This window comes from Paenibacillus sp. LS-5, from assembly GCF_056121505.1.
The window spans coordinates 1-171005 of sequence record NZ_JBWAVA010000014.1 but is presented as its reverse complement, the minus strand read 5'-3'; the positions used below and the strand labels follow the sequence as shown (position 1 = coordinate 171005).

Genomic DNA, 171005 nt, shown 5'->3' with positions numbered 1-171005 from the left:
GATCTACCTCTCCGCGGTGAAAGACTTGTTTAATAATGAGATTGTAGCCTACCACATGAGCCGGAAAAATGACAATCCACTGGTTCTACAGACCTTTGAGAATGCCTTTAACAAGACAAAAGACGTGACCGGACTGATCGTTCACAGCGACCAGGGATTCCAGTACACGTCTCATGCATACCACGACATGCTGCCAAAGGTTGGCGCCCGAATCAGCATGTCTCGCCGAGGAAATTGTTATGACAATGCCTCCATGGAGAGCTTCTTCTCGCATCTCAAAACGGAAGGGCTCTACCCTTATGATATCCGAAATATGGATGAGGCACAAAGGCGAATTGAAGCCTATATTCAATTTTATAACGAACATCGACCGCAACGAAGACTAAATAAGCTGCCTCCGGTAGAGTACCGGAAGCAGCTTATAGCCTAGGGTCTTTTTTCAGTGTCTATAAAACAGGGGCTTGACCAGTTTGCTGGATCGGGGGTTTTGTGTGCGGGAAGAAGTGCTGAAGGCCCTTATACGATCAGAAGAAGTTGCTCCAGTTAGAAGCGTTACCAGAGTCTCCAATGGATTGGCGGGCCGGAGGCAGCAGATTGCTTTTTTGTACGGCTGTTTTCTTACCCGCAGGCTTCTTACTATCAGATTTCTTGGCAGCTTTCTTGGGTGGGGATTTGAAGGGAGTATAGCCCCCGGCATACATTGTTCCGGCCTTATAGCCTTGGCTCCCCGCCAGAAGCAAGGGATCTCTGTGCTGACCGCGTTCCATCAGCTTGAGCAGAATGCCTGCTGCAGCCCTGGCATCATCCAGCGCATCGTGATGCTTCAGGCTGATCCCGAAATACTGGGATATCACATTCAGTTTATGGGAGGGCAGCTCCTGCAGCATTTTTTTGCCGAGCAAGTAGGTGCACATGTATTGAAAATCAGGATAGCTGAAGGCTGACTGGTCCAGACAATAACGCAGGACACTCATATCAAAGGCGGCGTTATGTGCTACCACAACCTCACCCTGGAGCAACGGTTCAAGCGTTGGCCACAGTTGGTCGAATGTAGGCTTCCCCTCTACCATCGAGGGGGTAATGCCGTGAATCGCTATATTCATGCCGTCGAACCGCTGCTGCGGATCAATCAGCCACACATGTTCGGCGCTCACTACGCCTTCTCTCACTTGAACAAGCCCCAAAGCGCAGGCGCTGGAGCGGCTGGAGTTGGCAGTTTCAAAGTCAATCGCTGTAAAATTCATAGGTAAAGCCCCTTATTCATCATATAAAGTTAATTTTAAAGGAGCGGCTGATCAATTACAATCTATTGAATTTACAAAGGTTAGTTAATATGGTATCCCTTATCTATACGGTTGGAAATATACAGCAAGGATAAGGTGATGAATCTATGGATCTGTTAAAAGGGCAAAAAGTAGATGTAACCAAAGGCAAGAGCGTAAGCGAACTGATCATTTCTTTTGGCTGGACCAACAAAAATGCTGAGCTCGGCGTTGATGCAGCGGCTTTTTTACTGTCGGCTCAAAGCCGGTGTGAACGGGACGAGGATTTTATTTTCTATGGAAATCCGGCTTCATCAGAAGGAGCTGTAGTCCATTCAATTGCGGAACAACACAGGGGAGAGGATATATCCATATCGCTCACGCGTCTTCCGGAGAAATATGACCGGATTGCGTTCACGCTGACTATCTATGAAGGGGAGCAGCGAAATCATCGGATGAAGGATTTATCCGAACTTCAAATAAGTCTTCGGGATCGTATCAGTGGTGCGGAGCTATATCGTTTCGCTTATGGTACAGATCTGTCAGAGGAGACAGCAGTGGTGGTAGGAGAACTGTATCGTCATAACGGGGATTGGAAATGGAGTGCTATCGGCAGCGGATTTAATGGGGGGCTGGCCGCCTTATGCGCCAACTATGGGCTTGAAGTTGAACAGGATGGAGCTGCGGGAGTTGCTGAAGTTGCGGCTACTGCCGAGATGGTAAAAGAGGAGCGGGCAGTTAACACATCAGCTAAACCCCTTATGTCTACTATAGATCTGCGTAAGAAGATCGTAGAGCTTACTTTGGTGAAAAAACAATTAACAGGAGTAATCGCCAGGGTGGGAATCGTACTTGATATTACAGGCTCAATGAGGAATCTGTATTCGAGCGGTGTCGTGCAGGAGGTTGTTGAACGCATTCTCGCAGTGGCCAGCAAATTTGATGATAATGGTTCACTGGATGTCTGGATATACGATACGGAGTACAGCCGGCTACCGCCGGTCACGGAGAATGAACTGGGGAGTTATGTATTTACACATATTCTGAACAACTCTGCCATCCACAAATTCGGACGAAATAACGAACCTCCAGTCATGGAGGATGTCATTCGTAAGTATACTCAAGAGGAAAAGGATACCACACCCGTGTTCATTATTTTCATTAATGATGGAGGCGTGGTAAGACAGACCAAACAAGTGATTATTAATGCTTCTGTACAGCCAATCTTCTGGCAGTTTGTAGGGATAGGTGATTCAGACTTCGAAGTGCTGAAGCAGCTTGATACCATGACAGGACGACTTATTGACAATGCTAACTTTTTTCATGTAGACCGCATTGAAGAGGTTTCCGACGAGGAGCTGTATGATCAGCTCCTGAATGAATTTCCTCAATGGCTTCAGGCAGCGAAGGCAAAGCGAGTGATCTAAGAAAGACAGCCAGCAGAAGGAGAGAACCCGGGAATGGATGCCCAGCTCCGGTTTCTTTTTAATCATTTTTAAGGGATTCACACGGAAAGTCAGTTGACAACAAATGGAGCTGTGAATAAGATATTAACTAAATCTATAGGGAAGTGCTGTTATAATTCCTTGTTAATCTATTGGAAAAGTAATTATTTATAAAAGTATACGGAGGGGATTGCACGTGAACATCGAAAATATTGAGGCTTTTGTGTATATCAACCATTACGGGAGCTTCAATAAGGCTGCAGATGTCCTGTATATTTCACAGCCTACAGTAACCGCCCGTATTCAGTCGCTCGAACGGGAGCTGGATTGCAAAGTGTTTGACCGCCTGGGCAAGCAGATCCATCTCACGGATAAAGGCAGGCAGTTCCTCCCCTATGCTCAGCAGATTTTGCAGGTGTACCAATCAGGCAAACATCAGATCCAATCGAAAGGACTGGTTCCGGATGTGCTGAGAATCGGGAGCACGGTATCGGTCTCCAATTATCTGATGCCGCATCTGCTGCTGCATTTGAAGAGGGCTTATCCCAATCTAACGCTCAAGCTGACTACAGCATCCACTGAGGCTTTAATTGACAAGCTGCAAGCGAAGGATATTGACCTTGCCTTTATCCGCAAAGTAGTGAATCCGGCGATTCAGGCCTATCCATTCTGTGAGGACCGTATCTCATTGTATGTGTATGAGGGGCATCCTCTGGCTTTGTCGGGGGCGGGCCGCATCTCCATTCAGAGTATTCGCGAGGAGACAATGGTTTTCTTTGAATGCGGTTCTCTGGATTGGATGCGGCTCCACCGCGTATTCGAGAGCATGGAGCAGCCTCCGAATATTGTCTATCAGGTAGATAATCTGGAGACAGCCAAGAAGCTGGTGATTCGAAAAGCGGGCATTTGCTTTCTTCCGGCGCTAAGTGTTCAGGATGAAGTGGAAGCCGGATCATTGATTCGGGTGGATATCGCTGAGACGGAGGGAATCTCTTTACGGACCAGCCTGATTTCTCTGAATGGAGAGCATGCCGGATTTGTAGAAAGCCTGTTGGAGATCATGCCGGGCAAAACGCTTAATCGACTTCTTGTATAAATAGATTGAAAAACTCTATTAGCGCATGAGGGCATGCAGTGATAAAGTTAATTGCATATAATCCAACTAATTCTATAGGGATTATAAAATTAATTTCTGGAGGGATATGAGATGGGGGAGATCTACCGGCTGGCAGAGCTTAGAGACGCACAGCAATTGCTGGATATTACATATCGTGCCTATGCCCTGATTCGTGAACTCGGACTGCATTGGCCGGCAGCATCAGCCGACTTGGCTCTGATCGAAGATAACATAACCACCAACGAGTGTTATGTACTTGAAGTCGATAATACCGTTCAGGCGACGATTACACTGTCGAAGGGTGAGGAGATCAAGGTACTTACTGAGCTTCCTTTTGTCAAGTGGTTTGCAGTGAATCCAGACTTCCGCGGAAAAGGATATGGCGGCAAGCTGCTGGATTGGGTGGAGGAGAATATTATCCTCGGAAAGCTGGGAGCCTCAGCTGTAACTCTAGCTACAGCGCAAAAACATCCCTGGCTGGTATCTATGTATGAACGGCGGGGGTACGAAAAAATAGTAGAGCTGGACCCCAAAAATGGCGACGGAATCATGTATCTGATGAGAAAGAAACTTGCGCACCCAACCACTTCCATTCAAAGGGGATAATTAAAGATGAAGAAGACGATTTCACTAGCCTATGTATTGATTGCAATGCTGGCGATTGCTGGCTGCGGTACAAATAATAATAATGCAAGCAGCACCCAGGGCGGCAATGTCGCTGAAGCAGCACCACAGACTACGACGACAGACGCATCTGACGCTACTAAAGAACCAGCCCAAGTAACCAAGATCGTAGTCGGTACAGGAACTGCTTTTCCAAAGGTATGCTACATTGATGAGAACGGCAAGCTGACAGGCTTTGATGTGGAGTTGATCAAGGAGGTCGACAAACGTCTGCCGGAATACGAATTTGAACTGCAGACCATGGATTTCAGCAATCTGCTGCTGAGTCTGGATACCAAGAAAATCGATCTGGTCGCTCACGTTATGGAGAAAAATCCGGAGAGAGAGCAAAAGTACTCTTTTAATAAAGAAGCCTACGCCCATTGGAGAAACCGCATCATTGTTGCGAAGGACAATAACGATCCGATTCAGTCGCTTGATGATCTGAAAGGTAAAAAGGTGTTGACCAGTGCGACCAGTGCGCAGTCCACCATTCTGGAGAATTACAACAAGGAGCATGACAATGCGATTAAGATCGTCTATCAGAACGGTGCTGCCAATGATACGGTAAGCCAAATCAGCTCAGGACGGGTGAATGCAACGCTCGCTGCAGATTTTGTACTGCCAATCATTGATCCGCAAAGCAAGCTGAAGGCCGTTGGTGATGAATTGTCCTCTGCTGACATTCTGTATGTATTCCGCAAAGATGAGCCTGAATCGCAGAAGCTCTCTGATGCCATTGACGGAGTGATCAAGGAATTAAAGGCAGACGGTACGCTTGGCAAGCTGAGCACGGAATGGCTGGGAGCAGATGTTACCGAAGCATCGGTGAAATGACCAGAACTATAGATCGGGGGAAGGAGCTGCTGTATGGGCGCGCCATTTGATATCAGTTATATATTCTCGTTTTTGCCCAAGCTGTTGACTACGCTGGGTACCACACTTTGGATTGTTGCCTGCTCGCTTTTGGCAGGGGTCCTTGTCGGATTCCTCATTGCCCTCCCCCGCCTGTATAAGGTGCCGGTCCTGAAGACCTTAGCGGAGATCTATATCTCATTTTTCCGGGGGACACCGATTCTAATCCAGCTGTTCTTGTTCTATTACGGCTTGCCGGAGATTCTAAAGCTTATTTCAGTGGATGTGACGCGGACGCCTGTACTGTTCTTTGTGATTCTGACCTACGGTCTGCATACGGGAGCCTTCATGTCCGAGATGATACGGGCTTCTGTAACGGCAGTGGACAGAGGACAGGTAGAAGCAGCCTACGCGACAGGGATGACCTCTTTTCAGGCTTTCTCACGGATTGTGCTGCCTCAGGCGTTAGGGATTGCGGTTCCTGTATTCTCCAATCTGGTCATTGCGCTGCTGAAGGATACCTCTCTGGCTTTTACCCTTGGGGTGATGGAGATGACGGGGAAGGCACAAACATTAGGCAGTATCAGCCAGCATTTTATTGAAACTTATATTGCACTGGCCCTTATCTATCTGGTGATCAGCTATACGATTGAGAAACTGTTGTTGGTGGCGGAACGGCGTCTCTTGCGTCATGAGGAGCGGAGCAGTCCCGTGAAAAAAATGTTTAGACTGCAAAAAGGCGGTTCTTACCGGCAGATCATTGCAGAGCTCGGACCGGGTAAAGGAGGTGGCGGATTATGAAGCTGGATCCTTCATTTATATGGACGGCATTCGTACAGATGCTGAGTGCAATCCCTACCACGTTGTATATTACTTTGGTCTCTGTTGCGGCCGGGTTCGTGATCGGGGTAGCTGTGGCTTTAATCCGGATTTACAAAGTCCCGTTTCTGTATCCTCTGGCTGTAGGGTATGTCACCTTTATCCGCGGGACCCCGATGCTTACTCATTTGCTGCTGATCTATTTCGGGCTGCCGATGTTGATTGACGGGCTGGCTGTCCATTTTGGCTGGGCTTTCCGGTCTGTATCCATTCCTATGATCGGTTTTGCCTATATTTCCTTCTCAATAACAGCAGGAGCTTATATGTCTGAGGTTGTACGATCTGGTCTGCTTGCTGTTGACCGCGGCCAGATCGAAGCTGCCTATTCCGTAGGCATGACTACACCCCAGGCCCTGTGGCGGATTGTGTTTCCACAGGCACTGGCGGCTGGTCTGCCCAACCTGTCCAATTCTGTCATCGGGATGCTGCATGGATCAACTCTTGCTTTTACCGTATCGGTGGTGGACATCAATGCCAAGGCCCAGATTGTGGCTTCGACGAACTGGAAGTTTTTTGAGGCCTATCTGGCGGCGGCACTTATCTTCTGGGGACTTACATTCCTGATTGAACGGGCCACCGCCCTGATCGAGAAACGGATCAACCTATACAATCAGGGGGGAGTCGTATGATTAAGATTGAGCATCTATCCAAGTCCTTCGGCCGCCATCAGGTGCTGAACAATATTGATCTAACCGTTACCAAAGGCGAAGTGGTAGTTATTCTCGGACCCAGCGGCTCAGGCAAGACCACGCTGCTGCGGTGTGTGAATTATCTGGAAAAGCCCGGCGACGGAGAGATCTCGATTGGTGATTTCCGGCTGAACTGCAAGCATGCCCGCAAAAAGGATATTCATCAGCTGCGGCAAAAAACGGCGATGGTCTTCCAGCAGTACAATCTGTTCCGCCATAAAACGGCGCTGGAGAATGTGATGGAAGGGCTGCTAATTGTCAAAAAGCTTCCGAAGGAGGAAGCGCGTAAGCGGAGCGTAGCCTTGCTGGAAAAGGTAGGACTAGGCGCCAAACTGGATGCGTATCCGAGCCAGCTCTCCGGAGGCCAGCAGCAGCGGGTCGGCATCGCCCGCGCGCTGGCACTGGAGCCGGAAGTGATTCTGTTCGACGAGCCTACATCTGCGCTGGACCCGGAGCTGGTGGGCGAGGTGCTGGCTGTCATCCGTAAAATTGCCAAGGAAGGCATCACGATGATTGTGGTGACACATGAAATGGGCTTTGCCCGCGACGTGGCGAATCACGTGGTCTTCATGGATGGCGGAGTTATTGTCGAAGAAGGAACACCTGTGGAAGTGTTCAATCATCCGCGGGAAGAACGAACCAAGCAGTTTCTGAAGCGGATTACGCCGGAGCTGAATTATTCCATTTAGGAGGCAACGCTATGGCTATAACAATAAGTGTACTGGATCAAAGTCCAATCTATCCCGGTGAAACGCCGGAGGAAGCCTTTCAGCATACGATCACGCTAGCGCAGTTATCCGAACGGCTGGGCTTCCGTAGGTTCTGGGTTTCGGAGCATCACGATTCCGAGCAGGTGGCAGGCTCCTCCCCGGAGGTGCTGATCTCGCATCTGCTGGCGAAGACAGAACGTATCCGGATCGGCTCCGGCGGGATTATGCTGCAGCACTACAGCCCCTATAAGGTAGCGGAAAATTTCAATGTGCTTGCATCGCTGGCTCCGGGACGGCTGGATCTGGGGGTCGGCCGTGCGCCTGGGGGGTTGCCCCGCAGTACACAGGCGTTACGGCAGGGAGGAGACGTAGCTGCGTCTTTGACGGATAAAATAATTGAACTTGAAAAATATGTACATAACCGGCTGGAGGCGGATCACCCGCTGTACGGGTTGAAGGCTGGCCCGATCCCCGGTACTCCACCGGAGCTGTATGTGCTTGGTGCCAGTGTAGCCAGCGCAGAAATTGCTGCTGAGTTAGGGCTGCCGTATGTGTTCTCGTTGTTCATTGGCGGTGATCAGGCGGTGGCTCTGGAAGCCATTCGTCTCTACAAGAGCAGATTCGACACTTCGCAAGGGAAGGAACCACAAGCGATACTTGCGCTTGCCGTGCTTGTCGCTGAATCGGAAGAGGAGGCCAAGGCGCTGGCCGGAGCGCACAAGCTGATCCGGATTCATCTGGCCAGCGGGAAGACACTTACGGTAGCGACCCGCGAGCAGGCTGAGGAATTCACACGGCAAAGCACAGAAGCCTATACGCTGGAAGAACGGGAGCCGGAGATTACCAAAGGAACAAAGGAAACCGTTCGTGAACAGCTGCTGGCTTTGGCGGAGGCATCCGGTGTCGAAGAGTTTATCGTCACAACCAATGTTCAGCCTTTTGACAAAAGGGTCCGTTCATTTGAATTGCTAAGGGAAGCCTTTGCTGAAGTCCTTACAACACTTTGAGGAGGGAGCCTGCAATGACGAATAAAACGGTGGAGTTCCGCTCGGAGGCTTTTACGGAGACATTGATTGAAATCCGTCGGCATCTGCACCGGCACCCGGAGCTTTCTAATGAAGAGTATGCTACGACTGCTTATATCTCAGCACTGCTGGAGCAGGCCGGAGCGCGCATCACCGACTACGGGCTGACAACAGGAGTCATCGCAGAGGTGGGCGGACAGCAGGGCGGGCCAGTGATTGCTCTGCGGGCCGACATTGATGCGTTGCCGATTCAGGAGGAAACCGGTCTGCCTTATGCATCGCTGTACCCCGGTAAAATGCATGCCTGTGGACATGACTTTCATACAGCGGCACTCATTGGAGCCGTCCAACACTTGAAGCAGCAGGAAAGTCAGTTGAAAGGGACGGTGCGGTTTCTGTTTCAGCCGGCTGAGGAAAAGGCGAAGGGCGCACTGCAGATCATAGATAGCGGAGCGCTGGAAGGTGTCCGTGCAGTTATCGGCATGCATAATAAGCCGGACTTGCCGGTAGGAACGATCGGAATCACCAGTGGTCCGTTAATGGCTGCCGCCGATGGTTTTGTGGTTGAGGTACGGGGATCTGGTTCACACGCGGCGGTGCCGGAGGCGGGGATAGACCCCATTGTGGCAGCTTCGTATATCATCACGGCGCTGCAGAGCATCGTCAGCCGCAACGTCAGTGCGCTGGAAAGTGCAGTGATCAGTGTTACCAAAGTGCACAGCGGCAACTCGTGGAACGTTATTCCTGAGACAGCGGTGCTGGAGGGAACGATTCGTACTTTTGATGAAACTGTGCGAAGCAGAGTTCTTGAACGCTTTGAGCAGGTGGCATCCGGGGTGGCCGGTGCTTTGGGAGCGGAAGCATCCGTGCGCTGGCTCGGCGGTCCTCCGCCGGTGAACAACGATGCGGAGCTGGCAAGGCTCGGAGAAGAAACAGCCGATGCCCTCGGCTTTCAACGGGTGAAGCCTCGGCCTTCGCCGGCAGGGGAGGATTTCGCCTTTTATCAGCTTGTGGTTCCCGGACTATTCGTCTTTGTAGGGACTGACGGGAGCCGGGAGTGGCATCATCCCTCCTTCAATCTGGATGAATCGGCACTGCCTGTGGGAGCGGCGTTCTTTGCTGATCTGGCTGTACGGGTGTTGGAGCATTTGTCTGCAGAAGAGGGGGAATCTTCATAGCCATTTTCCTATCAAGCTTTGATACATCACAGGTCCGGCAGCAGTCTGGACTTCCTAAGGAGGAGTACTAATGAGTAACGCGCAAATCCGGGATTATCTATATACGTATGACCAATTGGCACAATCCATAGAAGGTCTGACAGAAGAACAGCTACGATGGAAGGCAGCGCCGGACAGCTGGAGTGTCACCGAGGTGCTGGCGCATTTGGCTGATCACAGCATTGTCATTTCCTTTCGCATTCGTGACATTCTGGCGGACACAAAGGTGCAGCTCCCGGCATTTAATCAGGATGCCTGGGTTAGCGGACAACACTCCAATGCCGGTCATGCCGCTGATAGTCTGGAGCTGTTCCACAGTCTGCTGCACTACAACGACCTGCTGTTCAATCGGCTCAACACCAGCGAATGGGAGAAAAGCGGGATTAATTTTAAAGGTGAAGTTGTCAGAATTACGGATATTGTCCGCAGCTTTACAGCGCATGTGCAGACTCATCTGGCCCAGATTGAACGGATCAAGCAGGGAGCTGTCGTGGTCCATTAAGCCTGGGACTTAGCTCCATAAAACTTAAGCTTATGCTTTCGAAGCTAGTTTTATTGCGAAGTACGGCATGAAGTAATGCTCCATAAAACTCTAAGCTTATGCTTTCGAAGCTAGTTTTATTGCGAAGTATCTCATGAAGTAGTGCTCCATAAAATCTCAGGAGGAATGAACATGACCAAGCCAAGACAATTGAAACTGGGTGCGTTGCTGCACGGTGTTGGAGGAAGCACCTCCATGTGGCGTCATCAGGACGCCAAACCGGATGCCAGTGTAAACTTTGAGCTTTATAAGCAGTGGGTGCAGAAGGCTGAGGAAGGTAAGCTGGATCTGATCTTTATAGCAGACGGTTTGTATATTAATGAGAAATCTATTCCGCATTTCCTGAACCGCTTTGAGCCGTTGACGATTCTTAGCGCACTTGCGGGGGTCAGCAGCAAAATCGGGCTGGTTGGTACATTGTCCACCTCCTATAGCGAGCCTTTTACCGTGGCCCGGCAGTTCGGATCGCTGGATGTGATCAGCGGCGGACGCGCAGGCTGGAATGTGGTGACTTCTCCACTGGAAGGCTCCGCCTTGAATTATGGTAAAGAGGAGCATCCGGATCATGGCAAAAGGTACCGCATTGCTGCCGAATATTTGGAGGTAGCGCGAGGCTTATGGGATTCGTGGGAGGACGATGCATTTATCCGTAATAAGGAAACAGGAGCCTTTTTTGACCCGGCAAAAATGCACACGCTGGACCATGAAGGGGAGTTCTTCTCCGTCAAAGGACCGCTGAATATCGCCCGCTCGAAACAAGGGCAGCCGGTTATTTTCCAGGCCGGTTCCTCTGAGGTAGGGAAAAACTATGCCTCGAAAGAGGCAGACGCTGTCTTTACGGGACATGACACGCTGGAGGAAGCACAGGAATTCTACAGGGATGTGAAGGCGCGTGCTTCTTCTTTTGGCCGAAACCCGGATGAGGTACTGATCTTTCCAGGCATAGGTCCGATCCTTGGCGAGACACCTGAGGAAGCGGAGCGCAAATATCAGGAGGTTGCCGGACTGGTAACGATTGAGAATGCGCTGAATTATCTGGGGAGATTCTTTGAACATCATGATTTCTCGCAATATCCGCTGGATGAGCCTTTTCCGGAGCTGGGGGATTTGGGACGGAACAGCTTTCAGAGCGGCACGGATAAAATCAAGAAAGATGCCAAGGAAAAAGGCCTAACCCTGCGGCAGGTCGCTCTGCAAGCTGCTACTCCGCGCAGCAGATTCATCGGTACACCGGCGCAGGTGGCGGATCAGATTCAAGCCTGGTTCGAAGGCGGTGCGGCAGATGGATTTATGATTGCAGCCGCAGTGCCAACCGGGTTGGAGGAATTCGTGGACCACGTGGTTCCGATTCTGCAAGAACGGGGATTGTTCCGCACCGAATACGAAAGTGACACCTTACGGGGAAATCTGGGTCTTCCTGTTCCGGCGAACCGGTATACGAAATCTTCGGAGCCTGCAGGGCAGGTGTGACAAGAGTAAGGAACAGGCAAGGACCCGGAGCCCTTGGTGCATTTGCCCTTAATGGTTGCGGCAAGAGATGCTGGGGGATCACATGAATTAAATTCCCAACCTGTAAACAAGTAAAAAACGGATACCGCCTTCCACGTCGGTATCCGTTTTTGCTTATACATATAAGCGGTTGAATTAAGTACCGGCTTACTTGCCTTCCCCGGCCTTCCGGCTGCGGAGACGTTCCAGCTCAGCTTCAACGGCGCTGTTCAGCGGAGATTCGGCGATGCCGGCGGAATAATATCCTGTGCTTTCGGTGGATGCTTCCCATTCGCTGATCTTGTCTTCCATGCGGTCGAAGCCGCGCGCAGCAGCACCGGGATTCAGGATCTGTCCAGGTTTACCTGTGTAGCCAGCATAACTGGTGCTTTCGGCAGAACGCTTCAGCTCTGCCGCTTTGCGGGCGCGGGCAGCCAGCTCGGCTCTTTTGGCTTTTAGCCGTTTATGTTCTTCCTTGGCATTCAGCAGGCTGCTCTCCAGGACAACGAGGGTTTCGCGTGTTTCTTCCAGGCCCGCGGTGCATTCCTGAATACTCTCGGTGTAACGCAGTTTTGCCATTACCGCTGCTCTGGCGGCAGGCTCATTCCCTTCGTTCATTGCCTGTACGGCTTCCGCTTCGCTTCGCTCAGCCAACACCTGGTTCTCATGGATGCGCCGCTCCAGAACACTTGCTGCAGCCTGGAACTCACGCTGTCTGGTCTCGGCAACAGCTATTTTTTCCTCCAGATCCCGTAAATATTGTCCGGTCAGTAATACCGGATCCTCCAATTTATTCAGTCCTTCGTGGATGGCTGCTTTGGTTAGGGTCGTAATTCTTTGAAAGATACTCATGTTCATTTCTCCTTTTATTTTCATATATAGTAGTTTTGGTATGGTGTCATTGAATTAGTAATACTCATAACCTTCGGGGTAGCTGTTATAGCTCTCTTTTGGAACCAAGATGCTAGCCAGAATGTACAGGAATGCTACAGTGCCGAAGCTGAATAGGGCAGTGGCTACAACTAACAGCCGGACGATGGTGCTGTCGATGTTCAGGGAACGGGCCAAACCTCCGCAGATGCCGCTGATCATTTTGTCACTTTTGGAACGGTACAATTTTTTCATAATATAATCTCTTCCTCTCCTATGGGTTGAACCGGATGTGCGGTTCGTCTTAGCCGTTGTCTATGTGTTTATTGTATAGCTATTGATGATACTGCAAAACGGCCTGAAGACTGTTCTTTAGTCTCGACCTTAGTCGGGGACGGTATCGGCAGTAAGGCGGGGAAGGCTTGGCCTATACAAGAATAGGGCTTCATGGCTCCCGTTTTTTACATAACCTGTAAGCTTGTTTATTCGGAATTAACATTGAATGCTTATACTAGCTAGACAATACCGGATCATAACAACATCAAGTCACAGGAGGAATGGCATGGGAATTCATAAATATTTCCGCTCACTGAATGAACTGGAACGTATTATCCGCTGTCCCGGCAAATTCAAATTTGAGGAGCATAGCGTAGCGGCCCATTCTTGGAAGGTCGTGCAGTACGCCAAAACGCTGGCAGACATCGAGGAGAAGAACGGCGCAGTTATTGACTGGAAGAAGCTATACGAAATTACGAGCAGCCACGATTATGGTGAGATTTTTATTGGTGATATCAAAACCCCGGTGAAACATTCATCTCTACAGCTTCGTTCCTTAATCCAGCAGGTTGAAGAGGGGATGATCGATAACTTCATTAAGGAGCATATTCCGGAGGAATTCAAAAGCATCTTCTACCATCAATTGCGCGAAGGCAAGGATGAGTCGGTGGAAGGGCTGATTCTGGAAGTGGCCGACAAGATGGACCAGGTGTATGAGGCTTTTGCCGAACTGCAGAGGGGGAACACGGAGAAGGAATTTGTGGTGATGTACCGCAACGCCCTGATCAAGATCAAGAACATCGATTTAAAATGTGTCGAGTATTTCCTGGCGGAGATTCTGCCGGACATGGTTAACGAAGAAACGATTTCTTCAATTGATATCAGACAGATTACGGAAGAGGCACTGGCTCTGTAGAGAGGAGCGGGTACTCTTTTTTTTGTGGGGAAGAGACTACACGATTTGCCTCCGCGCTGTAAGCAACGCATAGAGGGCCGCTGAAATACATAGTTATTCCCCAGTAATATACAGAAAACCTTGAAAGCCTCCGGTTGATCAGCTCAGACCCTGTGCCAGGAAGTGGGGAGTTACCCTTGTGGTATGGATAGTTAGACTCATTTTGCAAACCTTGAGCCTTTTTTCACTTGAGAGCCCGTGCGTGATTATTTACTATATTATAGTAGTTTTCCACAAAATATAAGAAAGAAGGATCTGCATGAGTCTGAGCAAAAGGTTATCCCAAATCTTGTTTCCAGTTATGGTCATGTCTGTGATGGCGGGATGCGGCGGTAACACACAGAATAACGAAGCAGCGAACAAACAGGAGCCGTCGGTTCCAGTCAGCGCTCACCATGCCCACTGGTCCTACGAAGGGGAGACGTCACCTGAGCATTGGGCAGAGCTCGATGAACTATTCACAACATGCAGTACCGGCAAGACCCAGTCACCCGTCAATATTCTCCAGGAGAAAGTTAAAGATGACGAGAGTCTGTCGCCCGTCGAAGTGGAGTATTCACCATCCCCGGTATCTATGATTAATAACGGCCACACCATTCAGGTTAATCTGAAGAACCAGGACAATCGTATTACTATTGAAGGGAAAACGTATACCTTGCAGCAGTTCCACTTCCACTTGCCCAGTGAACATGAGGTGGATGGCAAGCATGCGGATATGGAGCTTCATTTCGTGCACAAAAATGAAGACGGCAAGCTTGCGGTGCTAAGTGTCCTGATCACGAAAGGCACTGAAAATGCCGAACTGAGCAAGCTGTGGTCCGTACTTCCGAAGGAAGAAAGTGAAGAAGAATTTGCGATCCAGGGTGACTTCGACATGAACAAGCTGCTTCCGTCAGACCTTCATTCCTTCCGATATCAGGGATCGCTTACCACGCCCCCCTGCACCGAAGGCGTACAGTGGATCGTCCTGGAACATCCGGTTCAATGGTCCGAAGCGCAAATTAGCCAATTTGCAGCTATTTTTCCCCATGATAACCGTCCCGTACAGACGCTTGGGTCCAGGGAAATAGAATCGGATGAATAATGGATTTGTAGATTGGCCATAACCAAATGCTGGATAAATAAAGACCTTTATCTCCACACTTTCGGGGGATAAAGGTCTTTTGATCATGTATGCAGGTTCTACACAGATTTATTTCGAGATCTGATCCATCAATGCTTTGATTTCGGGATCCAGGCACAGGGCATTCATGATAATGGTCAAGGCCTCTGCTCTGGTTGATGATTGAGCCGGGGCAAATTTGCCGTTGCCTCTACCACTAATCAGACCGATTTCGGCAGCTTTGGCAATCTGGTCCTTGTTCCATGCACTTGCTGTATCACTGAAGGTGATGCTCCCTTGTACCGGTGTGACGCTATTGAAGTTCACAATCCTGGACAGGATGGTAACGATCTCGGAGCGGCTGATGTCCCGGTCCGGCCTAAAGGTTCCATCGGGGTAACCGGCAATGACACCATTGGAGGCTAACACGGCAATGGCCTCTTGGGCCCAATGGGCATTAACGTCACTTAATGAAAGGGAAGTATCCGACTTCAACAAACCAAAGGCTTTGGTGAGGATTGCGGCAAATTCCCCTCTGGTAATACTTTGGTTTGGTTTGAATGAGCCATCGAAATAACCTTTGATAATGTTCAACTTATGAAAAGTCATGATCGTCCGGGTGCTCCACAGGCCAGCTATATCCTTAAGGGCTGGTACGGGAATGTCTCCGCCTTTCGCGGCAATCATGCTCTTCAGTGTCTCTTTTAGGGCTTGAGCGCTTACTCCCTCAGCAAAAACAGCAGTTGGCGGCGTCTTAATTGGTGCAGGCTTATCTGAAGGAACAACTGCAGGTGTTGCAGTAGGCACTGCACTTGGCATCATGCCAGGGTTCGAGCCTGTCCCCGTACCAGAGGTTGGGTTCGGGTTCGGAGTTGGCATCTGGCTGGGTTCAGGACTTGGAGTTGGAGTTGGGTTCGGGCTTGGTTTTGTGCTTGGCTCCGGTTCCGGATCAGGTTCAACAGTTTTTGCTTTCTTAATAGTCAAGGTTTGCAGTTTTTGGCCATCGGTCGTTCTTGCTTCAATTAAAATCTGGTCTTTGTTGATCGAGATGGCGGAATAGACCGGGAAATTATCATCATACAGATACTCCAGGTAATCAAATTTGACAGCATCGTAGAACTTCCAGCCGGAGGAACCGCCAGACAGATACACGGTGCCTGGGCTGCCATCCTTCAGGGGCTGGGCATTCTTCATAGGATAAGTCCAAGCGAGTGCATGATCGTGGCCCACCAGTACCAGGTCTACCCCGAGCTCCTCAAGGACAGGAGCCAGATATTTGGTGACCAGTTCAGGTCCGCGCCCGTCTTCTGTATGATAGGCAGGGCGGTGGAACATGGCGACCTTCCATTTTGCCGAGCTGGCATTTAAGTTCTTCCGCAGCCATTCTGCTTGCTTTTGCATATCTATTTCATCCGCTTCCGAATTTAGCACTACAAAATGTGTATCTTCATAATCGTATGAATAATTCAAATGCTGTTGCCCGTCCATTCCGTTACCTGGCTGACCCAAAGCGTTAATAAATACATCTTTTCCGCCATTCTTTACATCATGATTTCCTATAGTATAGGCAGAGGGAATACTGCCGCTGTATAGCTGTGAAGCCTTCATATCCTGTTCCCATTCATTCATAATCCCGCCATTATCGACAATATCCCCTCCATGCATGACAAACCGTGTATTGGGATAATGGGTAAAAGCACTGCTCATCAGGTCCTGATGAATATGGTAGGCATCTTCGGTATTGGTATGAGAGTCAGTTACAAACAAGAAAGAAAATCCTTCCGCGTTTGCTGCCTCTGTCGTAAACGTATGCTGAGCACTCCACAACCCCGGAGTTCCCACACGGTAAATGTATTTTGTACCCGGTGACAGGCTCTGCAGTATCCCTTTGTGGAACAAAGTTTCCCCCACACGGTCAGGTGCTGACAGCAGCTGGGGCGTAGCAGCCTGCTCCTTGACATTAGGCTGATCAAAACCTGTGAAGTCAATGGCTTTTACATATTGAATGATACCGTTCTCTACACGTGGGGCAGTTCTCCAGACGATGCTTTGGCTGGTTTTCAAATCCTCTGTTACGTAGGTCCGCACATATTCAGGCTCCTCCGACCCAAGCTGCGGCACTACAGAAAGTGAGAACACCCTGCTGACTTTATCCCCGTTTACTGCCTGGAGATTAAGGTTCATTAAGGCCAAGGTAGTCAGAGACGTCTGGACTTCACCCTTCGCATCGGTAAGACCCCATCCATCCTTCAGGAGCTTCACTTGAACCGCTGCATTTGAAATCCAGCCCGTGACTTTCCCGTCCGGTAGCCGGATGGCAGTATAATCCCCACGGATCACTCCAGTCGAGAAGAATTGTTCACCTGGAGCGGCGGAAGCGAGCTTGGCCGATCCCGGATCAGCATCCGCATAGACATCAGACGATACAGAAGTCACTTCAGCAAAATACTGGGGAAGAAGAGGATCAGATGGGATAATGGAGACCCCTTCGACAGGTACACCTGCATCATCGGTGACACGAAGCGTACTTTTCGTATGGAGTGAGCTCCCTTTCACAGTGAGGATATAAGGGAACCCAATCGTATACTTGTGGGGTGCAGCCAGTGCATATACAGCCTCTCCTGCGGTCATTCGAAAACTCCCGTCGATCATCTCGATAGATTTGAATGCCTCGCCGCGTTCCATTTTGGCACTGGGCTTTACCGTCATATTCAATAGCGCAACGGTTCCGTCAGCCGGTAACGATGGATTGCTTAGTCCGGCAAGCTGCAGCTGGTACGTTCCCTTTACAGGGTCAATCTCGTTCTGCTTAACGAGTGATGCTGGTACCTTAGGTTCAGCAGTGGTGATTTCCAGAGTCTTCGGATCGTATTGGAGCTGGGCATAGGCATCCGTTAAGTCAGCCGCATTGTTGATCTGGAGCTTCAATTGGAACGACTTGTTGCTGATGACTTCCGTGGGGGCGTCCAGATGATATTGAATGCCGTCTTGAATGAAAAAGGAGCTGACAAGCTCGGCGGGATTGCCGGATCTGTCATATACAGCTGACTGAACAGTGTGATATCCCCCTGCCAGAGGAGAAGAAGGCTGATAGGAGATCATGCCTGTAGCCGCTTCATACTCGCTCTTCACAGGATGTCCATCCAGATTTAAGGTAACAGAGCCGGGGTCAATGCCCGTTTGAAGATCGGTGGCCGTAAGCTGAATATGTGGTGAACGCGTATCGATAACGGCTTCATTCGCCGGGGACACCATGCCGAGTACCGGGACGCCCATATCTTCAGCAGGGTCCTGCTCATAGACCAAGCGTAGATCGTCTACCCATACGGTGCCTTTATTCTTCTTGTCGAAGATGGATTGCTCAATCCGCATGTATATTTCCAGCTGGATCGGTCCCACTTTGTCCTGCGGGATATCCCCCTCAATGTATTTCCAGCCTTTCCAGTTCACGCCAACGTTCTCGTCCAAATATTCCACCTCGAAGGACTTTCCGTTGCCATCCCTGAACTTGCTGAAAATAAGATGGCCATCGTTGTTTCCGTACACCCACATCCCTACTTTTTGGGGAAGTCCGGAAATGAGATAGGGAGCCTTAGGTCCAATATATACATAGGAGGGGTTTTCCTTAACACCTATGTAATCATAATCCAAACGTACGGAATTATTCCCTGAACGGACATGCCGGGGATCCGCTTCCAGACTCATGGCACCTGAGAAATTTCTTTTTTGAACCAGCACATTATCACTAAGGTTATTCTCGAAATCTTCGATGACGATGGAATGGGGGAGGGGCACGTCAGCGGCGATAATGCCTGCGGGCTGAAGAGTACTGATGATAACCGTGATGAGTAGCAGGAACATCGTTGCTCTTTTCGATATGAATGACAACCTTCGGTGAATACTCTTCTTGAACATGTTCTTCGCTCCTCTTAGTCTAAAAGATTTATTCTAAACTCCAATGCAGTATCGTATGTAAGGCTTGCTTATGTGAAGTTAATTATAAAGATGATCTTTGTTGATAGGATTAATTCAAAGAATTAACTATGTAAACTATTATGGGATAATCCTATCAACATAGATTTCGGACCCGAAGCAATAACAAGCTGGGATCTACGGAGGTGCTGTGATACCGCTGTTCAAGGTCGAACAGGAGAGAAGTTACAGTCAGGACTCGGTTTGGTCTACAAAAGAGTACAACAATTCATGTAGCTTGAATTCTAGCGCACTTCACAGCCCGTACCTATTTCTCCCGTACATGCACATCTAGGCATCTACCCACATACAATAAAAGGACCATGAACCCGTAGTTCGGACTACTTACCGGTTTCATTGTACATGTGCGGGAGGTGTCGCAATTTGCCAGGCATAATAAGCACGATCGCGCTGCTGATTAAAGAACTGACGCTGCTGGTATCCTACGTAAGGAACAACGCTTTTCCCCAGCCTCTTTCGGAGCAGGATGAGAGCAAATACTTAGGCATGATGGCCGAGGGAGATGCCAAGGCACGGAATTTGCTGATTGAGCATAATCTTCGTCTCGTAGCTCACATAGTAAAAAAATTCGATAACACCGGTGAAGACATGGAGGACCTCATCTCCATTGGGACGATTGGTTTAATCAAAGCAATTGAAAGTTATAGACCAAACAAGGGGACGAAGCTGGCTACCTTCGCTGCACGCTGTATCGAGAACGAAATCCTGATGCATTTGAGATCGCTTAAAAAGACCAAAAAGGACGTATCCCTCCATGATCCTATAGGGACTGACAAGGAAGGTAACGAGATCACCCTCATCGATATCCTCGGCTCCGACGCAGATGATATTGTGAAGGAAGTGGATCTCAAGATCGAGAAGAGTAAGATATACCGCAATCTGGATATTCTGGATGACCGGGAGAAGGAAGTTGTTGTGGGGCGGTTTGGGCTTGATACCGGAGGGGAAGAGCGGACGCAGCGGGAGATTGCGAAGGAGCTGGGGATTTCGCGGAGTTATGTGTCGCGGATTGAGAAAAGGGCGCTCATGAAGCTGTATCATGAGTTTTATAAGGTGAAGCGGTAAGTTAAGAAATCTACCTGTAGGAAGGAGACATTAAATGTCTCGATCCTGCAGGTTATTTTGTTTTATGATTTAGATAATCATAAAATTACTGTATTATGTATTAAGCTCTAAGCTGAAATAATATGCGCTATACTGTGGTATACTCGAACTATAAGTGGGAAATGAGGTGTTTGTGTAATGATGAATCTTACGAAGGACCTTGCTAAATTGATCCGGTTAACGGGTGACCGAGCGAAGTTGGATGCTAAAGCAAATGGAACATATATAGTATATAAGACAAATGAGGGACAAATTGTTAGAGAATATAGTACGGGTAAGATCGAGAAAATGAATGAACAGGATTTCATCAATGAATGATACACAGGCAACGATGTATGTGTTTGCAGGTAATAATGGAAGTGGTAAGAGCACAATCCGCAACTTGATTGTTGACCGGCTTGGAGTAAGTGTAAATATTGATCCGGATGCACTAGCCCGTAAAATTAATCATGAAAATCCTGAAAAAAGTAAAGTATCCGCTGGAAAAGAAGCTATAAGGATAGCCAGGGAGTGTATCCGAAATAAGTGGGATTTCACTGTGGAAACCACTTTAGCGGGTGGTAACGTTATAAGGCAGATGAGAGATGCAAAGGGACATGGCTTTGAAATTATTGTGTTTTATGTGGGACTAGGGGATGTTCGGCTAAATATTGAACGTGTTGCTCTACGTGTGAAAAACGGTGGTCATCATATTGAAACCGAGGATATTGTTAGACGCAATGTAACAAGTATGAATAATCTGGTATCTCACTTAGACCTTATTGATCAATTAATTGTTGTTGATAATAGTAAAGCTGATGGGGAGTTTATTCTTGAAGCAGATAAAAACGGGATAAAGTATTATTTAAATGAATTACCTGAATGGGTTAAAATAATCGATAAACAATTACAGATTAAATACAAAACATAAAATAACCAATTCGAATCGGGAACGATCGTGATTGGTTTATTTTTTTGACATCGCATCGTGTCCACAATCTCAAAAAATTCGACAATACAGGTGAAGATATGGAGGATCTCATCTCCATCGGCACCATTGGACTGATTAAAGCGATTGGAAGCTACCGCCCGAACAAAGGCACGAAGCTTACGACCTTTGCCGCCCGCTGTATCGAGAATGAAATCCTGATGCATTTGAGATCGCTTAAAAAGACCAAAAAGGAGCTGGGGATCTCGCGGAGTTATGTGTCGCGGATTGAGAAGAGGGCGCTCATGAAACTGTATCATGAGTTTTATAAGGTGAAGCGGTGAGCGAATTAATAACAAAAAGTAGTATTTATAAAAAATGAAACGTTTAAAAAGCGACTTGTCTACAGACGAGTTGCTTTTTTTATGATTTTTTTAGTAATAAGATTTAGAAATTAACCCCAATTTATCACAGCATGGTTTAACTACACCTGCCGAAATGTAGAGAGGATCGGATTGAGCAAGTGAAGGACCCTTGGTTTTTTTCTAGTTTATTTCCAATTGAAAAAGGCCAAGTAAAAATCCTCGGATTCAAGTAAATATCCTCTGTTTTCCCTGGTTATTCCACCTCTTATGATTAAGATACCTAATCGGATTCGAGTACTGAATGCCTGTGACAGGGAAACTAGAAGGAGGATACAGAAATGGAGCAAGACAGAGTAGCAAGTTTGAAAGCGGGGCGTTCTCCATCACAGATATGGATGAGATGGGCTTCTTCATCTAAATTTGTAGGCTATTTATTCGTAGCGCCTATCCTTATTTTTATGGGAATTTGGTTTTACTATCCTTTAATACAGTCTTTTGTATACAGCTTTCAGGATATCAGTTTCTTAAATCCGGGGGCCGCAAAGTTTATCGGATTACAAAATTATACGGAAATGCTGAAAGACAGCGATTTTTGGGGAGCGTTAAAAAATTCAGCCATTATAACGGCGGTTGCGGTCCCGCTGCAGTCGGTCATTGCCTTGTTTATCGCCGTGGGCTTGAACAAGATCACACGCCTCAAGACAACGTTCCGTACGTTGTTCTACCTGCCTTACATCACATCCACGGTGGCGGTTACGACCGTATTTATGTACTTGTTTATGCAGCAGGATGGGATTGCGACGAAATTTTTTACGCTGTTCGGAATGGAGGATGTATCCTGGTACGCCAGTACGAAATATGCGCTGCCTTTCCTCATATTAATTACCATTTGGACTTATGTAGGTTTCTATGTGGTTGTATATCTGGGCGGATTACAGAACATTCCTTATGATATCTATGAGTCAGGAATGGTGGATGGGGCCAATGCATGGCAGCGTCTGCGCTATATCACGATTCCGATGCTGAAGCCGACAACCTTTCTTGTTTTAACCTCAGGCCTGATCTATGCGATGCAGCTGTTTGACCAGCCTTATGCACTCGCCCGGAACGGTTCACTTGGCAGTCCAGCCGGTGCAACGAGTACCATTGTTATTTATTTTTACAGCCAGGCATTCAGCTTTAACCGGGCTGGATATGGCAGTGCGGCAGCCTTTATCATCTTTGCACTGATTATCCTCTTAACTATTATTCAGAAACGTTTTGTAAAGGAGGACATTTAAGAGATGAGTAATGCAGGAAAGACAAGTACCCGCTATGCCCTGTTGTCCCTATGCTCTATCTTTTTTATTCTACCTTTTGGCTATGCCATATACACCTCATTGCTGGGCAAAAGCGACATTGGCCATTGGGTGGGCGTGGCCCGGTTAACCTTTAACAACTATAAGGACGTATTCGTTAACTCTGATATGACGATCTGGTACATTAACTCTACTGTTGTTACACTCGGCATCCTGATTGGAAATCTCGCGGTTAACACGATGGCGGCCTATTCACTGTCCAGACTGAACTATCCCGGGCGAGGACTAATCTTTTTTATCATTATCGGAATGATGATGATTCCTTACCAGATCACGATCATTCCGATCTATTCCATGATTGTGAAGTTAGGATGGCTGAACAGCTATCAGGGATTAATTATTCCCTTTATGTTTCAAGGCTTCCTTGTCTTTCTGATGAGGCAGTTCATGCTGAGTATTCCCAAGGAATTGGAAGAGGCGGCGGAGGTGGACGGCTTGACCAAGATCGGCATCTTCTTCCGGATTATCCTACCGTTGTCCAAAGGAGCGGTCGGAACGCAAATTATATTCAGCTTTACAGGAACCTGGAATTCGTTCGTATGGCCGGTTACGTTGGTTAACGACAGCCGATGGTACGTATTGACGGTGGGGCTGAATACGCTCAAGAATCGTTATTTTGAATGGCCGAATCTTACCATGACTGGTGTTGTGCTGCTCACGCTGCCAATCATCGTTGTGTTCCTGATCTTCCAGCGTCACCTTGTGCAAGGAATTGCTACGACAGGACTGAAGGGCTAATGAAAGAGTAGAATGCCAAAAGAGACAAAAGGAGGTTATTGTAGTGTTGAGATATGATATGGGCACAGGAGAGCTACGTAACTGGATCATAGGTGAAGGTTCCTTCAATGTGCGGCATTTGGCCAAATATGAGACGATTATGAGCTTGGGTAACGGATATATGGGGCTTAGATCCTGTACGGAGGAGTCGTACCCCCAAGAAACACGCAATTGTTTTGTTGCAGGAACATTCAATACATCAGGCGCTTCGGAGGTAACAGAGCTGCCGAATATAGCAGATGTTACGGAACTGGGCATTTGGCTTGACGGTGAGGGTTTTCATTTGGAAAAAGGACATGTGGAAGAAGAATACTCGCGTACCTTGAATCTCCAAACGGGTGAATTGACCCGTCATGTCATTTGGCGTAATGATAGAGGAAATACCTTCGGAATGATCTTCCGCAGGTTCGTATCTTTACATAATAAGCATTTGCTGGGTATGCGGGTCGAGTTGACACCGTGTACGATGGATGCCGAAATTTCAATACGTTCCGGTATTAACGGACAGGTTACCAATTCCGGAGCGCAGCATTTTGCAGAGGGAGATAAACGCATTCATGATAAAAAAGTGATTCAATATGCGGCCACAACAACAGAATCCAATATTCATGTGGTAACTCATTGCCTTCACCGTTTTCTGGTGGATGAATCGGAGGTTGCGGCAGAGCCGCGTTTACTGATTGAGCGGAGAAAAGTATTCACAGAGCACACATTCCGGATTGAAGCAGGCCAGACCTTGGTGTTAGAGAAAATAGCCAATATTCATACGTCGCTCGATCTTGAGCACAGGGATCAGATGCCCGAGGAGCTGTGCGAGGCCGCCCTGGATGAACTGCGTCTGGAGTCCATGAAAGGGTATGAGAAGCTCCTGCAGGACAGCACAAGAGCGTTGCAGGAGAAGTGGGCAGCGGTGGATATTCAGATTGCGAGTGTGAGGGAGTTCGATCAGCTGGCCATCCGGTTTGCGCAATATCATCTGGTCATTATGGCTCCGGCGCATGATAACCGCTTCGGCATTGCTGCGAAAGGCTTGACGGGCGAAGGCTACAAGGGCCATTCCTTCTGGGACACAGAGATTTTCATTCTGCCGTACTTCTTGTTCACTAATCCAGGTATGGCCCGCAATTTAGTGGAATACCGGTATCATACCTTGGACGGCGCACGCCGGAAAGCGAAGGAGAACGGCTATAAAGGGGCTATGTATCCCTGGGAATCTGCCCTGACCGGAGACGAAGTGACTCCTGAATGGGGCCCCGTGGATGTGGTCACAGGAACCCCCACCAGAATATGGACGGGATTGATCGAACAGCATATTACAAGCGATGTGGCATACGGGGTGTGGCAGTATTATCTGGCTACGGGGGATCAGCTTTTTATGGATACCAAAGGATACGAGATCATCATGGAGACGGCAACCTTCTGGGCAAGCCGCCTGACTTGGAACGATGCGCGCCAATGCTTCGAGATCAGGGATGTTATTGGACCGGATGAATACAAAGAGCATGTTGATAATAATGCTTACACGAACTACATGGCACATTGGAATTTACAGACCGCCATGGCTTGTTATGAAGAACTGCAGCGCGAACCATCCGGCATGTGGAAACAGATGAGAGACCGGCTGCAGCTGGATAAGTCATATGAAGAGTGGAAGCTGAAGGCAGAGAACATCTATCTGCCGCTGCCGCGGGAGACAGATTTGGTTATTCCCCAGGATGATACCTTTTTGAGCAAGAAGCTCATTGATTTGACGAAGTATCGCAATCAGCAAGAGGTGGCTCTGATTCTGGAAGATTATAATATGGATCAGGTGAATCAAATTCAAGTGTCCAAGCAGGCGGATGTAATGGTGCTCTTTTACCTACTTGAACATTGTTTCAGCTATGAGGTGAAGCAGGCGAACTGGAAGTATTATGAGCCGAAGACACTCCATGATTCTTCACTCAGTATGGCAACGCACAGCATTCTGGCTTCGGATCTGGGGGAGTCAGAGCTGGCATACCGGCTCTTCGGTCTGGCGGCAGGCATTGATCTTGGACAGAACATGAAGTCATCCGATCAAGGCATACATACAGCATCCATCGGCGGGATATGGAAGTGTGTAGTGTTCGGTTTTGGCGGAGTGCGTGCACTGGGTGGCCAGCTTCGTATCCATCCGCGGCTTCCTGAAGCATGGGATTCTCTCGCCTATCCGTTATATTGGCAGGGTGATCTTTTGAAGGTTCATATTACGCATGAAGCTTTAGAGATTGCGAAGCTAACGGATATAAATAAATCGCTGAACCTGTCGATTAAGGGGCAGAATTATTCGCTGGATGCTAAAGAATCTATTACCATTCCACTTGCAAAGAGGGGCGAATTCGCTTGAGATCTGTTAAAGCTTTTATCTTTGACCTCGATGGAGTAATTGTAGATTCTGCAGAATATCATTATCAAGCTTGGAAGCAACTTGCAATGGAATTAGGAATTTCTTTTGATCGTTCCTATAACGAACGGTTGAAGGGAGTTAGCCGTATGCAATCCCTGGAACTTATACTGGAGAATTCGGAACATTCCCGGATCTATAATGCAAATGAGAAGCTCATTCTTGCTGACCGGAAGAATGAGCATTACAAGCAGTTAATCGAACAGATTACACCGGCTGATCTGCTTCCGGGTATTGCACGGCTGCTGCATGAGATTCTTGAAGCTGGCCAAAGAATCGGGCTGGCTTCCGCAAGCCATAATGCACCAGCTATCGTTCAGCGGCTGCAGATCGCGGACTGCTTCGGTGTAATTGTTGATCCGGGGACGTTAAAGAAAGGCAAGCCCGATCCGGAGATATTTCTCAACGCTGCTGACCAGCTTGGGGTGCTTCCTGGGAGCTGTATCGGAATTGAAGATGCTAAGGCAGGAATTCAGGCCATCCAGAGCGCAGGGATGTTCGCGGTAGGAGTGGGTGATCCTGTCTCCATGCAGGGAGCAGATATGATCATCGGGCACGATGAACTGAATTACTCAAACATTGTCGATTATTATCATAGATTGTTAAATAATGTCTAAATAACGCGCTAAATTTATGCTATGATTGATTCCGAAAATACGGATTCAATCTTTTTTTGACTTGCAGCGAACGGTGGGGAATGGAATGGGATTAATCAAGTTTAAGGATCGCAGCATGAATCAGAAGCTGTTTCTAACCTATGTATTTTTGATCATTATTCCGCTTATCTTAATCGGTTCCATCTCTTACACTTATTCGATTTCATTTCTGGAAGGAAGAATTGTTAATTCATTTAAGGAACTGAATCGGCAGATGAGGACCAGTACAGATGCATTCCTGAAGAACATGCTTCGTGTCTCGGAAAGCCCGTTCTACGATCAGGAGCTTCTGACTATTTTGTCGAAAAATTATAAGACCTTTGAGTTTCCTCTCTATGAGAAATCTTCTGATTTCAAATATATCAATGACGAATTCTTCCGCAAAATATTTCTGTTCAACAGCGATATTGATTCTCTAGTTATTTATGCGGACAACAATGAAGTGGCCTATCGAAAAGGCTATCAGGTCATTTATAACTACGATTATAAGCCGTTCGACGAACCATGGTTCCGGCAAATTGAGGAGAAGCGGGGACAACCGGTCGTAGTGGGCCTTCATTCGGAGAAGCAGGTCAGCAAGAACAACTCCGTGATGTCAGTCGGTCAGGTTATCGTGGACCCGGCTACTAGTCAGAAGCTGGGTACATTTATCGTGAACTTCCGGGATGCCGCACTCCTCAGACTATATCAGGGGTTAAATCCGGGCCCCGAAGCCGAACAACTGATTGTAGATGAGAACAATAAGATTCTATTTAGTACGGACAGCCGGGCAATAGGCCTGAATTTAGATGATCGGGTAAGTCAGGATGATCCGGAATACTATATTGTTCATAATACATCGGAAATCAGCGGCTGGAAGTTCTATTCCATTATTCACAAGCAAGCGATGTTCCACGAAGTCAACCAGATCCGGAATTTCATCGCGGTCATCGTGGGCATTACGATAATTACAGCTTTTTGCGTGGCGCTCCTTGTATCCCGAGGGATTACAAACCCGATCAAACAGTTAAGCAAAATGATGCGGAGAGTCGAAATAGGAGACTTTAATGTCAACATTGATATGAATAGACAGGATGAAATCGGGAGGCTGGGCTACGCCTTCAATGCGATGACCAAAGAAATTCAGCAGCTGATTGTAAGGATAAAGGAAGAGGAGCATCAGAAGCGGAGTGCAGAGCTGAACGCACTGCAAGCCCAGATCAATCCGCATTTTCTCTATAATACATTGTCTGTCCTAAGGTGGATGTCGCAGGCGCAAATGGCGGATAACATCACTGAAACACTGGATTCACTGATTGGGCTATTGACCTTCTCCGCTCGGAATACGAAAGAATTCGTAACGATTGAAGAAGAAATGGCCTTCATTCAGAATTATATTACTCTCTTGGAATTAAGATACTTCAACACCTTTGAGGCAACGTATCAAGTAGAAGAAGAGGTTCTACACTACCAGACGCTGAAATTTATCGTGCAGCCGTTTGTTGAAAACGCTATATTCCACGGTTTTACGAACGAAAAACACACTTATCGGTTAACTGTTGATGTCCGCCGCTATGAAAAGGGAGTCCGATTTATGATCAAGGACAACGGAATTGGCATGAGTCAGGAACAGGTCAAGCGGCTTATGGATAAGGCCAAGGACCAGGAGGGCATGAATTCAATCGGTGTACGGAATGTGGCAGAACGAATACAGCTTCATTTTGGCTCCCAATATGGAGTACAGATTAATACCTTACCCGGAGAGGGAACTACGGTCTTCATTGATATTCCTGTATTAATTAACACTGAGGAAGCCTCAGCCAAGGAGGGGATCTATTGATGAAAATCCTTATTGCCGATGACGAATCTTACATGAGAATGAGTCTGAAAACCTCATTGGATTGGGAGGCTTATGGTTTTCAAGTCATTGGGGAAGCAAACCACGGTGAAGATGCACTGGTCAAAATCGCTGAGCTGAGGCCGGACATCGTGCTTATGGATATCAAAATGCCGATAATGGACGGTCTGCAGGCATTGGAGAAATTGCAGGGCTGGAGTGATCCGCCAAAGGTCATCATGCTGAGCAGCTACAAGGAATTTGAATATGTGCGGGAGGGAATGCGCCTGGGCGCTTTGGATTACATTCACAAACCCAGCTTGGATGAGGCTGGAATATTCGATACCTTACGGCGTGCCCGTGAGACTATTATGCGGGAGCGGAAGCACACGGATGAAATAGTGAATTTGCGGCAAAGTGCCGAACGTGTCAAGCCCAATATGAAAGCGGTTTTTTTTAAGGAATGGTCGGAGGGAGCTATAAGGTATACCTGGGAGATTGCAGAAAAAATGAAAGAGTATGATGTTCGACTGCAGGAGCCCAATCTCGTTTGCTTTGCCTTTCATATCGACCAGTTCTCTAAAGTAAGGAAAAGATACAAGCAGGATATGGAGTATTTACTGTACTTTTCAATCCACAACATCCTGAGTGAGGTGTTTCGCAAGTTTGATGAGGTGGAATTCTTTCAGCATCGTCAGAACGGTTTTGCGATCTTTAAGACGTATTCCAGCCTCCGAAGTACGCAGAGTATTTACAGTGAACAATGGAATTTGATCAAAACGGTGCAGAATGCTCTGCATAAATTTATGAATATTAATGTCAGCTTTGGGATCAGTGCGCTTCATAACAGCCTATTGGATGTTCCAGTCGTATTGAAAGAAGCGGAGAAGGTACTGGAAAGTAATTTCTATGATAATGAATCGGGTGTGTTTTTTTATCAAGCGGAGGGTTCTGCCTCTGGACCGGGAAGTAAAGAGGATTTGAACAAGCATGTGTTTGAAAAAAAGCTCCAGTGGATCAAACAAGAAATTGAGAATGAACAGTGGGATCGAGTCCTTGTATCTATGGAGGGGTTATTTGAGGAGCTCCGGCAGAACCGGCAAATACCGAAACAGGAGATGCTGAGGATGGCAACGTATCTTCATTATGCCTTGAGCAGGGCTTGTGAAACAGAAACAGGTCTACCTATAGAAGGATTTCCTGCAATTGAGGAATTCTTCGAAGCGGAAAACCAGCAGCAAATTTACGGATTATTGGTGCAAGAGGCAGAGATTGTCCGGTATAAAAAGAATCTGAATGCCGCCTCACAGAAAATGAATCACAAGATCAGACTGGTTATTGACTATATCCATGAGTACTATGACCGGGATTTAAATTTGGAGGAATTATCTCATTACGTAGGGCTGAACCCCTCCTATTTGAGCCGCTTGTTTAAAGAACAGACAGGCATGGTTCTGATCCAGTATATCAATCAATATCGTGTGAACAAGTCACTGGACTTGTTGTTGAACAGTACAATGAAGACGTATGAAATTGCCGAGAGGGTAGGTTTTAAGAGCACGGATAACTTTTATATCGCCTTCAAAAGACTGATCGGCTTCCCTCCGAATGAGGTTCGCAAGAATCCAGAATTAATCCGCGAGTCCGAAACGATGTAAAGATTTTCAGTTTCATGTAAAGATCCTCTGTTTAGCCGGGTATGTCCGATTCCTTATGATAGAAGTACGTTCAACAATGTTGGCGAATTGAATCGAAGGGGATTAAATAGATGAAAAAAGCAATGACGCTCATACTGTGCTGCATCATGCTCACAGGTCTGTTGGCTGCTTGTTCTTCTAACAAAACCAATAATTCATCCGGGCAGACGACTAACGAAACCAATGCTGTAAAGGAAACAGAGAAACCTGCCGATCCGGTTGAAGTAAGCATGGCTTATTGGGCCAATTCAGCTGAACAAAAAAACTTCGAATTTATGGTTAAGGGTATTGAAGAAAAATATCCGGAGGTTAAGGTTAAGCTGCAGCAGTATCCGACAAGCGATGAATTCTGGAAAGCTGTGCCGGCTGCCATTGCTGCAGGTGTGGGTCCGGATATTATTGCCATGTCCGATGAAGGGAACTATGAGTACATTGCGAAAGGTGTGCTTGAGCCCCTGGATGAGCTGATGGAGACCGTTGGGTTTGACAAGAGCCGGATTACGGCTTCACTTTTTAAAGGCTGGACCGATAGCGGTAAATTATATGGTATACCTTATGACTCTTCCACTTCAATGCTCGCTATCAATAAAAAAATGTTTGATCAATCCGGCATTACCAAATATCCGGAGACGATGGATGAAATGCTGGAATTGGCTAAAGCGATGACAAAAGATGGCGTTAAAGGGATCGTAGGCAGCATTGATCCATTCCATATTACACAATATGTACACGCTTTCGGCGGAGGCTGGAATTTTGGCAAGACCATCAATTCTGCAGAGAATGTGAAAGGCCTCCAGTTCTTTGTAGATATGTACCTGAAATCCAAGGCAGCTATTGCACCGATTGAAATCGGCGCACCTTGGGACGGTGAGGTATTCTCGAAAGAGAAGGGTGCGATGTCTACAGCGGGCCCATGGTATGTTGGTTATTTGAAAGAGGCAAATCCGGGTCTGGAATTGATCGCTTTACCAATGCCTAAAGGTACTGTAAACGCACAAAGTGCTTACTCGCATGGACTCTCCATTCTACAAGGAAGCAAGAATAAAGAAGCGGCTATGAAGGTTATTGCTTACGCATTACGTGACGAAGCACAAATAGATGCTATAGAAACTGTGGGCTACTCGCCTGCCGTATCGTCACTGCTCCCGAAATATCTGGAGAAATATCCTGAGCTTAAGCCTGTATTCGATAATATGGAAAAGGCAGGCATGCCGTTCGCTTATCCGGAACAGACCAAAGCATTCCATGCGGATCTGCTGAAAGGTGTGGAAGAGATTATCTTTAAAGACGGAAAGCTGCCTGTGAAGGAATTGCTTGATGAATTACAAGAAAAGTATGGACAAAAGTAAGGCGGGAAACCGCAGGAGCTCTCTGAAGGAATAGTATTCGTAACAGAAAAGTCTGCGTTGTCCCACTCAGGAGATCGTGGACTTTTTTGTTACCATCCACGGACAACAAGTGAAAGGTAAATAAAATCAATGGAGGTAATGCAATGCTCAGGATACCATTCAGAAAAATGACAGCCGTGTTATTAATGTTTTCTATGTTTATAACATCAACTTCACTGGGCCTGCCTAAGGTAGCCTATGGGGCGGATGCTGCAGCAGGCTCCGCCGCACTTGAGATCGTCCAGAGTAATGTACAAGGGGAATTATCGCTTGATCTGTCACAGGTAGGTAATGTGGACTGGCTGCATCTGAAGGGTAACGGCCCGGATGATATCACCCAGATTAAAAAAGCGGCTCCAAGCTCTGTTACCTTTAATGTATACGGAAACGGTACCACGGGTACTGAGGGGAAACCTGATAAGGGAAATGATGTGAATTATCTGTCCTATTCCTGGAATGACGGTATGCCCGGATATGAAAGTGCTGTCAAAGATACAGGCTTCGGCGTGTTTTTCCCAAAGAACAGAGATGCGGGAATATATGATAATGTAGGCTGGACATTTAGGGTTTCACCACAGCCGCATGAGTCGACGGTCGTATTTGGGATCGGGATGTGGCAGTCTAGAGTGGCTGTGAAGATCTATGCAGATTCGAATCTTGTGGAGACCAGGGAAATCAGTGCAGGAGCTACCTCAGAAATATACAAGTATCAAATTAAGGTGCCGGCCAATGTGGAACTGAAAGTGGAAGGCCTGCAGACTGAAACTCTTTCACAATGGGGGAATATGTCATTCTCAGGGCTGGCACTGAGCAGCCGGGAGGTTACCGACAAAAGTATTTTGCAAAATGAATATAATAAAGTGAAGGATCAGCTTCAGGGTTTATACACGGATGAATCCTGGCAGCACTTTGTAAATGCAAGAGAAGAGGCCAAAGGCATCCTGGAAAAGGCCACCGCTTCTCAAGATGAAATTGACAGTGCACTAGTCTTACTTCATACTGCACAAGCCGCTCTGGTAAAAAGAGAAACAAACATTATGATCGATTTCACAGGTGCCGCAGAAAATGAATATGAGTTCGGCAGCACCGGGGATCAGCAGGACAGATATCAGACCTTTACGGTCGATGAGAGCTTTGAAATGCAGTATGTACAAGTAAATGTGAGAAAGATGTCCAATAATGTAAGTGATTTGACCGTTAAATTATATGGTACGGATAGTTCCGGATTCCCGGCAGGTACGCCCCTTGCAGAAACGGAGGTCAGCAGGGATCGTGTAACCGATGGAAGTATGACCACAATTCCACTTAGCTATAACCTCGCCGGAAATACACGGTATACACTGGTTTTATCACAGAAAAATCTGTATTCCGGTAAATACCGCTGGATGGTCATGAAGAAGAATGGAGATACGGCAAGTGAGTATTTCGGTAAAAGTGTCTCGGGAGCTTTCCAATCCGAAGCACACCTGGGTACAGGAATACTTAGGATTATTAAAAAGTCGGATACGGATCGAACGTCCCTACAGGCCTTGATCAATGAAATTACTAAATATAACTATAACAGTAAGCTGTACACTGTACAGTCATGGTCTGCCTTGGAAGCTGCATTGGTTCAAGCCAATCTGTATGTAAATAATTTCGATGCCAAGCAGGAAGAAATTAATGAGGCCCACAGTCAATTAAAGAATGCCAGGGATAATCTGGTAGTCAATATGGATATGGCTGCTTTTGCCGGTCAGATTGATCTAATTAGCCGGGCAGTCATTAAAGGGTATACCATCAGTTCAGTGAATACCATGAATGAGGCTGTCAAAGCTGCCAAGGCGCTGGATGCAAACGCTTCGGACAGCGATAAATTAACCGCATACTCCGCTGTGTTGGAAGCGGTTCATAACTTGAAGGTCTCGGGCAAATACAAGTATGAAACGAATGAGCAATTGACAACGGCCTTTGGTTTTGAAGGTGACAAGAATGCATCTCTTGGATTTCTGGATGGTTCCTATCAGATCGGAGGAAGCCGTCCCGAACAGCATGGCCCGGTTGCCCCTAAACAACTGGTTACCTTCGGCGTGACCGATACAAGTAACATTCAATGGACTAAGGGTGAAGGTTATTTACCGGTATTGATCAGTGAATATACCAAGAATAAAATGACATACAAGATTGAGACCTTTGCTAACAAACATACGGTAAACAACAAGGATTATGTCATCAACTATTCCAGAATAACGGCTACGAATCATTCAAGCGATATTATGCTCTTGCCGGTGGTATCAGGAAATCTGATTCCAATCAATGCGGCCGCTGCGAATACTTACACGGCTCAGCCCGGAGAGAGCGTTGTGAGAGAATATGCGATTGAAGCGGATAAGTATGAGTACTTTGACAAGAACGCAACCCAGTTTACTTCACTGACTATGGAGCAGGTGGCTGTTCAGGGAACGTTTGAAGATAACTACAATGAAATGAAAGCCTATTGGCAGACCAGACTCTCCAAAGTCGTTGATATCGATTTGCCGAACGGAGAGCTTGAGAATGCATTCAAGTCCGGTTATATCGATACAATGATCATTAAGGACAATACTTACCTGCATGTAGGTGAAAACGGATATGCCCGGTTATTTTCTCATGATACGCTGGGGATTCTGGTTGATTTAATTCAGAGCGGAGATTTCAACCATGCTCAGGATTATCTGAAGAGTATCCCTTTGACAGGCGGAATCAATATTGAGACAGGTCAGGTCGACAGCAATCTGTATTGGGATACCAACTGGAAGATTCCATGGGCTTATGCTGTTTATTTAAGCAAGACAGGTGACGCCTCGATCTTTGATGAACCGATGACTGCTGATGACGGTTCTGCCGGCACCGTATTTGAGAAGCGAGTGAAATTCGGTGCGAGAAGCATTGAGAGTGACCGCAACGCGGACGGGATTATGAAAAAAACATATGCGATTGATTCGGAGGGGAATTGGACCATTGACAACTATTCTGCCCTGACCGGTCTGACCGCTTATGAGTACTTAACCCGGGAATTATATCGTTTGAAGAATGACGAATATTATTTGCATGAGGCGGAGTGGGCCAAAGACCGGTATGATGATTTATTAGCCAAATTCACAGCCGAATTGCAGCAAACAATAACCGGTAAAGGGCTTGATTATATTCCGGCATCGGTCGTAGAAAGCAATGATGAGAACCGCATGAGAGATTCAAGGGATGCGAATTGGGCTTCCATGTTCCTGTTCGGCAGATGGCACTGGGACGGGTATCTGTACGGAGCGGAGCAGCCGGAAGACAATATTAACCTGACAATGCTGGATGATACGTATTCATACGGAATAAACAGACGCATTCAAGAGGATACCACAGATTCTCCGTACAACTTCGGTGGTTATCCGCATGGCTTCTATTCAAGCGCCTATAACGCTGGTTATGGTAGTGCTGCGCTGCGTGGAGAAGAGTACCGGGATATGGGCATTAAAGCTTACGAATTCATGATTGAACATTCAATGAGCGGACCGTTCAGCTGGTGGGAAGGCATCAATTATCCCGTCGCGGGAAGCCCTTGGGCACAAAGTAATGACCGTTTGAATCTGCAGAATACTCCAGGCGGCGGCGGATCGGCGCAGCATATGTGGGGACAATCTGTAAATTCCAAAGTGTTGATTGACTCTCTGATTGCCGAAAGAATTTCTGATCACAATCAGAAGTATGAGATTATCGTGGGCCGCGGTATCCCTAAGGAATGGGTCACTGAAGCTGCACAGCATAATAATGTAGTGGCGAGTGTGCAGAACTATCCTGCACTTCAAGGAGGCAGAGTTGGATATAGTGTCGCCCGAAAGGACAATCAACTCGTTGTTACCTTTAACAGCGATATGCAACAAGCTAAGATTGAAGCTGGAAAAGTTAATTTTAGCGTTCAACTGCCAAGTTTGGTGAACAACATTGCGGCTGTATCTACAGGTACAGTAGATAATGAAAAAGGTATCGTTACCGTCCCATTAAATACGGCCTCCGTAACGATAACTTTAGGAAACTTGCCGAAACCGCTGGATGTAAATCTGGATAAGGATCGTCTTGAAATCGGCTATGCGGCTGGAGACCTCAAGACCTCGGTTACGAAGGATGTTATTTTGCCGGCTGTAGGCGAGCATGGCAGTGTGATCACCTGGACCTCAAGCAAACCCGATATCATTTCTGTCACAGGGAAAGTCAACCGTCCATCCAGCACAACCGAGGTAACTCTGTCAGCAACCCTTAAGAAAGATGGAGCAGAAGCACAGAAAAGCTTCGTGTTAACGGTTCTGAAAGCAGAAGTGAAGCCAGACGAAGGTTCGGGCAACACCGGCAATACTGGTAACACCGGAAATGCTGGCAATTCCGGAAATACAGGAAATACAGGAAATACAGGAAACACAGGAAACACAGGCATCGCCGGAAATGCTGGTCAGCCTAAGTTTAAAGATGTAGATAAGCATTGGGCTCAAGAGAATATCATAACAGCAGTGGAACGCAATATTGTGAAGGGTTATGAAGACGGAACTTTCCGTCCTAATGAAAAGGTTAGCCGCAGTGAATTTGTGGTCATGCTGGGTCGTGCGTTGAACGTGGATTCTGAGCCATCCAGGGTTTCCTTCAAAGATGAGGGAAGCATTCCGTCATGGGCGAAGTCGTATGTTGCAAATGCGGTTAAATCCGGCTGGGTTACAGGCTATATAGACCAAACCTTCCGGCCGGATGCAAAGATAACCCGCTTAGACATGATTGTAATGATCGTCCGGGCGCTGGGTTTGAAGACAGACTTTACTGCAAAGGCTCAATTTACAGACGTGGATCACATTCCTTCATGGGGACAGCAGTATGTAGCAGCTGCATATGAGGCAGGTCTAATCGAGGGTAATAATCGTAATGAATTTGCTCCAAATGATCAGGCAACAAGGGCGGAAGCCATAACATTGGTTTTAAGGTTGCTTAAAGAAGTTGAACAGCAATAGATAGTATACAACAAATGAGGCTGACGTCCGGAGTTCAGGACGTCAGTTTTTTGCACGCTTGGCAGCGCATCGTGCTAATGGATGAGAGTCCCAAGTGTACGCAAGTGGCGGAAATACACAGTTTTTTACATCGCATCGTGTCCACAATCTCAAAAAATTCGATAACACGGGTGAGGATATGGAAGATTTGATATCCATCGGAACGATCGGACTTATCAAAGCCATTGAAAGCTACCGCCCAAAATTCAAGCGGAGCTTATGTATAACCATTCGACCAGCCCGGTGTAAACAAGTTGTATCCTTTCGAGAATTTGCCGGTAGAATATTCAAAGTCTCGTGCCAATAACTCTGTTTAATTGCGGCTCAAGATGGAATCGTCGACGATGAACACACGCACCCAATTGGAGGAAATGAGCGATTCGAAATCGCGAATGGACTGGACGTTTAACACCTGTAAAAAGCGCCGCCGAGCAAAAGAAATAGATAACATCTTTGCCTGGAGATCCACTCCACGTTGAATCGTTGGGGTCCGACTGAACGAGGGGGAGATATAAACATATTTTGGGCAGTGCACGTATAACTCAGATAATCAACTCACTGGAGCTAAAGTACAGGAGACAGGTGAGGAAGAGCTTTACTTATATAATCAAAATGGAAGTTTATTAGCTGCCATCAATGGAGAAATGATCGACCGGTTCACCTATACAGACAATGGTTGGCTGAAACAATATAACCGTAACGGGGATATGCATGTAGCTTACCAATATAACCTGGAAGGACAGCAAGTGTCTGTTGAAGATGCAACCGGGACTCGAACGAATTACTCCTACAATGAAGCAGGCCAAATGCAGCAGGTTCATAGTAACGGGAAAATGGTTGCTGAGTATCAGTACAATAGGGATAATGAGATATCCAAGATCCTGAACGCCAATGGTACATCCATAGCTTATACTTACGACAAGAATCAGAACACGCTGGGTGTGACAAGTAAGAATGGGCAGAGCCAGGTGCTGGATCAACGATCCTATACCTACGATAATAATGGCAACAAAGTAGCAGCGCTGGAGAACGGTAAAACCACCAAATACACCTATGATAAATTACAGCAGCTGACGAGCGTTCAAGATTCTAAGACTTCGGAATCCTATAGTTATGATCAAGCAGGCAATCGGCTTAGTCATAAGACAAGCGTTCAAGAAACAACCTATGAATATGATGCGAATAACCGTTTGTTAGGTACGCTTACGGATGGGGTGAAGACTAGCTATACCTATGACCCGAATGGGAATATGTTATCTGCCGAAGGTCCGACCAGTAACCGAACCTACACGTATGATGGATTCAACCGTTTAATTGAGTCTGATCTGAGCGATGGAACCTGGATGACATACAGCTATGATCCACTTGGTATACGGTCGGGCATTACCGAGAATGGGATGCAGACGAATTTTATATTTAGCGGATCAGGAATGATTGCTGAAGTAACTCCAGATGGGCAACGTGTATCCAGTTATATTCGAGGGAATAATCTATTGGCATTGACGGATGCGCAGGATAAGCAATATTCGTATCTTCAAGATGCCCATGGGGATATCGTTGGCTTGACGGATTCGAGTGGCAAACTTACGAGCTCCTATACGTACGATGCATTTGGTAACATCAACAAGGTAGCCGATGGAGTTGACAACCGATTCGGATATTCTGGAGAGCAGTTAGATCCGATTACCGGACAAGTCTACTTAAGAGCCCGTAACTATGCCCCATCTCTGGGACGGTTTATTAATGAGGATACGTATGAAGGGCAGACTGATGATCCGCGGAGTTTGAATTTGTATACGTATGTGAGTAATAATCCGTTAAGGTATGTTGATCCGAGTGGACATAAACTTGAGCAATCTTATGGGTACGATAAGTTCCTAAATCCAGTTGCCATGTATGAACTCAATGACTACCAAAAAGCATGGAGTCTCTTGGACGATATGAGTTCTAAACAGTATAATAAGTATGTTAAGGAGACCGGAAAATCAAAAGAGTTGGAAGCAGCCAGTGCCGATGCGTTAAGAAATAATGCATGCAATTATCTTTCTAATGGTTGCATGGAAGGGACTGCGGAGTTCGTATATTCTGGACGTGGTTTTTTAGCCATAGAATATACCTGTGAGGAAGGTTCGAAATCTACTTTGGTTTTAGATCAACAAAGGGGAATATTGAGTGAGAAGGATGCTTTCCTAAGAATAATAACCAGTGATATGAATGTGACAGCATCTTTATATTACGTTAAGCCTTCTGCTTCCAATCAGTATTGGCAAAATGTTGGTGATCTAAGCGCTTATATAAAGGCAAATGGCTATGTTTATGGGCAAGCAGAGTATCCGACAACTGATATGTTTAAAGTAAAGGTATTTGATAGAAATGGGAATCTTGTTGGAAATCTACACATTGGGCAAACTTTAACAAATTCTAAAAGCACTTATCGATATAGGGATCACTTTCACCCAACAATAAATCCTTCAATGCATTTATATGGTGATGACGAAGAATATCCTTGGTAAGGAGATGTGAAATGTCAGTCTATTATTTAGAGCAAATTTTTAATAGAGAGAATGGTCTTGATTTTTTGTTAGAGTTAGTATTTCAATTCCCAGAGAAAGAGGAGTTTTTGTATTTTGAGTATGGTTATTCTTATATTAGTCCCTTTAAATATAAGAACATTAAACACTTTGAGGATAAAGTAAACAGCACCTGGTATAGCCCCAAAGATAAGGAAGAAGCACATTTAGTTGTAGACCATGATTTCGTTTTAAACTGTATAGTATTAAAGAAAGATGGTGACATGGATTCGTGTAAGTTTAGAATGAGAATAGTCGAGATTGAATCTATCGAGTTAATGGTAACAGAATATGAGGAGGGTGATTTTCAGAGCCTGCTAAATACGAGTTTAAAACCGTATTTAGACTTAGGAGTAACAGTTCAAAAAGATTAAACAATCAAAACCACATGTGATCGAAATGGGACTGACCCCATAACTGAGACAAATCAAAACACCTTCAAGAGAATGGAACCTTGTCGTAAGATAGGGAGATAACCTTGGAGGTGTTTTTGCGTTGGCAACCAGAGTGAGCTACCCCGTAGAAATAAAGATGAAAGCTATAGAATTGAGATTGGCAGGAGTACCAGTAAGTGAGGTTATGAGGCAGTTGGGCATACGAAATAGGGCACAACTCTGGGTATGGATGAAGTGGTATCGAGAAAACGAAATTCATCGTATGGAGCAGCCTGTAGGTAAGCAATACAGTTACGGTAAAGGTCCAGAACACTCCTCGGAGCTCGAAAAAGTAAAAGCAGAAAACCGATTCTTGAAGCAACAATTAGACTTGTTAAAAAAGTACGAGGAACTGGAAAGGAGGTGGAACCAGAGGTTGTCATTGCCTGGGTCGAGTCCATCCGAGAAGAAGTGACGGTGTCTGAGGCCTGTACAAGGCTCGGGATCGCTAGAGCTACCTATTACCGCTGGAAGGCAGCCGCCAAGACCGAGCATCCAGATCCGACGGTAGAGAAAATTGCTCAGCTTTGCAATCAGCATAAGTTCCGGTATGGATACCGAAAAATCACCGCCCTGCTCCGGTCAGAAGAGCCCATAAACCACAAACGGGTTCAGCGAATCATGCAACGTGAGGGACTGCAGTGCCGCGTGAGGATGAAGAAACGAAAGACCACGGGGCAACCAGCACAACCTGCGGAACATCTGTTAAAACGGCAATTTCATGCAGTAGCTCCCTTACAAAAACTAGTCACTGACATTACGTATTTTCCGTTTGGCGGCAAGATGTTATACCTTTCAAGTATTTTGGATCTGTACAACGGAGAGATTGTCGCTTACAGTATAGCGGACAAGCAGGACACGTCCTTGGTTTTGGATACGCTGGACCAACTTCCAGAGCAAACAAATATGCTGCTCCATAGCGACCAGGGCAGCGTGTATACGTCTCAGGCGTACCAGAACGTAGTCAAAGGAAAAGGCATTACCATGAGTATGTCCCGTAAAGGAACGCCCGCTGATAATGCCCCCATTGAATCGTTTCATTCCACACTAAAGTCTGAAACGTTCTACCTCGAAGATCTCATGTGTACAACGACTGCAATCGTTGAACAGACCGTTCGAGACTACATCACTTACTATAACTCAATTCGGATTCAAGCGAAACTGAATAACCAGTCGCCGGTGGATTACAGGCGACTGGCTGCTTAAACTTGTAAGGTGTTTTGATCCCTGTCTCATAAACGGGGGTCAGTCCCAAATGCTCAGTGTCGTTTTTTTCTTACCCAGTCCCTAAATACTGGATCCATACTTGAAAAAGCAACTTCCTCCCAAATTAGTATTCTCAGTTTATGAAGTTTGTATAGCTTGATAACAACTCAAACAACAGCTCCCACAACTGGCATGAGTATTAATGAAGTTACTAAACTGTTAGACAAAATGCCCGAATTTACTGGTTCTACTAGAGATAAATTATTATCTACTTATTCAAAGTGGTGATTTAAGCAAAATAGTAAATGAGCTTTATAGACCAGGTGCAACATTTGGAGATGGTGGGACTACTTTTAAACTGACACAGGAGTTTTACGAGGGTACTTCAAAGCATCTAGTAAAAGCAATGGAACGGTTAAATCTAAATGATCTAGCGAAATCCGGGAAACTTGGTCTTAATGACTTAGATATACTTGATGCTTTAAGAGATGATTTAGAGAACGCAATAAAACTGTTTAAATAGGAGTTGGTGGTTATGAATAAAAAATCAGAAGAATTCTTGTGAAAAATGTTAGATTTCTTACCTTCAACTGATGATGCGTATAGAAAATCAATCGCGGTTCACGGTAAGGTGCTAGAAACTGTCATAATGGAGGACATCTTCATGCCGGAAATAATTAAACTATTAAGCGAGGAAAAAAACATTAATCTGTTAGAAAGTATTTTTAAATATTTTGAAGAAGTATCTAACTGCGAAGATACTCACTTAAATAATGTTTTTTCAATTACGGCATTAGAAATACTCGGAAATGATAGAGCGATCCTAAGGACTGCACAGAAATACATGGGACCTAAAACGATACAACTTCAAATAGAAGCTGATAGAGACTTAGATCGAATCTAGTCAGTACAGACACGTAATACATTGGGACTGTCCCATAAGCTATGAAACGACTACTTGGGACGGACCCAATGTATTTTAGTATGCGTTGGTTAAGGTTAATAAAGGTTAAAAGACCAAACAATTTGAATAATGGGGAACGTAGTAGTAGGTCTTTCAACGAGATGACGGATTCAATTTACCACAACAACATAGTATTAATTGGTGGCATTCTAATGCGTATGTATTGTTACAAAGGGTGAAAAATCATTCTATGGGCTCGGTAGCAGATGCATTAGCGGAGGGGCAAGATTGTTAAATGAAAGTGAAAATGTTTTTAAATCCCCCTTTTCTGATAGAAACTGTAATCGTTGCGTATCTTACTTTGCCTTGGGTTTCCATATTCATCGGAAATCTATTGAAACCCAACCCTCCGGGTCTTGAAATCAAATAATATAGAGAATTTCCATTTCGCCTAGAATATGAATCTAAGCTAGAATCACCGAAGCAACTTAAATTAACTTATTAAACTTAGCGCACTTGAAAACCTTTATGGTGATTTCAGGTGCTTTTTTGCGTCCCCATATAATTATATTAGTCTAGTAACTATTAAATTTAACAGTAAGCGTTGATTTACGCTGGAGCACAAGGTTAGCAGTAAATCGCATGGCAAAGTGGATTGTGTTCAAAAAAATTACAGCTACCAACTGCATGTAAGCTGGATGCTGGTGTACACATGCATTTAATTTTCCAAGAATTTTGCTGATACCGAAGACTCTAGGCATATGTTGTGTATTGAAACGAACCCAGAATATTACGCTCAGTGCATGGATTTATTACAACCAATTTCGGAAGTAGCTGAGCAGGTATATGTTATAAGCGGCGATGTAGCGTATGACGTACCGGAAGTGCTGAGTAATGTGTTTATCATCGCTAATGATGCCCTGAGGAAAATTAGGTTGTATCAAGATACGCGATATTTTGGTTTCCCTGTAGGCTTGTCTTTTGCTTGTCGAAGAAACCATACGAAGAAACCCAAGATCGTATATGACCTTGGGTTTCTCAGAGATCTGAAGAGCAGCCAAGGCTGCTCTTCTTTCTTTTTACCTCTCGACTATCGGTTGACGGTTACCTTAATCGTATCACTGACAGTCGCTCCTGCGGCATTAACCAGTTCTGCCCGGTATTCGTACACGCCGGGTGTACGGTTGTTGATGGCAGTCTCTGCGCTCTGCGCCTCGGGTGTACTAGCATTCAGCGGCTGTGTGTCGATTAGCAGTCCGTTCTCATACAGGCGGTACTCGGTGGCGTTAGTGCCCCACCACAGATTCATCGTCACCTTGTAGGTGCCGTCTCCATCCCAATTGTCCTGGGACAACACCGGCTTACCCGGACTCGCATCGCGGATGGTCACCGTAAGTGTATTACTTTTTGTCGTGCCGTATTTATTAGTTAACTCTGCCGTATATACATAAGTGCCGTTTGCTTTACCGTGAAATTGTGTACTGGCAGTCTGCGCAGACGGAGATACATCCTTCAGGGATTGGCTATCGATAAGAACACCGTTCTCATAGAGCTTATAGCCCGTACCGTTGTTGCCCCAAAAGAGGTTCATGCTGACGGTATAATTGCCGTCACTAAGGCCATGGGCATAGCCGCTGTTCGAGGATAACACCGGCTGGCCGGGTTTGTCCGTTGCGAGTACGGTCCCACTCGTAATCCGGAAGGAATAGCTCTTCTCTGTGGTATTGCCTGCGGCATCAGTTACGATGTACCCGATGGTATGAGACCCGGCGCCCAGCTCGGCGGCGCTTAAGCTCTGGCGTTCGGCAATCGGCTGCCCATTCAGCAGAAGCTGTTTGGAGGCAACACCCGACAGGGCATCGGTGGCAGTAAGTTCAAAGTGAAGCTGAGCTGATTCCTCCACATCTCCGACCGCATGGCCGGATTCCGTCAGCTCGGCAGCAGGCGGAGCCGAGTCAACATGGATGTTGAGCGTCTGGGCGGTTTCCACTTTATCCTTTCCCGACACCGCATGGTATGTCAGTGTATGCCGGCCGTCTTCGATTACGGCTACCGGCACGCTGTATACAGCTTCTGCCTTGTCATCCAGCGCGTAATAGATGGTAGCCGTGCCAGGATTGGCTGTAAGGGTAACTTCGACGGGGTGGTTCAGCCAGCCGGAAGCGTTAGGATTGGCCGACAGCGAAGCCGTCGTCACTGGAGCAGCATTTTCTTCAACAGCAGCGAAGTCTGCAAGGCTTCTGGGTTTGAGCTGATAGACACCTTTAAAGATCGCCGCGACACCTGTAATATTCAGCTTCTGTCCTTCTGCATAGGGGAAGCTGTCTATCGAGATGCCCGTCCGCACATCCACCCGTACATGATTGCTGGTTCCGTCCGCAGCATTAGCATCGAATTCAAATGATCCGCTTGGGGATGCGCTGATGATGTTCGTCACGGTCACGCCATCCAGCTTAATCAGCCGGCCCTGGTTGACATCGTTCACCGCTGCAACCGTAACGGGCTGTGGCAGCTCCGCTGTGCCGGTTTTCTCGATCTTTACTACCTCAGCAAGTTCCAGCTCTGTATTATATATTGCGGTGGATGCCGTTACCTTGACTGTATCACCGGCATGAAAGCCGTTCAAAGTCTGGTAGACATAGATCCCCCCGGTCTCATCCTGCAGATAGAAGGTTTGTCCGCCGAAAATGCCCGGCTCGGTCGTTACAGTCCCCTGAGTGGTAACGAGTGATCCCGCTGCTTTGGATCTGGCTTCGCTGATGGAAATGACCGCCGGAACCGGATCTTCCTCAGCCGGGAGCGGTTCTGCCGGGACATTGCCCAGCGTGACTGCTTCCGTCTTCAGGTTCGTGCCGTTCAGACGCAGGCGCAAGTTGGATGCGGCCGTGGTGCCCGGTTTTATCTGGACTGTCAAATCCTTGGAAGCATGTCCGTTCTGGTCAGCCGTCAGTATAAAGTTGCTGCTATAACCGTAGTTACTTGGCCATGTCCCGTCGCTGTTCTGAATCTTGGCGATCTGGGCGCCTCCGCTCACTTGGTAGATGCCCAACTGGAAGCCGGATACACTGGTGCCGGCTGGAAGATGATCTGCACTGACACGGATCAGGAAATTTTGCGCATTCGGCAGCACCGCCTGGTGCGTGAAGCTGTACGCCGCGCTCTCTGTAGCAGCCGGTCCGCCGTAGGAGCCCGGCTTGAAGGTGCTGGGATCATACCATTTGTAGCCTGCATTAGGTGCGGCCCAAGGCTCCGGCGTCGGTTCGGTTGACAATGCCGGCTCCTCAAACGGCAGCAGCGCCGTTGGCTGATCCAGTATCAGACCGCTCACTTGAGTAAAATCTGTATAATTTTCCTGCTCAGCGAGCCAGTTAACCGTATTCACAAGCAGCTTGGCGTCGTCCGCCTCTTTGAATCCGTCGTAGGTCGTTTTCTTGGCACCTGTGTCTTCGCGTAGATATTTCGGTGTCGCATCTTCTACAGGTGAGGAGTCGCCGATGAAGGCTGCCTTGCCGGCACCTTTCTTCGCAACTGCCACATAAGGTCCTTCCGCCACACCGCCGCCGTTGTAAACACCCTGGTCTACAGCGTTGCCCCAGGCAGTATTCGTTTCCGGCAGATAGACGATCCCCTTCGCCTGGTTAGGGTCGAGGATAGCGAGCGTGGAACCGGCATGCATCGCTACTGCCGATACTCCTGATGTGATACTGAAAGCTTGGTCAGGAGCGACAATGTGGGTCGCGTTGAGATCGCCGAGCGCATTGTAACGGAAGCGGACGCCGAACTCTTCCGCCAGCCAGTCAGAGCTGACCACACCCTGCATCGCTTCGGAACCCGCTTCTTCGGCATTCATTCCTTTGGCCGGATTATCCCAGGCCCCGCGCCGGTAGCCGTTGAAGGCTTCGTTGCCGTCCCAGCGGTTCTTGTTACGGTCCGCATTATAATGATCTCCGATGAAGAAAATGCTGCCGCCGTTCTCCACATATTCTGCCATCGCCTGTTGTTCGCTGACTTTATAAGGAGTGTTAGCTTCGGCTGCTATGAAGATGTCATAATCTGAAAGATCGCTTAAAGTAATAGGAGTGGTTTTACGCAGTTCACTTACATAGTAACCTTCCTGTGCGAGCGCATTGCCAAAGTCGGAAAAAGCGCCGTCGATGACCCAGTCGGCCGCTCCCGCGGTCTGTTCATGAGCGTTGTCGAACAGAATCTTTTGGCCAGCATGCCCGTTGGCGACTTTGGCTTCAATGAAAGGAGCAGGATTCTTTGGGCCTTCCGCGTGTACCGCCGGGGCGGCTCCGAATGTGAACAACTGCAGCGGTAAGGCTACTGCTACAACAAGTGCGCCGTTCTTCAGCTTCTTTTTCCAACCTGAGTGTTTCTCCTTCATATTCTTCCTCCTCAAGAGATCGATCAGCAGACGTCCCTAGAATGGCCCAACTGCTTGTTGTCTAATATCCTAACTCTCAAGAATCAAGAAATACACCGGTTTATGTAAACAGGCGTAAAATTATACTTTTGACCTATAAATCGTAAGGGGGGTTAGTCGAATCACGAGATTCTTTATGAAAAAAGTCACAAAAATCGTGGCGGAAATGGAGCTTAGTGTATGACAAAGCAGGGGGCGTTGGTTATTAAAAACAGCACCTCTTGAAGCATTCGCTCCGGTGTGCCCCTTCAGGTGGCCGGATGGAAGGTAAGAGGTGCTTTTTATTGAGGTAAATGGATGTTTCAAAAGGATTATATGGTTCTGAAACCGTTCAGAGAGATCAGGACTTCGTGCATCTGTGTGGTTCCTTCGATGATTTCGTTAATCTTCGCGTCACGGAAGTAGCGTTCCACGGGATAGTCTCTAATGCAGCCATTTCCTCCGTGTATCTGCACAGCATCGCCAGCAACTTTGTTTACGATAATGGAGGAAAAATACTTCGCGTTCCATGTTTCCATAATCGTGTCAGGATCGCCTATTTCCTTCAGATACCCCGCATTCAAGCATAACAGACGGGCAGCTCTGATATTTACGATCATTTCAGTAACCATCTTTTGAATAAGTTGGTTCTCCCGAAGGGGCTTGCCGAACTGTTTGCGTTTTCTTGCGTACCTGATACTAGCTTCCAGGCAGGCTTGGGCTGTTCCGACGCAGCCCCAGGCAACGGTATAACGTCCGTAATCGAGACAGGACAAGGCCACATGCGAGAGACCTGTACCAGATGCGCCGATCATCGAAGAAGCAGGAATATGGCAATCTTCGAGATGCAGCTCAGCGATCATGGTTGCCCGGGCTCCCATAAGTCCACGCATTGGCTTCACGGTGAGTCCGGGTTGGCTGCGCTCGACTAAGAATGCAGTCGGTTTGCCGTCAAGCTCAGCAATGATTGTGAAAATATTCGCAATTTGGCCCATAGTTGTCCACTTTTTGACACCGTTCAATACATATTCACCATTGACCAGAACTGCTTTGGTCTCCACGCTCTTGGCATCACTGCCGACATTGGGTTCGCTAAGGCCAAAAGCACCGATCACTTCTCCAGAGGCTAGCTTAGGAAGCCAGTAAGAGCGCTGCTCATCAGTTCCCCATCTCAGAATTCCGAGTGCAACCATCCCATGAACAGTCAACAGGCTTCGCACAGAGGCGCAGCCCCTTCCGATTTCTTCGTTCAACAGTCCCAGACTAACCAAGTCCATCCCCATGCCACCATAGTCCCTTGGAATCATGGAGCCCAGATAGCCGGAGGATTTGAGCGCATCTAGAACATGCTCATCAAGCTTTTCTTCCTCATCATGCTTCTGTGCATACGGCATGACTTCACGGTCGCTAAAATCTTTGAAAGCCTGCTGGTACTCTAACTGTTCAAGAGAAAGTCTAAAATCCATCGTCGCACATCCTTCATTTTTTTCGTTGTCCCACGAATTATCTCCCAATACATTATATAGTTATAGTCCAAAAAGATTTAATTGGAAAGGGTGTAAATTGTCGAAAAATAAAATAGATATTATTACTAAAGGAAATGAATGTTATTTCATAGAATAGACATTCTTTTTCCAAAATTTATGAAAATATAACTACCGATTTGATCGTGCGTTGATACAGAAATAGCACATGTGAATGAAATAATGTCAGAAATACTCTCACGAGATAGAATTATAAGGAATTAAAAGGGATATAAAGGGTTAAAAAGGGAGAAAATGTCGTTATTTGTTGGAATAATTTAGTAGACACTCTAAAAAATATGATTTAGAATGGGCATGTCTTTGGAGTAAAAATATAGAAAAATTGATTTATAGATTTTGGTGATTTTAAGGAGTTGAGAAAATGGTCCGGATTTTCAGCGTCAAAATTCCCAAAGCCTCCACTGTGAATGTTCAGGAAGTGATGAATCTTTTGTCGGAAGAACGGAGACAGAGGACACTTCGGTTCCGGAGAAAAGAAGACCGCATCCGCAGCGTACTCGCGGAAGCTCTGATTCGCACACTGCTGATCAGGGAGTACCGCTTGGATAACCGTTCTCTCCGATTCGCTGTTAACCGTTACGGGAAGCCTTATCTTGCCGATTTGCCAGACTGTCAATTCAATCTCTCCCATGCGGGAGACTACGTACTTTGCGCTATTGACCAGAAGCCGCTAGGCATTGATGTGGAAGAGATCAAACCTATAGATCTGTCCATTGCCAGCCGCTTCTTTACCCCCGGTGAGAATCAAGAGATTCAGAGGATGCCAGAGGACAGACGCTTGGATCATTTCTATCAACTGTGGACCGCCAAGGAGAGTTACATTAAGTTCAAGGGGACCGGGTTGTCCATGCCACTCAATTCTTTTTCCCTGCATATTTCCGCTGAACGCATAGAGCTTGTTGAACAGGACGGCTCTCCGGTAGCCCAGGTGGAATGCTACTTCAAGTCATTTCATCTTTCCGCTAACTATAAAGTCACACTCTGCTCAGAAAGTCCCCATTATCCGAAGGAGATTCAGAACATAGATTGCCAGGAATTGCTCAGAGAGTTCAGAGAAAGGTCAGGAGAGAGTTATGCAACCTATTAAGCTGCTGTGTCTTCCTTATGCGGGAGGCTCTGCTATGGTCTTCAGTAAGTGGCGGACCTTTATTCATCCTTCCATTGAACTGCTGCCGGTTGAACTGGCGGGGAGGGGAAGCCGGTTCAAGGAAGCCTTGTACACTGATTTTGATACTGCTGTTGAGGATATCTATGAGCAAATTAAGGATGAGATCGCAGAGGGACCCTATGCCCTGTTCGGACACAGCATGGGCAGTTGGCTGGCTTACGAAGTGTATCATGCGATCCGGCGCAGGGGCGGGGAGCTGCCGCTACATCTTTTTGTATCGGGCAGACAAGCACCTCAATTGGAATCGGAAACGGAATACTCCTCAATGGATGACAGCAATTTTATTGGGGCATTGAGAGATTATGGGGGGACCTCCGAGGATGTGCTGGATAATCCCGATGTTCTAAAGGTATTTCTGCCCATTCTAAAAAGCGATTTTCAAATCACAGAGAATTATAAATATCACCAGAATCAGGCTTCTGTAACCTGCGGGCTGACGGTATTGACGGGAAGAAACGACAACCATATTCGCTTCAGGGACTTGTTGCCATGGAAAGAGCTGGGTAATGCGTCTTCTCATATCTATGAGATGAGAGGAGGGCATTTTTTCATTACCGAGTACCCGGAAGAAGTGTCAAAGCTGATTAATCAGATTCTATTAAGCTGTTTGGAGGGATCGCATTGAACGGCAATACGCTTACTGAAGCTTTTATCAATAATTCGGTGCTGGATCATGTGGGAGTAACCTTCATTGAGTCCTCACAGGATGAGAATTTTATTTCGTATCGGGAACTGTACGGCAAATCGCTCCTTCTTCTGGGTTACCTGCAGGAGCTTGGTATCCGGCCTGGTGAAGAGATGCTATTCCAGATTGAGGATAATCTCCACTTCCTTTCACTGTTCTGGGCTTGTATTTTGGGAGGGATTATTCCCGTTCCTTGTTCCCTGGGCACCACAGAGGATTACCGGCTTAAGCTGACGCATATTTGGAACAGTCTCTCTTCTCCCCATCTTGTTGTAGAACGCCGGATCTCCGGGAAGCTGGAAGGCTTCCTTCAACTGAATCCGTTCATGGAGGACAGACTGATTTGGCTGGAAGACGCACTGCAGGCAGACATTCACCATAATACCGGTGTAATCCATGAAGTCCGGGAGCAGGACATCGCTTTTATTCAATTTTCCTCCGGCTCCACAGGGGCACCAAAAGGGGTAACGCTAACTCATGGCAATCTCGTCGCCAATGTTAGTGGGATTATTCACAAAGCTGCTATTACCGAAAAGGACTCGTATTTAAGCTGGATGCCCCTAACGCATGATATGGGACTGATAGGAATGTATTTAGCTCCGATGTACCGGCAAATTAACAGCTATCTGATTCCGACGGATATATTCGCCCGCCGGCCGATGATTTGGCTGGACAAGGTAAATAAGCACCGCGTCACCCGGACCGCTTCTCCCAATTTCGGGTATAAGCTGCTAATGACGGCTTTTAAGCCGAGAAATGCGACAGACTGGGATTTGTCCTGCATTCGTACCATTTTTAATGGAGCTGAACCGATTGCCCCTAATTTATGCCATCGATTTATGGATCTGCTTGAGAACTACGGCCTGAAGCGGACGTCTGTATTTCCGGTCTATGGACTGGCGGAAGCCAGCGTTGGTGTTTCATTTCCTCCACCTGACACCGAGCTTGTAACCGTAACTGTGGACCGACGGTTCCTTGCAGTCGGCGAGAAAGTCAGATTCATTCCAGAAGGAGAGGCCGGCATGCATGCGCTGGCACTGGTGGAGTTAGGATCCGCCCTGAACGACTGCGAAATCCGGATAAGCTCGGATTCGGCAGCAAGTCTTCCGGAGTCGAGCATAGGATACATTCAGATCAGAGGCAAGAATGTTACCGGGGGGTACTACAATAACCCGGCCGCAACTGCGAAGCTGATTACCGGAGACGGATGGGTGAATACCGGGGATCTGGGATTTCTGCAGGGCGGCAATCTAGTGGTTACTGGCCGGGCTAAAGATATTATTTTTGTGAATGGACGGAATGCTTATCCCCATGATATCGAACGGATCGCCGAAGACACGGAAGGGGTGGAACTGGGCAAGGTTGCCGTAGCCGGCCTGTATGATGAAGTGCTTGAAAGAGACATGATTCTGGTCTTTATCCAATACAAAAAGCCATTGGCGGTCTTTGCTGGATTAGCGGCTGAGGTGAGCCGCCAGATTAACCGACGTATGGCGATTGATGTGGACAAGGTCATCCCGGTCAAAATGATTCCGAAGACAACCAGCGGTAAAGTACAGCGATATGTTCTTGGAGAGTCTTACAAGCAGGGGGAGTACAGCGAAATCATCCGTGATCTAGCCCCTCTTCTGGAGCAGGAGCATCACAACAAAGAAATCGTTCTGCCACAGACGGATATTGAAATTCGTCTCTCCGAAATCTGGCAGGACACGCTTGGACTAGCCCAGGTTGGCATTTACGACCATTTTTTTGAGATTGGCGGGAACTCTATGCTGCTCTTGCAGATGATAGAGGACATTGAAGCCGAGTATCCCGGCGTAGTAAGCATCACCGATCCCTTCGCCTATCCCACCATTCATGATCTGGCCCAGTATATTATGAAGTCCGAGGCTTCCCGGAAGCCTGCCGCACTTGAGCTTCCCGGTCTGTATATGGCTGATACCGGGATGTATTCTGCCGGGGTCAAGCGCTGTGTGCTTAGATATGGGTTAACCGGAATTCAGTCGGAGCATCTGCGGCAGGCAGCCCTTGGACTGAACGCCGGAGTAGACGAACTGCTGCTTGGAATATATATGATTCTTTTATCTCAGGTGGCCCCTGATTCGCTTCAAATTGAACTGCACGCCCAATTGCTGCGGAACAAAGCGGAAGGGATTACCCTTGCCCACTCTGAATTGAGGGACCTGACCATTGCGCTGCAGGCGATTCAGCTTCTGCGGAGGCGGGAGCTTCCGTCCTTCCGGCTAACCGATATGTTTAACCGGCAGCAGGTGCAATCAAGGCTCTTTGTGTCACCGCTCTTCCTGAACAGGGAAACTGGCGAATCAACAGATGACTTGCTGAAAGGGTATGACCTGATTGTTGAAGTGGGCAGTTTGGCAGCAGGAATGGAGATTGCGTTTATTTTTAATGAAAGACTACTGAACAAAGAGGAAATCCGTATTGTCTTTGCCAACTACATCCACATGCTTGAACATGCGGCAGAACTATCCATTATTCACGGTTGATCAAGCGGAAGAAGGAGGGAATGAGCAATGGAACCAAAGACGATGAAGCTTCCTGCATTTAACCGTAATCTGCTGAAGGACACCCCCATATTGGAGGAGAAGGACAGCGGGGAGATCGCGGTAATCGGCATGTCACTCCGGATGCCTGGTGCAGACAACCCGGAGCAATTCTGGCAGATGCTGCGAAGCGGCGTAGACAGTACAGGACCTTTTCCTGAGCAGAGACAGGAATTGGGAGACCGATATCTTCGGCTTACCAAACGCCAGGAGGGGCCATATCGATATATGGATGGGGGTTATTTGGACAGCATTGCCGAATTTGATCCCCGCTTCTTCAAGCTTTCGGAAATAGAGGCCCGGATGATGTCACCCGAACAGCGTATCTTTCTGGAATGCGCCTATGAAGCTATTGAGGATTCAGGCTGCAGCAGAAAGAAGCTGAGAGGAAGCAGAACCGGTGTATATGTGGGGCATGTCGGTTATATGGGAGAGACGAAATATTTACAGATGGTCTCCGAAACGGCGGATACACTGGCCAAACCCTTGGGAGTGCCCGGTAATCTGGATTCAATCTCAGCTAGCCGCATCTCATATTTACTCGATCTGCATGGGCCTGCAATGCTGATAGATACGGCCTGCTCCTCATCATTGGTGGCCGTTCATCTGGCGGTAAATGCCATACGCTCAGGAGATTGCGAGATGGCACTTGCAGGCGGAATTCGTCTGAATCTAACCCCGCTGGATGTAAAGGAAGCAAAAGTTGGGATGGAATCATCGGATGGGATCACCCGAACCTTCGACGGACAGGCTGACGGAGCCGCTTCCTCGGAAGGGGTAGCCTGTGTGCTGCTGAAGCCGCTTAGGGCTGCTGTGCAGGACAAAGACCCGATTTATGCAGTGATTAAGGGGAGCGCAGTCAATCAGGATGGCAGTTCAATCGGCATCACCGCCCCGAATGGTAAAGCCCAGACGGATGTAGTGCTGCGTGCCTGGGATTCGGCTGGTATTGATCCAAGGAGTCTCTCACTTATAGAGGCGCATGGGACTGGAACCAGGCTTGGAGATCCTATCGAGGTGGATGGTCTGCAGAAGGCCTTTGAGAAATTTACAGACCATAAGCAGTTTTGTGCGATAGGTTCGCTGAAATCGAATCTTGGACATTGTTATCAGACTGCCGGCATTGCCGGGCTTATTAAGACTTGCTTGGCCCTACAGCACCAGGAAATTCCTCCAACTCTTCATTTCAAGCGTCCGCATCCGCATATTCCGTTCATCCGAACGGCCCTGTATGTGAACAACAGGCTGAGACGCTGGCCGGAGGGAGATGCACCCCGCCGGGCTGCCATAAGCGCCTTCGGCTTCAGCGGCACCAACTGCCATGTTGTCCTTGAGGAAGCCCCGCGCCAAGCGGCAAGCAATCCGGCACTTCGCTGGCGCAAAGAAATATTTACTTTGTCCGCTGCCCATCCGGCTTCGCTAAGAGGCATGGCTTTGCGATATGAAGCCTTTTTGGCAGAGCATGCCAATGAATCACTTACAGATATATGCTGGACTGTGAATACAGGCCGGGATCATCATGCCTGCCGGTTGGCTATAGTGTGCAGCAGCGTAGCTGACTTAAGGTCCCAACTGGCGGCCTACGCCAAGGAGCCTGAAGCCTGGACACTGCTATCTGATGGCAGTGCAGAGTCGGCGCTGGCTGAAATGTATCTGCAGGGAGGCGAGCCGAATTGGGATGAGCTGTACCCTGTAGGGAGTGTCAATCGCCTTCATTTGCCTGCCTATTTCTTCAATAGGCAGTCGTACTGGGTGGAGCTTCCTTCTGAAGAGTTGCTGCCCATGCCTACAACCAAGACGAAGGTATTGGCCCCGGAAGCAAGGGAGAACACACCTGAGCCTGTAGCTGTAACTGTAGACGGCAAAGACATCGAGAATGTACTCCTGAACATTTACCGGACAGGAATGGGCAAGCCTGATATCGGGCTGAATGACAACTTTTTTGAGGCCGGCGGGAATTCGATTTTATTGAATACGATCTATGCCCGTCTCCAGCAGGCCTTCCCCGGTAAGTTGAAGATGACCGATCTTTTTGTGTACACGACCATTTCGAGGCTGGCGCGGTTCCTTGCCGGTTCCAGCGAGTCCCTCCCGCAAGCTGGGCCAGGAGCGGATGCGAAGCCTGTTCTGAAACGGGAAGAGCTGATGCAGTATGCTGAGGCGGCAACCGCTCCTGCGCCTTTCCGCAAGCCTAGAGAATCCGTTGCCCGCAGCTTGGCCAGAGGCAAGCAGATTCTGGCACAGTCCGGCAAGGAGCTGCAGGCACACGGTGACCATTCTGGGCATCTACCGAAAGCGTCCGATGAAACAGAAACGCTAGAAGATCTGGTTGCAGGATTCGCCAATGGAACATTAGTGATAGAGGATGCCATCAAGCAGTTGAGAAGGTAGGGGACGTAATGGAAGCCTTATTAAGGTTAATTCTGAACAGTGCCAAGGATGGAGCAATGAGCCGCGAATTGGCTGCCAGCCTGCTGCAAATGATTCAGGACGGCGGCAATAATCATGGGGAGTTAGCCTCCAAGGATATTGCGATCATAGGTGTCGCTGCCCAGTTTCCGGGTGCTGACAGCGTGGAGGAATTCTGGGCGAATCTTGAAGCGGGAGTAGACGCTACACGGAAGTTTCCGGAAGCACGTACGCAGGACATGGTCAGATATCTTCATTATACGGACTATCCTGAAGATCAGATCGGCTTCGCCGAGGGTTCGTTTCTGGAGAATATCGACGGATTTGATTATAAATTTTTCCGCATGTCCCCGAAGGAGGCCAGCTTGATGGACCCGGCAATGCGTCTGTTCCTGCAGACCTCCTGGCATGTGCTGGAGAATGCGGGATATGGAGGGCAAGCGCTGGCTGGCACCCAAACCGGGGTCTATGTTGGATACGCCGGAACGATAAAGGACAATTACCAGAAGATGATTCTTGATGTCGAGCCTATGAGTGTCCCTCTGTCTGTGGCGTCCAATCTGCCGGCAATGATTCCCTCAAGAATCGCCTACTATTTGAACCTGCGGGGTCCAACTATGGTTGTGGATACCGCCTGTTCCTCTGGGTTGGTTACGGTACATTTGGCCTGTCAGGGGATTCTGAATGGCGACTGCGATACAGCCATTGCCGGTGCGGTCAAGCTTCATCTGCTCCCTCTTCTGGGCGAAGAATATAAATCAGGCATAGAATCTTCCGACTTCCGCACGCGGACATTTACCGATTCAACCGACGGAGCGGGCTTCGGTGAGGGAACGGCTGCTGTTCTGCTTAAACCCCTGTCCGCCGCGCTGCGGGATGGGGATACGATTCATGCGGTAATTAAGGGCTCAGCTATTAATAATGACGGAGCCTCGAATGGCATTACTGCTCCGAATCCTGAAGCGCATACCCAGTTAATGGTTCAGGCTTGGGAGAAATCAGGTATTTCGCCCGAGTCCCTGTCTTACATTGAAACCCACGGAACAGGTACGCGCCTGGGAGACCCCATTGAACTTGAAGGCATTGAGAAAGCATTCCGCAAGTACACGGAACGCAAGCAATTCTGTGCGATCAGTTCGGTAAAGCCTAACATCGGACATCTATACGAAGCGGCCGGCATGGCTAATTTAATTAAAGCCGTTATGGCGCTGAGAAACAGACGCTTGCCGAAGACACTCCATTTCACAACACCGAACCGTTACATCCCTTTTCTGGATTCTCCAGTATATGTGAACACCCGGAGCCGCTACTGGGAGCAGGGTGATACGCCGCGCAGATGCGGGGTGACTTCACTGGGATTGAGCGGCACCAATGCGCATGTTGTGCTGGAGGAGCCCCCGGTGTATCCGGCGCAAGTTCATGCGGCTGCAGGAAATAAACCTATGCTGTTCACGCTGTCTGCCAAAAGTCAGGAAGCGCTGGAGACACTCGTTTCTTCATATATTGATTTTCTGGAAGAGAACCAGCCCGTTCTGGAGGATCTGTGCTTCACTGCAAGTTGCGGCCGGGGGCACTTTGATTACAGACTCGCGGTGTTTGCCCATTCAACTGCAGACATTCTTGATGGATTGTATAGACTGACGGAAGGTGAGCCGCTTGCCGAACTTCAAGAGCAAGGCATATCTTACGGCTGTTGCCGCGTTATCACTGCCGGAAGAACAGTGGCACCCGGAGAAATAACCGAGGAGGAGCAGCAGGCCGTCAGCCAAGAGAGTGAAGAACTTCTGGATGAGCTGCATCGAGGCGGCAGCAGAACAGCCGTGCTTCTCAAGCTTGCCCGTTGTTATACTTCCGGGGCTGTGGTGTCGTGGGACCGTTGGTATGAAGGTGTAAATTCCAAGCGGATGGAACTACCCCTGTATCCATTCGACAATTACCGCTGCTGGTTGGAGGCAGGCGGTAAGACTGCAGGGGGGAAGCAGGAGCAAACGCAGCAGCCAAAATCGTTATTTTACCGGCTTGAATGGCGGGAGAATCCGTTAAGCACAGCTACAGCGGGAATTCGGACGGATACTGGAAGTGTTGTGATTGTTGGTGGAGGGGATTGTGAAAGGTCTGCCTCCTTAGCCCAAGCATTCAGACAACAGGGCAGAGTGGTCTACGAAATGGACTTCGGTCCGTTCTCGAAACAACAGGAGTTTCGTTATATCGCGGCCCCAACAGAAGCTGCAATCGGGAGCTTTTTTGAAACGCTGTGTTCCAATCCGCCTAGCCTGGTGGTCCATATGTCTACATTAACAGGAGCAGCGGTACCGGCAGCTTCCTTAGGAGAGCTGGACGCAGCTTATGCGCGCGGTGCTTCCAGTGCATATCTAATTGCCAAGACTATTGCCCGCCTGGGCTGGGAGCCGGTGGATTATTTGTTGGTGTCACGGCTTGCACAAGCTGTAGACGGCTCCGAACCGGAGATCATTCCAGAGAATGCTTCATTATATGGAGTGGGCAAGGTAATTGCCAGGGAGTTGCCGCAAATCCATTGTCTATGTCTGGACTTGGACGACAGCTCCGGGATAGAACAGATTATGGCGGAACTGGGTTATATCCAGGATGGAGGGTTTATTGCTTATCGCAGGGGCAAGAGATATGGCGAGTATTTACGTACTCTTTCTGTTCAAGAATCCCCAGAACGGCCTTTGGAATTGAAAGAGAAGGGTGTATATATTATCGCCGGAGGACTCGGTGGTATCGGACTCGAGATTGCCAAAGCCATGACGGCCGAACAGCGGGTGAAGCTGGCTTTTATCGGCCGTTCATCGCTGCCTGAGCGGGAACGATGGAACGAAATCCTCGATGAGGGCCGAGAGGCCAAGGTCTGTGCGCGTCTTGAAGGGATCCGGTTGCTGGAAGCGCAAGGAGCTTCGGTGGAATACTTCGCGGCAGAATTGCAGGATGAGCAGGCAATGACTCAGATAGTGAACGGACTACGGGAGCGTTACGGCCGAATCAACGGAGTTATCCATAGTGCCGGAATTCCCGGGATGGAGCTGATTATCGGCAAATCAGAGGAAGAGTTCAATCAGATCAGTGCGCCTAAGGTAGCTGGTACCTGGCTCCTTGATCATCTGACAGCCGGAGATGCTCTTGATTTCATGATTCTGTTCTCGTCTGTATCGACATATTTCAGTGCCCCGGGCCAGGTTGATTATGTGGCGGCTAATGCCTATATGGACAGTTATGCAGCCCACCGGAGCCTAAAGGGAAAGCGGACAATGGCAATAAATTGGTCTACCTGGAAGGAGACAGGGATGGCCTGCGATACGGGATTTACTGCGGACACCCTCGTTAAAGCGTTGCCTACGAAGCAGGGAGTCAATGCTTTCCGGCAAGTATTCCATACCGGACTCGAACAGGTCGCTGTATTTGAATTCAATCCGTCTATGATACATCTGCTGCGGCTCTTCCCCTATCAATGGGATGAGCAGATTAGCGCTATCTTGCACCCGGATGGGGCCGCTGAAGATAAAGCTGTGCGCGGTGTGAAGGAAGCTGTACCCATCCGTCTTGTGGGCCGGGAAGATGGCCGGTATACAGAGATGGAGCAGACGGTTGGCCAGATTTGGGGGGATACGCTGGGCTTCACCGTCCTGAACATACACGACAATTATTATGAATTGGGCGGGGATTCCGTACTAGGTATCCGCATCATGAACAATCTCAATAAGCGGCTCGGCATCCTGCTAAGTGTGAATGAACTGTTCTTGCATCCCATGATTTCCGGGCTTGCTTCATTCCTTGAAGAAGCAAAGGCTGCCGGGGAAGTAGCTGCCAAGTGGAGCTATCCGCCAATTATTCCGGCCCCGCTCATGGAGCAGTACCCGGTTTCTTTTACACAGAAGCGAATGTTTGTGGTGGACCGCATGGAGGGACATAACACACACTATAATATTACCCGCTTTCTGGATATAGAGGGTCCGCTCGATATTCAGCGGCTGGAAGAGACGTTTCAGGCCTTGATCCACAGGCATGAAGCGCTGCGTACCTCATTTCAATTGTCGCCGGATGGACCCGTGCAGATCATTCATCCAACCGTAGCACCTGAAATGGGCTATGAGGAAACAACAGAGGACAGGGTGGAAGCCCTTGTCAGTGATTTCATCCGTCCCTTTGATCTGAGCGAAGCACCGCTCTTGAGAATAAAGATACTGAAGTTTAGTCCGCTCAAGCACCTGCTGCTGTTCGATATGCATCATATTATTACCGACGGTGTTTCGATGGATATTCTTATCCGTGACCTGGTAGCTTGCTACGAGCGGCAGCCTCTTGAGGAGTTGAAGGTGCAGTATAAGGATTATGCGCTTTGGCAAAATGAACTGGCAAAGGGCAGTCTGATCGCCGAACAATCCGCTTATTGGTCCAATGTCTTCAAAGGTGGGATTCCGGTGCTTGAGCTGCCGCTGGATTATGAACGTCCAGATAGCAAGCGGCTTGAGGGAAGGCTGCTCCGGTTTTATCTGGAAGAAGATCAGGTGAAAGACATCAAACGCTTGGCGGTAGACTCCGACACCACGCTGTTTATGGTGCTGCTGGCTGCTTTTAATATCTTGCTCTACAGGTACTCAGGTCAGGAAGACATTGTTATTGGCTCTCCTATTCTGGGCAGGCCCAGCAGTGATCTGGAAGCGGTAGTAGGCGCATTTATCAACACCTTGCCGATGCGCAATTATCCTCAACCGCACAAGAGACTGCAAGATTTTCTTAAGGAAGTCCGCCAGACTGCACTGGAAGCGTACAGCCACTCTGATATTCCTTTTGATGAGATTGTGGATGTGCTTAAGGTAAAGCGTGACCCTTCCAGAAATCCGCTTTTTGATGTTTGTTTTATTTTTCACAATGTAGGCAAGAGCATCATTCAAACCTCGGATTTAATCCTGACGCTAAATGATGATATTCCTACCTACGTTTCTAAATTTGATATCACACTTGAGGTAGAGGAGGTTAAGGGAAAACTGAAATGCAGTTTCGAATATGCCTCGAAATTATTTAGCGAAGCAACAATCAGCCGGATGAAGGAGGATTATGTCGGTCTCCTGGAATCCATGCGGCTGAACAGTAACGGGAGAATTGATGAACTGGAGCTGAAAAGCGGCCGCCAGATGATATCGAGCTTCGGTGAGGAGCTTCATGTCGATTTTGATTTTTAACTTAGGATTCGAGAGGGGAAAGGGAATATGAAGCGTATCGGCGTTGTGGGTGCAGGTGTAATGGGGATCGGGGTATCGCAAAGTCTAGCTCAGTCCGGGTATTCAGTGCTGCTGATGGACATCAACAAGGATATTTTGGATAAGGCTAAAGAAGAAATTTACAAAAATGTCCGGTTTCAGAGCTTTTATTCCCAGGGAGGAGATCATTTCGATCCGGATGAAGTACTCAGCAGAATTGAGACAAGTACAGATTTGCACATTATGCACGATGCAGATTTTGTGATTGAAAATGCTACGGAAAAATGGGAGATCAAGAAAGAGATTTATCCGGCACTAGACGCGATCTGCCCGGAATCCACGGTGTTTGCTGTAAATACATCCTGTATTTCGATTACCCGCATCGGCTCGCTGACCCAAAGGGCAGACCGGATCCTGGGCATCCATTTCATGAACCCGGTCCCCCTTATACCGACGGTTGAGGCGATCCGTGGAACATACACTTCTGAGGCTACGATTGATAACGCTAAGCAACTGCTGGCCAGCATGAACAAAAAATGTGTGGTTGTGAACGATATGCCCGGCTTTGTATCCAACCGCGTGTTAATGCTGACTATTAATGAAGCTATTTGGCTGGTTCAGGACCAGGTGGCATTGCCGGAAGAGGTTGATACGATTTTCAAAGAATGTTTTGGACATAAAAGCGGTCCTTTGGAAACGGGGGATCTGATCGGACTGGATACGATCCTGTACTCCGTTGAAGCGTTATACGATGCGTATCAAGATCCGAAGTTCCGGTCCTGCCCGCTTCTCAGAAAAATGGTAGATGCCGGGAAGCTTGGACGCAAATCGGGGCAAGGGTTCTATAATTATTCCTAATTGTTAATCTATTCCCAAAAAAATAAGCGAAGGTGGAATTATTCATGAATGAAATCAAAGCTAGTGTTCGCCAGTTTCTGTCCCGTTATATAAAGAATGTTACGCTGGAGGATCATGACGATATTTTTGCATCCGGCTTTGTGAATTCGCTGTTTGCCATGCAGCTGGTTATGTTCCTGGAATCGCAGTTCAAAATCCGTATTCAGAATAATGATATGAATTTTGATAATTTCCGGACTATTGATGCTATCGCCGAGCTGGTGGATCGTTTGGTGCCAGTGCAATAAAACCTAAACCACGGAGAGAAGGAATTCAATTGGAAGCGACTCAAGCGCAATCGGTCAACCGGCCGGGCCACAAGGAGACAGAAGCCAAGGTGAAATGCCTGGTCTGGGATTTGGATCATACGATGTGGAATGGAGTGTTACTTGAAGACGGGGAAGTAGAGCTTAGGGAAAATGTGCTTCAAGTGGTCCGAACGCTTGACGAACGGGGGATTCTCCAATCCATCGCCAGCAAAAATGACCATGAGCATGCCATGACTGTTCTGAAACAGCTTGGGATTGATGAGTATTTCTTGTACCCGCAGATCCACTGGAGCTCCAAATCCTCATCGATCCGCAAGATTGCTGAGCTGATTAATATCGGACTGGATACGATTGCTTTCGTTGATGATCAGGCCTTTGAAAGAGAGGAAGTCGAATTTGAGCTGCCTCAGGTCCGCTGCATTTCTGCCGATGATATTGAGAATTTGCTGGAAAGAGCGGATATGACCCCCCTCTTTTTGACGGAAGATTCGAAGCTGCGCCGTAAAATGTATATGACGGATATCATCCGCAAGGAGGTAGAAGATCAGTTCCAGGGTCCGCAGGAGGAGTTCCTGGCAACCTTGGGTATGCGGTTCACTATTTCCCGTGTGGGGGCCGATGATTTGAAGCGAGCGGAGGAATTAACCGTACGGACCCATCAGTTGAATACAACAGGCTACACCTATTCCTATGACGAATTGGATGCCTTCTCACGTTCAGACCGGCATCTTCTATTCATTTCGGGGTTGGAGGATAAGTACGGGCAATACGGTAAAATCGGACTGACCCTTGTAGAGTGCGGGGAAGAGGAATGGACCTTGAAGCTGCTGCTTATGTCTTGCCGGGTGATGTCGCGCGGGGTGGGTAGCATAATGTTAAATTATGTAATGCAGGAGGCCAAGAAGGCTAACCGTAAGCTACGCGCTGAGTTTGTGGCCAACCAGCGCAACCGGATGATGTATGTGACTTACCGTTTTGCCGGATTTGAGGAAGTTGAAGTCAACGGTGAGGTAACTATATTGAGGAATAACCTCGATAATGTTCAGCCCTTCCCCGACTATGTGAACGTAAGAGTAATGGATTAGGGGGAAGCGTTATATGGAAAAAATCGCATTATTATTTCCTGGACAAGGCTCGCAATATATCGGGATGGGCAAGAGTCTACACGAGGAATATGCCATTGCTAGGCAAACCTTTGAAGAGGCTAATGATGTACTTGGGTTCGATCTGTCAGCTCTGTGCTTTGATGGCAGCTATAGTGACCTGGGTAAGTCCGGGATTGTTCAGCCGGCAATGCTGACGGCCAGCATTAGTGCTTACCGGGTCTATATGCAGGAGGTTGGCATAGAACCGGAATTCTCCGCCGGACACAGTCTGGGTGAGTATGCCGCGCTTACGGCTGGCGGAGCTATAAGCTTTGCAGATGCGCTTAGACTGGTCAGACAACGCGGCGAACTGACTCAATTGTTGATCGACCGTGGAGAAGGGGCTATGAGCATCATTGACAGCATCTCTATGGAAGATCTGGAGCAAGTGTGTCTGGAAATTTCCCCTTACGGAGATGAGCTATCCATCAGTTGCCGGAACGCTCCAAAGCAAGCGGCTATCTCGGGCCAAGCCTCTGCAGTGGCGGCTGCGGAGGAACGAATCGGCCAAAGCGGAGGGGTAGCAACACCATTATTCATGAGTGCTCCCTTTCACAGCCCTATGATGGCGGAAGTCGCCATGAAATTGAAAGAAACGCTGCAGTCCATTCCATATTATCCGCTCCGCTGGCCGGTCATTTCTAATGTTACGGGACGGCCTTACCCAAGTCATAGTTCCATTGCGGAAATGCTAGCACTGCAATTGATTCAGCCGGTGCAGTGGCAAGCGACGATGCAATACTTGAAGCGGTTTGGGGTGACAACGACGATTGAGCTAGGACCGAAGAATGTACTCAGTGCATTGGTTGAAGAGAATGTCAGCGGCACCCGGGCTTACAGCTTCGATCAGCGTATGGATCGCCAGCAGCTCATCGGGAGCTTGAATGCGATGGAGGAGCTCAAAAAGCATAATCCAACCTTTCTGGGACGTTGCCTGGCTATTGCTGCAGCAACTCCCAATGCTAATGATAATCAGGAGGCTTACCGGCAAGGGGTTCTGGAATCTTACCAGCGGTTGGAACAAATGCAGGAGCAGACGGAGCGCTCGGGGGTTCCTCTGAGCTATGAACAGATGCGGACGGCTCTGGATCTGCTGTTGACTATCCTTAGAACCAAACGCATCTCCGAAGAGGAGCAACAGGAATGGGTCCATCTTATTCGTGAAGAGACTCAAACCTACTATACGCTGGCGGATTACTCTGTCGCACTGGCTTGAGAGTATAAGGGATTGGGGGACAGAGAATGCAGGTCTTGAATCAGGTTGCGCTTAATTTGATACGGACGGGCAACGAGTGGGAGGAAGAACGGAACTATTGGCTGAGCAAGCTGGGTGGCCTTGCTGAGATCTGCGGATTTGAACCAATGCAGCCGCAAGATACGGTGAATGGTGTACTAGAGGGATTCTTCGAATCGCGCTTTGACTCACCTGTCTCGGAGAAGCTTCTGAAGACTGGTGGTGGCTCGCCATTTTCCGTGTATTTGCTGTTAACGGCAGCACTTGGCTATTTGTTGTACAAATATACCGGTGAACAGGATGTTGTTCTTGGTATGCCGCCCTTTGCGGGAGAAGCTGACGATGCCGATTTGAAAGGGCTGTTCATGCTGCGGAGCTATATGGAAGATTCAGACTCATTCAGGAATTGGTTGTCCGCCGTTCAGAAAACCGTGAATGAAGCGAAAAAATATAAAAATCTTCCCTTTTCCGCCATACGGGAATTATTAGCCGATGACACAGCTGCAGAGCCCCTGCCTCTCCGCCTGCGTACAGCCGCCGGCATGGAAGGGCTGCACGATGACTGTTACGGCGGTGAGGAGACGGGGGTAGATATTCAGTTCACCTTCTACATTGCCGGAGAGACTGTTGGGATAAGAACCGCCTATCACACCACCCTCTATAGTGAGAGCAGGGTACGGGACATTGTGGCCCATCTTATGCATTTGACGGCTCAATGCATCTATAATCCTTCCCTGGCCCTATCGGAGTGTGATCTTTTTACTCCGGAACAGCGGGAGCGGATGGAGCTCGGCAACCGCACCAGCCGTCCCTATGACCGGAAGCTGAATGTTGTGGAATTAATTGAAGCTGAGAGTATAAGGCATCCTGATCAAGAAGCAGTGACCGACGGTACACTAAGATACACCTATAAGCAGTTGAATGAAAGAGCAAATGCCATAGCAGAACACTTAATACACAGGGGGGCTGCACCTGGACAACGGGTTGGCATGCTGATCCCCCGCAGTGCAGACACTCTCGCGGTGCAACTGGGAATTTTGAAAACCGGTGCTGCCTATTTGCCCATTGATCCCTCCACTCCGGCGGAAAAAATGAATTACATGCTGGAAGACAGCGGAGTACAGTTGCTGATTGCAGACACAAGCTGCCTTCCAGAACAGTTCATTGAAACCGAGATCCAGCTGATTGTCCTCTCGGAGCTTTTATTAAAGGGCACACAGCCTGAGAATCCGCAGATTCGCTGCACGGAACGTGATATGGCTTACATGATCTATACTTCTGGCTCGACCGGCAAACCCAAAGGAGTCATGATTGAGCATCTTTCCCTGCATAACTTCATTCTCGGCATTACGGACCGGATCAGTTTTGATCCCGGGGATTCCATAGTGTCCGTGACCAGCATCTCATTCGATATTTTCGTGCTCGAATCGCTGCTGCCGCTATCTCAGGGACTTCGGATCATTATAGCAGATGAGGTTAGCCAGATTGATCCTGTGAAGCTGGATGATCTGATTATCCGGGAAAAAGGGAAATGGCTGCAGACAACGCCTTCACGGCTGCAGATGTTACTGGGAAGCGTGCATAAACCATCATTTCTGGCTTCCTTAAAAGGTCTTCTAATTGGTGGGGAACTGCTGCCGGCAACCTTGATCCAGGAACTGCGGATGTTAACCAGGGCAAGAATTTACAATATGTATGGCCCTACAGAAACGACGGTATGGTCATCGGTGCAGGAAGTGACATCTCCTGGTGCAGCGGGGCTTGGAACGCCTATTGCCAATACTGTGTTTTATGTTTTGGATTCACAGGGCGGACTGGTGCCGATGGGCGCGGCCGGTGAGTTATATATTGGTGGAGACGGGCTTGCGCGGGGATACTGGAACCGGCCTGAACTGACGGAAGAACGCTTCGTGTCACTGCCCGTTCATCCCGGGGGACTCCTCTACAAGACCGGTGATTTGGTGAGATGGGATGGCGGACATTTGCAATTTCTCGGCCGGACCGATTTCCAGGTGAAAATTAGAGGTTACCGTATTGAACCCGGTGAAATTGAACACCGGATGCTTACTCTACCCGGGATTTACCACTGTGTAGTTGTAGCCAAGGGAACTGCCGAAGAGCATGCGCAGTACCTGGTTGCCTATTATACTTCCGATCAGGTATGGTCGGTAGATTCGCTAAGAGCGGAATTGTCCAGGTATTTGCCTGAATATATGATCCCCTCTTATTTTGTGCAATTGCAGGAACTTCCGCTAACAACGAGTGGGAAGATAGACAGGAATGCCCTGCCTGCACCGGATACACAAAGGCCGCTTCTTGCAGAGGCTTTCGCAGAATCGGGTACTCCTACGCAATCCTTGCTGATTCAGGAGTGGAGAGAGCTGCTGAACAAGGATATTATCGGGATTCATGACAACTTTTTTGATTTGGGCGGCAACTCCATGCTGGCCGTCATGCTGCACTCCAGGCTTGAAGCCCACTATCCCGGCAAGCTGAACGCGGCTGATATTTTCGTCTCTCCGACAGTCGCCGGACTGGCCGAATGGATCGATAAGGCAACCGGGGAACGCAGAGAACTGCAACTGGCTCTGCTAGACTTTCCTGATAATCTGTCAGATACGGATTACGACAGCAGCGGTGAAGGCTGGAGCTTCGAGATAGGGGGAACCGATTTCGAGAGCTTGAGCCGGTTTGCAGCGCAGCAGCGCAGTACCATCAGTGATCTCGGACTTAGTGCATATCTCTATGTGTTATCAAGTCTTTCGGCACAATCTGAAGTTACTATCCAGCTTTTGCCGGAAGAAGGGAGCGGGGTTATTCCTTTCACGGTTGAACTGGAGGGGTTATCGGGGTTCCATGAATTGATTGAACGTGTGGCGATTCAGCGGCAGGAAGGTTCCCGTGGCGAAAGTTATCCAATCGCATGGCTCACGGACATGATCATAACCAAAGCCACGAATCAGATCATCCCCGCATATTCGCTCCGGGAGTGGGCTTACGGAGATTATGGGCATGTGATGGATTTTGTGGTAACCGCACATATAGCGCCAGCGGGTGACAGGATAAGCTTTCATGCCGACTATCAGGCCGACCGTCTGGCCAGAGATACGGCAGAGAAGTGGACAAGTCTGTTTATGAAGACATTGGAATGGATTATTCAAACTGAAGGAGGCGGGTTTAATGCATAAACTGGCTTTATTGTTTCCAGGACAAGGCTCGCAAAAGACGGGCATGGGCAAGAAATGGACAGACGAGTTCAAGGTGGCGCGGCATACCTTTGAAGAAGCGAACGACGCTCTCGGCTTCAATCTGCAGGAACTGATTCTTACAGGAAGCGAAATGGAATTAAGAAAAACTGAGAATGCCCAGCCGGCGATACTGGCAACCAGTATCGCTGCTTACCGTGTGTATATGCAGGAAACAGGAGTAGAGCCTGTAATGGTTGCCGGACACAGTCTGGGAGAATTCAGCGCTCTTTGCGCTGCAGGCTGTCTGGAATTTGCGGATGCGGTGCGGATTGTGCGCACACGGGGGATGCTTATGGGGAGCATCCTGTCGGAACCATCCGGTACGATGTCGGCAGTAGGTCAGCTCTCCAAACAAGAGATCCGCGAGGTTCTTGCCCGGGTCTCACGCGAGAATCACCGGGTTGTCATCTCCAATTACAATGCCCCCAATCAAATTGTGATCTCCGGTCACCAGCCTGCGGTTGAAGAGGCAAGCTCGATGCTGGAGAAGATGGGTGCCCGTGTCACTCCACTGAAAGTAAGTGCTCCTTTTCACAGCCCGTTGATGGAGCCGGCAGCCATTCAATTAGAGGAAGAGCTTAAGAAATACAGCTTCAAGGCGCTACGTTACCCGGTGCTGTCCAATGTTACAGCGCGGCCTTATGCCGGACCGGAGCAGATCATACAGCTGCTGGTCGAACAGATGACAGCACCGGTGCGTTGGTCAGAGTCAGTTACCTATATGCGGAAACAGGGGATAACGTTAGCCCTGGAGATGGGGCCTGAGACGGTTCTGCGTACACTCATTCGCAAGAATACGCCATTAATCGACAGCTATGCTTTTGACAGAGAGGCGGAGCGGGAGCGGGCACATTCTCTTCTTGTTGATCCTGTAAGCGTTAAGGGAAAGGCTGTGACAATAGTGACCCGTTGTTTGGCGGTTGCGGTATGTACGAAGAATAGCAATCCTGATCTGGACGAGTACCGTACGGGATTTCAGGAGCCCTACCGGGAGATCGCCAAAATGCAGGAAAGTCTGGAGGAGCAGGGAACCGAGCCAACACTTGATCAAATGAGACGCTCGCTGGATATGCTGCGGTTAGCTTTTCGTACGAAAAGAACGCCGCTTGAAGAGCAAATCGAACGTTTTGAACAAATTTTCAGGGAAACAGGAAGGCAGGATTTGTCTTCCGACTATTTGCATGAATGGCAATTGAGCGCCAACTAAGCCGAAGAGGGGACAAAAGGATGAACTGGCCGGATTTGAAAAGTTGTGCTCCCGAAACGGGTTCGGATATGCAGAAGAGTGTCATGAACGTCTCCAAGAAGGATATTGCTATTATCGGAATGGCCGGCCGTTTTGCCGGTGCGGGCAATCTGACTGAATTCTGGGAAGCCCTGCGCAGCGGCCGTGATATGACTGGCGACTTCCCAGAAGAGCGCCGTAAAGACGCGGAGCCTTACATACGTTATATGGGCTCCTTGGGAATCAGTGATGCAGCACTGGAATATACACGCGGCGGATTCATGCCGGAAGTGGACCAATTTGATGCCTCACTGTTTCGGCTTTCTCCCAAAGAAGCAAGCCTGATGGACCCCAACCAGAGGATTTTTCTGGAAGCCGCATGGCAGACGATTGAAGATGCCGGATATGGCGGAGGCAGATTACACGGAAGCCGGACAGGCGTATTTTTGGGCTACAGCACCGATTTCTATGACGAATACAAACGTCATATTCTTCATAATGAGCCGGAGCACTTCGGCATGGCAACATCCGGAAATATCAAATCCATTACAGCAAGCAGGATCGCGTACCTGCTTGATCTGAAGGGCCCAAGCATGCTTATTGACACGGCCTGCTCTTCGTCACTTGTCGCCGTGCATCAAGCCTGCCAGGCCATCCGTCATGGAGAATGCGATCAGGCCTTGGCCGGTGGCGTAAAGGTGCTGTTGACACCAGTGCAGGGGGAGAAGGAATGGGCCATCGGCATTCAGTCTTCAGATGGGCAAGCCCGTACCTTTGACGACAGCTCTGACGGGACAGGTATCGGTGAAGGAGTTGCCGCCGTAATGCTCAAGTCTTTGCGCAAGGCCATAGAAGATGGGGATGATGTATATGCTGTCATCAAAGGGAGTGCAGTGAACCAGGACGGAACAGGGGCTGGACTTACCGCCCCGAACCCAGGCTCCCAGGAAGAAGTGATTCAACGCGCTTGGAGAGAGGCGGGAATTGATCCGAACAGCGTGACTTATATAGAAGCTCATGGAACCGGAACCCGGTTAGGTGATCCAATCGAAATTTCCGGTATTGACCGGGCTTTCCGGCCTTATGCGTCAGGCAAGCAGTTCTGTGCCGTTGGTTCAGTCAAAACGAATATAGGGCATCTGGACAGCTCCGCAGGAATCGCAGGGCTGGTGAAGTGTGTGATGGCCCTGCGCCATGGGGAAATCCCCTCAAGCCTTCACTTTAACCGGCCTAACCGGCAAATTTCCTTTGAGAATTCAGCGGTATTTGTCAATGACAGCCTCATGAAGTGGGATAAGCGGGAGCAGCCCCGCCGCTGCGGTATCAACTCCTTTGGCTTAAGCGGTACTAATTGTCATTTGGTTTTGGAAGAAAGCCCTTTGAAAGGCGGTGCCTCCGCACCTCCGGCCTCAGCCGGTTATGCTGCAGGGCCGGGGGTATCGCCCTATATCCTGACATTATCCGCCCAGTATTCGGCCGGGCTGGCTAAATTGGCAGAGGAATATGCAGAGCTGCTGGCGGAACGGGATTACCCGTTGGATTCCTTGTGTTATACGGCTAATACAGGACGCGGGCACTACGAGCACCGCGCCGCTATTCTTTTTGAGGACAAGAAGGAGTTGTGTGCACGTCTGAATGAATTGGCCACGGGAGATGCGGGTGTCCGCAACAGTGCAGGCAAGCTGTTATGCGGCTTTCATAAAGAAGCTTCCAGGAATAAAGAGCATCGTCTGGCAGGAGAGCTGAGCGAAGCAGAGCAGCAAAGGTTGAACTCTCTCGGTGAAGCTGCTCTAGTTGCGGTTCAGAGCGGAGAGGATCTTCACCTGCTATGTGAACTCTATGTTCAGGGGGCGGATATCAGCTGGGAGCGGTTGTACAAGGAAGGGATTCGCAGATTGTCAGGCCTTCCTTCGTACCCGTTCAACCGCAAACGCTGCTGGATTCAGCGCCGTGCATGGTTCGAACGCTCAGCTTCTCCCGTGAAAGAACATGAGCATCCACTTGTCGGACGCCAACTTGCTGCCTCTAAGGACTTTATTATCTATTCCGCCGATTACAGTCCTGAGCACTTGTGGGCGCTGGAAGAACACAAGGTTTTTGGACAATACGTGCTACCGGGTACGGCCTATCTTGAAATTGCACGGGAAATTGGAATCCGCCAATACCCTGACAGATATTTGGAGATCAGGGAGATGACCTTTCTAACACCTTTGTCGATGGCACAGGAGGAAACGCGTGAGGTGCATTTTGTAATCGAAAAGCAAGGAGAGGAATTAGCCCGCTTCTATGCCACAAGCCAAAATCCCGGCGACGGGAATTGGATCGTTCACGCTGAAGCCCTTTTGGCTCCTAATGACGGAAGCAAACCTCCTCGTTTTGATCTCAACAAATATATGGAAGAATCAGCTGAAATTCATCTGGATTCCGAGCCGAGAACACAAGGGGTCATCGTTACGGGTCCCCGCTGGGATACTGTAAAGAAGGCATTTGCAGGGGATGATGGAAGCACGCTCCTATATTTGGAGCTGCCAGATTCCTTTATTAGTGATCTGGAGACATATGCGCTGCACCCCTCGATGATGGACTGTGCGATCAATGCCTCGAATTTGATTGCAGGCAGTGATACATTCCTGCCGTTTTTTTATACATCGTTGCGGATATACGGGCGTGCCGCTTCCCGTATTTACAGTTATGCTTCCGTGAAGCAGCAGCAGGGCCAGGCTGAGACAGCAAAGTGGAATATTGTCCTCATGGATGAAGAGGGACAGGTATTTGCTGAAATTGAAGATTATGTGATTAAGAAGGTCAGTGAGGTCTCTGCACCGGCAAGCCGGAATCCTATATACCATGAGGTAGTGTGGAGCCGTTCTGACCTCATGGATGCATTGCCTTCTATACCGCTGACTAATGGTCCGGTATTGATTTTCCGGGGATCCTCGCCCCTGAATCGCGAAGTAATTGCAGAGCTGAAGCGTACCGGCAGAACATGCACCGAGGTGATACACGGGTTGGAGTATCGCAAGCATCATGAAGGATTGTATGAAGTAAGCCCGGACCAGGAGGCATATAACCGGCTATTCCGGGATTTATCCGGCAAAGGAATAACAGATGTCCTGCACATGCTGACTATAGGCGAGGCAACTGAACCGAAGGATATTACAGAATTTCAGGGGCAGGAGAGCACCGGATTGTTCAGCTTGTTCTACCTGATCAGGGCCCTCCTCAAGAACGGCTGGACGGAACCGGTCCGGTTGAATCTGGTTAGTGACTACGCCCGTACGGTAACGGCCGACTCCTTGACCGTTAATCCTCTTCATGGCGCTTTGTGCGGTCTGCTCAAAGGAATTGAGCTGGAGCACCCCCAGATCAAATGCCGCAGTCTGGATATTGATGATGTGATGCAGGCCGGCCTTTTGGTGCAGGAGATTCTCAGTCCCTTAGAGTACTCCTATGAAGCTGCTTATCGGAATCACATCCGTTACCTGCCCCAATTGATAGAGGGAGATGTGGCGTCAAAAGAAAAACATCCACTGGTGATAAAGGAAAGCGGAGCGTATGTGATCACTGGCGGCACGGGTAGTCTGGGAATGGAAGCCGCCCGGTTTTTAGCCGCCCGTTCCGGGGCGCACCTGATCCTAATCAGCCGCAATCCGCGGCCAGAGAATAAGAACAGCGAAACGGTTGGGCTTAGGGAAGAACAAGCCCATTATTACTATGCCGATGTGTCGTCAGGGAATGAACTGGAGCAAGTGCTGAAGGAGGTTCGAAGCAAATACGGGCCGATTCATGGTGTCATACATTGTGCGGGTATGGCTGGAAACGGATTTCTGTCCCAGCGCCAGGAGGAAGACTTTGCGACTACCCTTCAACCCAAAACCAGGGGAACATGGAATTTGGATCGTTTGACGCGTCAGGACGATCTTGATTTCTTTATTACTTATTCGAGTATCACCTCGTTGACCGGGGCGCCGGGTCAAAGTGATTATACTGCAGCGAACGCCTATCTGGATGCTTTTTCCCAGTCTCGTAACCTTAAGGGGCTAAGGACTGTAAGCATTAACTGGACAGCCTGGAAGGAAATCGGCATGGCAGTGGATTTCGGCCGAAGTGAGGCCAGAGGACTATTCCTGCCGATTACGACCCGCCAAGCGATGGAGGCTCTGGACGAAATACTCCATGCCAGGGTGGAGAACATCGTTGTTGGTGAACTGGACCTGGAAACGCTCGGGCAATTAGAGGTCACTCTTCCTATGCTGCACAATAGGGTGAATTCAATGCGAAATCCACGCCGGGCCACGAAAAGAAAGAGCCAGCCCATGCCGCTGGACCGTCCAGTCGTGCTTACAGGAAAAATGGAGGCGGAATGGACAGCTATTGATCAAAAGCTGGGGAACGCTTGGGGCAAGGTTCTTGGACTGGAGCAAATAGACGTTTTTGAACATTTCAATCACTTGGGCGGAGACTCCATTCTTGCTACGCATTTGTTGCGTGAACTGGATTTGGTTTTCCCGGGCATGCTGGATATTTCCGATGTATTTACCTACTCTACCATTCATGAAATGTCCAGGTTCATTGACGGCAAAACAGGAAATCAGCGCCTCGTCAGTGATTCGGCAGTTTCCGGTACGGAGGAACAATTCATGGATGATGTGCTGGAACGTCTGGCGAAAGGCGAGATTTCGGCTGAAATGGCCGGTAGCTTATTCGGAGAAGGAGAGAAACGATGAAAAAGGTACAGAATTATATATTCGAGCAAGTGGCCGCCCGGCAGCTTTCACCAGCGGAGGCCAAGCAACTGCTTAATGACCTGCAGGGTTCGTCCGGGTCCGCCGAAGAAGACATCGCAGTCATTGGAATGTCGGGAAAATTTCCTGGCGCAGAGAATTTGGATGAGTATTGGGAGAATCTGGAGAATGAGCGGAATTGTATCGGGAGGTTCCCTCAATCCCGCATCAAATGGGAATCTTTGCTGCTCAACCCGACTGTTCAGGAGATTTTGGCGGGTGGTTCTATGGAAACCGACAAGGACGGAGGAATCGTGGCGGGCATTGGCGGCTTTCTGAGCGAGATAGATGCCTTTGACGCCCCCTTTTTCAAGTTATCTCCGCGAGAGGCCAAATTTATGGACCCCTCACAGCGGCTATTTTTGCAGACTTGTCATGAAGCCTTCGAGGATGCCGGATATGGCGGGGAAAAAATGATGGGGACCCGTACCGGAGTATTTGTGGGAAAGGATCATGCCAACCTGCCGATATACCGGCTGCTAACAGAACCTGATCCGATGCATCTGACAGGCTCCTGGCCTGGGATTTTATCCCGCCGGATTTCCTATCTCTATAATTTTCGGGGACCGAGCATAGTTGTGGACACCGCTTGCTCTGCCGGTCTCGTGTCTATCCACCTGGCATGTGATTCCTTGCGTAAGGGGGAATGCGACTTTGCCGTCGCTGGTGGAGTTCAAGTTCAATGCATGTCGATTGAAGGAGAAAGCGGACCTATGGATCTGAATATGGTCGAATCAGATGACCATATGGTACGTACTTTTGATCGCAATGCTACTGGAACAGTATGGGGAGAAGCTGTAGCCGCAGTCCTGCTTAAGCCGCTGTCCCAGGCGCTGGCAGACGGAGATAATATCCATGCAGTCATTAAAGGCAGTGCCATCAATAACGATGGGGCCTCTAATGGAATTACAGCACCTAACGCTTCAGCTCAGGAAGATGTAATCTGCCGGGCGTGGGAAGCCGCTGGAATATCGCCTGAGACGATTCAATATATTGAAGCACACGGTACCGGTACGGCTCTTGGTGACCCGATCGAGATTAAAGGGATCACCAATGCGTTTAGACGTTACACGGATGCCGCACAGTTTTGCGGAATTGGAGCCGTGAAGACGAGCATCGGTCACACCGTAGCTGCTTCCGGGGTAGCCGCGTTAATCAAAGTAATTTTAAGCATGAAGCATAAGATTATGCCGGCCAGCATTCACTTTATGGAGCCTAACCCCTATATTAACTTCCCGGATTCCCCGCTGTATGTGAATGACATCCAAAGAAAGTGGGAGAAGGGTCAGGCTCCGCGGAGAGCGGGCATCAGCTCCTTCGGCTTCAGTGGAACCAATGCGCATCTGATTATTGAAGAAGCACCTCCGAGAGCTTCGGACCGTGAGCTGGCGGATACCATATACTTCCTTCCGATCTCAGCAATTCACGAGGGAACCCTTCAAAATCTGGTAGAAAGCTACCGTAATTACGTAGAACAAGCGACAGAACTGCATTTGGCGGATTTTTGCTATACAGCAGCCGTGGGCAGAGGTCATTACTCCCATCGGTTGGCCCTCGTCTTCCGGAGTCGCGAAGAGCTGCTTCATCAACTGGAGACTATCACCGGAGCAGCATCACTCTCGCAGCTTTCCGCTAAGCAGGTCTGGTACGGAGGGAATGCGGCAGTTGCCGGCACCCGGGGCGTAGAGAAGGAGGGAGCGCTCAGCCATGCGGAGCGTTATCGTGTGAGCAATGAAGCAGATCAGCTCTTGGACTCAGGGGATGAAGATGGAACTGGTTTGAACAAAATGTGCCTTCTCGGTTCATTGTATGTTCAAGGAGCAGAACTGAAATGGGCGGAAATGTACAGAGACCAGAATAGACAGATGCTGCCGCTTCCCGTATATGTTTTTGATAAATTGCATTGTTGGGCGGGCTCCAAAGTATTGTCCACCGCACCAACTGCAGCATCCAAAGACATCCCGCATCCGCTGCTGGACAGGGTGGTGACCGATTCCTATGACCGGCTGATCTTTGAAACCCGATTATCGGTTGAGTCCCATTGGATTCTTAAGGATCATACATTTATGGATGCCCATATTGTTCCGGGTGTTACCTACGTGGAGTGGGGACGGGAAGCATGCTCCAGATACTATAACAGCAACGATTTGCAATTTAAGGACATTGTTTTCCTGACGCCGCTGATCCTCCAGCCCGATGAATCAAGATTAGTTCAGACTGTGCTGAAGAAAGAACGGGATCATGTGGGATTTATGGTCACCAGTCAGCCGGAATCCGGAAAATCATGGGTAGTTCATGCAGAAGGCAGGGCCTATCTTATAGAGCAGCCAATTGAAAAATTCAAAAACCTGCGCGACCTTCAGGAATTATGCCCGATATTTCCTCCTATGGAGCCGTTCAATTCAGTGTCCGGGAAATTTCACTTAAGTGAGCGCTGGGATAATCTGCTGAAAGCACGGACAGACGAAAGTGAAGACACAGCATTGCTGCTGCTATCGATTCCCCAGAATTATGAGGGGGAAATGGATAACTTCTTTTTCTACCCGTCGCTTCTGGATAATGCCGTCAACCCGATGATTAAAAAGCTGGCAGATGTGTATTTGCCTTTTACCTTCAAAAGCTTCACCGTTCGGGGGCGCATGCCACAGAAATTCTATAGCTTTTTCCAAAAGAAAACCAACCACCGTAAATCCAATGAAACGCTTGAATATGACGTGGTTCTTATGGATTTGGAAGGCCGCGTATTTGCTGAAATTGAAGACTATTCTATTAAACGCATCAGTATGATGGAACAGGTGAAGTTCAAGCAAATGAGCAATCAGAAGGTGAAGCCTTATTTCTTGAACTGGGTCGAAGAGCCGCAGGCAAATACCACGCCTAACCGCCATCAGCATGTGCTGGTATTCAGCGATAACAAGCAATACAGTGATTCATTGGTTCAACGTATGGAAGAGGAAGGCCGTGTGGTTATTGTCGTTGGGCGGGGTCCCCAATATAACAAAAAGGATAGCCATCATTTTACCATAACTGATAAATATGAAGATATTTTACGGCTGATCGAAGAAATACAAACTGAGGAATTCACCCAAATTATTAATTTCTTTACAATTGAGGAGAAAAGAGAGATAAATACACTATACACTGTGGTGGATAATCCTTACAATGAGATGATCGCCGTGTTCCAGCTAGTGAAGGCTCTTCTGCTCAACAAGGTTTCTCGCCCCCTTGATATTGTGCTCATTGGGAGGAATGTACATGAAGTGAATGCCCGCGAAAGGGAATTGCATCCACTGCTTGCAGCGGCTTTTGGTCTGGGAAAGGTGTTGAAAGACGAATATGAGCATATGCAGACACGTTCTTTGGACCTGGATAGCGAACTGCCGATAGAGCAGTTGATGCTTGAGCTTGATCATTCCGGTAGTGCCTACTCCACTGCCTATAGACAAGGTATACGGTACGTTCAGGAATTTGGAATGCTTAATCTGGAACAGCTTGAACAGCAGTCCCTTGAGATCCGGAGGGATGGCCTATACCTGATAACAGGAGGGACTGGCGGACTGGGATTGGAGATGGCGAAGTATCTCGCCCACAAAAACAAGGTGCGGCTGGCCCTGTTTAACAGAACTGCTCTTCCTGAACGTAGTTATTGGGAGATGGTGCTTGCAGCGGGGGAAGATCCGGTGTTGTGCCGGAAAATTTCTGCTCTGCTTGAAGTGGAACGCCTCGGCTCAACAGTAGAGTGTATTTCTGTAGATGTTGCCGATGGTCTGGCTTTGCAAGCTGCTGTATCGGGACTCCGAAGCAAATACGGAGAAGTAAGAGGGGTTATCCATGCCGCCGGCGTTGCAGGGGATGGATTCTTGATCCATAAGGAAGTTAAAGACCTTGTACCGGTTATGTCTCCGAAAGTGACGGGAACCTTGAATCTTCATAGCGTGACTGCGCAAGACGGACTGGACTTCTTCATTCAATTTTCTTCGATTGCCTCGCTAATGGGTGGCCCGGGCCAGGGAGACTATACAGCAGCCAACCTTTTTCTTGACGCATTCAGCGACTATGCCAATAAGCTTGGCAGACGGACGATATCAATTAACTGGCCTTCATGGAAAGAGACGGGGATGGCTGTCGACTATGGAGCGGTTCATGATGAATCCATGTTTCAGCCTATTTCAACCGCCCATGCTCTGGATATCATGGATATGGCTCTTCTTTATGGAATGGGGCATATCATCCCGGCAGAGGTCAACACTCCACTGATTCTGGAACATATGGATCATCTGCCGATTCGGTTATCCCAGGAGATTCGGACGGAAATGGAGAAGAATGCGGTTCTTCTCAAAGGCAAGAAAAAGGCTTCCTCGACCCAGAAGGTATGGGAGCAGATTACGGTTAAAGGTAAAGGCGAACTTACCGATGTTGAAAAAAAATTAACACTCATCTGGGCAGAGGTACTCGACTTGGATGTGTTGGATGTTGGGGAGCAATTTAATAATTTGGGTGGAGACTCGATACTGTCCATACAGTTACATAAACAGATTAACACCGCATTCCCGGGTGTAATGGATGTGTCTGACGTCTTTTCGTATCCGACAATTGCAGATCAAGCCCGCTATATAGCTTCCAAGCTGGAGCCACAAGCATCCGCAGATCAATTATTTACCTTGCTGGATGCTGTAGAAGCGGGAGAAATTTCCGTTAAGGAAGGGCTGGGAACATTGAATGTTCTCAAGAGTGAAGTGTAATGTCTTCAACTGCCGATATGACTCAGTATATATTGCAGCAAGTTCAGCAAAAGCTTGTTGCTAAAGAGGATGTCTATCCTTTACTGAAGGAAATCCTTGCAGGAATCAGTCCTTCCGCATTAAGCGCTTTGCTCTTAGAGCACGAGTCGGATCAGCCGGATTTGTATGCGATAGCTAGCTATTGGAAGGCGATGGGAGAGAGTGCAGATGATTCTGCACTCTCTCTCAAGCTGCAAGCGGATGAGGCAGGCATTTATTTTCAAAGGATTGGCCGGGGTATCTTTGATTCCAACTGCTATATTCTAGGCCATCAGGGTGAAGGCGTCATTATTGATCCCGGTTCAAGCTTTGATAAGATCTATTCTGCTGTGCAAAAGTCACAGCTTAATATCCGGCATATTCTGATCACGCATGGCCATGTGGATCATATATTTGCTATGGAACGATTGCGTCAATCAACCGGTGCGGCGATAGTCATGCACAAGCTGGATGAACCTTTGCTTGATTCTCCACTGCTTAACGGATCGCAAATGGCGGGTTCTCCGCAGCATTTTTCTGTTCCGGACCGGTATGTAGATGAGAATGATGAATTAACAGTTGGAGGCATGAAACTGGCTATTATGCATACTCCAGGGCATACGGAGGGTTGCATCAGTATTTTAAGTGAACATTATTTGTTTCCAGGGGATGTAATGTTCAAGGGGCGCATGGGAAGTGTGGACTTGACGGGAGATGCGTCGGATCTGCTGAAGTCCTACCGGCGCTTGTTAGGATTGCGCCCTTCATTACTGGTTTGCCCTGGACATGGCCAAATGTTTACTCTATTGGAGGAGGGTTTATATTAAATGCTTGAGGTTGAACAGGCAGTACTAAAGAGGGAGAAGCAGAAGGGAATCAAGGTTGTTGCCCTTATGTGTCTAGGGATATTCCTGTGCATGATCGATACAACCATTATGAATATTACGCTTCCGGCGATTCAAATGGATATTCATGAGTCACTGGATAAAATGTCATGGGTGCTCAATGCATATACCATCTCTATCGCTGTTCTCTCCATACCGCTTGGGCGGGTGGCGGAAATATACGGGAAAGGCAAGTTTTATGTGCTCGGGCTGCTCATTTTCGGCGTTGGCTCGGCGCTTTGCGCGTTCGCGACCACAGGTGATGCTTTGATACTATCCAGATTCACACAAAGCATTGGTGCAGCGATTCTCTTTCCAATCAGTATGATTATTGGGGTCTCTGCGGTCCCGCTGGAGAAAAGAGGAATAGCGCTTGGAATGCTTGGCGTCACCCAAGGGTTTTCCGCAGCTATCGGTCCTACCATTGGAGGCATGATCACCCAATATCTGAACTGGACCTGGGTATTCTGGGTGAATGTGCCGTTATGCCTGCTTGGCATCCTGGCCTGCTTCTTTCTGCTTCCGCTCCGTAACGAACCGCGGGTGCAGGTTAAGATTGACTGGCTGGGGGTAATCTTCTCCTCGATTTCAATCTTTTTAATGACCCTTGTCTTGGTTAAAGGAGACTCATGGGGATGGACTTCTACGTTGTCCTGGGCATGTTATATTGTCAGTGTTGCAGCCTTGGCTTTGTTTCTGTTCGTGGAGAGTAAGGTGCAGAATCCGATGATCCGGCTGGAACTGTTTAAGGACCGTATCTTTTCGGGAGCAGCCATTACAACGGTAATGTCCAATATTTTTCTGATTGGGGTCACGGTTCTGCTGCCGACATTCTTAACACGGATTCAGGGAAAGACTGAATTTAAAGCAGCCTTGCTGGTAACGCCGATCTCTGCGATGATTTTCATCTTTGCGCCGATGTCTTCGCTTATTATGCGCAAGATTGGAGCGCAGTTCATGATTATAGCCGGTTTTATTGTCATGGCCAGTGCTTATCTGCTGCTGAGAGATCTGAATCTGGATTCTCAATCCTCCACTATCATTGGCCTTAGCTCCATGCTAGGCGTAGGATTCGGCTTAATAGTGGGTCCTATGACGGAGATGGGGGCTTCTAATTTTGAGGGGGAATTGCTCACCGCTTCACAGAGTGTGTTGTCTGTGCTCCGGCAGTTGGGGATTGTACTGGCAATTGCTATCTTTGTGTCCGGGCTGACGCATAACTTGAAAGTTCAAGAGAACAAGGTATTAGAGGTTGCCCAATCCAGAATAGCACAGATCGATGTCGATTCGTCTGCCAAGGAACAGATTTTTGCTACATTTAAGCAGCAGATGAAACAGAGCTCACTGCAATCCTCCAAATCATCTACGGTGCAGAATCACACAGGTTACGTCTTCCCTGAAGCCCAGAGAAAAGCTTTGATCGACGATAATGTAGCTAGCGAAATGAAAAAACTTCCTGTAGCCCAGCGTGTAGCGTCCAAGGAGAAGATTACCGAGGCGGTCACTGCAAGTGTAGACCTCAAAATTAACGAGATTACGAAGGAGATTAATCAGTTCGCCAGTGACATCAAGCCCTATTCCAAAAAGACAATGGCAGAAGGCTTCGGAAATCTGTACAGCTCGGCTGTCCCCTTTGTCGCCCTTAGCAGCTTGCTGGGATTATTATTTATCGGTCTTCGCATGAAAAGAGACGCATTGTAATATGAAGTGCGCACCTAAAAAAACAAAAGGCGACTTGTCTTCGGATGAGTTGCTTTTGTTTGTATGTAGCGGTATATGAGTTGACTATCGTAATACTATTTCCTACACGAATATGATACTCTACTTGATAGAGATGGATTTAGAACTGCTACTATTACATACAAGGAGATGTTGCTAGTGGATCCTAAAGCAGCCGATATCGCAGCCCATGAAACCCCTGAAGGAACACAGATTCTGTATGGGGATTATGCAGAAGGAGGCTCCTATTATTCTTGTACGTACCGCCCTGATGTAGTGTATGCAACATACGGCGAATTGGACAGAAAACTGCAGATTATTGCTCCAAGCCGCAGTGGATATAAATTTCCTCTTATCGTCTTTATCCAAGGTTCTGCATGGAGAAAACAGGATGTATATTCCGGCATTCCTAATCTCTCTTATCTTGCTGCAAAGGGATATGTGGTTGCTAGTGTAGAAATAAGGGACACGGATATTGCCCGTTTTCCGGCTGCCGTTGAGGATGTGAAATGTGCGATCCGTTTCATGCGTAAGCATGCAGAGGAGTACGGTATTGATGTAGACCGGGTAGCGGTATGGGGGGATTCATCAGGCGGACACCTCTCTTTAATGACAGGACTTACCATGGGCGAGTATTATAATGGTCTTTACAGTGAGCAGTCAGACGAAGTCAGCGCAGTTATCGATTATTATGGGGTCACGGATCTGCTGACCTTAGGGAAGTATAATCATATTCTGGACCATGATGCAGCAGATTCTCCTGAAGCTTTGTTGATTGGCGGTAAAGTAAAGGAACATACAGAACTGGCAAAGAAGGCGAGCCCTTTACATCAGAATTTAGATAAAGCGCTTCCGCCATTTTTGATCGTGCATGGAGACAGTGACCATGTTGTACATATTAACCAGAGTATAGAGATGTACAAAGCTTTGAAAGCGCATGGTCAGAACGTTTTATTTTATAAGGTGGCAGGCGCAGATCACGGACCCGGCTTCTGGAGTCCTCAGGTGCTTGACATTACAGCGAAATTTTTATCTGCTCACTTACACCGGCCGCGCTGAGGAGGAAACGTATGGAATTTGAGAAAGTACTCACTGTACATGTGAAAATAGAGAAAACGTCCGAATTAAGCAACAATGATGGTGATTCCGTAGTCATGATTTCTTTTACAGGCACGGTGACGGGAAAGTATTTTGAAGGAATCGTTCTTGAAGGTGGGGTAGATACTCAAATCATCGGGAGATTTGGGGACAGACATAGCCTATCGGCAAGGTACATGCTGGAAGGAAAGGACTATACCGGGCAGCCCTGCAAAATCTATATTGAAAATAACGGGGATCTCAGCAAGAAGCAGGAAATTGGTTTTTTTCGCACATCCCCCAAAGTGATTACAGATAGCAAGGCATTGTCCTTCATGAATGGCAGTGTACTGGTTGGGGAAGGGCATTTCACAGAGTCAGGGATTGATATTAGAATATTCAGCGCAATATCCTAATAACGGCTGATCAGGACATATACGCAATCAACTCATGAGCATGAATGGGTTGATTTTTTTTATTTATTCAAGAAAAGGCTTTGTTACGTCTTTTTTATCTTGAGCTTTATGCGTGATAAAGGCAAAAAAAAATCACTCCTTAGAAGATGGAAAGCGGTGCTTCCCTTATATCCAAGGAGTGATCTCTAGTTAATATTTATGAATAAATGCGGTAGTTTCCGCTCAGTGCCAGCAAGCTGAAGAAGTATAGGCAGTTGTCGTAATACCGGCGGTCACCGATACGAAGCGGAGTATTCCAGAACAGCTTGACGAAGTGGCCGGCATCCGGCCCGTCGGCAGCGAGCGAGGCCATGGCCAGCGTCGACAGAAGGCCAACGGGGTGCAGGGATAGCTCCTCAAAAGGCTGGCCGTCAACAGTGTAGCGCCGGTAATCGCTTATTTCAATATCCCGGAAAAAGGCTTGGATCCGGTTGGACTGTCCCACCTGCCAAGGGTCGCTACGGAACCATTCATAATCAAGCCCGATGTTGGCTGCAACCCGGTAAGAATCACTGAAGAAGTGACGGAAGTCTCCATGCGGCTGGGGTTCAGCAGGAGTTCCGTCATAGTTGGCATATTCGGGAGAAAGGCCGGTAGCCGGATGACATGCTGTTTGTAAATAGGCTCTGCTCTTGGCCGCGGCTTCTTTCCAAAAGGCTCTATCCTGTTCATCTGCTTGCAGGGCAAATAATTCATAGAAATGCGGCAGATGGTAGGAGGGATCACTGAAAGGGGTTTCAGGAATAAATTTAATCAGCTTGGTCGCTGGGTCCCACATTGGATCGCCTTCCCCGTCTTCCCCTTTATGAACACAAGCCCGGAGAATAATTCTGGCCTGCTCGGAATAGTTGAACGGTTCAGCGCCGTCACCCCAACGACTCGAGGCGAAAAACAGCGCCATTGCGAAAAACTCTTCCCCGTCCGGCGCCGGACCGGGCGATAGCCGGGTTCCGTCCAGTTTACAGTGCCAGGCAAAATAATCCTTGTAACGGCCCTCTGCATGCTGCATATATACCTTGGCGAACTTCCACAGCCGGTCGAACTCTTCCTTCTTGTCCATTTGAACAGCCATCATCATTCCATACGACATACCTTCTGTCCGCACGTCTGTATTGCCGGTATCTACGATATATCCCTTATCTTCACCCATGGGATGGTAAATCCGGACATCGGGTGCTCCATAGAATAATTCATTCCATGTGTCGTCAAGCTTCTTACGGATCGCTGCTTCCGGCACTCCGTTCTCACTGAACAGGTTTCTGTATTTTTCCGTATAAAAAGAGCCCTCGTTGAAGATTTCCATCATGATCCTCCATTAAATTTGGTTTTTCAAAGCATAACATAACTGGAGGTATAGAAATTAAAGCGTTTTCCTTAATAATTTTTGGTGATTAGGATAGGTTATCCGCTCCATTAATTCATTCGCATAAGATCTTTCCTAATATCAGAATAGATCAATGTTTTGTGGCTATATGTCATGGACTTCAGTTCATCCGCTTCCTATACTGTAGTGGACGAAGGAGCAATTTATAGACAAATTTAATAAATGACAAGGATGAAACGGCAATGACAAAAAAACAAGGATTAAATCCGTATCTCCCGTCTTGGGAGTACATCCCTGATGGTGAACCGTATGTATTCGAAGGCAGAGTGTATGTATATGGCTCGCATGACCGGTTTAACGGACACGTCTTTTGCTTGAATGACTATGTGTGCTGGTCTGCACCGGAGAATAATCTGGCCGACTGGCGGTATGAGGGTGTGATCTACGAGACTACAGATGACCCGCTTAATCATGAAGGAAACATGTGTCTGTATGCTCCCGATATCACGGTTGGACCAGACGGGCGGTACTATCTCTACTATGTTCTAGATAAGGTTCCGGTTGTTTCGGTAGCAGTCTGCGATACGCCGGGAGGCAAGTATGAGTTCTACGGCTATGTGAGATATGCCGATGGAACGCGCTTAGGGGAAAGAGGAGGCGACGAGCCGCAGTTTGATCCAGGAGTGCTGACAGAAGGGGAGAAAACCTACCTGTACACCGGCTTCTGTGGCATCAGGGATACATCCAGAAGTGGCGCCATGGCTACGGTGCTTGGCCCGGATATGCTAACTATATTGGAAGAACCGGTATTTGTTGCACCGAGTGAACCCTACAGCAAGGGGAGTGGATTTGAAGGGCACGAATTTTTTGAGGCTCCTTCGATCCGCAAAAAAGGAGATACCTATTATCTTATTTATTCCTCGATTGCTATGCATGAACTCTGTTATGCGACCAGCCAGCATCCCACTAAAGACTTCACGTACCAGGGAGTCATTATAAGCAATTGCGACCTTCATATTGATACGTACAAACCGGCGGACAAGCCGATGTATTATGGTGGCAATAATCATGGCAGTATTGTCGAAATCAATGGGGAGTGGTACATTTTTTATCATCGGCACACCAACGGGACTGCGTTCTGCCGGCAGGGCTGTATCGAGAGGATTGATTTCCGCGGGGACGGAACGATCCCCCAGGTGGAAATTACATCCTGCGGTTCGAACGGTGGCCCGCTTGAAGGCCGGGGAGAATATCCGGCATACCTGGCGTGCCATTTATTCTGTAAGGATGAGGAAATCTATACCGGGGGCTTCGGCCCTTCCGGAGCATGGATGGATAGCCGATTCCCGAAGATTACCCAGGACGGCAGGGATGGGGATGTGGAGATCGGTTATATCGCAAATATGACAGATTCCGCTACCGCCGGGTTTAAATATTTTAATTGCGAGGGAATCCAGAAAGTCAAAATCAAGGTGCGCGGATATTGCAAGGGTGCCTTTGAAGTGAAAACGTCGTGGGACGGACCGGCCCTTGGACGGATACCGGTAGATTCTACGAATGTCTGGAAGGAATACTCCGCTGATCTGGTGATTCCGGACGGTGTACAAGCGCTGTATTTCACGTATACCGGCAATGGCGGCCCCAGTCTGGCTTCTTTTACTTTGGAATAAACCCATGGAAATCTGATTGGATTGTATTAAAGAAAGCAGCACTCGGGGTATACTCCAGTGTTGCCTTTTTTATCTAGAGAAATATCTAGAACCAACTAAGAGGTCGTTGGAGGAGTGTAACAAATATGACGAGCATGGAGCATAAGCAGCAATTGTGGTACAGACAACAGGCGGAAGAATGGAATGAGGCTTTGCCGATTGGAAACGGGCGGCTTGGTGCAATGATTTTTGGCGGTGTAGCCGAGGAGAAGCTGCAACTCAATGAGGATTCCGTATGGTACGGCGGTCCGCGTGACCGCAACAACGGGGACGCACTGCCTCATTTGAACGAAATTCGTAAGCTGATTTTGGAGGGAAGGCTCCGGGAGGCGGAGGAACTGGCTGCAATGTCGATGGCAGGCCTTCCCGAAGCGCAGCGGCATTATTTGCCGCTTGGAGAACTGCTGCTGTCCTTTGGCGGCCACGGACAGCCGGCTGAAGACTACAGAAGAGAGCTTGATTTGGAGAGCGGCGTGTCCCGGGTTAGATACCGGATCGGCGAGGTTTGGTATACTCGAGAGATGTTTGCAAGCTATCCGGATCAAGTCATTGCCATCCGAATTTCTACCGATAATAAGGATGGGCTTTTCTTGAAGGCCAGGTTTAACCGCCACAACTGGAGATATCTTGAGAAAACAGAGAAGTGGCAGAACAGCGGGCTGGCTATGAACGGTGAATGTGGCGGTAAAGGAGGAAGCTCTTTTGCCGCTGTCTTGAAGGCGGTGACGGAAGATGGGACTTGCCGGACCCTTGGCGAGTATTTGCTTGTGGAAGGTGCAAGCTCGGTTACGTTGCTGCTTGCCGCAGGAACTTCGTTCCGTCACACTGATCCAGAGCTTTACGCAAAAAGACAGTTGGAAGAGGTGAGCCAGGTTCCCTATGAAGAGTTGCTGGCCCGGCATATCTCGGATTACCGTGAATTATTCGGACGTGTGGAGCTGACACTTCCGGAGATCTCACACAAACGTACATTACCAACCGACGAACGGCTGGAACTGTTTCGTAAGGGAGAAGAAGACAACGGACTGATAGCAGCCTATTTCCAGTATGGCCGCTATTTGCTTATCGCCTCCAGCCGCCAAGGCTCCTTGCCCGCGAATCTGCAGGGGATCTGGAATGACAGCTTCACCCCGGCCTGGGACAGCAAATTCACGATCAATATCAACACACAAATGAATTATTGGCCCGCAGAGATTTGCAACCTGGCTGAATGCCATGAGCCACTGTTTGATCTGATCGAGCGGATGCGGGAGCCAGGGAGGGTCACGGCCAGGGTCATGTACGGCTGCCGGGGATTCACCGCGCATCATAATACCGATATCTGGGCAGATACGGCTCCGCAGGATACCTACCTGCCCGCTTCCTTCTGGCCGCTTGGCGCTGCATGGCTGTGCCTGCATCTTTGGGAGCATTACCAGTTCAGCCAGGATCGTTCTTTTCTGGGGCAGGTGTATGAGACGATGAAGGAGGCGGCCCGGTTCCTGCTTGATTATTTGATAGAAGACGCCGAAGGCCGGCTAATTACCTGCCCGTCCGTTTCCCCTGAGAATACGTACAAGCTGCCGGGCGGAGAGTCTGGGGTGCTCTGCGCCGGAGCATCGATGGATTATCAGATTATAGATGCACTGTTTGGAGCCTGCATCCGCAGTGCGGAGATTATCGGCAGGGATGAGGCGTTCCGCGGAGAACTCGCCGCCGCTCTGGAGCGTATTCCCAAACCGCAAATCGGGAAGTATGGCCAGATTCAGGAGTGGATGGAGGATTATGAAGAGGTTGAGCCGGGGCACCGTCACATTTCTCATCTTTTTGCACTTTATCCCGGCGATGCCTTTAGCATGGAGCACACGCCTGCGCTGGCTGAAGCCGCCCGGACGACATTAGAGCGGCGGCTTGCCGGCGGCGGCGGCCACACCGGCTGGAGCCGGGCATGGATCATTAACTTTTGGGCCAGATTGAAGGATCAGGGTGAAGCCTACGCCAACGTACGCGCTCTATTGGAGCATTCTACATTGCCTAACCTGTTTGACAACCACCCTCCGTTTCAGATTGACGGTAATTTTGGAGGAGCGGCGGGGATTGCCGAGATGCTGCTGCAAAGTCATACCGAGACAATCAGGCTGCTGCCCGCTTTGCCGCAGTGCTGGAGCAAGGGAAGCGTCAAGGGTCTGCGGGCCCGGGGCGGATATACCCTCGATTTTGCCTGGGAGGAAGGTCTGGTTACGGAAGCAGTTGTGACTTGCACAGTGTCGGGTCCTTGCTGCCTGGAGGCTCCCGGTCTTGACTCCATTTCGTTCGTAGGAGAAGCGGGATACTCTTATATGTTCACCCGTTAGGGGTGAATAGGAAGGAACTGTCAGTCGTATTTTTAGGGGGGAAGAACTATAGTTTATGAATTGTAAGCGCATTCTCGAAAGATATAATTATAGATGTCACCAGGTGATTAACAGCAAACAAAAAGCAACTAGCCAAAAAGGGGAGGCATAACAAAATGCATAAAAAGGCAAAACGTTCCGCCCGGGCATTAGCAGTTGGTACATTCGCGCTTGCTCTGGCACTGACAGGCTGCAGTTCAAACAACGCGAACAGCAACACGGCCAATGGGGGAACAACAGCAAGCCCAGCGGCAAATGGAGACGACAATGCTCCGGCAACATTCTCGGTATTTTTGGCCAGTCCCGGGCAGACGCCTACGGAGGACAACAAGATTCTCAAACTGATTAAAGAAAAAACCGGCGTCAGCTTCAAAACGGAGCTTCTGGTGGGCGACCTGCAGCAGAAGCTGGGGGTTATGATTGCCGGAGGAGACTACCCGGACCTTATGTCGGGCGATGACAAATTACTCAATGCCAAAGCATACATTCCGCTTGAAGATTTGATTGAGAAATACGCTCCCAACCTGAAAAAGCATTATGCCGCGGTCTGGAATCAGATCAAGGATGAGACCGACGGACATATCTACGTTTTGCCAAGCTATGGTGTATATCAAGGTAAAATTACCGAACCGACTTACCAGGGACCAGGCTTCTGGCTTCAAAAAGCTGTGCTTGAGGAAATGGGATATCCAACACCTAAGACTCTGGATGAGTATTTCGATATTATCGCTAAATATAAAGCCAAACACCCGGATATGATCGGATTTGAATCGCTCAACTTCGACTGGCGTGTATTCCCGCTTCAGAATGCTCCTGAGCACTTGGCGGGCCATCCGAATGACGGGGGCGTTATTGTAGACAACAACAAAGCGCAGATTTTTGCCGATAAGGATATTTCCAAGACCTATTATAAGAAGCTTAATGAAATTAACGCTCAAGGTTTGATGGACAAAGAAGCTTTCGTACAAAACTACGACCAGTACCTGGCCAAAATCGCAAGCGGCAAGGTCATCGGTATGTTTGACCAGCACTGGAACTTCCAGGATGGAGAAACCTCTTTGATCTCTCAAGGCAAAAGAGAAAATACGTATATCGGCTTCCCTCTGCTCTATCCGGGCGCTGAGGAATGGTATCGTGACCGCGGAGCGGTCGGCACCAACCGCGGATTAGGGATCTCGATCAATGCCAAGGACCCTGTCCGGATTATCAAATTCTTGGATCAGATGATTACAGAAGATTGGCAGAAAACTCTCCAATGGGGAATCAAAGGCGAAGACTATGAAGTGAAGGAAGACGGCACGTTCTACCGGACGCCGGAAGAGCGGGCGAACGCAGATCAAACAAGCTGGCAGTTGGCTAACAAAATCACGACTATGTTTGGTTATATGCCGAAAATTCAAGGTACCTACAGCGACGGGAATGCAGCTGATGCCGGAACTCAGCCGCAGGAATTCTTCGACAGTCTGAAACCTTCGGATCAGAAAATCTTGAAAGCGTATAACAAGAAAACATGGTCCGAATTCTTCAAGGAACCGAAAGAAAATTATATCTACTTCCCTGCTTACTCCATCGTTCTTAAGGACGGTTCGGCAGCCAAGCTTGCGCAGTCCAAGCTGAATGACCTTCAGATCAAATATTTGCCGAAGGCCATTATGGCAAGTCCGGCTGATTTCGAAGGGGTCTGGAAGGATTATGTCGACCACATTCATAAGCTCGACATCAAGGCTTATGAAGACCGGATAAATGAAGGTATCCAGCAGCGCATTAAAAACTGGAGTGTGAAGTAGTCGAATTCAAGACTTAGAATGGAGCGGGAAACAGGGTTTCCCGCTCTTCATCAATACGGATGGTTGGGTGAGAATGATCTTACAGGAGGGAAACGCTAATGTCTGATGCCGTACTGGACAAACAGGTCAAAACACAGAAGACCAGAAAACGCAAAGTTGATCCGGAAATCGGTGTAAGTTTAAGCTGGAAGACGCTTAAAATGCAGAAGCAGCTTATTTTCATGTCTGTACCGATTGCCATTTATTTAATTATCTTTAACTATGCTCCCATTTGGGGCTGGGTAATGGCCTTTCAGAACTACCGTCCGGCACTTTCCTTCGCTAAGCAGGAATGGGTTGGCTTGCAGCAGTTCAAATTTCTATTTTCAGATGAGACCTTTATGATGGTGCTGCGCAACACGATCGCCATGAGCTTTATTAACCTTGTGCTTGGTACGGTTACGGCAATCGGTCTGGCCTTGCTGCTAAATGAGATCAAAGTCAAGTTTTTCAAACGTGTTGTTCAATCGATTTCGTATTTGCCGCACTTCTTGTCCTGGGTTATCGCAGCGGGCATCGTTGCCACTTCGCTGTCGATCGATGACGGAATTGTCAATATCGTCTTAATGAAGCTTCACTTAATTAAAGAACCGATTATGTGGCTCAGTGAAGGAAAATATTTCTGGGGCATTATCGGGGCTTCGAACGTGTGGAAAGAGGTAGGCTGGGGTACCATCATTTATCTGGCAGCCATTACCTCGATCGATCCTTCTCTATATGAGGCAGCGTCCATTGACGGCGCCAAACGTTTTCAGAAGATGCGCTATGTCACTCTTCCGGGAATTAAAGCCACATTTGTTATTTTGCTCATTATGAACATTGGACATATTCTGGATGCCGGCTTTGAACTCCAATACTTGCTCGGTAACGGGCTTACTGTGGACTGGTCGCAAACCATTGATATCTTTGTAGTGAAGTATGGTATTTCTATGGGGAATTATTCACTGGCTACGGCGGCAGGGATTTTCAAAACCATCGTCAGTGTCATTCTCGTATTCATCGCAAATTATGTCGCAAAACGCCTCGGCGAAGAGCGATTAGTATAGAGGAGGAAGCCCACATGAAAGCTGTGACGAAAAGTTCAGGCCGCATTGAGCCTGTGGTATTTCATACGATCAATACGATATTTATGCTCTTTGTGGTTGCCATCACGCTCTATCCATTCCTCCACACGATCGCTGTTTCTTTTAATGACGGCAGTGACACTCTTGCCGGTGGAATATATTTCTGGCCCCGTGCCTGGACCATGGAGAACTACAGAGCCGTCTTTATTACAGGGACGATCTACCACGCCGCTTTTATCTCTGTGTCCCGTACGGTGCTCTCAACGTTATTCGGCGTTTTTCTGACTACGATGCTGGCGTATACACTGGCGCAGCAGCAATACATTTTCCGTAAAAAAATAAGTATGCTGTTCATCCTGACCATGTATTTCAATGCCGGACTGATTCCGAATTACTTCCTGATTAAAGACTTAGGCCTGCTTCATAGCTTTATGGTCTATATCCTTCCAAGTTTGGTCAGCGCGTTCAACCTGATTATTCTCCGGACGTATATCCGGTCCCTTCCAGGAAGCCTCACAGAGTCGGCGAAAATCGACGGGGCGGGAGATTTCAGAATCTTCTGGAAAATCATCTTCCCGCTATGTACGCCCGTACTGGCAACGGTTGCTTTGTTCATCGCCGTAGGCGCATGGAACTCCTGGTTTGATACGTTCCTGTACGCATCATCGGATATCAAGCTAAGCACACTGCAATATGAAATGATGAAGCTGCTCGGTTCCACCATGAGCACGAACAACGATCCTTCTGCGCTGGCAGGTAATCAGCACAATCAGATGCAGGCCCTGGTGACACCGGCTTCCATCCGTGCAGCCATCACCATTGTAACTGCCGTGCCAATTTTGTTCGTATACCCTTTTTTGCAGAAGTACTTCGTGGTAGGATTAAACTTGGGTAGTGTTAAAGAATAACTGAATAAATAATATTTAAATGTAATGTATGATAATGAAAACCGTTTCGGCAGCGACCGAAGCGGTTTCTCCTGTTCCACAAGGCTTAGCTCTCTGTAATCCAAAAATTCAGAAATAAAGATGGTGATGCCAATGCTAAAGGTACTGTTTGCCGACGATGAGCCGCTGATGCTTGAAGGATTGCGATTCCTGGTCGACTGGGAGGGACTGGACTTTGAAGTGTGCGGCGAAGCCCTGGATGGCGAAGATGCGCTACAGCTGATTCATAGCACACGGCCTGATTTGGTCATAACCGATGTGCGCATGCCTGTGATCGATGGTCTTGAACTTATTAAGTCATTTACTGAAAGCGATTTCCAGCCGAAATTCATCATCTTTAGCGGTTATGCTGACTTTGAGTATGCCAAGGAAGCTCTTAGATACGGTGTGTCCAATTATTTGACCAAACCCTTGGATGAAAGAGAATTGACAGAGGCACTGCAGATTGTAGCCGAACAAATACGCGCTGAGCGCAAGCTTGCATCACGGCAGGAGCTGGTCTCCGCCTTCATACAAGCCGAAACCGTGTCCCGTCTTCTCATGCGGGACAATTCTGCTGAAGAAGCGGAAGAGGCACTGAAGGCGCTGGATATCCATCCGAATTCCCGGATATGTTGCGTATTAGCCCAGGGGGATTCATTCGACAGCCCCCACTTGCGAAGCCAGGTCTATTCCATGAATGCTAAGGAAACGTTACGCAATATATCCGTTTATCCTTTTATGGCCGGAAGCCATAAGCTGGGTTATTTGCTGGTTTCACCGCAGGAAGGTCCGGAGCTTGACCCCGTAATGGTGACAAGCTGGATCAATGAAGTGCGGGCTCCGTATAGCGGCAAGGTTTTGTTCTCGGCCAGTCTGGAGCATTGCGGTACCGCATCTCTGAATGCTGCATATCAAGAAGCGCTGTCGGCTGAACTATGCCGGCCAGATTTGAACAACCGCGAGATTGTTTTCTTTCAGAAGCAAGACAAGGATCAAGTAGCACTGCTTCCGTCAGGGATGAAGAAATCACTGCTCCGATCTGTGACCGAAGGGCAGGTTGATCTATTAAGCTCACAGCTGAGCGATGTATTTAATATTTTCTCGGCGGATAGTACTTCAAGTACATGGATTGATGCTTTCCTGAGTAATATCAAAGCTGAACTGCTCCGCGAAATCGACGTTAGAGGGGGAGATTCCTCAATATGGGCGGGGAAATGGTTTCCATCCCGGGTAACCGCTTGCTGTCTGGCGCTGTTTGAGCGGCAGACGAAAGAGGATTTGCATGAAGTTGCCGAATGGTTCGCCTCCTTGGACAATAATCAGGAGGACCTGCTCGTTACAGCGGCGATGGACTATGTCCGTGCGCACTATCAGGAGAAGCTGAAGCTTCAGGACATTGCGAAGCATTTACATGTGAATTCTGCTTATCTGGGACAACGGATTAAGAAACGTTATGGCATTTCTTTTAACGATTTTCTTCATGAATACCGGATTGAAAAAGCCAAGAAACTGCTGCGACAGACGGATATGTGCATTTCAGATATCTCCGGGCGTGTGGGCTATTCGGATGCGGATTTGTTCGCCGCCAAGTTCAAAGCGCTGAATGGCATCTCACCTTCGGTGTACAAGAAGGGCTAATTCAAGGAGAAGAGGAGGGGAGCAGCATGAAGGGCAAAGGAAAACCATCAGCCATCGTTAATGACATCCCGCTCAAATACAAATTCCTATTCATCTATTTGCTATGCGTTCTTGTCCCTATACTCAGCATTAATGCCCTCTTCTATGTTCAGATTAGCCGTAACGTGGATGCACGTGAAAGAGAGAATCTTGAAATTTCTGTAGACCGTGTGGTCTATGACCTCATGCAAATCGTGAATGAGTGTGTAGCGATAAGCAACACGGTGGCTGCGGACCGGGCTTACAATGAAATCATGGATTCTACCTATCCGGATAACGAATCTTATTATGATGCCTACAATAGTGTTCTGAGGGATAAGATGTGGCAATATAACAACCTGCATTCCTATATTTATTGGATGGGCGTGTATACTACAAATCCAACGATTCAGAACGGCGGCAGTTACTTTATTTTGTCAGACAGCGATAAGAAGAGTGAATGGTACCGCAAAATAACCGGTGGCTCGGACAAGGTGCTGTTAACCTCTTATCAGGGGACTAACCCGCTCAATCCGCCCCAGCAGGAAGTGTTTGTCAGCCTTATCCGCAAGCTGGATAACTTTACGGGACAGCCCTACCAGAAGTATTTGCGAATCGATCTGAGGTTGAACAATGTGCAAGAGCTGTTCAAGAAGGAACACGACTATTTGCAGTTCAAGCTCCTGGATGAGAAGAATCGTGTGGTGCTGGAATCGGATCATTCCTATTATTCAATGGATAAAGACGTATTATTAAACGTGGACACGGGTGACAGTCAATCGTCCAAGCAGATTGTCCGTACTCTGGGCACTGCAGGATATACGAAAGGCTGGAGGCTGATCGGAACTCCGGAAGGCAGAGTAGTCAATCATGAGATGAGCCGTGCGCTGAGGGTGTCCCTGATTATTGCTGTACTGACCATAATTATTCCTACCTTGTTGATCATTGTAATTATACGATCCTATAATCTGAGGGTGAGATTGCTCTACAGACATATGAAGCTTGTGAAATATGAACAGTTCGAGAGCATTGACATGTATGAGGGGAAGGACGAAATCGGCGGTCTCATCCGCAGCTTTAATCTGATGACAGAGAAAATCCGCAATTTGATCAATGATGTATATAAGCTGGAAATTCAGAAAAAGGACCTTGAGCTTGAGCGGGTAAGAGCCGAATTGAATTATTTGGAAAGTCAGGTGGACCCGCATTTCCTCTTTAATACACTGAACGCCATATTGGTCATTTGTAAGAAATACAAGTATGAAGAGGTCACCGATGTGATCCGGAATCTGGCTCTTATTATGCGCAGGTTGCTAAGCTGGAAGGACGATCTGATTACCATCGAAGAAGAAATATCTTTCATTGAGATGTATCTTCAGATTGAAAAATTCCGCTTCCAGAGCCGGTTCACTTACGACATTGATATTGACCCTTCTGTGCTGAATTGCCGGATTCCAAAAATGAGCGTCCAGGCTCTGGTGGAGAATTCCTGCAAGCATGGTTTGCAGTCGGTCAAAGGTCCGAGGAAGATTCATGTGTCTGCTTTCAGGAACGACACAGATTTATTCATTTCTGTAACGGACAACGGAAAGGGAATGGATGAGGATAAGTTGAAATGGATCGAGTGCCACTTGCATTCGGAGCAAGACTCCGGTAAAAATATCGGTCTCCGAAATGTCTACAAACGTCTGATGATGTATTATGACAGCAGATCTACATTTACCATTCAGAGTACCGAGTATGAACAGACGGCGATTACCATTCAAATTCCGATAGATTTGGCATTGGACCCAAAAGTGGAGGAATCCCATGTTTAAAGTGGTTTTAGCTGATGATGAGACGATTGCTTTAGAGGGACTGAGAACGTTGACCGATTGGGAGGAGCTGGGCTTCGAAATCTGCGGAGTATGCGAGAACGGGGAAGATGCGTTAAGCGCAGTGGAGGAATGTTCCCCAGACCTTGTGATCACAGATATCCGCATGCCTGGTATCGATGGATTGGAGCTAATCAAGCACGTACGCCAGCTGGATATGGAGCAACCCCTATTTATCGTTCTCAGCGGTTACGGCGAGTTTGAATACGCACGGACAGCAATCCGGTATGGCGTAAGACACTACTTACTGAAGCCTGTCATTGAAGCCGAATGGGAGACGGCGCTTGCTGACATTGCGGACGAGCTGGAAAAACGTGTTAAACACAAGATGCAGCAGGACATGCTGGCGAACCGGCTTCTTCCTGTTGCGATCGCTCGTATGCTTGAAGGGCAGTGGGCGGAGCCAGAAGAGGAGATAGCTGAGCAAATGGACCGTCTGGATGAGGCGGTTTCCGGGTGGACTTATATACATGTGGATGGTCCCAAAAGCAATATCACAGAAATCTGCCGGAAGTTGGCCGGATCGGTGGGAGCTTTATCTATAGATTTACCCGGTGATCAGGCGGGGCTTGTCGTGGAGAACTCAACATCTGCAGCGGAGCTGGCAAGGCGGGTGTATACCGAATTGTCACGGAACAGCAGCGTGAAGGGGTCTGTGAGCATAGGGCCAAGTGTGCAGTCTCTACGGGAGCTGCCCGTATCTTACATGTTGGCAGCAGGGGCTGCCGCCCGCCATGTTTTTTATTCAGAAGCAAGCGGACCTATTGATACTGCCATGGATGCACAGAATCAGCTTAGCTATAAGCTTCCTTCTGCTGATCTGACAGAGGAACTGATAGGTGCAGTCGAGAGATTACAGGCACAGAAAGCGTGGGACAAACTGAGTGAAATGTTCAGAGGGTTTGAACAGAATAGAACCGCGCCTGAAGTTGTACAGATGACAAGCATCGACATCATGCTGAAAAGTATGGAGCTTGTGAAGGAGTTCGGAGGGAAGGCAGAGCAGTGGAGTGACTCTTTTGAATTTTTTAAAACCGAGCCGAAGTCGCTCACAGTGCTGGAAGGCATCCTTAGGGACTTGTTGAATTCATGCATGGAATATATCAGGCAGCATAAGGAACGCGGATCCGAGCATCCGCTGATACAGGTGGAATATTTCTTGAAGGATAATTATTCCAAGCCCTTAACTGTAAAAGAAATCGCGGAGCATTTTTATATCAATCCGGTATACCTTGGCCAGGCCTTTATTAAAAAGAATAGTATCAGCATCCTTGAATATATTCATAATTTGCGCATTGAACAAGCCAAGAAGCGGCTGATAGAAACGGGCGAGACGGTTAGGAAGATTGCAGAGAATGTGGGTTATGTTCATTACCATCATTTTTTAAGAGAGTTTGAAAAACGAACGGCACTGAAACCAGTCGCTTACCGCAACCAGGCAGAAGCTGGGGCTGAAGAATGATGGGTATCCTTCTTTAGTATAGTAATGGTAAACGCATACAAAAGAGATATCATAGACTTAACTGTCTATCTATATTCACAATAGGAGGTTATCGATGATGGCACAGACAGATAACGGGTTACCCGCATTACATGAAGTGTTCCGGGACGCCTTCAAAATTGGCGCAGCGGTCAGCATGGACGTTTTATCTGCACAGGCCCCTTTCATTGCTAAACATTTCAACAGTATTACAGCCGAGAATGTGATGAAGCCGGAGGAGGTTCAGCCCCGGGAAGGAATCTACACCTTCGATGCAGCCGACCGTATTTTTGAATTCGCGAAGGCCAATCAAATCGCAGTTCGGGGCCATACCCTTCTCTGGCATAATCAGACAGGGGATTGGATGTTCCGTAATTCAGAGGGGGAGCCGTGCACCAGAGAGCAGCTGCTCAGCCGTCTGCAAACCCATATTAACACTGTGGTTGGACGATACCGCGGGCAGGCTTATGCCTGGGATGTGGTTAATGAAGCCATTGAGGATAAATCAGACCAATACCTGAGAAATACGAAATGGTTAGAAATCCTTGGAGAGGACTATCTCCGTATGGCTTTTGAAATGGCTCATCAGGCAGATCCGGACGCTTTTCTGTTCTACAACGATTATAATGAGACCGATCCTGTCAAACGGGACAAAATCTTCAAGCTGGTCCGCAGTTTGCTCGACCAAAATACACCTATTCACGGGATAGGCATGCAGGCACACTGGAACATCTATGGTCCAACCATTGACGAAATCCGCAGTGCACTTGAGCTATATGCTTCTCTTGGCCTAAGAATCCACATTACGGAGCTTGATCTCTCCATGTTCCGGTTTGAAGATCAACGGACTGATTTGAAAGCGCCAACACTAGAGATGTTGAAGCTTCAGGAGGAACGGTATGCAGAGATTTTTGCTGCTCTGCTTGAATACAGAAAGGTCATTGATTCTGTTACATTCTGGGGTGTAGCTGATGACTATACCTGGCTGGACGGCTTCCCGGTCCGCGGGCGTAAAAACTGGCCGTTTTTGTTTGACGTACATCATCAGCCCAAGGCTTCGTTCGGTCGGCTTGCCGATCTGGCTGCATCGAAGTTATAACACTTGATAAGTTCAGGGAAATCCCAAAATGGAGGACATCTTATGACATTTCAATTCAATCAAGCAATAGGAAAAGTTCCACCCAACGGTAATCCGGTGGTTGCAAATCGGTATGGGGCCGACCCGTATGCCCTGGTATACGGAGATCGCGTCTATTTGTATATGACCCATGACGCGCTGGAGTATGACGAGAACGGTGTGGTAAAAGAAAACACATACAGCAGTATCAATAAGATTGCGTTAATCTCCTCTGACGATTTAGTCAACTGGACCGATCATGGTGAAATTGCGGTAGCAGGGCCGGATGGGGCGGCCAAGTGGGCTACCCAGTCTTGGGCACCTGCAGCAGTCCACAAGGTAATCGAAGGCATGGATAAATTCTTTCTGTACTTCGCCAATAATGCCAGCGGTATCGGCGTTCTGACGAGTGACAGTCCAACGGGACCATGGGTTGACCCTATTGGTGAGGCACTTATTTTGCGTTCAACCCCGGGAGTGGAGGATGTAACCTGGCTGTTCGACCCGGCTGTTCTGGTTGATGATGATGGTAAGGGTTACATTTATTTCGGGGGCGGAGTACCGGAAGGGAAAGACGCGGAACCGGGTACAGCACGGGTGATGAAGCTGGGAGAGGATATGACCAGTGTTGTGGGAACTGCGGAGGTTATTCCCGCCCCGTTCATGTTCGAGGATGCCGGCATACATAAACGGGAAGGCATCTATTACTATACCTACTGTTCAAATTTCTATGATGGGGAACGTCCGGCTGGCAGCCCTCCTGCGGGTGAGATTGCATATATGACGAGCGACAAACCCATGGGTCCCTGGACTTATCATGAGACGATATTAAAGAATCCGGGACATTTTTTCGGAGTGTCTGGCAATAACCATCATGCGATTTTTCAATTTCATGACGAATGGTATATCGCCTATCACGCACAAACCTTGTCCAAAGCACAGGGGATTGCGAACGGGTACCGTTCTACGCATCTTAACCGCCTTTTTCATAACGGGGATGGGTCCATACGGGATGTTGAAGCAGACTATCAAGGGGTGCAGCAATTCAAACCTTTAAGCCCGTATCAACCAGTGCAGGCAGTGACAATGGGATGGAGCGCAGGTATCCAGACGGAATTCGAGACAGCTGTGGGGGAAAGACTTGTAACCGAGATTGACAATGGCGATTGGATCGGATTAGCCGGAGTCGAATTCGGAAGCAAAGGTGCCAAAGCATTTAGTGCCGATATCATGAGCCTTGAGGGCGGTGGTGCGATTGAACTACATCTGGATGACCCGGCAGGTCCAATCATTGGCGAGCTGCCTGTTCCCGCCGCAAACGGGCCGGAGAATCAGATGGAGTTAAAGACGGAGGTTAACGGTGTGCAAGGAACCCATGACCTGTATCTGGTGTTTACAGGAAAAACAGGGATTCCACTATTCAAGCTTGTGTCTTGGAGGTTTATAGAATAGATCATTTAATCCAAGGGAGGGCAATTCAGTGAATACTGCTACTATAACCAATCCTATTATGTGGGCAGATGTTCCGGATGTAGACGTCATCCGGGTTGGCCCTACATTCTATATGGTCAGCACAAGTATGCATGTCATGCCGGGCTGTCCGATTATGAAATCGGTAAATCTAATGGATTGGGAAATTGTAAATTATGTATATGATACCTTTGAGGATAACGATGCCCACCGGCTGCTCGACGGAAAAGGGATTTATGGAAAGGGTTCCTGGGCGGCATCGCTCCGCTGCAAGGATGGGGTATTCTACGTCTGTTTTTCATCCAATGACATGAACCGGTTCTATATCTACCACACGGAGGATATTGAGCATGGAACATGGGAGCGTTCGGTAATCCCGGGTCTTCACCATGACCCGGGCTTGCTGCTGGATGACGACAGACGCAATTATGTGATCTACGGTAATGGTGATATCTATATTAAGGAGCTGACGGAAGATCTTACGGCCGTGAAGCCGGGGGGAACCGATCAACTGCTGCTGGAAGGCGAACGGAGAGATATGATTCTGCGGATCGAAGGCTGTCATGCGTATAAGCTGAACGGTTATTACTATTTGTTCTTTATTGAATGGCCGAGAACCGGAAATATGCGCAGACGTCAAGTCTGCTACCGTTCGCGCGAGCTTCTGGGTCCCTACGAACGGAAAGTGATTCTGGATCATGACCTGGGCTACCATAATAATGGTGTAGCCCAAGGCGGTATTGTTGATACCCCGGATCACGATTGGTATGCTGTGCTGTTCCAGGATCATGATGCTGTCGGGCGGATACCCTGCGTGCTTCCTGTGAGCTGGGAGAACGATTGGCCGGTCATCGGGAGTAAAGGCTCCGCACATCAAGTGGTTGAGACAAAACTTCCAGTCGCAGAACCGAAATCTCTTGTAATCAGCGATGAGTTCGACTATGCGACTAACCGGCTGGCCTTGAACTGGCAGTGGAATCATAATCCTGACCCTGGGCTGTGGTCTGTGACAGAGCGGCCGGGCCATCTGAGGCTCCGCACCGGTCAAATCACGGACAGCATCCTATGTGCACGCAATACGCTGACGCAACGTACGGAAGGCCCGGCCTGCAGCGCAGAGACAGTGCTGGAGATCTTGGGAATGAAGCCCGGTGACCGTGCGGGAATGGTTGCTCTGCAGAATGGGTTTGGTACTGTAAGGATCGCAGCCGGGGAGCCGGGACAATTCAGGATCGAGATGTGTGTTAACGGCGGCGACGGCTGCGAGGAGACGGTGGAGAGTATCGTGTTCAACGGGGAAAGGGTTTATCTCAAAGTTGAATTCAATTTTGAGGATAGCCTTGACCAGGCGCAGTTCTTTTATTCGACAAACGGGACTGCATGGAATCCAATCGGCAAGACGCTGCATATGAAATTCACGCTGGATCACTTTATGGGGTACCGGATTGGACTGTTCAATTATGCGACTAATCAGTCAGGCGGTTATGCCGATTTCGATTATTTTCATTATCATAGGCTGAATTAGAACAAGGTCTGCAGAGTACAGAACTTGACCATGCCACAAATTACAACACAAAGGGCGGCCGCGTATGGACCGCCCTTTGCGCTCGAAATATGGCTTTACGTTGAACAGGTCGGCCGTAAGACTCCGGTTCTGGAGGTGAATGCCGGCACCGCTAAAGTTCAGCCTGGACTATTTGTTCTTTGGAAGCGAGTGTATCGCGGTAGGCACGGGGGGAGTAGCCTGTAAGCTGCCGGAACTGTCTACAGAAATGCTCCACATTGGCATACCCGCAAAGCGCTGCGACCTCGGCAATCTTATGTGGACCGAAGCCAAGCTTTTCTTTGGCCAACCGGATCCGGCAATGAATGACATCCTCCATACAGGAGATCCCAAAGGTGGATTTATATATCGTCTGCAGATAGCCTGCACTGATATGCAGATGCTCAGCCATTAATGAAACGGTCCAAGGATGGCCGGGATTATTGTAAAGAGTCTTCCGCAAGTTCAGGAGATTATAATATTGCGGGCTCAGCTTGTCCTGAGATGCTTCGCACAGCTTATTGAAGATAATTCTAAACAGGTAGTCAATGGAAAGCTCCCGGTAGTCATTCTGAAAAGTATGCTCAAAGGTCAACAGCTGAAACAGCTGATGGCAGTAGCTGGGGTCGGGAAGCGAAAAGGGGACGCCGATGGGTAAAGTGGTTTCTGTAATATAGGACTCGTCCGCATCGAAACGGACCCAGTCGTTAACGTACTTATTGGAACAAGCACGATAATAGATAGTGTGCTTAGGAGGATAAAGAATAACAGAATGGGCCGGATACTCTTTCAATTCTCCGTTCACTTTAAACAACGCCGGAGTTTGTGTGAGCACCAGAAGCCAGGCATCATGGCCATCGGGTATACTGAAGACAAAATCGTCAGGATGAGTAGCATCAAATTCAACATAGTGAATCTTGGGCATCTGTTTCTCCTTTCTTCGGATACATCAATTAATGGACAGGATATATCATTGTATGGGATTTCGAATTTTTCTATAATTTATAATGTGAATTAAGGAACTTTGGGAAAATAACTGAATTACACAAATGAATTACGAATTTATGATCATTAGAAATCATCAATAATGAAGGAAGGTTATTTGTCCATGATACCACAACCAAACACAGATCGGAATGATATCCTTTGTTATACCCGGTTACCTCAGGAGGATATGGTATATGCTCCGAAGCTGGCGTACAGCATGCATTTGGCTTACTGCAGCGACGGAGTTCTTTTTCAGGAATTGAACCATAATTCGGGGGTATTATTCGCGAAGGCGACAGAGAACGAGGACGGTACACTCCGGGCTAAGAGCCTGAAGAATCCGTATCTGTTCCATACCGCTGAGGGGAAGTTCGGGGTGATCGCAATCCGTACAGAGGCTGAAGGGGAAGCCGATGCAGAGAGCAAGGGAAAAGTACTGCTGTTCTCCTCCAGTGATCTGCTGCAATATAAGGAGGTTGGACTGCTGGAGCTTAAGGCGGATACTTTTGTAAGCGATATCTCCTGCGAGTATGATACCGCCCGGGAGGGCTACCTGATCCGCTGGATCGATGAGCTGGGGAACGGTTATCAGAATTTTATAGCCGATATCATGAGTATGAAGGGACTCTCCGCACCAGAAGCGGCGGAGCCGTTTATCCTGGATACAGTGCTCGCCGATATTGAGGGGATTCTGCCGCGCAATTATATATCGGTACCGAATGAAATAGCCCGCAGACTATACGCTAAGCTTACAGTTCCGGCCAACATTGCTATTGAAGTTCCGGACCGCGTGACAGCAGCATCGGAACAGGATGTGAAAGAGATCCGGGCGACGGCTCTGTACAGCGACGGCACCCAAGCGCTAAAAAGGGTGGATTGGAATACGGAGGGAATCCCTTGGGACAAGGTGGGAACCTATAGCATTACCGGTGAAGTCCATCAGGATCATTACCCGTTTCCGATCGCTTTTGACCGTGCAGACCCCTGCATTGCTAAATGGAAAGGGAAGTATTATTTCATTGCCACCAATGATGCGGATCAAAACCACACGCTATATATGCGGGAAGCAGAGACCATCCCTGGATTAGTAGATGCCGAGGAAGTATTGATTCTGGATTCAAATACTTATGAGCAGATCGGCGGGCTGCTGTGGGCGCCGGAGTTTCATATCATTGAAGATGAACTTTATATCTTTCATGCGGCAACACCAGGTGAGTTCCTCTATGAAGAGTCGCATGTCATGAAGTTACGGGCAGAGGGAAATCCGATGTGCGCTGCTGACTGGTCGATGCCTAAGCGTGTAGTAAAGAGGGATGGTACATATCTGTGTGAAGCAGGCAAGACGATTTCCCTCGATATGACCGTGATTCAGTGGAACGGCCAGCATTATGCCGCATGGTCGGAGCGCCAATTCGAGCCTGTCGATCTTGGAGCCTGGATCTATATCGCCACCATCGACCCGCAGGAACCGTGGAAGCTGACGAGTGATCCGGTACTTCTGACGAAACCTGATTACGGGTGGGCCAATAATCATACCTTTGTAGATGAAGGTCCATTCGCTCTCTACACCGAGGACAAATTATTTATGACCTTTGCCAGCGCGGCGGTGGATGCAACCTACGTTGTGGGTCTTCTGACGGCTGACAAGGGTGCGGATTTGCTGGATATACGCAGCTGGACCAAAGGTAATTACCCGCTGCTGACCTCCAGAAGTGTACCGGGAGAATATGGACCGGGCCACAATTCTTATGTTACCGATGAGGATGGAGTCATTTGGAACGCTTACCATGCAAGACCGGGGATTGACGGACCCAGAAGTTCCGGCCTTCGCCGCGTGCATTTTGACATTGACGGTGTTCCGGTCCTGGATCTGACAGAGGATAAAGACCTGAACCAGGATCTGAAAAAAGTATCTATTGAAGTAACCGTAAGATAAGACGCAAGTATCCGTCCAGTTAAGTAGAGGGAGCTCTTCCTCAGCTGATCGAATAAACAAAGAAATAAACGTTTATATTCAGAGAGGAGTAACAGTATGTTAAGAGAAGTACGTGTTGAAAATGGTATGGTTCAAGGACTGCCGGCAGCTGATCCGCGTATTACCAGCTTTAAGGGGATTCCCTTTGCGGCTCCGCCTGTGGCGGAGAACCGCTGGCGTGCTCCCCAGCCTGTGCAAAACTGGGAAGGGGTATTGAAAGCATTTGATTTTGCCCCCATTTCGATGCAGGCTCCTACTGTCATAGATGTGAATAATATCTATACCCGCGAATGGTCGGTCGATCCGGATCTTCCGATGGACGAGGACTGCCTTTATCTGAATGTCTGGACTCCAGCTCTCAGTGCGGATGAGAAGCTTCCTGTCTTTGTATGGTATTTTGGCGGAGGACTTCAGGTAGGCCATACGGCTGAAATGGAGTTTGACGGCGAACGGATTGCCCGCAGGGGGATTGTCGTTGTGACCGTGAATTACCGCCTGAACGCGTTTGGCTTTCTGAGCCATCCTGAGATCACTGCCGAATCCCCGGATGCTCCCGCGAATTTTGGACATCTCGATCAGCAGGCAGGCACGCAGTGGGTGAAACGCAATATCGCTTCTTTTGGCGGAGACCTAGATCAAATTACCATAGGAGGACAATCTGCTGGCGGTGCAAGTGTAATGACCCAGCTGACCTCGCCGCAGAATGAAGGATTGTTTCAGCGTGCGGTGGTTATGAGCGGCATCTTTACCCCGCTGTATCCTAACAATCCGATGCCTCCGTTTGACCGTACCCTCATGCAGGCTGAAGAGGAGGGGGCCGCCTTCTTTGAATTTATGGGGGTGTCAACTCTGGAAGAAGCCCGCAAGCTGGATGCCATATATATCCGCGATAAAATGCTGCAGTATGGCCACTTTTGGGGAACGGTCACGGACCAGGTGTACTGTCCCGGTAATCCTTATGCCCTTTTTCTGAAGGGGCAGCACCACAAGGTGCCGGTCATGCTGGGAAATACCTCTTCCGAATTTTTCGGTGTTCCGGGCGCCGGCAGCGTCGAGGAATTCAGAGCCATGGCTGTGGAGATGTTTGGCAGTGAAGCCGAGGAGTATCTTAAACTATGCGCCGTTGATACAGGGAATCTGGAGGAAATGATCCAAAAGGCCTCCGTGAACAATATTGAATATGCGGCCCGTGTTGCTATTAAGGCTAATAGTGATTCCGGCAGCGGTGTTCCGATGTACTATTACACTTTTGACGCCGACATTCCGGGCTGGGATGACCCCGGAACCTTCCATTCGGTGGATCTGTGGTTCCACTTCGAGACGCTGGCTAAATGCTGGCGGCCTTTTGTGGGCAAGCATTATGATCTTGCCCGCCAGATGTGCAATTATCTTGCCTATTTCATTGGCACAGGCGATCCGAACGGCAAAGATTCGACGGGCGAGGAGTTGCCTCTCTGGATACCGTGTACACCGGAAACACCTTACAGTATGGTGTTTGCTGACAAGTCAGCATTGGCAGAGGAACCTCCGGGTGAGGTTATGCAATTTCTGGTCGAGCAGTATTTCAAAGGCTAGCCAACCATAGTAAGAGAGGAATGAGCGGCAGTGCAGGAGAGTAATCCGAATTACACGATACAAACTGCAGGTTATGACAAGGAGAGGGATGGCATCGGGAGGGGAGAGATCCATACTATAGAATATCCCTCCAGTACTGTTGGTTGCACCCGAAAGGCAATGGTATATACGCCACCCGGTTATTCCACAGACCAGAAGTACAGCGTCTTGTATCTGCTGCACGGGATTGGGGGAGATGAGACAGAATGGTACGAACACGGCAAGCCCCAGATCATTCTGGACAATCTGTATGCGGATCAAATGCTGAAGCCTATGATTGTTGTACTTCCGAACGGGCGGGCGATGCTGAATGACCGGGCGGAAGGAGATATTTTTGCTCCTGATAAGATACAAGCCTTTGAAACATTCGAATCGGACTTGCTCCATGATCTAATCCCTTATATTGAAGTGAACTATTCGGTCTTGACGGACCGGATGCACCGTGCCATTGCCGGATTATCGATGGGCGGAGGACAATCCCTCAATATCGGTCTGAACAATCTGGACCGTTTCGCTTGGATCGGGGCATTCTCTCCGGCTCCAAATACGAAGCTGCCTGAACAACTGCTTCCGGAGCCTCAGAAGGCAGCCGGGCTGCTTAGCCTGCTCTGGTTATCGTGCGGGGATCTGGACAGCCTTAAGAATGTCAGCGACCGGACGCATGCGTATTTGTCGCAGCATTCTGTGCCTCATATCTGGGTGGAGGAACATGGTGACCATGATTGGCCGGTCTGGAAGAACGGGTTGTATCAGTTCTCTAAGCTTATTTTTTAGCGGACAGCTCAAGGATATCTACTTCAAGCAGCGGTATATTGCATAAAGAGGGGCGTTCCCTGCAGACCATGATGGCTGCCGGGAACGCCCCTTATCTTTGATTAGAGCAGGATATAGGCTAGTGCTTGTTGTGATAATGATCTATTTATTGGCGACTGCATCGGCACGCATTTTAACAATTTTTTGTGCTCTTTCCGTATCTACGGCAAGAACATCATTCCAGCCGAGTCCCACCACATCACTCTTCAGCTTGGTCCAGAGCTTATCGAATTCTGCCTGATCCTTGGCGAATATCATTTTCCAGGAGGTGTTCTTCACATAATCTGAGATCTGGCTCCGTTTATTCTTAATATCCGAGGAGTCTGATCCGAGACTTGTATTAATATTTGGCACGATATCGATCATATTGTTTTTCTGATAGTACTCTGTCGGAGTGGTTGCATTATAAGTCTTCTGCCATTCTGTAGTAAGAACGGTCTTGTTCGCTTCTATCGTGGAGCTCCAATAGGTATTGTTATAAAATTCTTTCGTATCCGGATCGATTACAAAATCGCTCATAATCATAGTGTTGATCTTGCTCTGTCCGTCTTGATATCCGCCGCCGCCATACTCGTCAGGAACAGGGGTATTGTCCTGGAAGGCGGTTTGGCCTACGGGTGTCAGCTTAAACTTGCCGTCGGCTGTTTTTTCGTAGTTGAAGCCTTCAAATCCATTGGTATAATAGCGAAGGCCTTCAGGAGAGGACATCCAATCCATGAATTCAATAATTCTGTCCGGATTCTTGGCTTTTGAACCCACAGCAAATACTCTTCCATTCCCGAAATAGGCATCACTATTCTGGATAATATGGGTATCAGCGATCGGGATCGCAACGTTCCCGTCACCTTTATTGCCTCTTTCAATGGTATTGTAGAAGCCTCTTTCCCAGGAATACCACAAGAGCAGAACCTGTTTGTTAGTCAGTTTTTCAGAGACTTTATTCCAGTCTTGGGATGGCGAGTCAGGGTCAACCAGCCCCATCTGATTGGCGTCATAATAGAACTTAAGGATTTTCTTGTACATACTGTTGTCGTCAACAAGAGGTACAATATCGCCTTTTGCGTTTAGCTGTATGGTCGAGGTTCCATCCGGCTGTTCATATCCGTACCAGTTACTGAGCCAACGGACATTTTCCATACTTCCATTATCCCAGTCCTTCCACAAGGTAATCGGAACGATTGGTTTGCCGTCAGGTGTCTTGGGATACTTCTCCTGCATCTGTTTCAGTGCGTTCAGAAGATCGGTCAGATTGTTCAGCTTGGGAGATCCTATTCCCTTGTAATAATCCCAAGGCATAAGCGGACTGGAGTAAGGGAGTTCTTCCGAGAATGTTGTCGGTGAAGTGTCCGATGTAAAAGTCGGCAGCGCATAAATTTTGCCATCAGGATTGATGCTTTGGAATGCAGCATTGAAAGGCTTGAAGTGATTGTCTACATATTTGGACAGATGTTCGGTATTCTTGATCTTATCCGTGATATCCATAATCATGCCTGCCGGTATCAATTCCTCCAGCTGACTGTTATCAATAATCAGGAGGTCTCCCAGATCTCCCGATGCCGACCTTGTCTTGTATAGCTGATCGCCGGCAACCTGCGGAGACAGAATGTTTAAGGTGATATTGAACTTATCCTTAATCAGCTTTCCATACCATCCGGTCTGCTCCCCCTGGTAATTTGCTGCGTTGTCAAACACGGTAATGGTTAGCGGTTTGCTGTGATCGATCCCTGTACCCGGACTGGATGATTCCGTTGCAGTACCCGAATCGGGTGCTGCTGTGGCTGTACCCGCATTGTTGGAATTGCTACTACATCCGCTCAATGCTGTTGTTACCAGAAGCAGGGTGGTGCCGATCAGCATTGATGATTTTCTTGCCAGCTTATTGTTTCTGTTCATTTACAGCCCCCCAAAATGATTAGTTTATCATTCTCGTGCCTATTAACCTTTGACTGCACCAATGATAATTCCTTTTACAAAAAACCTTTGGAAAATCGGATACACCAGCAAAATAGGTGCGACAACGATGATCGTAACGGTCATCCGAATGGATGTGGTGGTTTGCTTGGTGGACAGACTGGCCATGGCGGTTGATCCGGCATTTTGCAGATTGACCATGGTGGATAAGGAGCTGGCCTGATTGATGTAGTTATAGAGAATGAACTGCAGGCTGTACAATCTACTGTCCGTAACCAGCAGCAGCGTATCCTGAAAGGAATTCCACTGGTTCACTGCCGAGAATATGGCGACTGTCGCCAATATCGGTTTGCTGATGGGCAAGATGATTTTGTAAAAGATCGTTATAATCCCGGCACCGTCAATGCTGGCGGCCTGCTGTAATTCCTTTGGTGTGGACTCAACAAATGTCTTCACAAGAATGATGAAAAATGGAGCTACGATGGACGGCAGAATGTAGGCCAGGAAATTGTCTGTGAGGTGCAAGGATCTCATGGTCAAGTACCAGGGGATAATACCGGCATTAAAAAACATCGTAATAATGGTAAAGCGGTACCAGAATTTTTTCCCCCACATGTCCTCCTGGGCAAACATGAATCCCAAAAAGGCTGAGGCCCCTACCGTCAAAAGGGTGCCTATGACTGTTCTTCCCACAGATATAACAAATGCATTCCACAGTCCCGGTATTTTAAACACGTCAACATAGTTCTGGAAATGGATTCCCCTCGGCCAAAACGCAATTTCACCTTTGGCGCTGAGATCGTTGGCGCTTATGGTATTGATAATGATAGAGTAAAAAGGATATACACACATAAATGCAAAGAGGGAAAACAGGACATAGATGACAGCAGATATCAATTTGTCGGTTGTACTGACCTGCATTTTTATTTTTTTGGAGAGGCGGCTGTTATTTTCTACAGCAATCGGAGTCATTCCAGTCGGGTTGTCACTCATACGATGCCCTCTCCTCTTAACAATTTGGACAGCCCGTTTACGGAAAAGAGAAGCGCAACACTAATCAGGCTTTTCAGCATACTGATCGCAACGGAAACGGAATAGCTGCCGCCTCCCATGGCAAGGTTGTATACATATAAATCCAATACCTGAATGGTGTCTTTGTTGAAGGCATTCTGGAACACAAAATATTGCTCCAATCCATTGTTCAGAAAGCTGGCAATCTGGAGCATTAATAGTACGAAGTAAGTCGGCAGCATACTTGGCAAAACCACATGGCGGATGACCTGCATTCTGGTCGCTCCATCTACATAAGCCGCTTCATAAAGAGATTCATCGATCCCCATAATGGCCGCTATATACAATATAGCCGACCAACCCAGTGATTTCCATGTAATCCATATCCACATCGTAACCCATACATGTTCCGAGTTTTGAAGAAAAAGTATAGGAGAATCAATAAGTCCCATCTGACTCAGAAAGCCATTGACGACACCTTCACTGGAGAACATAGAAAAGGCCAGGGAATACACCAGTACCCAACTGATAAAGTTAGGAAGCGTGGTTACGGTCTGGATAAATTTCCGGAAGCGCACAGCTTTAATCTCTGTCAGGAAAATTGCAAAAATCATTGGGAGCCACGAGAAAAGTATGCTCAGTCCGCTGATGCCAAATGTGTTTTTGATGACCTGAAGCAGCTGATCGACCTTCACCTGGTTCTCTACCAGGGAACGAAACCATTTGAAACCGACAAATGGCGCTTGTGACAGCGGAATCGGCGGCATATAGTCAAAGAATGCATACACCCATCCATAGAGGGGGTAGTAGGCAAAGACAGCAAGTAATACCATAAAGGGCGAAATGTAAAGAAATTTTCGTACAGAATTGCTCCTTATGCTGTGATTACGCATCGGTTCACTCCCCCTTTGTATAATATTTGGAGCTTTCAACAGGGTGGCTTTAACCCAAACCTGCTGTCCGGTATGCTGTCCTCCTTCCATTAACAATGTCTAACAATCCGATACCCAATTGAACGTTATGTTGCTAATATCCCTCCTTGATGTTAGCGCTTACACAACTATGCAACTATAATAAATTATCGTTTTCCTTCAAACAATGACCAATCCTCACGACTTATTGATCTATCATTAGATAAAATAAATATGGGATTACAGAGACACTCTAAAATTTACAAAATATAGGATAAAGTATATAAAGTATATAAAGTATATAAAGTATGATGAATGCCATAATCAACATTAAACTTAAACATAGCCAAGATTTTAAGGGGGAATTCTTTATTTTTGGTATGGGTGGAGGCCTGGAAAGTACAGTACAATATGTATTGTAAGCGGTTGCTGAAAAAGGAGGATATTATGCAGTCCACAACTTATAGAAATCCTGTGATATCCGGGTATTACCCGGATCCCAGTGTGGTTCGTGTGCAGGACGATTATTATCTGGTGAACAGTTCGTTTGAGTATTTTCCCGGAGTTCCTTTGTTTCACAGCAAGGATCTGATCCATTGGACGCCGGTTGGGCATGTTCTGACCCGGCGTTCCCAATTAGATCTCCGGACAAGCGGCAGCTCCGACGGGATCTACGCCGCCACCCTGCGTTACCATGCGGGACGCTTTTATATGATTACTACGGATGTAAGAGGAATCGGCAATTTCTACGTAACTGCTGAGCGGCCGGAGGGGCCGTGGTCTGATCCCATTCTTTTATCTTACGGGGGAATCGATCCCTCTCTGTTCTTCGAGGACGATGGGCGCGCTTATGTGACCGTACAGAACGGGGCCGATCTGGAATCGCACATTATCCAGTACGAAATAGACCCTATAACCGGCAAGGTGCTCTCCGAACCTGAAGTGATCTGGAGAGGGGATGGAGGGCCTTGGGTGGAGGGGCCTCATCTCTACAAAATCAACGGGATGTACTATTTGATGACCGCCTCAGGCGGCACCAGCGTAGACCATCGAGAGATCATTGCGCGCAGCAGCAGCCCGTTCGGCCCTTTTGAGGACAAGCCGGAGCCTATTCTGACGCACCGTGGCTTGAAGGAGCACCCTGTTCAATGTCTGGGCCATGCTGATCTAGTGGAGGATACGGAGGGGAATTGGTGGGCGGTGTTCCTGGGTATGCGGCCTGTGCAGGGCAAGTATTCCCCCCTTGGCAGAGAGACCTTTTTGGCGCCGGTGAGCTGGACAGAAGAAGGCTGGCCTATGATCGATAATAATGAAGGAACGGTGGTATCCGCAGACAGTCTACCGGAGGATGAACCGGTTCAGCGCATGGAGCTGAAGAACGGATTTGGTCCGGAATGGGCCTTTCTAAGGGCGTATGAGGAGGAATGCTATTCCTGGACAGAGCGTCCGGGTACGCTGTCGATCCGGGGCAATGCCTATACACTGGATGACGAGGCTCCGGCCGTGTTCGCTTGTATCCGGCAGAAGCATCTTCATATGGAAATGGCCGTGCGCTTGGATTATACGCCCACAAAGGAAGGGGAGTACGCAGGAGTGGCCGCCCGTTTGAACAACCGGGGGAACATTTTCTGGGGATTAGCTTACCGTGAAGGAAGACGGGTTCTGGAGCTGGCCATCCGGGACGGCGGCCAGAGACAGGTCCAGAACGTTGTCCCCGAAGCTGCGGGTCCGCTTCATCTACGTATCCGGTGCGATGGGGAAATGTACGCGTTCGCTTACTCGGAGGACGGAGAAGCTTGGCATGAAGTAGAGCATAAGGTACCGGTATCCTGTCTGTCTCCAGAAGTCAACGGCGGCTTCACCGGTGTATGTCTTGGCTTACATGTGTCGGGGAACGGTGAGAAGGATACAGCGCCGGGGTATTATGATGGCTTCAATTATTCCCCGCTGTCGTAGTTTCAGTGCGAAGAGATGCTTTTACCAATTTACTCAAGAAGAGGAGATTTCACATGAATCAGTTGCCAAAACAGAGCCAGCCCCTTGTAACCCACATCTACACCGCGGATCCGTCTGCCCACGTATTTGAAGGCAAAATATATATTTATCCTTCGCATGATCTGGATCATAATGGACCGGACAACGACAACGGTGACCAGTATGCGATGGAAGATTATCATGTTCTATCCATAGAGAATTTCGAATCCCCTGTGACAGATCATGGGCAAGTGCTTCATCTGAGCGAGATTCCCTGGGCTTCGCAACAACTATGGGCGCCTGATGCCGCCTACAAGAACAATACCTACTATTTATTTTTTCCGGCCCGCGACCGGGAAGGGATCTTCCGCCTGGGGGTAGCGACAGCTTCATCCCCGGCAGGTCCGTTCACGCCCCAGCCCGACTATATCCCCGGCAGCTTCAGTATCGACCCCGCTGTTTTTGTGGATGAAGACAACCGTGCTTATATTTACTTTGGCGGCCTCTGGGGAGGCCAGCTCGAACAATGGCAGACCGGCACCTTCTGCCCGGGAGCGGAAGGGCCTGCCCTTGACCAGCCTGCATTAGGGCCGCGTGTGGCGCTCTTAAGCGAAGATATGCTGTCTTTAGAGGTGGCACCGCAAGAAATTTCCATTGTGGATGAAGAAGGAAACCCGATTCTTGCCGGGGATGAGGACCGGAGATATTTTGAAGGGCCATGGGTACATAAATATAATGGCCACTACTATTTGTCTTATTCGACTGGCACGAAGCATACCCTGGTCTATGCGGTCAGCAAACATCCGACGGGTCCATTTACCTTCATGGGCGAGATTCTGTCTCCGGTTATCGGTTGGACCACGCACCACTCCATCGTTCAGTTTGAAGAGAAGTGGTATCTGTTCTACCATGACAGTTCCCTGTCTGACGGTGTCAATCATAAGCGCTGCGTCAAATATATGGAGCTGCATTATAATCCGGACGGCACCATTCAGGCGATGAATCCATACCCTTCCCAAGAATAGGGACCTACAATCTTCAACAGCTATGCTGTCCTGTAAAGGACGGTGTAGCTGTTTTGTTTGCAGCAGATTACGGCCAACAGCGGGTGCAAGCTAATTCCCGATAATCGTGATCTTTGTATCTATCCATTTCGTCTTGGTGATGCCTTGGGATTTCTGCAGCAGGGTACTGATGAGGTTCTCGCCCCAGTTCTGCTCGTTCTGTGAGATTACCCGTGTAATCTGCCCGTTATCCATCGCCTGCATCATTGAAGGGGTCAGACCGAGGGCGATATTATAGCGCTTCAGTCCTTTGGCTTTCCAGACCAGTACAGAGCTTGAGCTGGAGACAAAATCGAGGCTCACCAAGGCGGAGAAATGGGGATGGGCGGATATCATCTGCTCGAGCTGCAACACAGCGTTGTCTCCGCTACCGTCATTGTGCTTAATGTCCAGGATATCGATCTCCGTATGCTCTGCCAGGTAAGTCTGCAGTCCCTGCAGCCGCTCTCCAAACCCGAGCATGTGGGACATTCCGGACTCCACAAGGATCATCCCTCTTCCGCCCAGCAAGTGGTCTACCGTTTGGCCGATCACGATGCCGGTTTGCCTGTTGTCGGCCCCGATATAAGCACTCCTTCGGCTGTCCGGCGCATCCGATTCAAAGCAGACCACGGGAATCCCCTGGTCAACGGCTTTATTAATCACACCGACGAGGGCCTGGGAATCCACCGGAGCGATTGCGATACCATCGACTCCCCGTTTAATCATCATCTCCATGATCCGGATTTGCTGCTCCAGATTGGCTTCATCGGGCGCTTGAACAAGCAATTGAACGTTATGTTTGCGGGCCTCCACCTCTGCCTTTTCCGTAATCCACTCATAGTTGGCATTTACCATAGGATAGATGATGCCGAAGGTCAGCGGCTGTTCTTCATTTCGTCCGGCCGCAGCCGCCTGCTTCTCCTGCGGTGTATGCACCACTCCGGCTGGGAAGCAGCCGCTCAGGAACAGAGCTGCTGTCAGGCACATGATGGAGAAAGCAGCTATCCTTACCCGGGATACGCTCACGGATATTCCCCCCCTTTACAAACAGAAGGGAGCGGTTCCTCCGCGTGACCTTGCTTCCGGTATTCCATCGGAGTCATCCCGGTTACTTTTTTGAACAAATTGGAGAAATAATGCTGATCATTGTAGCCTACGCTAAAGGCGATCTCAAAGGTTTTATGGCTTGTCGTCTTCAGCAGTTCCTTGGCTTTGTCCATCCGGGTCGAGGTCAGAAATTCAGTCATGGTCTGTCCGGTTTCCTGGCTGAAGATTTTGCTTAGATGGCTGGGGCTTACCCCGACCTGTCTGGAGATGTCATGGAGAGAAAGCTGCTCATTGCCGTACTGCTCGCAGATGCAATGTTTCACTTTATCAATCAGCCCCCGGTATTTATCCGAGCCTTCCGACCGCCACTCCCAGAGACGGGCAAACAGTCTGCTCAAATATTCGAGGCATTCACCGGTATCGGAAATGCACCGGATCTCCTGCTGGAGCTCTCTGAGAATCTCTGTAGGCTCGGCGGCCGCCCGAAAGCAGATTTTAGCCGTTTGCACCAGCTCCAGGGTAATGTCGGTCATCAGGTAGTAAGCGTACACGGAATTCCAATTCATCGGTTCCAGCTCTGCCGCAAGGTGTGACAGAAATTCCGGCTTCTGTTTACCGTCTCCCAGCTTCAGGAATTGGAGCAGCCGGTTCCGGTCGAGCAGAGTGCCGTGTTCAGAAGGGTTAAAAGAAGCATCAAGCAGTGCCGCCGAGTTCTCCCGGGACATCTTTTTGAGTATAAGATTATTTTCGGCTTCGAGGTAAGACAGGTGGATTCCCTGCAGGCGTTCCCGCACATCGCCCAGACTGACGGATAGCTCACAGCCGCATACCGTTCTCAGCCCTTGCTTCAGCGCTCTGCAGACCTCATCCATACTCCTGTTCAATTGCTCGGGGGTACTTCCCTTGAAGATTAATACCGTTTCCGTCCGGCTGCGTTTATAAAATAGGCCTTCTGTCAGCTCCGTCAACAGGGATCTGAAATGCTCTTCCGCAGTTCGTAGTATTGAAGAAGGGGCGGATGTGTACTCTTCGATTTCCGGGATATTCAAAGTGAAGATAGCAATGGCATAGTAGGGGGCGATGAGCGGCAGCCCCAGTTGCTCCGCCGATTCAATGGCGGCGGCGGTACCGATCAGTCCTCCGCACAGCTCGGCGTATAGCTTACCTGGCGTATAGGCATAACTGTCCTTTTGCCGCTGTTCCTCATCAATCCTAGCGCTGACACTGTGGAGCAGTTGCAGGAGATCAGCTGCGCTGAACGGCTTCAGGCAATAATCCTCAACCCCGAGCCGCAATGCGGTCCGGGCATACTGGAAATCATCGTGGCCGCTCAAGATAATGATTTTGATCTTCGGAAATCGCTGACGGACCACGGAGCTAAGCTCCAGTCCGTTCATGAAAGGCATTTTGATATCGGTAATGAGGATATCCGGGAGCTTCTCGCCAATGAGCGGCAAGGCCAGCTCTCCGTCGGATGCGTCGCCGCAATAGATGAACCCTTCCCGCTCCCAATCCACGCATTCCCGTATACTTTCACGGATCAGAATCTCATCATCCACAAGCATAACCTTTTTCATATCAGGTCCCCCTGTTCTTGGGTATGCGCACCCGGATTTGTGTACCTATGCCTTCTGTACTCTCCAACTTTATGCCATATTCCTCTCCGAAATACAGTTGTAGCCGCTGGTGCACATTCTGGAGACCGAAGCCGTTCTGGGCGGGATAGGCGTCCTCCGACTGGATTGGCTGCTCGATTTGTTCCCGGAGTACCGCCAGTCGATCCGGCGAGATGCCGATTCCATTGTCGGAGACGGTAAGCACAACAGACTGGTTGTCCGCATAGCCGCTGATGATGATCTGTCCCTGGCCTCTTTTATTCTTTATTCCGTGATAGAGGGCATTCTCCACCAAGGGCTGAATCGTCATATTCAGAATCGGATACTCCTGCAGCTCCTCAGCAACTTCTATGCGGTACTCCAGAATGTCGCGATAGCGCATCTGCTGGATAATTAGGTAACTCTGCGCATGGGCAAGCTCGGAGCGGATCAGCACCCAATCGCGTCCTTTATTCAGGCTAAGCCGGAAAAAGTCGGATAGCGCTTTCACAATTCGGATGACACCATCGTTTTTGCCGGCTTCTGCCATCCACACAATGGAATCAAGGGTGTTGTACAGAAAATGCGGATTGATCTGCGCCTGGAGCGTCCGCAGCTCTGCCTTTTGCAACTGCTGCTGCTCACGGATGCTCTGCTCAAGCAGCTCTTTGATTTGACCCACCATGATGTTGAAGCTCTCTCCCAGGTCGGCGATTTCATCATTTCCCTCCGGTTTTACCTTTGCTTCCAGGTAACCGCTCGCAGTCAGCCGCATTTTGTGCTGCAAAAGCTGAATAGGCCGGATCAGCCGCTTCGTAAGCAGATAGTGAAGCGTGATGGCGAATACTATGCTTAGTACAACGCTGACAATAATCAACTGTCTGATCCGGTTGGCTTCGGCAACAATCTCCTGTAGCGGGGCCATGCCGATGATGACCCAACCGGTAGAACGGGAGGAGGTATGGACAATGAACCGGGGTGGTCCGGTAGTATGCAGCACGAAGCTGCCGTTCTCCTTCAGTGCAGAGTCAGGAATTGTGGCTTCCTGGATAATCGCCAGGTCCGTATCACTGACAGGAGGGACATAAACGGGATGGTTCTGTCCATCGACAATATAGAAAAATCCAGTTTTGCCGATAGGCACCTTGTCACAGAAATCTTTAATGAAGGAATCGTTCAGATCCACAATGACAAACCCGATCACCTCATGCGTGATCCGCTGCTTGACTGCCGCCATAATCGAGATCACACCCTGATTCTTGTATGTGAAACCGTCGACCCGGTCATATCCGGATATCGAGGAGGGAGGAATACGGAGGATGCTGTCGGGATTCTGAGCCAGCGTCTGAAAGTGCGGATTGCGCAACGGATTGATGTTGGATTGGAAAATACCCCTGCGTTCGCTGATACCTTTGCCATACAGATTGATGAGGCTGATGTTCAGTACATTTTCATACTTGTAGGTCTCCCGGTAAAGGGCAAAGGTCTGAAGAATATCCTTCGCTTCCTGGTAGGTTTCCGATTGCGAGAATAGAAAGTGGATCGCCTGGGGATTGTTACTCAGCTCCAGCAGCCGTTCCGTGTCCTTGAACAGATTATCAATGTTCGTGCTGAGCATATCCGCCTGAAGGATGCTTGAAGCTTTGCTGTGGCTGGAAATCGAATGATAGGATTTCTGATAGGAAATGAGGCCGACGGCAATCAGCGGGATGGTGGACAGCACAACAAACAAAGCCAGCAGTTTCGTCCTCAGACTGGAGGAGACCCAGCGTGTGATCCGCATTATCGGGAGATCCTTTCATAAATAGCATATATTTGGATTCGATTATAGTTTATAACAAAACGGGGCAGACCGAAAACAAAAAAAGAAAGCGTAAACAAAATCACACCATTTCAATAAAAGATTACACATCCTTGGGCCGCAGCCGCCAAAAAACAAAAAATAGAAAGCAAATGCCAAAGGATGCCCATATATCGGTGTTTTGGAAGCGGTTTATAATGAACCCGACACCAAATCCTGGTGAATGCGAAGGGGAGGAATCAATATACATGAAGAAATTCGGGAAAATGGGGGCTGTGCTGGCGCTTACTCTGACTATGGTCATGGTTGGGGCATGCAGCAACAACAATGCTGGGAAGACGGAATCCGGCAATTCAGCCGCGCAATCGACTGCGGCGAATGACGGAAGCAAGACGGAGGGCAAGAGTATTACGCTGGGCTTCTCACAGGTTGGGGCGGAGAGCGGCTGGCGCAGTGCGAACACCAAGTCTATCCAGGATTCTGCAAAAGAAGCCGGCTATACACTGAAATTCTCGGACGCCCAGCAGAAGCAGGAGAACCAGATCAAGGCCATCCGTTCCTTCATTCAGCAAAAGGTCGATGTCATTGCGTTCTCTCCGGTGGTTGAATCCGGCTGGGACACCGTACTCAAGGAGGCTAAGGACGCGGGGATTCCTGTGGTTCTGACAGACCGCGCCGTGGACTCCAAGGATACTTCGCTGTATGTCACATTCCTCGGCTCCGATTTCGTGGAGGAAGGCCGCAAGGCGGGCCAATGGCTGTCGGACCAGTACAAGGATGCTTCAGAGGACGTTAACATAGTGGAGCTGCAAGGAACTACTGGTTCTGCACCGGCAAATGACCGCATGGCGGGCTTTGCGGAGAAAATTGCGGGCAACGCCCATTTGAAGGTCATCGCATCGCAAACCGGCGATTTCACCCGGGCTAAAGGCAAGGAAGTTATGCAGGCATTCCTGAAGGCCAATAAGGATATCGACGTTCTGTATGCACACAACGACGATATGGCGCTTGGTGCCATTCAGGCGATTGAAGCAGCCGGACTGAAGCCTGGAGAGGATATCAAGATTATCTCGGTGGATGCCGTCAAAGACGGAATGCAGGCAGCCAGTGAAGGTAAAATCAACTTCATCGTCGAATGCAACCCGCTGCTTGGACCGCAGCTTATGAAGGTGGTAAGGGATGTTGTAGACGGCAAGCCGGTAGAAGCCCGGATCGTGACTGATGAATCGACCTTCACTTCCGAGCAGGCCAAGGAAGCATTGCCAAGCCGTGAGTACTAATTAGAGGCAACAACTACAAGCGGCTCCGGCGGGATAACTTCCACCGGGCTGCTTTTATGAATAACAGGGAGTGGATGCGAGAATGAGCACACTGAAGCCCATACTGCAAATGACGAAGATTCACAAACGGTTTCCGGGTGTAAAAGCGTTGACTGATGTGGACCTCCGCCTGTTTCCGGGTGAAGTGCATGCCCTTATGGGAGAGAATGGCGCCGGTAAGTCGACACTGATTAAAGTGCTGACTGGCGTGTATCCGATAGATGAAGGAAATGTGGAGATGGACGGCGCCCCCCTTGCCATCCGCAGCCCGTTAGAATCACAGGCGGCGGGGATCAGTACTGTCTATCAGGAAGTTAACCTGTGTCCCAATCTGACTGTCGCGGAGAATATCTACATCGGAAGAGAACCGCGGAAATTTGGACGGATTCTATGGAAAGAAATGAACCGGCGTGCGGCGGAACTGCTCCGGGAGCGGATGAATGTGCAAATTGATGTTACCCTTCCGCTGCATATGTATTCTGTGGCGGTACAGCAGTTGATCGCGATTGCTAGAGCGCTGAATATTTCCGCCAAGGTACTGATTCTCGATGAGCCTACTTCAAGTCTGGATCAGATCGAAGTGGAGCAATTGTTCCGGATTATGAGGAAGCTCAAAAAGGACGGTCTGTCGATCTTATTTGTCACGCATTTCCTGGATCAGATGTACGAAGTTTCCGACCGGGTCACCATACTGAGGGGCGGAGAATTTGTCGGTGAATATATGGTCAAGGAGCTGACCCGGATGGAGCTGGTTATGAAAATGATCGGCAAGGATCTGAGTTTGCTGGAAGAGCTGCCAAGTCTGGCCGAAGAGTACAAGGATACGCTGGGCAACGAACTGATCCGGGCGGAAGGACTTGGCCGCAAAGGGGGGATCGAGCCGTTTGATCTGTCGATCCGCTCAGGAGAGGTTGTGGGCTTGGCGGGCCTGCTTGGCTCAGGCCGGACAGAAGCCGCCCGGCTGTTCTTCGGCGCTGACCGGCCGGATTCTGGGAAATTGACCTTGCCGGGAACGCAAGGAACGGTGCATTCCCCCCGGGAAGCCATTGCGCACCGGATTGCCTTCTGCTCGGAGAACCGCAAGACGGAGGGGATTATCGGCGATCTGACCGTAAGAGAAAACATTATTCTTGCGCTGCAGGCCAAATATGGGACCTTTAAGACGATCTCCCGTAAGCGGCAGGAGGAAATGGCAGAGGAATATATCCGCATGCTGAACATCAATCCGCCCAGTCCCGATCATCTGATCAAGAATCTGAGCGGCGGCAACCAGCAGAAGGTGCTGCTGGCCCGCTGGCTGTTGACAGAACCTCAACTGTTCATTCTGGATGAGCCTACGCGGGGGATTGATATTGGAGCAAAAGCGGAAATTCAAAAGCTGGTGCTGTCGCTCTCGCGCCAGGGGATGTCTTTCCTGTTCATCTCCTCCGAGCTGGAGGAGGTGCTGCGGGTCAGCGACCGGATTGCTGTCCTGCGCGACCGCCGTAAAGTGAAGGAAATCTCAGATAAGGATATGAGCCAGCAGCATATTATGCAGGCCATTGCGGGAGGCTGAACGTATCATGGGTACAATGGTTAAACATCATTTATTCTGGCCGCTGTGTGTACTGGCCGCATTGCTACTGTTCAATCTGTGCTATTCGCCGGATTTCTTCTCCATCACGATGCACGACGGGCATTTGTACGGCAGTCTGATTGATATCCTCAACTTCGGATCGCCTCTCATCCTGGTGGCAATCGGGATGACACTGGTGGTGGCAACCAAGGGGATTGACTTATCTGTCGGCTCCATTGTCGCCATTTCAGGCGCAATCGCTTGCCTGAGCATCAGCAGAGGCCAGGACCAGAACGCGCTGGGCCTGATTCTTCTATCTGTGCTCCTGGCCATCGGCCTATCGCTTGTGCTGGGTGCCTGGAACGGACTGCTGGTCTCCGTGGCCGGCATTCAGCCGATTATCGCCACACTGATTCTGATGGTGGCGGGTCGGGGAATTGCCCAACTGGTTACCGGTGGACAGATTATTACGGTCACCAGCAGCAAATACGCCTATATTGGTTCCGGTTCTCTGGCCGCGCTGCCCTTTTCAATATTTGTCGTAGCTCTGTTTGTGGTCATCGCCGTGTTGTTGACCCGCAAGACTGCGCTGGGTCTGTTCATTGAATCGGTTGGCTGCAATCCGACGGCCAGCCTGATGTCAGGCATCCGCTCGGCTTGGGTCATCCTATCGGTCTATGTATTCTGCGGCTTATGCGCAGGCATCGCCGGACTGCTGCTTAGCTCGAATGTCTCCAGCGCCGACGGCAACAATGCCGGTCTCTGGTATGAGCTTGACGCCATACTGGCAGTGGTGATCGGGGGGACGTCACTGAACGGCGGACGTTTTTATCTCACCGGCACTGTGATTGGAGCGCTGATTATCCAGACACTGACCACAACGATCTATATGATCGGCGTCCCTCCAGAGATTACACTGGTCGTCAAAGCCTTTGTAGTGCTGGCAGTCTGCCTGATCCAGTCAGAAACATTCCGCGCCTCCATTGCCGCACGCTGGAAGACGCGGCATTATCCAGCAGAGAAGGGGATATCCCGCCATGTCTCTTAACCGCAAATATATTCCGATGGTCGTCACCGTTCTGCTGTTCCTTGTTATGTTCGGAGCCGGTTCCTTCCGGTATACCGGATTCTTCTCTCTGCAGGTGCTTATGAATCTGCTGGTTGACAATGCCTTTCTGCTAATCACGGCTGTCGGTATGTCGTTCGTGATCCTGTCGGGCGGCATTGACCTGTCCGTCGGCTCTGTTATCGCTCTATCGACGATGATCTCCGCCAGTCTGGTGCAGCAGCAGGGTTGGCCGCCAGCGGTTGTGATTCCGCTGGTGCTTCTGATGGGAGCCGTGTTCGGCAGCGCCATGGGGGCGATGATCCATTACTTTAAGATTCAGCCGTTTATTGTAACGCTGGCGGGAATGTTCCTGGCCCGCGGCCTGTGTTATGTCATCAGTATTGATACGATTACAATTGATAATTCCTTCTATACTGCCGTTGCCCAGACCAAGATTCAGCTGCCGTGCGGAAGCTTTCTCTCCGTCAGCGCCATCATCGCCCTGATAGTTGTCGCCGCCGCAATCTATACCGCTCACTATACCCGGTTCGGGCGTAACGTGTATGCGCTTGGAGGCAGCGAGCAGTCCTCGCTGCTGATGGGTCTTCCGGTGGCACGGACCAAGGTGTTAGTCTATACCTTGAGCGGCTTCTGCTCGGCGCTTGCTGGTGTGGTGTTCACCTTTTACATGCTGTCCGGGTATGGGCTTCATGCTGTCGGCTTTGAGCTGGATACGATCGCAGCTGTCGTGATCGGCGGCACCCTGCTGACCGGAGGTGTGGGATACGTCCTCGGCACCTTCTTCGGAGTGCTCATTCAGGGTGTAATTCAGACGATCATCAGCTTCGAGGGAACGCTTAGCTCTTGGTGGACCAAGATCGCCATCGGCCTGCTGTTGTTCGTATTCATTCTCTTGCAGCGGGTATTAAGCTCCAGGCGCGCGACGCTAAAGCAATAGCAGATCAACATAAAACCTGCATTGGGAGAAAAAGCACTCTTGTCTTCCAATGCTTTTGGGATATAATTGAAATCGCTATCATATTGAGGGGGGATGCTGATGAGGACGGTGAAATGGTGCCTGGCCCTGCTGCTGCTGCTGCTGCCGCTTGGCGGCTGCTGGGGCGGCCAGGATAATAACGTACAGGCACCGGTGGTGCCTCATAGCTCTCCTGCGGTGGAGGATAGCTTGGAGTCGTCCCCGGACAGGGCCATGTCAAGGCCCATTCGGCTAGGCTTCTCTCAGCTTGGCTCAGAGAGTACCTGGCGGGAGGCGAATAGTGCGTCCATCCGGGAAGCTGCTGAAGAGGCAGGAATCATTCTCATGATGAAGAATGCCGAACAGGATCAGCGCAAACAGTTCGAGGCCATCCGTTCGTTTATCCGCAGCAACGTGGATATTATTGCAATTGCACCGGTAGTGCAGACCGGATGGGAGGACATCCTGAAGGAGATTAAGCATGCGGGGATTCCCGTCATCATCCTGGACCGGTCTGTCAATGTGGAGGACAGTTCCTATTATGTCACTTTTATCGGGTCTGACTTCTATGAAGAAGGCATCAAGGCTGCCAAATATGTGATCGACAAAATGCGGCATCATAACGAAGTCATCCAAATTGCCGAATTGCAGGGTACAGTAGGTTCAACGCCGTCGATTGACCGGGGAAGGGGCTTCCGGAAGATGCTTGAGGGCAAACCGAACTTCCGGATTACGCAGACGGCGCCGGCGGACTTCACACAAAGCGGCGGACGCGAGATGATGAAGACTTTTTTACAGCAGCCAAGGGAGAAGTGGCCCCAGGTGCTCTATTCTCACAATGACGATATGGCGATCGGTGCGGTGGAAGCCATTAAAGAGGCGGGACTTGTGCCGGGAGTCGATATCATTATTGTTTCAGTGGATGGCACACGGCGGGCGTTCGAGCAAATGACCGATGGGAATATTAATGCTGTGGTCGAGTGCAATCCTCTGCTTGGTCCGCTGCTCATGCAGGCTGTCAAAGAAATCATGAGCGGACGGACACTGCCTAAGAGAATGGTGACCCCTGAAGATATTTTCACACAGGAACTGGCGGGCATCGAGGTGGAAAACCGTAAATATTGATACAGGAAGCGATTGGGACAATGAACTCTCATAAGCTATAATTCCGCACGGCTGCATCATCCAGGGATGGAAGGTGCAGCCGTTTCTATTTATTTTTCCGTAGAAATACCAAAAAATTTCAACCTTTCAGACAAAAAACTGCATTGTTCCCATATACCGGATATACTAAAATGATCTCGAATAGAAAATATTAGTAGAATCTTTCAAAGAATTCAAGTTGAGAGGAGGTTGCCAAGCGACCCGTTTTTTTGTGACGCATTAGATTGGAAGGGATTACAAATCATTTTTAATGGAGGTATGTTGATGTTTAAAAAACTCTCGGTAATTGCATTTACCTTTGTTTTATTGCTTAGCTGTCTGCCTATGATGTCAGTGCATGCTGCAAACAATGCCACGGCCAAGCAGCCGGGGAGCTCCAATCCGCTGATGGATCATAAGCTGGGAGCCGATCCCTTTGCGCTGACATATAACGGAAGAGTCTATGTTTATATGTCTAGCGATGCCTACGTCTATAATAGTAACGGAACTGTGAAGGACAATGATTTCAGCGCCCTGAACAAAATCAATGTTATCTCATCCGCCGATATGGTGAACTGGACAGATCACGGGTCCATCCCTGTGGCCGGAGCCAATAATGCAAACGGTGGAGCCGGCATTGCCAAATGGGCCTCTCTCTCATGGGCACCTTCAGCGGTGGTAAAAAAAATCAACGGTCAGGATAAATTTTTTCTGTATTTTGCAAATGGTGCTTCAGGCCTCGGCGTGTTAACGGCAGATTCCCCGATCGGTCCCTGGAAGGACCCGCTTGGCAAAGCGCTCGTGACAGGCAGCACACCCGGAATGTCCGGCGTGACCTGGCTGTTTGACCCGGCTGTCCTGGTGGACGACGACGGTAACGGATATCTGTACTGCGGCGGGGGCATTCCCAACACCTCGGACCCGGCTTCTGTGGCTAATCCCAAAACAGCCAGGGTGTTGAAATTGGGTGCGGATATGACGAGCATTATTGGAAGCGCATCCACAATTGATGCCCCTTATATGTTCGAGGATTCCGGAATCCACAAGTATGGGGGCAAATATTATTACTCTTACTGCATTAATTTCTCCGGCACTCACCCGTCTGCTTATCCGGCAGGTGAAATCGGTTATATGGTGAGCAGCAGTCCCATGGGCCCCTTTACGTATACCGGACATTTTCTGAAGAATCCGTATACCTTCTTCGGCGTAGGCGGCAACAATCACCATGCGGTATTTAACTTCAACAACCAATGGTACGTAGTGTACCATGCCCAGACTGTGGCGAAGGCCGTACTGGGAGACGGCAAGGGCTACCGCTCCCCGCATATCAATAAGCTCGTCTATAATGCGGACGGGATCATTCAAGAGGTTCAGGGAGACATGGCGGGTATTGCCCAGATTACCAATCTGAATCCGTTTACCCGGGTGGAAGCCGAGACGATCGGCTGGAACGCAGGCATTGCCACCGAACCTACTCAGGCTGCAGGCGGTCCTGTAAGCAATATGAATGTGACCAGCATTAACAATGGAGACTGGATTGCCTTAGGCAACGCGGATTTCGGTTCCGGCGCCAATTCCTTCAAGGCAAACATGGCCTCGACCACAGGCGGCAAAATCGAAATCCGGTTGGACAGCGTAGCAGGCACATTGGTTGGAACGCTTAATGTCCCATCGACCGGAGGTCTGCAGACGTGGAAGGAGGTAGAGACCACTGTCAGCAATGTGACCGGGGTCCACAGACTCTATCTGGTATTCACCGGATCAGGCTCGGGCAATTTGTTTAATCTCGATTACTGGCAATTCTCCGCGGGCACCACTGCTCCTTCCGGAAATAAGGTTGAAGCTGAGGACATGACGCTCAGCGGCACCTATGCAGGGAAGACCACTTCCCCGTTTAACGGGGCTGCGTTGTATGGGAGTGATGATGCTGCTGCATTCAATCAGTATTTTGCATATGGCACGCACAACATTTCTGTCCGGGGAGCTTCAAGCAATTCCGCCACGGCCAGAGTGGATTTGCAAATCGGCGGGACGACCGTTGGCTCCTTCTACTTCAGTGGAACCACTCCTACCGTTCAGACCCTATCCAATGTGGCCCATGCTACCGGAAATCAGGAAGTCAAGCTGCTCGTAACCACCGACAACGGAACCTGGGATGCTTTTGTGGATTACATTGAGTGGAGCTTATGATCGTATAACCAGGCAGGAGGCAAGCACTATGGTCAAAAAAACAGGTATGTTTTTGTTGGCAATATCGCTATGGATAGGCCTGATACTGAATCCTTCTGCAGTGGGCGCTTCGACATTTAACAATCCGTTTATTTATGCCGATGCCCCGGACAATGATGTAATCAGGGTAGGCGATGTATACTACATGACCAGCACCACCATGCATATGAACCCTGGTGTTCCGATCATGAAGTCCTATGACCTGGTGAACTGGGAAATCGTAAACTACGTCTACGATACCTATGCGAGCGGTGATGCGCAGAATTTGAATAACGGCCAGAATGAATATGGTAAAGGCTCCTGGGCAAGCAGCCTCAGATACAACAACGGCATCTATTATGTGTCCTTTGGCTCTAATTCAACCGGTAAAACCTATATTTATCAGACCAAGAACATTGAGAGCGGCCCATGGACCTCCTCTGTCTTGGGAAGTTATTATCATGACGCATCGCTGCTGTTCGATAACGGACGCGTGTTTCTGGTCTACGGCTCCGATAATATCAGCTTGATCGAGCTGACGGCGGATGCCAAAGCCATCAAGTCCGGGGGGCTCAACCAGGTCATCATCCCCGGCTCCAGTAATATTGCCGGTTCGAGCTTCATTGTAAAGGCCGAAGGCGCGCATATCCAGAAGATCAACGGCTATTATTATGTCTTTCTGATCTGCTGGCCTTCGGGAAGCGGACGCACCCAATTGACCTACCGGTCCTCCAGCTTGACGGGAACTTATACGGGCCAGGTATCGCTTAACGATTCAGGCATTGCCCAAGGGGGAATAGTGGACACGCCCTCCGGCTCCTGGTATGCCATGCTCTTCAAGGATAGCGGAGCAGTCGGGCGTATGCCGTATCTTGTTCCCGTGTCTTGGGTGGGCAACTGGCCGGTTTTTGGTACCGGCGGCACAGCACCGCGGACCCTGAACATGCCAGCAGAAGGCTATCCCGTGAAAAAGGTATATGCGTCCGATGAGTTCACATCGGCTTCCGCATCTGCGGAGCTTATTGTGAACGGAGGTTTTGAAGAGGCCGCTATCAGCCCATGGACTCCCAACAATACGGCAACCGTTGTCTCCACTGCAGCGGACCGTTACAGCGGTTCCCGAAGCCTGCAGGTCACCGGCAGGCAGCAGACAGGCGCCGGACCGAAGCAGGATCTCACCGGCAAAGTAACTCCCGGCGCAGTCTATAGCTTCTCGGCAAAGGTCAAATACACCACAGGCCCAGCTACCAAGCCATTTAACTTCGACATCCAGAATGGCCCAAGCTACACCGGCATTACGATTCTTGGGTCTACCACACTGACTAAAGGGGAGTGGGGCACGATTCAGGGCACCTACACGCTGCCCGCCGGTGCAGATCTGTCGCAGACGTTTATCTTTCTTGAGACCCCTTATAGCTCTAAGCCGGATGCCACAAATGACCTGATGGATTTTTATGTAGATGATGTGTCATTTGCAGGAACAGCTTCGTCAGGAGCGGGGCTTGCCAAGGTATGGCAGTGGAACCACAATCCCGATCCTGCGAAGTGGTCACTGACCCAGCGCCCCGGCTTCATGCGATTGACCACGGGCAAGGTAAGCTCCAGTATTCTGGAGGCCCGGAACACACTGACTCAGCGGACGTTCGGACCGAAAAGTACAGGGATTACTGCTCTGGAGACTAGCGGAATGAAGGATGGGGATTATGCCGGTTTGGCAGCATTTCAAGCCAAGTATGGCTTTGTAGGCGTGAAAATGTCCGGCAATTCCAAGTCTATCGTGATGATCAATGCCGGCTCCGGGTCTATGACTGAAGTGGCAAATGTGCCGCTCAGCCAGAACAGAGTCTATCTGAAGGTGGTCTGTGATTTCACCAATCAGACAGATAAGGCCTACTTCTATTACAGCCTTGATGGCAGTAATTGGACAGCGGCTGGCAATACGCTTCAGATGTCTTATACGCTGCCCCATTTTATGGGCTATCGGTTTGCGTTGTTCAATTACGCAACGAAATCAGCGGGCGGTTTTGTTGATTTTGATTATTTACGTCTGGAATAGCCGTGGTGAATCCATTATGAATTAGGAGATGATTTGAGTTGAAAACCAGAATTGGAAAGTTCGTAAGCGGTTTGGCCTTAGCCGGTGTCCTGCTCGCGTCCGTGATGTCGGGGAACGCCAGCGCCGCGCTTACTAGTGGGCCAAAGTTCCTGGGAAATATCATTGCTGGCAGTGTTCCCGGTAACTTCGCCAACTATTGGAATCAGGTAACACCTGAGAATGCTACCAAATGGGGAGCGGTTGAAGGCACGCGCAACAACATGAATTGGAGCGGTGCGGATACATCTTATAATTATGCGGTCAGCCGGAACATCCCCTTCAAATTCCATACACTGGTCTGGGGAAGTCAAGAGCCTTCATGGGTTGCCGGCCTTTCGGCGGCGGATCAGAAATCGGAGGTGACCTCATGGATTGCCGCGGCGGGACAACGCTACTCCAAGTCCGCATTCGTGGATGTAGTCAATGAGCCGCTGCATGCCAAGCCTTCCTACCGCAATGCTATCGGCGGTGACGGAAGCACCGGCTGGGATTGGGTCATCTGGTCCTTCCAGCAAGCCAGAGCCGCGTTCCCGAATTCCAAGCTGCTCATCAATGAATATGGCATTATCGGTGACCCGGGCTTGACCGATCAATATGTGACCATTATCAATCACCTGAAGTCCAGAGGCCTGATCGACGGGATCGGCATCCAGTGCCATTACTTCAATATGGACAATGTAAGTGTGAGTACCATGAGAACTGTACTGGGTAAGCTATCCTCCACGGGCCTGCCTATCTACGTCTCTGAACTGGACATCACCGGCGACGACAACACACAGCTTGCCAGATACAAAGAGAAATTCCCTGTACTGTGGGAGAATTCTGCTGTAAAGGGCGTAACCCTCTGGGGTTACATCCAGAATCAGACCTGGGCGGCCAATACCCACCTGGTGAATTCCAATGGCTCGGAGCGCCCGGCGCTGAAATGGCTGAAGCAATATCTGGGCAGCTCGACCAGCAGTGGTGTTACAACTACCAGTGACTACACGGATTTTCAATCGGGTACGGAAGATTGAACAGGTTTGAATTTTGTTCGGGTCTCTGGTCAGCCACAGTCTTGAGTTCCATGACACACTCAAGCTTCTGAGGACATGGACAATAGGGGTTGGACTCATTCATTAAGTATGCTTCTAGAGGGCTGTTCCCGCTTGCGTAAAGGCGCGCGGTGAGCAGCCCTTTTGCAGGTGAATTACATGGGGTTCTATTTTTCGTAGAAAAGCAACAAATGTACATATGAAAGCAACGTTAAGCTATAGATCACAAGAGTCGTCTGTGATTAAATACATAAAGAATACAGCCTTAGTTCTTACACTTAATCTTCGGGTTACACGAAAGGATGAATACTTTTATGAACCAACACCAACTCGGTTTGACCCCACCTATGGGGTGGAATTCTTGGAATACCTTTACATGGGATATTAACGAACAGCTCATCCGGGAAGCTGCCGATGCGCTTGTTGCAGAGGGGTACAAGGATGCGGGATATGAATACATTGTAATTGATGATTGCTGGAGCCTGAAAGAAAGAGACAAGGATGGCAAGCTGGTTGCTGATGCAGCCAAATTCCCGAACGGAATGAAGGCGCTTGCAGATTATATTCATTCCAAGGGATTAAAGTTCGGAATGTACTCTTGTGTAGGGACTCACACCTGCGCAGGATATCCGGGGAGCTTTGAACATGAATTTCAGGATGCCGAATTACTGGCAGAATGGGGCGTTGATTTCTTAAAGTATGATTACTGCTTCAAGCCCAGACATATTTCAGGGGAACTGTTGTACAAGCGAATGAGTCTCGCGCTTAAAAACTGCGGAAGAGAGATTCTGTTCTCGGCATGCAATTGGGGCGAGGACAATGTATATTACTGGATTCGTGAATCAGGCGCCCATATGTACCGGTCCACAGGGGATATTCAGGATAGCTGGGATTCGATCAAAGGCCTGGCTTTATCACAGCTTGACAAAGCCTCTTATACAGGAGCCTATTGCCATAATGATATGGATATGCTGGTAGTCGGCATGTACGGAGGCAGCAACAGTGACTTTATCGGAAGCCAGGTCGGCGGTTGCAGCGATGTAGAGTACAAGACCCATTTTTCGTTATGGAGCTTGATGGGGTCTCCGCTAATGATTGGCAGTGACATCCGCAGAGCCAATCAGGCTACTAAGGATATTCTGATGAATGAGGATTTGATCGCCATTAATCAGGATGTGGAAGGCCGCGGTGCTTATCGCATCAAGCCGGAACCGCAATGGTTTCATACGGATGATGTGTTTATGCTGGTGAAGGTATTAACGGACGGAGACGTTGCCATAGGTTTCTTCAATTTAAGTGATGGGCAAAGGGAGATGTCGTTGCAATTCTGGGATATCGGACTACCCTATGCTTCGGGAAAATCGCTGTTGTTGTATGATTGCTGGGAGCATAAAGAAATCGGTACATTTAAAGAAAGATATGCTCCTGTAGTGCCGGCTCATGATTGTCTGATTGTGCGGGCGAAATTGGTGTAAGGGATAGCATGAACATGAATAGGACATGCAGAACCTGCGGAGTTCCCTTAATGACGGATGATGTGGCGATTTATCTGAAGCTTGTTACGCGAAATGCCAAGGATTTCTTGTGTATAGACTGTCTTGGCGAGCAACTGAAATGCGGTCGCGGCCCCATTGAGCAATTGATAAAATATTTCCGGGAATCCGGGAATTGTGTGCTGTTTCGCTAAGTTTAGATCAGACAGAAATATCATGACTGCCTGACGCAGGTTGCTCCTTTATGGCGTAATGGGCATTATTTGCCGGGCAGTGTGCTTTTCTGTATTGTGACGGAGTGTATGAAGTTGCTTTTTTGAATATTTTCGAAAAATACAACGGGTCCTGATAGCCAACGGAATAGGACAATGACTTGATCGATAACTGGGAATTTGTCAATAATTCGCAGGCACGCTGAATTCTGAAGGCGGTAAGATAACCAGAAATGGAGATGCCGTTTTCTTCCTTGAATAACCGGAACAAATAGCTGCGCTCAATCTTCACAAATTCAACAACATCCAAAACAGATAATGAAGGCTTCCAAAAGTTGCTTTCAATGTAATCTCTTGCTGAGAGTACATAGTCCTTTTTGAAAAAAACTTTATCACTAGGGTAATGCTCCATGTAATAAGACAATAACAAATGTAGACCTGCATCAGAACGCTCTCGTTCGAACGGCTCTATTGCAGCACTGTTGACCCTATGAAAAAGTGGTTTGAAATCTTGCGGTGAGGCCTTCAGGACCGGATGATCAGCAGCAATATTAATCATCGACAAAAGGCGTGAGGCCTCAAGTCCGTTAAATTCGATCCAATAATACTCCCACGGATCCTGCGGGTCAGGATAATAATAGACTTCCGTGTCAGGGAATATCATGAAGCTCTCGCCTGTCATCAAAGAAAAAGTGGTATGGCTTGTCTCCAAATAGCCCTTACCGCTTACAATATAATGCAGGGCATAAACATCGCGGACACCCGGTCCCCATTTGTGTGAATTTGGAGGCTTATAACCATTCCCTTTAATAATGGAACGCTCGCTGAAATCGTAGTTCATTGAATGCTTCTCCGTTCTTAACCGATCTCTATTGTTAAATGCCATATTATAAATATGGTAAAGCAAATTAGTGAAGAAACATAGAGCTTTTAATTAATCCGTTCGATATAAAAGGAGTGTTATAGCTTATGCAGAGCCTAAAAAAGATCCGTTTGGCGAGTCTTTTCGGTGACGGCATGGTATTACAGCGGAACTCGTGTGTCAAGATTTGGGGATGGGCATCGGCAGGAGAAGTGGTCAATGTCCGGTTCAAGGATCTGATCTACAGCGGGATTGCGGCGATGGATGGACGATGGCAAGTCAGTCTTCAGACCGGAGATGCGGGTGGGCCCTTTGAGATGATCATTGAGTCCAGGGACGGAACGGAACGTCTCAGGCTCGTGAATATTCTGCTGGGCGATGTATGGCTATGTTCTGGCCAATCCAATATGGAAATGAAGATGGTTTCGCTTCAACAAGCATTTCCTGAAGATATTGCTAATGCGGGGAATGACGCGATTCGGCAATTATTGATTCCGGTAGTATATAATTTTGAACAACCGTGTGCTGATATTGAATCTGGAAGATGGGAAGCGGCTGATGCTGTAAGCATCATGAATTTCTCTGCTGCGGCATACTACTTTGCAGCCAAGCTGTATGAGCAGAACGGCGTGCCGATTGGGCTGATCCAGGCCAGTTTGGGCGGGGCACCGATTGAAGCGTTTATGAGCGAGGAAGCCCTTGCTCCTTTTCCGGATGCTGCTGAGGAGTTACGGAAGCTAAAGGACAAGAAGTACCTGGAGTCATTGGCGCAAGAAGATCAAGTCAATCAAGAGCAGTGGTACGGCTACGTCAATCAGAATGACGCAGGTTTAGCTGTCGGCGGAACGCCTTATTATGATCCGGCCTTCAAAGCTTCAGATTGGTCTTCTATTCCAGTGCCTTCCTATTGGGAAGAAGAGGGCTTAGGCTCTTTTAACGGCAGTGTGTGGTTCCGGAAGGAATTCGAAGTTCACTCTGGTGAACTGGGGCTTCCAGCGATGCTTGAGCTCGGCAATGTGGTGGATGAAGATACCGTTTATCTCAACGGGGTTCAGATTGGAGCTCTGACAAGCCAGTATATTTCAAGAGTGTACAGTATACCAGAAGGTCTTCTGCAAAGAGGGGGCAATACGATTGTCGTAAGAGTAGTCAATGTCTCCGGTAAAGGCGGATTTTATAAAGGCAAGCCTTACTGTCTTCAGATCGGGGAAAGAAGTCTCGATTTATGCGGTGATTGGCAGTATCAGATTGGAGTCAAGTGTGGTCCGATGCCTGCGCCTTCTTTTGTCCAGTGGCGTCCGGCGGGCCTTTATAATGGCATGATTGCTCCAGTTGCCCCTTATTCGCTCAAAGGTATCATCTGGTACCAAGGGGAATCCAACTTGAACAATCCCGAATTATACGAGAGTCTGTTTCAGACACTTATTGCCGATTGGAGAGAAAAGTGGGGCATGGATGATCTCCCTTTCCTGTATGTGCAGTTGCCCAACTTTTCGGAGCCTTCAGATAGTCCTGCCGAAAGCCAATGGGCGAAGCTAAGGGAGGTGCAGCGGAAGACACTTGCCGTACCCATGACAGGAATGGCAGTAGCTATAGATATTGGAGAATCGAATGATATCCATCCGGTAAACAAGAAAGATATTGGTTACAGGCTCGCAATCGCAGCCCGGAGGGTAGTCTATAAAGAGGATGCGTTAGTGGCTTCAGGTCCCCTGTTCCAGTTCGCGGAAAAGGTTGGGCAACGAATGATCCTTCACTTTAGTAATACTGGAGGGGGCTTAGTCGCTAACAACGGAGATACACTTAAGCATTTCGCCATTGCCGGAGTTGGTCAACCCTTCATCTGGGCTAACGTTAGTATTGAAGATGATTGTGTTGTTGTCTGGCATGATGAGATTCCTGATCCCGCTCAAGTGAGGTACGCATGGGCAGATAATCCGGATACGGCCAATCTGTATAATCGGGAAGGGTTGCCTGCATCGCCCTTTTCAACAGTATAACCGAGTCACAAGCAGCGATTCTCCAGTACAGGATAATCGCTGCTTTGTTGTCTTCATTACGTTTTTTCATAAAAAAGAACGGTATTCAAAACAAATCCACCTTGGACCAGTATAACGGAAGCGGAAACCAACCTGCGGGTGCGGATACATTCAGGAATCGGCCGTGTGGGGTAAGAAGGAGAGTCTGCGCCTGTTCCTTATTTAGTATAACTGCGCCAGGTGTTGCACTCCGGTCAACCGTTACACCCTTAGGATCAACACATATGGTGACTGGTTGCCCATCTAGTATGGCAGAAAACTCTCCCGGCTCAAGGCCAATCGTCTGATGTTTTAGCGTTAAGTATGCCTTTAATACATTGGCAAAATCAAAAACATTATACATGTGAGCTGGCTCAATCACATACTCTTCAGCAAATTTGCCAAGGCTCGGATTGAGAGCGGTATCATAATCAGATGTGCGAATTGTTATTCTATCTATTCCCAGATGTTTCATATAAGCCTTAACCGTACGTTCAATATCACTCGTATCTTCCATCATCAATTCTGAAACTTCATCACCAGTTCCATTTACAATCATATAGCCGATAAGTCTGTCTTTATCTAGTATACCGAGAGCATTTTGTTGAAAAGAGCTGAAAATTAAAGGTAACTGCTGTATATCACGTTCTACATATGCAAGCTGCTTTGAATGAACCCTATGAGCAAAACCCTGGCCCCCTTCAAGATCGAACAGTGGACTAAAGGACAGACCCTCTGTATCTACATCCTTCAGGGCATGCCTGACATTGGCATCCCCAATGATATATTTGTATTGCATGCCCCCAACAGTAAATCCAAAATATTCATATCGCTGCCGCTGACCCCATAACACAGCTATATCACAGGTATCACTTATCTCATGTAGCCATAAGTTCATTAATTCTTTCATATGCCCTTCACCACGTGCCCCTGGATGCACAGATACAATACCTACGAATCCTACCCGCAGTGTGGAATCACATACTCTTAAGGTCTCGGGCAGTACGGCTACCTGCGCACGGATCGAACCCTGATCATCTACGGCAACCTTATGAAGTGACGAAAGATCGAATTCCTGGTTGTACACTTTTGGAAGCAGTGATCCTATATCTTGATCAAATGCGAAGTTGGCTAGATCAATAAGTTTTTCCCGTTCGTTCGATTTCGCCTTTCTATACTCAATCATGTTGTATCTCCTTTCGTGAATAACGATAAGAATCGGTTAGCTATTCTCCTATTCTTTCTCACTTTAGCACACTTCACTACGCTTCAGAAGCTGGTTTGTACCATTCGGTGACTTCATCTTGGTGAAGGTTTCCTTCTCCATCGTCGTCAACTGCTCCCAGGAGGATTGCATAGTCTTTGTAGGCGGGCCGTTGAAGGCAGTAGGCAATAGCACATCGCTGTTCTCATACGAAATGGCGTATCCGTCTCTCATCGTTTTGTCGGCACTGGCGAAGCAAAGGAGGTTTTAGCTTAAGTTCAGCATTTATTTTTATATTGAGTGGCTGTAATTCCATAATATTTTTTGAACGCATTACTGAATTGTTCAGGTGTGGCGAAGCCCACTATTGATGCGATTACGCTGATAGAAGTATCCGTTGTGAGCAGGAGCCGTGAGGCAGCACTCATTCGTGCTTGCAGCTTTTTGTCTTTGAAGGGAATCCCGTATTGCTTATGAATCATCCGCTCTGTCTGTCTGGTGCTCAGCCCTAATTGGCTGGCGAGCTGCTGCAGGGTAATGGAACTGTAATGGTACAAAAAGCTGTTCTCAATCATAAGCAGTCTGCTATCATCAAGGGTCTTCAGGGGGAAGGATGGGAGGGTGACATGATGCTCTCCATAATGTCTTATCAAACAGATCACAATCATCTCAAGAATATTGGTCGCCATATGATGGACTCCGATCTGTTGGAGGGAAAGCTCTTCAGCAAGCATCTCAAACAATCCGAGCATTTTCCCGCCCTCTTGTCCAATCCAGAATGGAGTAGACATTAGTAGCTCTGGGAGAAAAGGTTCTATCACAAAGGAATTCTTGACGTTCAGAGAAACGGAGTTGCCGGGTAACATCTCAAAAAAGATGCAGTATTCCGCCATCGGGTCCTCCGGATCGGGAATCTGTTCATGAACGACATCGGGTCCTGTTACAAATAACGTGCCGGGCGAGAGGGCATAACGGTTTCCTTGAGCATTCAGAATACCCCGGCCAATTGGAATATAATGCAACTCGTAAGTTCCTTGACTGTGGCTGTGCTCAGGCATAGGGCTGTGGAAATAGCCGAATTTTACATACAACACGTTCAATACCATTGAACCAAGGTTCAGCTTGATATCCAGATTTTCGATGTTAATGTTGGGTAAATTCATTCTCACAGACTCTCTCCTTGTAATAATGCGACATTCATTCCACTCCCTTGTCATCTCTTAGGATAACCAATCTAAGCCCCCATTGATATAATTATTACAGAATTTCAAGTGGAATGTTATGGCTGCACGCATACAGAGGAGGATACCAAATGAACAGTCTACCTGCAACAACACGCATGTACAAGAAAGGAAATTATGCTAACTCTTATACAGAGGTTCCTGATGTCCATCCTGGAAATGCGTGGCGGGAGGGGATGGTAAGCGGAAATGGGGAGAACGGGTATATTACATCTGGCTCGCCGTATAGGGACAGTTTTATTTTTCAAAATATGTGGTTTAACTATCCTTCCAAGGATCCAAGAGTGATTCCGGAAGAATTGACGGGGCAGCTGAATGATGCCAGACAAAATGTTTTTAAGCGGAATGATCAGTGGAAGATTACGGATGAGACCGGATCAACAAGGATGAGAACCTTTTATTACAGCTACCATCCCGGGCACCAGCTCCGTTTCAACATCCTCCCCCAAGGGAATTTGACCGGTTACGAGAGATGGACAAATTATGAAACAGCGGAGACAGGAGTACGCTATTGCGATGGGCATGGGGAATGGATACGCACATCCTTTACTTCCCGGGAGGATAATGTCTCATTTACCAAGATCTCCGCTTCTTCTACTGGTGTAAAGATTAACATGACCCTCTCCATTGACGACATCTCCGTAATGAGCGGAGCGAACGAAGGCCACAACGAGCTGACGGGGCTGCAATATAAAAAACTGGTGAACCCCGGTGCGGAGTATCTCGCTCAGGTGGCCCATTACCCATCGTTCCAGGGAAGTGAACTGGCTTACGGCGGATACGCATGCCTGACTCAGGTTGTTGTTGTAAACGGTACCAGAAAAAGAGTATTGATGTCTGACAGCCATGAACCGATCAATGTTGGCAAAGAAGCAAATCCGGCCATTCTTATAAAAGATGCTGATGCCGTATATCTGATTACACGCTTAAGCAGAACTCATTCTATGGGAAGAATCGAAGATTTTGCGGCAATGGCCCATTACAATATTGTAGACGAGCTATTTGAAGACACTAACGCAGTCGTTCATAAATATAAAGCTCCAGACGGTGACTTGGATTATGAAGCAGCCCTCGCTTCCCATACCCGGAAGCATTCAGCAGAATTTAATGCAGTAACCTTCAATATCGGGCACGATACGCATTACAAGGACTCAGACAACTTGACCTTAATCCATGTACAACGATCAGAGCCATCCAAAGTCAATCATGCGTTTATGGAGCAAGTGTACAACCAAGGACGGTATGCCATGATCTGCTGTAGTGGTACAAGTGCACCGCGCTTGTATGGAATGTGGACCGGGGAGTGGAATCCTGGCTGGCGCGGGATTTATACACTGGATGCCAATGTGAATCTGCAGGTTTCTTCCATAAACACCGGACATTTAACACAAGCACAGCCCGGATATATTGCTTTCTTCCTGAGGAATACCCCGGATTTCGAATGCAATGCCCGGATGGCGTATGGTATGCATGATGCAATCCAGATTTCCGTTAACTCGGATGGCGACCGGGGAATGCATGTCGAATATGATAATGATTACCCTTTTGAATACTGGAACGCAGGGGCAAGCTGGTGTCTTCTGCCCATCTACGAGTACTGGCAGTGTTACGGCAATAGGCAGATACCGGTTCAGGACCACATGCGGTTCAATGATTTGAGAACGGTATTAAGTGTTCAGGATGGGGGATTAACCGAAGAGGAATTCGCACGGATCAAAGATAGAGGCTATCTGGATCTGGAAGAGGAAATCCTGCTCCCTTTGCTTACCAAGCAGGCGAATTTCTGGCAGCAGATCTGCACGCCGGAGTACTATTCGGATGTAGATGGACATGCGTGCCATCAGCCTGGTAAGACTGCACTGAATCCGGGGGAAAAATACATGATCCTTCCAGCGTATTCTCCCGAGAATCATCCCATTGGTTATAACAGCACAATTACGGCTAACGCCACCATGGATATTTCAGCAGCGCGGGATGGTCTGTCTATGGTCATCTCTATGGAAAAGGTAGTCAAGCGCGAAGGCTATGAAGTTGCAGTAGCTAAGTGGGAAGCATTGCTTGAGCAGCTTCCGGATTATAAATATGACTCGGATGGTGCCTTATGCGAGTGGAGCATGAATGAATATACGGAGAACAACAACCATCGTCATTTGAGCCATCTCTATGCAGCCTGGCCTGCCTATGAAACGCAAAATAATCCGGGATTGGCCCGGGCTGCCAAGACGGCGATTGCAAACAGGAATAGGTATAACACCGAGGATGATACTGCGGGGCATGGCTGGATGCATAAGGCGCTGGTTCAAGCCAGGCTGAAAAATGGTGAAGGGGTACTCTCTTCGCTGCTTCCGATGATGAGGGCTGCTGGTTATTACACCTCCTTGATGACAGATCATGATTCCAACAGAAGATGCAACTGCTACTGCACGGATACCTCCTTCGGTACGGTTGGAGCCATTAATGAAGCGCTCCTATTCTCGAATACCGGCGTAATAGAGGTGCTTCCCGCTTTGCCCCCCGATTGGAAATCGGGTTCTATACATGGACTTATGGCTAGAACTTGGGTTGAAGTCAAGGCCTTGTCCTGGAATCTTTCCGCCGGGAGGGTACAAGTGATACTGAAGTCGAGCAGGAAGGATAATGTCATCCAATTAAGTGCAGGACTTCCTTGGACCCGGGCCCTGGTTAATGGATATGAAGCGGATGTGCAACAGGATGAAATCGGCAAACATCTTCAATTAATACTTAGCGATGGAACAGAGGTTACCGTTGACTTTGTGTTATAGAGGGCTCAGCCATGGACCTGAGAATAAGGAGTGATGCCAGCGGACTTTTTATAAAGTTTTCCGAAAATTTCTCCTGTATGTATTTGGTGTTACTCCTGTCAGCGATTTAAATACACGATAAAAATGTGTCGGTGTATCAAATCCGCACATATCGGCGATTGCACTTATATTCTTATCACTGTAAATCAGCATTTCCTTGGCCCGGATAATTCGTTTGGCATTGACATAGTTAGTAACGTTCATCGTAGTCAATTGTCGGAATACCCGAGAGAAATGAGACGGAGACACATTAGCCCGTTCCGCCAGCATGAGCAGACCAATCTCACGTTCCGGATGTTCATCAATCTCCTTTAAAGCCTTAATGATCCAGGCAGGGGCCATCCGTGAATCCTCGTTAGTGTTGCCCTCCCCCGACAATATGAATCTGTTGATCTGCAGGAGGAGTTGGCAGACGATCAGCCGGGTAGCTTGATGATAGCCGGTTCTTTGTTCCGTCATCTCCCCGGATATTCCCTCCATAGATACTTCTGTAATTGATTTTAAAACATTGGGCAGTTCAAGTTTATAGGACTTATTCTTGCGCGCGTAATCGAAACATAAGAGATGGGTGTACAAATCATCCAAAGGATCTGTAGCAAACAGGGTGGGGGCAAAGTACAGTGCTGAAGAGATAATTGGGTTATCGTTGTCCGGCAGGGAATGGTGTATGGTATTGCCAGGAATGATAAACAGATCTCCGCTTTTTTTCTCATACCATGTATTGTCAATAAAGAAGGTCCCCTTACCTTGATGCACATAGACGAGTTCATAACGGTCATGAAGATGGTCGGGAAGTTCATTATCCTGTTTCTTCACAGTTTTATGAACTACTTCAAAGGGGAATAAGGGATCACCGGTAAAGGGTTTGCGGAACGGCTTCACAAGAGCTCCTCCTTCAATTCGCAGATACAAATTACAGATGAATAATATCAAATATTGTTATAAAAATGCAAGGTTAAGCGATTACATTACTATTTAGATCTGATATACAATGGTTTTATAGATTAATTCATAACATAAATTGATCTCCCTAAAAAAGGAGTGGATACCGGATGCGTATTGATGCTCATCAACATTACTGGAAAATTGACCGGGGAGACTATGGCTGGATTACGCCAGAACTGCCGCAATTATACCGGGATTTCATACCGGTCGATCTCGAGCCACTTCTGAAAGAACATGGAATCGACGGAAGCATACTTGTACAGGCGGCTCCGACACTGGAAGAGACTCAATATATTCTGTCGCTTGCAGACCAGAATGCATCAGTGCTCGGTGTCGTGGGCTGGCTGGATCTGTTCAGCAGTGATCACAGGCAGCACTATGAAGAATTACGGCGTCACCCCAAGTTCAAGGGCTTCCGGATCATGATACAGGATATGCCGGATGCCTCCCGTATTCTGGAGCCAGTTTTTGTAGATGCGCTTCGCAGCTATGCGGCGGAGGGAGTTCCTGTGGATCTGCTGCTTACCTTTCAGCAAATGGAGCCGGTGGTGAATCTGCTGCGGCTGGTACCTGGGCTGCGTGGCGTGATTGATCATCTAGCCAAACCTCCAATCTACAGCGGTCAGCTGGAACCCTGGTCCACACATTTAGCTGAAATAGCTTCATTCCCCGGAATCTATTGCAAATTATCCGGAATGGTTACGGAAGCAGGGCAGGACAGCTCGGCGAAAGAAGAGTTTATACCATATATTAGCCGGGTTCTGGAGTTATTCGGACCGGACCGGGTGATGTTCGGGAGCGACTGGCCGGTATGCCTGCTGGCTGCCGAATATAGCCAGGTCATAGAAATTGTTCTGAATGCGCTCCCGGCAGGATGGGGAAGCACAGAATACGACCGTTTATTTGGCGGCAACGCGAAGGAGTTCTACAAACTATGAAACAGCTGAAGAGTACGGTGCTACAAGGTGAAGATAAGCAAAGATATGAAGATTTGCTGGAAGCGCCGGTGACGGTGCTGCAGATTGGAGAGGGCAACTTTCTACGCGGATTTTTCGATTGGATGATTGGCGAATGCCGCAGGCAAAAACTGTTTGCAGGAAGTATTGCTGTGGTTCAGCCGCGTCCCTCTGGTAAAGATCTTCTTGAACAGCTGGCTGCCCAAGATGGACTGTACACTCTGATTATACGCGGTCTGGAGAACGGAGCGTCTGTAGCCAGGAAGGAGGTCGTGACGGTATTCTCCCAGGCTTTTGATCCTTATACAGAATGGGAGCGTCTGACTGAACTCGCGGTTAGCCCGGAGCTTGCCCTTGTAGTCTCCAATACGACAGAAGCCGGTCTGGTATATAAGGCGGAGCCTCTGGGCAAAGGCCCTATCCTCTCCTTTCCTGGTAAGATTGCCTATATATTGTATCTGCGGTATCAAGCTTATCAAGGCTCAGCGGAGCACGGGCTGATCTTCCTTCCCTGTGAACTGCTGGAACACAATGGTGACGTATTGCGGGAAGCGGTACTGCAATATGCGGAGGATTGGAACCTGCCGCAAGCCTTCCGGGAATGGGTAAAACTGCATAACCGTTTTCTGAATTCATTGGTCGACCGGATCGTGACCGGTTATCCGGAAGAGGCTCAGGCTGAAACCTGGTTTAGAGAGTGGGGAGTGCGGGATGAATTGCTCTGTACAGCGGAGCCCTATCATTTGTGGGCGATAGAGGGGGAGCCAGAGCTTGAGGAGCTTCTTCCATTCCGCAAGGCTGGCCTTAATGTGCACTGGACGAACGATCTGAAGCCATTTCGTGAGCGTAAAGTCAGACTATTAAACGGTGCCCATACCTGGATGGCTCCACTTGGACTTATTCACGGAGTTGATCATGTGCGAGAACTGCTCGAACACGGGGAATGGGGCCGCAGGGTCCGTGAGGTTGCTGTGGATGAGATCATTCCGACGCTTCCGTACTCTGCGGATGAGTTGCGTTCTTATACCGGAGAGGTATTCGACAGGTTCGCGAATCCTTACATCAGTCACCGGCTGAGTGATATCGCTATGAACAGCTTAAGCAAGTTCCGCGTCCGTCTGCTTCCTTCGTTAACATATTACATGGAACAGGATATGCCTATTCCGGAGCAGTTGGTGCTCGGTTTAGCTGGATTGCTGCGGTATTATCGGGTGAAACCTGCAGAGGATGGCGCTTATACCGGAATAAGCCTGGTTCAGCAGGCCTATACGGTCAGAGATGATGCTTCGGCGCTGAAGATAATGGCGGAAATATGGGATTTGGTAGAGTCAGCTGGAGCAACAATGGAAGACATAGCCGGGCGGTTACTAGATGAAGAGAAGTTATGGGGGCGATCTTTAAAAGGCTGGAAAGGTCTCTCCAGTGAAGTGGCCATTTGGTTTATGCGCTGGGAAAGAGAGCCTGTCATGGAGACAGTGGGTTAGGTTATCTGAAGGGAATTAAAGGATTCAAGGAAATATCCATATTTAAGGATGGGGTGATTCTATAATGAAGTATCGTAAATTGGGAAACACTGGACTGGATGTTTCGGCTCTCAGCTTTGGGGCATCGTCTTTGGGCTCCGTATTCCGTCAGACCGATGACCAAGAGAGCATCCGAACTGTGCATGCGGCCATTGACGCAGGTATTAATTATATTGATGTATCACCGTATTATGGTCTTACCAAAGCTGAAACTGTACTGGGCAAGGCGGTTCAGCAGTTACCGCGTGACAAGTTTCTGCTCTCGTCTAAGGCAGGACGTTACGGCGAGGCCACTTTTGATTTCAGTGGGGCAAGAATCTTCAGCAGTGTGGAAGAGAGTCTTGCGCGGTTGAACACGGATTACCTGGACATTCTGTATCTGCATGACATCGAGTTCGTGCCAGCCGGGATTATTCTTGAGGAAGCTGTACCTGCACTCCACAAGCTGAAAGAACAAGGCAAGATCCGCTTCTGCGGAATCAGCGGTCTGCCTCTGCAGCTCTTCACGACCTTATTGCCGCAGATTGAAGTTGATGCAATTCTCTCCTATTGTCATTATTCACTAAATGACACCTCTTTGCTCGATCTTCTGGCGCTGCTCCATCAAAGAGGAGTGGGGCTGGTTAATGCTTCGCCGCTGTCCATGGGACTGCTGAGCACCCGCGAGACAGCGGATTGGCATCCAGCAAGCAATGAACTGAAGATGGCTTGCCGGAAAGCCGCAGAGTACTGTGCCTCTCAAGGTGCTGACATTGCGAAATTGGCCGTTCAATATTCAACTGAACATGAGGGGATTCCTACTACCCTGGTCAGTACGGCCAATCCGGACAATATCATAAAGAATGCTGCTTGGACCGACGAGCCGTTGGATCGTGTCCTGCTTAAAGAGGTCTTGGAGATACTGGAACCGGTCCACAACAAAACTTGGGTGAGTGGCAGACCGGAATACAATGAATCTCCATTCCACAGTGAAGGGAGAGGATTATAATGAAAGGCATTGTCTGTGAAGAGATCGGCAAGTTTACCTTCCGCAATGATTTGGAGGAACCTATTCTTGAAGAAGGAAAGGCGGTTGTCCGAATCTGCCGGATCGGCATCTGCGGAACGGATCTGCATGCGTATCAAGGCAATCAGCCTTATTTCACCTATCCTCGTATTCTGGGTCATGAGCTGTCGGGGATCATAGAGGACATAGGCGCCAATGATGCCGGACTGTGCTGTGGAGATCAGGTCAGTATTGTGCCTTACATGCATTGCGGGGAATGCTCGGCCTGCCGCAGCGGTAAAACTAACTGCTGCAAGCATATGAAAGTATTCGGCGTTCATATTGACGGAGGCATGCGGGAAAGGGTCTCCATTCCCGTGGAGCATCTGATCAAGACAGACGGACTAACCCTGGATCAGTCTGCAATGCTGGAACCGCTGGCCATTGGGGCCCATGCGGTCCGTCGCTCGGGACTTGTGCCGGATGACACTGTTCTGGTTATCGGAGCCGGACCGATTGGACTGGGTGTAATGGCACTTGCGCGATATGCCGGAGCTAATGTGATCGCGATGGATGTGAACGAGGAACGGCTTGCTTTCTGCAGGTCCTGGGCCCAGGTGAAGCATACGATAAATGCGTCTCAACATCCTAAGGAGCAGCTGGAGGAAGTCACAGACTTCAACCTTGCTTCTGTCGTCATTGATGCTACGGGTAATGCAATATCCATGGCTAACGCTTTCGGCCTGGTGGCGCATGGCGGTTCGCTCGTGTATGTCGGGCTGGTCAAAAGTAACATTACCTTTAACGACCCGGATTTCCATAGCCGTGAACTAACTTTAATGGGCAGCAGAAATGCAACTAAGGAAGACTTCGATCGTGTACTGGATGCAATCTCTGCAGGTTATGTTGATATGAACGGCTATATTACCCACCGCTGTGCTTTAGGGGATATGATCAATGAATTCGGCAGCTGGCTAAAACCAGAGTCTGGGGTAATCAAGGCAATAGTGGAAGTCGGTAATTAAATACTATAATTCTGTTATTTCTCATTTAATATCAATAATAACCATTTATTTACTTTAATTTGAAAGCGTTAACATTATTACAAAGGAGTGTTAATGGTGTTGCTGAATTATTTGAAGTCCGCTTCGGAATGGACGGAAGCATTGCCTGTCGGAAATGGGAGTCTGGGAGGTATGGTATTTGGAGGCATTGAGACCGAGTGTATCCAGCTAAATGAAGATACACTATGGTCCGGATATCCAAGAGATACGAATAACCGGGATGCTATTCATATTCTTCCCCAGGTGAGAGCGCTGTTGTCAGAAGGTGAATATGAGCAAGCATCTCAGCTGTCGAAGCAAATGCTGGGGCCTTATAATCAGTCTTATCTGCCACTCGGGGATTTGTATCTTCAATTTGAACATGGGGACATTGCTGAAGAATATTCCCGAGCACTGGATTTACAGACTGGTGTTTGCAGGACCGAATATGCCATTGGAGGGGTTCTTTACACGCGCGAAGTGTTTGCCTCCTATCCTGATGGTATTATGGTTATCCGCCTGGAAGCGGCGGATGAAGGAATGCTTACTTTCCGTGCAGGGCTGGGCAGCAAGCTCCGGCACACCGTAAGTGCAGAGCCTGGACGTCTTGTTCTTAAAGGACTTGCCCCTGAGCATGTGGAGCCCAACTACAATGACCGGAAACGGCCGATCCTGTATGGCGAGCCGGACACCAGTCCCTCCATGCGCTTTGCTGCATGTCTCCAGGTGATAGCGGAAGGCGGGACTGTAACCGTGGTTAACGGCGCAACTCATGTCCGTGATGCGAATGCAGTCACATTATTGTTAAGTGCATGCACAAGCTTCAACGGATTTGACAAGATGCCTGGAAGAGACGTAGAGGAAGTAGCTAAGCGCGCGGCCGAATCAATTGAACATGTGGCCGGAACTTCGTATACCCGTTTGCGGGAACGGCATATCACAGATCATCAATATTTATTTAATAGGATGGAACTGACTCTAGGAGGAGAAACCGGGATAGAGGAGCGTCCAATTGATGTAAGAATACGTGAATCCGGAGCGAAGGACATTAAGCTATTGGAGCTTTTGTTTCATTATGGACGTTATTTACTGATTGCCAGCTCCAGACCCGGATCTCAGCCAGCCAATCTTCAAGGAATCTGGAATAATGAGGTACGCCCTCCCTGGAGCAGTAACTGGACACTGAATATTAACGCACAGATGAATTACTGGCTGGCAGAGACCTGCAATTTGGCATCTTGCCATGAACCCTTGCTGCAGTATATCGGAAATCTGGCACAGAACGGCAGGAAGACTGCTGAGATACATTACGGTGCACGGGGCTGGGCTGCCCATCACAATGCCGATGTGTGGTGCCAGACTGCACCGGTGGGTGATTACGGGCAAGGCGATCCCGTATGGGCGCTGTGGCCGATGAGCGGGGCGTGGCTATGCCGCCATCTTTGGGAGCACTATGAATTCAGCCTTAACAAGGACTATCTGCGGGATAAGGCCTTCCCTCTAATGAAGGAGGCTGCATTGTTCATTCTGGACTGGCTTGTAGAGAATGGACGCAAAGAACTAGTCACTTCGCCGTCAACTTCACCGGAGCATAATTTCCGGTTGCCGGACGGAACATTATGCGGTGTGAGTACTGCTTCTACTATGGATCGAATGCTGATTCAGGACCTGTTCATAAACTGCCTGCGAACGATAGATGAGCTTGGCCTTCAAGATGATCTCACGTTAGAGCTGCAGCAAGTGCTGGATCGTTTATGGCCGTTGTCTGTGGGAGAGGGGGGAAGGCTGCAGGAATGGAGCGAAGACTTCGCGGATGAGGATGTCCATCACCGCCATGTATCCCATTTGTACGGAATTTATCCCGGAGAATGGTTGATGGAACAGGGGATGGAGGTTTTTAATGAAGCAGCCAGACAGTCGCTGGAGATGCGCGGTGACGAAGGCACCGGGTGGAGCTTGGCTTGGAAAATCAATCTGTGGGCCCGTTTTGGCAACGGCAACCGGATATATTCTCTGTTCGATAACCTGCTGCAGCCTGTGGACAGACAGGATTTGAATTACCACCGCGGGGGCGTCTATCCTAATCTTTTTGACGCGCACCCTCCTTTTCAAATTGACGGGAATTTCGGGTACACAGCAGGCATTGCCGAAATGCTGCTTCAATCGCATAACGGTGTTCTCCGGTTGCTTCCTGCCTTGCCCGATTTGTGGGTAGAGGGTAAGGTTAAGGGACTACGCTCCAGAGGGGGATATACAGTGGATATGGAATGGAAGCAGGGCCATCTGCGTCAAGCGGTCATTACAGCAGAACATGGCGGCTGGTGCTGTGTGTCTACAGGAAGAGCATTAACCGTAACAGACACAACAACCGGATGTATAGTTGGCACGGGAGAAGGAGAAGAAGTCGGATTCAGGGCCGCCGCCGGAGTGGTATACCTAATTCATGCGAATTAAATCGGTTAACGGGAAAATATTCTTCCGCTATTCTGCGCTGATCACACTATTGATTGCTGCATTTTCGATTGCCTTCAGTCTCTACATGTCAAATATTTTACGGAAGCAGTCCGTTCAGTCGATGAATCAAATCTCGGCTATCCTTAGTCCAAAGATGCTGCTGTAAATGCGGCAGTGAAGGAGCAAACACCTACCCAATATCGGGACAAATTCCGTAGCGGGCCAACTTAAATAGAAATAGGGGGTAACTATGGAAAGATTATTCAGAACACACTATGTTCGATTTTCTGAAGAACTAGAGGGGCTTTGGGATTTTGCTCCACTGGATTCATCTGCGATAGATCCTTCTTCAGCCATATATTCACATCGGTTACCGGTACCAGGCTGCTGGGAGCAACATCCGGACTTCGCCTCCTATCGGGGTAAAGGTGTGTATCGCCGCTTCATAAAAGTGAATGTTGACGGAGCATTGCGCCTAACCTTCAAGGGAGTGAGTCATACCGCCAAAGTCTATCTCGACGGTACCCTTATTGCAGAGCATTACAACGCCTATACGGCATTTACCGCACTGATTCCAGAAGTATCGCAGGGTATTCATGAGCTTACCCTATTAGTAGATAATTCTTTTAGTGAAGCCTCTTCGCTGCATGTACCGAATGATTATTATACCTACGGCGGGTTAATCCGCCCTGTGATCATGGAGCTTCTTTCGGGATCTTTTATAGAACAGGTGAAATTCCGGCCTTATCTTGGGAACGATGGATGGAATGCGGAGATTTCTGTGATACTCTCCAATCCATTATCCCAAGGACAAGAAGTGAATGTCACCGGGACTTTAGATGGTTATCAAATGGCCTTTGGTCGTGTATGGATGGATCCTGGTGTATCGGTCAGTCTCAGTAAGGAGTATTTGTTCCCGAAGGTGAAATCTTGGTCATGCGACGCTCCTAATCTATATGAGCTTGTTGTCCATCTGTATACCGGAGATGAAGCTGCATCCGACGATCTATACGAACGTGTGGGTTTCAGAACGGTCGCTGTGAAGGACGAGACCATCCTATTGAACGGGGAACCTGTTGTGCTGTGCGGCTTCAACCGGCATGAAGATCATCCTATGGCTGGAGCAGCACTTCCTGTGTCATTAATGATCCGAGATCTGGAGTTAATTAGAGACATGAACGCCAATACGGTAAGAACCAGCCATTACCCGAATGATGAAAGGTTTCTGGATTTGTGTGACGAATTTGGCTTGCTGGTCTGGGAGGAGAATCATGCCCGCGGGCTCAGCATAGAGCAGATGAGAAATCCGAATTTCATTCACCAGTGTGAGCAGGTAAACCGAGAGATGGTAGAGCAGCACTTTAATCATCCTTCGATTATCATTTGGGCGGTTCTAAATGAATGTGCCAGCGATTTGGAAGAAGGGCGGGTACATTATCAACGGCAGCTTGAACAGATACGTTCTTTGGACTCAAGCCGTCCATTAACCTTTGCGTCGCATCAGCGCGAGCGCGAGCTGTGCTTTGATCTTGCAGATATCGTATCGTTCAATTTGTATCCCGGATGGTATACAGACGAAGACCCGGGTGTTCTTTGTGATGAAGCAAGAAAGTGGGCGGATCAGAATGGAGGCCTTGGCAAGCCGATGATTATGAGTGAGTTCGGGGCTGACGGCTATTATGGGCTGCGTGATCCTCTTGAAGTTAGAGGCACCGAGGAACGCCAGGCATTGATCATTGAACAGAATCTCGCGGCTTATGTGGGCAAGCCATATTTATCCGGAATGCTGATCTGGCAGTTCTCTGATTGCCGGGTAACCGAGGGTACGGATTGGCTAATTACACGTGCAGGTACCCAGAACAGTAAAGGAATTGTAGACCGTTATCGCCGTCCGAAGCTGGCATACAAGACTGTTCAGCATTATTTCGGAAAGCTTCGGAACTGATGGAGCACAGGATTCTGCTGATAGGTCACGGCATAATCAGTCAGACGTATATCGAAGTTCTCCGTAGCTTGCCATATATAACGCTTGCAGGCGTTGTGGGAAGGAACCTGATACGGGCAGCCGCATTTGCGGATCAGCATGACATTAAGATATATGGCACCTCCATAGCGGATACCGCTGCCCGTTGCGGGGCAACCGCCGCAATGATCTGTACGCCTAATAGGGCACATTATGATAATGTTCTTGCAGCTTCTGAATGTGGGCTACACTGCTTATGTGAGAAGCCGCTGCACATCCAGCCTCACCGCCAGCAGGAGATGATGGAGGCTTGCAAGGCAAGTGGTGTGGTACTGACGGTATCTTATATGCGGAGGTACTCCTATCACTGGCAACTTATCAAACAGATCATGGATTCTGGAGAGATGGGCCGCATCCTGTGTGTGGACGCTTCTATTAAACATTATCGCAGTAATAAATACTACGACTCCTGGCATGGAACTTATGACGAGGATGGAGGGGGTCCCTTCATACAGCAAGGGGCCCACCTGATTGATCTAGTACAGTGGTTGTGTGGTGGCTATACCAAAGTGCTGGATGCGAAGATGTTCCGGCTCCGGCATTCCATTGAGACAGAAGACCATGGCTATGCAACCGTAAGATATGCAAACGGGGCAGTAGGTATGATTCAAGCCTCCACCGCCTGCAAAGGAATGAGCCGTGAAACCATTGAGATCTCCGGAACCCATGGATCAATTACAGCAGATTTCACGGGAATTCTAGAATGCACGCTGCCTGGCCGAGAGAATATGATGAGATCTGAGGCGGATAATGACCAGCTGTTTGCAAAGTTATGCGCCGATTTCTTTAATGCATGTAAGATCGGTGAGAAACCGTTTATAGATGCCGAATCGGCGGCTATCACCACAGAACTCATCCAGGAAATATACAAAGTTTCCGGAGCACCTGTTCAAATCTTCTAGGAATAAAGTAGAAGAATGGTAGGATGTGGAAGACTTGATCTTCATCGAGAGCTATCAACAAGCAAATTCCCGTGCCGATGAAATCCGGTACGGGAATTTGCTTGTTCCATATCATTCGCTATACATGAAGCTATAAAGCCGCACCCCGTGCGGCGGCACAGTGGTCCGCAGCACACCCGCGGCGAGCTCGGCGGGCATTCCGCTCCACAGCTCGGTGCCGGCAGATGCACCGCTCAGGCCGATCTGTTCAAGGGCCAGTTCCAACTGCAGCGTGTTCTCACCGATGTTGAATACGGCAGCGTAGCGGGTACCATCGGTGTGTTCGGCTGTCCAGACTATATGATCCTCTTTGCAGAGCGCTTCTTTGGCCCCGTGGCTCTCGCGGTGCATACGCAGAATCTCACGGTTGGTAAGCAGCGATAGTGTCCAGTCATCATTGTCCCGCAGTTCGCCGCCAAAGATGAGCGGAGAACGGAAGATGCTCCAGAGTGACATCATCGTCAACTGCTCGTCACGCGTGAACCGGGTCCAGCGGTCCTCCCCGCCCCCATCCACAGAGCGGATGCCTATGTGCCCAAGCGGCAGCATGTCACAATCCGGCCAGCAGCCGGCCTGGGGTTCACCTTGCCATTTCCGGCAGCGGTCGAACATATCCAGCAGAAGCGGCCATAGGTCCCAGAAATCGTCCGTGACCCGCCACATGTTGGCGTGCTCGGTGAAGAAAGACGCATATTCCACCGGAGCGGGTCCTGGGGAGAGGCTCAGCACCATAGGCCGGCCGCATTGCTCGATTGCTTTGGAGATCAGGCTGATCTCCGCCTGATGGGTGTCGTACAGCCTAGAAGCAGCGATGTCGTCCACCTTAACCAGGTCAACACCCCACTCTGCATACAGTTCAAAGAGGGAATTGTAATACACCTGGGCTCCTTCTTTAGAGGCGTCCACACCATACATATCTGTATTCCACGGGCAGATAGAGTTCGTATGCGCAATGTCGCGTGCGGTCGCAGTTGTGCCTAAGATCGGGGTGGCAGCGTGAGCAGCCTGCCGCGGAATTCCGCGCATGATATGGATGCCGAATTGAAGTCCAAGACTATGGACATAATCGGCTAACGGTTTGAAGCCTTGGCCGTCCGCTGCGGAAGGGAACCGGTTCTCGGCAGGCATCAGCCGGGAATAGTCATCCATCACGAGCGGGACGAACGGCCGGTATTGGGAGGAATTTGCATAGGGTTCGTACCATTGGATATCGACGGTAATGTAAGTCCAGCCGAAGGCTTTCAGATGCTCCGCCATATACTGCGAATTGCCCCGGATTTCCTCTTCTGTCACGGCTGCTCCGTAGCAGTCCCAGCTGTTCCAGCCAAGCGGAGGAGTAGGTGCTGTAAGTTTATGATTCATTAGAAGCTCCTTTACTGATGTAATATTGCTCTTGTTATCTTCATCATAATCAAGGAGATTAGCAATATCTACAGTAATCTTGCGAAGGGGATAGCACAATATTGCGGTTTGCCGAAGAACAGCCTCCGGTAACTAACGCTTGGCCTCCCCTTCCGCATTTACCCGGGCCGCGCCCGGTCAAATGCGGAAGGCCTTCATCGAAATAACTCCCTCTGGAATAGCGAAGCCGTTCGGCGATAGCATCCGGACTAAGGAGTTTTTTTGATTCCGCGCGGTAGTCCTGGCGGTGAGTCTTATTGAAAATAGGGAGTACCTTTGTTACTCTTACTAATATATTAGCTGCGAAGGAAGGTTCATAATGCCCCTAACAACTCAATGCTTTAAAGCGACCGAAACACATGTGAAAATAATCGGTCGGACTCACTATTACAACGATGTACTGTGGCTGGCACTCTCAGGCGGCGGTGTGGAATTTTCATTCCATGGCACCAAAGCGGAGATCACCTTAAAAGGCGATGCTATCGCCTCAACCGGTAATAATTTGGCCCGAATCGGTATCAGCGTAAACGGAAGAAGAGTGATAGACGATCAAGTAGATAAGCCGCTGAAATCGTACACAGTATTTGAGAGCGATACGGAGCAGGAGGTTACCATAAGGATCACCAAACTATCAGAGGCTGCAATGTCCACGGTAGGAATTCAAGAGATCACTGTCGATGCTGCAGATGGAATTAAGCCCACTCCTCCCCAACTACATACAATCGAATTCATTGGTGATTCCATTACATGCGGCTATGGCGTTGATGATGAGGAAGCACTGCATTCTTTTTCCACAGCTACAGAAGATGTTACAAAAGCCTATGCGTACCTGACCGCGCAGCGGCTTGAGGCTGATTACAGCATGGTCTCGTACAGCGGGTACGGCATCATTACAGGCTATACGGATAATGACGAGAAGCTTACCACGCACCTTCTCCCTGATTATTATGAAAAGGTGGGCAAGTCTGAGGGGAAATTCGACGACCGGTTATTGCCCCAAGACCTGCCTTGGGATTTCAAAAAGTTTGTGCCAGATCTGATAGTCATTAATCTGGGTACGAACGATGACTCTTACACCAAAGAGGATACCGGCAAGCAAATAGAATATGCTGAAGAATATTTGGAATTTCTTAAAAAGGTCGGACTGTGCAATCCTCATGCTCCAATTCTGTGTACTCTGGGGATCATGGGGGACAGGCTGTTTCCTTTTGTTGAACAAGCAGTAGAACACTATACACGGGAAACAGGCGATAGCAATATTACCTCCATGAGGTTTGAGGTTCAGCTGGAAGAAGACGGATACGCAGCCGATTTTCACCCTTCCCGGATCACTCACAGCAAAGCGGCGGAAAAACTGGCGGCCCACATTAAAAAGCTAATGGGGTGGTGAACATAATGAATGCAGAGATGGTTATGCAGGAGCTTGAAGCACTTGGCAAGGAACGGACCAAGAAAATATACAGCTCGAATGGCGCGCAGGAACCGCTTTTTGGCGTGGCCACTGGTGCAATGAAGCCTCTCTTCAAGAAAATCAAAATCAATCAGCCTCTGGCTGAGGAACTGTATGCCACAGGGAATTACGATGCTATGTATTTTGCCGGCATCATTGCCGATCCTAATGCCATGACGGAAGCTGATTATGACAGGTGGATGGATGGAGCCTATTTTTATATGCTGTCTGATTTTGTAGTTGCAGTAACGTTAGCCGAATCGGATATTGCTCAAGAAGTTGCCGATAAATGGATCGCAAGCGGTGAAGAGCTGCGAATGTCAGCGGGCTGGAGCTGTTATTGCTGGCTGCTGGGCAACCGGCCGGACGATGAATTTTCCGAAAGCAAAATTGCCGGTATGCTTGAGGTCGTGACCCATACGATTCATGAATCTCCAGAACGCACCAAATACGCGATGAACAACTTTTTGTACACCGTGGCGGTATCCTATTTGCCTCTTCATGATAAGGCGTGTGAGACAGCGAGGGTTGTAGGTCCGGTAGAAGTCAATCAGGATAAGGCCAAGAGCAAATTTATTCACGCTTACGAAAACATTCAAAAGGCAGTCGACAAAGGAAGGCTCGGTTTCAAACGCAAGCATGTAAGATGTTGAGTGGTGAACAAAAGTTTGAAGCCCATTCAGTTCATATCACAAAATAAACAAAGCCTGACGATCACTAACTTGTGATTGCAGGCTTTTTCTTATTCTCGTTATATCACTGCGCATGCAGGTTTCGGAATTTGGAAGGAGTGACACCATAGAAGCTTGCGAATTGCCTCGTGAAATAATCTGGTGAACTGAATCTTCAATAAGATGATCTTCTGCATAGTGCTTAGCCAGCAGGTCGAGAATTTCCTTAATTCTAGGGTTTAGCGTCTTGATGGCTTCCAGATTCGACGGGTACCTGGCCGAAGACTTGTTCTGACTGGAGTTTAGCCTTTCGGGATTTTTCGGTAACTGGAGGGAGAGAAGCCCGAAATCTTCTTGAAGAGCCGGGAGAAATAATAGGGATCATTAATACCCACGGCAGAGCTGACTTCTTTAATGCTAAGCTCGGTAAGATCCAGAAGATGGCCTGCCCGCTGAATTTTGAGCCGTAAAAAATACTCGATCGGGGAGACGCCAGTCTCGGAATTAAACAAATAGATTAGATGCTGTTTGGATACCCCGACATGATTAGCCAGGTCCGCGAGAGAAATGGAGCTGCTCATACGCCCGTTCATATACTGGATCGCCTGCTCCAAATAAGTTTCGCGCTTCTTCTCCTGTGCCGACTTCCCCGTATTTAATCCGATTCCGGAGAGCAGCTGCCTTGCAGTCTGGGCCACATGTACATGGGTGGTCAGGGCATAAGTCCGCTCGGCCAATATTTCAAAGGTCGGAATGAACCATTCAATTAGACGAGCCTTACCACTTGGTGATAAGGAGAGCGGTGCACTACACAAACCAAACAGCTTCACCAATCTATTCGCATGGCTGCCTTTAAAATGAAACCAATAGATACTCCATGGTCTCTCCTGCATTGCCCCGTAGCGGTGAGCGGTATCAGGAGGGATGATCATCATGTCACCTTGCTGCAGGTTCATTCGTTCTCCATAATTCAACTCAATCCAGCCCTCTCCTGCTTCGCAAAAGATGAATATATGCGACGGACTGCCTTCCAGCCGTTCCCTGAAATGATACTCGGCATTAGGGAAGTATCCAATGTCCGTAATAAATAAGGAGGAAGTCAGTTCCTCCTGTTCGAGTTCTTTCATCCAGTATTCCGGGAGTACATATAATTTCTCCTCGACAAACCCTTCAGGCTTGCGAATGTTGTCATTAGTCATTCCAGTACCCCCCGTAATTAATCATCAGAATAAGAATATAATCCATCACTTCCCGCATTTCGTCAATTGGAACCTTCCTTGCCAGAAGATACAGTATAACTATCAAGATTAGGGAGGCAGTTCAAACATGAAGCATGAAGCTATGGATCATACACTGGAGACGGCTCCAACAGGATCTGGCGAAGTACAGGTATGGGAGACGAACGTGTTGATTCCTACATATGAGGCAGGTGAAGCTGACCCCAATCCTATGTTTCTGGAGAAAAGAGTCTATCAGGGAAGTTCAGGCCGTGTGTATCCGCATCCGGTGATCGAGAGCATCTCGGATGTGAAGCATGATAAGAATTACAAGTTGGTGATTCTGGAGAATGAATATGTCCGTATCGAGATCATGCCTGAAATTGGCGGAAGAATCTATCGTGCGCTCGACAAGACGAACAATTATGATTTCGTCTATTATAACCGTGTAATTAAACCTGCACTGGTTGGCCTTGCAGGCCCATGGATATCGGGAGGCATTGAATTTAACTGGCCGCAGCATCACCGGCCGAATACGTTCGGTCCGGTCGAATACAAATTCGAAGCAACAGACAATGGAAGCGCTACAGTGTGGGTGAGCGAAATTGATCGGATGTATGGCACGAAGGTAACTGCTGCATTTAAGCTCTATCCGGGCAAGGCTTACTTGGAGATCAACGCTCAATTATACAACCGGACACCTGAGCCGCAGACCTTCCTGTGGTGGGCTAATCCGGCCGTAGCTGTGAATGATCATACGCAATCCGTATTTCCACCAGATGTTACGGCGGTATTTGATCATGGCAAAAGAGATGTCTCGCGTTTCCCGATAGCTACCGGAACCTATTACAAACAGGATTATTCGGAAGGCGTGGATATTTCCCGTTATAAGAACATTCCGGTTCCGACTTCGTATATGGCTTACAAATCCGATTATAATTTCGTTGGCGGCTATGATCACGGGGTCGGAGCGGGGCTGCTCCATTTGGCGAATCATCATATCTCACCAGGGAAGAAACAGTGGACCTGGGGGAACGGAGAGTTCGGCCAGGCATGGGACCGTCAATTGACAGATGAAGATGGTCCATACATCGAACTTATGACCGGAGTGTATACAGATAATCAGCCTGACTTCACTTGGCTGCAGCCTTATGAGGAGAAGACCTTCACTCAATATTTCATGCCTTACAAAAGCATCGGCGTCGTAAAAAATGCTTCGGCTGAAGCAGCCGTTAATCTGGAAGTTGATGCTGACACCGGGCAGGCAGTAATCAAGGTATATGCGACCTCGTTACTTGAACAGGCGGTCGTGGAATTAAGCGGATCAGCAAGCCAGTATCTGCAGGAAACAGTGAAGTTATCCCCTGTAGATGTGTTCGAAACGGTTGTAACACTAGGCAACGGAGAGCAGGAGCATGATTTGAAACTGTCTGTTCGTAATGCCGAGGGCAGGTTGTTGATCTCATATCAACCGAAACGGCCGGATATTGAGCGGGTCCCTGATGCCGCCAAACCACTGGCAGCCCCAGAAGAACTGCGTTCAGCGGAGGAACTGTATCTGGCGGGCTTGCATCTGGAGCAATACCGGCATGCTACGTTTGAGCCTGAAGCCTACTATTTGGAGGGATTGAAGCGGGACAGTGGCGATATCCGGCTGAATGTAGCTTATGGAACTTTGCTGCTTCGCCGCGGGCTATATACAGACAGCGAGAAGTATTTCCGCAAAGCGATCGAACGTCTGACCTGGCGCAACACGAACCCGTATGACAGTGAGGCATACTATCAGTTAGGGCTAGCGCTCCGCGGACAGAAGCGGATTGATGAGGCATTTACAGCTTTTCATAAATCGGTATGGTCTGCGGCGTGGCAGGATGCGGGGTACTTCTCACTTGCTCAAATCTCCAGCCTGAAAGGCCAGTATGCCGAGGCACTGGAGCAGGTAGAGCGCTCCCTGATCCGCAATTCACGAAATTACAAGGCGCGTAATTTGAAGGCCGCTATGCTGCGTAATCTGGGACTGGTGGATCAAGCAAAGAACTACGCGCTTGAAACTATTGAATTAGATGCCGCGGATTTCGGAGCTTATCATGAACTGTCGCTTGCTCATGCAGCTTTGGGAGATAACACTGCTGCAGAGAGCATTCTGGCTGAACTACAGCAACTGATGAGAAATGACGCACATAACTATCTCAATGTCATTGCAGATTATATGAACTGTGGTCTCTTTGAAGAAGCCATTGCCTTAGGGGAAAAGGCAATAAGTCAGAAGGAGAAGGACACTGTCTATCCGATGCTGTATTATGCACTTGGTGAATTATATCAGCATACAGGACAACATGAACAAGCTCAGGATGCTCGCAGCAAGGGACAATCAGCTAATCCAACCTATTGTTTCCCTAACACCCTGTTTGAACTTGAGCTGTTGGAAAGCGCAGCCGGAGCCAATCCGGAAGACGACAAGGCCCATTATTATCTCGGGAATTTCTATTATGACAAGAAACGGCCTGAGGAGGCGATGGCAAGCTGGGAGCGATCTCGCGAACTGCGGGATGATTATCCGACAGTACATCGCAATCTGGGTCTGGCTTATTTCAACAAGCAGAATAATCCGCAAGCGGCATTAGCCTCGCTGGAGAAGGCCTTTGTATGTGCACCGAAGGATGTGCGTATTCTGTTTGAACTGGATCAACTGCGCAAGAAGCTGGCTTGGTCTGCGGAGGAACGCCTTCATATCCTTGAAGAACACCGGGAGTTAATTGTGAAAAGGGACGATTTTTATATTGAATATGTCACCTTGCTGAACAATCTTGGACGTTATCAAGAGGCTATCGCTGCCTTGTCTCTGCGCAATTTCCATCCTTGGGAAGGTGGGGAAGGAAAAGTAACCGGACAATACAAATTTGCATGTACCGAGCTTGGCAAGAAAGCGCTACTGAGCAGTCAGTATGAAACAGCTGTCCAGCATTTACAGCAGGCACTCGTCTATCCGCTGAATCTCGGTGAAGGTAAGCTGGAAGGAGCCCAGGAGAATAATATCTATTATTATCTCGGCATGGCCTACGAAGGTCTTCAGCGGGAACAAGAAGCCATCGAGAGTTACACTATAGCTTCACATGGGCTGGCTGAGCCTACAAGCGCGATGTTCTACAATGACCAGCCGCCGGAAATGATCTTCTATCAAGGACTGGCCTGGTTGAAGCTCCATAACGAGAAGGAAGCCAGACGCCGCTTCAATAAACTGATTGATTATGCAGAAAAGCATATTTTTGACGACATCAAGATCGATTATTTCGCCGTATCTCTGCCGGACTTCCTGGTGTTTGAAGATGACCTGAACCGGCGAAATGAAATCCATTGCAGGTACATGAGAGGTCTTGGACTTTTGGGACTTGGCCGTGACGAAGAAGCTGGTAACGAATTCGATACAGCTCTGGACATGGAACCTAATCATCAAGGGGCTATGGTTCATCACCGTTTATGCGGTGCAAAACTCATCTGATCAGCTAGAGTTACAATACACAGAAGGAAGGTTGCGGATATCTTGATCAATGAAGGACGTTACACGACAAGACTGGAGGCGGACTGGAATTTCCAGCCCGATCCTCTTAACCAAGGTGAACGGGAAGGATGGCAGGCTTCAGGCTTGCCTTCTCCGGCCTCGGTTTCCGTTCCGCATACCTGGAATGTACAGGAGGGTCTTGAGGAATACCGCGGGGCAGGCTGGTATGAACAAACGCTAACAATCCCAGACGAGTGGAAGGACTGCCGGATACGGCTTTCCTTTGAAGGGGTCTACCGCGATTCTGATATTTGGGTGAATGGGGTAAAGGCAGGCAGCCACTACAACTCCGGCTATACGCCGTTTGAAGTGGACCTTACTCCGCATATTCACATGGCCGGAGAGAACCGGCTTGTAATCAGAGTGGACAACAGTAATAGTGATGTGGCGTTGCCCCAAGGCAACAGCTTTGACTGGGCAGATGATGGTGGTCTGATCCGGCCGGTAACACTTGTCGTAACCGGCTTCATGGCCATTCAGCACATCTGGATCGAACCTGAGGTTTGCTTCACTGATAATGGCAGCCAAGCAGGAGGCAAGCTGTCTGCATCTATAAAGCTTTGCGTACCGCCGGCCGGTGAGCTCAGTGCTGACGTTGCCGTCTACCGCAATGAAATCCGGATGTGGCAGAGGACCGAAGAAATCACAGGCGGGACCTTGTCCTGGAATATTGCAGACATTCTGCTGCCGGAGGTCAATTTATGGCACTTCGACCATCCGCATTTATACCAGCTTGAAGTTGTGCTGCGTACAGGGGATCAGATTCATGACCGGGTAGTCCGCTCATTTGGCTTCCGGGAGATTGTCGTGAAGGGACATGAGCTGTGGCTGAACCGTGAACCGGTCCGTCTGATGGGTGTGGAGTGGATGCCCGGCTCGAGTCCGGAGACTGGAATGGCCGAGAAGCAGGTAGACCTTGTTGCGATGCTGGAGAGATTGAAGGAAGCCAACTGTGTCATCACACGTTTCCACTGGCAGCAGGGAAATGAGCTGTTAGACTGGTGTGACCGCAACGGTCTCCTGGTACAAGAGGAGATTCCGCATTGGCAGCAGCCGGCAGAGCCGGGGAAGGATTCATTCATGTTGGCCTTGGCTCAAGCCAAAGAGATGATTGGTGGTCATGCTCATCATCCGTGTATTTTTGCCTGGGGAATGGGCAATGAGCTGGATGGCCAATCGGAGATCACCCGGACTTACATGGAACAGCTCAAGGAGGAGCTTCTGCAGCTGGACCCAAGCAGGCTTATCAACTATGTAAGCAACAGTATTCACTTTCAGCCGGGCAGCGATGCCACGGGTGCCGGGGATCTGTTAATGTGGAACGATTACATCGGGACCTGGCATGGCAATTTGGATGAGCATGAGGTAATCCAGCAGATTATTGCCGATTATCCCGACAAGCCAATTGTGGTGGCTGAATATGGACTTTGTGAGCCGGTTTATGAAGGCGGGGACGCTAGACGAACCGGGATACTTTTGCAAAAAACAGATATCTACCGCCAGTATCCTCAGTTTGCGGCTTTAATCTTTTTCAGTTTGAATGATTACCGGACTCAAATGGGAGAAGACGGTGAAGGTAAGCTGAAGCAGCGGGTTCATGGTTCTGTAGATATTCATAACCGGGTGAAGCCGTCGTTTGCGGCGTTGCGTGAGATTTCTTCACCGCTCTTGCTGGAAGAAGAACCCGTGTGGGACGAAGGTGAGCTCAAGTTGACCCTGAAATGCCGGAATGATATTCCCAGCTATGCTGTACAAGACTATTACCTCATTGTGTCTTCGGCTGATACAGAAGTAGCCAGACTGGTGATTCCTGAGATGCAGCCGGGAGATATCCTTACAATGCGCATCTCTGTACCAGTAAATCCTGTGCGGAAGCAGATGCTTACCATCTATCGTCCGACTGGCTTCAGCGCACTTGAACTGAAATTGCATAAATAAACACAATTGAAATACCCGGCGATCGCTGAAGATCTGCCGGATATTTTGTTAGGATGCTGATTTTTCTGCACATGTTAGGAATTCTAAGTCGATCGTAACTTTGACTGGTACCTTCCCAGTACAGAAATCACTAAGATTAAATTGTAAGGAGCAATTAGAATATAAAGGGAGGGTTTCAAGTGAAAAGGTTAAAGAAAAATACAGTCTCTACTCTTGTAATCGCTTTATTGTTGACGCTTACACTTTCCGGATGTGGTGGCAACAATAACACGAACAACTCGGCGAGTGAAACGTCAGACCCGTCAACAACGAATTCATCGGCAGCGGCAGCAACAAATGCAGATAAACCAGACAACTCCAAAGAGGTTAAGATAACCGGATATCTGCTAGGTGAGGCTCCGAAGGGTTTGCCTGATGTACTGGCAGCAATTAATGAAAAGCTTAAGAAAGACATTAATGCCACCCTTGAAATCAACTATATTGGCTGGGGAGATGTGGCTTCCAAATATCCGTTAGTGCTGGCTTCCGGCCAGGATGTCGATTTCATCTTTGCGGCCGATTGGAACTTTTATATCTCAGAAGCTAATAAGGAATCGTTCTTGCCGATAGATGAGAACATGCTCCAGACTTACATGCCTAAATACTTCGCCAAGCAAGATCCTGCAGCATACACCGCTGCTTATGTTAACGGGAAGCAGTACATGATTCCAACGACCACCCCAGACCGGAAGGTAGCCGTGGCTGTACTTCGAAAAGATATCTTGGATAGCGCCGGACTTGAGAATCCAACCAAATTATCCGAACTGGGTCCCTATTTTGCTGAAATTAAAAAGAATTATCCTGACATGATTCCACTGAACTTGGATTCACAATATGATCTTACTAAGCCATTTAGTGCGCTTGCCACAGAGAAATTTGCATACGCAGCTGCGCCTCTTGATTCCGCTGATCCAAGCACAGTGGGGACTTACAGCGATATAGAAGACCCTACAGGTAAAATTTTGAGCATTACGGATGAGCCGGTACTGAGCTCTTTTAAATATGCCGCCGGAGTCATGAAACAGTGGTATGATGCAGGTTATGTGAACAAAAATCCGTTTGCTAATAAAGTGAAATCGCTGAACAACTTTAATGAGGGCAAAGCAGGAGTAGCCCTAGGAAACTCGCTGGATATCCAGTCTGTGGTATCCACTGCTAAGAGTAAAGGCGTAGAAACTTACATTATGCCGTTTCTCAGTCCTACAGGTAAATCGCCATCGAATAGCTGGTTGAACAACGGTGTCGCTATTGCTGCCAATTCCGCTAATCCGGAACGTACGCTGCAGGCACTTGATCTGTTAATGGAAGATGAGTCTTACGTTAAACTGGCGTATTACGGTGTTGAAGGGAAGAACTATATCACTACGGATGATGGTAAGTTGGGACTTCCTGAAGGAGTCACTACAGAGAACAATACCTATCCGCCGGATGCATCAGGTTTCTGGTTTGTAGATAAGGATTTTGGTAAACCAAGTGTGGACTGGCCAGAATCATATATTGAGCTTCAAAGCAAGCTTAAAGATTATCTTGCTGCACCAACTTATTTGGGGTTTACGTTTAATTCAGAGAAGGTTAAATCCGAAATGGCAAACCTCAAGACCGTATCTTCACAATACTTTCAACCGATTGTAATCGGCGGTGTCAAAGATGTAGACAAAGCTTTTGACACTCTAGTATCCAAAATGAAGTCAGCCGGAGTTGATAAAGTAAAAGCAGAAGTTGAAGCTCAGGCGGCGGAGTTTTTGAAAAACAAACAATAAAATTTCTTCAAACGGCCGCTCCCATGGGGCGGCTTTTCATTAAAGCATACCCGAAAGGTGATGGAGAGAAATGCAGATCAAAACTGATGTTCCAGCCGGGCTGAAACAAAGGAAAAAATCAAATAAAGGAAATCTGTTTTTAGATTTAAAGCAGAACCGCGTACTCTATTTAATGTTTGTGCCCATTGTAATTTACTACATTATCTTCTCTTACATTCCGATGGGCGGAATTGTGATGGCCTTTCAATCCTATACGTTAAAGGGTGGATTGTTCTCCAGCCCGTGGGTGGGATTTGAGAACTTTGAATATTTCTTCTCATCCGGTAAAGCCTGGCTCGTTACACGCAATACCGTTGTATATAACGTGATCTTCCTGGCTGCATATACATGCTTTTCATTAGCGGCAGCCATTTTTTTATCTGAAATTCAGAAAAAGTGGTTTAAGAAACTCTCCCAAACGTTAATGTTCCTGCCTTATTTTATCTCGTGGGTTACTGTTTCGGCCTTCGTATATAACTTTCTGAATTATGAATACGGGATTGTCAATAAAATGCTGGAATATTTCAATATTGCAGCGTTAGATATTTATTCGGAAACCAGCTACTGGTACTTCCTTCTTCCATTCCTCTATGTCTGGAAATGGGTTGGTTACGGCAGTGTTCTCTATCTGGCGGCTATAGTGGGTATTGATCAGGAAATATATGAAGCGGCCACGATTGATGGAGCCACCCGATTCCAAAAGATCACTAAGATCACGCTGCCTCTTCTGAAACCGACCATGATCATTCTAATTCTGCTGGGGCTAGGCCGGATTATGCGCGGTGAATTCGATATGTTCTATCAGCTTATCGGCAACAATGGAAGACTCATGGACGCGACCGATATTATTGATACCTTGGCTTTCCGCTCTCTGATGGGCACTGCGGATTTCGGAATGGCTTCCTCCGTTGGTGTGTACCAGTCCGTTCTTACACTAATCATTATCCTTACAGCAAACTGGCTTGTAAGACGGTATGACAAGGATCAAGCGCTGTTTTAACCTATCTATTTCAGAAGAGGTGTAATCAATGACTACTGCCACAAGTAACCGTAAACTGAATTCAACGCCGTGGTTCACATTTATTTCCTATGCCATAGTGTTAATCATCGCTATTGTCTGTGTATTGCCTTTTATCGTCTTAATCTCCGGATCGCTCTCTACAGAGAGTTCGGTAATCAAGGATGGTTACTGGTTCTGGCCGCGTGATTTTTCAATGGATGCCTTTAAATTTATTTTCCGTTACCCGGAAGATGTTTTGTCCGCTTATAAGGTCTCGATCATTATCACTGTTATCGGGACGACGCTTTCCTTATTTATCTCTTCAATGTCGGCCTTTGTCATTAGCCGCAAAGAGATCAGATACCGCAATGTACTTGCTTTTTTCTTGTTCTTCACAACGTTGTTCAGCGGAGGATTGGCACCCTATTACATCTGGATCTCCCGCAATATGCATTTATCGGATACTTATCTGGTGCTGATTCTGGTCCCCATGTTTAATGTGATGTATATTTTGATTCTACGGAGTTTTATCCAAGGTTCAGTGCCCGAACCCCTTATCGAATCAGCAAAAATAGATGGAGCCGGCTATTTGCGGATATATCTTCAAATGGTTCTGCCACTGTCCAAGCCTGCACTTGCTTCCATAGGTGTATTCATGGTTCTCGCTTATTGGAATGATTGGTGGACGGCAATGATGTTCACGAACAACAATGATATGGTTCCGCTTCAGTATCTGCTCTATAAAATGTTATCCTCAATTAATCTGTCTTCGTCCATGTCAGAGCATGTATCGAACGTCGATTCGCCTAAGGAAACCTTCAAGCTGGCGATGACTGTCATAGCTACAGGACCAATTATTCTGGCATTTCCGTTTGTGCAGAAGTATTTCGTGTCAGGCATCACGATCGGTGCAGTTAAAGGGTAAGGAGAGACACATCTTCACTTCATGAACCGTTAAGGGGGAACACCACTTGAGACTACTAATTGTTGATGACGAGACACGAACAAGAGATTTACTGCGGAGTCATATCGATTGGGAGAGCATCGGAATAGATGAAGTGAGGACAGCTCATAACGGATTAAAAGCACTTGATTATATACAAGACTGGAAGCCCGAAATTATTCTTTGTGATGTGCGGATGCCAAAAATGGATGGCATAGAGTTTGCCCACCAATACCGCTTGATTGCACCGCAAGGTAAAATTATCTTCCTAAGTGGTTATTCGGATAAAGAGTATTTGAAATCGGCTATACATCTAAGGGCATTGACCTATATTGAGAAGCCCGTAAATCCATTAGAAGTGCGTTCTGCGGTTAAAGCTGCTGTTGTGCTCTGCCAAGAAGAGGAAAAGAAGTACAATGTGGAGCTGCAGGTTCAAAAGGATATTGATCGCAGCCTTCCCTATCTGCGGCAGGAGATGGTCCGCAAGCTGATTTCTAATCCGGCTTCGCCGCATGTCGGCCCCGCCATCCACAATCAGGAGACATTTCTCCTGCCGATGAAGGGGCCGTACACAGTTGCCACAGCCAATCTCTATTGGAAAGGATTGTCTCATCCCGGTGATTTCTCATTACAACAGAATATCATTCTGGATCTGATTAACCAGAGCCAGCACTTTCTCTCTCTACAAGTAATAGCGGGTTTTAATGGGCAGAATCAATTGGTGCTGATTCTTCCTGGGCTTTTCGGCAAAGCTTACCGGGATGGGCGTGGAACGATTGAAGAACTATTCACTGAACTATGTCAAATCGTAGGCGATGCTATTGAGCTAAGACTCGGTATTGGCTCCAGCGCTGGTACACTCATGGAAATACCGGAAGCTTACAACAATGCCGTAAGAATCAGTGCCATTCAGTATTATCATGATCAGAACATTATTTTTTGTGAATCTATCGGGCCTTCGGAGTCTATTGATACCAATTGGGACAAGGTACGCCGCATCCGCAACCATTTGCGCAAAGGAGAGATTGATGCTGCAAAAGATACACTGAAGGAGTGGACCCGGTATGCGCGCGACTGTATGGATCTAGATATTCTACGGCTGAAAGATACCTATTTTCAATTTATGCTAGCGATTACAGAGACTGCCGTTCAACTGAATCTGATGGAGCAGACGGAGGATACGGAAAGGCGTTATGTGTGGAAGGAAATCGACGGTATTCCCAGTTTGAATGCACTTGAGCAGTTTGTAATGAACACGATTAATGAATTGTTTACTGCCGGACAAGGAGAGGGGAAAACTGCCAACATCCGGAAAATGCAGATAATTATCCGGTATATTCATGCCAATTTCCATACGAGCGGGTTTACGATCAAGGCAATTGCTGATCATGTTCAATTTAGCGAAACGTATTTATGCGCATATTTCAAAAAACAGCAGGGCCAAACCATTAAAGAGTATATTACTGAAGTCAGAATAAATAAAGCTAAAGAAATGCTGGGAGATATGAGTATGAAATTATTTGAGATCACGGTGCAGCTAGGATTTACGGATGCAGGGTACTTTACTACTTTTTTCAAAAGATATGTCGGTTGTACACCCAGCGAGTATCGTGAGCGAATCCTGCGATGAAGATTTGGCTCTTAAGATTATCCAATCTAAGCATCCGCTATAAGCTGTTTGCTACTTACCTTCTCGTCATTTCCATTCCTTTCATATTACTGCTGATTATTCATATCACTCTTACCCAGAAGGAAGATGAAGAACGGGCGATAGATTCCTCACGCAAGATGCTGAATGAAACAAAATCTTATGTTGCTTACAAGTCTGAGGCAATGACAGAAGTGCTGAACTTTCTCGCCTTCAACCCGCTGGTTCAGACTGGAGTTGCCACTGACTCAAAGCCTTATGAGAATATTATTAAGTGGCATGATGATGCAGTTGTACTGAATGAGCTCATCAATCAATTTCTATACAATAAGGATATCAACAGCATTCAAATCTACATGGAAAAGGGACTGGCGGGAGCGACTGAAAGTCCTGATTTCTTACAACTGAACAAGGTGAAGTCAACAGTCTGGTACCGCGATTTTGCCTCATCAGATGAAGTTTTTGATTGGCTTCCTACCAAGATGCTGGACCCGGAAGCAAGTACTGGAGAAATAGCGATATTACGTAAAGTGCTGGATGCGAATAATAGCCGCAGATTTAAAGGGTTTGTTCAAGCCCGGATTGAATCAAGCGCGATGCAGACGGTGTTGAATCATACAGTGTTGACGCCCAAGACATCCTCACTTCTATTTAATGACCGTGGAGATTTACTGAGCAACTCAGATTATTTTGACTACCCGGATACGCTAGTTAGGGATCTTTTGAAGAGTTTTAGTGACCATTCAGAACAAGACGGTTATTACACTGACGATTATCTTATTGAAGGCAAACGTCATCTTCTTGGAGTTGAGGACATCCCGAATTCGAATCTGAAGGTAGCGATTATAGTACCTTATTCGGATATCACCGAGTCAACCATAAAAGCCAGAAACCGTATTATTTCCATATTTATGATAGTCATTCCCCTAATGCTTCCCCTTGCCTATTTTACCGCAGGTACAGCAACCAAGCGGATTCGTCTTCTGATCCAACATGCCCGGAAAATTAAACATGGTAATTTCAATATCACACCACTTACCGTAAAGGGAGATGAGATTGGAGAGCTTGCGCAAAATTTCAATGTTATGGTTCACAATATAACTGAATTAATCGGCGAAACCTACAAGCTCGGGAATGAAGTGAAGAGCAATGAATTAAAAGCCCTTCAGGCGCAGATCAATCCGCATTTTTTGTATAATACACTGGATCTGATTAATGTCATGGCTATTGAAGCAGGCGAACGTGACATCCAGCGTGTTGTAGATGAACTGGCAACATTTTATAAGCTTAGTCTGTCAAATGGCAAGGAATTCGTTACTTTAGAAAGCGAGCTTAAGCATATTGAGGCGTATACCAGCATACAGAATATGCGTTTCGGAGGCGGAATAAGACTTGAGCTTGAGGTAACCCGTGAATGGTATGCATGCGAAATGCCGAAGATTATTCTGCAGCCACTGGTGGAAAATGCGATTCTGCACGGCATTATGGAAAAAGAGTCTGAAGAAGGAATTATCCGGGTGACAGCCTGGTCAGAGCAGGATGATCTTATTATAAAGCTGTCTGACGATGGTATCGGTATGAATGCTGAAGAACTGGAAGCCGTCTTCAAAGGGGAGAGCAGAAAGCGAAAAGGTGGAGGATACGGCGTCCGAAACATCGATGAGAGATTAAAGCTTGCCTACGGAGCGTCATACGGATTGAAATTCGAGAGCATTCCCAAACAAGGTGCTGCTGTGTATGTGAGTGTTCCTCTGAAGAAGTAAAAGAATATAGTCCATCAAATAAGTGTTTTGTCAATTGGCGAAGGGCATCTACCAAGGTAAAGTATAGATAATAATACTAGGGAGCGATGATGTTGATAGCCACTTGCAGAATGGGAACCTATAAAGGCTTCAAGTCTATCGTGATGGAAAGTGAACACATCCGGTTAGAAACCGTACCTGAAATCGGCGGTAAGCTTGTTTCCATTAATTATAAGCCTACTGGTAAGGAATGGATGCTGGATTCCGGTGATCGTCCTATGCGTCAGCCGGAATATGGTACCGCTTTCTCCGATTGGGATATGAGTGGCTGGGATGAATGTTTTCCGACGATTAATAGTTGCCCATCTGGAATTGACATGAACGTCAGACTTCATGATCATGGTGAGCTGTGGTCACTTCCATGGGACTGCAAGATCGTAGAGCATTCAATGGTCAGCTCGGTTCGAAGTCCACAGCTTCCCTATCAGTTTACGAGAGAAATCTCATTTTCTGCAGAAGATCGGATAAGGCTGGATTACCGCGCTGACAATTTGAGCGATGGACCGATCCCCTTTTTATGGGTGCCTCATCCGCAATTCGCGATTACGGAACCGACCCGCATCCTTCTTCCGGAGTCCATGGAGGAAATGTTGTGTGTGTTTGAAGGCCATTCGCTGAAGAACGGGGAAATGTACGACTGGAATGAGGTATCGCTGATTCCTTCTGTGGTTACCGGAGATGGTAGAAAGTTATACTATCGTGATAAAGTTCCGGCAGGTTACTCCGGGCTGTATGAGGAAGTAAGCGGGAACTTCTTAATCCTATCCGTTCCGGCAGACAAGGTTCCTTATTTAGGGATTTGGGTGGACGAAGGTATGTTCAATGACCACCGGGTCACTTGCGCCCTTGAGCCAAGTATCGGTTATTATGATTCACTGGAAATAGCAATCGGCAATGGGACGGCACAGATGATACCTGCACAAGCATCTTTTTCATGGCATTTAGAGCTGTCCTTAGGCGCTGGAATCAACAATATAGGAACTGAACTAGGGAGAGGGATAACTTTATGAAGAACTACCGGATCGTTGTAAGTGAGGATAAGAAGAATATATTTTCAGGCCATATTAAGCTGAGTGGTGTGAACCCTTCGGGTGAACGGATTAGTTTTACGAACTACTATATGGCGAAGAACGGTGAACCGTTTTTTGGCATTTGCGGTGAATTCCATTTCTCCCGTTATGATGAGCGGTATTGGGAAGATGAGATAATTAAAATGAAAATGGGTGGCGTCAACATTGTCACTACCTATATTTTCTGGAACCTGCATGAGGAAGCCCAAGGTGTCTTTGAATGGGAAGGTAATAAAGATTTACGCAAATTTATTCAGTTATGTCATCAGCATGATCTGTATGTCATGATTCGCATCGGTCCCTTCTGTCATGGAGAAGTACGTAACGGGGGCATGCCGGAATGGATGTTCGGCCGTCCGTTTGAGGTCCGCTCGAATGATGAAGGGTATCTGGCCTATGTGCGGAGGTTGTATACAGAAATCGGCCTACAGGTGCAAGGACTATTGTATAAAGATGGAGGTCCGATCATCGGCACCCAAATCGAGAATGAGCATAACCATTCCTCAGCACAGTGGGGCCTGACAACAGGCATTAACAATATGTGGCTTAATGGCGGCAGTGACGGCGATGAACATATGCTGCGGCTGAGGGATATGGCGATAGAGGCAGGAATAGATACGCCCATCTATACATGTACAGGATGGGGCGGCGCTACGACACCCGTACCGGATATGCTGCCGTTGTGGGGCGGATATGCATATTGGCCATGGATTTACTATGAAACGGACCGCTTCGATGGGGTTAAGGAGCATCCTGCAACACCAGAGTATATTTTCCGCGATAAACATAATAACGACATTCCCAAGAGCTATAATTTTGAGCCTTTCTACCAGCCGGAAGACTATCCGTACGCTTGTTGCGAGATGGGTGGCGGGATGGTTCAGTTCTATAAATACCGGTTCGAGTTTCCTTATAAGAGCGTTCCGGCCATGTCGGTCATGAAGACAGCAGAGGGCTGCAATATGCTCGGATACTATATGTACCATGGGGGGAGCAATCCGAAAGGCAAAGTTAATCCCTTCACGAACGATCTGGCGACGCCGAAAATTTCCTACGATTTTAACGCTATGATCGGGGAATTCGGGCAGGTACGTGAATCTTATAAGCGGACGAAGCTGCAGCATTATTTGTTCACAGAGTTCCAGAAGGAGTTCGCTGTTACCAAGACGATATTACCGGGCGACACCTCCGGACAAGATCCATATGATGTGAGTGAACTGCGCTATGCAGTCCGTTCGCATGAGGGTTCCGGCTTCTTGTTCCTGAACAATTTCCAGGATCATGTGGATAATCAAGATTTGCAGGATATGAACGTCAGTATTGAACTTCCCGGTGAGACTATCACCATTCCGAGTCAAGGAGAGTTAACGCTGGGCAGTGAGAGCTTCGCTATTTTGCCGTATAATTTCGATCTGGCCGGAATCACGCTGAAGTATGCAACCGCGCAGTTGATCACGAAGCTGGACGTAGAGGATGCAGTGTACTACTTCTTTTTTGTACCAGAAGGAATGAAGGGGACTTACGCGATACAAAATGACGATGTAACAAGCATTGAAGTGGATAAAGGTCATTCCAAAAGGCTTGATCAAATGACAATCATTGAAGTAGAGGATCAGGTTTCGAGTATAACGCGGCTCATTTCCGCTGAGGGTAAGCAAGTCGTGATCTATACCATGACGGATGAGCAAAGCCTTGGGTTCTGGAAGGCGGATATCCGCGGGAAGCAGCGTGTATTGTTCACAGATGCCAACTTGCTGGTATCCGGGAATGAGATCAAGCTCGAATCAACGGATCGGGAAGATGTCACTCTACGTGTATTCCCTGATTTTGAGGACTCCCTCGGTTCGGTTACGGGCGGAGAACTGAAAGAAACGTCGGAGGACAGTCTTTTCAAATCCTATATGCTGTTTGCACCTAAGAAAGAGATTACCTTTACACTCACGAAGGTCAAGGACGAACGGGCTGTTCTGGAATTCTCATCAGGATCATTAGTTGGAGTCAAGGAAGCCTTGCTGAAGATTGATTACTCTGGGGATATCGGCTATGCATTCATAGATGGAGACCTCATTAATGATAACTTCTGCAACAACACGACTTGGGAAATTGGATTGAAGCGTTTTGAAGAGCGGCTGCTTGAAAAGGGGATGTACATCTACGTGTCGCCGATCCGCACAGGGACTGTTGTTAACAGTAATACAACAATGGCAGGGTGGAATGAGACGTCGAAAGAACGGTTTGCAGATATTGCATCGGTGCGGGCGGTTCCGGTTTACGAGATTGTGATTAGACCTAACTAAAGTTCTATTCTCATCAAGCTTGTAGGGGAGTGGTAATCAATTGAATGAATTAATGAAGAATTTACCCCGGAAGTTGACGATTACGATGTGGGACTTCTCCTGGTATACGATGACTTTGCCTGGAGAGGCTTATAACGATTTGGCTGCACGCTTCAAAGAGGCGGTAGACCGGGGTTATAACACCATTCGCATTTGTGCGATGCCCTATATGTTGTTTACGGAAGCAGGAAAACGATCAGGCCGATTGAAATTCGGCAATCTCGGAGAGGTCGGCCAGCGAACACGCTGGTATAATTGCCGCGGTGGAGCAGAGCTGGACGGTCATGCCCATTTAATCGAGCTCTTCAGACAGGCAAAGGCTCATGGCTGCTATATCATATTGTCCTCTTGGGAATATCAGCAGAGTCCGAGTTTCCTGGCACATCCTGAATTAAGGGACCAGCTTGCCGCAATCCCTGCAGCGGAACGCTTTATGGCCATTGCCAAATCCATGAATCAGCTAATCCGTTTTATTAAAAATGAAGGATACGCTAGTCAAATTGTATATGCTGAACTGCACAATGAGGTGGAATTCGGGCAGCTTACCGCTGTGGGCGTAGAACAGGGGATAAAAGAAACAGATACCCCAAAGCTTATAGAAGCAATGCAGCCATATATTGAAGAAGCGATTGATTATCTTCGTGAGCAGCACCCCGACATCCTGATGACAGCCAGTTATACGCTTAATGAAGCTTATCCAAAAGCTTATGTTGCCCGCAACATGCAGATTGCCCACTATCATCTCTATATAAAAGGCGTATTGAATGAGCTAATGGATGCAGCAGGGCTCAACGGTGAACAGACGACGTTCCCTAATCCCTTTGTTCAGTCTTTATTGAGAGAGGATGCTCCTCCATTTGAACAGTGGACGCTGCCTGACGGGCAGGAGTGGAGGATGGAGGGGAATCCCGTCGGAATGAAGCTTATTTACTTGCATGATTGGGCTGATCCGGATCAATGGGATCTCTATTTGTATGATCGTTACAGTGCCCATAAGCTGGCTATGCTGCAAAAGGCAGATATGCGTTTGGAAGAAGCTTACGAGTGGGCTGCACATTCCGGTATACCAGTTGTCATTGGTGAAGGATATGTGGGTTATACGCCGCTATACGCCGGCTTCGAGGAGGGGCCTGTCGGGAAATTCATTGCCGAGTATGCACTGAGAAAAGGCATGTCACTCGGCTTCTGGGGAATGACGCTATGCTCAAACTGTGCCCCGCATCATCCGTTTTGGCATGACGTCGCTTGGCAGACCAAATGGAATCGTTTTATTTTGGAATCAGAGTAAATAGCCGTTAAGACTTGAGATGTTTAATGATGAGAGTGGTGCATGCTGTTGTGTATTTGCTTTGTTCTAAAGGAATGGTAAAAGTTACAGGTTGCGTGAAACATGTGAGTCGGGGTATATTATTAATCCGGCCAAGAAATAGTAACGCCGAGCTCGAAATGAAGTTAAAAAAAGAGCTTGCATTCATCGGTCGGACATGATATATTATAAGAGTTGCTGGTGACAAGATAAACGGCGCCGACAACGAGCTTGATCTTTGAAAACTGAACAA

The 171005-nt window shown here is 48.3% G+C and carries 113 protein-coding genes and 3 pseudogenes; 95 read left to right on the top strand and 21 right to left on the bottom strand.

Annotated features, from left to right (window positions below):
- Positions 1-430 (top strand): IS3 family transposase (locus tag AC0MA3_RS19575; protein WP_474657405.1); only part of this gene is annotated, 430 nt, incomplete at its 5' end.
- Between the two features lie 94 nt (positions 431-524).
- Here the strand turns inward: AC0MA3_RS19575 and AC0MA3_RS19570 are convergent.
- Positions 525-1244 carry a 3'-5' exonuclease gene (locus AC0MA3_RS19570; protein WP_474657404.1) on the bottom strand — a complete coding sequence of 240 codons (720 nt, stop codon included), beginning with the start codon at positions 1242-1244 and terminating at the stop codon, positions 525-527.
- 146 nt (positions 1245-1390) lie between these two features.
- Between AC0MA3_RS19570 and AC0MA3_RS19565 the strand changes: the two are divergent.
- From AC0MA3_RS19565 to AC0MA3_RS19510, 12 genes and pseudogenes are all read left to right on the top strand, one after another.
- Positions 1391-1906 (top strand): annotated as a pseudogene (locus AC0MA3_RS19565) (TerD family protein); the annotation flags it as partial.
- Positions 1907-2023: 117 nt separating this feature from the next.
- The gene (locus tag AC0MA3_RS19560) at positions 2024-2689 is read left to right on the top strand and encodes a vWA domain-containing protein (protein WP_474657408.1); all 666 of its coding nucleotides are present in this window, start codon (positions 2024-2026) and stop codon (positions 2687-2689) included.
- A gap of 214 nt (positions 2690-2903) precedes the next feature.
- Complete coding sequence (locus AC0MA3_RS19555; protein WP_474657403.1) at positions 2904-3803, top strand: LysR family transcriptional regulator; 900 nt, start codon at positions 2904-2906, stop codon at positions 3801-3803.
- Positions 3804-3914: 111 nt separating this feature from the next.
- Entirely contained in the window at positions 3915-4430 is a 516-nt protein-coding gene (locus AC0MA3_RS19550) for a GNAT family N-acetyltransferase (protein WP_474657402.1), read from the top strand.
- 6 nt (positions 4431-4436) lie between these two features.
- Positions 4437-5324, top strand: coding sequence for a transporter substrate-binding domain-containing protein (locus tag AC0MA3_RS19545; protein WP_474657401.1), 888 nt, complete (start codon positions 4437-4439; stop codon positions 5322-5324).
- 33 nt (positions 5325-5357) lie between these two features.
- Positions 5358-6143, top strand: a complete 786-nt coding sequence (locus AC0MA3_RS19540; RefSeq protein ID WP_474657400.1) for an amino acid ABC transporter permease — start codon at positions 5358-5360, stop codon at positions 6141-6143.
- Positions 6140-6850 carry an amino acid ABC transporter permease gene (locus AC0MA3_RS19535; RefSeq protein ID WP_474657399.1) on the top strand — a complete coding sequence of 237 codons (711 nt, stop codon included), beginning with the start codon at positions 6140-6142 and terminating at the stop codon, positions 6848-6850. The genes AC0MA3_RS19540 and AC0MA3_RS19535 overlap by 4 nt, the downstream gene beginning before the upstream one ends.
- The gene (locus AC0MA3_RS19530; protein WP_379155514.1) at positions 6847-7599 is read left to right on the top strand and encodes an amino acid ABC transporter ATP-binding protein; all 753 of its coding nucleotides are present in this window, start codon (positions 6847-6849) and stop codon (positions 7597-7599) included. The genes AC0MA3_RS19535 and AC0MA3_RS19530 overlap by 4 nt, the downstream gene beginning before the upstream one ends.
- Positions 7600-7610: 11 nt before the next feature.
- Entirely contained in the window at positions 7611-8627 is a 1017-nt protein-coding gene (locus tag AC0MA3_RS19525; RefSeq protein WP_474657398.1) for an LLM class flavin-dependent oxidoreductase, read from the top strand.
- A 14-nt stretch (positions 8628-8641) separates the two neighbouring features.
- Positions 8642-9823, top strand: coding sequence for an amidohydrolase (locus tag AC0MA3_RS19520; RefSeq protein ID WP_474657397.1), 1182 nt, complete (start codon positions 8642-8644; stop codon positions 9821-9823).
- Between the two features lie 70 nt (positions 9824-9893).
- Positions 9894-10364 (top strand): DinB family protein, encoded by a 471-nt coding sequence (locus AC0MA3_RS19515; protein ID WP_474657396.1) that lies wholly within the window; start codon positions 9894-9896, stop codon positions 10362-10364.
- A gap of 171 nt (positions 10365-10535) precedes the next feature.
- Positions 10536-11873, top strand: coding sequence for an LLM class flavin-dependent oxidoreductase (locus AC0MA3_RS19510; RefSeq protein WP_474657395.1), 1338 nt, complete (start codon positions 10536-10538; stop codon positions 11871-11873).
- A gap of 186 nt (positions 11874-12059) precedes the next feature.
- Here AC0MA3_RS19510 and AC0MA3_RS19505 read toward each other — a convergent pair whose 3' ends face one another.
- Together AC0MA3_RS19505 and AC0MA3_RS19500 are read right to left on the bottom strand one after the other, a co-directional pair.
- Positions 12060-12743 (bottom strand): PspA/IM30 family protein, encoded by a 684-nt coding sequence (locus tag AC0MA3_RS19505; RefSeq protein ID WP_474657394.1) that lies wholly within the window; start codon positions 12741-12743, stop codon positions 12060-12062.
- A gap of 54 nt (positions 12744-12797) precedes the next feature.
- Positions 12798-13016, bottom strand: coding sequence for a PspC domain-containing protein (locus AC0MA3_RS19500; RefSeq protein WP_474657393.1), 219 nt, complete (start codon positions 13014-13016; stop codon positions 12798-12800).
- A 307-nt stretch (positions 13017-13323) separates the two neighbouring features.
- Here AC0MA3_RS19500 and AC0MA3_RS19495 point away from each other — a divergent pair, with 307 nt between their 5' ends.
- Together AC0MA3_RS19495 and AC0MA3_RS19490 are read left to right on the top strand one after the other, a co-directional pair.
- Complete coding sequence (locus AC0MA3_RS19495) at positions 13324-13953, top strand: YfbR-like 5'-deoxynucleotidase (protein ID WP_379155535.1); 630 nt, start codon at positions 13324-13326, stop codon at positions 13951-13953.
- Between the two features lie 298 nt (positions 13954-14251).
- Positions 14252-15076 carry a carbonic anhydrase gene (locus tag AC0MA3_RS19490; protein WP_474657392.1) on the top strand — a complete coding sequence of 275 codons (825 nt, stop codon included), beginning with the start codon at positions 14252-14254 and terminating at the stop codon, positions 15074-15076.
- A 108-nt stretch (positions 15077-15184) separates the two neighbouring features.
- Here the strand turns inward: AC0MA3_RS19490 and AC0MA3_RS19485 are convergent, their stop codons facing one another.
- Positions 15185-19009 (bottom strand): S-layer homology domain-containing protein, encoded by a 3825-nt coding sequence (locus AC0MA3_RS19485; RefSeq protein WP_474657391.1) that lies wholly within the window; start codon positions 19007-19009, stop codon positions 15185-15187.
- A gap of 441 nt (positions 19010-19450) precedes the next feature.
- Here AC0MA3_RS19485 and sigK point away from each other — a divergent pair, with 441 nt between their 5' ends.
- The 16 genes and pseudogenes from sigK to AC0MA3_RS19405 all read left to right on the top strand — a co-directional run bounded on the left by sigK (position 19451) and on the right by AC0MA3_RS19405 (position 41733).
- Positions 19451-20152 carry an RNA polymerase sporulation sigma factor SigK gene (sigK, locus tag AC0MA3_RS19480; protein WP_474657390.1) on the top strand — a complete coding sequence of 234 codons (702 nt, stop codon included), beginning with the start codon at positions 19451-19453 and terminating at the stop codon, positions 20150-20152.
- Between the two features lie 349 nt (positions 20153-20501).
- A complete protein-coding gene (locus tag AC0MA3_RS19475) occupies positions 20502-21101 on the top strand; it encodes an ATPase (protein WP_474657389.1) in 600 nt (199 codons plus the stop codon).
- 62 nt (positions 21102-21163) lie between these two features.
- A pseudogene (locus tag AC0MA3_RS19470) lies at positions 21164-21442 on the top strand (sigma factor); the annotation flags it as partial.
- A gap of 359 nt (positions 21443-21801) precedes the next feature.
- A complete protein-coding gene (locus AC0MA3_RS19465; protein WP_474657388.1) occupies positions 21802-22743 on the top strand; it encodes a carbohydrate ABC transporter permease in 942 nt (313 codons plus the stop codon).
- A gap of 3 nt (positions 22744-22746) precedes the next feature.
- A complete protein-coding gene (locus tag AC0MA3_RS19460; RefSeq protein WP_474657387.1) occupies positions 22747-23559 on the top strand; it encodes a carbohydrate ABC transporter permease in 813 nt (270 codons plus the stop codon).
- Positions 23560-23602: 43 nt separating this feature from the next.
- A complete protein-coding gene (locus AC0MA3_RS19455) occupies positions 23603-25966 on the top strand; it encodes a glycoside hydrolase family 65 protein (protein WP_474657386.1) in 2364 nt (787 codons plus the stop codon).
- Positions 25963-26640 (top strand): beta-phosphoglucomutase, encoded by a 678-nt coding sequence (gene pgmB, locus AC0MA3_RS19450; RefSeq protein ID WP_474657385.1) that lies wholly within the window; start codon positions 25963-25965, stop codon positions 26638-26640. Before AC0MA3_RS19455 ends, pgmB begins: the two co-directional genes overlap by 4 nt.
- An 85-nt stretch (positions 26641-26725) precedes the next feature.
- A complete protein-coding gene (locus tag AC0MA3_RS19445) occupies positions 26726-28498 on the top strand; it encodes a sensor histidine kinase (protein WP_474657384.1) in 1773 nt (590 codons plus the stop codon).
- Entirely contained in the window at positions 28498-30153 is a 1656-nt protein-coding gene (locus AC0MA3_RS19440; RefSeq protein ID WP_474657407.1) for a response regulator transcription factor, read from the top strand. Before AC0MA3_RS19445 ends, AC0MA3_RS19440 begins: the two co-directional genes overlap by 1 nt.
- Before the next feature lie 110 nt (positions 30154-30263).
- Positions 30264-31541: an ABC transporter substrate-binding protein gene (locus AC0MA3_RS19435; RefSeq protein ID WP_474657383.1), complete on the top strand. Its 1278-nt coding sequence runs from the start codon at positions 30264-30266 to the stop codon at positions 31539-31541.
- Positions 31542-31684: 143 nt separating this feature from the next.
- A complete protein-coding gene (locus AC0MA3_RS19430) occupies positions 31685-36580 on the top strand; it encodes an S-layer homology domain-containing protein (RefSeq protein WP_474657382.1) in 4896 nt (1631 codons plus the stop codon).
- Positions 36581-36674: 94 nt separating this feature from the next.
- Positions 36675-36821, top strand: a pseudogene (locus tag AC0MA3_RS19425) (sigma factor); the annotation flags it as partial.
- A 442-nt stretch (positions 36822-37263) separates the two neighbouring features.
- Entirely contained in the window at positions 37264-39132 is a 1869-nt protein-coding gene (locus AC0MA3_RS19420; RefSeq protein ID WP_474657381.1) for an RHS repeat domain-containing protein, read from the top strand.
- A gap of 11 nt (positions 39133-39143) precedes the next feature.
- Entirely contained in the window at positions 39144-39563 is a 420-nt protein-coding gene (locus AC0MA3_RS19415) for a hypothetical protein (protein WP_474657380.1), read from the top strand.
- Between the two features lie 121 nt (positions 39564-39684).
- Positions 39685-40829 (top strand): IS3 family transposase gene (locus AC0MA3_RS19410; RefSeq protein ID WP_474657379.1). Its coding sequence is split into 2 segments (ribosomal slippage): positions 39685-39976 and positions 39976-40829, totalling 1146 coding nucleotides; the frame shifts between segments, so codons are not numbered across the junction.
- A gap of 568 nt (positions 40830-41397) precedes the next feature.
- The gene (locus AC0MA3_RS19405; protein WP_474657378.1) at positions 41398-41733 is read left to right on the top strand and encodes a DUF7674 family protein; all 336 of its coding nucleotides are present in this window, start codon (positions 41398-41400) and stop codon (positions 41731-41733) included.
- A gap of 1090 nt (positions 41734-42823) precedes the next feature.
- Here AC0MA3_RS19405 and AC0MA3_RS19400 read toward each other — a convergent pair.
- Together AC0MA3_RS19400 and AC0MA3_RS19395 are read right to left on the bottom strand one after the other, a co-directional pair.
- A complete protein-coding gene (locus tag AC0MA3_RS19400) occupies positions 42824-46120 on the bottom strand; it encodes an endonuclease (protein WP_474657377.1) in 3297 nt (1098 codons plus the stop codon).
- Positions 46121-46470: 350 nt separating this feature from the next.
- Positions 46471-47604 carry an acyl-CoA dehydrogenase family protein gene (locus tag AC0MA3_RS19395; RefSeq protein ID WP_474657376.1) on the bottom strand — a complete coding sequence of 378 codons (1134 nt, stop codon included), beginning with the start codon at positions 47602-47604 and terminating at the stop codon, positions 46471-46473.
- 439 nt (positions 47605-48043) lie between these two features.
- Between AC0MA3_RS19395 and AC0MA3_RS19390 the strand changes: the two genes are divergently transcribed.
- The 17 genes from AC0MA3_RS19390 (at position 48044) to AC0MA3_RS19310 (ending at position 81385) form a co-directional block, all read left to right on the top strand.
- On the top strand, positions 48044-48769 hold the full coding sequence (locus AC0MA3_RS19390) for a 4'-phosphopantetheinyl transferase family protein (protein ID WP_474657375.1): 726 nt from the start codon (positions 48044-48046) through the stop codon (positions 48767-48769).
- The gene (locus AC0MA3_RS19385; RefSeq protein ID WP_474657374.1) at positions 48756-49475 is read left to right on the top strand and encodes a thioesterase II family protein; all 720 of its coding nucleotides are present in this window, start codon (positions 48756-48758) and stop codon (positions 49473-49475) included. Before AC0MA3_RS19390 ends, AC0MA3_RS19385 begins: the two co-directional genes overlap by 14 nt.
- Positions 49472-52042 (top strand): non-ribosomal peptide synthetase, encoded by a 2571-nt coding sequence (locus AC0MA3_RS19380; RefSeq protein WP_474657373.1) that lies wholly within the window; start codon positions 49472-49474, stop codon positions 52040-52042. The genes AC0MA3_RS19385 and AC0MA3_RS19380 overlap by 4 nt, the downstream gene beginning before the upstream one ends.
- Before the next feature lie 27 nt (positions 52043-52069).
- On the top strand, positions 52070-54490 hold the full coding sequence (locus AC0MA3_RS19375; protein WP_474657372.1) for a type I polyketide synthase: 2421 nt from the start codon (positions 52070-52072) through the stop codon (positions 54488-54490).
- Between the two features lie 8 nt (positions 54491-54498).
- On the top strand, positions 54499-59709 hold the full coding sequence (locus tag AC0MA3_RS19370) for an SDR family NAD(P)-dependent oxidoreductase (RefSeq protein ID WP_474657371.1): 5211 nt from the start codon (positions 54499-54501) through the stop codon (positions 59707-59709).
- A 27-nt stretch (positions 59710-59736) separates the two neighbouring features.
- Positions 59737-60585, top strand: a complete 849-nt coding sequence (locus AC0MA3_RS19365; protein ID WP_474657370.1) for a 3-hydroxyacyl-CoA dehydrogenase family protein — start codon at positions 59737-59739, stop codon at positions 60583-60585.
- A gap of 44 nt (positions 60586-60629) precedes the next feature.
- Positions 60630-60872 (top strand): acyl carrier protein, encoded by a 243-nt coding sequence (locus AC0MA3_RS19360; RefSeq protein WP_474657369.1) that lies wholly within the window; start codon positions 60630-60632, stop codon positions 60870-60872.
- Positions 60873-60901: 29 nt separating this feature from the next.
- Entirely contained in the window at positions 60902-61978 is a 1077-nt protein-coding gene (locus tag AC0MA3_RS19355; RefSeq protein ID WP_474657368.1) for an HAD-IIIC family phosphatase, read from the top strand.
- 13 nt (positions 61979-61991) lie between these two features.
- Positions 61992-63254 (top strand): ACP S-malonyltransferase, encoded by a 1263-nt coding sequence (gene fabD, locus AC0MA3_RS19350; RefSeq protein WP_474657367.1) that lies wholly within the window; start codon positions 61992-61994, stop codon positions 63252-63254.
- A 26-nt stretch (positions 63255-63280) separates the two neighbouring features.
- On the top strand, positions 63281-66460 hold the full coding sequence (locus AC0MA3_RS19345; protein WP_474657366.1) for a non-ribosomal peptide synthetase: 3180 nt from the start codon (positions 63281-63283) through the stop codon (positions 66458-66460).
- Positions 66453-67727: an ACP S-malonyltransferase gene (gene fabD / locus AC0MA3_RS19340; protein WP_474657365.1), complete on the top strand. Its 1275-nt coding sequence runs from the start codon at positions 66453-66455 to the stop codon at positions 67725-67727. Before AC0MA3_RS19345 ends, fabD (AC0MA3_RS19340) begins: the two co-directional genes overlap by 8 nt.
- Positions 67728-67747: 20 nt before the next feature.
- Positions 67748-72472, top strand: coding sequence for an SDR family NAD(P)-dependent oxidoreductase (locus AC0MA3_RS19335; RefSeq protein ID WP_474657364.1), 4725 nt, complete (start codon positions 67748-67750; stop codon positions 72470-72472).
- Entirely contained in the window at positions 72469-77271 is a 4803-nt protein-coding gene (locus AC0MA3_RS19330) for a type I polyketide synthase (protein WP_474657363.1), read from the top strand. The genes AC0MA3_RS19335 and AC0MA3_RS19330 overlap by 4 nt, the downstream gene beginning before the upstream one ends.
- On the top strand, positions 77271-78116 hold the full coding sequence (locus tag AC0MA3_RS19325) for an MBL fold metallo-hydrolase (RefSeq protein WP_474657362.1): 846 nt from the start codon (positions 77271-77273) through the stop codon (positions 78114-78116). Before AC0MA3_RS19330 ends, AC0MA3_RS19325 begins: the two co-directional genes overlap by 1 nt.
- Positions 78117-79874, top strand: coding sequence for an MFS transporter (locus AC0MA3_RS19320; protein ID WP_474657361.1), 1758 nt, complete (start codon positions 78117-78119; stop codon positions 79872-79874). It begins immediately after the preceding gene.
- Between the two features lie 177 nt (positions 79875-80051).
- Positions 80052-80951 carry an alpha/beta hydrolase fold domain-containing protein gene (locus tag AC0MA3_RS19315; RefSeq protein WP_474657360.1) on the top strand — a complete coding sequence of 300 codons (900 nt, stop codon included), beginning with the start codon at positions 80052-80054 and terminating at the stop codon, positions 80949-80951.
- A gap of 11 nt (positions 80952-80962) precedes the next feature.
- Positions 80963-81385, top strand: coding sequence for a DUF3237 family protein (locus AC0MA3_RS19310; protein ID WP_474657359.1), 423 nt, complete (start codon positions 80963-80965; stop codon positions 81383-81385).
- A 196-nt stretch (positions 81386-81581) separates the two neighbouring features.
- On the opposite strand, the gene AC0MA3_RS19305 is transcribed toward AC0MA3_RS19310, so the two are convergent.
- Complete coding sequence (locus tag AC0MA3_RS19305) at positions 81582-82727, bottom strand: family 8 glycosyl hydrolase (protein ID WP_474657358.1); 1146 nt, start codon at positions 82725-82727, stop codon at positions 81582-81584.
- A 263-nt stretch (positions 82728-82990) separates the two neighbouring features.
- Here AC0MA3_RS19305 and AC0MA3_RS19300 point away from each other — a divergent pair, with 263 nt between their 5' ends.
- The 11 genes from AC0MA3_RS19300 (at position 82991) to AC0MA3_RS19250 (ending at position 99770) form a co-directional block, all read left to right on the top strand.
- On the top strand, positions 82991-84418 hold the full coding sequence (locus AC0MA3_RS19300; RefSeq protein WP_474657357.1) for a family 43 glycosylhydrolase: 1428 nt from the start codon (positions 82991-82993) through the stop codon (positions 84416-84418).
- A gap of 125 nt (positions 84419-84543) precedes the next feature.
- Positions 84544-86790 (top strand): glycoside hydrolase family 95 protein, encoded by a 2247-nt coding sequence (locus tag AC0MA3_RS19295; RefSeq protein WP_474657356.1) that lies wholly within the window; start codon positions 84544-84546, stop codon positions 86788-86790.
- Between the two features lie 155 nt (positions 86791-86945).
- Positions 86946-88616, top strand: coding sequence for a type 2 periplasmic-binding domain-containing protein (locus AC0MA3_RS19290; RefSeq protein WP_379155642.1), 1671 nt, complete (start codon positions 86946-86948; stop codon positions 88614-88616).
- A 98-nt stretch (positions 88617-88714) separates the two neighbouring features.
- On the top strand, positions 88715-89701 hold the full coding sequence (locus tag AC0MA3_RS19285) for an ABC transporter permease (protein WP_379155644.1): 987 nt from the start codon (positions 88715-88717) through the stop codon (positions 89699-89701).
- Between the two features lie 14 nt (positions 89702-89715).
- The gene (locus AC0MA3_RS19280) at positions 89716-90627 is read left to right on the top strand and encodes a carbohydrate ABC transporter permease (RefSeq protein WP_474657355.1); all 912 of its coding nucleotides are present in this window, start codon (positions 89716-89718) and stop codon (positions 90625-90627) included.
- 132 nt (positions 90628-90759) lie between these two features.
- On the top strand, positions 90760-92286 hold the full coding sequence (locus tag AC0MA3_RS19275; protein ID WP_474657354.1) for a response regulator transcription factor: 1527 nt from the start codon (positions 90760-90762) through the stop codon (positions 92284-92286).
- Positions 92287-92312: 26 nt separating this feature from the next.
- Positions 92313-94121: a sensor histidine kinase gene (locus AC0MA3_RS19270; protein WP_474657353.1), complete on the top strand. Its 1809-nt coding sequence runs from the start codon at positions 92313-92315 to the stop codon at positions 94119-94121.
- On the top strand, positions 94114-95640 hold the full coding sequence (locus AC0MA3_RS19265; RefSeq protein ID WP_474657352.1) for a response regulator: 1527 nt from the start codon (positions 94114-94116) through the stop codon (positions 95638-95640). Before AC0MA3_RS19270 ends, AC0MA3_RS19265 begins: the two co-directional genes overlap by 8 nt.
- Before the next feature lie 97 nt (positions 95641-95737).
- On the top strand, positions 95738-96757 hold the full coding sequence (locus tag AC0MA3_RS19260) for an endo-1,4-beta-xylanase (protein WP_474657406.1): 1020 nt from the start codon (positions 95738-95740) through the stop codon (positions 96755-96757).
- 42 nt (positions 96758-96799) lie between these two features.
- Entirely contained in the window at positions 96800-98227 is a 1428-nt protein-coding gene (locus AC0MA3_RS19255) for a glycoside hydrolase family 43 protein (protein WP_474657351.1), read from the top strand.
- Positions 98228-98255: 28 nt separating this feature from the next.
- Positions 98256-99770, top strand: coding sequence for a glycoside hydrolase family 43 protein (locus tag AC0MA3_RS19250; RefSeq protein WP_474657350.1), 1515 nt, complete (start codon positions 98256-98258; stop codon positions 99768-99770).
- A gap of 151 nt (positions 99771-99921) precedes the next feature.
- Here the strand turns inward: AC0MA3_RS19250 and AC0MA3_RS19245 are convergent, their stop codons facing one another.
- A complete protein-coding gene (locus AC0MA3_RS19245; protein ID WP_379155669.1) occupies positions 99922-100713 on the bottom strand; it encodes a helix-turn-helix transcriptional regulator in 792 nt (263 codons plus the stop codon).
- Between the two features lie 183 nt (positions 100714-100896).
- Here AC0MA3_RS19245 and AC0MA3_RS19240 point away from each other — a divergent pair, with 183 nt between their 5' ends.
- The 3 genes from AC0MA3_RS19240 to AC0MA3_RS19230 all read left to right on the top strand — a co-directional run bounded on the left by AC0MA3_RS19240 (position 100897) and on the right by AC0MA3_RS19230 (position 105138).
- Positions 100897-102711: a family 43 glycosylhydrolase gene (locus tag AC0MA3_RS19240; protein ID WP_474657349.1), complete on the top strand. Its 1815-nt coding sequence runs from the start codon at positions 100897-100899 to the stop codon at positions 102709-102711.
- Between the two features lie 96 nt (positions 102712-102807).
- Positions 102808-104325 carry a carboxylesterase/lipase family protein gene (locus AC0MA3_RS19235; RefSeq protein ID WP_474657348.1) on the top strand — a complete coding sequence of 506 codons (1518 nt, stop codon included), beginning with the start codon at positions 102808-102810 and terminating at the stop codon, positions 104323-104325.
- A gap of 30 nt (positions 104326-104355) precedes the next feature.
- A complete protein-coding gene (locus AC0MA3_RS19230) occupies positions 104356-105138 on the top strand; it encodes an alpha/beta hydrolase (protein ID WP_474657347.1) in 783 nt (260 codons plus the stop codon).
- Positions 105139-105279: 141 nt separating this feature from the next.
- Here the strand turns inward: AC0MA3_RS19230 and AC0MA3_RS19225 are convergent, their stop codons facing one another.
- The 3 genes from AC0MA3_RS19225 to AC0MA3_RS19215 are packed head-to-tail and all read right to left on the bottom strand — an operon-like array spanning position 105280 to position 108992.
- A complete protein-coding gene (locus AC0MA3_RS19225; protein ID WP_474657346.1) occupies positions 105280-107070 on the bottom strand; it encodes a type 2 periplasmic-binding domain-containing protein in 1791 nt (596 codons plus the stop codon).
- 42 nt (positions 107071-107112) lie between these two features.
- On the bottom strand, positions 107113-108081 hold the full coding sequence (locus AC0MA3_RS19220; RefSeq protein WP_379155683.1) for a carbohydrate ABC transporter permease: 969 nt from the start codon (positions 108079-108081) through the stop codon (positions 107113-107115).
- Positions 108078-108992, bottom strand: a complete 915-nt coding sequence (locus AC0MA3_RS19215) for an ABC transporter permease subunit (RefSeq protein WP_474657345.1) — start codon at positions 108990-108992, stop codon at positions 108078-108080. The genes AC0MA3_RS19220 and AC0MA3_RS19215 overlap by 4 nt, the downstream gene beginning before the upstream one ends.
- A 465-nt stretch (positions 108993-109457) precedes the next feature.
- On the opposite strand from AC0MA3_RS19215, the gene AC0MA3_RS19210 reads away from it, so the two are divergent.
- Positions 109458-110966 (top strand): glycoside hydrolase family 43 protein, encoded by a 1509-nt coding sequence (locus tag AC0MA3_RS19210; RefSeq protein ID WP_474657344.1) that lies wholly within the window; start codon positions 109458-109460, stop codon positions 110964-110966.
- Between the two features lie 53 nt (positions 110967-111019).
- Positions 111020-112009 (top strand): glycoside hydrolase family 43 protein, encoded by a 990-nt coding sequence (locus AC0MA3_RS19205; RefSeq protein ID WP_474657343.1) that lies wholly within the window; start codon positions 111020-111022, stop codon positions 112007-112009.
- 90 nt (positions 112010-112099) lie between these two features.
- On the opposite strand, the gene AC0MA3_RS19200 is transcribed toward AC0MA3_RS19205, so the two are convergent.
- From AC0MA3_RS19200 to AC0MA3_RS19190, 3 genes are read right to left on the bottom strand one after another with little or no spacing between them, the layout of a single operon-like run.
- Positions 112100-113056 (bottom strand): sugar ABC transporter substrate-binding protein, encoded by a 957-nt coding sequence (locus tag AC0MA3_RS19200; RefSeq protein ID WP_474657342.1) that lies wholly within the window; start codon positions 113054-113056, stop codon positions 112100-112102.
- Entirely contained in the window at positions 113053-114654 is a 1602-nt protein-coding gene (locus AC0MA3_RS19195) for a response regulator (protein ID WP_474657341.1), read from the bottom strand. Before AC0MA3_RS19195 ends, AC0MA3_RS19200 begins: the two co-directional genes overlap by 4 nt.
- 1 nt (position 114655) lies before the next feature.
- The gene (locus AC0MA3_RS19190) at positions 114656-116455 is read right to left on the bottom strand and encodes a cache domain-containing sensor histidine kinase (RefSeq protein ID WP_474657340.1); all 1800 of its coding nucleotides are present in this window, start codon (positions 116453-116455) and stop codon (positions 114656-114658) included.
- 266 nt (positions 116456-116721) lie between these two features.
- Here AC0MA3_RS19190 and AC0MA3_RS19185 point away from each other — a divergent pair, with 266 nt between their 5' ends.
- The 9 genes from AC0MA3_RS19185 (at position 116722) to AC0MA3_RS19145 (ending at position 129326) form a co-directional block, all read left to right on the top strand.
- On the top strand, positions 116722-117753 hold the full coding sequence (locus AC0MA3_RS19185) for an ABC transporter substrate-binding protein (RefSeq protein ID WP_474657339.1): 1032 nt from the start codon (positions 116722-116724) through the stop codon (positions 117751-117753).
- A gap of 82 nt (positions 117754-117835) precedes the next feature.
- Complete coding sequence (locus AC0MA3_RS19180) at positions 117836-119347, top strand: sugar ABC transporter ATP-binding protein (protein WP_474657338.1); 1512 nt, start codon at positions 117836-117838, stop codon at positions 119345-119347.
- 7 nt (positions 119348-119354) lie between these two features.
- The gene (locus AC0MA3_RS19175) at positions 119355-120395 is read left to right on the top strand and encodes an ABC transporter permease (protein ID WP_379155713.1); all 1041 of its coding nucleotides are present in this window, start codon (positions 119355-119357) and stop codon (positions 120393-120395) included.
- Positions 120385-121353: a galactofuranose ABC transporter, permease protein YjfF gene (gene yjfF / locus AC0MA3_RS19170; protein ID WP_474657337.1), complete on the top strand. Its 969-nt coding sequence runs from the start codon at positions 120385-120387 to the stop codon at positions 121351-121353. The genes AC0MA3_RS19175 and yjfF overlap by 11 nt, the downstream gene beginning before the upstream one ends.
- 99 nt (positions 121354-121452) lie before the next feature.
- Positions 121453-122496 carry an ABC transporter substrate-binding protein gene (locus AC0MA3_RS19165; RefSeq protein WP_474657336.1) on the top strand — a complete coding sequence of 348 codons (1044 nt, stop codon included), beginning with the start codon at positions 121453-121455 and terminating at the stop codon, positions 122494-122496.
- A 303-nt stretch (positions 122497-122799) separates the two neighbouring features.
- Positions 122800-124704: a carbohydrate-binding protein gene (locus AC0MA3_RS19160; protein ID WP_474657335.1), complete on the top strand. Its 1905-nt coding sequence runs from the start codon at positions 122800-122802 to the stop codon at positions 124702-124704.
- Positions 124705-124732: 28 nt separating this feature from the next.
- Positions 124733-126778 carry a beta-xylosidase family glycoside hydrolase gene (locus AC0MA3_RS19155; protein WP_474657334.1) on the top strand — a complete coding sequence of 682 codons (2046 nt, stop codon included), beginning with the start codon at positions 124733-124735 and terminating at the stop codon, positions 126776-126778.
- A gap of 38 nt (positions 126779-126816) precedes the next feature.
- A complete protein-coding gene (locus AC0MA3_RS19150; protein ID WP_474657333.1) occupies positions 126817-127833 on the top strand; it encodes an endo-1,4-beta-xylanase in 1017 nt (338 codons plus the stop codon).
- 332 nt (positions 127834-128165) lie between these two features.
- Positions 128166-129326 carry a glycoside hydrolase family 27 protein gene (locus AC0MA3_RS19145; RefSeq protein ID WP_474657332.1) on the top strand — a complete coding sequence of 387 codons (1161 nt, stop codon included), beginning with the start codon at positions 128166-128168 and terminating at the stop codon, positions 129324-129326.
- Between the two features lie 219 nt (positions 129327-129545).
- On the opposite strand, the gene AC0MA3_RS19140 is transcribed toward AC0MA3_RS19145, so the two are convergent.
- A complete protein-coding gene (locus tag AC0MA3_RS19140; protein WP_474657331.1) occupies positions 129546-130463 on the bottom strand; it encodes an AraC family transcriptional regulator in 918 nt (305 codons plus the stop codon).
- Between the two features lie 62 nt (positions 130464-130525).
- Here AC0MA3_RS19140 and AC0MA3_RS19135 point away from each other — a divergent pair, with 62 nt between their 5' ends.
- Positions 130526-132418: a sialate O-acetylesterase gene (locus tag AC0MA3_RS19135; RefSeq protein WP_474657330.1), complete on the top strand. Its 1893-nt coding sequence runs from the start codon at positions 130526-130528 to the stop codon at positions 132416-132418.
- 85 nt (positions 132419-132503) lie between these two features.
- On the opposite strand, the gene AC0MA3_RS19130 is transcribed toward AC0MA3_RS19135, so the two are convergent.
- The 3 genes from AC0MA3_RS19130 to AC0MA3_RS19120 all read right to left on the bottom strand — a co-directional run bounded on the left by AC0MA3_RS19130 (position 132504) and on the right by AC0MA3_RS19120 (position 134803).
- Positions 132504-133622 carry a GNAT family N-acetyltransferase gene (locus tag AC0MA3_RS19130; RefSeq protein WP_474657329.1) on the bottom strand — a complete coding sequence of 373 codons (1119 nt, stop codon included), beginning with the start codon at positions 133620-133622 and terminating at the stop codon, positions 132504-132506.
- Between the two features lie 63 nt (positions 133623-133685).
- Complete coding sequence (locus tag AC0MA3_RS19125; RefSeq protein WP_474657328.1) at positions 133686-133874, bottom strand: hypothetical protein; 189 nt, start codon at positions 133872-133874, stop codon at positions 133686-133688.
- Between the two features lie 44 nt (positions 133875-133918).
- Entirely contained in the window at positions 133919-134803 is an 885-nt protein-coding gene (locus AC0MA3_RS19120; protein ID WP_474657327.1) for an AraC family transcriptional regulator, read from the bottom strand.
- Positions 134804-134952: 149 nt separating this feature from the next.
- Here AC0MA3_RS19120 and AC0MA3_RS19115 point away from each other — a divergent pair, with 149 nt between their 5' ends.
- On the top strand, positions 134953-137664 hold the full coding sequence (locus tag AC0MA3_RS19115; protein WP_474657326.1) for a glycosyl hydrolase family 95 catalytic domain-containing protein: 2712 nt from the start codon (positions 134953-134955) through the stop codon (positions 137662-137664).
- 48 nt (positions 137665-137712) lie between these two features.
- Here AC0MA3_RS19115 and AC0MA3_RS19110 read toward each other — a convergent pair whose 3' ends face one another.
- Positions 137713-138585, bottom strand: coding sequence for a helix-turn-helix domain-containing protein (locus AC0MA3_RS19110; protein ID WP_474657325.1), 873 nt, complete (start codon positions 138583-138585; stop codon positions 137713-137715).
- A 170-nt stretch (positions 138586-138755) separates the two neighbouring features.
- Here AC0MA3_RS19110 and AC0MA3_RS19105 point away from each other — a divergent pair, with 170 nt between their 5' ends.
- The 8 genes from AC0MA3_RS19105 to AC0MA3_RS19070 all read left to right on the top strand — a co-directional run bounded on the left by AC0MA3_RS19105 (position 138756) and on the right by AC0MA3_RS19070 (position 148534).
- On the top strand, positions 138756-139586 hold the full coding sequence (locus AC0MA3_RS19105; protein WP_474657324.1) for an amidohydrolase family protein: 831 nt from the start codon (positions 138756-138758) through the stop codon (positions 139584-139586).
- Entirely contained in the window at positions 139583-141088 is a 1506-nt protein-coding gene (locus tag AC0MA3_RS19100; protein ID WP_474657323.1) for a tagaturonate reductase, read from the top strand. Before AC0MA3_RS19105 ends, AC0MA3_RS19100 begins: the two co-directional genes overlap by 4 nt.
- 64 nt (positions 141089-141152) lie before the next feature.
- Complete coding sequence (locus AC0MA3_RS19095; RefSeq protein ID WP_474657322.1) at positions 141153-142115, top strand: aldo/keto reductase; 963 nt, start codon at positions 141153-141155, stop codon at positions 142113-142115.
- Complete coding sequence (locus AC0MA3_RS19090) at positions 142115-143137, top strand: zinc-binding alcohol dehydrogenase family protein (RefSeq protein WP_474657321.1); 1023 nt, start codon at positions 142115-142117, stop codon at positions 143135-143137. Before AC0MA3_RS19095 ends, AC0MA3_RS19090 begins: the two co-directional genes overlap by 1 nt.
- A gap of 93 nt (positions 143138-143230) precedes the next feature.
- Positions 143231-145609: a glycoside hydrolase family 95 protein gene (locus AC0MA3_RS19085; protein ID WP_474657320.1), complete on the top strand. Its 2379-nt coding sequence runs from the start codon at positions 143231-143233 to the stop codon at positions 145607-145609.
- Positions 145599-145775, top strand: a complete 177-nt coding sequence (locus AC0MA3_RS19080) for a hypothetical protein (RefSeq protein ID WP_474657319.1) — start codon at positions 145599-145601, stop codon at positions 145773-145775. Before AC0MA3_RS19085 ends, AC0MA3_RS19080 begins: the two co-directional genes overlap by 11 nt.
- Positions 145776-145859: 84 nt before the next feature.
- A complete protein-coding gene (locus AC0MA3_RS19075) occupies positions 145860-147554 on the top strand; it encodes a glycoside hydrolase family 2 protein (protein ID WP_474657318.1) in 1695 nt (564 codons plus the stop codon).
- Positions 147554-148534, top strand: coding sequence for a Gfo/Idh/MocA family protein (locus tag AC0MA3_RS19070; RefSeq protein WP_474657317.1), 981 nt, complete (start codon positions 147554-147556; stop codon positions 148532-148534). The genes AC0MA3_RS19075 and AC0MA3_RS19070 overlap by 1 nt, the downstream gene beginning before the upstream one ends.
- Positions 148535-148645: 111 nt before the next feature.
- Here AC0MA3_RS19070 and AC0MA3_RS19065 read toward each other — a convergent pair whose 3' ends face one another.
- Entirely contained in the window at positions 148646-149935 is a 1290-nt protein-coding gene (locus tag AC0MA3_RS19065) for a glycoside hydrolase family 27 protein (protein ID WP_474657316.1), read from the bottom strand.
- A 358-nt stretch (positions 149936-150293) separates the two neighbouring features.
- Here AC0MA3_RS19065 and AC0MA3_RS19060 point away from each other — a divergent pair, with 358 nt between their 5' ends.
- Both AC0MA3_RS19060 and AC0MA3_RS19055 read left to right on the top strand, forming a co-directional pair.
- The gene (locus AC0MA3_RS19060) at positions 150294-151364 is read left to right on the top strand and encodes an SGNH/GDSL hydrolase family protein (RefSeq protein WP_474657315.1); all 1071 of its coding nucleotides are present in this window, start codon (positions 150294-150296) and stop codon (positions 151362-151364) included.
- A gap of 5 nt (positions 151365-151369) precedes the next feature.
- The gene (locus AC0MA3_RS19055; RefSeq protein WP_474657314.1) at positions 151370-152077 is read left to right on the top strand and encodes a DNA alkylation repair protein; all 708 of its coding nucleotides are present in this window, start codon (positions 151370-151372) and stop codon (positions 152075-152077) included.
- Positions 152078-152397: 320 nt separating this feature from the next.
- Here AC0MA3_RS19055 and AC0MA3_RS19050 read toward each other — a convergent pair whose 3' ends face one another.
- Positions 152398-153294: an AraC family transcriptional regulator gene (locus AC0MA3_RS19050; RefSeq protein WP_474657313.1), complete on the bottom strand. Its 897-nt coding sequence runs from the start codon at positions 153292-153294 to the stop codon at positions 152398-152400.
- Between the two features lie 127 nt (positions 153295-153421).
- Between AC0MA3_RS19050 and AC0MA3_RS19045 the strand changes: the two genes are divergently transcribed.
- From AC0MA3_RS19045 to AC0MA3_RS19000, 10 genes are all read left to right on the top strand, one after another.
- Complete coding sequence (locus AC0MA3_RS19045) at positions 153422-156811, top strand: DUF5107 domain-containing protein (protein ID WP_474657312.1); 3390 nt, start codon at positions 153422-153424, stop codon at positions 156809-156811.
- A 42-nt stretch (positions 156812-156853) separates the two neighbouring features.
- Positions 156854-158809: a glycoside hydrolase family 2 protein gene (locus AC0MA3_RS19040; protein WP_474657311.1), complete on the top strand. Its 1956-nt coding sequence runs from the start codon at positions 156854-156856 to the stop codon at positions 158807-158809.
- 179 nt (positions 158810-158988) lie between these two features.
- A complete protein-coding gene (locus AC0MA3_RS19035) occupies positions 158989-160608 on the top strand; it encodes a DUF3502 domain-containing protein (protein ID WP_474657310.1) in 1620 nt (539 codons plus the stop codon).
- Between the two features lie 172 nt (positions 160609-160780).
- Complete coding sequence (locus AC0MA3_RS19030) at positions 160781-161647, top strand: ABC transporter permease (protein WP_379155904.1); 867 nt, start codon at positions 160781-160783, stop codon at positions 161645-161647.
- Positions 161648-161675: 28 nt separating this feature from the next.
- Complete coding sequence (locus tag AC0MA3_RS19025; protein WP_379155817.1) at positions 161676-162572, top strand: carbohydrate ABC transporter permease; 897 nt, start codon at positions 161676-161678, stop codon at positions 162570-162572.
- 46 nt (positions 162573-162618) lie between these two features.
- Entirely contained in the window at positions 162619-164220 is a 1602-nt protein-coding gene (locus AC0MA3_RS19020) for a response regulator (RefSeq protein WP_474657309.1), read from the top strand.
- Positions 164217-166001, top strand: a complete 1785-nt coding sequence (locus AC0MA3_RS19015; protein ID WP_474657308.1) for a cache domain-containing sensor histidine kinase — start codon at positions 164217-164219, stop codon at positions 165999-166001. The genes AC0MA3_RS19020 and AC0MA3_RS19015 overlap by 4 nt, the downstream gene beginning before the upstream one ends.
- 92 nt (positions 166002-166093) lie before the next feature.
- A complete protein-coding gene (locus AC0MA3_RS19010) occupies positions 166094-167050 on the top strand; it encodes a hypothetical protein (RefSeq protein ID WP_474657307.1) in 957 nt (318 codons plus the stop codon).
- Positions 167047-169407 (top strand): beta-galactosidase, encoded by a 2361-nt coding sequence (locus tag AC0MA3_RS19005; RefSeq protein ID WP_474657306.1) that lies wholly within the window; start codon positions 167047-167049, stop codon positions 169405-169407. Before AC0MA3_RS19010 ends, AC0MA3_RS19005 begins: the two co-directional genes overlap by 4 nt.
- A 40-nt stretch (positions 169408-169447) precedes the next feature.
- Entirely contained in the window at positions 169448-170734 is a 1287-nt protein-coding gene (locus tag AC0MA3_RS19000; RefSeq protein WP_474657305.1) for a cellulase-like family protein, read from the top strand.
- Positions 170735-171005: the final 271 nt, after the last annotated feature.

Excerpts from the sequence above, each read along its gene's own strand:
- AC0MA3_RS19570 (WP_474657404.1), bottom strand. The coding sequence starts at position 1,244 with ATGAATTTTACAGCGATTGACTTTGAAACTGCCAACTCCAGCCGCTCC.
- AC0MA3_RS19560 (WP_474657408.1), top strand. The coding sequence starts at position 2,024 with ATGTCTACTATAGATCTGCGTAAGAAGATCGTAGAGCTTACTTTGGTG.
- AC0MA3_RS19550 (WP_474657402.1), top strand. The coding sequence starts at position 3,915 with ATGGGGGAGATCTACCGGCTGGCAGAGCTTAGAGACGCACAGCAATTG.
- AC0MA3_RS19545 (WP_474657401.1), top strand. The coding sequence starts at position 4,437 with ATGAAGAAGACGATTTCACTAGCCTATGTATTGATTGCAATGCTGGCG.
- AC0MA3_RS19540 (WP_474657400.1), top strand. The coding sequence starts at position 5,358 with ATGGGCGCGCCATTTGATATCAGTTATATATTCTCGTTTTTGCCCAAG.
- AC0MA3_RS19535 (WP_474657399.1), top strand. The coding sequence starts at position 6,140 with ATGAAGCTGGATCCTTCATTTATATGGACGGCATTCGTACAGATGCTG.
- AC0MA3_RS19530 (WP_379155514.1), top strand. The coding sequence starts at position 6,847 with ATGATTAAGATTGAGCATCTATCCAAGTCCTTCGGCCGCCATCAGGTG.
- AC0MA3_RS19525 (WP_474657398.1), top strand. The coding sequence starts at position 7,611 with ATGGCTATAACAATAAGTGTACTGGATCAAAGTCCAATCTATCCCGGT.
- AC0MA3_RS19520 (WP_474657397.1), top strand. The coding sequence starts at position 8,642 with ATGACGAATAAAACGGTGGAGTTCCGCTCGGAGGCTTTTACGGAGACA.
- AC0MA3_RS19515 (WP_474657396.1), top strand. The coding sequence starts at position 9,894 with ATGAGTAACGCGCAAATCCGGGATTATCTATATACGTATGACCAATTG.
- AC0MA3_RS19510 (WP_474657395.1), top strand. The coding sequence starts at position 10,536 with ATGACCAAGCCAAGACAATTGAAACTGGGTGCGTTGCTGCACGGTGTT.
- AC0MA3_RS19505 (WP_474657394.1), bottom strand. The coding sequence starts at position 12,743 with ATGAGTATCTTTCAAAGAATTACGACCCTAACCAAAGCAGCCATCCAC.
- AC0MA3_RS19500 (WP_474657393.1), bottom strand. The coding sequence starts at position 13,016 with ATGAAAAAATTGTACCGTTCCAAAAGTGACAAAATGATCAGCGGCATC.
- AC0MA3_RS19495 (WP_379155535.1), top strand. The coding sequence starts at position 13,324 with ATGGGAATTCATAAATATTTCCGCTCACTGAATGAACTGGAACGTATT.
- AC0MA3_RS19490 (WP_474657392.1), top strand. The coding sequence starts at position 14,252 with ATGAGTCTGAGCAAAAGGTTATCCCAAATCTTGTTTCCAGTTATGGTC.
- AC0MA3_RS19485 (WP_474657391.1), bottom strand. The coding sequence starts at position 19,009 with ATGTTCAAGAAGAGTATTCACCGAAGGTTGTCATTCATATCGAAAAGA.
- AC0MA3_RS19475 (WP_474657389.1), top strand. The coding sequence starts at position 20,502 with ATGAATGATACACAGGCAACGATGTATGTGTTTGCAGGTAATAATGGA.
- AC0MA3_RS19465 (WP_474657388.1), top strand. The coding sequence starts at position 21,802 with ATGGAGCAAGACAGAGTAGCAAGTTTGAAAGCGGGGCGTTCTCCATCA.
- AC0MA3_RS19460 (WP_474657387.1), top strand. The coding sequence starts at position 22,747 with ATGAGTAATGCAGGAAAGACAAGTACCCGCTATGCCCTGTTGTCCCTA.
- AC0MA3_RS19445 (WP_474657384.1), top strand. The coding sequence starts at position 26,726 with ATGGGATTAATCAAGTTTAAGGATCGCAGCATGAATCAGAAGCTGTTT.
- AC0MA3_RS19440 (WP_474657407.1), top strand. The coding sequence starts at position 28,498 with ATGAAAATCCTTATTGCCGATGACGAATCTTACATGAGAATGAGTCTG.
- AC0MA3_RS19435 (WP_474657383.1), top strand. The coding sequence starts at position 30,264 with ATGAAAAAAGCAATGACGCTCATACTGTGCTGCATCATGCTCACAGGT.
- AC0MA3_RS19430 (WP_474657382.1), top strand. The coding sequence starts at position 31,685 with ATGCTCAGGATACCATTCAGAAAAATGACAGCCGTGTTATTAATGTTT.
- AC0MA3_RS19420 (WP_474657381.1), top strand. The coding sequence starts at position 37,264 with ATGATCGACCGGTTCACCTATACAGACAATGGTTGGCTGAAACAATAT.
- AC0MA3_RS19415 (WP_474657380.1), top strand. The coding sequence starts at position 39,144 with ATGTCAGTCTATTATTTAGAGCAAATTTTTAATAGAGAGAATGGTCTT.
- AC0MA3_RS19405 (WP_474657378.1), top strand. The coding sequence starts at position 41,398 with ATGTTAGATTTCTTACCTTCAACTGATGATGCGTATAGAAAATCAATC.
- AC0MA3_RS19400 (WP_474657377.1), bottom strand. The coding sequence starts at position 46,120 with ATGAAGGAGAAACACTCAGGTTGGAAAAAGAAGCTGAAGAACGGCGCA.
- AC0MA3_RS19395 (WP_474657376.1), bottom strand. The coding sequence starts at position 47,604 with ATGGATTTTAGACTTTCTCTTGAACAGTTAGAGTACCAGCAGGCTTTC.
- AC0MA3_RS19390 (WP_474657375.1), top strand. The coding sequence starts at position 48,044 with ATGGTCCGGATTTTCAGCGTCAAAATTCCCAAAGCCTCCACTGTGAAT.
- AC0MA3_RS19385 (WP_474657374.1), top strand. The coding sequence starts at position 48,756 with ATGCAACCTATTAAGCTGCTGTGTCTTCCTTATGCGGGAGGCTCTGCT.
- AC0MA3_RS19375 (WP_474657372.1), top strand. The coding sequence starts at position 52,070 with ATGGAACCAAAGACGATGAAGCTTCCTGCATTTAACCGTAATCTGCTG.
- AC0MA3_RS19370 (WP_474657371.1), top strand. The coding sequence starts at position 54,499 with ATGGAAGCCTTATTAAGGTTAATTCTGAACAGTGCCAAGGATGGAGCA.
- AC0MA3_RS19365 (WP_474657370.1), top strand. The coding sequence starts at position 59,737 with ATGAAGCGTATCGGCGTTGTGGGTGCAGGTGTAATGGGGATCGGGGTA.
- AC0MA3_RS19360 (WP_474657369.1), top strand. The coding sequence starts at position 60,630 with ATGAATGAAATCAAAGCTAGTGTTCGCCAGTTTCTGTCCCGTTATATA.
- fabD (WP_474657367.1), top strand. The coding sequence starts at position 61,992 with ATGGAAAAAATCGCATTATTATTTCCTGGACAAGGCTCGCAATATATC.
- AC0MA3_RS19345 (WP_474657366.1), top strand. The coding sequence starts at position 63,281 with ATGCAGGTCTTGAATCAGGTTGCGCTTAATTTGATACGGACGGGCAAC.
- fabD (WP_474657365.1), top strand. The coding sequence starts at position 66,453 with ATGCATAAACTGGCTTTATTGTTTCCAGGACAAGGCTCGCAAAAGACG.
- AC0MA3_RS19335 (WP_474657364.1), top strand. The coding sequence starts at position 67,748 with ATGAACTGGCCGGATTTGAAAAGTTGTGCTCCCGAAACGGGTTCGGAT.
- AC0MA3_RS19330 (WP_474657363.1), top strand. The coding sequence starts at position 72,469 with ATGAAAAAGGTACAGAATTATATATTCGAGCAAGTGGCCGCCCGGCAG.
- AC0MA3_RS19325 (WP_474657362.1), top strand. The coding sequence starts at position 77,271 with ATGTCTTCAACTGCCGATATGACTCAGTATATATTGCAGCAAGTTCAG.
- AC0MA3_RS19320 (WP_474657361.1), top strand. The coding sequence starts at position 78,117 with ATGCTTGAGGTTGAACAGGCAGTACTAAAGAGGGAGAAGCAGAAGGGA.
- AC0MA3_RS19310 (WP_474657359.1), top strand. The coding sequence starts at position 80,963 with ATGGAATTTGAGAAAGTACTCACTGTACATGTGAAAATAGAGAAAACG.
- AC0MA3_RS19305 (WP_474657358.1), bottom strand. The coding sequence starts at position 82,727 with ATGGAAATCTTCAACGAGGGCTCTTTTTATACGGAAAAATACAGAAAC.
- AC0MA3_RS19300 (WP_474657357.1), top strand. The coding sequence starts at position 82,991 with ATGACAAAAAAACAAGGATTAAATCCGTATCTCCCGTCTTGGGAGTAC.
- AC0MA3_RS19295 (WP_474657356.1), top strand. The coding sequence starts at position 84,544 with ATGACGAGCATGGAGCATAAGCAGCAATTGTGGTACAGACAACAGGCG.
- AC0MA3_RS19290 (WP_379155642.1), top strand. The coding sequence starts at position 86,946 with ATGCATAAAAAGGCAAAACGTTCCGCCCGGGCATTAGCAGTTGGTACA.
- AC0MA3_RS19285 (WP_379155644.1), top strand. The coding sequence starts at position 88,715 with ATGTCTGATGCCGTACTGGACAAACAGGTCAAAACACAGAAGACCAGA.
- AC0MA3_RS19280 (WP_474657355.1), top strand. The coding sequence starts at position 89,716 with ATGAAAGCTGTGACGAAAAGTTCAGGCCGCATTGAGCCTGTGGTATTT.
- AC0MA3_RS19275 (WP_474657354.1), top strand. The coding sequence starts at position 90,760 with ATGCTAAAGGTACTGTTTGCCGACGATGAGCCGCTGATGCTTGAAGGA.
- AC0MA3_RS19270 (WP_474657353.1), top strand. The coding sequence starts at position 92,313 with ATGAAGGGCAAAGGAAAACCATCAGCCATCGTTAATGACATCCCGCTC.
- AC0MA3_RS19265 (WP_474657352.1), top strand. The coding sequence starts at position 94,114 with ATGTTTAAAGTGGTTTTAGCTGATGATGAGACGATTGCTTTAGAGGGA.
- AC0MA3_RS19260 (WP_474657406.1), top strand. The coding sequence starts at position 95,738 with ATGGCACAGACAGATAACGGGTTACCCGCATTACATGAAGTGTTCCGG.
- AC0MA3_RS19255 (WP_474657351.1), top strand. The coding sequence starts at position 96,800 with ATGACATTTCAATTCAATCAAGCAATAGGAAAAGTTCCACCCAACGGT.
- AC0MA3_RS19245 (WP_379155669.1), bottom strand. The coding sequence starts at position 100,713 with ATGCCCAAGATTCACTATGTTGAATTTGATGCTACTCATCCTGACGAT.
- AC0MA3_RS19240 (WP_474657349.1), top strand. The coding sequence starts at position 100,897 with ATGATACCACAACCAAACACAGATCGGAATGATATCCTTTGTTATACC.
- AC0MA3_RS19235 (WP_474657348.1), top strand. The coding sequence starts at position 102,808 with ATGTTAAGAGAAGTACGTGTTGAAAATGGTATGGTTCAAGGACTGCCG.
- AC0MA3_RS19225 (WP_474657346.1), bottom strand. The coding sequence starts at position 107,070 with ATGAACAGAAACAATAAGCTGGCAAGAAAATCATCAATGCTGATCGGC.
- AC0MA3_RS19220 (WP_379155683.1), bottom strand. The coding sequence starts at position 108,081 with ATGAGTGACAACCCGACTGGAATGACTCCGATTGCTGTAGAAAATAAC.
- AC0MA3_RS19215 (WP_474657345.1), bottom strand. The coding sequence starts at position 108,992 with ATGCGTAATCACAGCATAAGGAGCAATTCTGTACGAAAATTTCTTTAC.
- AC0MA3_RS19210 (WP_474657344.1), top strand. The coding sequence starts at position 109,458 with ATGCAGTCCACAACTTATAGAAATCCTGTGATATCCGGGTATTACCCG.
- AC0MA3_RS19205 (WP_474657343.1), top strand. The coding sequence starts at position 111,020 with ATGAATCAGTTGCCAAAACAGAGCCAGCCCCTTGTAACCCACATCTAC.
- AC0MA3_RS19195 (WP_474657341.1), bottom strand. The coding sequence starts at position 114,654 with ATGAAAAAGGTTATGCTTGTGGATGATGAGATTCTGATCCGTGAAAGT.
- AC0MA3_RS19190 (WP_474657340.1), bottom strand. The coding sequence starts at position 116,455 with ATGCGGATCACACGCTGGGTCTCCTCCAGTCTGAGGACGAAACTGCTG.
- AC0MA3_RS19185 (WP_474657339.1), top strand. The coding sequence starts at position 116,722 with ATGAAGAAATTCGGGAAAATGGGGGCTGTGCTGGCGCTTACTCTGACT.
- AC0MA3_RS19180 (WP_474657338.1), top strand. The coding sequence starts at position 117,836 with ATGAGCACACTGAAGCCCATACTGCAAATGACGAAGATTCACAAACGG.
- AC0MA3_RS19175 (WP_379155713.1), top strand. The coding sequence starts at position 119,355 with ATGGGTACAATGGTTAAACATCATTTATTCTGGCCGCTGTGTGTACTG.
- yjfF (WP_474657337.1), top strand. The coding sequence starts at position 120,385 with ATGTCTCTTAACCGCAAATATATTCCGATGGTCGTCACCGTTCTGCTG.
- AC0MA3_RS19165 (WP_474657336.1), top strand. The coding sequence starts at position 121,453 with ATGAGGACGGTGAAATGGTGCCTGGCCCTGCTGCTGCTGCTGCTGCCG.
- AC0MA3_RS19160 (WP_474657335.1), top strand. The coding sequence starts at position 122,800 with ATGTTTAAAAAACTCTCGGTAATTGCATTTACCTTTGTTTTATTGCTT.
- AC0MA3_RS19155 (WP_474657334.1), top strand. The coding sequence starts at position 124,733 with ATGGTCAAAAAAACAGGTATGTTTTTGTTGGCAATATCGCTATGGATA.
- AC0MA3_RS19145 (WP_474657332.1), top strand. The coding sequence starts at position 128,166 with ATGAACCAACACCAACTCGGTTTGACCCCACCTATGGGGTGGAATTCT.
- AC0MA3_RS19135 (WP_474657330.1), top strand. The coding sequence starts at position 130,526 with ATGCAGAGCCTAAAAAAGATCCGTTTGGCGAGTCTTTTCGGTGACGGC.
- AC0MA3_RS19130 (WP_474657329.1), bottom strand. The coding sequence starts at position 133,622 with ATGATTGAGTATAGAAAGGCGAAATCGAACGAACGGGAAAAACTTATT.
- AC0MA3_RS19125 (WP_474657328.1), bottom strand. The coding sequence starts at position 133,874 with ATGAGAGACGGATACGCCATTTCGTATGAGAACAGCGATGTGCTATTG.
- AC0MA3_RS19120 (WP_474657327.1), bottom strand. The coding sequence starts at position 134,803 with ATGAATTTACCCAACATTAACATCGAAAATCTGGATATCAAGCTGAAC.
- AC0MA3_RS19115 (WP_474657326.1), top strand. The coding sequence starts at position 134,953 with ATGAACAGTCTACCTGCAACAACACGCATGTACAAGAAAGGAAATTAT.
- AC0MA3_RS19105 (WP_474657324.1), top strand. The coding sequence starts at position 138,756 with ATGCGTATTGATGCTCATCAACATTACTGGAAAATTGACCGGGGAGAC.
- AC0MA3_RS19100 (WP_474657323.1), top strand. The coding sequence starts at position 139,583 with ATGAAACAGCTGAAGAGTACGGTGCTACAAGGTGAAGATAAGCAAAGA.
- AC0MA3_RS19095 (WP_474657322.1), top strand. The coding sequence starts at position 141,153 with ATGAAGTATCGTAAATTGGGAAACACTGGACTGGATGTTTCGGCTCTC.
- AC0MA3_RS19090 (WP_474657321.1), top strand. The coding sequence starts at position 142,115 with ATGAAAGGCATTGTCTGTGAAGAGATCGGCAAGTTTACCTTCCGCAAT.
- AC0MA3_RS19085 (WP_474657320.1), top strand. The coding sequence starts at position 143,231 with ATGGTGTTGCTGAATTATTTGAAGTCCGCTTCGGAATGGACGGAAGCA.
- AC0MA3_RS19080 (WP_474657319.1), top strand. The coding sequence starts at position 145,599 with ATGCGAATTAAATCGGTTAACGGGAAAATATTCTTCCGCTATTCTGCG.
- AC0MA3_RS19075 (WP_474657318.1), top strand. The coding sequence starts at position 145,860 with ATGGAAAGATTATTCAGAACACACTATGTTCGATTTTCTGAAGAACTA.
- AC0MA3_RS19070 (WP_474657317.1), top strand. The coding sequence starts at position 147,554 with ATGGAGCACAGGATTCTGCTGATAGGTCACGGCATAATCAGTCAGACG.
- AC0MA3_RS19065 (WP_474657316.1), bottom strand. The coding sequence starts at position 149,935 with ATGAATCATAAACTTACAGCACCTACTCCTCCGCTTGGCTGGAACAGC.
- AC0MA3_RS19060 (WP_474657315.1), top strand. The coding sequence starts at position 150,294 with ATGCCCCTAACAACTCAATGCTTTAAAGCGACCGAAACACATGTGAAA.
- AC0MA3_RS19055 (WP_474657314.1), top strand. The coding sequence starts at position 151,370 with ATGAATGCAGAGATGGTTATGCAGGAGCTTGAAGCACTTGGCAAGGAA.
- AC0MA3_RS19050 (WP_474657313.1), bottom strand. The coding sequence starts at position 153,294 with ATGACTAATGACAACATTCGCAAGCCTGAAGGGTTTGTCGAGGAGAAA.
- AC0MA3_RS19045 (WP_474657312.1), top strand. The coding sequence starts at position 153,422 with ATGAAGCATGAAGCTATGGATCATACACTGGAGACGGCTCCAACAGGA.
- AC0MA3_RS19030 (WP_379155904.1), top strand. The coding sequence starts at position 160,781 with ATGTTTGTGCCCATTGTAATTTACTACATTATCTTCTCTTACATTCCG.
- AC0MA3_RS19025 (WP_379155817.1), top strand. The coding sequence starts at position 161,676 with ATGACTACTGCCACAAGTAACCGTAAACTGAATTCAACGCCGTGGTTC.
- AC0MA3_RS19015 (WP_474657308.1), top strand. The coding sequence starts at position 164,217 with ATGAAGATTTGGCTCTTAAGATTATCCAATCTAAGCATCCGCTATAAG.
- AC0MA3_RS19005 (WP_474657306.1), top strand. The coding sequence starts at position 167,047 with ATGAAGAACTACCGGATCGTTGTAAGTGAGGATAAGAAGAATATATTT.